This window comes from Endozoicomonas montiporae CL-33 (assembly GCF_001583435.1).
Lineage (GTDB): Bacteria > Pseudomonadota > Gammaproteobacteria > Pseudomonadales > Endozoicomonadaceae > Endozoicomonas_A > Endozoicomonas_A montiporae.
On record NZ_CP013251.1, the window covers coordinates 3,322,257 to 3,552,942 of the forward strand.

The following is a 230,686-nucleotide window of genomic DNA, read 5'->3' on the forward strand; positions in this document are numbered from 1 at the left end:
GAATGCAGGGCAAGCACTGTTCGCTAATCTGCATTCTTATAAACAAGGTAGGCCGCTTCGCGGCGACTTTTTGAGCGGTGCAACCTTTTGGCTTTGACAAAAAACACACTCATTTTCCTGAACTATCCTTTCTCACTCTAACAACTGGAATGAAAGGATAGAGCCATAAAACGCTTACTCTTTGCTGTACTACTGCGACTCTCTTTCGTCTGTTTGGCTGAGACGCAGACAAAGAGTTTTATTGTAGAGGTTGAACATAACAACCAAAGCTTTTCTATAAAGCCTGACCTGGATGCATGGCCTGCAATGCCAGCCATTGATATGGAGCCATTGCGGAAAAACTCGGCAGACACTACTGACACAAGCAGCTATGCAGGATCAGACTCACCACCTGATGACAAGCCATACAGACCTCCCGGTTCCTGGCAAACCGTGACCACTGTGGTTGAGTCCATTTGGCAGCCTCTGTACGCCAATCGTGAAGTCATCGGTTACACATTAATTCTGACTCTCCAAAAACAGGGAAGCCCCCCTGAGTCCCAGCCTTATTTATGGCTACCTGTGGTAGCGACTGTCGTCGTCGGTTGGCTGACCAGAAAACACTGGAATCCAGAACTCCCTCTGTTCAGTCAAATGGATGAACAGGAGTCTAGTGAGCAGCATGAACTTCAAATCATCACGTTGATGAACTCGAATCAAGGAAGTTCTTTCTGGCTATCTTTCCGGGAACGACAACAGGACCAATCATCTGGCTCATGCTATTCCTCTGGATATTCACCTTCTTCAGGCTACCTGTCTGGTAATTCTGGTGGCGGTGGCGGTTTTCCCCCTGGTTCCGCACATACCTTCGGCCAGCATTGTCCCGAGCATCCATGTAACAATGGACCTTGCACCTATGCCTCCAATCGCGGCGCAGACCAGCATCCTGCTAATGGTCGGTGTCAGGATTACCGTATGGAACTGGATACATATATGAGGGAAGAGCTGTGTTTATCATTTCAATCTGCTCCAGCTCCAGGTTCCAGCGCTTCTAATGGCTTTGGTAATTTTCCCGTTGCCTCTGCCCTACAGCCTTTAGAAGCAACTGAACAACATTTATGCAGTTTCTGTACTGACGGCTCCTGTTTTCTCTGCAAAAATCCTTGTCCTGCTCCTGAAGGAGTTACACATTGCCGAGAAGCTAGTTTTGTCAGGGCAATGGCCGCTCCCCAGACACAAACCTTAATCCACTTCTCTCATCCTCAACAACCGGGCTGCTTTCAAAACAGTACTAACGTTTTAACTCATATATCCCCTTCTTTCATAGCAAAGCAATATACGGGTTTTACACCATCTTCGTTTAGCTCATCTACCGCTAGCATTCAAACAGTTGTTACTGCAGAAACTGGTAGCACAACTAGCGAGCTGGAACCCCGTCCTGCTAAAAAGAAAAAGCTTCAGCACACTGGCTCTGAATCTGAATTTACGGGAGATAACTCTCAACAGCTGTTAAACCAGCATCTTAAGGAATTCCGTGCTTTGCGAACTCCCACAGATAACCTTTGTTGGCTGCATGCTATCAATTTATCCGCAAATGTAAACGTCTCTGGTCTGATTGAAAGGCTCATTGCCATGATTAAAAACTACTTAGAAGGTAATGCGCAGGAATTGACAACCGAATATCTAAAAAATTTTCTCTCAAACTGGAAAGCTGTACAGGGTGTAGAAAATGTCCGATTGGTTTTGAAACAACTCACCAATCGAGAATGGCCAGACTTCACTATTTTATTGCCGCTTCTGAGCCACTTACTCGAAAAAACTTTTGTCGTTGTCAATCTGCATGCCAGTGGATTGACTCAGGATCAGGTTTTTACCTACGCCAATCCTGATGATTTTCAAGTCACCATAGTCTCAGAAGCATCGTCTATAAGTACCACAGGGGAACCTGTATATCTGGGACTTCTATCCAATGATAATCACTTTGTCGGTATTCGGCCTGGCACCCAAGATGAAAACAATCCATACCGCTGTCCTGTTTGCTTTAACAACTTTACAGAAAACAGTGATATCAAGAGTACAAGTTGCTTTCACTACATCTGTAACCATTGTTTTGAGAAACTTAACAAACCAGAGTGGACGTGTCCTATATGCAGGGAGGAACAGAAGTTTATTCAAGCCCTGTCTACTCACAAAGGAAGAGATCACACCGGGCAACAAACCTGTGACGTGACAGTGGTCGGGGAGGATGGCCAGCAGCGGCCATGCGGGACGGTCTGCAAGAATGCGAAAGCCCTGTCTACTCACAAAAGCCGATATCACACCGGGCCACAAACCTGTGACGTGACAGTGGTCGGGGAGAATGGCCAGCAGCGGCCATGCGGGACGGTCTGCAAGAATGCGAAAGCCCTGTCTACTCACAAAAGAAGAGACCACACCGGGCCACAAACCTGTGACGTGACAGTGGTCGGGGAGGATGGCCAGCAGCGGCCATGCGGGACGGTCTGCAAGAATGCTCAAGCCCTGTCTACTCACAAAAGCCAATATCACACCGGGCCACAAACCTGTGACGTGACAGTGGTCGGGGAGGATGGCCAGCAGCGGCCATGCGGGAAGGTCTGCAAGAATGCTCAAGCCCTATTTACTCACAAAAGCCAATATCACACCGGGCCACAAACCTGTGACGTGACAGTGGTCGGGGAGGATGGCCAGCAGCGGCCATGCGGGAAGGTCTGCAAGGATGCTCCAGCCCTGTTGTATCACAAAAGAAGAGACCACACCGGGCCACAAACCTGTGACGTGACAGTGGTCGGGGAGGATGGCCAGCAGCGGCCATGCGGGACGGTCTGCAAGAATGCTCAAGTCCTGTTGAATCACAAAAGAAAACATCAAAAACGCAAGCATGGCGATCTCAGTTCATCGGAAGGTAAAGAGTGATTCGCCTCCCAACCCGACTTAAAACACTTTTCCAGAAAGGCGGCGCATGGTGGCACTTTTACCAGAAGCACAAACACCGCATACGTCCTGCCATTGTGGATAACGTCATCAAAATGCCCAGCTGCGGATTGACGGTGCGGGGCTATGCCGTGTTCCAGTGCAGCAACCCAAAATGCTCGCACCAGAAAAAAGTCTGCTTCAGTTGCAAGAGCCGGTTCTGTCCCACCTGCGGCAAGAAACTCACTGACCAGTGGATAGAACAGCAGAAAGCGATATTTCCGGATACCGAGTGGCAACACATCACCTTCACCATGCCCTCGGAACTCTGGGAGTTGTTCCGGTACAACCGGCAATTGCTGGGCGCACTCAGCGGATTGGCAGCCAAGGTTGTTCTGAAGCTGACCCGAAAAAAGGGAATATTGCCCGGCATCTTCACCGCCCTGCACACCTTCGGCCGTGACCTGAAGTGGAACGTGCATGTGCACCTGTCTGTCACCCGTGGCGGGCTGGCCAATGACAACAAAGACTGGAAGCCTCTCTTCTTCAGCAAGCAGGCACTCATGCCCATGTGGCGCTATGAAATCACCCAACTTTTACGGGAGAGCTACAGCCGAGGGGAACTGAAGCTTCCGAAAACCCTGCAAGCCATCTGTCCCAACAAAACCGGATTCAATCGTTGGCTCAATGGCCACTACCAGAAACCCTGGATCGTTCACTTTGCCAAACCCAGCAAGAATCACCACCGCAACATCAAATACCTGGGTCGCTACCTGAAACGCCCAGCCCTGTCCATGAGCCGCCTGAAACACTACGATGGCAAGGAGGTGATCTTCGGTTATCTGAACCATACCACCAAAGCGTATCTGCGTTTTACCAGCAAAGTGGAGGACTTCATCAAACGCCTGGTACAGCACATTCCGGACAAAGGCTTCCGCATGATCCGGTACTACGGTTTCCTGGCCACCCGAGTGCGCTCAAAGCTGTTACCGAAAGTTTATGATCTGCTGGAGCAGCCTGAGAGAAAAGCCATTCCGATCCGGTTCCCGGCGCTGATGAAAAACAGTTTTGGGGTAGACCCACTGGAATGTATCCTGTGCCAATCCAGGATGATTTTGACAGGCATCGTGCCGGGTAAAACACTGGCGGAGCTGCGGCAGTGCCATGAACGGCTGGCACTGGGCAGACCGGTTGCTCTGGAGTAACAGGGTCAGTGTGTCCTGAGCAAACAGAAGCAGAGAAATAGATGGTTTATTTCAACTTCACACCAATATCACCTGAAAAACTGCGGTTTTTTAGTGTCAGATAAAACGGCCTGATCTCTTCAGAAAAAACCATCAGAACTATACGACAACAGGTTTTCTATCTATGCTTTGAAATTCCTATACATCAAGACTGTAAAAGACAACCGCCTTGCAAAAGGTAAGTTCTGTCCATCTGTTCAGCGAAAGCCATATCATGAGTTACAACGATGAAGCTTGTGGTCAACTCGTTTGAAAGACGGGTCATAAGCTCATGAACTCTTGATGCCGTATTTGGATCAAGATTACCGGTCGGCTCATCCATAAACACAAGATCAGGCTGAGTAACCAGGGCCCGGGCAATCGCCACGCGCTGCCGCTCACCACCTGACAACTCGGCAGGTTTGTGTTTCATCCGGTGTGACATTCCAACCAGTTCAAGCATCTGTCCAGCCTGCTGGCGAATTGCTGCCAGAGATTCCCCTTTACGCAGCAACAAAGGCATAGAAACATTTTCCAGCGCAGTAAACTCTGGTAGCAGATGATGAAACTGATAAACAAAACCCAGGTGCTGATTACGTAGCCGGTTTTGTTCCCGATCCTTCATATTGGCGAGGTTGTGACCACACACCAGCACTTCACCAGACGTTGGCTGATCCAGACCAGCCAGTAGTTGCAGCAATGTGGTTTTACCGGAACCGGAAGCACCGACGATAGCAATTCGCTCAGAAGGTGATACCAGCAGATTAACATCTTTAAGAACCTGCAGCTCCTGGGGACCTTCATCAAAACTCTTTGCGAGTGTCGTACATTTCAGTACATCGTTTACCTGCTCAGTCATAGCGCAATGCCTCCGCCGGTTGAGTTTTGGAAGCACGCCAGGCCGGGTAAAGCGTCGCAAGGAAACTCATCAGCAACCCTGCCACACTGATGGAAATGACATCTCCCCATTGCAGTTCCGATGGAAGATAGGAAATAAAGTAAACATCCGGACTCAGGAAACGAATACTCAGCACCCGTTCAATGGTTGCAACAATATCCGCCACATTCAGGGCAGCTATCACACCCAGTACCACGCCCAGAACCGTACCAATGATGCCAATCAGCGACCCCTGCACCATAAAGATACCCATAATCGTTCTCGGGCTGGCTCCCAGCGTTCGCAGAATGGCAATATCAGACTGTTTGTCGGTAACCACCATAATCAGGGTGGAAACAATATTAAACGCCGCCACCGCGACAATCAGCGTCAACAGCAGACCCACCATGGTTTTTTCCATCTGGATCGCCTGAAACAGACGCCCTTGCGTACGAGTCCAGTCCTGCACAAAATAACGACCCGGCAATGTCATCGCCAAATCCCATGCGATGGCTGGAGCCCGGAACAAATCGTGCATTTTCAGACGAATACCTTCCACACCTTCCGGCACCTGCAGAAAACGCGCAGCATCCTGAATGTTGATATAGGAGAGACTGCCATCAAGGTCAGCGCCTACCGAGAACAAACCCACCACCGTAAAGCGACGCATACGCGGGAACACACCGGCCAGATTCACATTGGCTTCCGGCAACACCATGGTCACCTTGTCTCCGAGAGTAACACCAAGATACTGGGCCGACAGCTCGCCCAGAACAATGCCAAACTCTCCCGGCTTCAAATCATCCAGCGAACCCTGAACCATGTGGTCATCGATAATCGACACGTTCTTCTCATACGCCGGATCTACTCCGTATACCATTGTGCCACGAACTGCGCTGCCATTAGCCAGCATGCCCTGACCATCAACAAAAGGCGCAGCCGCTTCTATGCCTTCAAACTCGATGGCCTGCTCCAGAATATCCTGCCAATCCGACATCCCGCCATTCACAGCCGTAATGGAAGCATGGGGCACCATTCCGAGGATTCGGGTACGCAACTCCCGGTCAAAGCCATTCATGACCGACATAACAATGATCAGCACACAGACACCGAGCGTCAGCCCGATCATCGACATCAACGAAATAAAGGAAATAAAATGATTTCGCCGTTTGGCTCGCGTGTACCGCAAACCTATAAAGAAAGGCAGGGGTCTGAACATTCAATCAGGGTCCAGTTTATGACCAGTGCTTCACAAACAAAGACCAGCCAAATGTTAATTGTAAAGAAGTTCGCTATTATAACCCGAAAATAACAAGCGGCGAATCCACACCATGAAAAGCCCCTGTAAACACTTTGGCCAGCTGGCTGCCCGACTGAGCGCTGCACTCGTTCTTATCGGCATTGCAAGCACACCCCTTCACGCAGAACAGGAAAGTAGCCTTGCCGTCACCGTGGGCAGTCAGTCAGAAGAATTACGCCGATCCCTGCTGCTACCACAGCACGGGCAGAGCATGACCTCGGTAGAAGATCTGCTCGGACCACCGGAGCAGTCCGAAACTGTTGGCAACCCGGCCATTACCACCTGGCGTTACAGGGACATGACCGTGTATTTTGAAGAAAACGTGGTATTAAGGGCTGTCGTACACCATCGCCCGCAGCAAACACAGACGACGGATCTGGCACGACAGGCTCAATAACCATTAGCCTTTATGACGAATCATCCAGCAACGATGAATATTGCTGCGTCGCTGAAAGTCCTTATCAAGGGTCTGACCGGAGATCTCTTTCACGTCAAACTCGGCCTCGATCTTTTCATCCAGCTTGAAGCGACGGAAGTTATTGGAAAAATACAACGTTCCGCCTTCATTCAGACGGCGCATCGCCAGCTTGATAAGATGACCATGGTCACGTTGCACATCAAACACGCCTTCAAACTTTTTCGAGTTTGAGAAGGTTGGCGGGTCGATGAAAATCAGGTCATAGTCGTTTTTATCACGCTCAATCCACTTCAGGCAGTCTTCCCGCTCAAATCGATGGCGAACTTCACTCAGACCGTTCAGGGCGAGGTTTTTACGTCCCCAGTCCAGATACGTATTCGACAGATCGACACTGGTGGTCGTGCTGGCACCACCTACAGCCGCATGTACCGTTGCAGTGGCGGTATAGCAGAAGAGGTTCAGAAACTTCTTACCCTTTGCCTCTTTCTGAAGTCGCATGCGCATCAGGCGGTGATCCAGAAACAGGCCGGTATCCAGATAATCGTGCAAATTCACCAACAAACGACAGCCGCCTTCTTCAACCTCCATCATCTGCCCGACCTGATCAACGCGATTGTACTGGCTGGTTCCGGATTGACGTTTGCGCTGTTTAAACACAACCTGCTCGCGTGGAATTTCCAGAATCTCGGGAATCACACCCAGAGCTTCCAATAACCGTTCTTTGGCTTTCTCTTCATTAATCGAAGCCGGTGCTGCGTATTCCTGCACATGCACCCAGTCGCCATACACATCCACAGCAACGGCATATTCAGGCATATCCGCATCGTACAAGCGATAACACTGAATTTTGCTCTTGCGCGCCCACTTGCCAATGGTTCGCAGGTTTTTCTTCAGACGGTTACCAAACATGGTGGCGCCTTCTGAACGATAAGTCACAGAAGGAATATTGGCAGGCTTTTGTTCGGCATTAACAGTGACAGCCTGCTCCTGCTTTTCACGAATATCGTACAGGAACAACTTACACGGCAGTGCACCGTTAAACAGGGAGTAAGTCTTTTTCGGCCCCATACCCAGACTGCGAACCAGTGCCGGTGCACCTGTAAAAATGGCCGCTTCCCAACCCGGACAGTTCTGTTTCAGTTTTTCACCAAGGTGCTGGTACAAATAAACCAGACTGGCTTCATCACCCATCCGTTCACCGTAGGGCGGGTTACAGATAACCAGGCCCGCTGGCAAATCATCATCCAGACGCAAATCCTTAAGCTCCTGCTGACGAACACTGACCAGTCTGGATAACCCCATACGTTCGAGGTTTGCTTTGGCTCGATGCGCCACCGATGACAGCCCTTCAAAACCGATAATTTGTGACTGAACATTGGCAAGACCAACCTTACGCCGTTCACGGGCCTCCTCAAGAATATCCATCCAGATTTTCGGTACATGCCCCATCCAGCGGTCAAAACCAAAACGCGCCCGCATCAGTCCCGGGGCAATATCCGCCATCATCATGGCACCTTCAATCAGCAAGGTGCCGGAACCGCACATGGGATCAACCAGCGTCGCACCGGTTTTCATTTTTTCCTGCCAGCCTGCACGAATCAGCAGCGCTGCAGCCAGATTTTCTTTCAGAGGTGCCGTACCCGCTTCCAGTCGGTAGCCACGCTGGTGCAGACTTTGTCCGGACAGGTCAATGGAAACAAACGCTTTTTCACCACGGGCGTGCACATTGATACGCAAATCCGGATTACTGGCATTCACCGAAGGTCGCCAGCCGTGTTCGTCACGCAACTGATCGACAATGGCATCCTTCACCACCTGTGCACCAAAGCGAGTGTGGTTGATGTCCGGGGTTGAGCCGGTGAAATCGATGCGGAAGCTGCTGTTATTGTCCAGATGGTCGTCCCATTCGAAAGACTTCACGCCGTCATACAGCTGTTCTTTGGTGGCACTGTTGATTTCACCCAGTCGTAATAATATGCGACTGGCCAGCCGCGACCACATACACCCACGGTAGGCCACTTCCAGACCACCACTGAAGCTGACTCCGGCGACTGTTTCCTGAACAGTCTGGGCACCCAGCTGCTCCAGTTCCCGGGCCAGAAGATATTCCAGACCTTTCGGGCAACTGGCAAAAAATTCGATTGAACTCATTTCTGAACTCTTTTTTCGGAGAGTGATGCTGCCATAAACGCTCCGGCACTTTCACTCTCATTGACTGTTTCTCAGGAAAAACTGCACAACAGCGGGGCTTCCTGAAGAGTTAACGGTTTATAGCGTCATATGGGCTGCGCTATAAATGAAAATTAGTTATTAAAATATATTTTTTATTCTATTTTATTTCTCGACAGCTCGATTAATATTCGATAGAAATTGACCCGTAGACTTTCCCTGCAAGACATGCCCCCGAAGCTTTCATCAGCTTCCAGGGTTGCTTTGACTCGGGGAGCTGCCGGAATGCTGTAGACCGGGGAGCAGTAAGGGATGCCATGGAGGCAGTCAACCAATGTACCAGCAAGAGGCAGTACCACATGATGAAAAGACAAAAAAGGGATAAATCAGACAGAGCCTATACCAAGGGATATCAAACCGGCGTGTCTGGCCGCTCCAAGGATATCTGCCCACACGTGGAACCACAACTTCGTCAGGCCTGGCTAAGTGGCTGGCGGGAAGGTCGTATCGACAACTGGGATGGCATGATAGGTGTTTCAGGCGTTCACCGATTATCTGACGCCAGCCATCTTTGACTTATACCAATCAAAATAATTAGCTTCGTGATGAGCATGCCTTTTCAGCCGGTTAGGCAAGGCGGCGTGAGAAGCCATAGCCTTAGCTATGGCGACGAATGCCAACGCAGAATAACCGGCTGAAAAGGCAGCGCAATAGAATAGCTAATTATTGCGATTGGTATTATAACCCCTTCAGAATCAGACCTTCAGGACAAGAAAGCCCCGGCAAAACCGGGGCTTTCTTGTTCAAAGCCATACTTTCACTGTATGTTTCAGACGCTCAGCGATCGCAGGAATACACCGCTTCAGCCGCTTCACGAATCAAAGCCGGGCCTTTGTAGATAAAACCAGAGTACAACTGAACAAGGCTGGCACCGGCTTTAATCTTGTCAGCTGCGGTTCGGGCATCCATAACGCCACCTACACCGATAATCGGCAGCTTGCCAGAGAGTTCATCAGACAGCAGCTGAATCACTTCTGTAGAACGATCACTCAACGGTGCACCACTCAGACCACCCTGCTCCTGAGCATTCGGCAGACCCAGCACCGCATCACGGGACAATGTTGTGTTGGTAGCAATCACACCATCCAGCTCATAAGCCATCAACTCCCGGGCAATGCCGGCAATCTCTTCTTCGGTCATATCCGGAGCAATTTTGATGGCAATAGGCACCTTGCGGCCATAACGTTCAGCCAGTGCAGCCTGCTCTTGCTTCAGCATATCCAGCAGGCTTTTCAGGGCATCACCGTATTGCAGCTTACGCAGACCCGGCGTGTTTGGAGAAGACAGGTTCACGGCAACATAACCGGCATGGGCATACACTTTACGCAGGCAAATCTGGTAATCACTGTTGGCGTCTTCAACCGGAGTATCGAAGTTTTTACCAATGTTAATGCCGATGACACCCTTGTAATTGCACTTTCGTACATTCTCAACCAGATGATCCACGCCCTTATTGTTAAAACCCATACGGTTAACCAGAGCATTTCGTTCCGGAATACGGAAGGCACGGGGTTTCGGGTTACCCGGCTGAGGGCGAGGGGTAACGGTGCCCAGCTCAACATGACCAAAGCCCAGAGCGCCCATACCGTCAATGCAGTCAGCGTCTTTGTCCATGCCGGCAGCCAGACCCACCGGGTTATCGAAGGTCAGCCCCATCACCTGACGTGGACGGGAAGGTACCTTTGGAGCCATTAAACCCGTCATTCCAAGACGCTGACCAGCCGCAATCATCTCAAGCGCCATATCGTGAGCATTTTCAGCAGAAAGACAGAACAGTAATTTGCGGCCAAGTTGATACATGCAGAATCCCGAAGAAGAAGTGTCAAGACAAACCGGTCGAATTATACGTAATTCTGATGTAAACACCAGATTTGGAACTTCTTTTATGCAATTCTGTCATAAAAACTACAAGCTCACCTTTTATCTGCTGTCATTGTTATTGCGACTGACAACACGGACAGCCAGCCTGACCAGTTAACGAACCTCCTTAATAATGCCCTGTCTGACCTTATACAGACACTCGTAGAAGGCTATGCAAGGAGGCCGCCATGATGAATCTGAAACCCGCTCAAGCAGAAAAAGCCCGCACCGCCAGTGGTTGGTCTTATGATGATACAGGTTTTGTTCCAGCCCCCCCCTCAACAGATGGCCGGATATCCAAAGTAGCCGCTGACGATCTGGAGCTGCGACCTTTTTCCGACGCAGAGCCCTTCACTTACACGGCGCAGGCCAATCCCAAAAACCTGAATGCCCGGGTTATTTCTCAATCCCGTGAGGGGCTTGAAGAGCAGCTCGATACCCTGATGGCACACTACGACAATAACGGTCTGGAACGTGAGGAAACAGCCATACTGCATCCTTATGGCATTCTGGGTCAGATTTCCGAAGACCATCCTGCATTTGCCTCCGCACTTCTGAAACACCGTCTGCAGGAACTTAAAGCGGATGCCGCTACCTGGTGGAGCTCTGCCAATCGTGAACACGCTAATCAGCAACTTGCCCTGATGGATCAACTGCTGGCAGCAGGCCAGTATGAAGAACTGCTTGCCCTGTTGGTGAAACTGGAAAAAGCCAATAAGAAGGTGTCTTTCTGTCAGGTGATGAATGCAAAGTTTCTGGATCCTGACCACCACAAAGAGACACCACTGTATAAACCTTTCAAGAATTCAGCCTGGTTTGCCAGCCTTCGTGCCAACGTTCTGGCTGACCTGCAAAAATCCGATGCCAGAGAAGAGGCTTCTTCAGCCTTTCACCGTCTGCAGCAAAGTTTCGAACAACTCGAGCACCGCAAAGCGGACAAAGTACATTCTCCTGAAGATCTGACAGACTACATGCTGCTGGCAGATCCTGAAGCCGTCAATGGCTACCTGAAGGGCCAGTGTGATTTCCGGCTCAGAGAGTTGCGCCTGAAGATGAAAGAAACCGGTCAGGCTCTTACTAACGATGAACGGGCTGAAGTCAGAGCATTGTCCAGCCAGTTACAGCAGCTGGGCAAGGTGACCAACCGGGCGGACCTGACAACCTTTCTGAAAGATCCTGCCAATGCAGAGCTGAAGAAAGCCCTGGAAAGTGTCCTGATCGAGGTATACCTGCAACAGCTGCAACAGGTCATTTTCAATACCGATTACGCCATGCTGAACAAGGCCGGGCTGCACGAGCTGGTTAAAACCAGTAACCTGTTTAAAGAAATGATGGCCACCTACAAAACTGCGCAGGTACTCGGCGACGAAGAGCTGGAAGCTCTGGCCAAGCTGGAAACAGCAGTGGAAAACTTTGACCGAGCCGAAGAGCTGTATCGTTTAATCGATAGCGAGAAGCACAAGCCAGTAGACAAACGTCTGTTTGCCCTGAAAGTCCCTTCGGTTCAACGCCTGATGGAAAAGCTGACTCGCAATAACAGTGATACAGAAACCCAGCTTTACAACACCATGGAAGCACTGTTTAAAGCAGAGGTTGCCTTTGATTCCGACCGCACGCATCCCAACCTGATGGCATTACAAAAAGCCCGTTTCGAGTCGCGTCGGTTGCAGCAGGAACAGGCTGAATTCGAAATTCGCGCCAAGCTCAAGGATCAGGACGATCTGGTCGTACTGACCACAGGGAACTACGACACAGACATTAAAACGTTCAAAGCCATTCACGCCGGTCGCCAGAAGTTCACTCCTGTGTATCCTGCCGGAAGCCTTATGCAAGGTGCCTTCCGGTTGGCGAAACGAATCATCTGGGACAATGAACGTCCTTTCCATCAGATTCTGGCCGATCTGGAGCAGGCAAAGGTACTGAAGAAACTGAATTACTCGGCCAGCAGTGAATTCCGCCAGTTACTGAGCGACGTGGCCGGTATGGATGGAGCGTCTCTCGAAAAGGCGGCAGCCAGTATCGCTGCGCCCACCAGCAAGCTCTGGAAAGACTGGCAGGCAGGCAAGGCCGGCTTCCTGCAGGTTATGAACCTGCCCGGACAGAGTTACAAAGCACTGGAGCAGGAAGCGCGGGACATTATCAGTTCGGCTCTGGAAGTGGCCGAGCGCAACCCGGCACAATTCCGCCAGCTGTTCGGCGACGTTTCACTCATCATGGATCAACTGCAATCCTTACTGGGACCAGACAGTGTAGGGCTGCTGACCCAGCTGCAGAATGCTGCAAGAGCTCACTCGATAGCGTCCTGCTTTGCCGGTGACGAACCGGTCATGGAAGCAGTGGATCCAAACTCGGATCTGGCAAAAAACATCAAACGGTTCCAACTGCTCTGCGACATGGCGGCTTACACCATGCACGCCACCACCGCCGCAAACTTTGTCAAGAATGTTATGACAGGCAACGCTGCAGGCTTCTGCGGAACGGCAGCCGGCATTGTTGGCGGTTTGCTAACCTTTGGAGCCGCAGCACCGGCCTGTGCCGCCATTGGTACAGCCCTGGGAACAGCGCTGACCATCGGCAACGCCGCTGTAAAATATGCGGGCACCCATGCCATACGCAACGGTCTCAACAGTCTGGACGGAGAACAGGCTCAACTGCTCGACAAGGTGGTCAACTACGGACCATCGTTCCTGACTGCAACCAGTCCTTACGATGTCCTTGCAACCGGTATGCGTCACTTTGGTAAAGGTGACAGTGTGGCTACCGCAGCCGCCCGTACGATTCTGGGACCGATTCTGACACCGTTCAAAAACATGTATAAAGCGATCAAAGGCATCCACCAAGGAGAAGAAGGTGCCTGGAAGCAGTTTGGAATCGAACTGGCAGTTGCCACCTCGGCTATCGCCCTGACCGCTGCCCTGGGAGCCACGGTATACGCCATAGGATTTGCCACCATTCTGGGCAGCCCGGCATTGGGCGCAGCCCTGACAGCACTGACCTTCAGCTACGGATTCTTCCAGCTGGTCAGCCGCATCCGGACCATCGGCGGCTCGGTTTACAACAGCATTCAGCACTACCAACAGGCCATGTTCAACTCCGACAACCCCTTGATCAAAAAGGTCAAAAAAGAGTGTAAGAAAGAAGCAAGAAGCCTGGTTGCCAGAATGATGGATCGCGACCTGTACTATCAGCGCATTCAGGAAGAAAAAATGAAAGAGCTTTACAATACCTACTGGAAGCGCTGGAGCAAAAAGCATTCCGCTGAAGCCCTGACCCATGTTCAGGCCGTTGCCAGCCAGCTTAAAGAAACGGAAGGTGCCCGAAAAGAACTGGCAAAACAGGTCATGGACTCGGTAGAACTTCTGAGTACTCTGGACACAGCCATTAAAAACGCAGCCGAGGTTGCCGGTTCGGAAGAACAGTTTCAGGCCCTGAAAACAGAGCTGATGAAAGCGGGTATTGAAAGTGACCGCATCAACCGCAGAGCCCTTGCCCTGACCTTGCAAACTCTGAAAGAAGAACAGCTGGCCATTGTCGAAAGGCAGTGTGGTACCAAAGCACCGGGTGAAACCGAAGCAGCCATTCTGGCTACACTCAACGAGCACTACCGCAGCATTATGCTGGGCGGCAAAGTGACTGACCTGCTGAAGCTGACTCCTAAGCAGGAGCAAAAAGCCGAAGACAAGGCTCAGAAGCGGGTGGTGAAAACGGCAGAAGCCTCAGCCCAGAAGCACTATGAAGAAAGAGCGCAGCTGATGCTCACAGCGAGCCTGACCAAAGCCGCAGAAGCCCAGCTGGAAGAAGGTACCGAGATCACCGAAGACGCGATGAAGAACCCGGCTGTTGCCAATGCAGCAAGAGCTGAACTCCTCAACCAGAAACAGCTGTACAAGGATACATCGGACAGCCAGATGGAACGCTATCGGGGCTGGTTCTCCAGAGTCAGCGGATTATCCGGCGAAATGGTCAACAAACTGCTGGGTTACACCAGTCTTGGCCTTGCGATAAACTAATCCGTTACTACTCTCAGGGCGCCTGCAATGGCTATCGGGGCCAGACACAACCCGAACACCAGCAGCGCCCCCATCCAGAGCAGATGACCTGTGTAAGGCATTTCATTGATAGCATTCTGCACAGCTCCGGTGCCAAAAATCAGAATCGGTATATACAACGGCAGAGACAACAGCGTTAACAGCACACCTCCCCGCTGAACTCTGACAGTCAGCGCCGCCCCAATACCTCCCACCAGGCTCATCAGGGGTGTTCCCAACAGCAAACTGAACATTAAAGGTGCAAATGCCTGAGCCGGTATGTGCAACATTAAAGCCAATAGCGGTGCCATGAGAATAAGAGCGACGCCTGTCGTTAACCAGTGCGCCGTTATTTTCGCCAGCACCAGCAATGGCAAAGGATGAGGTGACAACAACAACTGATCAAGAGAGCCATCCTCCTGATCCCCTTTGAACAGGCTGTCGAGCGACAGCAGCACCGCCAGCAGGGCACCAATCCAGACCACGCCACCCGCCAGCTGTGACAACAACTCTTTCTGCGGAGAAATACCCATGGGAAACAGACTGGCCACCATTAAATAGAAAGCCACCGGATTCAGGGTCTGACCGGGCGTACGAAACGCCAGCACCAGATCCCGACGGATCAGTGCCACAAATGCCTGCCGACCCTGTAATGAATTTTCGGAAGTATCTCTGGAAGCCATCACAGAAACACCTCCCCGGTATCATCACTGACCAGCGCTTCAGCATTCGGGTATTCGGGAAGATAGTCATCCAGCCTGATTCGGCGAATGCCACCAGACAGGTCAGATAAACGCTGATGGCTGGTGATAATCACCATGCCGCCTTCTGCAACGTGACGAGCCAGCAGGCTCTCCAGCCAGACCACCCCGTCAACGTCAATCGCCGTAAAAGGCTCATCAAGAATCCACAGTGATGACTGGCAGGCAAACAGATCCGCCAAAGCAACACGGCGGTGCTGCCCGGCAGACAGCTGACCACAAGGCGTATCTTCATAGCCATGCAGACTGACTTGCTGTAAAGCTTCTATTACCTGTTGTTCTGAAGGGCATTCATTACGAAGGCTTGCACGCCATAGGATGTTTTCAATGGGTGTCAGCCCGGCTTTTATCGCAGGCTTGTGGCCAAAATAGAAAGTAGACAGACGGAAGTCAGCATAAATGCTGGACAATGTTTGGCCTTTCCAGACAATGCGACCCTGATAATCACCGGACAAACCGGCCAGCACCCTTAACAGTGTTGTTTTGCCTGAACCATTCGCGCCTTCTATCTGCAACAGCTCTCCGGGGGACAGCCGGGCAGAAAGGTTTTGAAAAAGAGTCCGGTCGTCTCTTATGCACCCCAAATCAACAAGCTCAAGCAACTCGACATCCTTTTTTTATTCAGCATTTATTCTGTTGCAGTGTTCAGGGAAAGTGTTCAAGCGGCACGTAACCAACAAAAAAACCACTATGGTGTTAAAAAAACAAAAAACACGTATAACTGCAAGCCACTGAATTTATATTCATCGTTGTCATGATGCAAATCAGCGTAGAGGGAGAAAGGGCGACTATTGCGATCAAAGAGCAGAACTGAAGACGTTCCGCTCTATGTTTATCGGACGATTAATGAGGCTGAACGGTGTGAATCGTTGCCTGGGCAAGATCCATCAGTTCACGGTTGGCGACGGTAAACATGGCCATTTCCGATACGGGTGCATTGCGGATTTCGGACAACATACTCTGCCAGCGCACAACCAGAGCATGGTGGTGCATCATCCAGGCATCCAGTTGTTGATTGATTTCATCCTCGCTGTCAGGTGCGCTCAACAAAGCCACCGTCAAAGCCCGCTGCTGCCAGGTCAGCTCATCGCGAATACTGTCTCGGGCCAGTGACTGCCAGTGATTGGTGACTTCCAGACTACCCAGTTCCTGGCTGTACCAGTTCAGATCCAGCCGTTCGCCAATAGCGAAAAACATTCGGGCAACACTTTCAATCGGTTTGCCCGTCTGGTCAGCCGCCTGAATGATCGGCAGTGAACTCAGCAGATAACGTTGCCCGCACACCAGTTTGGCAACATCTTCAGGAATCTGGTTGTCCACCATCTGCTCAACCTTGGCACTAAGGTTTTCCTGCTCGGTCTCACTAAGGTAATCAACAAAGGAATGCACAAACTCCTGAATCGCCGGACCATAATGTTCAACGGTTTCGGCTGCCACCAGATCCTGTCGCTTCAGCCGGATAAACCAGCGACTGGCTCGGCGTACCAGCTTAATCATAGATCCCATTAACTGCTGTTGCAGGCTGCTGGACAGCTTATAATCCAGCGATTCAATCAGCCGCCAGTAATCCTGAATACCAAACACATCACGGCTGACCAGAAACGCCCTGGCGATTTCCGGAGCATTGGCACCGGTGGTCTGACGAACACGATGAACATAGGTGATGCCCATCATATCAATCATATGGTTGGCGATCTGTGTCGCGATAATTTCCTGACGCAGCCGGTGATGGTTAATCTGCTCGGAAAACTGTTCAACCAACACGTCCGGGAAGGCTGTAAACAGCTCTTTGGAAAGATAGTCTTCATTAATCACATCAGACGCCATCAGCGCTTCTTTCAGCTCAGCCTTGCTGTAAGAAATCAGTAACGACAATTCTGGTCGGGTCAAGCCTTGTCCGGCTCCGCTGCGCTCTGCAAGCGCTTCATTGTCGGGTAAAAACTCAATGTGCCGATCCAGTCGGCCTTCGCCTTCCAGATGGTCAATGAAACGTTTGTATTCATCCATCCGGTAGCGGGCTTCGGATTCGGCCTGGGTAATAGACTGCGTCTGCCGGTAATTATTAAGCAACACCAGTCGTCCGACATCGTCTGTCATGGACTCCAGCAGCAGATTGCGCTGCTTCATGGTCATATCACCATTGGACACCACGTCATTCAGTAGAATTTTAATATTCACTTCATGGTCAGAGCAGTCAACGCCACCGGAATTATCAATAAAGTCCGTGTTCATGGCACCACCCTGCAGCGCGTATTCAACACGTCCCAGCTGACTCAGCCCAAGGTTCCCGCCTTCACCAACGACTTTGGCTCTCAGTTCACAGCCATTGATACGCAATGGATCATTCGCTTTGTCACCCACCTGGGCATGACTTTCGCTGATCGCCTTGACGTAGGTGCCGATGCCACCGTTCCAGATCAGATCAACCGGAGCGCGTAATAATGCGCGTATCAACTCATTGGGGGTCAACCGGTTCGCAGTAATGCCAAACCGGTCCTTCATGGGCTGGGAAATCATGATCGACTTGGCCGTCCGGGAAAACAGACCTCCGCCTTCAGAAATCAGTTTACTGTCGTAATCCTGCCAGCTGGATCTTGGCAGATTAAACAGTCGCTGCCGCTCCTGATAACTGCGGGCAGTATCCGGGTCGGGATCAATAAAAATATGCATGTGGTTGAACGCGGCCACCAGCTGCAGGGTTTCAGACGACAGCAGACCGTTACCAAACACATCACCTGCCATATCGCCAATACCAATGACCGACACCGTATCCTGCTGAACATTAATGCCCCGCTCACGGAAATGACGCTGCACCGATACCCAGGCACCTTTGGCGGTAATGCCCATTTTCTTATGGTCATAGCCGGCACTGCCACCGGAAGCAAAAGCATCACCCAGCCAGAAGTTGTATTCCGCCGCAATGCTGTTGGCAATATCAGAAAAGGTCGCTGTTCCTTTGTCCGCTGCTACCACAAGGTAAGAGTCATTATCGTCGTAATACACGACTGACTCTGGATGTACCACTTCGTTATCCACCAGATTGTCCGTCACATCCAGCAATGCCCGGATAAACGTCTGGTAACAGGCAACCCCCTCTTCCATCATCTCTTCACGGCTGGCGTTGACCGGCATCTGTTTGGGCGCAAAGCCGCCTTTGGCGCCCACAGGTACAATCAGGGCATTCTTCACCTGTTGAGCCTTCACCAGTCCCAGCACTTCAGTTCGGTAATCCTCCACCCGATCCGACCAGCGCAATCCTCCGCGAGCGACCTTTCCGCCACGCAGGTGCACGCCTTCAACTCTGGGAGAATAAACAAAGATTTCGTATAGCGGCACAGGCTTGGGAATGTCGGTAATATCACGGGGAGAGATTTTGAATGAAATATACGACTTGGGTTCGCCCTCGGCATCCATCTGGTAAAAGTTTGTTCTGAGAGTGGCGGAAATCACTGTCTGAAAACGGCGGATAATCTTGTCTTCACTGAGAACCGTGACCTGATCCAGAGCTTCCAGAATGGACTGTTGAATCTGTTGTTGACGAGCCAGACGCTGGGTGCGGGACAGAGCCAGTTCGGGATTAAAACGAATTTCAAACAGTTCCAGCAGCTGACGGGTAATGTCGATGTTATTGCACAGGGTTTCAGCAATATAGGTCTGGCTGAACCCCATTCTGATCTGTTTAATATAGCGGGCATAAGCCCTTAGCATCGCCACCTGACGCCAGCTCATGCCCGCAGCAAGGACTAGCAGGTTGAAGCGATCATTTTCCGCCTCGCCAAACCAGATTTTCTCAAACGATTCCCTGAAAATACCATCCACTTTCTGGATATTGGTACTGACATTGTCGTGGAAACTCAGCAGGAAATCGTGAATCCAGATAACATCATCGTTGCTTTTGCGAATCAGAAACGGATACTCGCCAATCACCCGCAGTCCCAGATTCTCGATAATCGGTATCTGGTCCGCAAGCGGCAGCGGTTCTACAAAATGGTACAGTTTGAAGTGAATCCGGCCTGGTCCGTCGTTGAGTGCGCGATAAAAGCCCATGGATAACGGGTTGTCTTTATCAATCTGTTGAAAGTGTTCAACATCCACAGCCGCAGCTTCTGGCGTAAAGGCTTCACGATACGCTGCCGAGAAACCGTTACTGTAAAGGGTAATCAGCTGATTCCCTTTAACTTCACCGTGGGATTCGAGAATAGAAGCGCGAACTTCATCTTCCCAGGAACTCGCCGCCAGTACGAGCTCATCATTAATCGCTTCCTGACTGAACTCAACCCGTTTGCGCAACTTGAAATTGAAATGAACCCGCGCCAATACTGACTCGGAAAAATAAGTGGTAAATTCAGAATCGACCGACTGAAGACGATGGCAGAGTATCGCTTCCATGCGTTTGCGCAATTGCGTGCTGTAGACTTCTCTGGGAACAAACACCAGAGCCGAGCAGAAAGGTCCATAAGGGTCTTGCCGGATAAACAGTCTGATCTGCTTGCGCTCCTGAATGCGCAGGATTTCCATAACGGTTTCAAACAGTTCAGTCTTGGGCGTCTGGAACAGTTCGTCCCTTGGAAAGACTTCCAGAATCTGCTCAAGATCCTTGCCATGATGACTTTTACGACCCAACCCTGACAGCTCAAAAATATCAGTCACTTTGCTGGCTATATAGGGAATCCGGAAAGGACTCTGCCGGTAGACCGGCGACGTGTAAAGACCGACAATTCTGGCTTCACCAATCACCGAACCATCGTCAGCAAACTGTCGCACCGTTATAAAATCGGGATAGGCTGGCCTGTGAACCGTCGAGCGCACACCCGCTTTGGAAAACGACAGTGCGTCAGTCTGTTCAAAAAAATCATGTTCAATCACCGGCTCAAGGTCAAGCTGACTGATGCTGCCCTGATGGCTGGTTTTCAATAGCCCTAACAAAGAGTCCGAAGGACGAATGATCTGCTTTTTACCAGACTGCTCAATGACCTTCAGTTCTTCATAACCCAGAAAAGTAAACTTATTATCCAGCAGCCAGTCTAGGAAATCCCGAACCTCTCCGGCACGTTCCCCCGTTAACCCGACAGCCAGCTGCCTGATGCGCTCACAGGTAGGCTGGTAATCCTCAACCACTCTGGAAACATCCAGCATAATGGCATAAATCTGTTCCCGAAGAACTTCCAGTTCTTCATCCTTTTCCTGACGATCAATTTCTACATAAATAATCGCTTCATTACAGACCGTTGCTTCAATCGATTCATCAAACACCATTTGATGCTGTTCATTACGTCGGGACTGCAGAACCGTATTTCTGAGATGGTGAATCACCACGCCATGCTCGTTCAGCTTCATTCTCAGGGAATCCACCAGAAACGGCATATCCCTGTGAATCATGCGAATAACCGTGTGGGTCGAATGCCAGCCATGATGGGGGTAATCGGGGTTTAGCACTTCAATTTCAGGCTGTCCCGGGTCATGAAACTGGAGAAACTTCCAGAAAGACAGGGTGGACCCCAGCAGATCACGACGCTTCTGCCCCATCAAATCCTGACGGCTGTCCATAGAATAATATTGATGAACAAAAGGCCTGAGAGTGTCGTATTGTTCCTCGGGGACCTGAGGGGCTAACTCGTCCAGTATTTTATCCAGGGCTTCCTTACGCTCCTGGGCATCTCGCTGACCCATGCTGGCATCTCCGGGGGCAAAAGCGGTATCTTGGTAATGGGAGGGATCAGAGTGTCCGCTTTGTGCAAGGGAGTTGTCAGTTTTATGACATCATCAGCTTTTCACTGGCTGATTAACTAGACCATTGCGGTCACTGATCCTATATTACTGAACTATAGGAAAAGACAGCCTGCTTCGCCTGATAGATCAAGCCTCTCAACCACTTGCTATCAGTCAAAAACACCCGCTGGTCTGTCAGAACCATTTATTGCAAAATGGCTTTAAAAGTAAACAGCGGTTATCAGCCAGCTAACTGAATCCTGTGCCGGGCAGGGACGTCCCTGATCACAATGACTATCGGCACAACACCTGTACTCTTATGGGCTATTACCAGTGCCATTGAACAGTGCTGGTATAAAAGACCATGAGCAAAATAAATTTTTTGACCACCCTGATGGTGAAAAACTTTACGGTTAATAAACTGGGACAGAACAATTTATGTCTGCACAAAACGTTCTGAATGAACTGAAAGAATACTTATGTAGCTGTATTATCGGTCAGGAGCATCTGGTCAATCGTCTGTTGATTACCCTGCTGGCTGACGGACACCTGCTGGTTGAAGGCGCTCCCGGTCTGGCCAAAACCCGAGCCATTAAAGTACTGGCAGAAGGACTTGAAGCCAGCTTTCACCGCATCCAGTTCACACCGGATCTACTGCCTGCCGATGTCACCGGCACTGATATCTATACCCCTGAAGACGGCAGTTTTCGTTTCCAGCCCGGCCCCATCTTCCACAATCTGGTTCTGGCTGATGAAATCAACCGGGCCCCTGCCAAGGTGCAGTCAGCCTTGCTCGAAGCAATGGGAGAGCGGCAGGTCAGTATCGGTCGGAAAACCTACCCGCTGCCAAGGGTTTTTATGGTCATGGCGACCCAGAATCCCATTGAACAGGAAGGTACCTACCCTTTGCCGGAAGCCCAGCTTGACCGTTTTCTGATGCATGTAAAAGTGGAATACCCCAATGTGTCGGCAGAACGGCAGATTCTACGTTTGGCTCGCGGTGAAGCCATGCACCAGCAACCCGCCAAACCGGCTCAGCAACTCACTCAGGGCAATGTTCTGGAAGCTCGCCAGAGCGTGCTGCATATGCACATGGAACCCGTGGTTGAAGAATATATCGTGCAACTGGTCAACGCTTCCCGCCATCCTTCTTTATACGGTGAGCGCCTTGCTGGCTGGCTCGACTACGGTGCCAGTCCAAGAGGCACCATTGCTCTGGACCGCTGCGCCCGCGCCCATGCCTGGCTGGCTGGCAGAGACTTTGTCAGCCCTGACGATGTTCAGTCCGTAGTGCACGACGTATTCCGTCACCGTCTGCTACTGAGCTTTGAAGCAGAAGCTGAAGGTAAAGATGCCGACCAGATTATTGATCAACTGTTAAATCTGGTGCCGGTGGCATAACAACAGCGGATACTGCGAGCGCAAGACAGGAGTACTAACACATAATGAGTGGAGCCTACTCGGACCTGAAAGAGCTGGTTGAATTACGCTTGAAGGCCAGGGATCTGGCACTGTTCAAGCATAACCGCTCACGCAGCCTGCTGGCAGGCGCAGGCGCTTCTCCCTTTAAAGGGCGTGGCGTTGATTTTGAAGAAGTACGCGCCTATCAACACGGTGATGATATTCGCTCCATCGACTGGCGGGTAACGGCCAGACGCAGTAAACCCCATACCAAAGTGTTTCGGGAAGAGCGCGAACGCCCGGTTCTTATTTTGCTTGATCAGAGCCACAGCCTGTTCTTTGGCAGTCGCCTTAATTTCAAATCCGTCACCGCCGCTGAAGCCTGCAGCCTGCTGGCATGGGCAACGCTGAATCATGGTGACCGGGTGGGCGGCGTGATTTTCAATGAAGAGCAACTGAGCGAAATTCGTCCAAAACGTTCCAAGCAAACGTTGATGCACCTGTTGAAACAGGCCAGTGAATTAAACCAGTCACTGACCGCCAGATCGATTCCCGCTTCGATCACCGCTGCCGACGGTGGCTATCTGGCTAAAGCGTTACGTCATGCCCGCAGGGTGTCGCACCCGGGTACACACATTTTTGTGATCAGCGACTTTGCCTCGCACAACGAAGAAACCCTTCGTCACTTTTTCCGACTGTCCAGGCACTGCGAAATGATGGCGGTGCATATATCGGACCCCATGGAAGCCGAACTGCCCCGCCCCGGTCGTTACGACATTACTAACGGCGTGCATCGCCAGACTATTGAAACACAGGCAGGAAAAGTCAGGCAGAAATATCGTCAGCAGTACGAACAGCAAAACAGTCTTCTGAAAGAACAGTTCTCCAGCCTGAAAATTCCTTTTATCGGGCTGCGAACTGACGTGGACACCTCACAACAGCTGGCGGAGCATTTTGGTTCGGTCAGAAGCCGGAAGAGCACGAGAGGTTAAGCCTGTGGAGATGCAAAACCCTCTGGACCAGCTTCGCCCGAATCACCTGCCAGACCCGGTGAGTTGGTGGCCTCCGGCCATTGGTTGGTGGCTGGGTGGTCTGCTGATCATAATAGTCATTGCTGCTGTCGTTTACTTTACCCTCAGGTTCGTTCGTAAAACCCGTTACCGCCGTCAGGCAGCAAAAATAGGCAAGCAACTTCTGGCTGAATTCCGGCAGCATGGTGATCAACGCCGATTCATTAATGCCTGCAATCGCTTGTTAAAGCAAACGGCACTGCAGGCTTACCCTGACGAGCCGGTTGCCCGTCTGCACGGTAAAGAATGGCAACAGTTTCTGGCAGACAAAAGTGGTAACAAAGGGTTTCTTCAGGGAGTCGGTGTCGCATTGGGCGACAGCCGTTACTACAAAGAGCACGCTACAGAACAATCGTTGGAAGTGGATGCCCTGCACTCCATGACCTTAAGCTGGATCAAAAAACACCATGCTTGAACTGCAATGGCCCTGGGTGTTTGTCATAACCCCGTTGCCTTACCTGATTTATCGATTCATGACACCCGCCAGCCAGTCCGGGGGCTCGGCGCTGCAAGTGCCTTTTTATCGACACCTGACCAGCATTGCCGGAAATAATCTGGTTCACCAGAACTCTCGACGACAGTTGTCATTTATATTGCCCGTCGTTATCTGGTTACTGCTACTCTTGGCGGCGGCTCGTCCGGTCTGGCTGGGTGAGCCAATTCAGCTACAGGGCACAGGCCGTGATGTCATGCTCGCCGTTGACCTGTCGGGCAGTATGGAAATTAATGATATGGAATTGAACGGTGTGGCCGTTGACCGGCTGGTCGTCACCAAACACGTTCTGACCGACTTTATTGAACGTCGAACAGGCGACCGTTTAGGTTTAATTCTGTTTGGTACACAGGCCTACCTTCAGGCACCACTGACGTTTGACTTGAAAACAGTGGGCACCCTGATGGACGAATCGGCTATCGGTATGGCAGGTAACAAAACGGCCATTGGTGATGCTCTTGGTCTTGCAGTAAAACACCTCCGTAACCGCCCACAAGACAGCCGGGTTCTGATTCTCCTGACGGACGGAGCTAATACTGCCGGTGAAATCACGCCATTGCAGGCAGCCAGACTGGCGGCAGAAGAAGGCATTAAAATCTACTCCATCGGGATGGGCGCTGAAGAGATGATTCAGCCGGGTATTTTTGGCACATCCTTTGGAGCACGCAGGGTTAACCCTTCTGCTGACCTTGATGAAAAAACACTGACAGAAATGGCGAATCTCACCGGCGGTCGTTACTTCCGGGCTAAAAACACAGAAGAACTGGAACAGATTTACAGCTTACTGGATGAACTTGAACCTGTGTTACAGGATAAAGAAAACTTTCGCCCGGGTATTGCCCTGTATTACTGGCCGTTATTACTGGCTTTGGTTCTGAGCTTTGTCACCGCTTTAGTTCACCCGTCGCTGCGCTCTTCAGACTGGTTAGCTAAATATAAAACGCAGGAAGGAGCCTGAGCATGACCGAGTTTATTTCTCAGTTTCATTTTCTGCGCCCCATGTGGCTGTTGATGCTGATACCCTGCCTACTATTGCTGACACTGGTCTGGCAACAACAGCAAGCATCCGGCAACTGGAGCAAGGTGATCGCTCCCGAGCTTCTGAAGCATCTGGTACACGGTGAAACACGGCAACAGCAACGCTGGCCAGTTGCACTGCTGGCAACCGGGTGGGTTCTGGCCAGTATCGCGCTGGCCGGCCCTACCTGGCAGAAAATCACCACGCCGGTCAGCAAAAGCCAACAACCTCTGGTGGTCGTCGCTGACCTGTCTTATCACCAATACGCTGCCGACCTGTCACCTGACCGGATGACACGGTTACGCTATAAGCTGCTGGATCTGTTCCGGCTGCGGCAAGATGGACTGACAGCCATCGTCGTCTTTGCCGGAGGTGCTCATACTGTCTCACCGCTGACAGACGACACCAACACTCTATCCAATCTGGTACCAGCGCTCAGTCCCGACATTATGCCGGAACAGGGGCAAAACCCTCTCAGCGGTATCGAGCAGGCCATCAAACTGCTCTCACAGGGTGCCAGTGAACGGGGTGACATTATGCTGATCACAGACAGTATTCCCCGACATCAGATCGCTGATATTGAATCATTAATCAAACAGTCAGGTCATAAACTCTCCATCCTTGGCATAGGTTCAGAACAGGGCGCGCCCATTGCTATTCCCGGAGGCGGTTACCTGAAAGATAGTCAGGGCAGTATTCTGGTGCCGCGACTCAACAGAACCGAACTGCAGCAGCTTGCCCGAAACGTCTCCGGCCAGTACCGGGATTTATCGTTGGACAACAGCGACCTGCAGGCATTACTGCCCAAACCCGATTCTTCAGACTCCGTGATTAAAGTTGACCGTCAGTTCGACCAGTGGCATGACGCCGGTTACTGGCTGGTGATTCTGCTATTGCCTTTGGCCCTTCTTGGCTTTCGCCGAGGCTGGCTGCTGGCACTGTTTATTTTATGTACGGCACTACCACAAGAGCAGGCAATGGCTTTTGACTGGTCCACACTCTGGAAAAACAGTGACCAGAGAGGTGCAGAGGCACTCAATAATAATGATCCCGAGTCTGCTGCAGAACTATTTAGAAACCCGAAATGGCAGGCAGAAGCGCTTTATCAGAATCAACAGTTTGAAGAAGCTGCCAATCTGTTCAGTCAATCTGAAACCGCACAAGGTTACTACAACCAGGGCAATGCCTTAGCCAAAGCTGGCAAATTGGATGAGGCTATTGCAGCTTATGATGAAGCGCTTAAACAACAACCCGATCTGGATGACGCCAAGTTCAACAAGGCATTACTGGAACAATTGAAACAGCAACAGGAAAAACAAAACCAGCAGAACCAGAACAGCAAGGATCAGCAGCAGGAACAAAATAGCCAGGACCAGCAAAGCCAGGAAGGCGAACAACAGCAGTCACAGGATAATGCTCAGCAAAATCAGGATGACCAAAAATCCCGGCAGCAATCAGAACAGCAGCAGCAAAAGCAAGAGCAAACCCAGGAACAAAAGCAGCAGCAAAGTACTCAGCAGGAGAGCGCTGAGTCTGATGAACAGAAACAACAGGAACAGCATCAGGCCAGCCAGCAACCGGAAAAGCCGGAGTCAGAAAGCCCTGAGCAGAAAGAACAGCAGGCCATGACGGAACAGCAACCTGCTGAAGAACTGGATGCCCAGACTCCCGACCAGCAGGCGGTAGAAAACTGGCTGAATACCATCCCCGATGATCCCGGGGGCTTATTAAGAAGAAAATTTCTGCACCAGCAACAACTCAGACAGGAAAACAGACAACAGGAGCGGGCATGGTGAAGTCGGCACAGTTTCAACACCCCATCAGATTAACGGTACAATCGTTGACGGCAAAATGGCTGACGGCTCTGCTTTTGATAGTATTGGCCAATTCGGCACTGGCTACAACGTTCACTGCAACCGTTGACCGAACCATTATTGCCCCCTATGAAACACTGGATCTAACACTGAGAACGGATAAAGACACCGACCGCACACCCGACCTGTCCGCCCTGAATCAGGACTTTGAAGTGGTCACAACACGCCAGAGCAGGCAGGTTCGTATCGTCAATGGGCAAACCGAGTCTTGGCTGGACTGGATCGTCACCCTTTCGCCCAAGCGCGAAGGAAGATTGACGATTCCCGCGTTGAAGCTCGGCAACCTGTCCTCAGATGCCATCCGAATTCAGGTACAGAAAGACACCTCAGCCTCAGGCAACAACGTCAGCCCCGTGTTTATGCGCACCGAAGTGGATAACGAGTTCATCTATGTACAACAGCAGGTGGTGCTCACACTGAGAGTGTTCTATCGGGTCAACCTCTACGACGATAGCCGTTTGAGTCCCCTGAATATCGACGGTGCCATTGTTCAACAGCTGGGCGACACCCGTAAATACGAAACCATCATCGACGGAAAACGCTACGGCGTATTTGAGCTGAAATTTGCCATCCACCCCCAGAAAGCTGGCCTGATGGAAATTCCGGAGCTGACCTTTAACGGCACTATGGCTGAACGCAATGATCCGTTTGGCAGCATATTCTCCATGTCCAGTGGCAAACCAGTGGTGGCGAGATCCGCTGCCATTACGCTGAATGTACAGCCACAGCCTGCCAGTTACAGCGGCCGGGCCTGGCTACCCGCCTCAGACCTGTCACTCAATGAATCATGGAGTCAGAATCTGGATGAAGTCCATGTGGGTGATGCCATTACCCGCACGATTACTGTTGAAGCCGAAGGTCTGACCAGTGCGCAGCTGCCGGTCATTCCCAAGCCAAGGCTGGAACACGCCAACCTTTATCCTGACCAGTCCAAGACGGAAGACACTCCAACGGAGAACGGCATTATCGGCAAGCGCATGGATGCAGTGGCCATTATTCCCACCCAACCCGGTGAAATGACGTTGCCTGCCCTGCGCTACAGTTGGTTTGACGTAACCAGTAATCAGGAAAAAGTCGCCGAGCTGCCTGCAAAAACGATACGGGTACTGCCTGCCACAAATGCTGCCAGCATTCCGGCACTGCCTGCGGTTACCGTAGCTGACAGTAATAACGGAGAAGCCAAAGCAGCTGACTGCGATTGCCCGCCCGCCGAGGTAATCGAAAAACCCGTAGCAGAAACCAAACAGGCGTACTTCTGGCCTTCACTGACAGGACTGTTTGCGCTGCTATGGCTGATCAGCACAGCCCTATGGCTTCTGGCAAGACGCCAGCAGATACCCGTAGTCACAGACACCGTTAAAGAGGATGGCTTACTCCCGCCAGAAAAGGATGCCTTCAGGCTCCTTGGTGAAGGCTGTCGGCAGGGCAACATTAATGAAGTAAAACTGGCCTTCACTGTCTGGTGCCAGAGTCTGTTCAATGAACAACAACTGTCTACCGTTGAACGCTGCCTGACCCGACTGGATTCCGATAAACTTCGGACCTTGTTCGAACAGATGGATGCTGCCGTGTATTCGCCTGACAAGAGCAACGCGCCCTTCGCAGAGATATTAAGTGTCTGTGAAAAGCTCAGAAAACAGCATCTGAAGCAAGTTTCTAAAAACGATCAGTTGCCGGGGCTTTATCCTTCAGACTAATGTAACTGATGTTACGCACCTTAAACGAAGGAATCAGGGCTACAGAGCAATGACCTCGTTCGGAAATCTTGATGATTCGTAGAGGGTGCGTAACTCCAGTAATGTAATACCAACTTCACCTTCGTAACATGAATTGGTATGACTGTCAGGTTGGGACGAGCGAAACGCGACTCCCAACCGACAGACAGACAAAATAATCAGCTGGTACTTCCTGCCAGCTCACCTTCAGGCTCACCAGCTTCAGTCTTTTTTACGTAACTCTCCGGCTTGAGCAGAAAGCGCGCCAGAGCAGGTAGCAGCCAGATGGCACCGATCATGTTCCAGATAAACATAAAGGTCAGCAGAATACCCATGTCTGCCTGAAACTTGAGAGGAGAGAATATCCAGGTGCCCACACCAATAGCGAGGGTTATGCCGGTAAAGGTGACCGCCTTGCCAGTAATCTGCAGTGTCTTATGATAGGCCTCCTGCAAAGGCAGCCCCTGTCTGAGGAAGCTTTCCAGACGACTGTAGATGTATATTCCATAATCCACACCAATACCTACTCCCAGTGCAATCACGGGCAGTGTTGCCACCTTGACACCGATACCCAGATACGACATCAGCGCCTGACACAGCACCGACGTCAACCCTAGTGGAATAACAATACAGAATACCGCTCTCAAAGAACGGAACGTCAACAGACACAGAATACTGACGACCAGGTAAACCCACATCAGCATCTGGTTCTGTGCTTCGGCAATGACTTCATTGGTGGCTGCTTCAATACCGGAATTACCACTGGCCAGAACAAACTGAACATTCTCATTATTGTTCTCAGCCGCAAAAGCCTTGGTTTCAGCCACAACCCGTGACAACGTATCAGCCTTATGGTCATCCAGATAAAGAATCACTGGTGCCATTGAACAGTCACTGTTGTATAACCCGCGCAGTGTAGACACAGAGCTGTTCAGAACATAAGGGTTACGGGAAAGGGTTTGCCATTTCAGGCTGCCCTCGTTCAGCCCCTTGACCACCTGTTTGGATGCAGTCACCAGCGACAATGCCTGCTGAACGCCGGTTACATTCTCCATACGCCACATATAGCGGTCGATGGCTTCCATCACAGGATAGGTAGAACACTGCTCAACACCGGTTTCCACCATCACCACAAACAGGTCGGCACTGGTCGAATAGTTAGACGTCAGAAACAGATTGTCTATGTTATAACGGGAATCAGGATGAAACTCTGGTGCGCCGGGATCTAAGTCGCCAATTTTCAGATCGGCCGCCCGGTAAATACCCCAGCCAAATCCCAGCAGGGCAATTAACACAGAAACCGGCACAACCTTGGGATGGGCAAAGTTAGACAACAGATTCCAGACGCCCTCTTCATTATGCTGGCGTTCCTGAATACGACGAACAGACTTCTGACTGGTACCACCATAAGACATCAATACAGGCAGCAAGACCAGATTAGTCATGATGATAGCCGCAACACCAATACTGGCGGTCAGGGCAAGATCCTGAATGACCTGAATATCAATAATCAGCAAGGTCAGGAAGCCAATGGCATCAGATGCCAGTGCCACCATTCCCGGAATATACAGACTTCGGAATGCACGACGGGCGGCAGTCACTTTATCCGCACCGGCTGCCGCTTCTACACCTATGCTGTTAATGATCTGAACACCATGGCTGACACCAATCGCAAACACCAGAAATGGTACCAGCAGAGAATACAGGTCAAGCCCAAAGCCAAGGGTAGCGAGAAGACCCATCTGCCAGACAACGGCCACCAGAGATGTCATTAACGGGATAAAGGTGCTGCGCAGGCAGCGGGAATACAGAAAGAGCAATAGCGCAGTAATCACAATGGCAACAATGAAGAACAGCACGATAGACTGTACACCTTCAAACAAATCGCCAAAGACTTTTGCCGTACCAACAATGTGAATATTGACGCCCATGCCCGTATATTTATCGCGCAATATCTCCAGCTGTCCGGACAGCGCCTTATAATCGAGCCTTTCACCGGTTTCAGGATTGGTTTCAAAAAGTGGCAAACTGACAATGCTCGACCGGAAGTCATTTGCTACCAGCTGCCCCACCTGCCCGGAACGCAGAATATTGGTTCGCAACTCGTCCAGACTTTCACGGGAACCGTCGTAGATCTGGGGAATAACCGGCCCCCCGGCAAAACCTTCTTCAGTGACCTCGGTCCAGCGCACACTGGGTGCCCACAATGATTTCAGTTTGGGACGATCAACACCATCAAGATAGAACACTTCATCATTGATCTGGCGCAGAATCTCCATATAGTCCGCTGAAAAAATATCCCCTTCTCTGGCTGCTACAGCAATACGAACTGTATTGCCGCCACCGGTGCCATCGAGGTGTTTGAACATGTTTTGAATATAGGGGTGCTGCATCGGCACCATTTTTTCAAAACTGGCATCCACCTTTAAACCCGTGACCATCTTCCAGACCAGAAATACCGTGACCAGAGCAAAGAACAGGCACACCCGTATCCTGTTATGGAAGATCATTCGTTCAGAGGTTGATTCAACGTGATTGGATCGTTTTGACAGCATTGTCAGAATCCTTTTAGAGCAAAATACCAATTCCATCTTCTAAACATGAATTGCGCAGCCATTTCAAACCACTGGCTCTGCGTCAGAACTCCTCGCAATAGCGAGCTATTACTCGTCGTTCTTCCTTGCCCAGCGATTTGAAATAGCTTGCTCATGGTCATATTTAGAACACGTAACTGGTATAAAATGCCGCTGTATCTTTATTATTTTCTGTGCAAAAAACGTTTTATTCTGAATGGGCAATTTTATTCGCCAGAGCCATATCGACGTTTTCATTCATTCGCTGAACGCCACCCTGCCCTACCACAACAATCGCGCCATCAGCGGCTTCAGCCAGTGCTGACAGTGACATCCGGTCTTCTCTGTGGGTTTTCTGCCAACGACCACTCAGGCCAGACAGAACCGTACCGGATGTGCCGACCAGATAGCTGCTGCCATCATTCAACAATAAAGACCCAAACAACGAATCTTCTGTTCCGGATGACAGCGCCAACCAGGACTCACCATTGTTCCGGCTACGGAACACATTGCCTCTTAAACCGTGAATAAGTACTTCGTTACGGCTGGCAATGACACCGAATAAAGAGCCTTCATACGGGCCGGACAACGTATTCCATGTTATGCCGGCATCTGGAGAGTAATATAAAATACCGGCCTCACCCGCAAGGTACAGGTTGTCATAACCATCACCGGCAATCGCGTTGTAATGAAATTCTTCTTCATTTTCGATGGTGTGACGAATGTCACCCCAGGTTTTACCGCCGTCGCTGGTACTCAGAATGGTGCCATAGGCACCCACTGCAATGCCCCTGAGCTCGGTCTGGAACCAGACATCAAGCAACGGTGCCTGCATATCAAGGTCACTGTAGACACGTTGCCAGTTTTCTCCGGCATCTTCCGATTTCAGGATCAGGTTATCATGACCGACGGCATAGCCCACCCTGCTACCGGGAAAGGTCACCGCTGTCAGCATTTGAATAGTCGGCACCTGCGCCTGTCGCCAGGATCGGCCATCATCGTCGGAAAATAGTATGTGTCCACGATCACCCACCGTCACCAGACGTTCACTGTCGGGTAATCGGGCAATATCCAGCAACAATGAAGTACTGGCTCTGCCAGACATGACCGAATGACGATCCTTCACCAGAGATTCTGAAACAGAGAGGTCTGAAACAGAGAGATCTGAAGCTTGACTGGCTAACGAAAGACCGCCACTGAAAAGTGCAGCCATTGTCACCAGGCTGGGTATAGTGAGGCTAAAAAATCCTGACGGCATCACTCCAGAGAGACGGCTGGCCAGTCTCCGGGCATGAAAGGATCTCAGCGCAAGCAGGCCGGAGAGTTTGGTCATGCTAGTCTCCTTCTGTCTTATAGTTATTGTTTTTTTGACAGACGGATTATAAACATTCGCTTATGCAGCGGCTAGCCACAAACCGCCAAATGACCCCCACTCTTTACACAATAAAACAAAATATATTTTCTGCTGTTACCATTTTTTCATCCTTTTGGAGGATAAAAAACAGCATGAAAAAATGGTAGCAAACCGTCTATACCCGTTTCCATTGGAGATGTGGGTAGGCGGCAAACGAGCGAAGCCCCATGAGCCTACGAGTAGTAGGTGATTGGGGTGAGTGAGAGCAGCCAACACCCCCACATCTTCAAGGGGAATGGGTATATCAGCGTCGCCCACGCCGACGCAGAGCAGAAGGCTTAAAGTACTTTAAATCCGGTATAGCCTTTTCAAAATTGACATACTGCGCCTCTTCATTGGCCAGTCCCTGGGCATGATAACGGCGGGAACGCAGATCATGATAAACATCCAGCCCGGTCCAGACCGTTGGCCGGTCGTAGTAATTAATCAGGTAAGCCATACTGTTACGCCATAGCTCTCCCCGCCCGTCGTACTGGTCAACAACGGCCGCTCCCCAGCTGTCCTCGTCCAGATGCAACACCCGCTTTGAATAGACATGACGGGCACCGGGCTTCAATGTGCCCTCGACTACCCAGACACGGTGCAATTCATAACGGGTATACTCGGGATTTACATGCCCAATCGTCAGCAGGTCGTCGTATGTCACATCCGGGCTGATCAACCGGTAATTATGGTAAGGAATATAAATCTCTTTCTTGCCCAGAAGCTTCCATTCATAACGGTTGGGTGCGCCGTTATACATGTCGGTATCATCAGCCGTACGCAGACCATCCGATGAAGCAATAGGTGTGTCATAAGCCAGATTCGGAGCCCTGCGCACCCTTCGCTGTCCGGCATTATAACCCCATGCCTGCCGTGGCTGTTGCACCTGATCCAGTGTCTCGTAAATCAGAACAGCTCCACCTGCCAGACGCGCAGGCGAACGGGTGAAAGACAGGTAGTAAAAGATAATATTGTCCAGAGTGGCTTCAGAACCTCCGGGCAAGTTGTAATTAATCAACGCTTCCTGCTGCGACGTTGACAGTGAATAACTGCCATTGCGCTGCACTGCCACTTCCGACGCACGTCGTACGACATACTCGCCACGGTAGCGGACAATATGGTTCCACAATGCTTCCAGACCGTTCTGTGGAATCGGGAAAGGGTAAGCATCATAAGCACCGGAAAAACCATTCCCCCCTGATAACAGCTGTGCACTGGTGGCTGCTTTACGGGTATTGTTGTAAATCCGGTCCGGCTGACGAGCCGTTCTACGGGTTTGGTAAACTGGCATTTTGAAGGTGTCAGGATAAGCCTCAAACAGTGCCACCTGTCCTGCAGTCAGTTTGTCTTTGTACTGGCCTACATTACTCGCAGTGATAGTAAACAGCGGTTTATCATCGGAAAAAGGGTTCAGGTAGTGACTACCCGACTGAAAGCCTTTGGGTATCTCTGCTTCTTTAATACCACCATTCCATGCCGGTATGCTGCCATCCTTATTGCCTGCTTTTTCAGCACCAATCGGAGTGAGATCCTTGCCCAGACGCTGGGCTTCAGACTGTGACACTGCAGCCTTCAGCTGACAGCTGGCCGCGACCAGTATTGAGCAGACGAAAAAAGCAAAACTCTTGTTTGTATTCATTATTGTGTCCTGCATTCCGTCGCTTAAAAAGAATACTTCACATTGAAGGCAACATTATCCCTGTCGTGTAAGGCATTGGTTCGCTCAGAACCAAAGAACGTGGTGTAGACAAGCCCGGCTTCCACGGTATTCAGATAGATTGCCCGCAGAGCCACGGTAACCGCTTTGCGGTCCTCCAGAAAGTTACCTGTCAGTCTGGAGTTACCTTCGACATCATGCTTGAAGGTCAGCACCGGATTGAAATTGATCCCGGCAATCACGTCGTTCAGCTCTCCAGACAGCACTGCCGTGTACCCCCAGCTGAGTTTGTCGAGACGGTCGCTCGCCGGATGGTAGTCATCAGCAAATCCTTTCCCATAGGGGCCGGAAGCTGTTGAGACATACTTATCATAATCATCCAGTCCCTGGATTAATTCGAAAGACGGTTCCAGAATTCCATATAACCCATCAAATCCAAAAGACGGTCCAAAGTTACGAATGAATACCAGAGAGCCTGTCCACAGTTTTACTTCCTTATAATTTTGGTACGGCCCGCTGCTCAGGCAATACTGTCTGTCTTGATTGGCCTGTGACAGATCGGTAAAACACTCCAGTGCAGGGCTACGTACTGACCCGAGAATATTGGGCATATTATCATTAACACCATCAATCAGATCATCAGGGTGATCAATCCACATCGGTGCATTCGGACGATAAGCCAACTCACCACCAATGGAAGTGTTTCCTACCGCAGTATTAAAACTAATACCGTACATCCGGATATCTTCCGGATAAACCCGGGTTGCTGACATGCCATTGGATATAACATGAGCACTAGCAGCAACGCCCTGAATATACCTATTGCAGCTTGGGGTATCAGTACATAACGGTTTATCTGGATTAGCAGCAATCAGTAAATCCTGTAGCGTTGCTCCACCAGAATCCGGAACCAACTCTCCGAGTGCCGCACTCAGGTTTGCAGCATTTGCACTGGCTAAGTCAAGAGACCTTTGGACAACGGATTGATCAAGCTGAGCCTGAATAAAAGGAACGTGGGAATTGTAATTAACGAAATAAAAACCAAACTCGGTGTCATTCATTTCTTCGGCGTAGTATTTAAAATTGATACCCCACTGTCCGTTATCGCTGGCATCCTTTTCTGTAGAAGTATCCGCCGCAATAATGTAGTCACCATGAGTGTTAATCGCCATATCACCATAGAGGCTTCTCGCATTCGCTAAACCATAAATACCGGATATCCGGTTCAAGCTGTCTGGAATCTGGTTATAGCCCTTGGTTCCCCCATCAGTAAACAAATCATTCGTACTGAAGAATGTTCCACGCCCCGGAGTGACAGAGTTTTCCCACTCAAACTGGTAATAGGCTGCCATGGACAGGTTATCCGTGATACCCAGCCGGAAAGACAGAGCGTTCTGGGGAATCAGCAAATCCTTCACTTCCGAGCCGGGCAGGGCAAAGGACGCTCCGTCCAGGGCATTGACGGTATTAATACCATCGCGATAAAAAATGCCTTCACCCCAGTTGATCACCTGCTTGCCAAAGCGCACATCCAGTGGCATCTCACCCACATCCCAGGCTCCGTAAACATAGGCATCCTGAATTTTGGCGTCGTGTCCCTGTCCATCCAGCACATCTTTCGACCAGTCATCGCCGTAAGGATACGTGTTGGTCTGATCCGGCGAACGTCCCTGATTGGCTTTCAGCCAGTTATTACTGCGATCCATCATCTGGGTGTCATAGAAGGCAGTACCACGAATAAACAGTCCATACTGGTCTTCCCAGTCCACTTCAAGGTCGGCGGAGACTCTGAAGATTTGCGACACAAGCCCGGTGTCGTACGCCCGGTTGCCGTCGTTGGTATTCACATCATCATGGTCAGCGGTTGAACTACCGTCATAATGTTTCAAGTCCTGCCCCTGCACCCGCCACATCGTGCCATACGATAACGTGGTGTCCAGAGCGCCGGTTATGGAGCCCGAATCATCGGAAAATTCAAGGGAATAAGAAGGAAAGGCAAGTAAGAGTCCGACCAGCGAAAAGCCAACCTGAGCGGGGGCTATACGCAAAGCCGGTAAGCGTCCGGGCATCATCGTTTGCTGACTCCCTGTCATGTGCGTTTATTTTTATTATGTTTTTTGTGTTGGTTACAGCTACCCCGTTTTTTTTACCGCTACATCGCATACGCTGGCACAGAAACAATCCTCTTCTTCTGTGCCAGACCTCAGCGTCTACTATTTAATCAGCAAATGCAAGCTTGATACAACGATCTACAAGCTCTTATTAACTACTTCATAAACGTCCGTGGACAAATTATGCACTGCTTTGATTCGCTCCAGTGCATTTTTCATTAAGCCACTGGTCACCGGTTCGAATTTCTTCCAGCGTGTTAATGGCGTCATGATTCGGGAAGCCACCTGCGGGTTTTGCTTGTCCAGTTCGATCACCCGGTCAGCAAGAAACTCATAACCTGTGCCACCGGCCGTATGGAAATGGGTCATATTACGGGTAAAACCACCGATCAGAGAACGAAGCTTATTCGGACTGGTCGAGTCAAAACTGTCGTGTTGCATCAGAGCCTTAACCTTCTCAACCGTCCCCAGCTCGGCACTGGATGACTGCACTGCAAACCAGTCGTCCATCACATTGGAATTGCCTTTGTAACGATCGTAGAAATCCGTCAGTAGTCTTTCCACCAGCGCTTCATCACGATAATGAGCATCGATGACACAACCCAGAGCTGCCCGGCGATCGGTCATATTAGACGCATCATCATATTGTTTTGCCGCCAGCTGCACACACTCCGCTTCATTCACTGCCGACAGGTAACCCAGACAAACATTCTTTAAAGTGCGCTCGGCAATATCCGCAGCCTCCGGCTTATACACTCGTTCGTGATTCAGCTCGTTATATAGGGCTTGTAGTGCGTCTTTATGGGCGACTGCAATCGCCTGTTTCACTTTTTTACGGGCAGCCACAATGGCAAGAGGCTGAATCACATCAGCCTGTTCTGCCAGACTGGCTTCACTGGGCAGGCACAGCATTTCAGCTTTCACTGCCTTATCCATTGCCGCATCAGCAATGACAGCACCAAACGCATCCACCAGCTGAGGATCAACCGCCTGTTGCGGTTGCTCAACCAACTGCTCAATGGCCGCTACACCCAGACGCTGACAGGCATCCCAGCGATTGAAGCTGTCAGTGTCGTGTTTCATCAAAAACACCAGATCGTCTTTACTGTAGTCGTAGCGAACCCGCACCGGAGCCGAGAAGTTACGCAGCAGAGAAGGCAAAGGCTTACTCTTGCAGCCTTTGACGACAAACGTCTCTTCCGACTGTTTGATGGACAAGACCTGTTCTTTGTCACCTGCTGCATTCAGCGGTAGCAATTGACCCTGTTCATCCAGCAATGCAATACCCACCGGAATATGGAACGGCTTTTTCTGTTCCTGTCCCGGTGTCGCCGGACAGCTTTGGGCAATGGTCAGATGATAATCACCCGACTCTGCATCATACTTGTCCGTCACCGTCATCACCGGCGTACCCGCCTGACTGTACCAGTGTCGGAACTGGGTCAGATCCACACCGGAAGCGTCCTCCATGGCTTTTACAAAGTCCTCACAGGTGGCGGCTTCACCGTCATGACGATCAAAATACAGGTCAGTGCCTTTTCGGAACTGACCGGCACCCAGAATCGTGTGAATCATCCGAACCACTTCACAGCCTTTCTCATAAACCGTCAGGGTGTAGAAGTTGGAAATTTCAATAAACGACTCTGGACGGATCGGGTGCGCCATTGGCCCTGCATCTTCAGCAAACTGTGCCGTACGCAACAACGAAGCATCCTGAATCCGCTTTACGCCCCGGGAGTTCATATCCGCAGAGAATTCAGCATCCCGGAAAACGGTAAAGCCTTCTTTCAAACTCAGCTGGAACCAGTCCCGACAGGTGACCCGATTACCCGACCAGTTGTGGAAATACTCATGGGCAACAATGGCTTCAATGCGCTGATACGTGGCATCGGTGGCTGTTTCAGGACTGGCGAGAACACAGGACGAGTTGAAAATATTCAGGCCCTTGTTTTCCATAGCGCCCATATTGAAATGATCCACCGCCACAATCATAAAGATATCCAGATCGTATTCCCGACCATACACCTCTTCATCCCACCGCATGGACTTTTTCAGGGAAACCATGGCGTGATCGCATTTATGGATATTATGGGACTCGGTGAAAATCTTCAGCGTGACATCACGGCCGCTCATTGTGGTGAAGCGGTCTTCAATACACTCCAGATCGCCCGCTACCAGTGCAAACAGATAGCTTGGTTTTTTAAACGGATCTTCCCAGGTGACATAATGGCGATCGTTCTCAAGTTCGCCTTTATCAATGGCATTACCGTTTGCCAACAGCACCGGATAACGCGCCTGACTGGCAATGACTTTGGTGGTGAACACCGACATCACATCGGGCCGATCAAGGTAATAGGTTATCTTGCGGAAACCTTCGGCTTCACACTGGGTACAGAACATGCCGTTGGATTTATACAAACCTTCCAGCGACGTATTTTCCTGAGGCCGAATGCGGGTCACAACCTGCAACTCAAACGTAGGCTGCTTAACCGATACAATCAGAGTTCCTTTAGCCAGTTGATACTGATCGCCTTCCAGCTCTTCCCCATCCCGATGCAGACTGACCAGATCCAGTTCTTCACCGTGGAGCGTCAGGGCAGGCAAAGTGCCTGACTCAAACTCTTTTTCTCCATTGAGTCGCATCTGCAAAACCGACGTCACCAGCGCATAGTCTTCGTGCAAATCGAAGGTGAGATGAGTGGTATCAATCCAGTAGTCAGGCGCCTGATAATCTTTCAGATAAATCGTGCGGGGCTGTGCGTCTTTCATCGTTTATTCCTGCTAATTCTTAACTTATACCCATTGGATTTGAAAATGTGGGTAGGCGGCAATCGAACGAAGCCCCGTGAGCCTACGAATAGTAGGTGATCGGGGTGAGTGCGAGCAGCCAACACCCCCACATCTTCAAAGGCGATGGGTATAATCGTAAGTCGTGACACTGACCTGGTAGGATGTGTGCTTGCGGATATTCAGTACACCGGTGTCCAGTATCAGATACTGGCCTTTAATACCCTGCAGCACGCCCTCTACAGAAGGTGTTTTATCAAACGACAATGAAGTAACTTTGGTCGGATAGTGCTCCACAGGATAGTGGATATTCACCACTTCCGGATTCTCAACCGGCTGAATCGCCTGCAGACCAAACTGCTCCTGCAACGCAGCAATACGGGAACGGTTCATATCCATCAGCTCCTGCGCCGATGTCAGCAGATCCAGTGGTTCGGCACTGCCTTTGAGCATGGCTCGCCAGTTAGTGCGATCGGCAACAAACGCTTTAAACACCGTTTCCAGTAAACCGGACTGCTGTCGGGTTGCCACGCGCATAAACGGCAATGCCTGTGTAGCACCCTGATCAATCCAGCGGGTAGGAATCTGGGTCGCCCGGGTAATACCAACCTTCAAACCGGAGGAGTTCGCCAGATAGACCACATGGTCGGTCATACAGAACTGTTCGCCCCACTTTGCATCCCGACAGGTGCCCTGATGAAAGTGGCACTTTTCCGGACTCATAATGCAGGTATCGCACTGTGGCAGTTTCTTAAAGCAGGGGTAGCAATAACCCTGACTGAAACTTTTTTTGGTTTTGCGTCCACAATGGCAGCAGTTGATTTCACCCTGATAGTCCAGAACGATTTTTTTCCCAATCAGTTCATTCATGGCGACCTGTTGATCGCCGACCGGCAGATGATAAACGACGCTATCCTGTAATTCGGAGACCATTTTTTTCAGGTTTCCGGTCACTGGTTCATTGATCCCTAATACTTCATTTGGCACTGGCAGGCTCTCTCTTTAATCCTGTTTAGCTGGCTGCTCAGCTGTCTTTGAAACGCAAAATGCTGGCAGCCTCTTCCTCTGTTTCTGCCGGTTTCCGGCTGCTTTTGCAACCCACCGGCATATAGCCTATGCGCTGATCTTCCGGCAAATGCTCAAACTCCCAGGCAATCAATGCCTGCAGGCTGGCTTCACGTTCCTGCTCCGACATCTGCCGGCCATCCGGCCAGCGACCCAGTTCAACCGACTGTTTTAATACCTGATAAAGATCAGGGTTCATTATTTCAAGAAAGTCCGTTAACTGCATGTTGACCTCTTATTATTAACTTGTCTTGTCAGCCAGACGGTTTGATGTAAAGCTGATTCATAGAAAAGCGGTATTGGAACACCATCACTTAATAATGCTAATGGCTACCGTCAGGGAGCTCCAATGACAACAAACCCTTCTGTTACGCAACAATCTGTTATGCAACAATTGTCGCCGGTTCGAAATACAACCCGGTTTCAGGATGCGCCCGATCTGGCCAGAGAACAGTTACAGCACTTTGGTATAGAGCCCGATTCGGAATACGGTCAGGCTTTGCTAGACGCAAGCACTCATCTGTACCAGACCTTCAGCGAGCTGAATCAGGTCGATGCGCTGAGTAGCACCCTCGACAGTTTGCCACAAACCGACCGGATCAGTTACTTCAACGCGAAAAAATTCCTCTGTTTTCAACTCGCCAAACTGATTGATACCCTGCAGCCCAGCCTCAGAGCCAGTTATCAGGCTTTGAATATGAACGTCAGCAGCCGCGCCGTCAAAGGTGACTACCCATTATTCGCCAATGTCGGAGCGCTGTTTTCCGCTACTCCGGCCATCGTTCGAACGGCAACCTATTTGTACGCTTGTACAGAATGGGTCGAGGACGCTTTCAAAGGCATGGAAAGCACCCATCCGATTTATTCCCGCCTGCTGAACCCGACCTCTATTTCACTCTCGAATACCATTGTCGCACTGGAAGCCGGAAAGTACGCCGCAGACTACATGGCATGGAACTTTAACAGCGGCATGGCTGCCATCGACGCGCTGCTCAGCAACCAGCTGCGTCATGGGGATATTCTGCTGGCATCGCGTAATGTGTACGGTGGCACGTTCCAGTTGTTGAACGATTTTTACGCCAGAACGGATCGTCTGGATATTCAACTGGAATGGTTTGACGGCTACTCCGGTGATGAGTTCGCTGAACGAATGGAAGCCGTTCGCAGCCAGCACCAGCACGCACTGGACAATGGTAAGCGTCTGTTTGTCTACCTGGAATCCCCCTGCAACCCCCATGGCTATGTGCTGGATGTGCCGGAAATCTGCCGAATCAGTCATCAGCACGATCATCTTGTCATGCTGGACTCGACACTGGCCACGCCCTTCCTGAGCCGTCCACTGCGCCATTCCGACAAAGCTTGTCGTCCCGACTGGGTGATTCACAGCTACACAAAGGATATTTCCGGCGGTGGCTCAACTACGGCAGGCGGAGTCATAGGAGCATCGTTCCGGATGTTTCTTCCCAAAGGGCAACAGCATAACGGTGTGAACTGGGATCAAACCCTGTTCTGGGATGTGTACTACATCAAAGGGGCCTTTCTGGATGCGGATAAGGCCATCGAGGTCATCAATGGTATAAAAACCCTTGAAAACCGAATGCTGAATAAATGCATCAATACACTGGTCTTTTCCGAGTTTCTCAACAGTCATCCGATGATTAACGTCAACAGCCATGGTCTGAAAGATCACCCGAACCGGGCGTTATGCGAAAAGAACCTCTATCTCGGGCTGCCCAGCCCCCTGTTCAGTATCGATATGGAACAGGCAAAGCTACCCAGAGGCACGTTTGTTCGTTTCTTTGATGCGCTAGAACCTGTCTTTGGGCATATGGTCAGCCTGGGTCAAAGCAATACTTTGGTGCTCTGCCCGGCGTTAACCTCCCACTCCGAACTGGACGAACAGGCTCAGAGCGAAGCACACATTCATCTCACCACGATTCGTATTGCCATGGGCGATGAAAACCCCAGAGACCTGATTGATCATTTCAGGGACTGTGCAAGGCTGCATATTGATCCGGCACTGCCTGACTTTTCCAGTCAGTTTATGCCTGCCGAAAAAGTGGAAACATTAATCAGAAGTGTGCACCTGTCGGTGCATGAAGAACATTTGAAACATCAGTAAACAATGAATATTTCTTGTCGGCTGGGGCAGGCAATGCCCCCAACCCACAAGCATTTTCAGGTATCCGAGCCTACAGGCTTACGCAAGAATATTCCTGCCAAGGCACCAATCAACAGCCCTGAAACCAGTCCGCCGGAATGCGCCGCATTGGCCATATTCCCGAAGCCAATGGCACCCAGAATGCCGGTATAACCAATGGCCAGCCAGACCAGCATAAAGACGTAAATGGCCGGAGGAATACCAAACTGACAGCGCGGATCAATTTTCTCACGAGCCAGACAATAGCCCAGAAAACCATAAATCACGCCGGAAAAACCGCCAAAGATAGTGGTGTCACCACCAAACAGATACTGGGCAAAGTTCGACAGTAACCCGGTGACAACGACGATACCAAACAGGTGTACCCCACCCTGACGAAATTCGATACGACGTCCAAGATCAAACAGCCAGAGCATATTGAACGCCAGATGCAAAATACCAAAATGCAGAAAAATCGGACTGAGCAAACGCCAGTATTCACCGGAATCCAGAGTGTGGGCAAGACTGGCGAAATAAGCGTATTGTCCACTCACTTTGATTTTGACAAAGGTGAAATGACTCACCATGGCAATGTTTTCACCCAGCTGCGTGAATACCGCCACGACCAGACAGGCGACCAGAAACAGCATGGTGATCGGAAAACGACGCCAGGGAATGCTTTTGAACATTCCTCCGACATTCACACCGCGCCGTTCGGGTGCTTGCTCCAGCTGCAAAAGGCCGGCGTCCCAGTCGCTGTAAACCTGCTTAACCACTTCACCCTGTTCTTCACTGGCTGTCCAGATAACCAGCTGCCCGGCTTCTTCCGTAATTTTATGTGGCAACCCCTGCCGGTATAAAAAATACGACAGAGAACTTAAATCTTTATCTCCTGGTATAACCAGAGCCCTGTACATAATCTTCTCTTGCTATTCAATGAAAAAACCCACTGAAGACAGTGGGCTACTACTTTTTACTGCGTTTTATTCTTCATCCACCGTTATTTCATGAGGATGCCAGCGCAACTTGGAGCGACAACCTTCATAAAAATCGTGGTTGACCGGATGCAGAAGTTTCAACAGTTCAGGCTTTTTCCGGATAGAAATAATGTCACCCGGCTGCAGCTGAATCTCCACCTGACCGTCACAACTGATAACCGGGTGAATAGTATTGTCCGGATGCACCACCAGCTGCATCTCACTGTTACCATCCACCACCAGCGGGCGGTTGGTCAGCATATGAGGGTACATAGGCACCAGTACAATGGCATCCAGCTTGGGGTGCATGATGGGGCCGCCCCCTGAAAGCGCATAAGCCGTGGAGCCGGTGGGCGTGGCAATAATCAACCCGTCCGAACGCTGGCGATAAACAAACTGGTTATCAATAGACAGTTCAAATTCAATAATGCGGGTCGATTGCCCCGGATGCAGTACCACATCGTTAAGAGCATCGGCTTCACCAATCACTTTACCATCACGGGTAACACTGACATCCAGAAGAAAGCGGTGCACAAGCCGGTTCTTTCCTCTTAATATTTCGTCAAGCTGCGGTTCCAGTTCATCGGGCAGAATGTCGGTCAGAAACCCCAGTCGGCCAAGGTTCACACCCAGCAAAGGCACACCATGGGGCACCATATCTCTGGCAGCCCCCAGCAAACTGCCATCTCCACCAATGACGATCACCAGATCGCAGCTTTGCCCCATATCTACCCGGGCACTGGTTTCAAAGGTATGACCGGGTAAAAGATAGGCAATCGATTCGTCGAGCAAAACATCAATGCCCTGCCCCTGCAGAAAGTCGGTCAGGCGTTGCAGGGTCTTTTCTATATGGGATCGTCCCTGACGACCGGTCACCCCGATACGCTTGAATGGTTCCATAGGCGTCACTTACCGTTCCAGGCCTTACGGCTGATAATCGTTCCAGACGGCAATAATAACGAATTTTTCCGCCTTATGCCTTTCCTTCCAGTGTTGGCATTAATAACTACCCACCGCTCTGAACTTTGAATCTTAAATAACGTCTATGTTTAGAAGCTGTTCACGATCTTAGAACGCCATTTACTATCAGGATGTATTGATGCTTAGAAGTTTTTTCCTGTCCAGACGCTGGGCGGTCTGGGCCTGGGGCGTGTTGGTGGTGCTACTGGCCTCCATTGCCACAGAAGTTTTTATGATGACCAAGCTAAACAGCTGGTACGGTGAAATGTGGGATATGATGCAGCTGGCTGACCCGGACAGCATCGACAAGTTCTGGAAACTGATCATCGTGTTCTGCGAGATTGTTTTTCCCTATGTTTTACTGCGGGTCACCTCCAGCTATCTGTCGCAGCACTACTGCTTCCGCTGGCGACAAGCCATGACCGAAGCCTACATGCCGTTCTGGCAGAAAGTAGAACATGATGTGGAAGGCGCTTCCCAGCGTATGCAGGAAGACCCCCAACGATTTGCCAGAGTCACGGAACAGCTGGCACTGGGGCTGTTCCGGTCAATTCTGACCCTGATCGCCTTTGTGCCTATCCTCTGGGAGCTGAGCGACAGCATTTGCGACAAGTTTACCGAATGGATGAACAGCAGCGCTTATACCGAACGCTACGACAGTCTGCCGCCCTCACTGGTCTCCATGGAATGGATGGTCAATATCCCCGGTTTTCTGCTCTGGCTGTCTGCCGGTCTGGCACTGACCGCTATTGTTATTTCCTATTTTGTGGGCATCAAGCTACCGGGGCTGGAATACAAAAACCAGAAGGTCGAAGCCCGTTTTCGGAAACGTCTGGTGTATGCCGAAGACGACAAAGCTTTTGCCGATATGCCCACCCTGCTGGAAATGATCACAGGCTTGCGCTTTAACTACTTCCGACTGTTCCTGCACTACTCGTACTTTTCCCTGTGGCAGAATTTCTTTTTCCAGTTCGTTATCATTGTCGATCTGATGGTCATCGGACCGGCAGTGATTTACGGAATTGTGTTGCTGGGTACCCTGAACATGGTGTCTCATGCGTTCAGCAGTGTCTCCGACAGTCTGTCGTACTTTACTGAAAACTGGTCAACCGTGACCGAGCTGCTCTCCATCATTAAGCGTTTGCGCGAGTTTGAGGTTAATATAGGCTTCAATCAGGCTCAAACCATTCAGGATCTGCCCTCAGGAGACCTGACTTAACGGATACCACTTTATCCATGTCACAACTGACTGACTTAACCGGTTTGCAGCTCTCAAGAGACCTGCAATGGATTCAAAACAGTCCGGTGCTTTTTAACGGGCAAAGCCACGACTGTTTTGTCTCCAGCGTGTTGCCCGAATGTCAGTCAGACCTTTTCCAGCCCGGCTACTCTCTGCCAACAGAAGCTGCCCGTCATATTACCACTGCACTGGGACAGAAACGCTGGCACCTGCTGGGCATATACTATGAAACCCTGTGGCACTATCTTCTGGATCAACATCCCGCTATACAAACCCTGGCAAGTAATCTGCAGGTACAAAAAGCAGATCGTTCAACACTGGGTGAATTTGACCTGATCTACCACTGTTTAAATACCGGCATCACTACCCACCTTGAACTGGCGGTGAAATTCTACCTTGGTATTCCCGACGCTTCCCAAAAGTCAGACGACAGTAGCTGGCATCAGTGGGTAGGACCCGGCCTGAAAGACCGGATGGATCGGAAACTCCATCGGCTTCTGAATCACCAGATCAGACTTGGACAAACGGCTGAAGGCGCTGCAGTGCTGAAATCACTCGGGGTAAACCAGCTCGTTCAAGCCATCTGTTTTCAAGGCTATCTGTTTTATCCGGTTCATGGTCACTGCCCTGCACCGGCAGATTGTAATCCAAATCACTTGCGAGGTAGCTGGATCAGCCTGTCAGCCCTGCCAGAATGGCTGGCTAAGTTTCCAACCAACCTCCTTTATTTCAGACCTGCCAAACTAAAGTGGCTGGCACCCTTTCTGGAAACACACTTTCTGGAAACACCTGGGCAGGAAAACAAACGTCAGTTAGCAGACAATCCGGTCACTCTTTGCCAGAGTCTGAAACCGCTTAACGAACCGCAACTGGTCATTGCCTGTTCAGAACAAGCCAACGGCTATCAGGAACATCATCGCTTTTTTGTGGTACCCGACAACTGGCAACAGAAGGCTGAGTTTGCCTGCGAAAAAACCGAATGAGCCGCTATTATTAATGCGGTTCTGATGTTTGAATAGGTAAATAGAATGTGTCGTACCGTTTCCTGCCTGTCGGGCTCCGCTAACCTGTTGTTAGCGATCAAACGACGTAGTTCATCTGGAATAAACAAAAGCCCGATTGCCTTCACAGGGTTGTTGCTTGTTTTCACCTTATCCATTCTGTTTCAGCCTTGTCAGGCAGACCTTATCAATAACCCTCTGGTTAAAGCAGTCAGCCAAAGCCTGAATGTGAATGATAAACAAGCAGCAGGAGGCATTGGTTCATTATTACAAATGGCGGGCAGTTCGGTGACCAGTAGGGAGTTTAACAAGCTGAAACAGGCTATTCCTGATGCCAGCGACCTGATCGCCAAGGCTCCTCCGGTTGCTACTAAAAATAGCACGTCAGGTTACTCGGATTTCAGCGAAGAAGGTCTGATGGGCAGTCTGGCACCACTCACATCTCAATTTTCAGCGCTCGGGATGGACAGCCACATGATTATGCCCATGATCAACAAGGTGCTTGATTATCTCAAAGGTAATAACAGCACAGCTGCTTTCAATATTCTCCAGTCCGCTCTGCCTTCTGACCTGATGGGCGGTGCTACAAAATCCCTGCTTAATGCCTGGTAAGTTTTGTCTGTAAATAGTTGATCACAAGACACCGGATTGCCGGAGAAAAGAATAACTCTTACCGGCAATCATGATCAAAGCCCTATCAAAAGATAACAACGAGTGAGATCAAGATAGTAAAAGCGTTTTCCCTTAACAATCAATAAGATGGATAATGATTACTATTTACCCACTATCGCTGTCTGAGTAATAATACCCAATATACTTGCTCATCTTTAAAGTCTCCATCTGGCATTCTCCGTGACCTCTTGTTATCTAATGAGAGAGTTTTCGATTTAATTGACCCAGATCCATACAATATAAATCCACTACTGATAGCGAAAATAAATAAGCACTCTCCCTTAACAAAAACGTTAAATAAACTGGGAAAAATTACAAAGAATACTGATCTGATACCTTCTATCTCATTATTTGCATGCTACAATGCCAACTCGTTTAACCTGTAACGCCTCGACTGATGCCACAAAACACAAAGTCTCTGGAGACGATTGATGCTTTGAAGGTAGACAGAGAAGCATACATATGTCCTAGGAGATGCATTAACAATGCAACAGAAAAACAAACTGTTCATCGGTAACCTGGCTTTCTCGGCAACCGAACAGGAGCTGGAAGAAGCCTTTGGTGCATTCGGTGAAATTCAGGAAGCGAAAATCATCCTGGATCGTGAAACCGGTCGTTCACGTGGTTTTGCTTTCGTCACTTTCGCTTCTGACTCTGATGCCAATGAAGCTCTGGCTCTGGATGGTCAGAACCTGTCCGGCCGCGACATGCGTGTCAGCGTAGCGACCGAGCGTCCACGTCGTCAGGGCGGTGGTAATCGTGAAGGCGGTCGTCGTTTCTAAGCTTTGCTTCTGATTCGATGATTCTTTGAAAAAGCCGGTATTTTTACCGGCTTTTTCTTTGTTTGAAACCTTAAACAACCTCAGTTACTGTAAAGTCTCTTCCAGAGCCCGCAGACAAAGTGCAGTATTTTCATCCCGTGCAGCATACCCCATCAAACCAATGCGCCAGACCTTTCCTGCAAAAGCCCCAAGACCTGCACCAATCTCAAGGTTATACTGATTAAGCAGTCGGGATCGTACCGCCGCATCATCAACCCCTTCCGGTATAGCCACTGCATTCAACTGTGGAAGCCTGCAACCTTCATCAACGATAAAGGAAATACCCAGCTTTTCCAGCCCTGAACGCAACGCCTGATGTTGACGGGCATGACGCTGCCAGGCATTTTCCAACCCTTCGTCCTGTAACTGAACCAGTGCTTCATGCAGAGCATATAACGCATTGACAGGAGCCGTATGATGATAGCTGCGTTTCTGATTGCCAGACCAGTAATTCATCACCAGAGTCTGATCAAGAAACCAGCTCTGCACAGGCGTTTTTCGACTCTTGATTTTAGCGACCGCAGCATCACTGAAACTAACAGGAGAAATACCGGGAACGCAGGACAAGCATTTCTGCGTTCCGGAATAAATAGCATCAATTCCCCAGTCATCGACGTACAGTGGAACACCACCAAGCGACGTCACCGCATCAACAATACTAAGGCAGTCGTATTGTTTTGCCAGCGAGCAAAGCGTTTGGGCATCGGATAAAACACCGGTTGAGGTTTCAGCGTGAACAAACGCAACCATTTTTGCATCCGGATGTGCTTTAAGCGCGTCTTCCAGTTTGTCAGGGCTTACTGGTTGACCCCAGTCGTCTTCAACCCTGACCAGTTGCCCGCCGGAACGCACTACATTTTCCGCCATCCGGCTGCCGAACACCCCGTTGATGCACACAACCACCTTGTCGCCCGGCTCAACAAGATTGACAAAGCAGGCTTCCATACCGGCTGAGCCTGGCGCAGAAACGGCCATGGTGCATTCATTTTTCGTTTGAAATGCATACTGCAACAACTCCCTGACTTCATCCATCATACCGATGAACAGGGGGTCCAGATGCCCGATAACCGGGCGACTCAATGCCTGCAACACTTTTGGGTGAACATCTGATGGGCCCGGGCCCATCAATGTCCGCTGTGGCGGATAAAAAGATGAAACGCTCACGTGCCTTCCTTTTCAAAGAAATGAGTAGCTGAGGAATTAAAGGTGCAGTTAAGAGGGCGCACCTCTGGGCATTATGTCAGGTTTATGAAGCGACATCTGGCACTATTTCAAAATTGGCCAGTCCGCAGCATCAACAGAGTCCAGTAAGCAGGTGCTTTCACCGCCCCACCTTCTGATATAAGCGCCATCCGGGTCATACTGACTGGTCTGCTTATCCAGATCAAAATGACGAATTCCCCGTGGGTCTGCACCTACACCAGCCAGATACTGCCAATTACCCCAGTTACTGCCCACGTCATAATCAATGAGCTGTTCTTCAAACCAGGCTGCCCCATAACGCCAGTCCATTCCCAGTTCATGAATGAAACAACTGGCTACTATCTGACGACCACGGTTTGACAGATAACCTGTTTCCTTCAGCTCCTTCATACAGGCATTAACAAGAGGCCAGGGCGTATTGCCTGCACACCATTTCTGAAAACGTTCGCCATAGAAGCTGGACAATTTATGACGCGCACTGATGCCTTTCAAGGAAAATAACAACACACCATGCTTGAGGGCATACCAAAAAAAATACTCCCGCCACAACAGTTCAAACAAAATCCAGTACGTCGATTCATTAGCGACAATATCTGTCTCATAGCATTTAAGCGCACTCATTACTTGACGAGGAGAAATACACCCGTGAGCAAGCCATGGTGAAAGTTTGGTCGAAGCGTCCCAACCCATGAGTGCATTGCGGGTTTGTTTATAAACAGAGGGTGACGGTGTTGAGAAGTACTCTGAAAGATGTCTTAAACCGGACTTCTCACCACCTTTGAATGTCGAATGTAAATGACTATTTACTGAAGGTAGTTGATCTTTCAGATAATTAAAACCAACTACAGGGCTTGGCGTAAGATCGGGCGCACAAACGGGTTCTGTTATTGCCAGTTTTTCGACTTTACGCCGAAACTGACTGTAAGTGCCTGGCAAGTCATGGAGCTCAAAAGGCAGCTGATCGATCTCAAACAACGTTGACGTTGCGATTTCGCTAAACAGAACCGAAGGAAAGCGCTGCTTTAGCTCAAGCCAACTGCTCACTTCTTCATATCCGGACTGCCGACTTCGATACACTTTTTCAATGCCATGCGCTTGTATCAGCTGTTGAATCGAAGCTGAAGGGCTTTGATAGCGAACAAGAAGTTTCTGCCGGCGCTCAGCCAGCGATGATTCCAGGCATTTCAGACTTTCCCGAAGAAAGCGCCAACGCTGTTCCCCCATCCGCCTGGTCATGTAGCGGCCAGGCCGAAACCAGGCGGGATCAACGCAATAGCAACACAATAAATGACGACTACCAGTGGCGGCAGCAAGATAGGCGGGGTTATCGCTTAACCGAAGGTCATTCGTGAATAAGAACAGTGCTATACCTTGCAACAGCAGTCACCTCCCGCAAAAGTGAAGTTCAGTTCCGGCTCAGAAGCCTGCTATTACTATAATACTTTCCTGCATTCCATACTGAAAAAAGAGGCTTAGATGTTTTTTTGAGGAAGGAAAACAAAAAAGCCCCGATAGTAAATACTATCAGGGCCAGAAATCTTTTGAGAAATGGCGGACCGGACGGGACTCGAACCCGCGACCTCCGGCGTGACAGGCCGGCATTCTAACCAACTGAACTACCGGTCCGCATATTCTTTATGAAGCAACCACTTCATTAAACTCTTTATATTAAGAGTGGTGGGTGATGACGGGATCGAACCGCCGACCCTCTGCTTGTAAGGCAGATGCTCTCCCAGCTGAGCTAATCACCCAAACAACTTTTTAATCATTGCTGCGCCTGTCGTGCAACAATGTCGCCCCTCAAAAAGAGCTTTAAATAATGGCGGACCGGACGGGACTCGAACCCGCGACCTCCGGCGTGACAGGCCGGCATTCTAACCAACTGAACTACCGGTCCGCATATTCTTTGCTGAAACAAACTTCAGACTTTAATCTGGTGGGTGATGACGGGATCGAACCGCCGACCCTCTGCTTGTAAGGCAGATGCTCTCCCAGCTGAGCTAATCACCCAAATAACTTTTCAATCATTGCTGCGCCTGTCGTGCAACAATCTCACTCTTCAAAAGAGCGTTTAGATAATGGCGGACCGGACGGGACTCGAACCCGCGACCTCCGGCGTGACAGGCCGGCATTCTAACCAACTGAACTACCGGTCCGCATATTCTTTGCTGAAACAAATTTCAGACTTTAATCTGGTGGGTGATGACGGGATCGAACCGCCGACCCTCTGCTTGTAAGGCAGATGCTCTCCCAGCTGAGCTAATCACCCAAATAACTTTTCAATCATTGCTGCGCCTGTCGTGCAACAATGTCACTCTTCAATAAGAGCTTTAAATAATGGCGGACCGGACGGGACTCGAACCCGCGACCTCCGGCGTGACAGGCCGGCATTCTAACCAACTGAACTACCGGTCCGCATATTCTTTGCTGAAACAAATTTCAGACTTTAATCTGGTGGGTGATGACGGGATCGAACCGCCGACCCTCTGCTTGTAAGGCAGATGCTCTCCCAGCTGAGCTAATCACCCAAACAACTTTTCAATCATTGCTGCGCCTGTCGTGCAACAATCTCACTCTTCAATAAGAGCGTTTAAATAATGGCGGACCGGACGGGACTCGAACCCGCGACCTCCGGCGTGACAGGCCGGCATTCTAACCAACTGAACTACCGGTCCGCATATTCTTTGCTGAAACAAATTTCAGACTTTAATCTGGTGGGTGATGACGGGATCGAACCGCCGACCCTCTGCTTGTAAGGCAGATGCTCTCCCAGCTGAGCTAATCACCCAAACAACTTTTCAATCATTGCTGCGCCTGTCGTGCAACAATCTCACTCTTCAAAAGAGCGTTTAAATAATGGCGGACCGGACGGGACTCGAACCCGCGACCTCCGGCGTGACAGGCCGGCATTCTAACCAACTGAACTACCGGTCCGCATATTCTTTATGAAGCAACCACTTCATAGAATGTTTGGTGGGTGATGACGGGATCGAACCGCCGACCCTCTGCTTGTAAGGCAGATGCTCTCCCAGCTGAGCTAATCACCCAAACAACTTTTCAATCATTGCTGCGCCTGTCGTGCAACAATCTCACTCTTCAAAAGAGCGTTTAAATAATGGCGGACCGGACGGGACTCGAACCCGCGACCTCCGGCGTGACAGGCCGGCATTCTAACCAACTGAACTACCGGTCCGCATATTCTTTATGAAGCAACCACTTCATAGAATGTTTGGTGGGTGATGACGGGATCGAACCGCCGACCCTCTGCTTGTAAGGCAGATGCTCTCCCAGCTGAGCTAATCACCCAAATATTCATCCAGCATTTTATACCAGAAGGGCCTAAGCCTGATTTCCCAAAACAGAAGATCAAAACAAGATGACTTACTGAAAGGAAGTGCGAATCATATCGCAAGACATTCGTCGTTCAAGTGCGTAGTTAACGCAGCGGCAAACAAGATTTGCCAAGAGTCAAATGGCGGACCGGACGGGACTCGAACCCGCGACCTCCGGCGTGACAGGCCGGCATTCTAACCAACTGAACTACCGGTCCGCTGTACTCTGCGACACACTATACAGATGCTTAGTAAAATTAAAAGCCTGTATAACTCTTTAGTAGTTTAAAGAGTGGTGGGTGATGACGGGATCGAACCGCCGACCCTCTGCTTGTAAGGCAGATGCTCTCCCAGCTGAGCTAATCACCCTGTGCGCTGTGCCTCTCAACGACGCGGCGCATTATAAGCAGCGAAACGATCGTTACGCAACCGTCTATAGACATTTTTTTTATAAGTATCAGGTACATGGTGAAATTTATCTGATAGATACTCCCTCCTCATCTAATGCGACAAAGACCTAACGGCATTCCCTCTCTCTGTTAATATGTTGCCCAGTATTAAAGGATGGAATGCATTATGTGGTTTAAAAACCTGATTATCTATCGCTTCAGCAAGCCGTTCGAACTGAGTGCAGACGAACTGGAAGAAAAGCTGAATGAAAAACGCTTTCGCAGCTGCGGCAGTCAGGATATGAGCAGCTATGGCTGGGTTCCGCCATTGGGTCGCCATGGTTACATGCTGACACACAGTGCCAATCGCTTCATCATGGTATGCGCCCGCAAAGAAGAAAAAATTCTGCCTGCAAGCGTCATCAATGATGTTCTGAATGAACGCATTGAAACCATTGAGCAGGAGCAGGACCGGCAGGTATTCAGTAAAGAAAAGAAAACACTGAAAGACGATGTCATTATGGAACTGCTGCCCAAAGCCTTCAGCAAAAGTCAGAATACCTTTGCCTATATAGATGCAGAAGCAGGCTGGATGGTGGTAGACGCCTCTTCCTTTAAAAAGGCAGAAGACCTGACCAGCTGCCTGAGAGAGTGTCTTGGCAGCTTGCCCATCATTAACCCTGCTTTAAAAAATGCCCCTTCAGCCATCATGACCCAGTGGCTACAGCAAAATCCTGTGACTCCGGCACCCTTCTCTCTTGGCTTCGACTGCGAGCTGCGAGAACCCAGTGATGACGGAGGACAAATCAGTATAAAGAAGCAGGAGCTGATTACCGAAGAGATTCTCGCCCACCTGGACGCGGGCATGCAGGTCAGCAAACTGGCTTTAAACTGGGACGATGCCCAGACCTTTGTACTGGGTGACGATATGATTATCCGTAAACTTAAGTTCACGGAAGTCATAGAAGAAAAGCTGGATGAGATTAATGCAGAGACAGCGGCAGAACAGTTTGATGCGGACTTTTCAGTAATGACACTGTCATTGCGACAGTTAATTACCGATCTGGTTGATGCGTTAGGCGGTGAAGCCGAGGAATAAGCATTAGCTCCAAACAACAAAGCCGGGTCTGCTGATAAACTCAGCGACCCGGTCACCATCAGGCCATCTAATTAATGCATCAAACCAAACAGCTTGCCACGATAGCGTTTAGCTACCGCATTACCTGTACCCAGCTGCTCGAACACTTTCAACATTAGAAGTCGTGCGCCGTCTTCCCGAAAGGTACGATCACGACGAACAATCAGCAACAGATTATCCAGAGCCGATTCAATCTCATCAGCAATGACCATCCGGATAGCCAGCTGATAACGTGCTTCATGATCATTTTCATCTTCGTGAAGCTGTGCTTCCAGCACGTCACGCTGCGGTGCTTCTGCCACCATCTCGTAGAAAGACAGTTTGGCTTTGGGCTGGGCAATACCCGGCGCATCGGCAGGCAGTACCGCTAATAGTTGTCGGGCGTCGTCGATTCGGCCCAGCTCCAGCAACAGGTTAACCTGAAGTACCTGCAGACCGTGATTATCAGGTTCTTCCTGCAGAATTTTCTGCAACAGCTCCAGCGCCTGCCCAATCATACCCGCTTCGATCAGGGCATCCACCTGCAGCTTGATCTGTTCTGCCGGGCTCATGGTCAGCGGATCCATAACGTCGCGCAACTGCTGATCAGTCTGAGGGCCACACAGAACCTGTACCGGTCGCCCTTCATGCAGGAATGCATGCACTGGAATCGCATTGGCGCGTAATTGCGTAATCAGCTGCTGCGCCACCATTTGCTGCGCTTCAGCATCGAGTCTCGCCAGCACCACCTTTCCATCATAGGTATTCACCAGCTGCTCGACGTTTCTCTGCTGCTGATTGCTTGCTTCATCACTTCCCATGCCAATAAACAGCAGCACCAGCTTTTCCGTTGAAAGCTGCAGCATTTCCTGCAGATTGCTTTCGGTGACATCCATGATGCTCCCTACTGCAGTGGACTCATTCATAAAAGCTCCTTATCAGCCGTTCCTGTCGTCATCAGTTCGAAGAACTTTAATACAAAGTTAGAATAAACGGCACTCACCAGGCAGTAATATCTGCACAAAACTGAACCACTGCAAACGTTACCCACAATTTCTGTGGATAACTTTGTGGATGAAGTCATCATACTGACCAGAAAGACCCATAAACACTGAGCATCAAACAAATTGATCATTTTTTGATCAATTATTTTTTTATAGTTTTCAATGACTTAAATAGCACACCCGTAAAATCAAGCACTTATAAAAAACACCTGAATTAAACGCCAAGGGCTTGACAATTGTGCATAAGACCTTTGCTTCTCATGCAGCCCAGAGTACTTATTGGTGAAAAATGACGGGATCATGCCGTCATTTTTCACCATCCTGCTAATAACTAATTGTTATTAGTTGCCAGGAGGCTTTATCGCTTACAGCTGGATCAATCCGTACTCGTTTTTGAGTACTTCAACAATCTCTGCTTTGGGGTTATCTGTCAGCGGCAACGCTTCACCGGTAATCTTCTCGGCGATATCAATATAGGTTCTGGACACTTCCATCATGACCGACTCGGGCAGCTCATTATCACGAGCCAGTGCCAGACGTTCATTCATGCGATCCTTGTTCAGTAAAATGTCGGGATCAGGGAAATGATTCAATAGCATCTGCCGGAAGCCCTCTTTGGAGTTCTCGACGACTTTACCCTTGCGGTACATTGGCCCGTCCCAGATACGTGAAGAATCTGGCGTGCCCACTTCATCCATGTAGATCAGTTTTTCCTGACCGGCGGCATCTGTGACATAGCCAAATTCAAACTTGGTATCAACAAACACCTGGTCGAGTCTGGACAGTGCATCACTGATCACATCAAAGCCTTCTTTCAGCAGCACTTCATATCGATCAATATCGTTCTTGTTGCGGAAACTGAAGGCTTCAAAATTATCCTCGATATTTTTTCGGGTAATGTTTACATCATCCACAGCTGGCACACCGGGAATACCTTCAAGAATGCCTTTGGTAGAAGGAGTGATCAGCAGCTCTGGCAGCTTCTGATCCTTTTCCAGACCTTCCTGCAGTTCAATACCACAAAAATCGCGCTCTCCCTTACTGTAGGCTCGCCACATGGAACCGGTAATATACTGACGACAGATGGCTTCTATCATAACGGGGCGGGCTTTCTGTACAATCCATACCAGAGGATGAGGAATGTCCAGAATATGGCTGTCAGCCAGCCCTTTCTCACGAAACAGTTTAAACCAGTGGTTAGAGATCGCATTCAGCGCAGCTCCCTTACCCGGTACACCACGCATGCCGCCTTCACCAGACCAGACACAGTCAAAGGCACTCATGCGATCAGAAATCACCATGATCGCCAGCGGTGCATCTTCTGCCACATCGTAGCCTTTTTCTTTTATCAGACGACGACTGTCATCCTCTGTCAGCCAGTAGACGGAACGAACTTTACCGGAGTGCACAGGCAGGTCGGTGCGAATGGGTAAGTCGTTATTAACGGCGAGTACTTTATCAGCAAGACTCATTGCCAATATCCTGTTCAATTAAATGTTGTCGATGATCAAGCCTGCGTCTGACTCCCCACCAACACAACCTCAGGCCTGTTTGCCTGTCAGGCATAAGAGATTATGAAAACTTGGCGGTACAGCATGAAAGCAGACACAGGCGGCGCTAAAACAAAAAAGTCATTGTTCCAGCCATTAAACAAATAAAGGCTGGAAAACCAGCCTTTATTTATCAGTTACTTCATATTGTCCTTAATCAGGTTCAGCACCTTCCGGCTGAACTCTGCTGGCGCAAAGGCATTGATATTCTCCTCAACCGTCACCTGAATCTCACCGGTCAGTTCACTGACACGAATCAGGTAAGTCGATTGAGTCGATTCATCGTCACTCTTCTTGCCTTTACCAAACAGCCTGCTAAAGAATCCCGGCTTCTTCTCCGGCTGTCCTTTCACCACATCGCCCTGTTCATCGGCGAGAATATAGAACAGACCGCCGGAACGGTTTTTATCGGTTACTTCCAGACCCGCTTTGACCAGGGCCTGATCAATGGCCGCCCAGGCTCTGGCAAAGGACAAACGCTCTATGGTCATGGTCGGGTTGCCGTTGATATCGACAATTTCGACCTGATCACCCAGATCCAGATTCTGAGCCAGCAGAGAAACACTGCTGTCGTCTTCATCACGCACCAGGAACAACATCAACTCATTGAGTGTACCGTTATCCAGTCTCTGGCTGCGCTGTTCCATGTTATCCCATTCGTACGGTTCCGGTGCCGAATCATCACCTTCTTCCGTTCTTGGACGCCCTTTATGCTGCAAATGCACTTCTGACGTTCCGGCAGTCACACCGGGTTTGATTTCAATGCGAAAACGATCTTCCAGCGGTTCAGCATTTTCAGCACCGACCCAACGCCCTACCGTGCGATAGATAAAGCCTCTCTCCTTATCCAGCCCAAGGTCAACCCAGTCTGTTTCCAGATAACCTTGCTTAGCGTTTCGGGACTGCACCGGAATATCGTTTTCTTCCAGGAAACTGATTACCCGCGGCCAGATCTCACTGGGGCTTTTAGCCGCCAGCAACCACTGGTCATTACCACTTCGTTCAATACTGTAGGTATCACCTTCGCTGTGCTGCAAACGCTGATCCGGGCGAGGTGCCTGAAAGCGCTGCTCCAGCTGCGTGTCTTCTGCAGTAATGGGTGGAATAACCAGCGAATCACCCATCGGGCGGGTGTTGTTCATATGCTCAGGTAACTGCAGAGGCTCACTGATCCGGGCCTGGGTATAGTCACCTGACTTATCCCGGAAATACCCGTCCCTGCCAAATGGATTTGCGCATCCTGCCAGTACCAGAGTTACAGCCATCACCGGCAGGGTCTTCATTGAGCGCGACCTCATTGTGCGCAACATAATGTCTCCATTTATCATCTATCCATACGTTTGCCCGCCGGATACGACAGGCAAAATTATTGGTTCATCATGCGGTTTATGCCGGTTCTACCTGCTCTGTCGCCTGCTTCAGGGCTGCACGCAGTTCAGCATGAAACGATTGGCTTAGAGGCGTCAGTGGCAGACGAATCCCCTCCTGAATCAAGCCCATTTCCTTCAGCACCCACTTAACAGGTATCGGATTGGACTCAACAAACAGTTTGTGATGCAACGCATCCAGAGACTCATTAATCGCTGTCGCGGTCTCTCGATCACCGGCAATCGCTGCCGCACACAGCTCACTCATCTGTCGGGGTGCAACATTATTGGTGACTGAAATCACGCCATTGGCACCCTGCAACATCAGCTCCATTCCGGTGGCGTCATCACCGGAATAGATAGCAAACGATTCACCACAGAGATCACGAATCTGCCGACCACGCTCGACCAGTCCGGTCGCTTCCTTGATTCCAGCGATATTACGATGACCGGCAAGACGAGCAACCGTTTCAGGCAACATATCCACCGCAGTCCGCCCCGGAACATTGTAGAGGATCTGGGGAATATCGACAGCATCGGCTATGGCCTTGAAATGACGATACAGTCCTTCCTGAGTGGGCTTATTGTAGTAAGGGGTGACCAGCAGACAGGCATCGGCACCCAGACTTTTTGCTTCAGCCGTTAACAGAATGGCTTCCTGAGTCGAATTGCCACCGGTTCCGGCTATAACCGGAATACGTCCATCCACCTGGGACACAATTCGTTTGACCACCTCACAATGCTCCGGCACCGTCAAGGTCGCAGACTCGCCTGTAGTACCCACCGCAACAATGCCATCGGTACCTTCTTTTATGTGAAACTCAACAAGATCATGCAAACGCTTCCAGTCCAGATCCCCATTTTCAGTCATAGGGGTAACAAGCGCCACGAGGCTACCGGTAATCATTGATGCACTCCACTGCGGAACGGTCTTGATCTTGGAGGCTGTTCATGATCTTTTGGCAAGCAGCAAACCATAAGCCGACGACCATAAACGCCTCCTGAAAAACAAGCGTAATGTTACTGTTGCATACAGGTCTTCACAAGAGCGAGTTGACATTCTGACCAACAGAGTCCAAGTTTTACTATCATTGGCGTTTCTTTACATTAACACTTCGCATAAACCGCCATGAGCCCTTTAACTGCATAAGCGTAATGACCACCGTACCCATCATCGATGGCAGAAGGTAGAACCGCTCTCAACAAAACATCCGATAATAAGCAAAGGACAAAGAATGAGTTTCACTTTAGGTCAACCTGTTCCAGATTTCACTGCACTGGCAACAAATAGTACTACTGTCTCACTTGCAGAACTGAAAGGCAAAAAGTTCGTACTGTACTTTTACCCCAAAGATAATACACCGGGCTGCATCAGTGAAGGCGAAGCTTTTCGGGATCTATATTCTGAATTTCAGGCGGCAGATACCCTGATCTTTGGCGTATCCAGAGAGAGTCTGGAGTCCCATGAAAAATTCAGAGCAAAGTTTGAATTTCCATTTGAGCTGATTTCAGACCCCGATGAAACCCTGTGCCAGTTGTTTGATGTTATCAAGCTCAAGAAGATGTACGGAAAAGAGTTTATGGGCATAGAGCGCAGCACTTTCCTGATCGACAGCGCCGGTATTTTGCAGCATGAGTGGCGCAAGGTACGTATCAAAGGTCATGTTGACGATGTTCTGCAGGCTGCCCAGGCTTTAACCTGACCGGCACAAAGAAGCCTGTCACTTATTCAGGGACAGGCTTCTGTCATCAGCTATCTTTCCGCGACAACATCCTGAACCCTTGGCCAGGCATTCATCACCGCTTTCAGCAGCGTTGCCAGTGGAATGGCAAAGAACACCCCCCAGAATCCCCAGAAACCACCGAATACCAACACGGCGATAATAATGGCAACCGGATGCAGGTTAACCGCTTCAGAAAACAGCAGAGGAACCAGCACGTTACCATCCAGCGCCTGAATAACCAGATAGGCAATCATCAGAATTGCAAATTGCTGACCAAAGCCCCATTGGAATAATCCGATCAGGGCGATTGGAATAGTCACCACAGTCGCTCCGATGTATGGAATCACCACGGAAAAGCCCACCAGTGTTGCCAGCAGCACGGCATAATTCAGCCCCATCAGGGCAAACAACACAAAACTGACACCACCCACAATCACAATTTCAATCGCTTTGCCTCGAATGTAATTGGCAATCTGACTGTTCATTTCGTTGGCCACCTGATTAATGACACGACGCCGGGACGGTAGCTGACTGCCAATCCAGTTAAGAAGCAGATCTTTATCTTTCAAAAAGAAAAGAACAAGAATGGGCACCAGAATCAGATACACCAACAATGCCATGACATTGGTGAGGTTAGCCAGGGAGAAGGACAACACCCACTGACCCATACCGGCAATTAAACCATTAATGCTTTCGGTGATGGCAGCCGTTTCAGACTCTGAAATGAACGCGGGAAAATGTTCAGGCAGCTCCCTGACCCAGGCCTGACCATGATTCACCATTTTGGGCAGCTCGTTCAGCAGTGAGCTGACCTGTTGCCAGACCAGAGGCACCAGCAACAACAATGCCACGACCAAAAACGTCACAAACAGCACAAACACCAAAGTCACTGACCAGTTGTGACCCAGCCCCTTGCCTTGCAGCCAGTTCACCACCCCCTGCATCAGAAACGCAAGCACCAGCGCTGCAAACACAGGTGCCAGCATATTACCCATCGTGAGAATAATAGCGAAACCGACGACCAGCAGGAGCAGCAGCACCAGCGCCTCAGAATCCGACAGATAGCGGTGCAGCCACCCTTTTATAGTATCCAGCATTCGTTTCCCTTATTTGTGTCGCAGTGTGTGAATAAAAACGCCCGACACCTGTTCAGATGAAATAAGCTCGTGGCCACTGATTCGGGCAAAACTGGCAAAGTCCCGAACCGACCCCGGATCCGTCGCCTGAACTCTGAGCATCTGGCCGCTGCTCAGCTGCTTAAGACCCTGTTTGGCTTTAAGTAATGGTAAAGGGCAGTTCATTCCCTTGAGATCCAGTTCCAGATCTACTTCAACCATGGCTGGTGATTCTCTCCCGTGGAGCAACACACCACTCATTAAAAGGCGTGCGTGTTGCAGACTCATGATAACACTTCGTATTGTACGCAATTTGTCGGCATCATGCTCCGCTGTCTGGAGACAGCCCTGTGTAAAGAATTCATTACATTTTCGTTTTATTGCCCCTAATAGATTACCCTCCTCCGTCGATGATGTGTAAAATCGTAGAAATCTATTTTGTATTGCCGCAGCGTAAACGATACATTGCACCCGACACCACACGAGTATGGACATTCTATGAAGCGACCGGGTTTCCTCACGGCAGCCCTGCTTAGCACCTGGCTTGGACTTTCCTCAGCAGTTGTGAGCGCGGCCCCTATTGAACTGCCAAGCCTGGGCGACAGCACGTCCGGCATCGTATCTCCGCAGCAGGAATACGAGCTGGGCCAGACTTACCTGAAATACCTGCGCAGTCGCACACCCACCATCAGTGACGCCGAAACCAAAGATTATCTTGAGCGCCTGACCTATCGACTGGCCGAACACAGCGGACTGAACGACCACCGCCTTTCAATCATGATTATTGACACCTCTATCCTTAATGCCTTTGCAGCACCGGGCGGCATTATCGGGGTCAATACCGGCCTGTTCTTCAACGCGAATAATGAAGCCCAGTTTGCTGCCGTCATGGCACACGAACTGGCTCACCTGAGTCAGCGTCACTACGCCCGTAATGTTGAAGAAGCTAAACGTAAAAGCATTCCAACAGCCGCCGCCATTATTGCGTCGGTGGTACTGATGGCAACCGCAGGCAGCGATGCCGGTGTGGCGGCACTGTCCTCTACCATTGCCGGCGTGCAAAGCAGCAGCCTGCGTTTCAGCCGCCAGTTTGAACGGGAAGCCGATAACCTGGGTATCATCACCCTGTCCAAAGCCGGCTTTGACCCGAACGCCATGCCGGAAATCTTTGAAGAGATGAACCGCTCCAGCCGCTACCAAAGCCGCCCACCGGAATTTCTTCTGACACACCCGGTCACCGACAACCGGATTGCCGACTCCCGTGCCCGGGCTGCACAAATGCCCGCCAAAGGCACTAAAGGCAGCATGGATTACCAACTCGTGCGCATACGACTGTTTGCACTCAGTGCACAAAATCCGGCAGCATTTGCCAAGCAGCTGAAAAGCGAGTTAAAGGATGGTTACACCAGCGCACCCGATGTGACCCGCTACGGACTGGCATTGGCCAGTTTTCTCAGCAAGGATTATGAAACTGCTGAAAAAGAGCTGAACACACTGCTAGAGAAGTACCCAAACAACCTCTATATGATCATGGCCAAAGCGCGACTGGAGTCCGCTCAGGGTAAACACAAAGAGGCGCTTGCCCGTATTGACCGGGCATTAAAAGTTTACCTGGATAACTACCCTCTGTTGTTTACCAAGGCAGAACTGCAAACCGAAAGCAAAGACTTCGCCGGAGCCAGAGATACACTTCAGGCATTGAGCCGCAGTCGCCCTGATGATCCTGACATCTGGTACTACCTGGCTGAAGCACAAGGGCAGGCGGGCGATATTCTCGGACTGCATCAGTCCCGGGCAGAATTCTTCTTCCTGAGCGGCAATCTGGAAGATGCCATCAAGCATCTGCAATATGCCAAAAAGCTGGCTGGCAATAATTATGCACTAACCGCACGGATTGAGAAAAAGCTCAGTGATATCTATGCGTATCGTAATAAATTGAAAAACGGTTAATACCATACCCCCGGCTTAGGGCTATCTCTTTAACACAAATCCTGAAACCCTTGCGGCACAAGCTCTGTAGAAATAACGACAAAAGTCGTATAGCGAGTCGGTCGTGTTTTCATAGTCTTCACTCATGTTACGCACCCCTTCATCGACTGAAGTTTCTGGAACGATGATTTCAATGCAGTGAGATAAAGCTTTGCCCGCAACTCAAAATGGTTTAAATCAAGCTTATTAGCCAGCACCTCGAGACGAAATGCCGAATATATCGACATAAACAGATGATTACTCTGCGTCAAAACTGTATAAGTCGGTGACTTGGCCATTGACGCATTAGATTTGAGTGTTTTATGGAAGACTTCAACTTTCCACCGTTTTTTGTAGATCGCCTTCAAAGCCTCTGCGTCACACTCAAGATCACTGCATATCAGATAGAGAATGCCCTTACTGCCATCTTTGTTTGTAAAGACCTGCCGGAACAGCAGAACGGGGAAGTCCACGCCTGCAATCCAGCCTTTGATAGGCTTTTCTTCTGAGAAATCAATGGAATCTATGCGCTGTGAGCGCCCCGACTTTTATCTTCCTCACTCAGCGAAACCTTCCGGTTTGACTTGCTGGCCATGACAAAATGCTTATCGCATTCGTGTCGTATATACAGCATGTTGTCGTTAGAACAGAACCAGCTATCTGCCAGCACGTAACGAAATTTGAGCTGATTATCACAGCAAACTTTCAGCATCTCCCGAAAGTCTTCGTTCTTGGTGGTTTCAGCCTTGCGTTTAACTTTTTTAGTTTTTACGTCGGAGTATTGAATAGGCTTTTCGATAAGCTTGTAGGCCACGGGAATAGAGATATCACCGACATGGTAAACAAAGTTGAGAAGGTTGATACCTTTTACCGAACGACCAAAGGTGTGATCAAAGTGCCATGCAATCAGGTCGTTCTCATCAGTGTAGAGTTTCTCCTGAATAGTGTCGTCGGCAATAAGTACTCCATCATCGCGCTCTTCCTGACGCACAACGGCTTTAACATGGTGCCAAAGAGTCTTACTGTCGAAGTGATTACGGGACAGAAGGCGTGTTACCTGATCATGGCTGTATGCGCCGTCCAGCAAAGATGACAGCTGTGTAGCTGTCGTTTTGCCGAATGAGGACAGCAGGTAATCGCTATACAGCTCAAACAGCTCTGTGTTCATGCTCTAAAGCATGGCAGATTTTTCTGGGTGCGTAACATGAGGTCTTCATTTATCAAGGGTTTCAGGACGGTCGCCCCGTCATAAATTGTCAGAAGGTTAAATATTCAATATTTGTGTTAAAGAGATAGGGCTTAGCCCGAATATTTCATAAAAGGAGGCAAGTTCCGCCCAATCACTTGATATAATTGGGTCGAACAAAAGAAAGCTTCGGAAGAAGCAAACCGGAACTTGCCATGCCCAAATCTACACAAGAACAGCTTCGTTTTCATCCCTCAAATGGAAAAACCATCCGGGCAGACTTCAATGGTGGGGAGTTATCTTCTGACTTTGGCACTCTGCTGCTACGGGAAACCATTCTGCAGAGCGGTCTTATCTGCAAAATGACTGATGCCATCAATGACAGACGCCATCAATCCTATATCGACCACTCCCTGAAAGAACTTCTGGTTCAGCGGGTTCTGCAAATGGCCTGCGGCTATGAAGATGCCAACGACAGTAACCGTTTGCGTAAAGACCCTATGTTCAAACTGGCCACTGGTCGCAATCCGTTGGACAGCGATAACCATCTCGCATCAGCGCCCACTTTTACCCGGCTGGGACAATCTATGACCCGCTCCGACATTTACAGGATGGCTGAAGCATTTGTGCATCACTTTATCAGCAGTTACAAGCTGCCACCTCCGGTGATCGTTATCGATCTTGATCATACACCGGCCATTACTCATGGTGGCCAGCAGATGAACCTGTTTAATGCCAAATATCAGGACTACTGCTACTTGCCCCTGATGATTTTTGAGGGACTCAGCGGCAAGCTGATTACGGCGATTCTTCGTCCGGGGAAAACCCCAACGGGCAAGGAAAATGCAGCCATTCTCGAACGGGTCATTCGGCTGCTTCGGAAAAAGTGGCCGAAAACCCATCTACTGGTTCGGGGAGACAGCCACTTCGCTCAACCAGAGTTAATGTGGGTGGTTCAGAATGCCCCTCATTCGGATTATGTCCTGGGCAAAGGTGCAGGCCACAAAACGGCTTTGCGGCCAAAAGCCAAAGAGTTGTTGGATGAAGCGCGTCAAGCTCTGAAGGTCAAGACTGAGCTGGCAAGACTGAACAACATGCCAGAACCTGATCGGCTCAGACTTTACGGGGAAGCAGAATACCAGGCCAAGAGCTGGAAAGGTCTCGATACCCGGATAATTTACAAGGCGGAGGTCAACCAAAAAGGCGACAACCCTCGTTTCATTGTGACGTCGATGAAGGAAGCTTCTCCAGAGGTAATTTATGAAGAGCTTTACTGTCCAAGAGGACAGGATGAGAACTTCATCAAACATCTGAAAAGTGATCTGTCCGGCGACAGATTGTCCGATCAGGGCTTTTTGGCTAACCATTTGAGAATGTTTTATGCCTGTGCCGCTTATGTTTTGCACTATGAGTTAAGAACCAAGACTTTGAAAGGTACGGAGCTGGAAAAAGCGCAGCCATCAACGGTGATCATGAAGCTCTGTAAAGTTGCAGTCAAAGTGGTTGAATATAAAGACCGAATTAAACTTCATCTGCCGCGTAGCTGCCCATTCAAGAGGCTTTTGCAGCATGTGACAGAAGTCTTTTACCAGATGCCGATACTTCGACCGGGTAGCAACTTTCATAAGACTCAATCAAGGTACATAGCAACCAGATGAAAGAGCCTTGGGGCTTTCCGTTATCCTGAAATAGCAGGATTCGTTGATTAGCGTCTAATCTGTAAGCAAGTATGGGCTGCAATGTCTTTCACATGGTTAACAGAGCAACAGGCTTGCGGAAAAGTCCAAAATTAAGAGGATGGGATGGTAGTTGCTGCTTGTTTATGAAATATCCGGGTTAGGGGAATTGGTTTACATACATATCGACAATTACCCACACGATGCGAGCCACAACGACTAAGCCTAAATAATAGGCAACATCCTTAGCAGCTCCATCAAAGACAGAGGCTTCCTCTTTTTGTTTAGTCCGTAAAAAGAGCATTCTCTCAAAGCAGGAACACTCCATACCAGCCAAGTCTGACGCCCCGGTTTTCCTTAGTTTATTTTTTAAGTCTGACAACGTGAATATATCATCATGGGCTTTAGCAAACATGCCTAAGGCAATAAGGTAAAGCTCGATAGCTTTTTCACGAAAGTTTTCTGATAACTCAGGCTTCAGAGCATCAGGGGTTAATAAATATTGCTTCAACTGATTGATAATACGATCTACTTCTTCCAGACACTCAGAAGATTGTGCATTCATTTTCTTGGCAATGGAGTTGACCAGATTTTCTTTGGCAATATCAAAAGCAGCGTCACTCGAAGCAATCTCGCCAGACGCGCCCCACTGCCACCCCCCCGACAAAGTATTGGCAACAAGATCATACGAGCAATACAGCGCTTCGGATTGACCAAAAGTGTTGACCGTATAAAACAAAGATATCAAGACAAACAAACGTACTGCACTCATACAAGATCCATCATTTCTATTAGCTATAAGGATCAAGACAGTTTAGCTGCTCAGAAGAAGTACATTGTCGTCAGTATGATCTGAATCCTGCTATCCGCATAGATACACAATGATTAACTCTGACTTCTTATTCGTTGCTGGTACTCCTGAAAAGTTTCAAGAGCATCGATATCCTGACGCCCATGACGTGGCTGATAGTCATCACTGTTCCAGTAACACTGTCCGTCATTTGTCGTCAGTAAAACTTGCTGATAAGAGAACGGATTTTCTTCTGCGACACCTTGACCGGATGGCACTGCATAACTCTCAGGCATCGCCTTTTTCATTAAGTTTTGCCCCACCCTGTCAGAAAACTCCCTAACGTGATCAGCCAGTTCATTAGCCTCTTTTTTCTGCACTAGCGCTCTTTCGAACTCATCCGGATCTTTGGTGTCCGCTTTAAACATGGCAGAGTGTTTATTAGCTTCGTATGCATTACGCAGACAGGTTAAAAGAAAGAGACCTTGATGCCATTTATTCTTTGCATCAAATGACACCTCCTTATTCCCGGAAATATAGTGAATGCCATGAGTCTTACAGAATTTCTGAACCTCACCCGCAGAGGTTGGCTTCACTTTATTTAAGGATTGGATTGATGTATTCACGGCCTTAACATACTCACCATCCATCAACTTAGCGGGTATATCCGGAAGGTAATCCAACAGTTTTTTTCCACCCAGATCATAGTCTGTAGAAGTCATCAACTCCTGCCCTAGCTCGTCAAAGTACGCACGAGTGAACAAATACCAGTTGCGAGCCTCTGTCGCAGTTTTCACGGACTGGTTCCGCAAATTCGTCACCAGAAACTCGCCCACATCAACGACATCATCTGCAATATGCGGCTGACTGGAAATAACCTTCCGGTAAAGCTCAGCCGGTCTCATACGCATATAGGTTCCGAGCGTCTCAAGCTGTTCCGGCTTTATGGAACGCTGAATACGCCGACCACTATCGCTGGTGAATGTTTCATCCTCCAGAAGCTGCCCAAGACCACTCATCGCCATCGCCCTTTTCAGGCGGCACTGATACATTTCATCAGACTCAGTGGATGTGCGCCCTGATTTTGTCTGAATCAGGTCCTCTAACAGTGAATTGAGATTTTTATTATTGGCACGAAAACCTTCGTACTTGGCCGCCAACTCGTCAACCCAACCTTCCTGACCCTGATGTGCAGCCGGGGTAACTTTTCGATCTTCCAGCGGCTTACCCACATATTGAGAATTTGCATCATGTGGTATCAAAGCCAGGGCACTGGGCAAATAAGGTTTGACCCTCCTAAGACCCATAAAACGAATAACACGTCTGGCTTTGTCCAATACCTTATGAACAACACCGGAAATTCCTGAGTACTGATGGGCAGAGCGATTCACTTTCATACTGTCAGCCTTTTCAAACACGGTACCTGAACACTATGAGAAAACCATCGACAGATTGGCCTCAACATAAAGACCGAAACAGTGACAAGAGCCCAACATACAGATCACAAATGAAAAAGCCGGAAGACTCTGATGAGCTTCCGGCTTTCAATGCAGGTAAACACTACAGGCTATACAGCCAAATCTCACTTCGCCATCGAAGCAGTAAAGTCCAGCATCCTCTGAAGTGGCTTTAACGACTGAACCCTCAGATCGTCACTGACTTCAACAATATTCAAAGCATCCGGTTTTTCCAGACATTGCACCAAAGCTTCCAGCGTATTCATCGCCATCCACGGGCAATGCGCACAGCTTTTGCAGGTTGCACTTTCGCCTGCCGTTGGTGCTTCTATAAATGACTTGTTCGGAGAAGCCTGCTGCATTTTGTAGAAAATGCCACGATCCGTCGCCACGATGAACGTATCATTCGGCAGCTCATGGGATGCTTTCAGCAACTGGCTGGTCGAACCAACAACATCGGCCACCTCAACCACTGCATCCGGTGATTCCGGGTGAACCAGCACACCAGCGTCCGGATAAACCTTTTTCAGGTCGGTGATGCCTTTCGCTTTGAACTCTTCATGAACAATACAGCTGCTGTCCCACAACAACATATCCGCGCCGGTCTGCTTCTGGATGTAGCTGCCGAGATACTTGTCAGGTCCCCAGATAATTTTCTTATCCTGTTCCATCAGGTGCTCAACAATATCCAGAGCACAGCTGGACGTTACCACCCAGTCAGCCCTCGCCTTCACAGCGGCGGAAGTATTGGCATAGACGACAACAGCGCGATCCGGGTGCTGATCACAGAATGCGGAAAACTCATCCACCGGACAACCCAGATCCAATGAACATTCTGCTTCCAGTGTTGGCATCAGTACCCGCTTTTCAGGGCTTAGAATCTTGGAGGTTTCGCCCATAAAGCGAACACCTGCCACCACCAGAGTAGAGGCCGGGTGCCGACTGCCAAATCGGGCCATTTCAAGAGAATCGGCAATAAAACCACCGGTCTCTTCCGCCAGAGCCTGCACAATCGGATCGGTGTAGTAGTGAGCCACCAGAACCGCATTTTCACGATCAAGAAGTTGCCGAACCCGCTCTTTCAGGGCTTCTTCCCGCTCAGCATCCAGGGTTTCAATGGATTGCCCCTGAAGGTGACTCTTAACAAAGTCTCTGCTACTCACTGCGCTCATAAATTCCGTACTAACGACCTGTCGTTAAATTGCGGGGTATTCTACCACACGATAAAAAGAGAGACAGCCCGGACAAGGTTCTATTGCGTCACAAGATGGAGAGTAAGGTAAAACAGGATAAAGAAAGGAGAGGGGGAGTGAGAGAATGGTGGGTCGTGTAGGATTCGAACCTACGACCAATTGGTTAAAAGCCAACTGCTCTACCAACTGAGCTAACGACCCGACAAGGACATTAATCGTAATGATTTTATGTCGGGATGCAAGTTTTTTGTCTAACAAACACTCAGTCAGGAGGTGCATCTATGAGCACCTCCTGGCGCAACAGACTCCGCTAAGCCGCCTTATGAGGACTGATAACGGGTCGGATCAACCAGACCGGCTTCTTCAAAGCCTTTCTTGCGGTAACGACAACTGTCACAGACACCACAGGCCCGGCCCTCATCATCAGCCTGATAACAAGAGACCGTCAAACCATAATCCACACCAAGACGATCACCCGCCTGTACTATTTCTGCCTTGGTCAACCTTAACAGCGGGGCGCGGATATGAAAGTGATCACCTTCTACGCCAGCTTTAGTCGCAAGGTTTGCCATATTCTGAAAAGCTTCAAGAAACTCCGGACGACAATCGGGATAACCGGAATAATCGACGTCATTGGCACCAATAAAAATATCCCGGGCACCCAACACCTCAGCCCACCCCAGAGCCAGTGATAAAAAGACAGTATTACGGGCAGGCACATAGGTAACCGGAATACCTTCATCCAGCTCTTCAGGTACTGCAATATCATCATCTGTCAGCGCTGAGCCACCAATGTCCCGGAAATCCATCTTCAGGGTTTTGTGATCTTTAGCACCCAGTACTTCTGATACGATTTTTGATGCGCGCAGCTCGGCACGATGACGCTGTCCATAATCAAAGCTGACGGTATAACACTCATAGCCCTGATCTTTTGCCATCGCCAGAACGGTTGTCGAGTCCAGCCCCCCGGACAAAAGTATCACTGCTTTTTTAGACATGCACATCTCCTTAGACACCTGTTTTATCCCCCCAGATCACCCGATGCAGCTGTATCTGAAACCGCACCGGCAGACGATCAGCCAGAATCCAGTGCGCCAGTTCGGCGGGTTCTACCCCTGTACTGACCGGAGAGAACAACACATCCGACACTTTTTCAGTCAGATTGTATTCAATCAATTTACTCGCAGACCAGTCGTAGTCAGCACGGTCTGCAATCACAAACTTCACCTGATCTTTATGATCAAGATGGTGGATATTCTGGTAAAGGTTCTTTCCCACTTCACCCGAACCCGGCGCTTTCAGATCCATCACCTTAACGACCCGGGAATCCACAGCTGCCACATCCAGCGCCCCACTGGTCTCCAGTGAAACCTCGTAACCAGCATCAGCCAGACGTTCAAGCAATGGCAAACAGCCGGGCTGTGCCAGAGGCTCACCACCAGTCACACAAACATAGTCAGCGCCATAGTCAGCTACCTGCTGCACAATGGCATCAATGGTCATCCTCTCCCCTCCGGAAAAGGAATACTCGGTATCACACCATGTACAACGCAGCGGGCAACCTGTCAGCCGCACAAAGACTGTTGGCAGGCCCGACGTATTGGACTCTCCCTGCAGAGAGTAAAAGATTTCAGTGATACGAAGGGATTCAGAGGCCATGGGAATTACACAGTGTTAATCAGCAGAGAAGGGTAGACAAGAGTCATCGAGAGTGCAAAGCCACCAGAGGCCTTCCAGACATCAATACAACAACACCATGCAGAGCATGGTGTTCGATCCGGACAAGCGTTAACTGTCTGACATCCCCTGCAGATAGGTATCTGATAATCTGGCAGCAGGGCTGTCTGGAAATTTACTGACAACCGATTCCAGATATTTCCGCGCTTCAGCCTTATCACCCAGCAAGTCATACAACCGGCCCAACTTATAAGAGGCATCAGGCACTTTGGCACTTTGTGGATGCTGTTCCATGACAAGCATGAACTCGTCGCGAGCAGGCTCAAACTTCCCCTGAGCCATCAAGACCTCACCCAGCCAGTACTGGGCATTATCGGACAGCTTGCCACCGGGGTAATCCTTCAATAGCTTGCGAAGGGCAACCAGAGCCTGATCGAACTCACGGTCACGAATCAGCCCGAAAGCTGCCTGATAATCGGCCTGCTCACGCTCGGCAAGCAGCTTTTCAGGCGTTTGATCAACGGGCAACTGAACCGGAGTATTTCCCAGATCCGTAGGCGGTGAAATATTGCCTGCTGAGCGCTCATTGCTCAAACCACCCTCAGGCTGCCCGCCCGTCATTCGACTAATGCGGGCATCCAGGTCAAGATAGCGGTCACGAAACTCTGCTTCATTCTGCCTGAGTTGAAACTCCAGCTCTTCAACACGCCCTTCCAGGGTCATGTTTCTTTTTCGCAATTCTTCGATCTGATTAAGAAAGTATGCCGTGCTGTTAGCAGGCTGTTGAGCGTTCTGTTGTGTGTCTTCAGCACGCTGTCGCGCCTGCGCACTTTCAATCACGCTCTCAACACTCGCATTATCAACACTTTCCGGTGCGGTTGCCGGTACCGGTTCTCTGATTACCTCTGCCGTTGGCAAAGACTCGACAACCGGCACTGCAGCAGATACCGGGCCAGCCAACAGGCTGGCCAGAATCAGGGAAGAGCTGGATAAACGTTTCAAACTCATTAGCTATCTCAGTTATTAGTTAATGACAATCTGTGCGCGACGGTTCTTGGCCCAGGCGGCTTCATTATGAGCAGGATCAACCGGCTTTTCGAAACCAAAGCTGATCACTTCAATGCGGCTGCTGGCAACGCCTTTGGCTTCCAGATAATCTTTAACGGCATTGGCGCGACGCTCTCCCAGAGCCAGGTTGTAGGTGCGGGTTCCACGCTCGTCAGTATGTCCCTGCACAATAATTTTCTTGCCTTTACCCTGATCGGAATTCAGGTAAGCGGCCTGCACGTCCAATGCCTTATAGTCACTGTCACTCAGCCTGGAGCTGTCAAAGGCAAAATTGAAGGTGTCACGATCCAACAGCATTTCAACTTCTTCAGCACTGGCCTGAACATCACCGCTGTCCATAACAGCCTGAACCGCCGGATCGAGTACGGGCATGGTTTCAATCACTACATTCTCAGTGACCACGGTTTCTTCCGGTGTTATCGAGGTTTCTACACTGGATGTACTTTCACCACCGGTAGAAGCACAACCTGCCAGCCACAGGGCAGAAGCTGCGAAGGTGGCTGCCTTAACATAATTGGCAATTCGCATTACAGACTCCAATTGTTTAATGTTGGTTAGTTAGTTGGATGTTTGCCTGATCGTTGCAGTACAGTATCAGAACCCTTTACACGGAACTAGTCTGCACCACAACAAACGCGACATACACAACTATTTTTTTACGCCTTTTACCTAACCGCAGGCCCCCAGACAGGTTCACGGACATCGCCTGTCGCCGACGGTAACCGGTATTTTACCCGACCATCAGCAGTGACAATACCCAGTTCACCAGTCTCTCCCCCCTGAACAGCATAGATCAGACGTCGCCCGCCCGGAGATACACTGGGTGAATCTTCCAACTGTGCCGACGTCAACAACCTGAGTCGATTGGTGTCCAGATCAAGAATTGCAATGTTAAATTCTGCTGCACCCTGCCCCTTGTGTACCAGGGCCAGCGACTTACCATCCGGGAAAACTTTTGCCCGTGCATTAAAACGCCCTTTAAATGTCAGACGACGAGGGTTGCCTACCGGCTGCACGGAGCCATCAGACTGATGTTTGACATCCAGCTGGTAGATCTGGGCACTGCCGCCACGATTGGAGGTAAACACAATACTGTTACCATCGGGCATCCAGTCCGGCTCGGTATCAATAGAGAAATGCTTGGTCAGCTGACTGAGCTTGCCAGAAGCCAGATCCTTCACATAAATATTCGGATTACCGTCCTTGGACAGCACCAGAGCCACTTTCTTGCCATCCGGAGAAAAGACCGGCGAGCTGTTCAGACCTTTGTAATCGGTCAGCTTCTGTCGCTTACCCGTTGCCAGCTCCTGCAAGAAGATAGCAGGCTTACCCGCCTCAAAAGAAACGTAAGCGATACGACGTCCATCCGGCGACCACGCTGGCGACAGAATAGGCTCTTTCGAACGTACAATCACACGCGCCCGTTTGCCATCGGCATCGGCATAGTTTAATTGATAATCGGTGTGATCAATGCTGTGCCTCTGGGCGGTGACATACATCAGCCGGGTTGAAAAGTCTGCAGGAATGCCAGTGATTTTTTCATACACGGCATCACTGATGGTATGCGCCATGGTACGCAGCTGACTCTCTACGCCCTTCACCTGCCCTTTCAGAATGGAGCGCTGGCGCAGAACATCAAACAGCTGATAATGCACGGTGTACTGCCCGCCACTCTGGCTGACCTGACCAATCACCAGATAGGAAGCCCCCAGCACTTTCCAGTCGCGATAAAAAACGTTGGATTCTTTACTGGGAAAACTGAGCATATCTTCACGCTTCAGTGGATCGAACAACCCGCTGAGTCGTAAGTCATCACTGATCGTTCCGGCCATATCCTCCGGCAAAATGGTCTTGCCGTCGAAGCTGAACGGTGCCACCGCCATGCGCACAGCCCGGTCATTACCATGGGTAATTTCAATGGTCAGCTCAGCCCTTGCCGGAAGCGCCAGAGCCATTTGAACCAGAAGCAGCAGGGCAAAGGTTGCAAACCATCTGACCATAGTCAGATATCGTCCTCCTGAATCAAAGCGATTTGGAATTGTATTTATCATCGAACGAGTCATCGAACTAGATCCTCTGGCCTGAACCTGAAATTAAAACGTCGGAAATTGGCATCAAAAATTTTACGATCCAGCTTTTTCAACTCTGGAAAAGGAGCGGCCCGTTGCACAGCCTGCACGGCAGAGCGGTCAAATGAATCACTGCCACTGCCTTCCAACAACTTCACTTCCAGCAGATCACCAAAGGGTGACAAAGTCACCTGCAGCAATGCCGTCATATTGTTGCGGGCACTGGGTGGGCGATTCCAGTTATTCACAATCAGGTTAAACAGCAACTCACTGTAATAGCTGACTTCCGCTGCATCTTTTTCAGCCTGTTCGGCCTGTTCGGCTGCCGCGAGGGCAGCTGCTTCCTGTTGCTCTCTCTGGATTCGTTCCTGCTCCAGACGACGCAGTGTTTCTTCCCGCTGTTTACGCTGCCGTTCCGCTTCCTGCTTACGCTTTCTTTCTTCTTCCCGCTGACGCTGACGTTCCCGCTCCTTACGGGCTTCCTCTTCTTTTTTGGCTTTTTCCTGTGCCTCACGCTCTTTGCGCAAGGCAATTTCCCGCTGACGTTTTTCTTCAGCCTGACGACGAAGTCTTTCTTCCCGGGCAGCTTCCTGACGTTTGCGCTCTGCAGCCTCGCGGGCTTTGCGTGCCGAGTCATCAACCTGAGGACGGGGCTGAGGAGCCGGCTGAGCAATTTCAACCAGACTGGCCTTGATATTACGGGGGGGAACAATGTTCAGCTGACGCTCGACCGACCAGCTGGTACTCAATACCAGCAGCAGTGACACATGGAGAAACACTGAGACAACAACAGGAAAACTGTAGCCCCGAAAGACAGGTTTACGAAAAATCTTGCCCGGAAACGGTTTCGGTACTTTCTTCATCAGCAGCAGCCGTTAATTCCCCTGCCGATCCAGTTCGGCCGGATCGGTGATCAGCCCGACATTCTCGACACCCGCTGATTGCAAGCCGGCCATGAGTTCAACCACAGAACCATAAGTCACCTTTCTATCCCCTTTAATCAACACCTGGGTGCGGGGGCTGGCCGACAACACCTTGCCCACTTTTTCAGCAATGGCATCCAGCCCTTTGGCAGCCTCACGCTCTGCGCCCAGATCGATAAAGTACTCACCATCGGCCTTGATCGAAATAATCAGCGCCTCGATATCCTCTTCCATCGGTATGACCTGGCTGGTTGTTTTCGGCAAATCCACCCTTAACCCCTGGGTCAGCATAGGGGCACTGACCATAAAGGCCACCAGCAATACCATCATAATGTCGATGAACGGAACCATATTGATTTCCGACATTACTTTCCGACCCGTTCTGGCGCGCGCCATAGACAATCGTCTCCTCAGCCCGCATCGGGTCGGTTGGAACGGCTGTGTACTTTGCGATGCAAAATACTGTGAAACTCATCCGCAAAGGTTTCATAGCTGGCCAGAAGTGAATCAACCCGGGAGGCATAGCGGTTATAAGCCACTACCGCCGGAATAGCTGCTACCAGACCAACAGCTGTGGTCATGAGAGCTTCAGCAATACCCGGGGCAACAGAAGCCAGTGTCGCCTGTTGTACCTGAGCCAGACCGCGAAACGAATTCATGATGCCAACCACAGTTCCGAACAACCCGACATAGGGGCAGGTGGAACCAACACTGGCCAGAAAGGGCAAGTGCATTTCCAGCTTTTCCTGCTCTCTGGAAATGGCTACCCGCATGGCACGCTGAGTGCCTTCCATAATTGCATCGGCATCGGATGTCCCCTGACTGCGCAGGCGGCTGAACTCACGAAAACCCGCTTTAAAGATGTTCTCCAGCCCACCGTCGGGGCTGGCATTGTCCTGCAATTCACGAAACAGCTGGGAAAGATCCATACCGGACCAGAACCGGTCTTCAAACTCAAGCATCGTTTGCTGGGCGTTACGGATTAATAATCCGCGCTGCACGATCATCACCCAGGAAACGACAGAAGCCGCGACCAGCATCAGCAGTACTAACAGCACAACCCAACTGGAATTACTGATCAACGACCACATGGACATGCTATCAGCCACCGATTACCTCGCTTGCAGTTAATCTGAAAACAGGATGTATCATACCATCAAACCTGTGACGTGTTGGTGACGCCCAGGCATAGACTCCGTAAGGCTTTTGTAATACTGGCAGGTTTCATGGTGGCACTGTCCAGGCAGGCCACAACAAAGTCTCCGGTACACAACAACTGTTCATCAGACTGACCACAATTCAACGTCACAGACTGACGAAATACCAGGCTTGCCCGTTTTACTTCAGACACTTCTGCTGTGACCGACACCTCGTCATCCAGTCTGGCTGGCTGACGAAAACGTACATCAGCACGGGTCACAACAAGCAGCCTGCCCTGCTCTTTCATGATCTGATGCCCCATACCTATATGGCGTAACCAGTCGGTTCGGGCCCGCTCCATAAACTTAAGGTAATTGGCATGGTAAACGATGCCGGCAGCATCGGTATCTTCGTAATAGATCCGCTGATGAATTGTGAAAGGGGCGTCAGAATTCACGACAATGTACTCATATACTCGGTAAGATCATTAAACCAGATCGTTACCTCCCTTGGAAATACCTGCACCGCCCCGAAATACCTTCACAGCAGTAGGCCAGTCGATTCCGGAGCTACCTCTTAATAACACCTGTTTAATAACACCTGTGACATCGCCGGTGATGGTAATGGTAATAGGGCGGGTGATAATAACCGTGCCAGCGAATGGCATCAACGCGCTCCCGCTCAAGTTTCTGCAGGTAATCATTGCGTCGATCCTGCTGCAGCTTCTGTTCCATACCCTGCTGCCGCTGAAGCATATCAGCCTGCGGTACCGGCTGACCAAAACGTTTCAGAGCCTCCTGGGCCTCGGGAATACCCCAGCGGGCAGCCATGGTGTAATGTTGGAACGCCTGCTCCATGGAAACAGGCACTCCTACTCCCATTTCATAACACCGCCCGGAATGGTACTGATCAATAGGCAACTCGGCCGCCCCACCCGTTACCCGGCCACAGGAGGCTGCAGACAATGTAAAACCATCACCAAAGACACCCGGCGACATTGGCTGGGCATCGACCCGAACCGTGTTGCTACATCCACTGACTATCATCATCAGCAAGCACAGAGCACCCAACAGCCAACATCGGTTCTCAGGTATCGGGGTGTCATTCGTTGCCATTAACCTCTCCTGAATAGCTTTTGCTTTTTAAACGGTTCTGCAGTTCTTCCCTGATTCTCTCCAGTCCCATCAGGTCCAGTGCTCCACAGCTCTGAATAATCTGATCCGGGTAGTGCCCCAGCTCTTTATCAGTTGACCATTGCTGCGCCAAATCGTTCAGGGAATGGATATCTCCGATATCAAGGTAATTAGAGAGCCCGGACAGCATCATCTCAATGCCTGCCAGCGGCACATCAGTATAATCGGTTTTATTTTTGCTGTCGGGCTGAATCTCCCCTCCTTCTCCTACCCAACGGTACACCTTACTGAACAGCTCGCTGAAGCGAACCGGCTTGCTGATAAAATCACACACGCCCACCCTGCTGATGCTCTGCCGGGTGGATTCCGACACACTGGCCGAAACAGCAATAATACTCAAGCCCTGATTCTCTGGCTGTTCATGTATCTCGCGGGTCGCACTGATGCCGTCCAGAACCGGCATTTTCAAATCCATTAACACCAGATCAAAACGACTGATCCGGCACTGCTCTAACGCTTCTGCGCCGTTCGCAGCCTCTTCAACCACAAACCCTGCACTGCGCAGAGCACTGATGAGCATATCCCGATTGGTTTCACTGTCATCCACCACCAGAATACGGCGACCATGATAATCACCGGATACCACCATTGTTTCCGAGGCGGCCTCCAGTGTCGGTCCAGCCTCTACCGATACGGGCAGGTAAGGAATACTGAAATGAAAGTCACTACCCCGGTGCAGCTGACTGGACACTTTCAATTCCCCTCCCATGGCTTTGACAAGGCGGTAACTGATCGCCAGACCCAACCCGGTTCCCCCCTGACTGCGACCCGACTTCAGCTGGCCAAACGGCTTAAACAGTCGGGCCTGATCGACGGTACTGATGCCCAGCCCCGTGTCTACAACGGAAAAACAAAGTTTTTTCTGTTTTTTTCTGACTTTTAATGAAACACCGCCATGATCCGTAAATTTAACCGCATTGCCCATAAGGTTGATTAACACCTGACGCAATTTGACGCTGTCGCCCACAATCTCGGGGCTGATACCAGAATCTATATCAACATCAAGAGTCAGCTCTTTGGTACGTGCAGTTTCTCTGACATTGGCCAACACTGTATCGAGCATACTCTCAAGCACATAAGGCTGAGGGTCCAGCTCAACGCCACTGCTTTCAATTTTGGTCATGTCGAGAATATCGTTAATTAACGTCATCAGATGCAGGGCACACCCTTCCAGAGAAGACAGGTTATCCCGGTAACGCTCCGGCACCTCGGCGTCGGTCAAAAGCAACTGGGCATAACCCAGCACACCGTTTAAAGGGGTCCGCAGCTCATGACTGATATTGGACAAAAATAATGACTTGGCCTGACTGGCCTGCTCGGCACTGACCTTGGCATGAACCAGCTCACTTTCGATGCGCTTACGTTCTGTCACATCCCTGAGAATGATGGAAATCAATTTTCCCTCTGCCGTTTCCAGAACATTACTCGATACTTCCATGGGGAAACGACGTCCTGATGCCGTAATACCTTCCGTTAAATACTCGTCTACACAGTGGCATTCAGGCCTTTCGGGATCCACTGGCGCCAGAAGGCGTTCCTCACTACGACGGTCCGGCGCAATCAGCAAAGCCAGGGGCATATTGATCAGCTGCGACGGTTTGAATCCGGACAGTTCGGTCACCCTTCTGTTCACCAGAGCAATAACACCATCATCATTGCAAATGACTGTGGCATCCGGTGCAGAGGCGATCAACTGCCTGAACTTCTCGGTATCATTAATCCTCTCTGTGATATCGTTGGCCATGCCTTCTATCACAACGGGGGTTCGACCTGACTCCAGGGAGGAAGCATCAGCAACCGTCACCGGTTTTTCGTGGGTTGTGCAAAACAGTTCCACTCTGCGAAAGCTGCCATCCTTATGCACCATTTCTACCTCGAAGGCTTCCTCCCACTGACCCGAAACCAGAGTAGCCAGCTTGTCCGAAAAAACCTTATTCAAGCTTGAAGCAGACAAAAAGCATTGCATCTGCCCTGCAAAAGCGTCTTCACTGTAACCGAGAATGGCCTTGATGGAAGGGCTGACATACGTCACCGCACCACTGGCATCAAGGTTAAAATAGAAGTACTGACCTTTGAGCTGCTGCACCAGATGACCAATATTATTTGCCCGGGCTTTCTGCAGTAACCGCTCACGATCGCGCAACCGTTGCAACAGCATGTTAAAGCTGTAGTCCAGACTGGCCGCTTCATCGCAGTAGCCATCATCTGAATTCTGCCCACTCGGAGAAGCAAATTCGTTCATCTGCGACTTCAGTCGGTTCAACGGCCGGGTAATCAGTCCGGATACGGTCCACAGGCAGAACATGGTCAGAAGTAATACCAGCGCAATCAGGCTGACACTGATCACTGCCTGACGAACAATGGGCTGAAGAATACTGTCTTCGAGGATACTGATACTGAAATACCAGCCAGTGGACGGTATAGGGGTGGCAGTCACCCACTTTTTCACACCTCTTATCTCAACCCTGAAGTTAATGGACTGCCTTTTTCCGGTTACACGCCGGAACGCCTCATCAAAGACGGCACAGGGAGGCTTTTCAGAATGTGCCTTAATGGGTCTGGTGATGAAATCAACCAGCTCTCCGGAATCTTCACGGGTTACATTGACCTGACTGTAGCCATCACAGGGACCACTGTTAATAAACGTCCGTAACTCCCTGTTTTTCTCCAGTGATTTGCTGTTGGCATACACGGTTATCCCTTCCCTGTCGAGAATCACCAGCCGGGTTTCAGGGTCTGACCATATTAGCGGAGCGGTCAGAAGGGAACCGTCGATATCAATTCGCAACAGTGCAAATTGCCCGTCCCGAAACAGTACCGGCACCATATAGGTTGACCTGAACACCGACTGTCGGCTGGCAATGCGATTAACGTACCATTCAGGTTTTGTACGCTGCCCGACAGCAAATTCCTGCAAAATGACTTCAGGCAACCCGGGTACCGCGTAATGATCAGGCCCTCTGGCAAACTGATCAGCACGTTTATTCCAGTAACGGCTCCTGGCCGGCTGGCCCGGAAATGTCAAACCAACGCCTACCACCAGTCGTGCATCACCCAGTAACTCGGAGGCACTGACAGGTACAACGTCCAGATCCGATGACAGTCGCTGATCCAGCAACAACCCCAGACTTTTACCGGCAAGATGTATTTCCTGCAAGTGCCCGTCAATCACACTGGCATAACGAAGACTCTGCTCAAGATGACTGTGGCTGATTTCCACGGAAGCTGCATGAAAAGTGAAATAAAGATACACAGCTGTTACCAGGCTGTAGAACACAACAGCCGGAACCAGAGTAAATAGCGTAATCTTTTGTCTGATAGAGGTAGACATAAATCGTTTACTTCTGCACAGCTCTGATAAAGCCTCCTCATCCGTGAAAGAGTTCTCAACAATGAGCAGGAAAGAGATAAATATTGCAGCCTGTTTGAAGTCGCCTGCTCATTTATGGCGTCCTTAGCTGAATTTATAGCGGCCTCGCCAAACAGACTCAGATAAGTGAAGCCAAGTCACAACATAGACAGTCAACTGCACTACAGCCAATTGAATTAGCCCATTTCAAACAAAATGCAGGAAACAAACGAGAAGAAGAAAAGTAATGAAAGGGGGGAAATCGAATCATCCCCCCGGCTGGCTTCTAAAAACTACTCTTGATTTTCAAGACCAAAGTGCAAATAGGCATGCTTTGTCACCATTCGCCCACGGGGAGTACGCATCATATAGCCCTGTTGAATCAGGTAAGGTTCCAGAACATCTTCAATGGTGTCCCGTTCTTCACTGATGGCTGCCGCAAGATTATCTACCCCCACAGGACCACCATCGAATTTTTCAATCATCGCCAACAGCAGGCGACGGTCCATGTGGTCAAAGCCACTGGCATCCACATCAAGCATATTCAATGCCAAATCAGCCGTAGACTGGTCAATCAGACCGCTGCCTTTCACTTCCGCATAGTCGCGCACCCGGCGCAGCAATCGGTTAGCGATACGCGGGGTGCCACGGGAACGTCTGGCAATTTCCCGGGCTCCTACTTCATCAATAGCCACCCCCAGAATACCAGCCGACCTTGCCACAATGTGGGTCAGGTCATCGATACTGTAAAACTCCAGGCGCTGAACAATACCGAAACGATCCCTCAGGGGTGAGGTCAGAAGGCCGGCCCTTGTGGTCGCCCCCACCAGAGTAAACGGAGGCAAATCCAGCTTGATGGAACGTGCCGCGGGCCCTTCTCCGATCATAATATCCAGCTGGTAGTCTTCCATGGCCGGATATAATACCTCTTCAACCACAGGACTCAACCGGTGGATCTCGTCAATGAACAGAATGTCATTGGGCTCCAGATTGGTCAGAAGTGCCGCCAAGTCTCCGGCTTTTTCCAGTACCGGCCCTGAAGTCGAACGAATATTACTGTCCATTTCGTTGGCAAGAATATGCGACAGTGTCGTCTTACCCAATCCCGGCGGACCAAAAATGAGGGTATGGTCCAGAGCATCCTGACGTAAACGGGCCGCCTGAATGAATATTTCCATCTGCTCACGAACTTTTGGCTGACCTACGTAGTCTGCCAGTTTAACCGGACGAATAGCCCGGTCCTGCGCTTCCTCAACAGGGCGTGGCGCTGCTGATATCAATCGATCTGCTTCAATCATTTCAAAGCCTGCTATAGAATCATCTCAGCGTATCATTTCGTTGTCAGAAAACGAATCACCGCCGACATTATTCGCTATCTTTAATGTTTCATTGGTTTCAGATTTTAGTTAGTACGAATGAACCAGACATCCGGCACTTCTCAATATCAGTACGGTAGCGGGCTGACCTGCTCCGTCATGGCCTCCATTCTCTTTGGCATCACCCCATGGCTGGTGCAACAACTATTCATCAGCGACAACTATTCATCAGCGACAACTATTCATCAGCGGCAACCAGCTGTTCCGGGTACGAATGCTCACCGGCAGCCTGCCTGTGCCTGATGCTCGCTATTACCCTGAGCGCACAATGGCATGAAGTTAGGAAAATGATTGGCCACAGGCGAAACCTGATGTTTCTGATTCCAGGTACTGCCCTGGTGGGCATCCAGTGGTGGCTGTTTGTCTGGGCTCCGGTTAACCAGCAGACCAAAGAACTGGCGCTGGGCTATTTCCTGCTCCCACTGACTCTGGCGCTTACCGGATGGCTGTTTTATGGCGAAAAGCTCAGCACGGCTCAAAGGTTGGCGGTTGCTCTGGCGGCTCTGGGTGTGGCCGTTGAACTCTGGCAGCAGGGTTCGTTACCCTGGGTGGCCTTAGTGGTGGCCGGATTGTATCCGGTTTACTTTATGGTTCGCCGAAAGGTGCAGGCCAGCGTGGTGACCATCATGCTTTTCGAACAGTCACTGTTTCTGCCCTTTGCCCTTTACTTCCTGCTGCAAAGCAGCGAGTTCACATTACTACTGCAGAACACACCGTTACGTTACTGTGGTTCCTGTTACCACTATTCGGCGTTATCTCAGTCTGCTCCATGCTGATGTACGTGAATGCTTCCAGCAAACTGCCTTTCAGTCTGTTCGGACTATTGTCTTATCTTGAACCCGCTCTGATGTTTGTGGTGGCCATCGTTATACTGCAGGAGTCGTTTGAAGCAACGCAATGGATCACTTATGGCCTTATCTGGGCTGCCACACTGACCGTTGTTATTGATCTGGCCATACACTTGTACCGGCAAATTCGGAGCCAAAAGGCTGTGCAGTCCATCCATATAGAACAGAACTGAGTCGGCTATCAACAGCCTGCGAAGGTGGCCAAAAGGAATCACACTAACTTAAGCAGCTTGCTCCTGGTACGGCTTCAGCCTGCGCGTCTGAGTTCTTTGGGGTACTGTAACCTTTTGTACGACTTCGCCCGCCTCTTTACCACTCCTGACCCTGAACTGTCCGGATGATTTCCAACCACTTCAGTCCGTGCCATTGATCTATAATCACGCTTTGTAAATCTAATGCTTATATTCCCATATGCCGCTTTCTTTTTTTCGCGCAGTAAGAGTGATTGCAATCTTAATGTATGTCCTGTTTGTACACTATGCGCAAGCTGGCAAAAAATACACCAGCTGGAAGCTGGTGATTCCCAGTCCCAAGGATCAGGTTGGGAGTGGACGATTTCTTTATCCGAGTGCTCAGGAGCCAGGGCAGTTTCAGCTGGTTCGTGAGCTTGGGTATATTCATCTGACTGAAGATGTGAGTTTGATGTTTATACATCCAGACTTCGGCAGCACAACTCTGGCAATGCCTGAAAGCTTCCAACCCGATGCCGACCGCCACCAGTTTGTTATTTATCCTTCTTTATCAGCTCAGGTGGGACACACCAGTGAAACCGGAGGTCAGGAATTAAACCTTATTCTGGAATTTATCGTTCCGCCCGGGGCTCAAATACCTGCCCCTGACAGCGTGCCGGGTGTTTATAACGTCAAAACGGTTCGACGGAAAAATAAGAAACACATCCATCAATACACCATTGCCTTACACACTCTGACTGCACCTGTCACTATCACGGTGGACACTAATCTGATTTTTCATCATGACAACAGCAGGGCCATTCTGGGAGAGCAGAACTTTTACCTCTCATTACATCCGCATCAACAATCTGAGCAGCAGCCGGCAGAGGATACCAGCAGCAACAGCCTTGATGCTGCTGTTGTCGTGTACTTCCCTCCGGACCATACTGGTCAACATCTCTGGTTGATGCAGCCAGAGATGGATACGCCTCCCCAGGCTACAGATGAGGCCAACCCTGAGGTAGCCAAGCCTTACTCAGTAGAAGATGAAAAGGCAACAAAACGACAGCAGCTGCTTGAAAGCGCTCCAAGCCGGGCCCCCGGCTGAACATCTATGAGTAACTTTTCTCCCAACTACTGCCTACATGCCTATGATAGAAAGGAAGACATATCCGGACCAGAGACCGTAAACACACTGGTGCCTTTTGCCCGTTTGAAAGCGTGGTCGGGGAGCTGGCGACAACATCACTGATGACGCAATATGCGATCTCGTTCGGAAGAATGCGAATCATCGACAGCCCCATATCCGGATATGCCTTCGCACAGAAGTATAGAGGGTAAACCATGTCTCGCCGCAGCAAATCCAACCGTTCCCATTCTGACAGAGTCAAAAAGCGTATTGCTGGACATCTGGAGAAAATCAATCTCTTTGCCGCCGGTATTGATATCGGGTCAGAGTCACACTTTGTTGCAGTGCCAGAAGAGTTAGATGAACAACCGGTGCGTTCATTTGGCTGTTTTACCGCAGACCTTGAAGCTATGGCTGACTGGCTCGTAAAGCTTGGCATTACCACCGTTGTGATGGAGTCAACCGGGATTTACTGGATACCTGCGTTTGAAATACTGGAATCCCGGGGGCTTGATGTAAAACTGGTCAATGCACGACATGTAAAGAATGTTGCCGGACGTAAGTCTGACGTTCTGGACTGCCAATGGCTTTTGCAGTTACATACTTACGGATTGCTCAATGGCGCGTTCCGCCCGGATGAACAGGTTTGTTCATTGCGATCCTATAGACGACAACGTGACACTCTTGTTGGCTACCGTGCTTCCCACATCCAGCATATGCAAAAGGCACTTCGACAGATGAATCTGTTACTGGATAATGTGGTGACTGATATTACCGGAAAAACCGGTATGACTATTATCCGCGCCATACTGAATGGGCAGCGGAATCCTGTGGAGCTGGCCAGATATCGTGACAAGCACTGCAAAAAATCCGAGGAAGAAATCGCCAAATCCCTGAAGGGGCATTACCGGGATGAGCATGTATTTGCTCTGCGGCAAGCTGTTGAACTTTACGATACTTATGATGAAAAAATCAGGGCTTGTGACAAAGCTCTGGAACAGAAGCTCAACACATTTGACAGCAAAGATGATAAAGACTCTCAAAAGCCTTCTACGCCAGATAAGCCTTCAAAAAAACGGAAGTCCCGTTGCGCTCCAGACTTTGATGTGCGTTCAGAGCTCAACCGGGTGAGTGGTGTCGATCTGACTGATATCGATGGCATTGATGAAAATACGGCTCTGAAGATTGTTTCAGAAATCGGTCTGGATATGAGTCGATGGCCTTCCGCTAAACATTTTGCCTCCTGGTTAGGGCTCTGTCCCGGAACCAAAATATCCGGTGGTAAAGTTCTGAACCGGAAAACCAAGCGTTTGCCAGGCGCAGCCGCAACAGCATTCAGGTTGGCGGCTTATTCACTGACCAGATCAAAAAGTGCTTTGGGTGCTTATTACCGAAGAATGCGAAGCAAGCTTGGTGCTCCAAAGGCGATTACGGCAACAGCGCATAAGCTGGCAAGGCTGGTTTACAGTATGCTCAAGCATGGGAGCCAGTATGTAGATGAAGGTCAGGAATACTTTGAGCAGCGGTACAGAGAAAGAGTTTTGAAAACCCTGAAGCAGAAGGCTAAAGATATGGGCTTCACATTAACGCCGGTTGAAACCGCCGTCGGTTAGGGTTGTTTTAGCAACCGGCGAGCTCATGGGGAGTTACTCAGAAGAATCAAAGTAAAGAAGACAATCAAAGAAGCCGTTAACCCCCCCCCCGGGACCGACGATCAGCTTAATGAATAAAATGCTCAGTTTTGTCAACCAAAGGGCTGGTCAAATGGAATTACATTATTTTTCTTTAATGCAGCACTATCCGGATAGATTCCCGACACTAGCAAAACAGGAACCGCCGTCTGATCGTAGCCGCCTCATACCTGCTAAATCACTGGAAAGTTTACTATCGCTGGCGTTACCCGATGTGTTTAACAACCTGTCAGAAATCTTGAAGCACTCACCGACTTCGAGAGACTACCGGACGATCTGTCAGATAGCGACTCATGTTATGTGGGCCTATCATCTCCTGATCCTGTCATGGGAACGTCGTACCCAATACAATTCGGGAGTGGCGCTGACGCTACCCGTGCTAAACGAGAAAAAAAGTGATGAGTTAACACTGGCTAATCCGAATTTTGCTATCTATCTAGAGGTACTTATCCAGCTGTATGATTTTCTAAATACACATAACCGACACAGAAATCGTACCAATGAAGATGATTTTCTTCTTGTGGTTCAGCCCAATCTTTTTGATGTTCTGAACTTTGTGACTCTGATGCCCTGGCTGACAGAGGATGTAGATCATTTAGAACTGCTGACTATGCGTATGCTGTTATGGGATATCAGATTGCAGCAGGAAACCGATAACTACGATCGGCGTAAAGAAATCTACAGCATGCTGCTTCAGCTGAGACTGGCTGGTCGCTGTCCCGATCAGCTTCTTTCAGATGCCCGTACACTGAGACTTCGAGGACTGGTTGACCCGGAAGATGAGCAGCTGAATCAGCTGCATGACAAACTGGTAGCAGCAACGAAAGAGAGTCAGAGCGATTTAGAGAAAAAGCTGAAGATGTTGTTTAAGCGCTATAAAGGGTCAGAGATTGTCGATGCCGATATGTTTGTCAGTCTGGGAGATATGCTTGATATCATCGACCATGAAAGTTGGCAGAGAGAAGAAGAATTTGATGCTGCAGAAAAAGAAAAACTACGTAAGCAACAATTGACGCGTAGTGAAGAACTGGCTAAACAGAATGCGGCTGAACTCCTGAATCAGGTTGAAAAGGAAAAATTAGCCCGGCGACGTCAAAAACATCAGAAACAATTACTAAAACAGCTTCAGGTAAAAGGAAAAGTACAAGCCCGAGCAGGCGCAGTCGATTCGGACAAGGATGCGCAGGCAGCTCAGCCGTCTCAAAGTGCAGAGGCTACCCCTGATCCCCGGGATGAAAAATACCGCCAGGCCATAACGGCTCTTTTGAAAAAAAATTATTCTGAGACTCGTCAGAAAGCAGAAGAATTGTTACAGCTGAATCAATCCTCATTACAGCGAGCCTGGGCTGAGTTATTGATGGCTGAAAGCTGGATCAGCGAGCATGCCAACCTGATCAATATGATTAATTACTGGTATGAGAGGCTAGATCAGCATCATCAGCAGCTTGAAAACTGGTTGAATAGTGATACAAGTGGCGAAGACTTTCCAATTCTTGCCAGAACGGTTAAAAACAGACTGACTCCTCTGGGTTTTAAAATCCCGCAGGCACAGGCAATAACAGATTCTCCTGAGTATTTTCAGGCACTGGAACATTTCGATAATGTGCTTGATATTCTCATTGAAGAGTATTCAAGAACAGAAACTGATGAATTAAATACTCTGCTGGATATGCTCAATGATAACTATGTAGAGATTGATGATCTTCCGGAGAAAGTAGGTCGCCTTAAAAGACAGCTAATGAATATTTCGGAGCATCGCCGACAACACATCCGCTCTCTGGGACGCCAGGGGGGCTCAGGTGAATCCATCGAAAGTATTGTCTATAAACAGTTAAAAGCTCTGACAGAACCAGCCCTCATGCCCTCTGATGAAAGCAAACAGAAAAGAAGAGAACAAATCAGCCAGCTGACTGTTGCATATCAACCAGATGCTGCGATGGCTCAGAATATGTCGGGGTTATCTGTGGAGGCACCCGTTCAACCGACGGTTCAGTTAATACCGACAGGAGAGTTACCCGGTCAACTTCAATACGGCCCCGTAATGCCAGAGCAGCAAGCAATTCCACCAATGCAGGCTGCCGGACAACCTCCGGTTGGGAATCCTCAGCATTCTTTTATCACGGGAAACTCAAGCTTGCCGATGCTTCCACAACCCCGGGTTCATATGGCGCAACAAGGCATGCAGACCGGCTACTACGTGAGCAATGTAATGCCTCAAACACACCCTGCACCACCGGTAATAAAGCCAGCGGTCAATACTGCTGTTAACGGAGCTGTGCCTGTTTTTCCTGCAGTCCCGTTACAAACCGTAAGAGTGCTGACACCAGCAGAGATTGCAGCTCACCGGTTTATGGCTAACTACCAGAGAATCAATAGCCCCGGAGATAACTTTTGTCTGTTTCATGCACTGGCAAACTGGTTTCAGGCAAACCCGACAGCGAATGTATGGAACTTCTCAACCAACGGTCATGAACTGTTTGAACAGATAAAGCAATTGGTTAAAGAGAGGCTGAGATTCCATCCTGATAATATGGCTATGCAGAATTTACAGCAGCTACTCGGACAACCGCAGGGCCCTGAAATGTGGGCTGGTACCGATGACCTGGTACCGGGAGTGCTGGTCGAACTGCTCAACCTGCCCGTGCTCATCTTTGCTAACAACTTTTTGCAGCCAGAGCTGCATGGGCAACAGAATAATGTTCAGGCACAATTACATACCGTTGAGGGCACTATTGAGTATGTGGCCCTGGAAAATCTGGAGCAGGCGATTTTCAACATTCAACAGCTGCACCAGCAGCTTATTATTCTGCAACATGAGCATCATGTGGTAACGCTGCATAATGGCCAGAGCCTGATCCAACAGGGGGTTGATCACTGGAATCTAATGTTACCGAATCATCAGAACCCGTTTGGTGCAGCTCCTCCCCCTGATTGCCAGACCTGCACCATTCCATCAACCTCAATGTAAGTCGTTGAGTCGTTTAAAACCCATTGACTGAGAGGCTCTTGATAGCGGGTTTAAATCATACTCTTCAAAGACTGACGGATAATTTCTTCCGCGCCCATACCATCGACAAAAATCTTACCCACCACCTTACTGGCATCCTGTGGCTTGTAGCCCAGAGCAACCAGAGCACTGACCGCTTCCTGTTCGGTATCTCTGGCCGCTTCCGCCATTTCGCTGCCGACCACCATGGGCTTACCATCCAATAGTGGGGATGATTGCCAGCGATCAAGCTTGTCTTTCATTTCGACAATCAGCCGTTCTGCTGTTTTCTTGCCAACCCCCGGCAGCTTAACCAGCGTGGCACTGTCATTTTCGTGCACACAGCGCACAAAAGTCTGGGCATCAATTCCGGACAATAATGTCAGTCCCAGCTTGGGTCCTACGCCGTTGACCTTAATCAGAGTGCGAAACAGCTCCCGTTCTTCACGGCTGCTGAACCCGTATAGCAGCTGTGCATCCTCACGCACAACAAAGTGTGTGAATAAAACCACCTCGGCACCCGTTTCCGGCAGCTTATAAAACACCGATATTGGCGCTTCAATTTCGTAGCCTACACCGCTGGCGTCCACCAGCAGGTGCGGTGCCTGTTTTTCTACCAGGGTTCCCCGAATCCTACCTATCATCTTCAACCTCGTAAGCGTCTGCAGGCTGACCAGTAAGTCAGAACACCTAACAATGACCGGCCCGCCAAGAACTTTGTATTTTTCGCCAGCTCTAATCAACTAACGCATTAAAATCACACATCTCGAATACGCTTATGGAAAGACTCAAAACCTTCTTCAGTGCCCTGTGGCAACTGCTTCCCAGCGCTGGTCTGGCCAGTGAATACCACCCGTCCATCGAGGGTGGTGCGATACCTATTCCATTTATTGTGTCACAGCGCATTCTGCTCAACAGCATGAATCATTCAATGGATAGCACACCCAGCCTTGAGCCCCCTTCGCGCTGCTTTACCAGCTACATGCAGGGTTACACCAGCCTGCCTGTCAGGGATCGGGCCCTGAGTGCGCTGCGCAGTGCCCACCTTGCCGGAGCCCGTCATCTGGTACCGGATATTGCCCGCTGTGCACTGGATGCCGGCCTGCAAAACAGTGACCTTGAATTAGTCGCAAAAGGTTACATTTCCAACGGCTGGTCTGCCCAGGAAATACTGGTGATGCGCGTCGCCGAAGACCTTTATCGCGAACAATCCATCAGTGAGGATCGCTGGAAACAGTTAAAAAAGATCTATAAACCTCAACAGATTCTGGATCTGTTGCTGTGCTGTGCGGCTTTCCACCTGTGTGTTCACCCGCAGTAAGACTGTCTATTTCCCGACAGCCTCCTAGCGGCTGGTCAAACGTCGATTCCGCGTGCCACTGACTCCGGCCATTCGCACCAGACTGGCCCGGGTATGGGAGTGACACAGCGCAATTGCCAAAGCATCGGCAGCATCCGCCTGAGGGGTCGAACTGAGCTTCAGTATTGACGTCACCATATGCTTTACCTGATGCTTGTCCGCCGAACCCTTGCCAACAACAGCCTGTTTAACCTGTCGGGCAGAGTATTCCGCCACTTCCAGTTTATGATTCACAACCGCCACAATCGCCGCTGCTCGCGCCTGCCCCAGCTTGAGCGCCGAATCCGCGTTGCGCGACATAAACACCTGTTCAATCCCTACGCTTTGCGGACAATATTGCTCGACCAGCGTTGAGACACTGTCATAGATCTGTTGAAGCTTTTCAGGCAAAGAAGCATCCCGCACCCGGATACAGCCAGAGGCCACATAGTGACACTGGTTTCCTACTTCCTCGATAACACCATAACCGGTGATACGGGATCCGGGGTCAATGCCCAACAATATGGCCATGCAGAACTCTTTTCAAAATCATGATTAAAACAGCAGCATACTGTACATTTATACAAGTTTCTAGACAGTACATAGGTACTATCCAAACTTACAATTCAAAACACACAGATTACGAAACTCCCCTACGACAATCAGCCCGCCTTGCATAAGCTAGGACTCATCGATTATTCGGTGATGATTATGCGAGATACTCTAAAAACTCTAATGACTCTGACCGGAGTGGTGGTGATACTGTTTGTTATTGTCATGGGGATTAATCTTCTGGTGTAGCACCCCATGGTCAACGCAAGCGATGCTTCCCGCACCGCTTGTCAGATGCTACAGAAAAGTCGTGTTATCTTATGGGCCAGTCTAAGGAAGTACTGCATCCAAAAATAAAGAATAACGCCAACACAAGCAGTACTGAAGAACAGATATTCAGAATTAACTTTGAAACCATGATCAATCCCCATTCACGCCAATCAACAACAAACACAAGAACTATAAGCTGTTTTGTGGCAAACCACTGTTCAATTTTCAACAAACGGCATTGAATATATCTGTTTTTATACGTTTATAGAGGATAAGAAAAAGGCGGGAAGCAAGAAGAAATCAAGCAGCCAACTAAGCGACATATGACTGCTAAAAACAGCAGATCAGGAGCAGAACACCCTCCCTGCTGTTTTATTAATCAGGAATCAGCCTAGCTGTTCCATGATATCTGCAGAAATATCCGCATTGGTGTAAACGTTTTGCACGTCGTCCAGATCTTCCAGACGATCCACCAGCTTCATGATTTTTTCTGCACCGTCTTTATCCAGCTCGGTCTGAACATCGGCTACCATGGCTACTTCAGCCGCCGCCGCACTGTAACCCGCTGCTTCCAGAGCGTCTTTCACCGCCATGAACTCGGTCCAGTTGGTAACGACTTCAAAAGAACCATCATCGTTAGCAACAATGTCTTCTGCGCCCGCTTCCAAAGCCGCTTCCATCAGAGCGTCTTCTTCAACACCGGCGTCGAAGAAAATCTGGCCACGACGTTCAAACATATAGGCAACAGAGCCGTCAGTGCCCAGGTTACCGCCGTGCTTGTTGAAAGCATGACGAACTTCCGCAACGGTACGGTTACGGTTATCAGTCAGTGTTTCAACCAGAACCGCGATACCACCCGCGCCATAACCTTCGTAGGTGACTTCTTCCATGTTGGAATCGTCATCACCACCGGCACCACGGGCAATCGCGCGGTTGATGGTGTCACGGGTCATGTTGGCACCCAGAGCTTTATCAACCACCTGACGCAGCTTGGGGTTATCTTCGATATTGCCACCGCCCTGCTTGGCCGCCACTACCAGCTCACGAATGATCTTGGTGAAGATCTTGCCGCGCTTGGCGTCCTGTGCCGCCTTACGGTGTCTGATATTGGCCCATTTACTATGACCTGCCATAGGAAATACCCTTTATCTCAATGCTTTTGTGCGGACTCTATCAAGCCTTTTGTTACAAAATACCCCGACAGAGTCCGGTCAATCAATTAGTGACTGGTTGCAGACGCCGGGTCACGACGGATACGAATGTTCAGATCGCGCAGCTGAGTGCCGTCTACTTCGCCCGGAGCCTGAGTCAGAACACAGGCAGCAGACTGGGTTTTCGGGAAAGCAATCACTTCACGAATGTTGTCAGTACCACAGATCAGCATCACCAGACGGTCCAGACCAAAGGCCAGACCCGCGTGCGGTGGCGCACCGTACTTCAGAGCGTCCAGCAGGAAGCCGAACTTCTCGCGCTGCTCTTCTTCTTCGATATCCAGCACGTTGAAGACAGCCTGCTGCATCTCTTCACGGTGAATACGAACGGAACCACCGCCCACTTCGTAACCATTGATGACCATATCGTAAGCACGGGACAGAGCAGTAGCCGGATTAGCAGCCAGCTCTTCCGCTGTGCAAGTAGGTGCGGTGAACGGGTGGTGCAGAGCAGTCAGTTTGCCTTCGTCGGTTTCCTCAAACATTGGGAAATCAACCACCCACAGAGGCGCCCATTCCTTGGTGTACAGATTCAGGTCTTCACCCAGCTTGCAGCGCAGCGCGCCCAGAGCTTCGTTTACCACCTTCTCTTTGTCTGCACCGAAGAATACGATGTCGCCGTTCTTGGCATCCAGACGTTCCATAATCTGCATGGTAACGTCGTCACCCAGGAACTTGATGATTGGAGACTGCAGGCCGTTTGCGCCATTTTCAATCTCGTTCACCTTGATCCATGCCAGACCTTTGGCACCGTAGATGCTCACGAACTTGGTGTAGTCGTCGATCTGCTTACGGGACAGTTCAGCACCGCCTGGTACTTTCAACGCCGCAACACGACCTTTCGGATCTTCAGCCGGGCCTTTGAAGACTTTGAACTCAACAGAAGCCATCAGGTCAGCCACGTCTACCAGTTCCAGCGGGATACGCAGGTCCGGCTTGTCGGAACCGTAACGGCTCATGGCTTCAGCGTATGGCATGTGCGGGAATTCGCCCAGCTCGATGTCACGAACCTGCTTGAATACCTTCTTCACCATGTCTTCAGTGATACCCATTACACCGGCTTCATCCATAAAGGATGTTTCGATATCGATCTGGGTGAATTCCGGCTGACGGTCAGCACGCAGGTCTTCGTCACGGAAGCACTTAACGATCTGGTAGTAACGGTCAAAACCGGACACCATCAGCAGCTGCTTGAACAGCTGCGGAGACTGAGGCAGTGCGAAGAACTTACCTTCGTGAGTACGGCTTGGTACCAGGTAGTCACGGGCACCTTCAGGGGTGGCACGGGTCAGAACCGGCGTTTCTACGTCCAGGAAACCTTCACCGTCCATGAAAGAACGAACAGCACTCGTGACCTTACTACGCAGAATCAGTTTTTCCTGCATTTCAGGACGACGCAGGTCGATGAAACGGTGCTTCAGTCGAACGTCTTCACCTACATCGGTGTAGCCTTCAATCTGGAACGGAGGTGTCTGGGCTTCGTTCAGGACTTCAACCTGTTTGCCCAGCACTTCGATCTCACCGGTGCTCATGTTGGTGTTAACAGTGCCTTCCGGACGCGGACGCACCAGACCGGTGATTTTCAGAACGTATTCGCTACGGGCTTTATCCGCCAGTGCAAACGCTTCTTCAGTGTCAGGGTCGATAACGACCTGGGCGGTACCTTCACGGTCACGCATATCCAGGAAGATAACACCACCATGGTCGCGGCGGCGGTGTACCCATCCACACAGGGTCACTTCCTGCCCGTTATGGGAGAGATTCAGTTCGCCGCAATAATGGCTGCGCATAACATACCTCGAAACAGGGATTTTCAGTTCGAATTCAACAGGGCTTGAGGGAGGCACAACCCCTGAGGCTATAAAAAAGTTAATGACTTGTCGCAGGACAAGAACCGCAAGAGCTTCCGGAGTCCTTGCTGGGGCAATGATTGTCGCTGGAAGAGAGGTTCTTTTTTCTGCCACCCTTGAAGTCAGTTTCGTACCAGCCGCCGCCTTTCAGACGAAAGCTTGGGGCACTCAGCAGTTTTTTCAGCGTTGACTCACCACAGTCGCCACAGTCCGTCAGCGGTGCATCGCTGAATTTCTGTATCGCTTCGGTCACTTCTCCGCAGTTTTCGCACTGATATTCGTAGATCGGCATTGATCCTCAGCATCCTTCGCTTGCCACTATCAAAACCGATGCATTATACCTGAAACGCGTTTTTTCACCAGACTGACGGGCAGGAATGAGAGAAAGGCTTTATCAACGATCGAGTATCATGAAAATAGCCGGAAACGCCTCAACAGGCCCCACGGATTGTTTGCAGACAACATTCCAGCCAGAGGAACGGACAATATCCAGCCAGCTATCTTCCGTTTCAGGGTAATCATACTGCCGAATGTGGGTCATAATGTGGGGCAACCAGTCTGAGCGAACGCCTTGCCCTACAAAGTATTGCTCCATGATATTGGTGTAATCATTAAACGACTGCCCTTCATGAATCATGATATCTGCCAGCACAAAACTGCACTCACCGGAAACCTGCTGGTATAGATTTGAAAAGAATTGTCGTTTCTGCTGCTCATCACCATGATGCACAGCAAAAGCACTATAGATAAGATCGGAAGAGCAAGAAACCTGCGGCATACCCAGAAACAGATCCTGGCAGAATTGCCGGTATTTGATCCTGTTGCTTTCAAGCAGTCGTTGCGCCATAGACAATGCATTTTCAGCCAGATCAATACCAAAGTAATAATCCAGTTGAACTGAATGGGTCAGTTCAGGAATTAACAAACTGTTTCCACAGCCAAAATCAGTCAGGGTGACTGATGAATCTTTATACCGGTCCTGAATAAATGACCTGGCAGCGACAAGTATCTCACGGAGCCCCATCAGGTTGTTCTCAACCAACCATTGATAGGCGCTCCACCGATCTTTGAAAACGGAAGTGACTTCATCGCCAGACATAAAAAATGAACCTGTTAACCCTGATGCTGCAATGAATGTAGCAGAAGAATCAGGATCAACAGGTCGAACAGTCAGATGTTCTTAGAAGCTGTTCATGATCTTTGAGGAAAGCGAAAATGGTGAGAAATTGTTGCTGTTTTTTGATCTCATGAGGCGCGTAGCGGTGCTACGCAACGAATGAGATCAAAAAACAGGGGCAATTTATCGACATTTGCAGCCCTCAATAAGATCGTGAACAGCTTCTTAGACAGGGTTTCTGCGACTAATGCTGGCTTCAGCCTCCTTGGCCTCATCCAGTGATTTTGCTGTTTCTTCCGGAATGGAAGCAAAGTCCTGAAGTGCATCGGCTACGTTCTGTGTCTTAAGCTGCTCTGTCCTTGCAACAGTTTCCAAACCCTCTTCCAGATGATCTTCTTTGGCTTCCTGCGTTGCCTCTCCCTGCTCCATCTGCGCCTGCAGCCACAGACCGGCATAAATCAGAGGGTTCTTCGCCCCCTCAAGGGACAAGTTGTCACCTGCAAAAGTAGAAGCGGCAGGATTCGTCCGTTCCTCTTCCGACAACTCATCAACAGGCTCTTTCAGGGCACTCTGGAGAACAATCGCCAGCCCCTCATCGAATGGAGGACGATCCGTTGGAACAGGCTCAGCGGCAAGCTCATCCCATGTTTTCCCCTGCAAATCTTCCAGTGCCGATTGCAGCTTGTCGAAATCAATGCTGCCAAACACAGCTTTTAATACGGCAGCTTCCCGGGGAGGAAGGAAAGTCAGTTCAGATTCATACAAAGCACTTTCCTGAACTTTATCCAGTTGTTGTGCCTCTTGCCTCAGCGTCGTCTTATCAATATCTTTTGACAAATCATTTTGCGCTTTTTTACGCATCTCTTCACGATAAGCTTCCTGACTGACCTCTCTGGCAGCCTCTTTCGCTTCGCCTAATTTATCTTCGCCGGTGTAGAGTGCTTCATTGTCAAAACGCTGCCTGACACGACTGACCAAGCTGCCGACATTAACCAGTTTCTCCTGAACAACATCGAGAGCCCTCTGAAAAGACATAACGACAGCCCTATCAACGACATTAAGGGCCTGGAGCTCTTTTAAACCCTCCTGCAGGGCAGCAATCCCGTTTCCTGCATTGGCAATTTGGTAATCAAGCAACGAAAGTTCATTTGCAAGCCTGGTAATGTCACCAAAGGGATTGGCTATGGAGGCAAGATTGGCAACAGAAGCTTGTGCCTGCATAAGATTAGCCAACTGGGCTTCTTTCATGGTTTTACTAAGCAGGCTTTGGGCCAAGTCACTCGAATAGTCCTTGAGCTGGTTATTTTTGTTCTGAATACTTTCCTGACGCAGCTTGATTCGTTCCTGAATGGCAAGGGCTTCTTTTGCCTTGTCCGTTTTTGCTGACTGAGCCTGCTGATTATTGTTGAATGCCTGACCGATTGACTGCATGGAAGAAATGGCCACCAGCTCATCAACAAAGCTTTTGATCATTAAGAACAGTGAATCAGTATCGTTCAGATAAACATCGGAAGCATCGATTTGCAGATTATTCGTTATATTACTCAGCCGTGCATCAATCTCGGCAGAAATTGACTGGCTGGTTAAATCTCCGATACTAACCGTTGTGTCCTCAGGCTCGGGAAGATTGCCTGCTACATTTGCAGGGGCTGAAGAACCACCGGAATTACTGGACACAGAACTAGCACCGCTGTAGCCCTGCGAAACCTGATTTGCCGGAATAGCTACACCAGACTGACTGTTGGCCGGAACCTGATTGCTACTACTGACCCCACCCCCCGGGTTGACTGAGTTCATATTGCTTAACTCCTTCCTGACTGATTCAGCAGATAATGTTTTAGTTGTTTTGCCTGTTTTCTTTCCTCATTCCAATCTTTACTGACGTTGAGCCTTTTAATGGCTTCAGCCAAGGCTTTTTTAGCCAGTTTGCGATTTTTAAGGCTGATGAAACATTCCGTCATACACAGAGACGGTCTGGGGTCCTGCTTATCCAGACGTTCCGCATAGGACAGAGCCGGAACAGCATCTGCATAGTGCTTGAGCTGATATAAACAATAACCAATGGCAAGAAAATAGCGGGCATTCCAGTGATCCAGCATTGCAAGGTAACGAAACACCCTGAGAGCCTCTGCGTACTGACCGATATCAAAATGACCATAGCCCACTGAATATATAGCTTCCATCTGCTCAGAATTCACCTTTCTGAGTTTACCCAGAGTTCCACCGTACTTTAAATAAGATAACCATTCATCAGTGCTGGCTTCAGCTGCTGTTGGTTTGTCACCAGAGACCGGCCTTTCCATGCCTTATCCCCACAATTGCGTTTTCCTGCTGTTATTCAACTTATTATAAACATTCGTAATTTAGGGTGGTTTAGCCATTAGTCCGACTTAGCAAAATAATAAGAAGCAAGAGAATTATTTTTTATTCTTTAAGGTAATTTGCAAAAAATCAGATCACTGTTTTACTGAATCACTCATATGCCAAAATCACTAACACACGGGCGGCGATAACATTAATCAAAAAATAATGACGCGCCCGCTCTAATCAGGGAGCACTTCTCAATGAAACTTGCCGTTTCATCTACGACAAGTACCGTGGTTCTTCTTACCGCCCTAAGTCCACTCGCTTCGGTTTCGGCAAAGGCTGATGATGCATTGATCGACCCCGAAAGCAACGATCATCACCTGTCCCTGAAACTGAGAAATTATTTTCAGGATCGCCAGCTTCAGGATTTCAGCAAGTACTACTATGAACCATCTGCCGTTCAGCCACCCAGAAAAGTAAAAACGCACAACAAACAGCAAGCCTGGGGACAGGGTCTTGAACTGAATTTTGAATCGGCCTGGCTGGGCGACCGTACTTATGGTCTCGGAATTGATGCATCGTTTTATGGCGGTGTAAAGCTGATAGGCAGCGATGATGAATATGGCACCACCATACTCAAAGAAGAGCCTCCCGTCTTTAATCCACACAAAGGGCTTTATACCGGTAAACAGGACAGCTATGGCAAACCGGGGCAGCTTTATCTGAAAGGCTTTGCCGGTCAGGACAGAATGAATATCAGGGGCAAGGCAGGGTGGATTCCCATTGAAAAACCCCTGTTGCATACTCATTACCGTTTAACGCCTACCCGCTTTCAGGGAGCCATGGCTGAAGCCGAGCTGGGTGATTTTGAACTTTACGGTGCCTGGACCGACCGGGTTTCCATTCACAACCACGACAAAATGGAAAAGTTCACCAGCCTGAAACCCGGTAAAGAGGGGCGGGATAAGCAGTTCGAAGCCATCGATCACATTTACACGCTGGGCGGCTCTTACAACCATGAATCGGGTCTGGGTTCAGATCTGGCCTATGCCGAAAGCGAGTCTTACCTGAAACTGTATCATGCCAACCTGAACTACACGTTTTCACTCAGTGAACAGACTTCTCTGCTTCTGGAAGGACAATATTACAAGGGTCAGGAAAACGGTAACAAATGGAAATCCGACAGCAAAACCTATGGTGGTTTTGATAAAGATGCCAACCTGTACAATTTCAATGCCAGGCTGACCTTCGACATGCTGTCTTTCATGGCTTCATACAGTCAGGTGGAAGCGAAAAAGAACGGCGCTCTGGGCGAGTTTGATTACCATCTGGCCTACGACTCGGCTCGTGACTTTGATGATCTGGGCTACCGTACCAAACGTCAGATTTCCAGTTTCAATCATAATGGCGAATCCGTCTGGCAGGCAGGCGTTTCCTATGCCTTTGATAACCTGGGGCTGCCCGGTTTATCCATGGGCTACACCTACACAGCCGGCAAGGACATAGAAGCCACCAACAAACCCGAATACACGGATAAATACAAAGAAAATGAACACAATGTAAAACTGGGCTATGCCTTCCAGCAAAAAGCCCTCAAAGGACTCAGTGTCACAGTACTCTATGCTCAGCACGAAGGTGATAAAGAATTAAGCGAAATGAAAAATGAAAACAAGAAAGACTACCGCTATGAAGGAAAAACAGACCTGAGAGTCTTTGTTGATTACACCCTCAGCGTCTTTTAAGCCACCCCTGACTCAGGCATGGAAGCCTGATTGAACACTTTAACAATTCACCTTCCGAACTTCCCCCCCAACACTTAATATCTATAACATTTTTTTCATTTAGCGGTTGCAATTTGTACGATGGTTGTAGAGAATCTTCGATGACCCTATGGGGAGATTCGATGTACTTCACCTGAGAGCTGTATAAACCGGTGAAGGAATCAGGGTCACGAATAGAATAAACACAGCAAGGAACAACACAATGAAACTCACAAGACTGAGCGCACTCAGCGCCGCTGTCATGCTGGCAACTACTGCCCAGGCTAACTCTTTTGTTGATGACTCCAGCCTGAATATCGAACTTCGTAATCATTTCCACGAACGAGGCAGTAAGCAAAAGAATAATCACGATGATTCAAGCTCTCAGTGGGCTCAGGCAATCAGGGCTGACTACTCCTCTGGCTATTTCGAAAATATTGTTGGAATCGATATCAATGCTTATTACGCATTAAAACTGGGCGCATCCAATATTGATAGCAACACTAATCCCGGCGTTCTTCCAGTGGATACGAAAGGAGACTCCAGCAGCTATGGAAAAACTGGCTACGCCATCAAATTCAACCTGATGGATAATGGTGTCGCCAAGTATGGCCGCATGCAGCTTGACACTCCACTTATCAATGATTCTGACAGCCGTGCCCTGCCCAGCATGACAGAAGCTTTTTATGCCGACTATAACTACATGGGTTTAAGTGTCTTTGGTGTTTGGGCAACCAAGGGCAATGCTAAGACCAGAGCTGGTTACGACAAATATCAAACCATTGATGACAAAGCAAAAATCAATGATGAAGCTGTTAAATCATTTGGTGGCTCATACGACTTCGGTAATGGGCTTGACCTTAGTGCCGCTTATGCCCAACAAGAAGACTTTGCAAAAAAATACTTAACTGAAGTGAATTATGCAGCCTCTGTTGGTGAAGTTGATTTATCCGCAGGTGCTCAGTATGGGCAAGTAGCTTCAGATGGTTTAATGAATGACCTTTTAAAAGCTAACAGCCTTGACAAGAAAATGAGTGCATGGGGTGTAAAGGTCGGTGCAGAAGTAGCTCAGGCTTCCTTCGGGTTGGCGTATACTAAAGTTAAGAAAAACGATATCTCACTCAGAGTTGACGGAGAAGAGCTTTTATCAGACTCATACGCCATTGGCTGGATGGGTGGTAGCGATGATACCGGATATTTTGGCTACAACTCCATACAGTACAGTGATTTCAACAAGAACGGGCAGAAAGCTATTGGCCTGAGTGCAGGCTATGACTTCACTGGCCTTGTAGATGGTCTGAGTGCTAATGCTGTTTATGTCACTTCTGACTATAAAACTACGGATGGAAAGACACTCGATGAGAAAGAGTACAACCTCAGCCTGAAATACGCAGTTCCACAAATTGAAGGCCTGACTGCACAGCTGAGATATGCTAAAAATACAGCCGAAAATAATGGGCAGAAAGACACCGTTGTCAAAGACACCCGCTTCATCGTGAAGTACAACATCGCCGTATTCTAAGTCCCTTGCTGTCGTTATTGCTGATTCAGCAATCGGTGCCTTCGGGCACCACCCCTGCAGTAAAACACTGAAGTAAAAAACAACCACAAAAAAGGGAGGCTAAAAACCTCCCTTTTGTTTTGTCCGGATTAACAACTAGGACAGAGCATACTCTTTCAGTTTCTTCAAAGGCCGCACCTTAACCTGAGTGGTGGCAGGCTTGGCCGGCACATCCATCAGTTCACCGGGACGGAAAGGATTGGGAACGCCTTTGCGGGCTTTCTGGGCGGGTTTTTTCTTGGTAACAATCTTTAACAGACCCGGAAGCGTAAACTCCCCACACCCCCGCTTTTTAATATGACGCTCAACGAGATGACTGAGTTCATCAAAAACAGCCCCAACCTCCTTCTTGGTTAGCCCTGTATTATCAGCAATTTCAGAAATGATCTGGGTTTTGCTGTATCGATCCTTGATAGCTGCAGCTTTTTTACCTGCCATGCTGTTATTCTCCTGATGGTTATCCCTGTACAAACACTGCAGCACTCCACTGCAGTTAATTATCTGCCACTACACCAGGCTGATGTGATGCTGAGGAGAACCAAAACGCCTGTAAACAGTTATTCAGATCACCCCTCACTTTCTCTCTTCCTTTCTCTGAAAGCCTTATATACCAGTGTTTTTGCAGCTTTCAGGACATCTAAATCCACTATACCAACAGTATTTTTTATCTGCGAGCATTTTTTCAACAATTATTGATGACTCAAACTAAGACCTGCCAAGGCGTACAAAGGCATTGAGGTCAAAAACGTATCAGGTTACATTAACGAAAAAAGATGTAATAATTTGCCTTTAACTCAGGCTTTTTATGTTCTCTTATTAATCAGGGGAACACACTGGAATAAAGCCTGATTGCCATTCAGGCTGATTAAAAAATAAGTACGTTGTTTTGCAGCATGAACAACCTGTTATCTGAAACCCGCTTTTATTATTAACGGGTGTTTTTCCATACAGGCTCTGTTCAGACATTTTCAGTCTTTAACTATAACAACCTACAGGCGGATTCATGAGCTTTGTCACCCGCCTGATATAAAAAGGGAACGGTCTTGAAACATCTCAAATTTATTCATGCCCTGACAGGGCTGCTAGGACTGATGGTTCTGGTGATCGATGGCCGACTCGTGGCCGCCGCCATGCACCAGACTCTGCCAGCCTCAACACCGGTATTTCTGTTACTGATTGCAACCCTCGTTCATTTTTGTCTGGGAAGTTATCTGAACGTTTGCCGGTGCAAACTGAAGTATATCCAGTGTCTATCAGCAGCCATTCTAATGGCTGCCTCGGTTCTGCCCGCACTGGCTATTTACGGGCAAACCCTGGTGACCATGCCTGCCATTATTATGCTGGTGTGCGTGGGCGTTGCACTGCATGTACTGATCAACCTGAAGTCTTTTAACCCGATTACTCCGGTTGAATACAGTGATGATTCTGATCGGGAAACCGGTACAGTAAAATGGTTTAACGTTACCAAAGGTTTTGGGTTTATCACCCGTGATCTGGGAGATGACGTGTTTGTTCACTACCGCGCTATTCGCGGTGAAGGACACCGCACCCTGTCTGAAGGACAGCGGGTCGAATTTGTTGTTGTTGAGAAGGATAAAGGCTTGCAGGCAGAGGATGTCATTGCAGCCAGAAAGGGTCGTTAACGATCAGTAATGCCATCGTTTTTCCATAAAAAAACACCGGATTCAATCCGGTGTTTTTTTATGGTTAATCCAGCATTTAATACTGAGGGTTAATAGTGAGGTGGTGGTGCATCGTCAGAATCACCTTCCACATCACCCGCAACCACTTCCTGCATCTGCTTCTTCAACTGCTGAACCTGCAGCTTCAGCTGATCAATTTCCTGTTGCTGACGAGTCACTACATCATTCAGTTGAGCAACGGTATCTTCCTGAAAGCTCATCTGGGTCTGCAGCTCAATTAACTCTTCTTTCATGACTAGCTCCCGGTTCAGACAAATGTTTAACCAAACCGATCAAACAGAGGCTGAAACTTTTCACGCATTTCAGCCAGCTCATCGTCGGAGTATGCCTGAGCTGGCACCTTACCCCATACAGGCTCTGGCCACGCCGCATCATTCTGCTGACGAACCACATGATGAATGTGCAGTTGTCGCACCTTGTTACCCAGCGCCGCTACATTCATTTTGTCCGCTTCAAACAAATCATTCATGTAGCGGGACAGAATTCCGGACTCAAGAGCCACCTGAATCTGCAGTTCATCCACCAGCTGAAACAGTTCCTCGATCTCGGTCACACGAGGCACCAGAATGCACCATGGATAAGAAGAGTCATTCATCAGCAAAACACGGCACAATGGCAGATCACCCAGCACTACGCAGTCTTTTTCCAGTTGAGGGTTCAACGGAAATTCTTCCATTTCAGGCTCCGAAGTCAGTACAAACCGGCACACTATATCTGACCTGTTGCTGACTGCAAACCATCTTCATGCAGGTAAAGATGAAAAATACGTCGGCAGACCGTAAAATACCGCTTTTTGAATATCGATGGCCTGTTCAGCTTTTACGCTGAACCCACTGAATCAGGTCGTCGTTAAAGAGGATATCCGCACTCATGCGCACAAGTCAGTCCTTGATGTCCACCCTCAAGGAAACGCCCTCCGATGCTGTCGTTATCAGCCACCAGCTGATGCTGCGAGCAGGAATGATCCGTAAACTGGCCTCCGGTTTGTACACCTGGATGCCAATGGGTCTGAAAGTACTTCGCAAAGTTGAACAGATCGTTCGCGAAGAAATGGATCGTGCCGGTGCCCAGGAAGTACTGATGCCCGCGGTTCAGCCTGCTGAGCTTTGGCAGGAAACGGGTCGCTGGGAGCAATACGGTGCAGAACTGCTCCGCCTGAAAGACCGCCACCAGCGTGATTTCGTGATTGGCCCGACGCACGAAGAAGTCATCACCGATCTGGTGCGTGACGAAATCAGCAGTTACAAGCAGTTGCCTACCAACCTGTATCAGGTTCAGACCAAGTTCCGTGACGAAATCCGTCCTCGTTTCGGCCTGATGCGTGGTCGTGAATTCATCATGAAAGACGCTTACTCCTTCCACAAGGATCAGGCATGCCTGAGTGCTGAATACCAGAACATGCACGACACCTATTTCCGCATCTTCGAGCGACTGGGTCTCAACTTCCGTGCGGTAGAAGCAGACACCGGTTCTATTGGCGGTAATGCTTCCCACGAAATTCATGTACTGGCCGATTCCGGTGAAGATGCCATTGTCTTCAGTAACCAGAGCGATTACGCCGCCAATATTGAAAAAGCCGAAGCCGTTGCGCCTGCACACGAACGAGCTGAACCCACAGCAGAAATGGCATTGGTGAACACGCCCGATGCGAAAACCATCGCTGCCCTGGTGGAACAGTTCAATCTGCCGATCGAAAAAACCGTCAAGACCCTGATCGTTGCCGCCAGCGAAGAGTCCGAAGCAGACTTCGTTGCCCTGATGGTTCGTGGTGACCATGAACTGAACGAGATCAAGGCCGAGCATCTGCCAGACGTCGCCGAACCTCTGCGCTTTGCGACTGAAGACGAAATCAAAGCCATCATGGGCGCAGGACCTGGCTCTCTGGGTCCGGTTGGCATCAAAATTCCTTGCATCGTTGACCGTACAGTCGCTGTGATGTCTGATTTTGGCGCTGGCGCCAACATCGAAGGCAAGCACCACTTCAACATCAACTGGGAGCGTGATGCCCGGTTTGATCGCATTGAAGACCTGCGTAACGTCGTAGAAGGCGATGCAAGCCCATGCGGTAACGGCAAGCTGGTCATGAAGCGTGGCATCGAAGTGGGTCATATCTTCCAGCTCGGCAGCAAATACTCCGAAGCCATGGGCGCGAAGGTTCTGGACGAAAATGGCAAAGCGGTCACTATGCTGATGGGCTGCTATGGTCTCGGTGTCTCACGTGTTGTGGCTGCTGCCATTGAACAGAACCACGACGATCGCGGCATTATCTGGCCAGAAAGCATTGCGCCTTTCCAGATTGCCATTGTCGGTCTGAAAATGGAGAAATCTGAAGCCGTTCGCGAAGCCGCCGAAAACCTGTACAGGGAACTGACCGAGGCAGGTTATGATGTACTGCTGGACGACCGCAAAGCCAGCCCGGGTGTGAAGTTTGCCGACATGGAACTGATTGGTATTCCTCACCGTGTTGTGCTGAGTGATCGCGGGCTGTCCAATGGTCAGGTAGAATACAAGTACCGCAGTGCTGCAGACCGGGAAGACGTAGCTCTCAGTGATATCGCTCAAATGCTCAAAGACAGACTGGGTTAAAAAAACCCTCAAAAGAAGTCTGCTGATCGTTGCCCTGCTGCCACCGGCTTTTGCCGGAGGCCAGCAGGAGCAATGCTTATTACCTGTTCAGTCGCAGACGAATCTCCAATCTGACAACCTCTTCGAAGCTAAAGTCTGGCCAGCAATAGATTCAGGTCCAAAAGACCTTAACCAGAATCATAAGAAGAGGTTAATCTCCACATGACAAAAAAAACAATCTGCATAACGGGCTACAAAGGCAGTATTGGACAAGTGCTGACAGCAGGCTTAAAAGACAACTATCAATTAGTTCTGATCGATTTACCTGAAACAAACATCATCGACTACGAGGCATTTAAAAATGCGTTAAAGCCTCAGAATATCTTTGCCATTCTTCATCTGGCATGGAACTGTAAAGTCGAAAACTTTTCCAGCTCAGACAGTGACCCCAACAATGTAGTCATGGCTAATCACGTTTATCAGGCAGCATTAGACCTGAACATCCCAAAAGTGATTATGGCCAGCTCCGTTCACACTCACGATGTCTATAAAATAATCAATGAAAAACTGGACGTTGTCATTGACTTAAACACACCACCAAACCCTGTCTCCCCATACGGGCAAAGTAAATTACAAATAGAAAGAACAGGGAAAAACATGTCAAAAAAAGGCATTCAGGTGGTTTGCATCCGGTTTGGCGGCGTCTGCCCAAAAGAAAGCTACTGGTCAGACATCCCTTATCTGGGTCTGTCACACCCTGACTGTGTAAACCTGGTCGATTTATGCATACAATCAACAATAAGAAATAATTACATGATTATTTATGGAGTCTCTAACAATGACAAAGCCTTCCACGTACTGAACAATGAAATCAACTGGACTCCGGCAGTTAAAGCGACAGATTTTTACAACAACAACCAAAGATAGCACATCGTTAAAAACTGCCGTTCAGAGTTTACAAACACAAGGACGTAATTTTCAGTGAAACCAGTCAGTTATACGAAAAATAAGCAAAACCCAAATTGGGTTCTATACATTCTTTGCAGAAACCTGCTCATCATTGCATTTCTGCTACCAGCTTGGGCCGGGGCACAACAACCGAACAATTCACTGTTTCTCCAGTCATTGCAGACAAACCTTCATCCGGCTAACCGTTTGACCGACCGTTTCGAGGCAGAAGTCTGGCTGATGGACATGTCTCAGCGCATGAAGCTTTTTATCGCAGATCCTCAGAAACGAATTCAACTGTTACAAATGGTACACAGGGAAGCATCCCATGCAAAATTACCCCCTGAACTGGTTCTGGCACTGATTCAGACAGAGTCTTCTTTTGACCGTTTTGCTGTATCGTCTGCCGGTGCCCAGGGGCTTATGCAGATTATGCCATTCTGGAAAGATGTGATTGGCCAACCGGATGACAACTTAATCGATATTAAAACCAACCTTCGCTACGGCAGCACCATTCTTAACCGTTACCTTGAGCGTGAATCCGGAAACCTGACCCGGGCTCTGGCGCGCTACAATGGCAGTCTTGGTCAAACTTGGTACCCGGAACGAGTGTTCGAAAACTGGCACAGACACTGGCGCAATGATTAAAGCCGGAAGGTGGGGTGGGCCTTCAATTCTCCGCTTCAAAAATAAGCACTTATATACCAACCGATCTATATTCTTAACATGCAAATTTTTTGGAGTTTAATGCGTGTTTCCTTTTAAGACACTGATGAAGAAGCAATCATGGGGGTATGACATTCTAATGCTACTTATATCCCCGCTAATCTGCAGCGCAGAAGAGTTTATTTATGAGCCTTCAGATATTGCAGCAATATTCAAGGCACACAAAGCCAGTGGTACCCTTGTATTATCGTCTTTCGACAAAGACAAAACCTATTGACGTGAGCCAAAACTTTCCGAGTAAGTTTCCGGTATAAATTGCGCCTCTGTTTTTGAGGCGTATATGAGCAAAATCGACGGTCGTAAAATCCCACATCAAGTTCGTGAATCCATCCGCATGCAAGCCGTTAAACAATGGCTTGACGGCATTTCCGTTCCTGAGCTATCTGAACTTCACGCAACACATCTGTCTTGCGTGTATCTCTGGGTGAATCGCTATAAGGAAGGCGGTTTTGACGCTTTAAAGACTCGTCCAATTCATGGTCGCCCACCCAAGCTGAATATTGATCAACAAGAGCAGCTCACTCAGATTATTTCACTAAAAAATCCAACTGATTTTGGGTTCTACAAAACCATGTGGACAAGAGATATTGTCGCTTCAGTCATTAAGACTGAGTTCAATGTATCCATGCACCCTGCCGCTGTTGGGAAGATGTTGCGCCGCTGGGGATTGTCGCCTCAGCGTCCTGTTCGCAAAGCCTGGCAACAGGATCAAAAAAAGTAGATGAATGGTTAACAGATCGTTACCCGGATATCCGGCAACAAGCTGAAGAAAGCAATGCCTTGATTTATTTTGCTGATGAATCAAGTGTCCGTTCTGACTATCACAGTGGTACAACCTGGGCTAAAAAAGGCTGCACTCCAATTGTTGAAGCAACAGGAGCACGCTTCAGTATTAACATGATTTCAGCGGTTAGCGCTGAAGGAACTATGCGGTATATGACGATCCCCGGACGCTTTAACACTGATGTGTTTATTTGCTTTTTAAAGCAGCTGGTTACTTCTCATGACCGCCCCATCATTGTTGTTACTGATGGCCACCCGGCCCATAAGGCAAAAAAGGTGCAAAAATATATAGAGCAGGAGCCAAGGCTGCTTGGAGTTCATATTCTGCCAGCTTACTCACCTGAGCTAAACCCGGATGAATCGGTCTGGGGTTATCTCAAATCAGGCCATCTTGGCAGAATGACGCTGAGAACCAAGGGCCAGTTTCTTCGAGCAGTGCGGACATGCTTGAAATCCCTGCAACGTCTCCCACGAAAAATACAGGGATTTTTCAGGTCAGAACATACAGCTTATGCATGTTTGGAGACTTTTGTCTGATGGCTTTGGCACACATCAATATGTATTCAATCGCTCAAGGGCAGAAAAAGAGTTTGCTCCGGCGTGTACCTTTCAGATTGCCAATGCACTGATTGTTCGGGAAAACAATATAGTAAAAAACCCCGACACCATCATTTGCCACTGGGATGGTAAAGAAGGTTTCATTCCCCAGTGGAACAAAGACCAGTCTGCCAGAACCGCATTTCACTCTTCTGTGACCTGGTGTTTTCAGGAACTGCAAAACCAGATCGTCAAACAAATGGGGGCACAAAGCTATTTGCGTGCTATCAATAAGACAAGCTTTTCAAAAGAGCCTATTGACCCGATCAACACTAAGGTTGATCGCTACCTTGATCTGGTTTCTCAACATATGCCAACCACGGCACTCAACGAGGTAGATTTCGTTCGCAAGGTCTTTAAAAGGCAGCTGCCGTATGCACCGGACAGTTATGACTTTTTAGCGCAACTCATGCTGGAAGAGAGTGGTAAAGATTACAGACTGTACTCAAAAACCGGAGCGCTGTTTGATGACCAATGGCAGGGACACGCCTGGTACACCGGCTACGTGACAACAAAGGACGACACCTGGTTTTTTTCAACCAATCTTGAAGTCCATTCAAAGGATGATTTAGCCAAAAGAATGTCGATCACCCGGGAAGCGTTATCGAAAATAGCCTCGGTGCCTTTAAACTCGCTGCCTTTAAAGAAGTAGCTGTAAAAAAATAGCTATACAAGACCATTCTGTAACTACTGCGCTGTTAATAAACGCTTATTAACAGCCTTTTCAACCCGTGGTAAAACTGTCAAATGCCTGCCATGGCTCGTCTGTCACCGCCACTGACTCCACCCGGGCCATTGGCGGCCCTTCGTGCAGCCAACTTTCCAACTCTGCCAGTGCAGCAGCTTCACCACACATCAGCACCTCAACCCGACCGTCGGCAAGATTTTTAGCCCAACCCGTAACCCCAAGCTCTTTCGCTTTTTTCTGGGTTGATCCACGGTACCAGACTCCCTGAACCCGACCTTTGACCAGTGCTCGTTTACCAAACTTACCCACCCACTGTCACCTTTTTCTGCTGCTTGCGAATGACCTGCTCAATCGTATTCTGTGTCTGAGGTCCATACAAGGTTTCAACCAGTTGCCCTTGTGGGTTGATAATAAAAGTGGCAGGTAAAACCTGAGGTGTCTGGGTTTTAAGGTTATCAATTGGACTGCTTGTTACTACTGGAAAACCAATAGCCAGTTTGGCGATTTTATTATCCAGCTCTGCGCCCTGACTGTTGTCAAAATCATAACCCAACACCCTGATGGCATCTGACTGGTAAACAGCATTCAGCTCCGGAATTTCTTCCCGGCAGGGATCACACCAGTCTGCCCAGATATTCAGTGCCAGCCAGCGCCCCTGATCATCGTTCAGATTAACGCCTTTTCCCGAACTGTCGGTAAATTCAGATTGGCTACAAGCTGACAACATGGCTGCCAGAACCAATCCCATGACCGGGTAAGAGATAAACCTGCGCATAGGGCACCGCCTGAATGTTGCAACGAATCCCAGTTTAGCAGGAGCCTGGCAACAGCTAAATCACTTTTGATAAAACAACCTCTTCCTGATCCAGAGATTAATAAATGTAAGAATCCGCAGAAAGTGTTGACTAAACTACACAACAAAAATCAAGTGACTGATGCAATAACGAATGAAGTCTCTGTATTTAACCGCTCGAACACTCTTGATAATCTGCATTATGTCTGAGGGAGCCATTTTGGGTTCTGATCTCACAACCATATGAATATGATCTGTAGGAATTTCTAACTCAACAATCTCCATGTTGTAGTCATATCCAATTTTCCAGATTATCGACTTCATACTGCTCCTGTAAGGCTCAGTAAAGACCTTGTGACGATACTTTGGAATCCAAACGAAGTGATACATCAATCTATAGACGTGATGGCTGTTTCTCTGCAGTTCCACAGATAGGACATCCTACAATGGCTCATACCATTGTAGATCGGGATAGGGCGTAGCCTCACAGCTACGCTCCTCCCACACCACGCAGCGTACGGGTCCGTACTACGCGGTTCGGCCAGTTAAGCAGCCAACAACCTGATCAATCCTAACCCGTCAAACCAACTATTCGGTAGCGCCATATGTAGAGCTGGACTCCGGCTCATTCGCCAGTGCCCTTTTCCTGAAGCTACCGTTTGCCTTGTCAGTTTGTCACTGATTCCCTGCTTTCGCAGTTCCTTGTACCGCTTTGGGCTCCTTTTCCATTGATACCAGAGTAAACTTCTTAATCGCCTTCTTATCCAGCAATCAAAGTGCTCAAACTCTGTGCAGGTTTCTATTTCCCGGAAGTAGTTCTTCCAACCCTGCAAGTATCTGTTGAGTCCTTCCAACCTCTGTTCAAGGGATCGCCCTCCCTTTCGGGTTAGCTGTCTGACTTTATCTTTGAAACGCTTGCAGCTCTTTGCCGCAAGGGTTTTCCTACCGTCTCGGGTAAAACTGTATCCCAGAAATGCGCGCTTCCATGCACGATCTACCGCACTCTTTGTACGATTGACCTTTAGCTTCATTTTACCTTCGATCAGCTTAACCAGACTTGCCATCACCCTTTCGCCTGCCTTCTTACTTTTAACAAACACACGACAGTCGTCTGCGTATCGAACAAACCGTAACCCTCGTTTTTCAAGCGTTTTGTCGAGTTCGTCCAATACTATGTTTGAGAGCACAGGAGACAGCGGCCCTCCTTGTGCCACACCTTCCGTTTGCGGTTTTGCCAGTCCATTTTCCATCACTCCGGACTTCAGGAATCGATGAATCAAACGCAATACATCCTTGTCCTGTATATGCTCTGCCAGCTTTGCCATCAGTCGATCATGATTGACTCGATCAAAGAACTTCGACAAATCAATATCAACCACCCAGTCGTAACCATCCTTTATATACGACTGAGCCTGACTGATAGCCTGATGTGCTGACCTCTGCGGTCTGAATCCATAGCTGTAAGACGAGAACCGTGGCTCCCATTCTGCCTGTAATACTTGCTGTATTGCCTGCTGCACCATTCGATCAAGAGCTGTTGGAATGCCCAACTTTCGCTCTCCACCATCCGGTTTGGGGATCAGAACTCTTCTTACCGGAGCTGGTTTCCACAACCCTCTCAGCAAACATTGCCTCAGTTGACGACCATGCTCTTGTAAATACCTGAACAGGTCATCCACCGTCATACGGTCAATGCCTGCCGCTCCTTTGTTGCGTTTTACTCGTTGAAAGGCTTTCTTCAAGTTGCTGGGATGAGCAATGCGTGCCATCAGGCTTGCATCGCTTGCCGGGCTTTCGTAATCCTGTGATACCGACACAACCTCAGCCCTCATAGCGTCGCAGCCTCCGGTTCCGCCGTGACCACTTGGTATGAGTTCCAGTGTTTGCTGGATTTGTCTGCGTCCGGTGTTTCGAATAACAGAAACTACTCACCACTCTGTACCGTTCAGGCCTTCACTGACATGCGCCAGCTACTATGCCGTCTGCTGACTTCTGTATGGCGATCAAATCACCTTACGGTGACCTCAGTCCGAAATATCAGACACCACACAGACCTCCCGAGGTAAGTCACACCGCCTTCGCCGCACAACCACCAGATCTACTGCCTGAATGTCCGGATGAGTATGGACTTCGTCATCAAGTGCTGACTCGTCCTCACGCAAACAGCCTCATATCTGATTTCTGTTCGTTGGCTCGCGGTTTTGCTCCACACTGCCTTCAGCCTGCACCTCGCGATACAGACCTTGTGCTTCGCTAGTCCTTCGCCCTCATCTGGCTGGACAGGGGACTTTCACCCCCAAGCTGTGTGACATGCTCGGCACACGCTATCCATCTCGGGGGCAAGCCCCCGAGATTCCCGCTATGCGGTTGAACGGCTTCCATGCGGATGGATTCACGAACTTGATGTGGGATTTTACGACCGTCGATTTTGCTCATATACGCCTCAAAAACAGAGGCGCAATTTATACCGGAAACTTACTCGGAAAGTTTTGGCTCACGTCAATATATGGCTGAAGCGGCAGACATACAACAAGGGAGGCTAAGTGAAGATCTGATTCATCAGGAACAGGCTCTTAAGCAAAAATCTAATACTCTTATTATTGAATCACAGGGCGCATGGATCGTCGATAATGGGCGATTGAGTCACTTCACACCTGCGAGAGGCCTGTCTTCATACGCTAGGATTCACGCCCCCAGACTGGACGAGGCGGTCACTTCAATCGCTGGTTATGGAAACAGGCTCTACAGTGTAACGTCCATGTATCGGAATGGTCAGTGGGTATTATTGCTGAAAGCTTTCCTGAACGACTCCGGGGAGATAAAAAAATTATGGCGACGAGTGATAAAACCTTCATCATCGGCTATTGGTCAGGTTACGCTTAAATGCGAACCGGAAATCGCTGTATCAGGTCACGGCATCTACCTGCTATGTAATCGTGAAGCCATAGCCGTAAGGCACGATAATCAAAAAACCACATTATCAGAAACCATCAAGCCCGGCATTGATCGTACACCCAGACTGCTGGACAACCACGGAAACCCCTGCAATGCCGCCACTCCGCCCGGTCCCATTATCAATACTGACGGTCACTTCTATCCCATTACTGAACCTCTGAAAGGGCTGGTTGTTGACAGAAATGGCAGACTGTATGCCCATGATCATTCAGAGGTCTACGCCATCTCCAAACACCAAAAAGGCAAAGACGTTAACATCGACACCGACCTGACTGGCAGACTGCCGGCAAAAGGGCTTGTTCTCACGGACAATCATCAGTTACTGGTTCCTTACCTGAAGATGCCAGCAACGCTTCACATCGATATTTACGACATTTCCCACAGTAAGCCGATCAGGCAATCGTCCAGAACGATTGTGCTTAGTGATTTTTATGATGAAAAAACCGGCCCTCATTTTAATTGGGATACAGGCACTCCAACTCTCTCAAAAACTGGCTATTTTTATATCCCGCTGACACGAACCAGACATCAACCCTGCCCATTTTATGACTTTGGGAAAGACTGTTATGAAACTGAAACAGTCATTGTTATGACAAAGCTATTGAACTCTGGCATTGATCCGCTTGCCTGGTCAAAGCGGTATCACGACAACAAAAACTCAAACAGGGTGCCATCCAGTTTAGCTACGCTATTCGATCTGCCATCCTCATCCCAAACACAGCAGCTGAATTATGCTCAACTGCTGTTAATGGCTCTGCTGGCTTTTACTGCAGCTAATACCAATTCCATCTTCTAACCATGAATGGCTTGCTCATGGTCTTATTTAGAAAGCAGAATTGGTATAGCACCTGATCAATAACCAGTATCTACAGCAATGCAGGAAAGGCACCCTTTAGCCATACATCACCCAACACTCACCTTAACCTGCTCAGCAACATTACCCGCTTTTTCAAGCGCATCCTCAACGCTACCTCCCAGAGCCAGTGCCACCCCCATACGACGGGAGCCATTTATTTCCGGTTTACCGAACAACCGCAGGTCGGTCTCTGGCTCGGACAAAGCCGCTGCAAGGTTACTGAACAGTATCTGCGAAGATCGACCGGATGGCTTAATAACAGCCGATGCAGCCGGTTTTAACTGTTGTATAGCATTCACAGGCAGCCCAAGAATAGCCCGCGCATGGAGTGCAAATTCACTCAGATTCTGGGAAATCAAGGTTACCATGCCCGTGTCGTGCGGACGGGGTGACACTTCGTTGAACAACACTTCGTCGCCTTTCACAAACAACTCAACGCCAAACACACCATAACCACCCAGAGCGCCGGTGATGGCACCAGCCACCGATTCAGCCTGCTGCAATGCGCTGTCTGACATCTTCTGCGGCTGCCAGGACTCTACATAATCCCCACCTTCCTGACGATGACCGATGGGAGCACAAAAATAAGTACCCTGACGTGATCTTACGGTCAGCAAAGTAATTTCGTAATCAAAGTCTACAAAACCTTCAACAATCACCCGCGTCTTGCCACCCCGGCCTCCTTCCACCGCATAAGCCCAGGCCGAAGCCACATCGTCTTCCGATTTCAGAACACTTTGTCCTTTGCCTGAAGAGCTCATCACCGGCTTGACCACACAGGGAAAGCCAATCTCGTCTGCCGCTGCTCGCAACGCCTGTTCCGATTCAGCAAACTGAAACGGCGAAGCTGGCAATTTCAGCTCCTCTGCAGCTAACCTGCGAATTCCTTCCCGATCCATCGTCAGTCTTGTTGCACGGGCACAGGGAACCACCGTGGTCATGCCTTCTTGCTCAATCTCCATCAACACATCGGTGGCAATGGCCTCTATCTCGGGCACAATATAATCGGGGCGCTCTTTCGCCACCACTGCCCTTAAGGCATCCGCATCAAGCATATTGATCACATAACGACGATGAGCCACCTGCATGGCAGGCGCATTGTCATAACGGTCAACAGCCACTACTTCCACCCCGAGCCGTTGAAGTTCAATCACAAGCTCTTTACCCAGTTCGCCAGAACCCAGCAAGAGCACTTTTGTTGCAGAAACAGAACCCGGTGTACCAATGGCAACCATAAAAAAGCTCTCCGTAAAGATCGGTCGTAGAAACGAAGGTGATGCCAGAATCATACCGGCGAATGTTGCTAGTTACATCAGTCAAATATACTGATTGCTTATTCTATTTTTTTGAGTATTAAAATAATGGAAGGTAAAATAGACTATTTTTCAAGCCTGTCGCCCGGACAGTTTAAAAAAGGGAAACCGACACAAGGCCGGTTTCCCTATCTCTCCACACAACGCGCCACACATCTCAAATCTAGTTTTTTATCAGGCTGGCACAGCTTCTCCTTGGGCTTCTGACTGTTCCTGAGACTCCAGAGACTTGGCATAGACTCTCAGGAATGGCAGGTAAGCCACGGTTGAGAAAGCTACCAGCGCCAGACTCAGAATCAATGCACTGATACTGAAGTTAGTACCAAGAAAGGCTGCCAGAGGACCAGGGGTTGTCCATGGCACCAGCGCTACCACACGACCCACCAGATCAAGAGACGTTGCCAGATAAGCCACAGTAACGTTGATCAGAGGTACGACAATAAATGGAATCCCAAGAATAGGGTTCATTACAATGGGCGCACCAAACAGAACCGGCTCATTGATGTTAAACAAACCCGGTACAACAGACAGTCGGCCAATGGAACGCAGGTGAGCACTCTTGCTGATAGACATGGCAATGGCCAGACCCAGAGTCGCACCGGAACCACCCAGATAAACAAAACTATCAAGGAATCCACCGGCGAAAATCGCAGGCAATGCTTCACCGGCTTCCAGAGCCGCCTGGTTGGCAGACAGGTTGGTCAGCATAATCGCGCCAATCACGCCGGTAACGATGTTGGCACCGTGCAAACCACAGAACCGCAGTACATGAACCAGCAGCACGATGAACAGCAGACCCGGCAGGGAATCGGCAGCACTGACTAATGGCTTGAAGATTTCCATCATCAGCTGAGGCACCAGCATGCCGCCCTCACCCACAGAAGCGACCAGCAGGTTCAATGGCTGGAGAATCAGAATCAGAGCAATGACCGGTGTCAGGGATTCAAATGAACGGGCAATGGCAGGTGGCACCTGTTCAGGCAGACGAATTGTCATATTGCGTGTCTGCATGAAACGATACACTTCTATCGCCAGATAAGAGAAGACGATCGCCGTAAACATGCCCTTACTGTCCAGATAGCTGGCATTAATCGCAGGTGGCCAGCCATCCACAGGGGCAGCTACCATCAGAAAGGCAAACAGAGACAGAAAGCCACTGGTCACTTCAGGCAAGCCATACTGCTTACCCAAACTGGAGCCAATACCGAATGAAATGAACAAGCAGGACATACCCAGCGTCGCATAAAATGGCTGCAACCAGTTACCTTTGTGTTCAGCCATTAAATTGGTGTACCACTCGGAGTACATAAAATTATTAGGATCGGTCAGAGGCAAATTCAACAGCAAAAGAATGATCGAACCGACAATCGGGATAGGGTGGAGCCTCGCGGCTCCACTCCTCCCACAACACCCAGCGTACGGGTCCGTACTGGGCGTTTCGGTTAGTTAAGCGTCTACCATCAGCACAAACATGACAATGGAAGGGTCAGTGATACAAGACATATGACTCACACCACCCGCCGGGCTTTTGTAATCCTGTAATGCCGATATAGTCTCAGCTCTTATGACCTTGCAGCTTTCGGTTCCGCCGTCACCGCTTGGCATGAGCACCAGTGTTTGCTGGCCTTTGTCTGCGTCCGATATATCGAGAAACAGAAACTAATCACCGCTCTAACCGTTCAGGCCTTCACTGACTTCGCCAGCTACTATGCCGTCTGCTGACTTCTGTATGGCGATCAGGACATCTTACGATGACCTCAGTCTGAAATATCAGACACCAGACAGACCTCCCGAGGTAAGTTACACCGCCTTCCCTGCACAACTGCCGGATTTACTGTCCGAGTGTCCGGATGAGTATGGGACTTCGTCATCACATGCTGACTCGTCCTCACGCAGACAGCCTCATATCCGATTTCTATTCGTCAGCTCGCAGTTTTGCTCCACACTGCCTTCAGTCTGCACCTCGCGATACAAACCTTGTGCTTCGCTAGCCCTTCGCCCTCATCTGGCTGGGCAGGGGACTTTCACCCCCAAGCTGTGCAACATGCTCGGCACACATAAAAAAACGGCATGGCATAGACCATGCCGTCGCGCAGAGCGATAAGATACTTGATATTCGCCAGCCGGGTAGCCACCGGCATCAGCACTTGTTCGAGTTTGTTCGAGTTTGTTCGCAAAGTTTTCCATTACGACCCCCAATGCGCCATCGTTAACTTGTCTTTTATTCTCTGAAAAAAGCTCTGCCGAGACTCTTTTCACTGTCTTATTGAATTAACTGGCTTCGGCTTTATGTGACCAGTTTTGTTATTACGGGGGTTACGATAACAAGCTCAAAACACAAATGTAACGGGTTTCAGCAACCGGCTACATGAAACCGGTTTTTGTTGACGAGCGTCACTTTTTGGGAACTTCTGGCGATAGTCTAAGCTTGTCTGTTTTTCCTGACGTCAAAGTTTGCCAATGAAACACCTGTATGCGTTCGCCCTGTTCCTGATCTCCCTGAGTAGCTGCCCGGGTGTTCATGCACAAAACGAGAAAGACACACCACCACTGGTATCCGCTACCGAGCTCGATTCCAGAACGCTCTCTGACATTACCTTCGCCTACCCCAACGGCATAACCGTATTCTCCGACAGCCTCTCGCCTGCCCTTGAACAACGATTACTTGAGCTTGAAAAAAGCGGTTACCCTATTGTTCGAACCACACCCGATCGAAAACTTCTTCAGCAACTAACCGCCGAGGTGATTAAGCACGATCAGCTGCAAGCGTTTCTGCAACGTGTCTATTCCGAAAATCCCGGCTGTCCGACCTTCATGACCAGCGAACTGCTACTCTATGGATTACGTGGAGTGTCGTCTTCAACGCTGAACGTACTGGAGCAGCTCTCCCCTGACGACTACAGGCGTATAATTGCTCAACATCACTGGTGGAAAAACCTTGGCTATGACTCTCAGGCCAGTGCACCGGAACCGGTTCAGCAATGGCTTTCAAAGTGTACCCGGACAGGGCATTCAGATCATCTGGCAACGTTGGACAGTTGCGGACTTTCGCTAAACCGGGCGCAGATGGATGCCTTTGGTCAGCTGATCGGTCTCAGTTACCTGAGCAATACCGTCCGCGGGCTTTATTACCGCATCATGAAGCGCAAGAATACCCATTACCGACAGCTCGCGGTGGATGTGACCGACCCGCTAAGCCAGATTCATCCGGTCAGGACTGATACAGCTCATCAAGATTAACATCCAGTGCAGCGGCTTTAACTTCATTTAAATGCAGCAGGCGGTCAATCAGCGCAGAAAACCATACAGGGCGACCTTCCCGGCTGATGGCTGATAAAGATCGCGCGTCGGGCATCGGCCAGGGCTGCTGCTGACAGAACGAAGCAAGCTGCATCTGTCGTAAATCCTGCACCAGCACCAGTTCACCCTGATGGCTTTTACAGATAATGCCCTGATGTTGCAGCAAGACAACATATCGCTCCCAGTCCTCCAGAGACAGCGGCCAGTCGTTTTGCAACAGTTTGAAACTGGCTGTTTTACCCTGACGAAACTGCTGTCGGAACAGTGACAGAATCACCAGAAGCCCCAAAAGTGGTGGCCAGTGCTCATCTTTTTGCTGCCCCACCGACAGTGTTAAGTTACGCACCAGAACGGCACCCAACAGCACAAGATTCCAACTCAGGTATATCCAGATCAGAAACACCGGTACCGCAGCAAAAGCACCATACACCAGCTCGTAAGTGGGCGTCTGGGCAATAAACAGTGCAAACACACTTTTGGCAATTTCCAGAATCGTGGCAATGGCTAAAGCCCCCGTCAACGCGTATCGAAACGGCACTTTCCGGTTAGGCACAGCGGCATAAAGCAGCGTTAACACCATGGTGCTGAGCAGTACAGGCATCAGGCGAAGCAACGCAGACTCCGCGCCAAAAAACGCCGTGGTATCCGATACAAATTTCAGGGACGCAAGATAAGACGTGAGCACAAAACCCAGCCCTACCAGAAACGGACCAAGGCTCAGAATCGCCCAGTAGAGCAAAAAGCCGGAAACACCACGACGCACCTTATCCACCTGCCACACCTTGTTAATGGCTTTGTCTACGGTTTTCAGCATCATAAACGCCGTGACAATCAGAAACACCACGCCGACTGCTGTCAGTTTACGTGCCTGTTGGGAAAAGCTGACCAGATACGTTTTGACGGTTTCACCGGCAGTGGGGACAAAGTTACTGAAGATAAAAGACTGAACGGTTTCACCAATGCCCTGAAAACTGGGAATAGCCGACAGCAGGCTGTAAGTCACTGTCATTAACGGCACCACGGCGAACAGCGTGGTATAAGTAAGCGCTGCCGCACTGTCCATACAGCCATTGTTAACAAAGCGCTCAACCGTTGACTTGATAAACAACACTAGTTGCTTAATAGAACGTAGGGAAAAACCTGGCCTGACCATGGGCTGCTCCTCAGCACGCTGAGAGTAAAGGCAAGCAGAGCCTTTACTCTTGTTATCGGCTCAGGATATCAGCTACCGGAGGTTGGCGGAAAGCCTTTAAGAATGGCATCTACAGCTTTATTAATCTGCTCGGTGCGTTTTTCGGGGGTAGAACGGTCAGGAATACGAGCCTGGGAACGCCCACGCCAGACTAATTCTTTACTGGCAGGATCAATAAAATCGACCATCAGCGAACCTTCCTCGTAATCCCTTACGCGGGTTTCGGTTTGAAAGCCCATGCCCCAGCTGCTGTAGCCATAACCCAGCGAAGTGGACACCTGATTTTCTTCCCGGCGGGTTTTGGTTTTGCTGAGATAGTTCACCAGAAAATCGGCATCCGATTGTTTCACTTCTCTGAAACCTTTAGCCTGCAAATCCCGGTTGACGGCTGCCCGCACCCGACGATCCTGCAAACCGTCCAGATGGTAGACGGATGACTGTTCCTGATCGACGGGCAACCAGGCATAGGTTTTCCAGCCAGCCATCTGCTGTCTGGCTTTTGCCGACATATCATAATCCCAGTCAACCCTCTGGCTGGCACACCCAGCCAGTATCAGAGCCAGACAGCACACCAGCCAATGCCTGTTGCGTAACATAATGATGCTTCTCAATTGTGTTTGCGACCGAAGCCAGAGCATATTCGTTCTTGTTAACACTCGCCAGTTTGATGCTGACAAATTACACAATATTTGCCTGCTGCCAGAGGCTCTTAAACAGTTGTACAAAAACAGAATCGGGTTTAGTCTTCATCTGAATAAAAAAGCGTATAAAAACGAGGAGTGCTCTTCATGGCGGTTACCCTTTATCACAACCCGCGTTGTTCCAAATCGCGCCAGACTCTGGCTTTGCTGGAAGAAAAAGGCATCAGCCCGAACATCGTACTGTACCTCGAAACGCCTCCTGACCAAAAAACCCTTCAGACACTGCTGAAACAACTCGGCTTGTCAGCCAGAGAATTACTCAGGAAAGGCGAACAGGAATACAAAGACAACCATCTGAAAAACCCGGAACTGGATGATGACGCGCTGATTAAGGCAATGGTGCAATACCCGAAACTGATAGAGCGCCCCATCGTCGTGCATAACGGGCAGGCACGTATTGGCAGACCGCCAGAGTCGGTATTAGAAATTCTCTAAAGGGAACCTTTTTAGACAACGTGAATAATTCAACAATAACGAAGAAAGCCGCTTTCGCTTATCAGTTAACCATGGGCCTATACGCTGCTCTGGTGATGACATTGCTGGCTGAAACCTGGTGGCTGAATCCGCCACCCGGTTCCAGACTGGCTATCACTGCGATTCAGCTGATCCCACTGATGCTGCCATTACCGGGGTTATTGCAGCGAAGGCCCAGATCGGGTGCATGGTTGTGCTTTATTCTGTGTTTCTACTTTATCAGCGGCGTACTTTCCGTTTCGGCCCATCCGGATTCACCACACGGCTGGTTAACCGCCAGCATAAGCTGCCTTCTGTTCAGTGTGTCACTGTTGTTTATTCGCTGGCAGAGTCAGTCAATGAACAGCCAGGGCGCTTAATAAAGAAGCTTCAAGTGCATCTGAGCCTGACCATCCACCACGCGGGCAGGCTCTATGTGCAGGCGATTGCTGTCAACGCCCGCTTCCATCAGGCAGTTTTTAATGGTTTCAGCACGCTCTTCTGCCAGTGTTTGCAGACTTTCAGGCTTCAGCGGCCAGTTGTTCACCAACCAGTTTTCTGCCTTGGCAACACGCTGTTGCTGAGTCTCATCACCAATATCAGGAAGGCGGCGATTATGAATTCTCAGATACATCTGCTCAACCAGTCGCTGACGGGTTTGCAGAGGAATACTGCGAACAGTGTCGGGGGCTTTCTTATCAGATTCGTTATTGTTTGCAGGCTTCTTTGAAACAACCGCATACAGCTCCAGCAAGTCTGCATTCAGCTCTGCCCGTGCCAACCCTTTTCTGTCATCCTTCAGGGATGCCAGCCCCTGAAACGATAAATCCAGTGCCGGTCTGCGGTTCAGAATATTGGTCCACTGGTTAACCGTTTGTTCTGACTCGTCGCACAGCAGGGCGCGCCCGGGTTTGTAACCAATCTCTTCAGTCAGTGGTTCCTCACTCCCCGATAGCCGGTTCAGATATTGATAAGGCTCATTCGTCACCCTTTTAAAACTGCTGTTAATGCTTTCTTTGAACCGTCTGACCAGAGCAGACGTCAGTGGTTCATCAGCCAGTTTTCGCTGCGGTAATGAAACAACAATCCTGCCTTTGTTGTCCGTCATGGCTGCCCGGATCAAAGACAGATTCCAGTCACTCGCAGAAGTACTGCCCGGCTTCGCCTGAAACCGGGTAAACGTCAAACGACCTTTGGCCATTTTCTCACCCATTCCGGCACCCCATACCAGCTGCAGGGACGCATTGGCCTGACTGCCTGACAAATCATAGCCAGCAACTGTTCGTCCAGAAGGCGGCAGTTTAGCAAGATCGATTTTTTTCAAACCGAATCGGGCACTGCCCTGACCGTCGGCGTTAACCATCGCGTCCAACGCAACAGGTACACCCCGAGAAGCCAGAGCAGTGGCTTTTAACGTCACTGCAGATTCATTCGTAAAGCCAAGCTGCCCGTTAAGATGACTCAGCTCTGCTTTGCCATTTTTATCTGACCACTGCGAAGGCTGAGTAAACAGATTCAGTCGTTTGAGTTCCAGTTGGGAAAATGGTGACAACAGCCCAGGCAAAGAGCCCAGTGCCTGTTGATTCAGCAGAACATCCGCATCGTTGAGAGACCCCTTCACCACAGAGACCTGCTCATCGGACAGTGAAAAGCCCAGCAGTTCCAGTTCTTCCCAGCGAATTTTCTGGGTATCGGAAAAACTCATGCTGCCCTGACTCAATACCGCAGTTCCCTCCAGGTGGCTTCCAGTATCGGGAGACCAAAAAAAACTCTGGCTTGCGCTCACGGTCACCTGCTCCCACTGTTCAAACCGTTCGCCCGGAAACACACCCCTGATGGTTTCCAGAGGCACGCTGCGAATATCAAGCTCTCCATTCAACTCGCCACTGTTCAGGTTAAACAAACCATTAAACGCCCAGTCACCTTTATTCAGCAAGCCATCCACATCCAATCGCAAATCGCCATCATTGTCGGTCAGCACCTGCATAGACTGATAAGCGAGAGAAGCAGCCACTGGCTGTATTCCACTGCGTGACAGATAAAGACCGCCTTTACCGAGTTCAAACGATTTGACTGCTGTCATCAAGTATTCGCGCAGTGGCGAAAGTTCAGCCTGAGCAGCACTGCCCAGCCGCTCCAGATCGACACTGATAAAAGGACTTTCAAAATAAAGACGGGTCAGCTGTAAGGTGTTAGCAGAACCCAGTTGTGACAGGGGAATATGCACGTGCACTTCATCGGCACTGATCTGCAGACCGGGCGCCAGAAACAGGTCGGTGTCTTTTAACAGTAATTCACCGGAAAACAGCGAATAATCGACCCTGACTGGCAGAATTTTAACGCCAGACTCACGAGAAAGCCTGTCAAGGAAGTGATGAGCGAGACGCCCCGGTAAAAGAAACCAGACGGACAAAAAGGTCAGAAAGATAAGCAGCCCGGTTATGACACCCGCAAACCAACGGGACTGCGTCTGTTTTTGCATAAACACTCTCTGGTTACGGTACTGACAGATCACCGCTATGAACGTTCGGCTTCAACAGACGCAGCAGAACGGACAGGTGATCCCGATTTACCAGCTAAGAACCTGTTTAACAAAGGGAATGGTCAGCTTTCTTTTCGCTCTCAACGAGGCGCTATCAAGCTTCTGAAGAATCCTGAACAGGTGACCCATATCGCGATTACTGCGATAGATAATAAAGCGGGCAACATCTTCATTCATATCCAGCCCGCGCAGGTGAGCCCGCAACTGCAAGGCAGCCACTTTCTCTTTATCGCTTAGCGGCTGAACCTGAAACACAACCCCCCAGCTGAGCCGGGAAACCAGATCTGGCAGCTCTATTTTTAATGCCTTGGGAGGCCCCTCAGCCGCTACCAGCAGGCGGGTATTGGCATCACGCAGGCGATTAAACAGGTCAAACAGGGCTTCTTCCCATTCAGGAATACCTGCAGCCGCATTGATATTATCAATACAGACCAACTGCAGACTTTCCATTCCTTCCAAAAGTTTTGAAGGATAGTGCACCAGCTCATTCATGGGCAGATAAATACTGCGCCCGTGGCGACTATCGACTTGATGGCAGGCAGCCTGCAGCAAATGGCTGCAACCGACACCACTGGAACCATACAGATAAATAAACTGCTCAGTTTCTATGCCGGGAACCTGTCGATCAATATCCAGCATATTAACCAATGCAGCATTCTGTCCGCTGAAAAAATTAGCGAATGTGGCATCGTCCCTTAACTGGACGCTGAGCGGCAATTGCACAGGCAGACTCATATACGACATCAGGCAATGGATTGAGTGTATTTCACAAAGACTGGCAACGTATTAATAACGCTACAGCCCCTGACTTTTCTGGCACCGGTGTTAGGTATTCTGTTACACCCATCATGGCTCACTCCTCAGGCATTTCACCAGGCTCGCCCGCATGATAAAGGTCACTTGCCTTGTAATTCCGGTGCAGATGACGCAAGAGTACCATAATAATTGCAGCAAGTGGCAGTGCAATCAGCATGCCAATGAAACCAAACAGCTGTCCACCTGCCATTAAGGCAAAAATAACAGCGACCGGGTGCAAACCAATTTTATCCCCAACCAGCCATGGCGTAAGGACATAGCCTTCCAGCATCTGCCCCACGGTAAACACAGCCGTCACGGCCAGTAAAGCCCAGTATTGGTCAAACTGAAACAGTGCAACAATGATCGCCGTGGCAAAACCGACAAAAAAGCCCATATAGGGAATGATGCTTGCCAGCCCTGCCAACAGACCAATCAGCATAGCGAACTGCAGACCGATCAGCCACAAGCCAGCGCCATAAATTACACCGAGCGCCAGCATAACCATTAATTGCCCTTTTAGAAAGGCTCCCAGTACTTCATCACACTCTTTTGACAAACTGACCACCTCTGACTCCATGTTCAGAGGCATCATCAGCCGAAGGTGAAGCATCATTTTGTCCCAGTCCCTGAGCAGATAAAACGTGACCACCGGCACCAGAAACAGGTTAACAACAAAACCGGCAATCGCCAGCCCTGAGCTTGTTACCTTACGACTCAGATCCGCAATAATACCACCGGTTTGCTGCCACTCCGTGGCCAGCTGCCTGACCACCACACTAAGGTCAAACCACTCCGGATCAACATCGATATACAACAGCAGTTCAGGTACCAGATTGTTACGCACCCAGGCTTCCCAGACCGGTAGCAGCTGCACCACCGTTTTAACCTGATGAAACAACGCCGGAATCAACACCAGCAACATCAGCAGACCGGCCATAAACAAAGCCAGGAAGACCACCGTCACCGACAGAGACCGGCTCATGCCCATTTTTTCCAGCCTGTCAGCCACCGGATCTGCCAGATAGGCCAGCACCAGGCTGACCATAAAAGGCGCAAGAATCGGACTCAGAAAATGAATGACTACGCCTGTGGCCAATGCCACACCGGCCAGCATCCAGCGTTGTTGTATGGTCATACCCAGTCCTGTGACATTATTTTTGTTATTTGTTGACTGTCGTCAGCTTCTTGTTATCGTCCCCGCCAGCGATAATGCAGAACACTCTCGCCACTGCCTGTTACTGACTGATCATTGGATTCAAGCTTTTGTAGCTGCCGCCCAAGGGCTATAGAGTCGGACAACTGATCAACAGTACCGTCAATCGTCAGCTCCAGCTCCAGCTGATCCCCCAGCACCCGCTTCACCATAACATTCCTGACAGCCGTCAGCCCTTCAACATAAGCAATGGCTGCGGCATACGCCGGAGTACTGCCAGTGCCATCAATAAGTAAAATGGGGTTTTCACTGTTTCCGGCAATGACGGCATAGTGTCTCGACAGTGTGTTGCCCACCAGGTCCGCCATCGCCAGAGCAACCCCCCGGGCACTCAGGTCATCAACGCTGGCATCAAAACGCTGATTCCGGAACAACAACATCAGACGGCCATTGTACCGCGCACCCTTCTCTGTTTTGCGCACCGACAGCCGGCCACCCAGTATCGATTCAGAACCGTAACGGACAGAGGCTTCGGTCAGTTTGCTGGAAAACAGTCCCCAGACATCCACTGCACTAATAGCAAGGTTATCGTCAAAATCCATCACCGGAAATATCAATGGTAAAGCCCGCTGTTCAAACACCTGATTAATGGATTCAGACAGTAACGATGGCGAGCCACTGCTCTGAATCTGACGACGTCCGGCGTCATCAATAGCAAGCCACATCAGGGTCGTCGAACGATTGCCACCCCAGATACCCAGACCATTGCTTCGCAGCAGCTGGGAAATGGCCTTCTCATCGAACTGGGTCACCAGCATCAACTGACGCTGCCCATCTGCTTCATCCCGACGATAACTGAAGCCCTGCAGATAACCGGTCGCTTTCTGAAGCGCACTTTTCACCGCCGGATTCGACAGCGTCTGACGCTGCCCGGTCACCCGTACCAGCACTTCTGACATCGCCCTGGACGTTGCCCGATTTCGATCGCTGCTGCCCTGACTGTCTACAGGCACCTCCACCTGATACAGGTCATTGCCACGGGAAGCCTGGGACTGACCGGGCATCAACACCGCAGACAGCAGCAAACACACCACTAACATCCATGACTGGCGGGTAAGCCCCGACATCGGACTTCCTGAAAACTTCAAACCTTTCACCACACAAGAAGCCATGACAGCTAACGACATGTCTGGAACCCTGAAAACTTATCAAAAGGTGATTTTGCCATAACAAACCGACACACAACAGGTAAAAACTCGCAACATCGCCCAGCTTTACGCTAGAATGCCGTCTCTGATCATTGACCCTCTACATCGACAGGTGCGGAACCACCTCTTATGAGTAAAATCGACCTCGATTCTTCTGAAAACTCTCTAAGCTACAAAGACGCAGGCGTAGACATCAGTGCAGGCAACACACTGGTTGAACGTATCAAGCACGTAGCAAAGGCCACCCGACGCCCGGAAGTCATGGGTGGACTGGGCGGCTTCGGCGCCCTTTGCCAGATTCCTGCAGGCTATAAAGAACCCATTCTGGTTTCCGGTACTGACGGCGTTGGCACCAAGCTGAAGCTGGCCATGGACCTTGAAAAGCACGACACCATTGGCATCGATCTGGTGGCCATGTGTGTCAACGACCTTCTGGTCTGCGGTGCCGAACCTCTGTTCTTCCTCGACTATTACGCAACAGGCAAGCTGAACGTCGATGTCGCAGAACAGGTCGTCACCGGCATTGGCAATGGCTGCGAACAGTCAGGCTGCGCCCTGATTGGTGGTGAAACAGCTGAAATGCCCGGCATGTACCAGGGCGAAGACTACGATCTGGCGGGCTTCTGTGTCGGCATTGTGGAAAAAGAAGACATTATCGACGGCTCTAAAGTCGCCGCCGGCGATGTACTGATCGGCCTGAAATCCAGCGGCCCGCACTCTAACGGTTACTCGTTGATCCGAAAAGTTCTGGAAGTCACCAACGCCGACCTGAACCAGACCGTGGATGGCAAGCCGTTGTCTGAAGCTTTGCTGGCACCTACCCGTATTTATGTTAAATCCCTGCTGCAGCTGTGCAAAGAAATGCCGGTTCACGCCATGGCACACATTACCGGGGGCGGTTTGACTGAAAACCTGCCAAGGGTAATACCTGAAGGTTGCCGCGCAGTCATCAACACCGACAGCTGGGACATTCCGGAAGTCTTTCGCTTCCTGCAAAAAGGTGGAAACATCGCCCAGTCAGAAATGTACCTGACTTTCAACTGCGGTGTCGGCATAATCGTCTGCGTACCTGCAGAGCAGGCAGACCAGGCCGTTGCCCGACTGAACGAACTGGGTGAAGAGGCTTTTGTCATAGGTCATATGGAAGCAGGTGAAGGCGAACAGGTTGTTTATCGATAGTTTTGCCTGACACACTGTTTCAATAACCTTAATACGTAGGTTGGGACGAACGAAGTGATTCCCAACCTACACAAATACCCGAAACACAATAGCCATTACAATAAAGAGCCATCACCATGAGTCGCAAACGCATTGTCGTACTGTTGTCTGGAAATGGCAGCACCTTGCAGGCACTGATTGACCATCAACCTGACGCTCATTATGAAATCATCGCGGTGTTCAGCAATCGCCCTGATGCGTATGGACTAAAGCGGGCCGCCAGCGCCAACATCCCGAACCACATTATTGATCACAACGACTTTGCAGAACGGACTGCGTTCGACCAACACCTGCTTCAGGTCATCAAGCCGTTAAACCCGGATTATGTGGTGCTGGCAGGTTATATGCGTATTCTTACCCTTGCATTTGTTCAGTATTTTTCAGGCAAACTCATTAACATTCACCCCTCTTTGTTACCAAAACACAAAGGGCTGAAAACCTATCAAAGCGCTCTCGACTCGGATGATAACGAGCATGGAACAACGGTTCATTTTGTCACAGAAGAACTCGACAGTGGTGCCAATATCCTGCAGGCATCCCTGCCAATAAATGCGGCTGATACCATTGAAAGCCTTGAGCAACGCGTTAAAGCCATGGAGAAAAAAATCTACCCTTTGGCTTTAGACTGGCTCAGTTCTGGCCGAATCAGCACTAAGAACTCTAAAGTGTGCCTTGACAATCAACCCCTGCCCAAACAAGGATATTCAGTGCAGGAAGAAAATCTGGACCGACAATGTCAAAGATTATTAATAAAACCCTGAAGAGCTTACCCCTCCTTGGCTCTTTACTGTTGGCGGCAGCACCCCATACCTTTGCCGCCTCTCAGCCTCAAACTGGCGCAGCTCCGGGCAAACCCGAGGCCACTGTCCCAGCACAAACCATACAACCAAAGCCGTTTACTGCCCATTACAGTACCCGTTACAGCGGTTTCAGGGCGAGGGGTTCCCGCTCACTGACCCAACAGGATAACGAATGGATTCTGGAATTTGGTGCCGATGCCAGCGTTGTCAGCCTGATGGAAACCACCCGTTTCACCATAAATAAAGGTCAGGTAAAGCCCCTTCAGTACCGTTATAAACGTGGTGGTCTATTTGGCAGTAAACCCGAAGAAGCCACCTTCGACTGGAAAACCATGCAGGCAAAATGGGATCACGAAGACCTGCCGGTTACCTTCCCAGCCAACGCTCAGGATAAACTCTCCTACCAGTACCAGCTCGGGCTGGATCTGGCAGCAGGAAAAACCGACCTTCGATACCCCGTGATTGATGATGACGAAGTCTACGAAAGGGAATTTATTATTGAAGGTGAAGAAGTACTCGAAACCGACGCAGGCAAGCTGAACACGGTAAGGGTCAAGATAAAACGTGACAACAATAAACGACAAACATGGATCTGGTTCGCTAAAGACTGGGACTATGTTCTGGTCAAGTTCCATCAAAAAGATGAATCAGAGTATCTTATAGAGTTTGCTGAGGGCGAAGTAAACGGCAAGAAGATAACCGGCCTCAAATCATCCTGATCCGAGCAAAAAGCGACAGGCAACAGCCTGTCGCCAACACCGCCTTGTAAATAAGAGTAATATTTCTTTACAAAACCTGACAACCCCACCCCCGACATGACCAGTAGTTGCTCAAATTTGCAGTTCCAAGTAACGAGTCACAAACGAGTCAAATCACGAAAAAACTGAATAAAAAGAAAAACAAAATATTCTTTAGATAAATTGGATAATTTCAGGCGATTTTATCAATATAAAAACTAATTACTTTATATAAACGACATCAGACTTTTTTTATCGAAAAAACGCAACATTATTTTCTGTAGATTAAATACATTGCATCAATTTTTCTGTATTAGAATGAATGTGTATTGATCAGTAGAATCATACCTTTTTATCTCACGTACACTCTCATTCTATGTCGCCAAGTGTCTATGAAAAGCTACACAAGCTGGAGCTGAAATCCATTCTGGTTCTGGATATTCTATTGGAAACCCGCAACCTTTCCGAGGTGGGAAGGCAGCTCAATATGCGACAGGGAAACGTCAGCTACCATCTGGCAAAGCTCAGGACAGCACTGGACGATCCGCTTCTGGTTAAGTCTGGCAAAGGCTATGCACTCACCTCCAGAGCCACGAGTATCAACAACAAACTACACGACAGCCTATCAACACTTCAGGATACCCTTTTTGACAAACCTTTTAACCCACTGACCGAAAGCCGAACTTATAAGATAATGACGGACCCCATTGGGGCAGGATTACTGATTCCCCGTCTGTTAACCCGTCTGAGGACAGAAGCTCCCTCCATTACCATCGAGCACGTTCCCGCACAGCATGAGATTACTGAAGCACTGGCAACAGAGCAGGCTGATATCGCCATCTACAACCTGCCGGAAAATTTGCCCGAACTGAACAGCCAGTTTATCACCAGCATGGCGACTTACCTTGTGATGGATGAAAGTCATCCTCTACGGGAAACCGGCTTCAGCTATGAAGATATTTTCAATTACCCCACCATACAACGGTACCCAAAAGGCAGTATTGAACATCAATTAACCCGAATTCTGGAATCCAGAAACCTTAAGCGAACCGTCAGTTTTATTGCCCAGTCTTTCAATCTGTTAAAAGAAATCATACCGGGATCGGAAAGTGTTGCCTTTTGCTCGGAGGCAGACAAATACACTCTGGACAGCACTCCGGGGCTACACTTCCACAAACTGAAGCAAATGGAGCCAGTGCCTAATTATGCCCTGTGGCATCCACGCTGCGAGAATGATCCACTGCACCAGTTCATGCGAAAAATCGTGATTGAAGAGTGTTTGCAGCTGGCTACGATTTTCAGTTTATCCCGATCCTGAATCTGACGTTTCGAAACAGTTCTATCAAAAATAAACACAACACAATGATCCGCAAGATTCCGTTACACTTTGACCACCTTTGTTTAGGTGCTTTTTTATTCATGAAAAAGCACTGTTTTTGCACCTTCCCAAATGAAAATAAATACACTACTACCGACTAAAAATAGCATTATTCAGTCACTGTACTTACCTCCAGAAACCAACTAAAAAAGCAAACTACTGCCCAAAGCCATTGATAATACTGGCACTCAGACTAAACAGATTAATAATGCCCATTAAACATTCAGGCTAATTATCAACCAGTAGTTTGCATAACCTGAAGGCTCTTATCGGATTCCAGACTGCTGAGCTACACTTCATCAAAATCTTGCGAATGGCTGATCACGCAGTGAATATTTGTAAAATTTCAGAACTCATCAGCAATGTAACTTGCTTTGAAATGATCCGTGAAAACCGCTGGCCTGACGGGGTGGTTCATTGCCCCCATTGTGATTCAGGCCATGTAAAAAAGAACGGGCATGACACGGTACAAACTGAATGCCAACACTATCAATGCAAACATTGTGACCGCTACTTTGATGACCTGACTAATACTGTCTTTGCTGGGCATCATCAGCCTCTTAAGGTGTGGGTTTCCTGTCTGTACCTGATGGGACTCAATGTTTCCAACAGCCAGATTTCTAAAGAACTTGACCTTTCACTGAGTGATGTACATGTAATGACAACCTTGTTGCGAACCTCTGTCGTTAAACGCAAGCCTGACATTACTCTTGAGGGAGGGGTAGAGTTCGACGAAGTGTACATCGTCGCAGGTCACAAAGGACATCCTGAAGCTTTAAAAAAATCTATCGCGCCCTCCCCGAAAAAGAAGATTAAAAGGAGCTCCGGGCAGAGGAACTCTCGAAAAAGACAAGCCTCCCGTTCTGGGAATGATTCAGCGAGGAGGTCAGGTCATTATCAACATGCTGGATAATGTTCGAAAAGCCACCATAAAGCCTTTCATTACGAAGCATGTAGCCAAGGGAACCCAAACTTACACTGATGAATACAGCATTTACAACTCCCTTGAAGAGTGGGGTTACAGGCATAAATCTGTCTGTCATGGTAAAAGCGAGTACGCCCGGGATGATGACAAGGATGGTATTTATGAAGTACACGTAAACACCATGGAAGGCTTCTGGTCATTGCTCCGTTCATGGCTCAGACCTCACAGGGGGATTTCTCAGGAAAGCTTACCTTTGTACCTCGGCTTCTTTGAGTTCGTTCATAACGCCGGAATCCGGGGTAAAGGGTTACTTCAACCATTAATCAGCTTGCTGGTTACGTAGCAGTCTGGAATCCGATAAGAGCCTTGGATTAGACAGCCTCAGGCAGAAATTTGTATAAAATTACAGCATTTTGTGCTGAGACTGTTTTCGCCAGCGAAGTAGGGCTTTTGCAACAGCCTCCTTCGTGGAAATGACGGAAATGCGGAAGTTATTTTTAGACTATTCCTAAACAACCATTCACAGGGACGACATTAAGAGCAATCCTTTGGTAATCAAGGCCTACAGCTATGACTGGGATAAACATGAACTTTGCTGTTGAGCCATATATACCCAAGTGAATTCAAGATGCAGGATTTAGCCTCTGAAAATTATCGTTAATTCTGCTGACTAACGAAGCACCAATTTCAGGTAACGTAACGTCCAGAAAATGATTAATCTTTTCTCGAAATTCTTTAGCCTTGGCAAAGTATTCATTATTCCGAGCATATTCATTCATCACCTTCCATAATCGCTCAATCGGGTTCAGATTTGGGCTGTAAGGTGGTAGGTAATGTAGTTTTATCCCCAATTTTTCCGCCTCCTCTACCACCTCTTTTGAACGATGATAACCAGCACCGTCAAGCACCATATGGATGACTGTCATGGATGCGTAGGATGCCCGAACTGTTCTGAAAAACTTGATAATCGCTTCGCCGTTGACGGTCTTGAACTGATCGAAAACAGCGGCAGATAGATTGTTCAGTTCAATGGCGCCAACAATGTTTAATCGGGTACGGCTCCCCGTCGTGTTGATGATCTTATCAACCCCTTTGCGAATCCATCTTGAAGTGATTTTGGTGGCCTGTGTTGGATGAACTGCATCCATGAACAGCAACACTTCATCCTCTGGTAATGAGGCCTTCAGGGCATCATAGTGTTTGACAAATTCAGCTTGTTTGTCAGCATCAGTCTTGTGCGGAACGCCTTTTGGTTTTTTATAGGTAAAGCCTTTCTGATGCAGCCACTTGTTCAGACCTGATACGGTGTATTTGATGTCCCAGCGATCAGAAATGTAGGCGACGATCTGATGCGTATGAGCATAGGTGTGTTCAGAAATATGCTCGATTAGCTGCCGGGTTTGTTCATCATTCAAATAGCTTTCGCTACCACCGTTGTCAGGCTTTAGTTTTTCCTTTTTCAGATAGTCATCAAGGTGGCGACAAATAGTGAATTCACTTTTTCTCAAGGCTTGTGCGATAGAAGACGGAGTCCAACCTTCAGATCTGAGCAAAACTGCTTTTATACGGTCACACTCTCGGGCATCCTGCGACTTTTTATGGCGGGATTCCAGAGCTGCTTTTTGCTGATCAGTCAGGATGATTTTGGGCATGAGCGAAGAATGTTAAAAAAGTACTGAAAAATCAAGCATCTTCAATGGTCACGGGTATAATGTGACCTGAGCGAAAGCCCTTGCAAGACTTGTCACCTGTGAGCCTATCTGCAGGCCTTATTTGCCAAGGCCTTTCGCTTAATGTCGTCCCTATGAACAACCATTGAGCCGCGAAATGAAAGATAAATATTGTCGTTAATACTTAACTTCATTCACCAGTACATCATCGGGTTGTTCAGGGCACCATTGCTTTTTACTGTGCGGGAGTCACTAACTGCTGGAGCCGTGATCCAGATTGTTGTTATTCATCAGGTGATTAAGAATATCGGCATCGGTGCTACCCAGAGCAAACAGGTCAACATCCTTGAAAGTGACTTTCTTCGTGACATCGCCATTGGCGGTGTCACTGATCTCCATCACGGTATCATCGCCACTGCTGACAAAATGGAAATGCTCATCAAGGTCGTCATTGGGATCCACCAGAATATCATCCAGCTTCAGCATGTCGCCCTCATCGGTATTGAAATCGGTGATAATCAGTTCAGAGGGGTTTTGCGCTGTGCCGCTGGCATTGAAATCAAAGGTGTCGGCACCCAGGCCCCCGGTAGCGGTGACGTCGTCATGGTCAATGGTGAAAATATCGTCCCCGATATCGCCAATCAGGGTATCCAGGGCATTACCGGAAGCATGGCTGAAACCCGCCATCCGGTCACTGATGGCACTCACTGCGTTGCCATCACTGTCGCTCAGGCTGCTGCCGGTGTAGCTGAACAGCAGTTGCCCTGAGTTATCGATCTGCGAACCATCAAAGGTCACGGTGACTTCCTGCCCATTCACACTGACATTAGTCACCAGCCGGTTGCTGCCATCAACCCTGACACTAAAGTCAGAGGTCGAAGGCGAGCCGGAAAGGACTTCAGAGAAACCCAGTACCAGCTCATTATTTGAGGCAAGGGATGAAGTCAAATCAGGCGCTTTCAGGTCCGATTCACTGACGCTGCCAGAAGACAGGGCATCCGTAGTCGCCACGTTACCAGCCAGGTCCCTGATAAATCCGGCCGCAATATCCACTTCATCGTTACTGTAATCACCACCGGAGTTGGTCTCGATACTCTCAGCCTTGGACGCTGCCAGCTCAATAATGAGTGTGCTGTTATCCACCACTTTGGCAGACAGCACATCGTCTTCACTGAAGCTCTCGGTCAGCGAGCCATTCACCTGGTAACTCAACTTGCTCCAGTCCAGCACCAGCCTTAATTCGGTGCTGTCCGCCGGGGCGTTGGCACTGAGAATACCATTAAAGCCTACCCCATCAAGTACCAGCATATTGGTATCGGGATCATACTGGGCCGATGATATCGTCGTGGCCGGAGCGGTAGTATCAATATGAATCTCTTTGCTTCCGGCCAGTGTGTCTTCACTGTCCAGACTGCTCACAACAGCGGAAGACACATCCACGGTGCCATTATTAGGGCCACCGCCCCCGTAAAAGCGGCCACCGTTGTTGTTGATACTGACAACATCCAGATCATTCACCGAGTCCCCGGCCTGGACGGTATAGGAAAAATTAAAGACCCTGGCCTTAGTACCACCTGATTCCACCAAGGTTGCCGTCTGGCCATTGTTCAGGGTTAAGGTCGGCGTGCCGCTGGTGGTATCCACAATCACCTTCTGATTGAAACTAACGGTGATATTAATAACGTCACCTGCCTTATAGATACCACTTTCAGAGGTTGAATTAATATCTTTCAATTCAGTTGCAACTTTTGAATTAGAGCCATCCCATGAATCCTGATACAAAGCTTGTTTTGAAACCTGGAAGGTTGAAAGATTACCAGCACTGTCTGCCAACCATCCGGCATCAATCTGGATGTCCATGTCCTGATTGTCTCCCTTGCCATTTATATAGTTAGCGAAATACGAGTAACCCTCCCAGCTTATCCAGTTTTCCAAGCCAGAGTCCGTGAGCTTTAGAACTAATCTACTAGTCATGCTGGGGTGAACTATAAAGCTATCAATGTCGTTATCCTTAAAAAAGTAGCTTGTTGGATTACCGAAGTCGTCCGTTCCTGAAAGAACCATTTTTGACCAATCAATATCGTATTGGCTAGCAAGATTTTCCCCTTGAGTCAAGAAACTGTGGTCATAGTCCAGGTCAATGACGAAAGCGTCTGTTCGGTAGCGGACTTTATCTATATCAAATTGGGGAGAGGTAGTATCGACTTGAATATCCGATTGACTGGCCAGCGAATTAATATCGTTGCCAGTGGGCAGGCTCGTTGTATCCAGATCATTTCCGGCCCGGTCCTGTATGCTGGCACCTGACAGTGAAATACCTGATACATCCAAGTCAGTCTCATTTTCCCCCCCCGAAACCAAGTAATTAAAAATCAGGCGATCCGTTCCGGAGCCACTGGCGTAGGTGGCCTGGCCTCCACTGTCCAGATTCAGGACCGGGGCACCGGTTACATCGACCACCTCGTTCATGGCGACTTCGATCTGAATCAGCTTCCCTTCGTTGTAGTCACCGTCCGGCGTGAGGCTCCTGATTTGCTGGATTTCCGGTGCTGCCACATCCACAATGGCAGTGCCCGTCTGTGCCAGCGCATCGCTGCTGTCCACTGCCGGCAGGGTAGTTATCATCCCGTTCCCGGCATTGTCAATGACCATCGTACCTGCAGGAATGGAGAGCGAATGGGTGGCACTGTAATTCAGGCCGCCACTGGTTTCACTGTTGCTGTTACTGACGGTATAGATAAACTTCAAGGTATCGCTGCCGGCACCACTCTCGTAATACGCCGTGGCGCCATTGTCCAGCAGCAGGCTCGGTTTGGTCTGGTCATCGTTGGCGTTTACTCCGGTGATGTTCACCACCTCACTCAGCGCCAGCAAAATCACTACCTCATCCCCCGGCTTGTAACTGCCGGGTTCCTCCAGACTCACCCGCACCACGGTCGGGGCCGCACTGTCGGCATAGTCCAGAGTCAGGTCACTGGTCGAGGCGGAGCTCTCGTTACCCGCCAGGTCCCGCAAAAAACCGGCCTGGATATCAAGGCCGTCTGCGGCTCCCTTGTAGCCAAAAGCACCCTCCAGCTCGGCGGCCTTGGCATCGTCAAGCTGGATGGTCAACATGTTATTGCCCGCCAGCCTGGCCGAGACAATGTCGTCCCCAGAAAAAGTGATGTTACGGGTGATGTCTCCATCCGCGTCGATGTCAATGACTAGTCTGCTCCAGTCCAGTCGGCCAGAAATATCACTCGTGGCACTTTCTTCACTGTTCAACAGCTGGTCAAAGTCTGCACCCTGAAGCAACAGCTGGTTGTTGCTTTCGTCGTAGGCAGCACCGGAAATGGTCGTTGCCGGGGCATCGGTATCCACCACGATTTGGCTGTTGGCCGCCAGGGATTCGGCGCTGCCTGTGGCGGGCAGGGTCAGGGTAACGTTATTTCCGGCACCGTTGACCAGGGAGCTGGCTGCCGGAAGGCCGAACAAACTGTTACTGAATGTCAGCGAACTGGTATCCCGGTAGTTAAGGTCATCAATGTTTTCCCCGGCGGTTATCGTATGCCGGAACACAAATTCCCGGGTACCGCTACCGGAGACATAGCCTGCATTACCACCATAAGGGTCGCCCTGACTGGGCAGCTTGTCATTGAGCAACAATAGCAGCGGGTCATTGTTGGCGTCGTAGTTCTGCAGTGTGACTTTTTCGCTGAACCGGACCCGGATCAGAATCTCGTCACCGTCATTATAGTTACCGTCGGCAGTATCGGCACTGACACTGACCACCGCTGCACCGTTAGTGGTGACGCTGACCGCTTCATCCGTCAGGGCATCGGTAGTGGAGCGGTTGCCCGCCCGGTCTGCCATAAAGCCCTCGGCAAGGCTCAGGGTCATGTCGCCATTGGTGGTGCTGAAACCGTTATTATCCAGCACCTTGTTAACGCCCTCGTCAATAACAATCTCCACCTGGTTGTTGTTAATCACTACCGAGCGGATGTCGGACTGCTCAAGGCTAACGCTGTCAACGCTGTTATCAGGTTGCCTCAGCCCAAGGGTCAGCCGGCTCCAGTCAAAGCGTGACAGATCATCTCCCTGCAAGCTCAAGCCTGCAGACTCACCACTGCCCAGCAAGGTATCAAAACCGCTGCCAATGATCGTCAGCTTCTGGTCGTCCACACCATCGGGAGCCAGGTTCACGCCGGTAATCGAGACGTCCGGAGCCGTACCATCAATCATCAGGTCGCTCTGGCCGGCCAGCGAGTCGCTGTTGCCCGCTACAGGCACCGCCAGCACCGCCGCATTGCCTGACAGATCTTTGATGGTGCCACCATTCAGTTGCAAGGCGCTGGCACTGAGTACATCCAGGTCCGATGCCTCATCCCCCACCTGCACGGTATACTCAAACACCAGTTCCTGGGTGCCAGAGCCGGAGCTGAACCGGGCGGCGGTGATATTGTCACCGGTCCCCATCAACAGTACCGGCATGCCTGTCACCTCCACAGCCTCGTCAAAGCTTACCTGCAAACGGATAACGGAACCAATCGCGTACTCCCCGTCCGCCGTCAGGCTGGTGATGCCGGTGACTGTTGGGGCAATGCCGTCAGGGGGCAAGATAAAAATTTCCACACCCGCACTGTTGCTGTCGTTCATGGTGTTACCGGCTGCGTCCTGGAAGAAGCCGTCGCTGGTAATCCGGATCAGGTCCTGACCGTTGTCATTGCCAAAGCCTGAAGTCGCGCGCAGGGTCGACAGCTTGCCGGCACCTATCTTGATGGTCAGTTGCTGGTCATTCACCGCCAGTGCCGAGTCGATATCCGACCGGGTGAAGCCGATATCCGTATGACTGCCACTGTTGTCCACAACACGCCAGGACAGTTTTGACCAGTCCAGCCTTCCAGTCAGGTCCGTATCCGTCGCTTCGCCTGGCGAGAGCAGCGAGCTGAAACCACTGCCCGACAACACCAATATCCCGGCCGAACTGGCCGAGCTGCTGCTGATCCCGGCAGTGGGTGATACGGTATCAATCCTGATGTCACCCTGTTGGGCAAGGGCTTGCGAAGAATCCAGTGCCGGCAGAAGCAGGTCGGCATTATTGTTCAACAGGTCAGTGATCGTGCCACCGTTCAAATCCAGTGCCGAAGTGGATAACGCATTGAGGTCGGCGGATTCATCCGGATTATTTACCGTGTAGGTAAACAACAGGGTGTCCGTTCCCGAACCACCGCTGTAGGAGGCAAGCCGGTCCACGGTACCGGTTTCCAGTTGCAGGGTGGGCTGTCCGGTCACCTCGACCCGCTCGGAGAACTGCACCTTGACGGTAATGGTATCACCATCGCGATACCACTGATCCGGGTCATCACTGTAGAGGCGCAATACTTCGGGGTTGCCCTCGCTGTTGGTCAAGTTGGTGACAGAAAAACTCGAAACCGTCGACCCGTCATTGCCCACCAGGTCCTCAACCCGGTCATTGTCCGGGGCACTGTCAGCGGAGGGCGGATTGTAGTCCAGGGAGACCTCCTGCCCGTCTGTGACGGCTCCGGAGAGGGTCAGGACGATTTGTCGACCATTGATGGCAAGGCTGCTGACCGGTTCACTCTGCCCGTCTACAGAAATGCTGAACAGGGAAGGGTTGATGGTGGCATCGTGATTAAGTTCCTCACTGAAAGTTAAGGTCAGCGTATCGCCATCGACCTCGGCACCCGAGAGGCTGGGCGAGATGGTGTCGGTAATATTAGTGACAGTTACATCGCCATGGCTGAGGGCGGCGGCATCAAATCCCCGCAGGTCTTCGATCCGGTCATTGTTGCTGCCGCTATCAAGACTTGACGGGCTATAGCTGAAGGTTACCGATTCCCCGTCTGCCACTGCACTGGCCAGCTGTACGGTCACCTGGTTGCCACTGACCGTGGCACTGCTGACCGATCTGCTGGTACCGGCGACCTCAACGTCAAGAATGCCCGTCAGGCTGGCACTTTCATTCAGGTCTTCCGAGTAGGTCAGGGTCAGGGTGTCACCATCCACCAAGGCACTGTTGAGGGTCGGTACGGATGTATCAGTATTGTTTTCAGCCACTGTATTGCTGAAGCCGCTGCTGTCATTGCCCTGGTCATCCTGGACCGGACCTCCGCCATTATTGCTGGCATCGGCCACACTGTAGGACAACCGGACAATGTCAGCATCGGCCACTGCACTGTCGAGGGTCAGGGTCACCCGGCTGCCGGAAATACTGACGCTGGATACGGTACGGCTGCCACCGCCCACCAGGGACACAGTGAATGCACTGGCATCGGGAACACTGGCTGGATCAAGGTCCTCGCTGTAATCAATCACCAGCTGGTCGCCCTCCACTGTCATGTCCTGGCGAACCGGGGCGGAAACATCGGGGGTCACTGTGGCAAAGAAACTGCTTAATGCCGCAAAAGGATTAATCCCCACCTGTTCCTGTATGGGACTATTGCCCGGTGTATAATCAAGCTCAACAGCACCCCCTGTCGTGACCGCTGTGTCGAGGCTAAGGCGAATCTGGGTATCGTTGAGGTAAGAGACATTAAGAATATTGACTGCACTGCCATCAATGGCCACATCAAAGTCGGCAAGGTCAGGAATACTATCCCTGTCCATATTTTCACTGAAAGTCAGTACCAGGTTCTGGGTGTTGGCTACGATTTCAGCAGAGGACAGCATAGGAGCAGTACCGGAGAAGGTGACGGTTGAAGTGTCCGTTGTGACATTACCAGCACTGTCGGTCTGGGTAACCGTTATATCCAACTCGCCATCAGACAGGGTGCTGACATCCAGCTCACTGCCTGTCAGGCTCCAGGTGCCATCCACATCAGCCGTGATGCTCGTAGAGACAGTGGCAGCCGAAGAGTCCTCTATAACGACCTGAATGGAAGCTCCGGGTTCGCCCACACCAGAGATCAGAACGGCAGCTTCTTCGGCAGCACTGATCTGGTTATCGCCCATTATGTTGTCATCTATCGCAATGGTGCGGGTCAGGATCAACTGCCCATCACTTTGAAGTTGCTCGATGATTTCCTGATTCGTATTGCCCAGGGACGACAGGTCAGTATTTTCCAAAACAATCTGCTGCACCACATCACCACCGGCAGTAGTGCTGACATCAATTATGGTATTACTACCTTCCAGACGAAACTGGATAAACTGGTCAGCCGTAGTGTTTTCCTCACCAGTGAGCAGGGCGTGCAAATCGAGAATATCGCCACCGGCACCGACGGAAAAATCAGTAATGCGATCAACAGCCGGAGCTGCCGCAGTACCTTCATCGCCAGCCTGCCAGACCAGACGGTCCCTGCCGGCACCACCAGTGAACCGGTCATCGCCTGCTTCCCCCCTCAGAACATCTGCGCCTGCTTCACCGTAGATCAAGTCAATACCACTGCCACCGGTTACAGTATTATCCTGTGCATCCCCACGGCTGACATCCGCGCTGTAGGTGGTGGCAGAGCTGGCCACACCGCCAGCTTCCGTTGATGTGACACTGATATTCAGCGGATCACCGTTATTCAATGTCAGTGAGGGCGTAAAGCTCCAGTTACCATCGCTGCCAACCGTTGCACTGTAGCTGTTACTGTTAATGGTGAAATTGAGAGTGGCATCCGGCTGACCGGTACCGGTCATCACAGGCTGGAAACTGCCATCAAGCTCAACCGAGTCAATTTTGGGTGGTGTATAGAAGTCAATGGTATGGATGCTGCTCTCCAGTGTACCATCACTCACCTTAAAGCCCAGACCGCCGTGGTGACTACCACTGATGCTGGCATCAGCAGTAAATACCAGACTGGCAATATCACTGGCACTGACGACCTGGTTAATGGTGACAGCACTACCATTCAGCGTCAGGCTTCCCGTAGCGGGCAGTGCTGTCAATGTAATAGAGGCCAGGCTATCCCCGGAATCCACATCGCCGAACCCGAATTCAGCGTGGGTAAAGGTATGTTGTCCCGCCTCACTAAGACTGAGGTTGTTGTCCGCTGCGGTGGGAGCATCATTGCTGCCATTGATGGTAATGACGATATCGTGGGTGGTGCCGTCCAGGGACTGCACCGTCAGGGTCTCGGTCAGGCTGTCACCGTCACCCAGCGCCTGGATGGCCGACTGGCTGTTGTCCGCCGAGTAGCTCCAGTGGCCGTTGTTATCAATCGTCAGCGAGCCGTAGGTGCCGGTGACGGTTTCACTGGTAAAGCTGGCCTCGCCATTGTCCACATCGGTCACACTCAGACTGCCCGTGGTCGTCAGGGTGCTGCCAGCATCCTCGGTGATACTGCCGGTGTCCGTGCCAGTGATCACCGCCGCATCATTGCTGCCATTGATGGTGATGACGATATCGTGGGTGGTGCCGTCCAGGGACTGCACCGTGAGGGTCTCGGTCAGGCTGTCACCGTCACCCAGCGTCTGGATGGCCGACTGGGTATTGTCGGCCGAGTAGCTCCAGTGACCGTTGGTGTTCATGGTCAGCGAGCCATAGGTGCCGGTGAGGGTCTCGCCGGTGAAGCTGGCCTCGCCAGTGTCGGTATCGCTGATTGCCAGGGTACCGGAGGCAGTGAGTGTGGAAGCATCGTCTTCAGTCACCGCACCGGTGTCCGTGCCAGTGATCACCGCCGCATCATTGCTGCCATTGATGGTAATGACGATATCGTGGGTGGTGCCGTCCAGGGACTGCACCGTCAAGGTCTCGGTCAGGCTGTCACCGTCGCCCAACGCCTGGATAGCCGACTGGCTGTTGTCCGCCGAGTAGCTCCAGTGACCGTTGGTGTTCATGGTCAGCGAGCCGTAGGTGCCGGTGACGGTTTCACTGGTAAAACTGGCCTCGCCATTGTCGGTATCGCTGACCGTCAGGGTACCTGAGGCAGTGAGTGTGGAAGCATCGTCTTCAGTCACCGCACCGGTGTCCGTGCCAGTGATCACCGCCGCATCATTGCTGCCGTTGATAGTAATGACGATATCGTGGGTGGTGCCGTCCAGGGACTGCACCGTGAGGGTCTCGGTCAGGCTGTCACCGTCACCCAGCGCCTGGATGGCTGACTGGCTGTTGTTCGCCGAGTAGCTCCAGTGGCCGTTGTTATCAATCGTCAGCGAACCGTAGGTGCCGGTGAGGGTCTCGCCGGTGAAGCTGGCCTCGCCAGTGTCGGTATCGCTGATTGCCAGGGTACCGGAGGCAGTGAGTGTGGAAGCATCGTCTTCAGTCACCGCACCGGTGTCCGTGCCAGTGATCACCGCCGCATCATTGCTGCCATTGATGGTAATGACGATATCGTGGGTGGTGCCGTCCAGGGACTGCACCGTCAGGGTCTCGGTCAGGCTGTCACCGTCGCCCAACGCCTGGATAGCCGACTGGCTGTTGTCCGCCGAGTAGCTCCAGTGGCCGTTGTTATCAATCGTCAGCGAGCCGTAGGTGCCGGTGACGGTTTCACTGGTAAAGCTGGCCTCGCCATTGTCCACATCGGTCACACTCAGACTGCCCGTGGTCGTCAGGGTGCTGCCAGCATCCTCGGTGATGCTGCCGGTGTCCGTGCCAGTGATCACCGCCGCATCATTGCTGCCATTGATGGTGATGACGATATCGTGGGTGGTGCCGTCCAGGGACTGCACCGTGAGGGTCTCGGTCAGGCTGTCACCGTCACCCAGCGTCTGGATGGCCGACTGGGTATTGTCGGCCGAGTAGCTCCAGTGACCGTTGGTGTTCATGGTCAGCGAGCCATAGGTGCCGGTGAGGGTCTCGCCGGTAAAGCTGGCCTCGCCATTGTCGGTATCGCTGACCGTCAGGGTACCGGAGGCAGTGAGTGTGGAAGCATCGTCTTCAGTCACCGCACCGGTGTCCGTGCCAGTGATCACCGCCGCATCATTGCTGCCATTGATAGTAATGACGATATCGTGGGTGGTGCCGTCCACGGACTGCACCGTCAGGGTCTCGGTCAGGCTGTCACCGTCACCCAGTGCCTGGATGGCCGACTGGCTGTTGTCCGCCGAGTAGCTCCAGTGACCGTTGGTGTTCATGGTCAGCGAGCCGTAGGTGCCGGTGACGGTTTCACTGGTAAAACTGGCCTCGCCATTGTCGGTATCGCTGACCGTCAGGGTACCTGAGGCAGTGAGTGTGGAAGCATCGTCTTCAGTCACCGCACCGGTGTCCGTGCCAGTGATCACCGCCGCATCATTGCTGCCGTTGATGGTGATGACGATATCGTGGGTGGTGCCGTCCAGGGACTGCACCGTCAGGGTCTCGGTCAGGCTGTCACCGTCGCCCAACGCCTGGATAGCCGACTGGCTGTTGTCCGCCGAGTAGCTCCAGTGGCCGTTGTTATCAATCGTCATCGAGCCGTAGGTGCCGGTGATGGTTTCACTGGTAAAGCTGGCCTCGCCATTGTCCACATCGGTCACACTCAGACTGCCCGTGGTCGTCAGGGTGCTGCCAGCATCCTCGGTGATACTGCCGGTGTCCGTGCCAGTGATCACCGCCGCATCATTGCTGCCATTGATGGTGATGACGATATCGTGGGTGGTGCCGTCCAGGGACTGCACCGTGAGGGTCTCGGTCAGGCTGTCACCGTCACCCAGCGTCTGGATGGCCGACTGGGTATTGTCGGCCGAGTAGCTCCAGTGACCGTTGGTGTTCATGGTCAGCGAGCCATAGGTGCCGGTGAGGGTCTCGCCGGTGAAGCTGGCCTCGCCAGTGTCGGTATCGCTGATTGCCAGGGTACCGGAGGCAGTGAGTGTGGAAGCATCGTCTTCAGTCACCGCACCGGTGTCCGTGCCAGTGATCACCGCCGCATCATTGCTGCCATTGATGGTAATGACGATATCGTGGGTGGTGCCGTCCAGGGACTGCACCGTCAGGGTCTCGGTCAGGCTGTCACCGTCGCCCAACGCCTGGATAGCCGACTGGCTGTTGTCCGCCGAGTAGCTCCAGTGGCCGTTGTTATCAATCGTCAGCGAGCCGTAGGTGCCGGTGACGGTTTCACTGGTAAAGCTGGCCTCGCCATTGTCCACATCGGTCACACTCAGACTGCCCGTGGTCGTCAGGGTGCTGCCAGCATCCTCGGTGATGCTGCCGGTGTCCGTGCCAGTGATCACCGCCGCATCATTGCTGCCATTGATAGTAATGACGATATCGTGGGTGGTGCCGTCCAGGGACTGCACCGTCAGGGTCTCGGTCAGGCTGTCACCGTCACCCAGCGCCTGGATGGCTGACTGGCTGTTGTCCGCCGAGTAGCTCCAGTGACCGTTGGTGTTCATGGTCAGCGAGCCGTAGGTGCCGGTGACGGTTTCACTGGTAAAGCTGGCCTCGCCATTGTCCTCATCGGTCACACTCAGACTGCCCGTGGTCGTCAGGGTGCTGCCAGCATCCTCGGTGATACTGCCGGTGTCCGTGCCAGTGATCACCGCCGCATCATTGCTGCCGGTAATGGTCACGGTCACCGCCTGGTCCACGCTGCCGCCCTGGCCGTCGTCGACGGTGACCGTGTAGGTCTGGGTCAGGGTCTCGCCCGCCGCCAGGTAGTCGAGGTCGGCGTCGTCAACGCTGAACTGCCAGTCGACCCGGCCACTGCCGTCGCCCTGGGTGTCGTCCGCCACGGTCGCGCTCAGGCTGCCCAGGTAGCCATTGGCCGCCGCACTGACACTGACACTCTGCTGGTCCGCCAGGTCGACATCGGCGACGGTGAACGAGCCGGTGTCGGTCAGCTGGCTGCTGTTCTCGCCCGCGGCGCCGTCGCCCAGCTCGGCCACCGCCCCGGCCACGTCGGTGGCGCTGCTGATGGTGGGTGCGTCATTGAAACCTTCAATTGTCATTGACGCAGTCTGGCTAACCATTCCCCCATGACCGTCATCGACTTGATAGCTGTATTCAAGGGTTTCCGACTCTCCTGCCGCCAAATGGTTATAGGCGGATGAATCCAGCGACAAGCTATTGCCATCCTCCGAGATACTGATCCCCACCGGATCACCGGCAGTGAGCTGGAGATTCACAACATTTAAGGTGTCGGTCTTATCAACATCGCTGGCACCTGCCAGTAAATCAATACTCTGTGATAGCGAACCCTGGTCAGTTCTCAATAAAATTGCATCTTGAACCACCGGGTAATCATTACTTCCTGCCAGAGTGATGGTGGCGGTCTGGGTAATGAAATCTCCCTGTGAATCCGTGACACGGTATTCGTAGGTAATGGTTTCCGTCTCTCCAACGGCAAGGTAGTTATAAGCTGCCGGATCAATAACCAGCTCTGAGCCTTCTTCAGCCACACTGATGCCGACTTCATTACCAGAAGCCAGGCGCAGGCTGGTAACAGACAGTTCATCGGTCAGATCCTTATCACTGGCTTTTTGCAAAAGATCCAGACGAATGCCGGAGTCATCCTGGTTTGCATCAAGAACAAGCGGGGCCTCCACTTCAGGTGTATCATTAACACCTTCTACCGTGATATCAATGGATGCCTGACTTATGTTTCCCTGTGAATTGATTGCCTCAAAAACAAAAGTAACTATCTGGTTTTCACCAACCGCCAGATAATCAAAGTCTGATTCCGGCCTGAACTCAAAAGAGCCGTCACTGTTAATAGTTATTGAGCCTGCTTCTGGTGCAGAAACCAGTGAATAGGTCATTGTGCCGCCAGCACCACCACTGTTATCTGTCGCATACAACTGTCCCTGAAGGACCGGTGCATCTTCATTGCTGACCAGTGAGGATGCCTGAGCTACAGGCTGGTAAGAAATGACGACAGGCTCTGTAGACCCTGCCTCATCTTCGGGATCCTGTTGTTGAAAAGTGGTGTTGGCAGACCTGTTGTCACTGGCAGCAAAGATCTCTGAAGACTCCGCAATGGCTCCCTGATCTGTCTGGGCATCACTTTCACGCCTGATAACGGGCATGTCCGGAGGAGCACGCCGGGACTCTGTCTGGTCAGGGCTTCTTTCTTCAGAAGCTTCTTCTCCTGCTGCAGAAGCTTCTGCAACGACACTAGGGTCAGCACCTTCGGCAACAGCATCCTGAACATCTTCATCAGCCAGCTCTTCATCGGTTTCAGTATCCTGACCGGACACCAGGCTATCAGTCAGTACAAGCGGTTGCTGACCACTCAGTTCCAGAACCTGGTTATTGGCTGTTGTAATTACAACGGGATCACCGTTTTCTGAAATTACCCGGTCATTAAGAAAAACCTTGTCCCCTGGTTCAAGAATTTTTTGGGTTCCATCCGGTTTTGTGACAATGACTTTGCCTGATGCTGCTGTGATCTCACCAATAGCAGGCGTAGAATCTCCTGAATTCATATTTTTGTACTCTCTCTGAATCCTGTGGGGCAGCGGAAAGTCGATTTAAGTACTGTGCAATAAAATTAAACACAGAATAAGGCGAATTCCCTTCGCTCCTATATTATTCACTGATGTTACGCACCTTAAACGAAGGAATCAGGGCTACAGAGCAATGACCTCGTTCGGAAATCTTGATGATTCGTAGAGGGTGCGTAACTCCAGTTATTCATGAATAATCGGTTTATAAGTCTCAGGATAGTCACAATACTGCGACTGTGGACAGTTTTCAGATGGGAGCGACCATGAGAGAAAACTGCGATAACAGAGAAGCCTGAACCTCTATGTTCGCTGCTAACTCTCTTGGCTCTTATCGGATTCCAGACTGCTACGTAACCAGCAAGCTGATTAATGGTTGAAGTAACCCTTTACCCCGGATTCCGGCGTTATGAACGAACTCAAAGAAGCCGAGGTACAAAGGTAAGCTTTCCTGAGAAATCCCCCTGTGAGGTCTGAGCCATGAACGGAGCAATGACCAGAAGCCTTCCATGGTGTTTACGTGTACTTCATAAATACCATCCTTGTCATCATCCCGGGCGTACTCGCTTTTACCATGACAGACAGATTTATGTTTGTAACCCCACTCTTCAAGGGAGTTGTAAATGCTGTATTCATCAGTGTAAGTTTGGGTTCCCTTGGCTACATGCTTCGTAATGAAAGGCTTTATGGTGGCTTTTCGAACATTATCCAGCATGTTGATAATGACCTGACCTCCTCGCTGAATCATTCCCAGAACGGGAGGCTTGTCTTTTTCGAGAGTTCCTCTGCCCGGAGCTCCTTTTAATCTTCTTTTTCGGGGAGGGCGCGATAGATTTTTTTAAAGCTTCAGGATGTCCTTTGTGACCTGCGACGATGTACACTTCGTCGAACTCTACCTCTCCCTCAAGAGTAATGTCAGGCTTGCGTTTAACGACAGAGGTTCGCAACAAGGTTGTCATTACATGTACATCACTCAGTGAAAGGTCAAGTTCTTTAGAAATCTGGCTGTTGGAAACATTGAGTCCCATCAGGTACAGACAGGAAACCCACACCTTAAGAGGCTGATGATGCCCAGCAAAGACAGTATTAGTCAGGTCATCAAAGTAGCGGTCACAATGTTTGCATTGATAGTGTTGGCATTCAGTTTGTACCGTGTCATGCCCGTTCTTTTTTACATGGCCTGAATCACAATGGGGGCAATGAACCACCCCGTCAGGCCAGCGGTTTTCACGGATCATTTCAAAGCAAGTTACATTGCTGATGAGTTCTGAAATTTTACAAATATTCACTGCGTGATCAGCCATTCGCAAGATTTTGATGAAGTGTAGCTCAGCAGTCTGGAATCCGATAAGAGCCTTAAGTTATTGGTCTTTTGGTGCAGGAGTATACCTCGTCTCCTGCACCCTTTTTTACGTCAATTATTCCCCACCTTATTCCTTCTGATTTAGCTGCATCTATTTTAAAAGCATCACAGAGCCTTTAGACTTTGCCCTTTCTTTAAATTGAACTGGAGTGCCCTGTGCGAGTTCTACACACTATGCTGCGTGTTGGCGATCTGGATCGTGCCATTGCTTTTTACACCGACGTCCTCGGCATGAAGCTGCTGCGAAAGCACGATAATGAAGAATATAAGTACACGCTGGCGTTTGTTGGCTATGCCGATGAATCCGAGCAAGCCGTCATTGAACTGACCTACAACTGGGGTACCGACAGTTACGATCAGGGCACTGCTTTTGGTCATATTGCCATTGGTGTTGACGACATTTACGCCACCTGCGACACCATCCGTGCCAACAACGGCAACATTACCCGCGAGCCGGGCCCGGTACTTGGTGGCAGCACGGAAATTGCTTTTGTTACCGATCCGGACGGTTATAAAATCGAGCTGATCCAGATGAAAGGTGCCACCAAAGGTCTTAAAGGCTAGTGGCTTTCTGTAGGTTGGGACGAACGAAGTAATTCCCAACATGGGAGTTTAATGCTGGTCACTGTGTTGGGAATCACTTCGTTCGTCCCAACCTACGTTACAAGTCACACCCTGAAAACAGTTTTTATCTCTTTTTTACCGGAAATGGCTAACTCAAAGCCCATTGCCAGGGATGCGCAAGTTATATGACCCTAAAGCGTTTACTGCTTCTTCCTTTTATTATTGTTATTCCATTTTTTTCCGGCTGTTCCAGTGACGCCAGTAAGGTCGTTGTACGAGAGCTATCGAATACTAACCCAACTTGGGTCGATACCATCCGGAATATCGAAAAAGACGAAATAGCCTTTGAAGCACTGGTACGAATACTGGCACGACAGGCGCGCAGCCACTGGGGCGATGAAAGACAGGCGACCAATAATGAGTACGTGAAGTACACCAACAACTATCGCACCCGGGTCTTTATTAACTTTGAAACCGGCAAAATACATGTCGAGACCCTGGATCAGCAAGATCTGCGTCATGCCATTATTGTCACCCTGCTGACACCTTATGACCCCGATAAAGTAGACCTGTTCAGTGACAGAGCCATTGAACTGGGTGAAGAACCCATGTTGTACGGGCAGGTTTTAGACCATGAGAACCAGCCTATTCGCTGGGAGTGGCGCGCAGGCAACTTTGCCGATTACCTGACAACTCACCGCCAGACCACCCGCAGCAGTCGCCGGGGTACCATCTATGCGGTGGATATTGATCTGGTTAACAACCACTTAGAACAACGACAGTATCAGTACGCCAACATCGTACGACAGCATTCCAGTAAATATAATGTGGATGAGAGCCTGATCTATGCCGTCATGCGCACCGAAAGCTCTTTTAATCCTTACGCAGTCAGCCCGTCCAATGCCTACGGATTAATGCAGATTATTCCTGCCACAGCGGGACGGGATGTATTCCAGCGTTTGAAAAACCGCAACGATCAGCCAACCAGGGAATATCTGTTCCAGCCCTGGAACAATGTCGATACCGGCGTCGCCTATCTGCATCTGTTGCAAACCCACTACTTGAAAAATGTTCAGGACCCGCTGTCCAAGCATTATGCGGTCATATCGGCCTACAACGGCGGCACAGGCAATGTACTGAGAACCTTCCACTCGGATCGTGGCAGAGCCATGGAAATCCTCAACAGTATGCAGCCCGAACAGGTGTACTGGGCACTGACCCAGCGACACCCACGAGAAGAATCAAGAAATTATCTAAGAAAGGTAACCACAGCCCAAAAAGATTTCTATAAGGGCGATGTGTAGGTTGGGACGAGCGAAGCGTTTATGCCCTTCAGGGTAACCTCCCAACACGGTGACTCCGACAAAGCCACCGTATTAAAGTCAGCTTCACTGCGACCTGAACAATTCAGCCCAGATCACGCCCCTTATCCGCCGCAATCCGCAACCGCAAGGCATTCAATTTAATAAAGCCTTCCGCATCACCCTGATTATAAGCTCCGGCGTCTTCCTCAAAAGTCGCCACGGCTTCATCAAACAGCGTGTCGTCAGACTGACGACCCACAACAATGATATTGCCTTTATAAAGTTTCACCCGAACAATGCCGTTCACATGCTGCTGACTTTCATCGATCATCTTCTGCAGCATTTCACGCTCCGGTGACCACCAGTAACCGTTGTAGATTAACTTGGCATAACGTGGCATCAGCTCATCTTTCAGATGCGCCACTTCACGATCCAGCGTGATGGATTCAATCGCCCGATGCGCCTTGAGCATAATGGAGCCACCCGGTGTTTCATAACAACCACGGGACTTCATGCCAACGTAACGGTTTTCAACTATATCCAGGCGTCCAACACCATTGGCTCCACCCACCTTGTTCAGGTATTCCAATACGGTTGCCGGTGACATGCTTTCACCGTTAATGGCAACGATGTCGCCCTTTTCATAAGTCAGATCCAGATAAGTGGCTTCATCCGGTGCCTGTTCAGGCGACACCGTCCAGCGCCACATATCTTCTTCTGCTTCAGCCCACGGGTTTTCCAGAATGCCGCCTTCATAGGAGATATGCAGCAGGTTGGCATCCATGGAATAAGGCGATTTACCCTTCTTCCGTTCCACTTCAATGCCATGCTGATCACAGTAGGCCAGCAGTTTTTCCCGGGAATTCAGATCCCACTCACGCCAGGGCGCAATAACCTGAACACCGGGTTTCAGGGCATAAGCGCCCAGTTCAAAACGCACCTGATCATTACCCTTGCCTGTCGCACCATGTGAAATGGCGTCCGCACCGGTTTCATTGGCAATTTCAATCAGACGCTTGGAAATCAGCGGGCGGGCAATGGAAGTACCCAACAGGTATTCACCTTCATAGACGGTATTGGCGCGAAACATGGGGAATACAAAGTCACGAACAAACTCTTCGCGCAGGTCTTCAATATAGATTTCCTTAATACCGAGCGATTCCGCCTTGGCACGAGCCGGTTCGACCTCTTCACCCTGCCCAAGATCAGCCGTAAAGGTCACCACCTCGCACTCATAGGTGTCTTCCAGCCACTTTGCAATAACCGACGTATCCAGCCCGCCGGAATAGGCCAGTACCACTTTTTTTATGTCTTTCATCGAGCACTCCAGATCCCTGATTGGATAGCTATTCACTAAAACCAAGGAAATCAGCTATTAAGATGCATGAACTTTAAGTATTTATGTATTTTTATGCTTGTTTTCAGCATATTAATTCACACACTCCCTGCTAGCAAGTTCTTAATCTCAATTCACTACAAGGCTGACTATAACAGCGGCCTGCCACCAGCAGGTAAACGACACAATACATCCATCTGCCACACAATGTCAGCCATCGAGCAATCACGTTTGTGGTTTCATGACAGAAAGCAGAAAAAACAGCGAAATCCGTGTGCTTCAGGCAAAATATCACTACCATGTACAAACAATATTCGCTAGGATGCCCTTCCGGATATAAACTCGCTTTTTTAGCGACCCGGAACAGGTACATCCCTTCGTATGACCCAACAGCTTACCCTGACACGCCCTGACGACTGGCACCTGCATCTGCGCGATGGTGATGCACTGGCTGAAACCGTAGCCAGCGCGGCCAGAACCTTTGCCCGCGCAATCGTAATGCCTAACCTGCGCCCGCCAGTACTGAATGCAGACGATGCTGCTGCTTATCAGCAACGTATCACGGCAGCCATTCCTCAGGACGCAGGCTTTGAGCCGCTGATGACCCTGTACCTGACCGACCAGACCACACCGGACATGATTTATGCCGCCAAAGCCCAGGGCAATATTAAAGCCCTGAAGCTTTATCCGGCCGGTGCCACCACGAATTCCGACTCCGGTGTCACCGACCTGAGCCATGTTTATGACACGCTGGCCGCCATGGCCGAATGCGATATCCCCTTGCTGGTGCATGGCGAAGTCACCGATGCAGACATTGATATCTTTGACCGTGAAAAAGTGTTTATCGATCGCTACCTGCGCGATCTGGTCAAGCGTTTCCCGACTCTGAAAATTGTCATGGAACACATCACCACAGCCGATGCCGTGGAGTTTGTGACCAATGCCCCTGACAATGTGGGTGCCACTATTACTGCACACCACCTGCTTTATAACCGTAATGACATGCTGGTTGGCGGCATTCGCCCACACTACTTCTGTCTGCCAATCCTGAAGCGCAATATCCACCAACAAGCACTACTGGAAGCTGCCACCAGCGGCAATCCCAAGTTTTTCCTTGGCACCGACTCTGCCCCACACGTACAGGGCGCAAAAGAAGCTGCCTGTGGCTGTGCAGGTTGTTACACCGCACCGGCAGCTCTGGAAATGTACGCTGAAGCGTTTGAAATGATGGACGCACTGGACAAACTGGAAGCCTTTGCCAGCCACCATGGCCCGGACTTTTATGGTTTGCCCCGAAATACCGAGACTGTCACCCTGAAAAAAGAGCAGTGGCAGTTACCTGACAGCATTGCCTATGGTGATGATCAGGTAATCCCCCTGAGAGCTGGCGAAACCCTGACCTGGCGTCTGGTTCGCTGACTGTCTGAATGATGAATTAAGGAGATTCCGTGGTTGATGAAAGCCATCTGATGGCCAACCGCTTTCGCGGCTTTTTGCCGGTTGTGGTTGATGTGGAAACCGGCGGCTTTAACCCAGCCACCGACGCCCTGCTGGAAATTGCAGCGGTTGTGATAGAAATGGACGAAACGGGCTATGTGCATCCGTGCAAGCCCCAGTCTTTCCATATCAAGCCCTTTGAAGGTGCGAATATCGAAAAAGCAGCCATTGAGTTCATTGGCATTGACCCCTTTCACCCACTGCGCATAGCCAATGAAGAAGAACAGGCCATATCAGCCATCTTCAAAAACGTTCGCAAGGAAGTGAAACGTCAGGGCTGTAGCCGTGCGGTGCTGGTTGGACACAATGCTGCTTTTGACCTGAGCTTTCTGATGGCCGCTGCAGAGAGAAACGACATCAAACGTAACCCGTTTCATCCTTTCTCCTGCTTCGACACCGCCACACTGGGCGGACTGGCTTATGGTCAGACCGTACTGGCAAAAGCCTGTGACGAAGCCCGTATCAGCTTTGACAAAGGCGAGGCTCACTCAGCCCGTTACGATACGGAAAAAACCGCCGAGTTGTTCTGCGCCATTGTTAACCAGTGGAAAGACCTGGGCGGCTGGATCTGATTCTGCCTTTTCCTTCTGCCCTTCAAACACTCGTCTGAAGGGCAGTTCTTCCTGATATCTTGCCTTGTAATTAATCAATCCGGTAGAGTAATGAAATAACGTTCAAAACGGCAGGGAGCCACTACTTTGAACGCAAGTTTGAACGCAAAGGATCTGCAGGAAAAATCCTCACACCTGAAAAGCTACTGGCGACAGCTGGGTCTGAAACGCATTGTTGAAGCCAGTGACGATCACGCTTTTTATCTGTCCACCTGTCTGACTGCCGGACACATTCCCAATATTCAGCTAACCGCCGTTTTAAAACAGGGCTTAAACCCTGAATCACTCAGTGCGGTCATTGATGCCCAACTTCCTGCCACCATTACTTTAAGCCCTGCGACACAGGCCTTTATTCAACAAGCCTCTGCGGTTCTTGCACCCATCGCCCTGATCATCAACCCGGAAGCGGTTCAGCTGGTCATACGACAAGCACGTCTTATTTCACTGAATACCAAAATCAACAGCCGCGCAATGCTCGATACCATTCAGATACTGGCGCCCCTGTTGCACCATGCCTGCCTGCAAATCGAGCAGCAGCAACTGAGCTGCGAAGAAGCCAGAACCATGGCCGACCTGTTATCGGAACACTGGTTTGAGGTGATCGGTCATGAAGCCTGAACAAAAACTGCTGTATAGACACTTGAAAGCAGCCGGACTGAAACCGGTGCTGTTTCAGGGCAAAAGCAGTAGCGAGGGAAATGCCTTTGTCGCTATCAGTTTTGATCTTGCCCCCGGCATTGAAGCCGAGTGCATTACCCGCAAGCCTGCCAGAAACCTGATTTCCACCACCCTGATGGTCACCATTGACCTCGAAGAATCAGAAGAACTGAACACCTTTGCTCTGGCAACCGGCCAGCTGATTGCTCCACTGATTCTTTGTCAGACACGACACCAGATGGCAGTGCGGCTTCAGATTCAGTCAGAAACCCGTAACCATCTGAAGTTGATCAATGAAGGGATCATACAACTGCGATTTACAGCCGGTGCGCTTCTCAATCCAGCCATTCATCTCAGTCAGCAAACCATCAGCCTGACCGAAGCCATCCAGTCTGCTGTTGCCCAACTTCAGTCACGGGTGTCGGCATGATCAATCATTCCCGCTCCATACGCAGTTCAACAATGGTTCATCGTGGTTATCTGACAAGTGGCAAAAGCCAACGAAACACCAAAAAACTGTTTCAACGTTCATCCAGCTGCAATATCCATGTTCACCCCAGAGGTCAGCAGAACAGTGCCCTGTCCAGGGCACCGGGGAAGGCCCTGAATCTAGCCAGGCAGATTGTTGCCGGTCATCCACAGGTACACTTAGAAAAAGGCTCCGGCAAGCTCGAAAAAGCAGGCGTTATTGGCAGCAATATAAGTACGGCTCTGCAGGTCGTGCATGAAGTCGGGCTATCCGGTGTTAAAACAGTCAAAGCCGCATTCAAGCAACACACTGGCTCCCGGGAAGTACCCAATCACGATTTTGTTGAAACCTACCAGAGTCTGCATGCTATCGCTGCGGTAACGGGCACTTTGTCGTTTATTCAGGATTCCGTCAGTGGTACATGGCAGGCTATCAAGGATATCCGCCATCACAGCAAACGCAAACAGACACAAACACTGCTGCAGCTATATAATCCGCACACCCGAAAGCTGATTGGTCACCCAAGCCATCAGAAAGCATTAAAAGAGCGCATTGCCACCAAGGTTTCAGACCTGTCCCGCAGCAGAAGTCAGGTGGCGGTGGATCATCTGGTCAGAGCCAAAGACCTTCTGGCGAAAGGCGTCAGCGTCATTGAAAGTTCGCTGCTGTTTGCCGAAGACTTCAGCAAAGCCGCTGCACAGGCGACACCTGTTGTTGGAACTGTGTCTTCCGCTATCGCCACCGTACATTTTGCCATAAAGACGGGCACACAAATTGTTGCCCTGAATAACCTTGCCAAAGCCAAAGCAGCGACTAATGATCCACTGCTAAAAGCTCTGGCCGGACACATTAAACAAGAACGAACCATTCAGGCCCGAAAGCACCTGATCAACACCGCCGTCGGTGCAGCTTTTACCGGTGTATCCATCGGACTGATGGCGTCAGGTGCCGGCGCTCCTGCCGCCCTGATTGCAGCAGGCGCTCTGGGGACAGCCACCGGTCTGGGCACTATGGCGTTCGACCTCTACCATAGCCGGAAGCTGGCAAAAGCGCGGGAAGGCAGCGAAGCACTGTTGGCTGCAAAAGACAGTCTCGACGGACTGGCAAAAGACAATATTGGTGTGGCAGAGAAATGCTTTCTATTACGGTTGCGCACGGCTGAAGGTAAAGCCTTAAACGACAGCATTGAGTTTCTGCGCAATTTCGGTGTCACGGATAACACCATCAAAAAGCTGCAACTGGCTCCGGAAAAAGTCGCCATGAAAAGCCTGCAGAACATTCTGTATCAGGACAAAGTCAAATTCAAAGGACTGCAATTAAAACAAACCGGAAAAACCCTGTTATACATTGTTGGCCTGACGGCACTGGGCAAGCGGATAAAGTCAGGCTCATTGTGGCTGGCTGGAAAGCTTCGCCCGAAACGACACCAACAGGGAACCATTCCTGCCGGTCACAGCCTGACGTTTGATACCGGTAAAGTAAAAGGCTCCCGTCAGTCCGAAATAAAGCCCCATCATGCAAAACTCAGGCTCCGACCTGCCTATGCAACTGTTCCCAATCATTTTCGTTATGGAAGGATTCTATCATGACCGGCATTGAACTTCTGGAAGCCTGGATGCAGCAGGCAGGACTTGACGATTCCGCTAAAGACGACAGTGGACGAGTCTGTGCCTTTACCTTTAACGACATCTTTCCGGTGACTCTGGAAGCCCCGGCCTACTGTGACGATCTGTTTATTATTATTGAAATGACGTCCATTGGAACGAGTGAAATTCGCCGAAAACGTCTGGAAACGGCCATGAAGCTCAACGCCTATGCTCTGGAAACCCGCGGAGCTGCACTGGGCTGGGATACCATTGGCGAACGTATTGTATTGTCGCACCGGGCAACAGCAGAAAATACCACGGCTGAAATGCTGGATAACATGGTCGCCAATCTGCTGGATGTTGCCGAGCAACTGTTACCGGAACTGGAAATGAAAAAAGAAGCCGAAGCCCAGCAGAAGCTGGACGCAGGCTTTGATAAGATGTTTCAGCCCGTGACGCCCTGATCAGCCAAAAATGCCATCACCCATCTGGTCAATACACATTCTGGCTTTACGCAGCATAACCTCATTGGCATCTTCCGGCATCATAAACAGGTCGGAGCGAATAAAGTCGTGAGTCTTCAGTTCACCATCAATCTCTTTGCAGATGCGGCCATTCACCTGAAACTGCGAGCTGACGGCTTTCGCTTCGGCATAAATCTGAAAGCCCTGATAGTCAAAAGGTTCAACTGTCACTTCCGGCTCTGCCTGCTCCTTGTCCAGACCAAACAATTTCGAGAAAAATCCCATCCGGTTCTCCTTTTTCTACTTCCGCTTTATAAGGGCAAACTCACCAGCACCGTGCCCGCCAGGGTCATGAAAACATTGGCGAATGCATAAGTCCCTGCATAACTCAGGGCAGGTACATTACTTTTGGCTTCTTCCGTCAGAATATTCAACGCTGCTGTACTGGTCCGTGCGCCTGTCAACGCCCCCAGTAACAGGGCAATATTTAACTTCAGCACATAGTGACCGAACAGGTAGCCTACCATGACCGGTACAATCATAATAATCATCCCGCTCAGCAGAATTATCGGGCCGATATTCATCAGGGCTTCAACAATACCATCACCGGCACTCAGACCAATATTCGCCATAAACAGCATCAGGCCGAGCTCCATGAGCACATAGGTGGCTGCCGGAGGTACACGTCCAAAGGTTGGGTAATTGCTGCGCAGATGACCGATAGTGATACCTGACAACAGCAAGCCACCCGCATTGCCCAGTGTGATGTCGATATTACCCACTTTGACAATCAGGTGTCCGATCAGCAGTCCCGCCACAATACCAAAAGTAAAGGTGATTACATCGGTGATATGAGACTGCTCATCGGCATAACCCAGCCTTTCCGTCAGGCGCTCCAGGCGGCCTTTTTCACCACTGATTTCCAGTACATCACCGCGAGACAGTTGCAGATCGTCGTTAATAGGCATTTCAATCTGGGAGCGACTGACTTTACTGACAAAGCAACCATAGAGTGCATCAATCCCAACATCCTGCAAACGCATTCCGGCTATCTGCGGGTTGATCACCACCACTTCCCGGGAGCCAAATTCATAATCAAGCAATTCACTGTCAAAGGTTTCCTGCCCCAGCTCGTAAGGAAACTTATAAATTTCCCTCGGGCGCCCCACCAGTGCAATGGAATCACCTTCAACCAGTGCCGTATCACCATCCGGCTCAAAGATACTGCCGTTACGACGAATTTTATCGATCAGGCATCCGGTTCGTTCCTGCAGTGCCAGCTGCCGCAGTGTTTTCCCTTCAAACTGCCCGATTCGCTCATCATCCAGCCGGAATACCCGAACAATAGGCAGTTCGGTATGTTTTTTAATGTTTTTTTCAAGCCCTTTTGCCACAGCGACTTTCTTGGACTCTTTTTTCAGATCTACACCCAGCATGGCCGGTGTGTAGTTGATCATCACTAACAGCCCGACAGTGCCCAGAATATACGTCAGTGCGTACCCGACACTGATATCAGACAATGCCACCTGCATCACATCAGACGACTCCATCAATGTATTTCGAATAGCATCCTGAGCACCAATTAACGCCGGTGTACTGGTGAGAGAGCCCGCCATAATTCCGGCGGACATAGGCGCAGAAATACCCTGCACATGTGACAGAACCAGGGTGATAGCAATGGCAGCAACAGCAACGATGGCAGCAAGAGCAATGTACTTGGCACCGTCTTCGAGAAACACACTGAAAAAGCGGGGACCGGTCTGAAGACCGACACAAAAGATAAAGAGAATAAAGCCAATGGTATCGAGTCCTTCCATACCCGAAAAACCAAAGTGACCAAACAGCAATCCGACCAGCAACACCCCCGTCGTTGACCCGATCTGGAACGATCCTATGGTAATCTTACCGACCACATAGCCTAAAAACAGGTTTAAAAAAATCAACAGTGGGGCACTTTTTTCTAAAAGTGCAATAAGGTCGAGTTCCACTTTCTGCCGCGCTCCGACGCGATTGGATTATGACAATAAGCTTGTCAAAAAAGAGCGAAATTGTGCGGCATATAACCATCTATTGACGGTTAAAGGTATACGTAAGTTCCCAACCTGTTGAGATCAGAGTTTTTTCAGAACATTTTCTGCAGAAGTCACACAGAAGCAGCCGGTCTCTTCCCGATAGAAATGGGTAATTTCACCATTGTCTACTACCATGGCAAAGCGATCGGCACGAACCCCCATGCCTCTTGAAGACAAGTCCAGAGTCACGTCCATCAACGTCACCAGCTCGGCAGAACCGTCCCCCAGCATTCGCATGCGACCATTGATATTCAAACTTTCAGACCAGGCATGCAGAACAAAAGGATCATTCACCGAGATACACCATAGCTCATCCACACCTCTGGCTTTAAAATCATCAGCCATGTCAAGATATCCGGGAAGATGACTGTTGGTGCAAACGGGCATAAACGCACCAACAACACCAATGACCACCACTTTCTTTTTGTGCGCCAGGTCGGGTAGCCGCCAGGCTTTGGGGCCCACCTGATCGTATTTGGAGGTTTCAGAAATGTACTCGTGGAGAGTAATGTCCGGTAAATGATCGCCCACTTCGATGCTCATTGAGTTCCCTCTCAATAAACTGATTATTTAACTGGAGTTACGCACCCTCTACGAATCATCAAGGTTTCCGAACGAGGTCATTGCTCTGTAGCCCTGATTCCTTCGTTTAAGGTGCGTAACATCAGTTATTTAATAATGATGGCTCTGGCTCCGGGTGTCTAATTTTTAATGGGGTGATTTTTAATGGGAGTAATGCCTTTCCAGAAACGCTGCCACGCCGTTTTCATTACAGTCGCCAATCATTTCATTGTCAGGCAGCAAAGCCCTGAGCTTCTTGTCAGCATTCCCCATCAGCAGTCCTTTATCCACGCCCTGCAACATTTCATAGTCGTTCAAGCCATCCCCAAAAGCGACCGCATTTTTAAAATCAAGCCCTTTCAGTTTTAATACTTCAGCCAAAGCGACTCCCTTGCAGACGCCGGGTGCCATCACCTCAAGGCAGTTAGGCAGCGAGAATGTCATACTTACACTGTCTTCCAACTCATCACGAATGCGCTTTTCCAGAGGCAGCAGGTCTTCATGCTTTTCTGCCAGATAGAAGATTTTGCTGACACCGGTGGTGTTGACGGTATCCAGATCCTGCAGCTGATAGGCAAACTTGTTTTCATCGCTGAAATGATCAACAGATTCATGCCGCTCCTCAATAAACCACGAGTCTTCCTGGTACATATTGGTCAGCACTTTACCCTGAAACTCGCGACCAAGGTCAATCAGTTCCGGCACTATTTCCGGAAAGATATCGTGGCGAATAATGATCTGGCCAGAGGGGTTATGCACTCTGGCACCGTTAGCCGTAATCAGGTACATGCTGATGCCCAGTTCGTTCGCCAGCCTGCCCACATCAATGTGGTGACGTCCGGTAGCAAACACAAACTTGATACCTGCGTCATGTAAACGACGAATCACCTCCCTGGTATACGGCGTGATTTTGTGCTGACTGTTAAGAAGCGTTCCGTCCAGATCTGAAACAACAACTGAATGCATGATTACCTCGGGTTCTGCAAAATACTCGCTGCTTTATTGAACCTGAGGTGTGCCAATTTAGCAATAAAGTACTAGGTTCTGTTGACGTTTCATCGTAGCCACAACATGATGGCTACGATTGCCAGTATTCCTAAATAATTGATGGCTTTTTTCTCAAAACGACTCGATGGTAGTGGCACAGTTCTGTGATTCTAGCCCTGTCTGCTAAAATACGACATTCGGCAACTTTGAAAAATGCGGTTTAAAAATGTGCCTTACACAAGTCCTCTGTACAACATGTGGCAGTAACCAAGTTAGGCCTTTCGGATACAGCACTCATGATGTTCCACGATACTATTGCTGTAATGACAAATGTGAAATCAAAACCTTCATGCTTGAATATCGCTACAAGGCTTGTGAGCCTGGCGTTAAAGAAAAAATCATCGATATGGCAATAAATGGCAGCGGAATCAGGGATACAAGTAAAGTACTCGGAATAAGCAAGACAACAGTAATAAAGACTCTTAAAAAAAAAAAAGCGGTCTGGTAAAGGTCAACCCAAATATTCAAACTATTGATCTCAAGTCGGATGCAATTATTCATGTAGGGCTTGTCTGCCAAGAGGCTGAGCTAGATGAGCAGTGGTCGTATGTTTATGATAAATCGAACCAACGCTGGCTTTGGTATGCTGTTGATCACGCTACAAATACCGTGCTTGCTTATGTTTTCGGAAAACGGAAAGATGAAGTTTTTAAAGAACTCAAAACACTTCTGAAGCCATTTGGTATTAATAAATTTTACACCGATGATTGGGGAGCCTATGAGCGACACCTTGATGAAAACATGCATATTATTGGTAAAGCAAACACTCAGAAGATAGAGCGTAAAAACCTTAATTTTCGGACTTGGATTAAACGGTTGGCCAGAAAGACAATTTGTTTTTCAAAGCTCGAAAAAATGCACGATATTGTTATTGGATTATTGATTAATAAAGTTGAATTTGGGGTCAATATTCACGCGATATAACAGTTCTGGCCCACTACCGTTATTTCGTATGATTGGTATTATAAGGGAGGAGGGTACGCTCCTCCCTTCCTCCCTTATTCACTGGAGTTACGCACCCTCTACGAATCATCAAGTACGAATCATCAAGATTTCCGAACGAGGTCATTGCTCTGTAGCCCTGATTCCTTCGTTTAAGGTGCGTAACATCAGTTATTCATTTAAACTCGATGCTGCAGTTTTTGATATTTGAGGGAGAGCAGGAAATGGCAGGGTGGCATAAGAGCAGACTACTACTGCAGCTCCGAATTCAAGCCTTGCGAGATTCCATCATAGCCACAGCAGCAGGTTGGAGGTAAGATCTCATAGGAACTTAATAACCGTCAAGTGTCGTATCTTGCTAATTCGCCCATTACCCGTTGTCACTGCCTTTCTGGATGCTTTGAATGATTCGCTCAAGTCCATCAATTCCTCTGCGCAGTTGAGTAGATCCCAGAAAGTGGCACTGGGCGTTTTTATCATGGGAATCGTGGTAACTAAAACTATTAACTGGGCTGCTTTTGAGCGCAGAAGCTTAGGCAGATTCAAAGCGACCCGTCTGTGCTGGATGTTTTATCAAGCAGAAATTGCATGGCAAAGCCTGCTACAGGCCAGCGTCAGAAATATTCTTCTACGCTATGGAATACAAAGTGGAACCCTTGCTATCGACGATACAGGAAAAAAGCGCACTAAAAGGACTTCAAAAATCGACGGTGCCCATAAGATAAAAGACAAATCAACAGGTGGTTATTTTAATGGGCAGGAACTGGTGTTTATGGTGCTCGTTACTGAAGTAGCTACCTTTCCAGTAGGGTTTCGCTTTTATATTCCTGACCCTGAGTTATCTGCATGGAGGAAGAAAGACAAGGCGCTCAGGAAGCAAGGCATTCAGAAAAAAGAACGACCGAACCGTCCTGAGCCAGATCATGTTCGTTACCCCACCATGCAGTCGTTGACGCTGGTTATGCTGCAAGAATTTGTTGATTCGTTTCCCAACATTACGATCAAAGCAATTCTCGCTGATGCACTGTATGGCACAGGAGACTTTATGGATAAGGCTGCGGAAATAACAGGCGGAGCCCAGGTTGTCAGCCAACTGCGCTCGAATCAGAAAGTATCCAACCGAAACCACTCGGAAGCGACTCTCAAAGCTTACTTTTCGCGCCAGAAAGGCGCTGAAACTCAACTCATAATACGCGGTGGCAAAGAAGAGCAGGTCACGATGCTGGCTGCTCGGCTGTATGTTAAGGCTCATGGGAAAAGACGTTTTGTTATTGCCCTGAAGTATGAGGGTGAAGAGGATTATCGCTATCTGGTGGCTTCAGATATGTCATGGCGGCATACCGACATAGCCAGGATTTACACCTTGAGGTGGTTGGTCGAGGTTTTCATTCAAGACTGGAAAGCTCATTGTGGCTGGAACAGGTTGAGCAAACAGCAAGGTGCTGACGGATCGCAGCGCGGCGTGATCCTGAGCCTGCTGTGCGAACACATGCTGTTACTGCACCCTGAGCAATTCGTCCTACTGAAAAACAAACAGGCCGGAATGCCCGCAGGCTGTCTGATCGAACGCCTCAATGCAGAAGCCTTGCTTGCTACGGTGAAATCAGTGGTTGAATCGGAAGATCCAGATACCGAGCTTAAGGCTCTGGCCTTAGCCTTAGAGCATACTTTGCCCAAGCGGGAGTCGAGCAGGCATATGGCTGGTAGAGACCTGGGAGAACAAAAGGCAACTGACTCACTCAAAGCACACGCCCGGAAGTTTAAACTTTTAGATGCAGCTTAGAATCGAGATAAATACGTTACTTGTTTAGGTAAAACTGCAGCATCGAGTTAAATGTTATTCGAATTCAATTATATCTTCACGAACAACAGCCCTGATCGAATCACCCGGCACATAAGCACCTGACAGAATCGCTTCAGCCAGCGGGTTCTCAATACTGCGTTGAATCGCCCGCTTCAGTGGCCGCGCACCGTAGACCGGATCAAACCCGACCTGAGCCAGTTTCAGCATGGCTTCATCGGACAGAGTAAGCGACAGGTCATTCTCCGCCAGTCGCTTATTAAGACGCTGAATCTGGATACTGGCAATGCCTGCAATCTGATCCTGAGTCAGAGGATGGAATACCACCAGTTCATCAATGCGATTCACAAACTCCGGACGGAAATGTTGCCCGACCACATCCATCATGGTGGATTTCAGGGCTTCAAAGTCTTCACCCTGCATGGTCTGAATCACATCGGAACCGAGGTTTGATGTCATCACAATAACCGTATTGCGAAAATCAACAGTACGACCCTGCCCATCGGTCAGACGACCATCTTCCAACACCTGCAGCAGAATGTTAAACACGTCAGGATGTGCCTTCTCGACTTCATCCATCAAGACCACTGAATACGGCTTACGACGCACGGCTTCGGTCAAATACCCGCCTTCTTCATAGCCCACGTAACCGGGAGGTGCGCCCAGCAGACGAGAAACCGAATGTTTTTCCATAAATTCGGACATATCTATTCGGACTATGGCATCTTCCGTATCAAACAGAAACTGCGCCAGTGCCTTACACAGTTCGGTTTTACCGACACCGGTAGGGCCAAGAAACATAAATGAACCATTGGGGCGGTTCGGGTCAGCCAGTCCGGCTCTGGAACGTCGCACCGCATTGGACACCGCGACAATCGCTTCATCCTGACCAATCACCCGGTCATGTAAAGCTTCTTCCATGCGCAGTAGCTTGTCCCGTTCTCCTTCCAGCATTTTGGCAACCGGAATGCCTGTCCATTTAGAAACCACTTCGGCGATTTCTTCATCCGTGACCCGGTTTCTTAGCAGCTGTAAATCACCGGCATCGGCTGCATCGGCCTGTTCGAGTTCTTTTTCCAGCTGAGGCAAGCGACCATACTGTATCTCGGACATTTTGGTCAGATCGCCCTGACGACGAGCCGCTTCCAGCTCAATCAACAGCTGTTCTTTCTCTTCCCGCAGTTTTTGCGAACCGTGCAGAACGGTTTTCTCGGTTTTCCAGACGCCTTCCAGATCAGAATACTCACGCTCAAGTTGGGCAACCTGTTCATTCAAACGACCAAGGCGTTCTTTAGAAGCGTTGTCGTCTTCTTTTTTCAGTGCTTCCTGTTCGATTTTGAGCTGAATCAAACGACGTTCAAGACGATCCATCGCTTCCGGTTTGGAATCCATCTCCATGCGAATGCGGCTCGCCGCTTCATCAATCAGATCAATCGCCTTGTCCGGCAACTGTCGATCGGTAATGTAGCGCTGGGATAACCTTGCTGCAGCAACAATCGCAGGATCGGTGATATCCACACCATGATGGACTTCGTAGCGTTCTTTCAAACCACGCAGAATAGCAATAGCATCGGCTTCTGTTGGTTCATCCACCAGCACTTTCTGGAAACGCCGCTCAAGCGCCGCATCCTTTTCAATGTACTGGCGATATTCATCCAGTGTCGTCGCTCCCACGCAGTGCAGCTCACCACGAGCCAGTGCCGGTTTCAGCATATTACCGGCATCCATGGCACCATCAGCCTTGCCTGCCCCAACCATGGTATGTAGCTCATCAATAAACAGTATGATCTGGCCTTCCTGTTTAGACAGATCATTCAGCACGGCTTTCAGCCGTTCCTCAAACTCACCCCGGAATTTGGCACCGGCAATCAGCGAGCCCATATCCAGCGATAACAGCCGTTTACCTTTAATGCCTTCCGGCACCTCACCGTTAACAATACGCTGGGCAAGCCCTTCAACAATGGCTGTTTTACCCACACCCGGTTCACCAATAATCACCGGGTTATTTTTGGTGCGGCGCTGCAACACCTGAATCGTTCGACGGATTTCATCATCACGACCAATGACCGGATCCAGCTTGCCTTCTTCAGCCAGTGCCGTTAAATCAACCGTGTATTTGCTGAGAGAGTTGCGATTATCTTCCGCATTCGGATCATCAACGGTTTCGCCACCCCGGATGTTTTTAATGGCATTGTCCAGTGCCTGCCTGCTGACGCCCTGGCTATTGAGCAGTTTCGCCAGAGGTGTGTGACCTTCCATCATGGCCAGCAGAACCGTTTCACTGGAAATAAACTGGTCGCCTTCCTGCTGGGCTTTTTTATCCGAAAGGTTAAGAATTCTGAGGGTATTCTGCGATGGCTGTATATCACCGGTAGGGTTCTGAATAACCGGGACCCGAGACAGTAACTGATTCAATTCTTCCGACAGTTGTTGAATATTAAATCCGGTTTGCATTAACAGCGGCCTGACCGAGCCACCCTGTTGATCGATTAGCGCGATCAGCAGATGAACCGGCTCAATCTGGTTATGATCTTTGCCAATCGCCAGCGACTGCGCATCGGACAGCGCGGACTGTAATTTACTGGTTAGTCTGTCAGCTCGCATTATTATTCTCCTGCGTCTGTCACCATTCTTTTAAGCTTCTGTTTTCTATATGGCGTCATCGTTTTCATTTTCAAGGCAGCAATAAACAGCTGACCATGACAAAAGCAGCTATTCTGGTTCAGCTCCATTGCGTGAGTAGCGGTAGGCGAAGAGAAGGTGTGTTAAGATGCGTATAAGAACACTCTGGGTGATCTGCTCTCTATTGACTCTTACAGACAGTGCTTATGCACAACAGGCTGAAGAGTTCTGCGTTCGTCAGAACCACCAGTCAAATGCAACGTTATGCTTCTGCCCTCTTAAAGAGAGCGCTCCACAACTCGTTGAACTGCCTGACGACGCTTCACAGCCAATGAGCTACTTGTCTATGGCAGCTTATGGGTTTGGGAAGATTGGTAATGGCTATGAGTTCTGCGCCCGCTTCTATAATATTTTGAAAAGTCTCAGTAGCTATCTTACTGGCAACTACGATGAGGTATTTACCAAAGATTGGGTAAAAGATAATTTGATTTCAGGCACTGCGGAAATGTTCGACCACGGACTGGAAGTCGCCGACTGGTCACCACGAGAATATGCCCGGGATTTAGTCAGCACAACAATAAACGAAAAAGTTGGAGACACTGTTTACTTCATTGCAGGTGCAGGAAGAGCGGGCTTTCAACTATACACAATAAAGACAGACCTCAAGGGGTACCACCTTAGCAGGCAGTCCCTGTCATATTTTGGTTCTGTCAAGCAGCTGGGCCTGATTGCAGTAACAACCCGCAACCTTCTCAGCATGCTTTATGAAGACTTCGGGCATCTACTATCAGAACTGTTCAGGATGCTCTATCCAGCCAGATAACACTGGCCAGTCTGCCTGACTCTTTTCCATCCCGACGATAAGAGAAAAATGCCTTTTGCTCTTCGAAGGTACAAAAGCCACCGCCATAAACAGCATTCACTCCGGCTGCTGCCAGCCGTTGCCGCGCTAACAGGTAAAGATCACCATGCCAGCGATCACCGGTTCCGGGAATAAAAGCAGCTTCGGCGGCAGGGTTTTGGTCGATGAAGGCTGTGCGTACTTCCGGCCCCACTTCAAAGTGTTTCTGACTGATAGCAGGCCCCAGCCATGCCATGACTTCGGAAGCCGGACACGACAATGCCTTCAGAGTGTTTTCCAGTACGCCGGCCTGTAGCCCTTTCCAGCCTGCATGGGCTGCAGCAACTCTGGTACCACTACGATTGCAGAATAATACCGGCAGGCAGTCTGCGGTCAGGATGGCACAGGGCTGCCCGGGCAAATCTGTCCATACGGCATCACCTTCCTTCTCTTGCCCTTTGCCGGAAGCTTTTACAACCTGAGTGCCATGAACCTGCTTTAGCCATTGGGGGTCACAAGACCAGCCAAAGTCATTGTGCATTTGCTGACGGTTTGCCTGAACGTACTCAGGCGCATCGCCCGAGCGTGTACCCATATTGAAGCTGGTAAAGTTGCCCTGACTAACACCGCCTTCCCGTCTGGTCACACAGGCTTTGACATGAGCAGGCACTGGCCAGTCGGGAATCAGATAGCGGAGTTCAAAGGTCATCAGGGCAGCCTCGGTTTACTTCATTGAGCTGGCATCTTCTTCCAAAGTAGCCAGCAGGCTAACCATATCATCTGGCAGCGGCGCTTCCCACTCCATAAACTCACCGGTTGCCGGGTGGATAAGACCCAGACGACGGGCATGCAAAGCCTGACGACGGAACAGACGCAATTGGGCAATCATCTCTTCTGTACAGCCTTTTGGCAGACGCAGACGACCCGCATAGGTTTCATCACCAAACAGCGGATAACGGATATGGCTCATATGTACGCGGATCTGGTGAGTACGACCGGTTTCCAGCTTACAACGGATATGAGTATGGTTTCTGTACTTCTGCAAAACACGGTAATGAGTGACGGAAGGTTTACCACCCGCTGTCACAGCCATCTTCAGCCGGTTAGTGGCATGACGACCAATGGGCTGATCAACGGTTCCACCGGCGGTCATCACACCGTAGGTGATCGCTTCATACTCACGACTGACCGAGCGCTCCTGCAGCTGTGCCACCAGATCGGTGTGTGCCGCAAGGTTTTTAGCCACCACCATCAGGCCGGTAGTGTCTTTATCCAGTCGATGCACAATTCCGGCACGTGGCACTGAAGCCAGATCGGAGTAATGGAACAATAGTCCATTCAAAAGGGTACCACTGCGATTGCCCGCCGCCGGATGCACCACCAGCCCTGCAGGCTTGTTGATCACCAGAATATCATCATCTTCATAAACGATATCCAGCGGAATCTCTTCTGCTTCCCAATGTTCGGCATCCTCGACAACCACTGACAATGACAGAGTCTCTCCACCAATCAGTTTTTCCTTGGGTTTACGTTTTTCCCCATTCACCAGCAAGTCACCGTTTTTGATCCACTCCTGCAGGCGTGCCCGGGAGAAATCGGGAAAACAGGCTGCAGCGATCTGATCGAAGCGTTTGGCACCTAACTCGTCAGGCACAACGACCTGCTGATCGAATTGTTCACTCATTCAACTGATACTCAAAAATAACACATCAGACAGATCACTATAGCGACGAATGCCACTATTCGAATGCCACTATTGTTTTGACCTGCGCAAAAAACCGGAAAGGTATATACTGCACCCTCAAGAATCGGTGGTAGCGATTCTCCCGTGTACTTTCTTTCCGTTTCTGACGGACTGTGTTTAAATTAGACTGATTAACAAACTCGGTAGTTTATCATATCCACCGATGCAGATTAGGGTGAATCGCCGCCGATCCCTATCCGTAAAAATGCATGCCGGAGTACGGAAACCGATAAAAGTCATGAGAATATTCAAGTTCAATATTACCCGCATTCTGTCCGCCCTGTTTATTAGTGCGGCACTGGTGGGCTGTGCATCTTCTCCGGATGAAGAAGTGCCGGAGACGCTGTCTGAAGCCGAAATGTACAAAATGGCCACACAGTCCATTGACAGTGGCCGGTACGAAGAGGCGATCAAGACCCTTCGTACCCTGGAGTCCCGTTATCCATTTGGCAGCTTTGCCGAGCAGTCACAACTGGATATTATTTATGCCTACTTCATGAACTACGAGCCAGAAGCCGTTCGTGCAGCGGCTGACCGCTTTATTCGTCTGCATCCCAATCATCCCAACGCAGATTATGCCCTGTACATGAAAGGACTAGCGTCCAACACCTCGGCAATGGGACTGCTTGAACGCTACCTGCCACTGGATTACACCAAACGAGATCCGGGTCAGGCACGCCAGTCCTTTGGTGAGTTTTCCGAATTGCTGAACCGTTATCCGGACAGCCGCTATGCACCCGACGCCCGTCAGCGCATGGTGGCCCTGCGTAACCGTCTGGCCGCCTACGAGATTCATGCTGCGAACTACTACATGAAGCGTAAAGCCTATGTGGCAGCCACCAATCGTGGTCGTTACGTGATAGAGAATCTGCAGAAAACCCCGGCGGTTCCGGAAGCTCTGGCGATCATGGTGGAAGGTTATCAGCGTATGGGACTGATTGAGCCAGCCAATGAAGCGCTGGAAGTTCTGCGCCTGAACTACCCCGAATCCGATGCACTTAACGAGAAAGGTGAGTTCATCGGCTATCAGTCATTTGGTGATGTAAACCCGTCACTGCTCTACACTCTGACTTTCGGACTGCTCGGGGATTCCGGAGTCGATCAGCAGCTGGAAAACATTCCTGCCCTCTCGGAAGAGCCCGCCCCTAAACCTCCGGCTCAGGATGACTGACAAAAGTCTTCACTGAACAGCTAAAGCCTCTGCATGTCAGAGGCTTTTTTAATGAAACTGGATTGATTGACCACCATGCCAACGACTGTTAAATGCCCCAACTGTAATAAGCCGGTTGAGTGGAAAAAGGAAAACAAATACCGCCCGTTCTGCTCCGAACGCTGCAAGCTGATTGATTTCGGTGCATGGGCCAATGAGGAGCATTCTATCCCGGGTCGTTCCGATTTCGATGACCTTATGTCGGACGAACTCGACCAACGAGAGCACTGAGAGTCCAGCGACCGGGCTCTTCCGGCCAGCGAAATTGTTCAGGATGAATAATAGCTTTCGCCTGGTCGCGCTTGAATTTTAAAATGGTAAACAGGGCTGAGCGAGCTTCCGGGTGATGTACATGCCCGACAAGGCTTTCAAGCTTCTTGTCACTCATGCCAGCGACCAAAGTCAGCCCCTTCTTCATCAATCCATCGACATCTTCATCAGCCCGTTCCATCGCCCTGATCACCGCATGAATCGTATGCCTGCCACGATACTGCAACCGATGCTTCAAGGAAGGTGTCATCATTTTGCTACGAAATTGTTCAAACGTGCATTTCAGGGGAAGCTTGAAGCGATTGTAGAAAGACATGCCAAAATCAATATTCACCAAACGCTGTCTTGTATGAGCACCGACAGCTCGTTTGGACTCTCCGACAAACATATAGTTATCCAGCTTCAGATAATCTTCATCACCCAGCAAAAACCTCCGTATCACCAGATTAACAACAGGATTATGACGCTTATGAAAACGTGTGTGATACACCGGCGAAGCACTGTTTGAAGGCTTGTTGACCAGACGATGTCCTTTTTCGTAGCCCTGAAGATGTCTGCTTGCAATGCAGTGCCCATCGTCACCTGCCATGGTTTCCGCTTCACGCAGTGAGTAGCCAACCTGATAATCCCTGTTAAAACAACAATCACTTTCTGCACTCACCACCCCCCGGTAGACATTGGCCGCCAGTACTTCTTTCTGGGCAAGCAACTGCTTATTGTCGTAGTAGTCGGCTTTGTAGCGCTGCCCGGTAATCCAGTAAATCATCTTCTGCAAATAGCGCTTAAGCTTTTCGCCGGTTGACTCACGACCCGGTGTTTTGACATGCCAGCTTCCGGAGTACTTTTGAGCCTCGGGCAACTCCGGATTAACAAACATCATCTTGTGATCAACAGTATCGGTCTCACCTTTCTGCCCCTGTACCAGTTGCCAAAAATGACGATGAGGGCAGGCATTCATGGACGGAATACTATCAGGGTCTGTCTGGCCAGTCTGAGTGTAGTAGTCATTTACCCGTGCCGGGTCATGGTGAGAAATGAGACGAACTTTAGATTCGGCATATGGACTTTGTTGGCGCGGGATTTCAGTCTGTGGAGATGCCTCAGATACCTTTCGGAAATTGTGCTGACCTGCTTCCTGAGACTTTACATCCGATTTGCCCAGTCTGGAAAAACCATGACCTCTCGTGAATCTGCGAAGCTTGTCCAGCATGGCGTCCCTGCCTGTTGTGCAAAAGCGAAATAATGAAAGCCTATGTCATAGCTTAGCGAATCGACCAGAACGCACCTATTGCTGCAACCCCCTGGGCGCCGGATTCAACGGCCAGCTGTTCATCCGAACGACCCAAACCACCCAGCCAATAAACAGGCAGTTTACTGCCGCGGGTTAATTCTGTCGCTCTTTCCTGCCCCATGGATAAGCGCCCGGGATGAGATTTGGTTGGGCGCACCGGAGACAATGTCACAAAGTCCACCTCAGCGGCCTCAGCCTCAAGAAGCTGTTCTTCATTATGACAGGATGCAGCCAGCCATTGCCCTTCCCGGCGATACTTTTTCCATTCGGACGCCGGAACACTTAACTGGTCAGAGCGCAGATGAATACCATCACACCATGATTCCTGTAATAGCTCAGGATTTCCCTTTAACAGCAATTTTGCATTGAATGGCTGACAAAGATGATGCAACTCACGGGCAAGGTGCAGATACGGTTTTTCCTGAAGCCAGGGCGCTCTGAACTGAATCAGCCGCAATCCATTTTCAAGCTGACGACTGACCTTTTCAATCAGCTCTGCGGCCGATGAAAACAGCCCGGTCACCATGTACTGCCTTGGCAGCAAAACCGCATTCACAATGGGACCGTTTGCCGGAGGGAAACTCAGAGTAGTCAGTTGCTCCGGCTCAACCCACTGTACTTCCTGTCCTTCGTTACCCTTTGGGGTGCCCTGAACACCCGACACCTTCCAGGTATCAAGCAGGACCGTTTTTTCAGGATAACGATGCTGAATCGTAATCAGAGGCTCAAACTGACTGACACTGATATCCAGCTCTTCCTGCAACTCACGATTCAAAGCTGTTTTAAAATCTTCATCAGGCTCCACTTTACCACCGGGAAACTCCCATAAGCCTCCCATATGTTTGTCATCCGGTCGTTTGGCGATCAGTATTCGACCGTCTTCGCCACGAATCACCGCCACTGCAACATGCACGACATCAGACTTTTTCTGACTGGAATCTCGTTCACTGAACTGCTGCTCTTGCACCATGGTAAAGCTCATTTCATCGTAACGGATAAAGATTTAGAGTAGCCATAAATGATGCATTATGGCTACCGTGTGAAGGCAAATTCTGAATTGATTTAGCTGCGATACTCCGCATTAATGCGAACGTACTCATGGGAAAGGTCGGTGGTCCAGATCTGTTCTGTGATCTCTCCCGCCCCCAGAGACACCCGAATGGTAATCTCATCCTGATCCATGACAGCCTGCCCGGCAGCTTCCGTATAGGAAGCTGCCGGTTCACCATTTTCAACGATGCAGACATCATCAAGCCAGATGGTAATACGCTCCATCACCAGCGAATCCACCTCTGCACGACCCACTGCTGCCAGTATTCGACCCCAGTTCGGATCAGAGGCAAACAGTGCCGTTTTGACCAGTGGCGAGTGAGCGATGGTATAAGCCACTTCCAGAGCATCAGCCACGGTATCAGCCTGCTCAATACTGACGGTAATAAACTTGGAAGCACCCTCGCCATCACGAACAATCGCCTGGGCCAGCTCAATGGCAACGTCATTCAGAGCCTGACGCAAACTAACGTATAAATCAGAAGCCTCGGAATTGACCGCTTCGGCTCCTGTTTGCCCTGTAGCCACCAGCATGCAACAGTCATTGGTGGAGGTATCACCATCAACCGAAATACGATTAAACGACAGATTTACTGCGTCATTCAGCAGCTTTTGCAACAGCGATTGCTCTACTGCGGCATCAGTGGCGATAAAAGCCAGCATCGTCGCCATGTTTGGCCGGATCATTCCTGATCCCTTACTGATGCCTGATACGGTATAAACGACACCATCGACTTCAAACTGACGACAGGCACCTTTGGGTCGCGTATCCGTGGTCAGAATCCCCTCACCGGCTTTATACCAACCATCCTCTGACAAATCTGCAGCGGCTGCGGGTAAACCTGCCAGCAGTCGATCAACAGGCAGTTGCTCCCCAATAACACCCGTAGAGAAAGGTAAAACCGACTCTGCAGGAATATTCAGCAATTCTGCAGCACCAGCAGCTGATTGCTTTGCAGCCTGCATTCCCTGCTGGCCGGTACCGGCATTGGCATTACCAGTATTAATAACAAAACAACGAGGATTCTGATTCAGGCGAGCCTTGGCAAGGTGTACGGGTGCTGCACAGAATTTATTTTGAGTAAAAACGCCTGCAACGGTCGCGCCTTCATCCCAGTTCATTACCACTAAATCGCGGCGATTTACTTTACGAATACCTGCTTCTGTCGTCCCCAGACGAAACCCCTTAACAGTTTTCAAATCTGGCCAGTCACCGGAACCAACAGCCATAACGACTCCAATTTATTCTTTGTTCTGAAGTCGCTAAAGGTACCCCACTTTCTACTAAAAAAGAATTCCGCAAAAAGAAAACGGGCCGCCTGACCATAAAGCCAGGGCGACCCGTTTCTATGACTCAGTGTTTGAGTAGCTATTATAAGTAGCGATTTAAGCTATTTTACCGTGACACTGCTTGTACTTTTTACCGGAACCACAGGGGCAAGGCTCGTTACGACCGACCTTGCGCCCATCGCGGACGAATGGTTCCGGGTGAGGTGCTTCACCTTCCTTAGCTTCTTCAGGCCCTTCATCTCCAGAAGACATACCACCCGCCTGAGCGTGCTGGAACTGCATGCGGCGAGCCATTTCCTGACGACGACGCTCTTCTTCCTCTTCAGTACGGTCATCCTGCTGAACCTGCACATGGGAAAGGATACGAATAGTGTCGCCTTTAATGTCTTCCAGCATGTGCTGGAACAGCTCAAAGGCTTCTCGCTTGTATTCCTGCTTAGGGTTCTTCTGGGCGTAACCACGCAGGTGAATACCCTGACGCAAATGATCCATAGTGGCCAGATGCTCTTTCCACTTGTCGTCCAGAATACGCAGCAGAATATGCTTCTCGAAGTTGCGCAGTGACTCTTCGCCAGCCAGCTCTTCTTTCTTCTTGTAGCTTTCTACTACAGATTCATGGATGCGCTGGCGCAGACCTTCTTCGTCCAGACGATCGTCTTCATCCAGCCACTTCTGTACCGTCAGTTTTTCAGCCAGTTCAGTTTCAAGCTTTTTCTCCAGCCCCTTGATGTCCCACTGCTCTTCAAGACTCTGCGGTGGAATGAACTCGGAGATCAGATCACTGACAACCTCTTCACGCATCACCTCAATATTCTCAACCACATCTTCGGCGTTCAGCAGCTCATCACGCTGGGTGTAAACCACTTTACGCTGATCGTTGGCTACGTCATCGTATTCCAGCAGCTGCTTACGAATATCAAAGTTACGACCTTCTACTTTACGCTGAGCCTTTTCGATAGCGTTGGACACCATGCGGTGTTCAATCGCTTCACCCTTTTCCATACCCAGGGCTTTCATGAAGTTCTTCACCCGGTCAGAGGCAAAGATGCGCATGAGGTTATCTTCCAGAGACAGATAGAAGCGGGAAGAACCCGGGTCACCCTGACGACCGGCACGACCACGCAACTGGTTATCAATCCGGCGGGACTCGTGGCGCTCGGTACCGATGATATGCAGACCACCAGCATCAAGCACGCCTTTGTGGCGCTGCTGCCATTCAGCCTTAACCTGATCTTCCTGTTTTTTGGTCGGGTTCTCAATCTGGGCCAGCTCGGCTTCCCAGTTACCACCCAGAATGATATCGGTACCACGACCCGCCATATTGGTGGCAATGGTAACCGCGCCCGGCTTACCGGCCTGGGCAATAATTTCTGCTTCTTTTTCGTGGAACTTGGCGTTCAACACGCTGTGCTTGATGCCCGCTTTGTCCAGAGCAACAGACAGGTGCTCAGAAGCATCGATGGAAGCCGTACCCACCAGCGTCGGACGATTTTCGGCAACAGTCGCCTTGATGTCTTCAATGATGGCTTCGTATTTTTCATCAATGGTCAGATAAACCAGGTCGTTATGATCCTTACGCACCATCTCTTTGTGGGTAGGAATCACCACCACGTCCAGACCGTAAATCTGACGCAGCTCGAACGCTTCGGTATCGGCTGTACCGGTCATACCGGACAGTTTTTCGTAGATACGGAAATAGTTCTGGAAAGTCGTAGACGCCATGGTCTGGCTTTCAGCCTGAATGCGCAGGTTCTCTTTTGCTTCCAGTGCCTGATGCAGACCTTCAGACAGGCGGCGACCCGGCATGGTACGACCGGTGTGCTCGTCAACCAGCAGGATTTCACCGTTCTGAACGATGTACTCAACATTGCGGGTAAACAGAACATGGGCTTTCAGTGCAGCATTAACGTGGTGCAGCATAGTCAGGTTGTGAGAGGAATACAGGCTTTCACCTTCAGGCAACAGGCCACCCTGTTGCAGCATTTCCTCGACAAACTGGTGACCCACTTCCGTCAGTTCAACCTGACGGGTTTTCTCGTCAACAGTGTAATGCTTGGTCGGCTCTTCATCTTCAGCCACTTCTTCAACCTGACGCTCCAGCTTTGGTGCCAGTTCATTCATCTTGCGATAGAGTTCAGAAGAGTCTTCAGCCGGACCGGAGATGATCAGAGGGGTTCGGGCTTCGTCAATCAGGATGGAGTCAACTTCATCGACAACAGCGAAGTGCAGCGGACGCTGAAACTTGTCTTCCTTACGGAAGGCCATGTTGTCACGCAGGTAGTCAAAGCCAAATTCGTTATTGGTACCGTAAGTGATGTCGGCCTCATAGGCTGCACGCTTTTCTTCAGGATCCTGCTGTGGCACTACCACACCAACCGTTAATCCCAAAAATTCGTACAGGGTGCGCATCCAGTTAGCATCACGGCGAGCCAGATAGTCGTTAACGGTAACAACATGTACACCTTTGCTGGTAATCGCGTTCAGGTAAGCAGGCAGAGTTGCCATTAATGTCTTACCTTCACCAGTGCGCATCTCTGCCACACGACCTTCGTGCAGGGTAATACCACCAATCAGCTGTACGTCGAAATGACGCATACCCATGCTGCGCTTACCACCTTCACGGACCACCGCAAAAGCTTCAGGCAGAATGGCATCAAGGGTTTCCCCCTGCTGGTAGCGGTCTTTGAATTCCTGTGTCTTGGCACGCAACGCCTCATCAGACAGGCTTGAAATGCTGTCTTCCAGTGCATTTACGGCCTTAACCAGCTTGCGCATTCGTTTCAGCTGCCGGTCATTTCGGCTACCAATAATTTTTTTGACTAAAGAAGCAAACATACTTGTGTGATTGACTATCTCTCAACCGGTTTACTGGGCTAAATCCGGCGAACTTAAACCGCATAAAATCTGCCAGGTGTCTGTTGTACTTAAGACGCCTGGTGCAGTCTGTGTGACTTAGCGACTCTAAATATCGTCAAATCACGACAGTGGACCAGATTCTATCCCCATCTTTATATATGAACACGTCGCCCGGTTTTCAATCCTTGCCGACTTAATTGCCGGTAAGAATGTAGTTCAGCTAAAAATGCAGTGCCACATTTCTTTGATCGAACTGCCGGATAGTGAGATCACTTCGCAGATCGATACATATATCGCTGAGGGTCGACAGCCTTACCATTCTCCAGCACTTCAAGGTGCACATGAGGCCCGGTAGAACGGCCTGAACTTCCCATCTTGGCGATCACCTGTCCCCTTGTCACGATATCGCCCACTTTGACATCGTTAGAGTCGTTATGGGCGTAGCGGGTGACGTAGCCGTTACCATGGTTAATTTCAACCATGGTGCCGTAACCCCACCGGTCACCGGACCAGACCACTACACCTGCACCCAGAGAGAGGATGTCGGTGCCGCGTGGTGCAGCATAATCAATACCATTATGCCAACTGTCCTTACCGGTAAAGGGATCGGTTCGTGCACCAAAGCGGGATGACAACCAACCCTTTGCTGCAGGCAAACCACTGAGGAACGCTTCACCATCAAGCGCTTTATTGGCAAGCAGGTTGTCCAGCAGCTGTAACTGCTGTTCACGATTGTCAATCTGCTCTGCCAGCTTATCCAGCGCATCGGTCAGGGAAGGTTTGGCAAATACCTGAAAACTGTCGGGCAATTCCTCCGGGCCACCCAATGCGGGGACCTGACTGAAATCAAACTCACCATCATCAAGACTGGACAGCAACGTCAGTCGCTCACCCAGCGCATCAAGTCGGGTGATACGACCCTGCAATTCAGCAAGCCGTAATGTCAGGGCATCCAGCTGCCTTTCAGCATCTTCACGGACAGAAGCCAGATCCTGTTTCTGCCCAAGCAGTGTCTGCTTCCAGTTCTCCAGACCTTCTTCGGTCAGAATCATGTCCGAATCATACTTCAGGAAGCCGTACATCAGACCGCCACCCAACGACACTGACAAAGTAACAGCCAGCACAGCAGCTGCAGCCAGATGTCGCCCGCTAACCCGGAATGAGCGGGTACGGGAATGATCCTGTTTGACAACGATGACTTTCATTGAAAAGCCCTGAGCTCCCATTTTTCAGGCACGGCCCTTACGCCTGTCCCGACCCGAACCGGTGACAGGGAACGATGAACCAAGAGTTATAACAAGTGAAGGACTTTAGCACCGACGAACAAATCCCCGCAAGAATACAGATCAACAAACTACCACTGTTTAATCTGAAAACAGGAAAATAATCGAACTTTCACTTACAATTCAAGGAGTTACAAAAGCCCTAACCTGAATTACAAAAAAAGGCCGCTTTAAAAGCGACCTTTTCCAAGACAACTCACCCCGGAGTACTGATACCGACTCAGGCGGTAACAGCGACAGGCTTGAGGTAAGAAATAGGCGATACTTCCGCATCTTCGAAAGTGACCACTTCCCACGCTTCCTGATTTTCCAGCAAATGGCGAACCAGCTTATTGTTCAGTTCATGACCGGATTTAAAACCGACAAACTGACCAATCAGGCTATTGCCCAGCAGATACAGGTCACCAATGGCGTCCAGCATCTTGTGCTTTACAAATTCATCGTGATAACGCAGGCCATCCTCATTGAGAATACGGTAGTCATCCACCACCACCACGTTATCCACACTGCCACCCAGAGCCAGGTTCTGGGAGCGAAGGTATTCAACGTCCCGCATAAAGCCGAACGTACGGGCCCGACTGACTTCTTTCACAAAGGATGTACTGGAGAAATCAATCGTTGCTGTCTGTGAACGACTTTTGAATACCGGATGATCAAAATCAATGGTAAAACTCACCTTGAAGCCGGCATAAGGCTTGAAGGTAGCGGTTTTATCACCGTCGGAAACCGTGACTTCCTTTTTGATCCGGATAAACTTCTTCGGTGCTTCCTGCTCCTGGATGCCCGCAGACTGAACCAGGAAAACGAAAGGACCGGCACTACCGTCCATTATTGGCACTTCATGGGCACTGACTTCAACATAGGCATTATCAATACCCAGTCCTGCCAGAGCGGACAGAAGATGCTCGACAGTATCTACGCGAATACCATCTTTCTGCAGAGATGTGCACAGCGTAGTCTGCCCCACATTCTCGGCGCGTGCGGGTATCTCTACAACTGGGTCGAGATCCGTACGACAAAAGATGATACCTGTATCAACGGGAGCTGGCTTCAGGGTCAGGTAGACCTTTTCGCCAGAATGTAACCCTACTCCCGTGGCACGAATAATGTTTTTCAGGGTACGCTGTCTGATCATGATTACGCAATTCCGCGACCTGTAAGGTCCCTGTTATTTGAATGCAACGACTCATTGTAACAAAAGTTACATTTGACACAAGTCGTAACAGGCACTCAATTAATCTGCTTGCCGACGCAAAAACGCCGGAATATCCAAATAATCCACATTGTCAGTCGATGCCGTCTGACGTTTTGCCGGTTCCGGCTCTGCTTCTGTGGTTACAGTCGCAGGTCTTCCAGCCTCTTCCGCCTCTTTGGTTCGATTGCGGATACTGGGTGGAATGTCCAGTGTTTTAAGATCCAGTGATCCATCATTGCGAGTAGTACGAGGGCGGGAACCATCAACCACTTTCAGGGCAGGATCTGCTTCAGAGTCCTCAGCCCCCAGCCCGGTTGCCACCACAGTGACACGCAATTCATCACTCATTTCGGTGTCGATGACCGCACCTACCACAATAGTGGCGTTCTCGGAAGCGTACTCGGCTACCGTCTCGTTCACCTCGGTGTATTCGTTCAGACCCATATCAATGCCACCGGTAATGTTTACCAGTACACCACGGGCACCACGCAGATTGACGTTCTCCAGCAGCGGGCTGCGAATAGCGCGCTCTGCCGCTTCAACAGCACGGTTGCTACCAGTAGCAGAGCCGGTACCCATCATCGCCATGCCCATTTCAGACATAACAGTGCGAACGTCCGCAAAGTCTACGTTAATCAGACCATCACGGGTAATCAACTCGGAAATACCCTGCACCGCACCGAGCAGTACATCGTTAGCCGCACCAAACGCATTCAGCAGGCTGACATCTTTACCCAGAACTGGCAACAGGTTCTGATTAGGAATACAGATGAGAGAGTCTACATTTTCCTGCAGTTCTTTAAGACCTTCTTCGGCCACAGTCATACGACGACGACCCTCAAAGGAGAAGGGCTTGGTCACCACCGCAACGGTCAAGGCTCCCATTTCACGGGCAATCTGAGCCACAATCGGTGCAGCACCCGTACCTGTACCACCACCCATACCGGCAGTGATAAACACCATGTCAGCACCCTGCAGCAGGTCGCTGATACGATCCCGATCTTCCATGGCCGCTTCACGACCAATTTGCGGGTTGGCGCCGGCACCCAGACCACGAGTAATGCCAGCACCCAGCTGCAGGTGTGTGTGAGCCTGCATGTGTTGTTTCTTAAGAGCCTGAGCGTCAGTGTTAGCGCAGACAAACTCTACGCCCTCCAGCTGACTATTCAGCATGTGGCAGACAGCGTTGCCGCCACCACCGCCGACACCGATAACTTTAATGACCGCTTCCTGCGGCACGTTATCTTCCAACATTTCAAACATGTGGCCCTCTCCTTATTCTCTCACCCTAAACAGGATATTTTCTAAAAACTGGCAGTGGCGTTCAATCAGAAGTTACCCTGAAACCACTGTTTTAACCGATTGAACACACCGTCCTCCTGCTTGCTGAATACAGCTTCCTTACGTCCTTCCTGCTGGACTTTAAGACCGTAATGCAAAAGCCCGACCCCTGTCGAATATATCGGATTACAAACGACATCGGCCAGACCACGCACCGATTGTGGCATACCCAGCCTAACCGGCATATGGAATATTTCTTCTGCCAGCTCGACAACACCTTCCATTTTCGACGTTCCACCTGTCAGGACAATACCTGCAGGGACCAGCTCCTCAAAACCACTGCGACGAAGCTCCTGCTGTATCAGCGTAAAGAGCTCTTCATAGCGAGGCTCTACAACCTCCGCCAGCGACTGCCTGGAGAGTTCCCTGGCCGGACGATCACCGACACTGGGAACCTTGATCATGTCGTCTGCACCAGCCAGCTGAGTCAGTGCACAGGCGTATTTAATCTTCAGTTCTTCCGCATGCTGGGTAGGCGTCCGCAATGCCATGGCAATGTCGTTTGTTACCTGGTCCCCGGCGATAGGAATTACTGCAGTATGGCGAATAGCGCCATCTGTAAAAATGGCAATATCAGTGGTACCACCGCCAATATCCACCATACAGACACCCAGCTCCTTCTCATCCTCGGACAGAACGGAGTAGCTGGATGCCAGTTGCTCAAGAATGATGTCGTCAACTTCAAGTCCACAACGTCGTATACAATTTTCAATATTCTGGGCGGCATTGACCGCACAGGTGACAAGATGAACTCTGGACTCCAGACGTACACCTGACATTCCCAGAGGCTCCTTGACTCCATCCTGAGAATCAATGACATATTCCTGAGGCAGGATATGAAGAATACGCTGGTCGGCAGGAATTGCTACTGCTTTTGCAGCATCAATAACCCGATCAATATCAGCTCTGGTTACTTCACGCTCCCTGATAGCTACAATACCATGAGAATTCAGACTGCGAATATGGTTACCGGCAATGCCGGCATAGACAGAATGGATCTGACAGCCAGCCATCAATTCGGCTTCTTCAATGGCCCGTTTCATAGCATGCACTGTGGAATCGATATTCACAACAACTCCGCGCTTAAGACCCCTGGAAGTATGGGAACCGATACCAATGACCTCCAGTTCACCGTCTTCCAGAATCTCGCCGACGATGGCTACAACCTTGGAGGTGCCAATGTCTAACCCAACAATCAAATTCCCATTCTCTGCCGATGTCATGGCATTAATCTTCCTAAACCGCAAAAGCTACCGTAGTGAGCACAAATAATAGTGAGCACAAATAATCAGCGCGCTGATTCCACCGCCCCTGTTTGCCTTTCCTTTCGCCACTGGCGAAAAACTAATTCTGCCGCCAGGAGACAGACGCACCATTGAGATAGCGCATATCCACGCGCTCCACCTCACTCCAGCGACTGTCTAACCGGGCATGGTACAGACGGATAAACCGCTGTAACCGTTCCATACGCCGATCACGTCCTACATAAACGGTTACGTGATCCACTTTAAACCGCCAGGAGCCCGCTGAACCCAGCTGCAGCTCACTGACTGACAACCCCATGGGTCGCAACAACTGACTGATCGACAGGTATTGCTGCATGACCTCAAGTGCCTCGTCATCCAATCCGGATAACAATGGCAATAATGCAAACTTATCTACCGAGTCAGGCGCAAATACAACACCTTCTCCGGTGATTAACTTATCCTGCTTCCACCGCGCTACCGCCTGACGCTCCTGCAGAGATACCTCCAGACGGTCAGGCCAGCGTCGCCTGAGGCTGGCCTCGCGAACCCAGGGCATCAGCAGTAGCGTCTGACGCATCGCCTCGAGATCAAGATGAAAGAAGCGATTCACCAGAAACGGCTCAAGCTCGGCTTCCACATCAACCCGATCGAGAGACTCAAAGCCGGCATGAATCTCCACACGTGCTATCGGCCGGTTCAGCCAGTTCATCAACGACGGCCAGAGCCATAGAACCGCTGCCAAACTGATAACGCCTGCCACCACCCGGGCTATTTGCCACCCGTTGCGTGAATGCGTAGAGAAAAAAGCCCTGATCCGCCCGGAAGGAGGCGACTGCCGCCTCCTTCTGATCTGTACGGTATCCATCTGACTGCGCGAACGCTCAGACCGGGTCGGCTTCCGCTTCAGCAACAATCTGGCTTTCCCTTTCTTGATCTGCATCCATTATTACCGGACTACTGTCTGGCATTGAAGATTTCAGAACTTCCAGCACCAGTGCATCAAAATCCAGCCCCACCGCTTTCGCGGCCATAGGCACCAGGCTGTGCTCGGTCATGCCTGGAATCGTATTCACTTCCAGCAACCAGAAACGCCCGCGCTGATCTTCCATAAAGTCCACTCGCCCCCAGCCAGAGCAGCCTATCGTCTCAAACGCTGTCAGGGCAATTGCCTGCATCTCCTGCTCACGGGTTTTGCTCAGACCCGATGGCAAACGATAGCCAGTATCATCGGACAAATACTTGGCTTCGTAATCATAAAACTCGTTCTGCGCTTCAATGCGAATGACTGGCAGGGCTTCACCATTCAAAATGGCAACAGTGTACTCCGGCCCGTCTATAAACTGCTCGACCAGAACCGAACTGTTGTGTCCGGACGCTTTCTCAAAAGCGGGCAGCAGATCCTGTTCACGATCCACCCTGGCCACCCCGACACTAGAGCCTTCCAGGCTGGGCTTCACAAACACCGGCAACAGTTCAGCACAATATTCCAGCATGTCAGGCGTCTCGACCAGACGAAAGTCCGGAGTTGGTAATCCGACAGCTTGCCACAGCAGTTTTGTGCGGTATTTATCCATTGCCAGCGCCGACGCCAGAACACCACTACCCTGATAAGGAATCCCCATGGACTCCAGCAGCCCCTGAACGGTGCCATCCTCACCACCACGACCATGCAGGGCAATAAATGCCCGATCCGGCTGGTAAGCTGCAAGCTGACCCATCAGGTCATCCGCCGGATCAATCATTTTGCAGTCCACACCGCTACGAACCAGTGCCGCATAAATCCGGTCACCGCTCACCAGACTGACTTCCCTCTCGGCAGAGGCTCCACCGAGAAGGACTGCCACTTTACCAAACGCCCGGGGATCAAACGGGTCTTGATGCCGACCTGTAGTTACGTTGGTGTTGGATTCATTCATTCCTGTAAGACCTGCTTGTGGCATGGACTTCACTCTCATCAGGCCGGTAAATTATACCGGCTCTCCTAATTTTTCACTCAGTTTCAACGACAGCGCGCCAATATCACCAGCGCCCTGGGTCAAAAGTAAATCGCCGCCGAGCAAGACGCCGGAAAGAATATCATCGAGTGATTCCGGATCGGATACAAAAATCGGATCCAGCTGCCCCCGCTGGCGAATACTTCGACACAGGCTGCGACTATCGGCTCCGGGCACAGGCTCTTCGCCTGCGGCATAGACTTCCATCAGCAGCAGCACATCCACCCTGGACAGCACATCCACAAAGTCTTCATACAGGTCGCGGGTACGCGAATAACGGTGCGGCTGATACAGCATCACCAGTCGTTTATCTTTCCAGCCACTGCGAATCGCATTAACCGTTGCCGCCACTTCTGTCGGGTGGTGACCATAGTCATCCACCAACATAATATTGCCTGTATCACCGGCACTGTTTGTATGCCGATAATGCCCCTGCACCTGAAAGCGACGCCCAACACCCTGAAACTGTCGTAAACCTTCACGAATGGCAGAATCTTTGATGCCTTCATCCGACGCTACCGCAAAGGTTGCCAGGGCGTTTAATACATTGTGATGCCCCGGAATATTCAGCTCCATATCAATGGTCTCACCGGACTGGGTGCGTATCAGGTCAAAACGGGTCTTCATGCCATCCTGACGAATATTCACCGCGCGGATATCAGCATCTTCGCTCACACCGTAAGTGATAACTTGTCGTTTAATTGACGGTAACAGTTCACGCACAACAGGACAATCGATACATACGACAGCCAGCCCGTAAAAAGGCAGGTTGTGCAGAAAGTCCACAAAGGTTTTCTTCAGCTTGCCAAAATCACCTTCATAAGTGGCCATATGGTCGGCATCGATATTGGTGACGATGGATACCATAGGCTGCAGATGCAAAAAGGAAGCGTCCGACTCATCCGCTTCAGCAATCAGATAACGACTGCCTCCCAGCTTGGCATTGGTACCTGCAGAATTCAGGCGTCCACCAATAACAAAGGTCGGGTCAAGGTCGGCATAACCAAACACCGACGCCAGCAAGCTCGTTGTCGTTGTTTTACCATGAGTACCCGCCACGGCAATACCATGCCGGTAACGCATCAGCTCCGCCAGCATCTCTGCCCGCGGTACAATCGGCAGACGTAACGCTTTTGCTTCTGTCACCTCTGGATTCTCACTGGCAACCGCCGTTGACGTTACCACTACATCCGCACCACGAACATGATCTGCATCATGTCCGATGAATACCTTGATACCCTGCCCTTCCAAACGACGGGTGACAGGTGACTGCCGAATATCCGATCCGGATATTTCATAGCCCTGATTGCACAGAACTTCCGCAATACCACACATTCCGGTGCCACCGATACCGACAAAATGAATACGACGAATACGACGCATTTCCGGAACCGGTGTCACTGGAAACATTCGATTATCAGACATTCACCACCTCCAGACAGTGCTCTGCCACCTGTCGGGTTGATTCCGGCAGAGCAATAGACCGGGCCGCTGCCCCCATCTGCTCAAGCCGTGAACGATTTGCAACTAAATCCTGTAACATTCGGGCCAAACTGCCTTTGTTAAATTCGCTTTGCTGGATCATCAGAGCCGCGCTCTGTTCAACCAGATAATGTCCATTCGCGGTTTGATGGTCATCAACCGCCCAGGGATAGGGCACCAGGATGGAAGGGCGACCGGCAATAGCCAACTCTGATACGGTTAACGCACCAGACCGGCAAAGAATCAGGTCTGCCCAATCGTAGGTTTCTGCCATATCATCAATAAATTCTTCAACCCGCCCCTCAACGCCATGGTCACGATACAGCTGTCGGGTTGCTTCAAGGTTACCCTTGCCTGTCTGGTGCCAAATCTGAACCGAAGGCACACCTTCTGACTCGGATAGCAATGCCAGCGCCTCGGGAACTGTCTGGTTAAACACCTGAGCGCCACGACTGCCACCAACAACCAGCAACCGAACCGGAGCATCGCCCCGTTGTTCAAGCGGTTGTACGGCGTTTTGAATATCGGCTCTGACCGGGTTACCAGTGTGAAACACTTTTTCAGTCTTCATACCGGCTTTTTTAAACGTTCCCGGAAAAGCCTCCAGCACCCGGCTCGAGATTCTCGCCAGCACTTTATTCGTCAGTCCGGCAATGGCATTCTGCTCATGAATCACCAGCGGAACGCCTAACAGACGGGCAGCAAGACCACCCGGCCCTGTCACATAACCGCCCATGCCCAACACGCAAACGGGCTTGTGACGCCTTAAAGCCCTGACTGCCCGCAACAGAGAAACTGAAACTCGCCAGGGCGCTTTTAACAAAAAGCCAAGCCCCTTACCCCTCAGTCCGGTCACCGGCAAAAAGCTGATGTCGAAACCGTGCTTCGGCACCAGTTCGGCTTCCATACTGTTGGGTGTACCCAGCCAGTGGATATTAAATCCTCTGGACTTCAGTTCCCGGGCTGTCGCCAGAGCCGGAAAAATATGACCACCCGTACCACCCGCCATCACAACAATCGTTGGCTGATGGGCTGGCTGACGTGCTGGCTGACGTGCTGGCTGAATAGCGGCCGGAGAATGTTCAGGCATGCTGACCTCCCCGGCTGACGGCCCTCCTGCGTCGTTCTGCAGGCTTCTCTTTAACCTTGAACAAGCGTCGCTCATAATCAATTCGTAACAACAACCCAAACGCGAGGCAGTTAATCAACAGACTACTGCCACCATAACTGATTAACGGTAACGCCAGACCTTTAGTCGGGAGCAGACCGGTATTCACGCCAATATTAATCAATGCCTGTCCGCCGAATAACAGAGCGAACCCGTAGGCAACATAGGCGTGAAACAACAAACCTTTCTGTTCACAACGGAAACCAATCTGCAAAACCCGCCAGGAAATAAACAGGAACAGCAGCACAACCACTGAACAGCCAAACACACCAAACTCTTCAGCAAGAACGGCAAACACAAAATCGGTATGCGCTTCTGGCAGATAGAACAACTTCTGGATACTGTTACCCAGACCCACGCCAAACCACTCACCGCGACCAAAAGCGATTAACGCCTGCGTTAACTGATAACCACTGCCAAAAGCATTACCCCAGGGATCAAGGTAAGACGTCAGGCGTGCCATTCGATAAGGTTCAATCCAGATCAGCAAACCAACAGCAACACCCAGCAGAATAAGTAATACGGTGAACTGCATTTTCCGGGCACCGGCCATAAAGATCATGCCCATGGATGCGGTCATCAACACAACCACTGCCCCCAGATCCGGCTCAAGCAACAGCAAAACGGCTGAGGTAATAAGAATCAGCAGCGGCTTCAAAAAGCCACCCCATTGGGTTCTGACTTCATCAAGGCGACGTACAAGGTAGGCCGCCAGATATACAACGATGCACACCTTTGCCGCTTCCGATGCCTGCAAATTGAACACGCCAAGCGGTATCCAACGAACACTGCCGTTAATCTCCCGCCCCACAATCAGCACCAGCACCAGCAGTGAAAGACCAAGAAACAACGATGCCCAGCTGTATCGCTCTATTTTTTTAACGGGTATCAGCATCATAAACAGCATGCAGAACAGACCGGCTCCAATAAACAGGCACTGCTTCAGCATGATGTACATCGGATTACCGTATATACTGTCGGATTCTCCCATGGACGCCGAGCTGACCATCATCAGTCCGATCACCAGAAGTGTCAGAATGGCACCCAGCAGAGGCAAATCAACCATGCTGGCTTTTGTACCTTTACTGTTGAACTCCTGAAGCAGCTTCTGGTGAATGGTCATGGGAGCTCCTGACGATCTATGCCGAGAAACTCAACCACTTGTTGACGGAATAAATCTCCGCGCTGTTCAAAGCTGGCAAACATATCAAAGCTGGCACAGGCCGGTGCCAGCAGTACAATATCACCCGGCTGACTGGCTCTGGCTGACGCGGCAATCGCCTCTCCAAGATCACGTGCATATTCGGATGACACAGAATGCTCCACTGCCTGCTCAATTGCGGGCGCATCACGCCCCATTAAAACCAGTGTTCTGACATACTGACTGACCGGCTGTTCCAGATCGGAGAAATCGGCATCTTTGCCATCTCCTCCGGCAATCAGAACCAGCTTTCCTTTAATCGTACTGCCAAGTCCTTCAATCGCTGCCACAGTCGCGCCGACATTGGTGGCCTTTGAGTCATTAATCCAGACCACACCATCGCGCTCAGCCACCCATTCACAACGGTGTTTCAGACCAGTAAAGCGTTTGAGTACTTCCAACATCGCACTCAGAGGAATGCCAACCTGCTCACCCAGAGCCAGTGCTGACAGAGCATTGGTCTGATTATGTTGCCCACACAGCTTCATCTGCGAACAGTCGAGCAACCTTTCAACGCCCTTGCACAACCAGGTGGTATCACCTTCCTGCAACAGACCATAGTCGTTCAGATCAGGCTTACCCGCTGTAAATGCCACACCACTGACCGCAACAGGCAACAAAGGTGTCGTCAGAGCGTCCTGCTTGTTGTAAACCGCACTTTTGCAGCCTTTATAGATGCGTTGCTTGGCTTGATGATATTCAACCATGGACGGATAGCGATCCATGTGGTCCGGGCTCAGGTTCAGCACTGTCGCAGCCGCAGCTTCCAGCGAATGCGTCGTTTCAAGCTGGAAGCTGGACAATTCAAGGATGTAGAGCTCTTTGCCACCGTCTTCGAGGAGTTCAAGTGCCGGTATGCCAATATTGCCTCCCACCCCAACTGAAAGACCGGCTTCCTCAGCCATTTCACCCAGCAGAGTGGTCACCGTGCTTTTACCGTTTGAACCGGTGATTGCAACGATGGGTGCCTTTGCCTCACGGCAAAACAGTTCGATATCACCGACAACGTGCGCGCCTGCAACTATTGCCTCGGCAATCGCCGGTTCGGCCACCGCAATACCGGGACTCACTACCAGCTCATCAGCACTGTTCAGCCAGTTCTGATTAAAACCGCCAGTATGCACTTCGACATCCGGAAATTCTTTGCGCAGCTGGTCGATACCCGGAGGCTGGTCACGGGTATCCATTACCTTGAACGGCAACTGCTTTGAGGACAGATAGCGCACACAGGACAGCCCCGTCTTTCCCAGACCAACGACAACCCGTGAACAACTCGAAGCTATCAGTTCCGAACCCATATACCTGCCTTAATCCTTAGCGGAGCTTCAGTGTTGCCAGACCGATCAGCACCAATACCAGCGTGATGATCCAGAAACGAACAATAACACGGGGCTCCGGCCAGCCTTTCAGTTCAAAATGATGGTGAATAGGCGCCATCCGGAAAATACGACGACCGGTCAGCTTAAACGAAGCCACCTGCAAAATCACCGACACTGTTTCCATCACGAACACACCGCCCATAATGATCAGAACAATTTCCTGCCGGACAATCACCGCGATGGTACCCAGTGCCGCACCCAGCGCCAGCGCGCCAACATCACCCATGAAAACCTGAGCCGGATAGGTGTTAAACCAGAGAAAACCAAGACCGGCACCTGCGATGGCTCCGCAGAACACAATCAGCTCACCACTACCGGAAATAAACGGAATATGCAGATACTGGGCAAAATTGGCATGACCGCTCAGATACGCAAAAATAGCCAGTGCCGAAGCCACCATCACGGTTGGCATAATCGCCAGACCATCCAGACCATCTGTCAGGTTGACCGCATTACTGGTTCCAACAATGGTCAGATAGGTGATCACAACAAAAAACGGCCCCAGAGCAATGGTGAAGTTTTTAAAGAAGGGCACAATCAGAGTGGTCTCTGCAGCACCCGGCGCAGTCATGAACAAAAACATAGCGGCACCAAACCCTGCCACGGACTGCCAGAAAAATTTCCAGCGCGCAGGCAAACCACGGGAATTTTTCTCCACCACCTTGCGGTAGTCATCCACCCAGCCAACGATGCCAAATACGGCCGTTGTCAACAGAACAACCCAGATATAACGATTTTCCAGATTCGCCCACAACAGGGTGCTGATGGCAATACACACCAGAATCAGGGCGCCACCCATGGTGGGCGTACCCGCTTTACTGAGGTGCGATTTAGGCCCGTCATCACGAACAGACTGACCGATCTGGTGATAACTCAGACGACGAATCATGTGCGGCCCAAGCCAGAGGCTCAGCGCCAGAGCGGTCAGTACGCCAAGGATGCCCCTGAGCGTTAAATATTGAAACACGGCAAAACCGTGGTAGTACTGGGATAAAAAATCCGCCAGCCAGAGCAGCATTGTCAGCGCTCTCCCTTATAGTCAGACCCCACCAGGGACCTTACGATATCCAACATTCCCATCCCCCGTGAACCTTTCACCAGCACAGTCACTGCCGGAACATCCAGTTCTGACAGCAAAGACCGTAACCCGCTCACAAGAGAGGCTTTCGTTTCAAAATGACGTCCGTCACGACCATAGGCAGACACCGCCTGTCGGGAAGCGTCGCCCAATGCAATAAAGGTCTCAATACCCCTGTCACGGGCATAGGCACCCACATCGTGATGCCTCTGTTGTGACACAGCACCCAGATCCAGCATATCCCCAAGCACCATAATCCGGTGACCTTCACACTCGGCCAGCTGATCAACAGCGGCCAGCGTTGCCTTGGGGTTGGCATTGTAGGTTTCGTCAATCACCAGCGTCCGGTCGTCTAATGCAAAACGTTGTCCACGACGCTGGTAAGGGCGGGCATTTTCCAGACCCTGAACGATCTTGTCCAGTCCGATTCCTGCCGCAGAGGCGGCAACTGCGGCACAACAGGCGTTCTGTACCTGATGCTGCCCCCAGAAGGCAATCCGAAGTGTTCGTTTCTGTCCGTTCAGATTCAGAGTAAAACGCATGCCTTCTGTCGTGGTTTCAATATCACTGCCATAGCTGTCTGCCTGAGAATTGTTCAAGCTGAAAGATCGCACCCGACGCTGCTCACTCCCTGATAACGTCCGTTGCTGCCAGTCATTAAAAAAGTCATCATCCAGATTTAATATCGCTGTTCCTGAAGGTGACAGGGAGTCCAGAATAAAACCCTTTTCCTGCGCAACACCAGCAACATCGACCAGACCATCAAGGTGCGTTTCGGCGGCATTGGTAATGACCGACACATCAGGGCGAGTCAGTTCCGAGATATAACCAATTTCGCCCGGCGAACTGGTTCCCAGCTCTATAACAGCAAACTGATTGCCTGCCTCAACAGAGAACAGAGTCAGTGGGACGCCAAAGGCATTATTCAGATTGCCGTGCGTAGCCAGCGTCGAGCCTTCCTGATCAAGAATGGCTGCCAGCATTTCCTTAACGGATGTTTTTCCACAGGACCCGGTGATCGCCAGAAAAGGGATATCGGTCTGATGGCGATTGAATGCGCCAAGCTGACCCAGCGCTTCTGATGTGTCGTCTACCAGAATGTAGCTAAAGCTATCGGGATTGACAGGCTGCTCCTGCACCAGTACCGCTGCAGCACCCGATTCAATAGCCTTATCCACATAAGCATGCCCGTCAAAATTAGGCCCTTTGATGGCAATAAACAACTCACCGGACTGCACCGAGCGGGAATCAATACTGATTCCGGAAACACTCAGGTTCTGGCCGTTTAAACGTCCACCCAGTTCTGCCGCCAGTTCTGATAACTGATAAGCCCGGATCATAATGCACTCCACCCTGTCAACGCGCGAGAAACATGATCCCTGTCGTCAAACGGAAAACGTTTACCTTTTACTTCCTGATAATCTTCATGCCCCTTGCCCGCTACCACAACAATTTCACTCACTTGTGCTTCAGCGATGGTGTTGGCAATGGCCTTGCCACGATCCAGTTCAGTAACAATCGTCACATTACCCACATCAACACCCTTAACGGCATCAGCAATGATTTGTCCGGGGTCTTCACTGCGTGGGTTATCACTGGTTACCACAACTTTGTCAGCTACCTTGATGGCCGCCTGTGTCATCAAAGGGCGCTTGCCGCGATCACGATCTCCGCCACAGCCAAACACACAGGTTAAACGACTGGCGCCGTGCTCACGCAACGCAACCAGAACACTTTCCAGCGCATCCGGCGTATGGGCATAATCAACCACAACAATGGGCTTTCCGTGTCCACCAAAACGCTGCATACGTCCCGGCACTGTCGTCAACTGAGTCATCAACGGCAACACTTGCTCAAAAGCATATCCCTGAATGCAGACACTACCGAGAACAGCCAAGAGATTTTCCAGATTAAAACGCCCCAACAGCGGAGTGCGCAACTGACCGCTACCCCAGGGAGTACGAACCTGACTCACCAGACCAGCAGCCTTCAGTTCAATGGTTTCTGCGAACACATCCGCTTCCGGGTTGGACACCGAATAAGTTAAAACCTCTGTCTGATGACCACAAGCAGACAGCATCATACCACTGTAGTTATCATCAAGATTGATAACGGCCTGCTTTACCCGACCACCAGCAAACAGTAGTGACTTGGCTTTTGCATACGCATCCAGCGTGGCGTGGTAATCCAGATGATCGCGACTGATATTGGTAAACACGCCAACATCGAAGTGAACGCTATCAACCCGTCCCTGATCAAGACCATGGGAAGAGACTTCCATGGCTATAGCGTTCACACCGTCCGCTTTCAGATCAGCCATATACTGATGCAGGGAAACGCCATCAGCCGTAGTGTTCAGGCAGGGCTCCAGCGACGGCGGAACCCCTTTACCAATGGTGCCCATGATGGCACAGGGCTGCTGCAGCAAAGACAAAAGCTGGGCAATAAACCAACAACAGGAGGTTTTACCATTGGTTCCGGTCACTCCTACCACATTCAAGTTTGCAGACGGCTGCCGATAGAAACGATCAGCGAGAAAACCAATCCGGTCTTTCAGCCCTGAAACAAAAATAACCGGTACTCTTTCTTTAACAGCACCTTCTTTAACAGCACCTTCTTCAGCAGCACTTTCTTCAGCAGCACTTTCTTCTGCAGTACCAGCCCAATGAACAGCCTCATACCCGACTTCTGAGTCCTGAGCTTCCGCCAGCACAGCAGATGCACCAGCAGAAACCGCAGCCTCTATAAAGCGCCGACCATCCACTGCGAATCCGGGAACCGCCAGAAACAACTCACCCCCGATCAACTTTCTGCTGTCGAGGGCTAATCCTGATATCGGCCTGTCTATCTCGACCGACGGGTAGTCTAGAACCGCCAGTACATCGTTGATTGTATTTAATGGGCTATCAGCCATTACTTTCCTGCTTATTCACGGGCTCGCTTTCATGGAGCACCTGCCTTTGAACAGTCATAAAAGACTCTTCTTTAAAATGTCTAACCCGCATCATTGAGAACATATCTGAACCAGCCCCCCGTCTTTGCGGTCAGCACATCGTTATGCTTGGGCTTAACGCCCAACATCCGAAGCGCCTGAGCATTCACTTTGGAAAAGACAGGGGCGGCAGTGAAACTTCCGTAATAATTCTCACCGGACGGGTCATCAATAATAACAACCGTTGCCAGTCTGGGGTTATCAGCCGGTACAACACCAGCAAACAAGCCGATATGGCGATCATCATAGTAGCCACTGCCACCCACTTTGCGCACTGTTCCCGTTTTACCCGCCACCGGATAAGACGGAATACCTGCTCTGCGTCCGGAACCTCGTCGAACAACAGCACTCAGCATATCCAGCACTTCACTGGCAATATGCTCATCAATGACACGTTTGCCCTGGGGCGGAACATCGCGCTTAATCAACGAAACCGGCCGCAGGATACCCCCAGCCCCCAGAACCATATAAGCCTGAGCCAATTGTAAAGGTGTCACCGTCAAACCGTAACCAAAGGAAAGTGTTGATAAATCAAAATCACTCCAGCGATCCTGATAGGGCAGAAACCCGGTTCGTTCACCGGGAAACCCTGTTCCAATACTTTGACCTATACCAACCCGACGCAAAACGCTGACCAGACTGTCAGCACCTATATCCATGGCAATCTTGCTAACCCCGATATTACTGGAGCGAACCAGAATGGTTTCCATATCGATGGTTCCGTACCCACCAAGGTCACGAACGGCATTTCGCCCGACCCGCATATAACCATTGCCGGTGTTAATTTCGGTATCCCGGTTGTATCGTCCGGATTCCAGACCCGCCACCACCGTGAAAGGTTTCAGAGTAGACCCCGGCTCAAACAAATCGGTCATCACCCGGTTACGCATCCTGTACGCCTGCATGCCGGAACGGTTATTGGGGTTGTATGAAGGTTGATTCACCATCGCCAGCACTTCACCGGTTTCGATATCCAGCATCACCAGCGAACCCGAACTGGCTTTCAGCTCGGTGACTGCTCTTTTCAATTCCCGATAAGCCATATACTGAAGCCGAAGATCGATGCTGAGCATGATCTCCTTGCCCGGCTCGGCACTTTTGATCACTTCCGCTTCTTTGGCCAGTCGCCCACGCCGGTCCTTCAAGGTTCGACGAGTACCGGATTGTCCTGTCAGCCAGCTGTCATAACCCAGCTCGAGACCTTCCTGCCCCTTGTCATCAATACCGGTAATACCCACCAGATGCGCCGCCACCTCACCCATTGGGTAGTAACGTTTGTGTTCGTCGTAACTGTTAACACCGGGAATATTCAGATTAAGAACAGTCATGCCCTCTTCGGGCGTAACCTGTCGCTTGAGATAGATGAATTCTTTGCTGCTGTTGTTCCGAATCCGGGTTGCCAGCTCGGATGTCTGGATATCAAGAACTCTGGCGAGGGTTGGCCAATGCTCCTGCTGATCAACCAGAACTCGGGGATCACCCCAGATCGTCATCACCGGAGCACTGACTGCCAGCATCTTACCGTTGCGGTCAAAAATAACACCCCGGTGGGCAGGAATCGATTCGTGACGTATCGCTCTTTTGTCGCCTTCTTGCTGTAGAAAACGACTATCGTACACCTGCAAGTACATAACCCGTGACAGAATCACGAGTCCGGCAAGTGCAAACAAACCTTTGAGAATTCGATAACGGGCAGGATAGCCTTGCAGGTTTCCCCCGGCCTTCGCATTTTTTTTAGAATTTTTGTCGTTTCTGCGAGTATTGGCCATCATGGTGCCACCACTTCTATACGCCCGGAATCCGGAACATTCATTCCCAATTCACCCCTGGCTAATGATTCAATACGCCCCGGTGATGTCAGCATGCCGTGCTCAAGCAGCAGCTTGCCCCACTTTATCTGGGCGGTATTCAAATTCTCCTGCTCCTGCTGGAGAACATTATGGAGCCGCCTGTTTTCATGGCCGACAAAGCTGACGGCCACACCCGACGCCAGCACCAGCAGAAGCAAACCTGCTACCAGTGCATTGGTACGATTAAACAACGCTAATAACGGCTCTTTATCCATAGGATCAAACCAGTTTTTCGGCCACCCTCATCACGGCGCTACGCGCTCGCGGGTTAGCATCCACCTCTGCTTTGCCAGGCTTGATCGCCTTGCCCAGAGGTTTCATCCGCTTGTTCAGCTGGTCTTCGCGCACCGGTAACCAGCTGGGCAATTCATCACCTTTGGCATGCTTGCGGATAAAGCGTTTGGCAATGCGATCTTCCAGTGAATGGAAGCTGATCACAACCAGTCGCCCACCCGGCTTCAAAACTTCCAGCGCCTTATCCAGACATTCAATCAAGTCATCCAGTTCACGATTAATGTGAATACGGATTGCCTGAAACGCCCTGGTAGCAGGATGCTTGCCCTTTTCGCGCGTCGGGCAGGCAGCGGCAATAATCTCGGCAAGACGCCGGGTTGTGGTGATCGGCGCTTCCTCCCGGGCTGCCACGATGGCTCTCGCCATACGCCGGGAAAAGCGATCTTCACCGTACTCCCAGATCACCTTGCTGATCTCCTGCTCTTCAGCCCGATTAATCCAGTCTGCGGCACTCTCACCTTCAGTGGTGTTCATGCGCATATCCAGAGGACCATCGTGCATAAAGCTAAACCCACGCTCAGGAGAGTCCAGCTGTGGAGACGACACTCCAAGATCCAGCAGCACACCATCTACCTGTGTGCCTTCCAGCATTTCATCCAGCTCAATAAACGAACCGTGATGAATGGCAAAACGCCTGTCACGCTCAGCCAGCTCTGTGCCAACGGCTATTGCCCGCGGGTCTTTGTCGATACCGTATAACCGGCCTTCATCAGCCAGCCCGTCCAGAATCGCCCTGCTGTGACCTCCCCTGCCAAACGTGCCATCCACATAGACACCTTGGGGGTCAGTTAACACAGCCTCTACGGCTTCATCCAACAGCACGGTAATGTGCTTGTCTGTATTACCCATCACTTACTACGGTTACTCTTTACGCCAACCGGCTCTTGCCAGCCAGAGTTAAATCAATCAAAGGGATAAAGACTGTAGCTCAACCGGAACCTCTTCGGCGTCGCTGGCTTCCCTCAGGTAGTCATCCCGGCGCTGATTCCAGCAGTCTTCATCCCAGAGTTCAAACTTTTTGCCCTGCCCGAGCAAAATGCATTTTTTGCCCAGCCCGGCATAATCCCTTAGCAGTGGGGGCACCAAAACCCGACCATTGCCATCCATATCCAGATCAGTAGCATGGCCGATCAGAAGTCTTTGTATGCGGCGGGTCATGGGATGAAAGCTGGGCAGTGCTTCGATTTTTTTCTGAATGATATCCCACTCATCAACCGGATAAATGAGAATACACGGTTCATCGGTATCAATGGTTGCCACCAGACTTCCGGCGCAACGATCCCTCAAACCCTGCCGATAGCGGGTAGGAATAGCCAATCGTCCCTTGGCATCGAGATTGATAGCGTTAACACCGCGAAACAAATCTCTCTCCTTAATTCCAGAACTTTCCCTACAGGCAGCTTCCGGCTAACAACAACACTGAACCCCAAATGCTACTTTTTCAGAAAAATCACGTTTTTATGGCTGCTGTGTATGACCGGGAAAAAACTCCACCAGATCGGACAATAAACCAATTAAACCCACTTTTATCCACAATACGCCACTCAAGCACACTATAGAAATCTGGAAAACCCACGTCAAGCAGGGCAACTACGAACTACGTCAGGAATTTGTCAATCTGTGAATAACATGACAAACCCAAACTACTGAAAAAGTCTTTATAAATTAACAAGCTATCTCGATAGCTGAAGGCACTGAACAAAAATAGCCGGATAAAAAGAGATGACAGGAAGTTGTGGAAAAGTTGCTGTGGATATTATTTTTTCCACAAGCTGATAAGAAATGCTGACAACAACAGACAGCGCAAATAAAAAGTACTGCTTATTGTTTCAATAACAATTGATGACAACCTGACCAGAATCATCGTTCTCAAACAAAGAACCCAACCCTGAACAAGCAAGAATGATCTGAAAAAAGCATTCACACAAGAATGAAAAGAAGCGAGTTGGCCTGTAAGCCGGGTTCTGTCCGGCCAGCCAGAATAAAATTCTGTCCAGCCTGAGCAGTCATTCATCTGGGATGCCTGTCACCAGACACCTCAAGCAACCTACCCGGACCCAGTGCGGGTACACACCTGTAGGGTCCCTATTTGGTCTTGCTCCAGGCGGGGTTTACCGTGCCATGAACTGTTGCCAGCCATGCGGTGCGCTCTTACCGCACCCTTTCACCCTTACCGGTCTTCGACTGAAGACTTAGGCGGTCTACTCTCTGCTGCACTTTCCGTAGGCTTTCGCCCCCCAGACGTTATCTGGCGCCCTACCCTTCGGAGCCCGGACTTTCCTCCACACAGATACACTGATAAATACCAGTAATCTCCATGCAGCGACTGCCCGGCCAACTCGCGGCGGCGAATATTATAGAGCTAACGGCGTCGAATCAAGCTTTCATTGTCAAAGCCAGGTTATAAAGCTCTTTTTTACGGTAATCCGTAATATCAGCGATAACAGCCGCGGCTTTTTTTGGCGGCAACTCTTCAATAAGCCGTTGAAGCAAACGAGCGGTTTGCGAATCAATATCACTGGCCTTTTCCTCTTTGCAGCCTTCGACCAGCACAACAAATTCACCACGACACTGGTTTGAATCCTCCTGAAGAATGGCTTCAACTTCTGCCACAGTACCCGCCAACACCGTTTCAAAGGTCTTGGTCAACTCTCTTGCCAGCACAATATATCGATCAGCCCCGAGCACCTGATTAAAGTCAGCAAGACTGTCCAAAATTCGGTGCGTCGATTCATAAACCGCCCAGGTAGCCGTCAGCTCGGATAAAGCCTCCAGCTTTTTACGGCGCCCTGACGACTTGGCAGGCAAAAAACCTTCAAAGTAAAACCGGTCCGTTGCCAGTCCGCTCACCGACAGAGCTGCAATCAGGGCACAGGCTCCCAACACGGGCACTACGCGGTAACCCGCCTCCCGCACTTCACGCACAAGAAAATAACCCGGGTCCGAAATCAGGGGCGTACCGGCATCGCTGACCAGCGCCACCGCCTCACCTTTTGCCAGACGCGCAAGCAGGCTTACTGTCTGCTGTCGCTCGTTATGGTCATGACAGGGCACCATGGGCGTCGTGATACCAAAATGGTTCATCAGTTTTTTACTGTGACGGGTATCCTCAGCCGCAATCACATCGACCTGTTGGAGCACTTCAATGGCTCTGGGCGTCATATCCCCGAGATTCCCAATCGGTGTGGCTACAACATACAGCGTACTTTCAGACATGCTATTGATCATCAAGACAGTTAACTAGATGCGGAAGTCTACAGCGACACTCGACATCGGCACAATCGATGGCAACACCATTCAACACGTTGCAAAAGCGAAACCCTGACAGTTTTTACAATAAATTCATATTGAAATATTATTCACGGCAATCACAGTTAAGGTACAATGTTCGATCTACTGAAAAGACCACTGTGCTTGTCAGCTCTCATTAATAATGAGGATTTTATGAGGGACAACCCTTCCAGACTCAGACCGATCACAGCCCTGATCATCACTGCCATCCTGGCAGGCTGTTCTTCTCAACCACCTCAGCAGGTCATTCAACAACCCCTGCCAACGGTGGACACTACCCCAAGGACAGCGGATCAACTTCTGGTTCAGGCAGAGCGTGCCAGTTTTCCACAAAGTGCAGAACTGAAAATTACCGCCGCTGAACAACTACTGACTGAACAGTCTTACCGCGCCCAAAATATACTGGAAAGCATACCCTACGATGAGCTTCCCTCTGACCTGCAGGCCAGACTGTCCCTGCTGAGAGCCGAAATCGCCGAGCACAGCGGACAGAACTGGGAAGTCTTCCACTGGCTGGATCGTGAACCGGTCATTAACAGCACTGACCCCGGACTGATCTCCCGTTCACATATTCTGCGCGCTAAAGCCTTCAACCGCTACGGTGAATATCTGGCAGCACTGGACGAATGGTTGTCAGCCATGCCGAATCTGCAACCGGAGCAACAGGAGCCACTTTACCACGACTTCTGGGCAACCCTGCTGCACACACCCCATGAGCGTTTAATGTCGCTAAACGCGCAGACCAGAGATAACAACCTCAAGGGCTGGCTGGAACTGGCCATGATTTACAGCCCGGGCAAGGCACTTGACCGACAACTGGAAAATCTGACCCAGTGGCAAAATCACTGGAGCGACCATCCGGCACGAAAATTTCTGCCAGACAACCTCGACAGCCTGACGGCAGAAGCCGTCCGACACCCACAAAAAATAGCTTTACTGCTCCCGACCAGCGGCCCCCTTGCCACAGCAGGCAAGTCAGTACGGGACGGCTTTATGGCCGCGTACTATTCATCCAACAAGAATTCATCCAACAAGAATTCATCCAACAAGAATTCATCCAACAAGAATAAGAATTCGTCCAACAACAATGCAACCAGCAGCAATACAGGCGAACAATCAATCCCCGAGGTTTTGTTCTTTGACACCTACAAAGCCGACATTGTTCAGCTGGCTGAACAAGCCAGAGATTCAGGTGCCGAACTGATTGTCGGCCCACTGGACAAAAGCAATGTCATCCGGTTGAAACAGTCTCCACCAGAAGGCGTCACCATTCTTGCCCTGAATTACGCAGACACTGGCTCAGAAGACAATCCAACACAACCGGCAAAAGGCCCCTCAACCGACGGCTTTTACCAGTTTGGCCTATCTACGGAAGACGAAGCCAGACTGGCCGCCCAGAGAGGCATACTGGACGGGCACCGTCGTGCACTCATCTTTACCTCCAATGCTTCATGGAGTCAGCGAGCCGTTGAAAGCTTCACCAATGAGTGGAAAAAGCTGGAAGGCGAAGTAGCTGGCATCAGCCAGTTTGACAACAAGACTGAATACAGCAAGCTGGCCGGAGAAGCCTTACTGGTCAATAATAGCCAGCAACGCGCCAGACAGATTAGCCGGTTACTGAGACAGCAGATAGGCTTCGAGCCCCGTCGCCGACAGGATATTGATATGATTTTCATGGCCACTTCACCGGAAGAGGCCAGACAAATCAAGCCGGCACTGGCCTACCAATACGCAGGCAACGTTCCTGCTTATGCCACCTCTAACGCCTACTCCGGACAGACAAACAGAAGCAGGGATCAGGATCTGAACTTTCTCAGGGTTCCGATCATGCCGTGGAATGCGCCCGGAAAAAGCTCATCTCTCAAGCAGTCCATCACCGGCACCTGGCCCACAGCCCGTGGCCAATACGGTAGCTTGTTCGCCCTGGGAGCCGACAGTTATAACTTGCACCCAAGATTACAACAACTGCGAAGCCTGAGCGGCAGCCGGATTGACGGGCTGACCGGCTGGCTGAGCATAGACGACCATGGCCGCGTCAGCAGGGAACTGTCATGGCAGATTTTCCGCAATGGCCAACTGACTCCCCTCCCCATCCCTGTACAGAACACTGATGTACTGGCGTCTCAGTCTTCGGAATAAAACCGGTGCCCGGGCCGAGCACCGGGCATTACATCACCTCAAAGCAAACCGACTGAAACTGGTTGACCGTAACTATGCCTGCCGGTCAGGGGAGCTGGATCTGATCATGCTGGATGGTGAGACACTGGTTTTTATCGAAGTACGGAGTCGCAACAGTCTGGCGTTTGGCGGTGCCTCCGCCAGCATCACTCCGAAAAAACAGCAGAAAATGCGGCAAACAGCGGCTCATTTCCTGCAAAATCACAGAAAGCACCAACACCGTCACTGCCGGTTCGACGCCGTTCTGATTTTTAACCCAACCGGAAACGTTACGAGCAACGCTATAAGTAGCAATGACGAACGACTGCCAAAACCGATAGAATGGCTACAAGGTATTTTTTAACGGTTTTCTAAAGGCGTTTATAAACGTTCAGGACTCGAGACATGCATGATTTGATTATACGTCATTTCTCGGACAGCATTGACGCAAAAATTCGTGCTGCCGACGCCCTGCCTCCCTATATTGCAGATGCAGCGGAGCTTATGGTGCAGTGCCTGCTGAGTGACGGCAAGATTCTCGCCTGCGGCAACGGCGGATCTGCAGGTGATGCACAACATTTCGTTTCCGAACTGCTGAACCGGTTTGAACGGGAACGCCCATCCCTGCCGGCCGTCTCCCTGTGCGCCGACAGCCTGACCATCAGCTCTATTGCCAACGACAGCAGTTTTAACGAAATCTACTCGAAACAGATCCGCGCACTCGGCCAGCAGGGCGATATCCTGCTGGCCTTTTCGACGACAGGCAATTGCCCCAATGTGGTTCAGGCCATTCAGGCAGCCCACGACCGGGACTTGAGCATTATCGCCCTGACCGGCAAAGACGGTGGTGACATGTCCAGACTTCTGCACCCTGAAGACATTGAAATCAGGGTGCCTGCCAATGAAGCCCCGCGCATTCAGGAAGTCCACACACTCATTATTCATTGCCTGTGCGACTTGATTGACGAATTCCTGTTTTCAACCGAGTAAACAACAAGCGCCTTTTATCCGCACAGTTCGCAAACTGACAATCTGCGGTTGAGATAAACGAACAATGGCAACACCCAGTGAAGGAAATATTTTTCGTCACACCCCATGATGAAAGGTTTTCACAGCAAACTATGCAAAGGAGTATCGAGTGAAACGCACCCATCGAGTATTTTTCGCCAGCCTGCTAGCCGGACTCTTAGTGCTCACAACCGGCTGCGCCACCGTTGTGGACAGCGTCAATGAAGACCCGATTCAACAAGACCCCACGGAGCGCTCCTGGGGCAACTGGCTTGACGACCAGACGATTGAAACCGTAGCTGAAGTCAATATTAACAAGTCCAGTGACGAGTTCAGACGCAACAGCCGCATCAAAGTCATCAGCTTTAACGGGATTGTGCTGATTATCGGACAGGTTCCCAACCAGTCAATGAAAGACGAAGCGACCCGAATTGTCACGCCAATACAGAATGTGCGCAAAGTGTATAACGAGCTGACCATTGGCCCACGAGCCAGTGTTATGGAGCACAGTAGCGACGCATGGCTGACGACCAAAATCAAAACCAAACTGATTCAGGATGAAATCGTTTCCGCCGACAAAATCAAAGTCAATACAGAAAAAGGCACTGTATTCCTGATGGGACTGGCTACACCCAAAGAAGCCAGCAACGCCGTTGAAGCCGCCAGAAATACAAGAGGCGTACAGAAAGTGGTCAAAATTTTTGAATATGTGCGCTAAGTACTCGGCCATACGGAATCGAATATTTCTGGCTTATTGGGCAGGTGCTCTGCAAGGCGCAACGACGGGAGCATAGCAAGCTATGTGACCAGAGTTGCAACGCAGTCAGAGTGACTGATCAATGAGTCAGAAAATATGATTTCGTATGGTTGAGTACTTAACAGAAGCAGCTTTTAAAGGCCGCTCTATACTGCCTGCAGACACCACTCTATGAAACCGTTCCGGCGGCGGATCGGTTTTATTCAACAAAAGAGACAAACATGACCAGCAAAGCGATTGCCATCATCAACTGCGGCAGCGATAAACTCCCAAAGATTATCGACATCGTTAAGCACCAAGGCTACAACCCCATCAATATTGAACTACAGGACGCCAACCGCTGGAACTTTGCCGAATCCACAGCCGTCATCCTCTCTGGCGGCCCTCATCTTTTCACCGACAGCCAACAGAAGCATGATGAACTGATGCAGTCCTTTCAGTTCCTGAAGCATCTGGAACACCCAACCCTGGGCATCTGCCTCGGTCATCAGGCCATCGCTTTGACATTTGGTGCTGAGGTCTATCTGGGTGAGGAACGAAGGACTGACGACGAGATAGAGATTACAACACCTCATCCCGTTTTCGACAACCTGCCTTCAAGACGCTTCTCCGAAGACCACTGCGAAGGTATTCATCCCTGTGACAACATGCATGTTCTGGCACAGTCAGACTACTACAGCGTGGAAGCGTTCGAGATCATCAACCGGCCATTCATTGGAGTACAGTTCCATCCTGAAACATCAGGCACAGCCGGCTCGCAACTCATAAGCAACTTCCTGCACTGGGCCGAAAAACAACACTCGATTACCTGACCAGCTCAAAACCTTCACCCTGCCAGGCTTCAACCCCGCCCGGGTGACGCAACACTCGACGATACCCTAGCCGAACCGCCCACAAGGCAGCATTATGCCCCCGCTCACAACGGGTTCTGCTACAACTGAACACCAACAACCGGTTCCGATCAGGCCCCAGCAGCTGGAGAAGCTCTTCGCTGGTGTGCCCCATCATCAACGAATCTTCCCAGCCCTCATCCATGATAACCCCTTTGGGAAAGGTAAAATTTCTGGCTGAGCGAATATGACCTTTTCCGAAGTCAGACGGTCTTCGGGTATCCACCAGCATCACTGAAGGATCCCTTTTCAACAAAGTAGCCAGTTCCTGAGAAGTAATCAGGCCATAACCTGACAGTTCAGCCTGTCTGGCCAGCGACACACTGGCCGACTCAAGAGCGGCTTCAAGCTTATAGCGATCATTGCGCTCACAGCCAGACACCCCTGCCAAGATCAGCAAGGCAGCGTAAAACATAAACACTGTGTTTAAATTCATAGAAAGCCAGTCTCTGAATACCGGTTAAGTGCTTATTATTCGGTTCTTAAAAACAACCTTTCGCTGTTGCAGCAACAAAGAGGCCGCAACAGAGAGGCTGTAACAGAGAGCAAGCCTAGTAAAGAATGACCCGTTTTCAATGCCAGAGACATTCAACGATTCATTCTCATTGATTACATACCATTTCTAAAGGTTTTATGATCCACTACGCCACTGGCTCTTACCTGACGTAACGCCTTTGAATACTCACCCAGCAACTTCAGGGCATAATCCGCCCGATCCTGTAGCAGAGCATCAGCTGCCGGATCTTCCCCGTTCAAAGCTGACTCAACACCCCTGACAATCAGATGTTCCGGAATAAAGCACAGTCTGGCATTTTTATAGCTGCTCATCCTTAACTCAGCCACCGGATAAGAGCCCCCCTGACCGGAGGAAACAGCCGTAATCAGCGCGGGCTTGTGCCCCAACTCCAGCGCACCAAACAAAAGAAAGAAGTTTTTCAGGGCAGACGGCACCATACCATTCCACTCGGGTGATACCACAACAAATGCGTCACTCTCTCTAAGCTTCTGTTTCAGCGGAGACAACAGAGCTTTCCATTGCTCATCACCACTAAAAATCACTTCATCCCAGAGCGGCAAAGGGTTGCCCGACAAACTGAACACCTCACATTCATCAAACAGCCCGAGCGCTGCAACCCGCTCAGACAGAACATGCCCTATTCGCTCACTCTGAGATTCCCGACGATGACTACCCGTTATTATTGTTAACTTCATAGCACCCTCATGACAGTGTTTTGTGATAAAAAAAATGCCCCGGACCTTCATGACACGGGGCATGATTTGTCTACAACCTTACTTGACCACCTTCAAGTGCGGTCGCCCCGGTTTCTTAGGCTTTTTATCATCAGACTCGTCAGACTGATCAGTATCGGCAGGCTTTACTTCAGCAGGCTTGGACTCAGAAGTCACTTCCACCAGACCAATTTCGGCTTCCTGCTCTTCTGGCTCGTCCACCTGAGGCTCAACCTCAAACACCATACCCTGACCATTTTCACGGGCATAAATAGCCATAAGCGCATCGGAGGGAACCGTAATATTCAACGCCTCGCCACCAAAGCGACCGCTAAAGGTAATCATGTCATTATCCATCTGCAAAGCCCGCACAGCAGATGGAGAAATATTCAGCACAATCTGACCGTCCTTGACGAATTCACAAGGCACTTCAACACCGCGGCGAGCAGCGTCCACCAAAATATAAGGTGTACAGTCGTTATCAAGAATCCATTCATACAATGCGCGGGCAATGTATGGACGACTACTGGTCATTGTCATATCTGTCTCCGAATTAAAGAATCGGCAACAGCTTTAACTCCGTTGCCGATCAGAAGCACCCGACCAGACGAAGCATAACTTCGCTTAGTTGAGTGCTTATAAAGCCCGATTATTCGCGCATTTCTTTTTCGATTTCGGACAGACTTTCCTGGAAAGACTCCCGTGCAAACAGTCGCTCAGCGTATTGCAGAATCGGCTTGCCCTGCTTAGGCAATTCAATACCCATAGCCGGCAGACGCCACAGGATAGGCGCTACACAGCAATCCACCAGAGTAAACTCTTCACTCATAAAGTACGGCTTTTCAGCAAAAATCGGGGCGATAGCCAGCAGGCTTTCACGAAGTTCTTTGCGCGCACGATTGGCAGGTGTTTCTTTGGTGTTAGGGTTCATGATGATATCAACCAGAGCACACCAGTCTTTCTGGATGCGGTGCATCATCAGACGGTTCTGTGCTCGACTCACCGGATAAACAGGCAGCAACGGCGGATGAGGAAAACGCTCATCAAGGTATTCCATCATCACGTTTGGTTCATACAGCACCAGCTCACGATCAACCAGAGTTGGCAGCGTGTTGTAAGGATTCATATCCGACAATTCTTGCGGAAGGTTTTCAGGATTGACATTCTGGATGTCAACCGCGACGCCTTTTTCCGCCAGAACAATACGAACCCGGTGACAGTAATGATCAGCCGGATCCGAGAAAAAAATCATGGATGACTTTTTGGCAACTACAGCCATGAAGTACCCCCGCCCTCATGCAAGGTTGAGTGATTTCGACCTTCCTGAACATGTCTACCTGGCACTGTACAGATCAGACAAACCGTCGCCTGCCAGCTCGAACACACAGGAAAACCGGTCGATTCGCGAAATAACGGGGTATGTTAGCAAATTTTACCGGCTTCAGGACAGAGGCAAGAATCACTTTACGAACAGAACATTCGAAATTGTTCAACATATAACCAGCATGTTTACTATTTGTACTGCGGTTTCTATTTATTTCAATGATGTTGACCGCGATCAATACTTAACCGCTTAACATGATAAATAATCAGGTCGTAATTTATTCAATTTCCCTCTGGTTCTATTTCTTAAGTAGTCGTTTCATGTTAATTCTTCAGTTCATTTTTCTTCTCCTGATGCTCTATCTGGGCAGCCGCTTTGGCGGTATTGGTCTGGGTGTTGTTTCCGGCATTGGCCTGATGGTCAAAGTGTTTATTTTCAAAATGGCACCGGGGTCCCCTCCGGTGGACGTTATGCTGATCATCATGGCAGTGGTGACCTGTGCTTCCATTCTGGAAGCCGCTGGCGGTCTGAAATACATGCTTCAGGTGGCTGAGCGTATTCTGCGCAAGCACCCTGAGCGCGTTACGATTATCGCACCAATTGTGACCTACACCATGACCCTGATGCTGGGTACCGGCCACGCCGTTTACAGCATCATGCCGATCATTGGTGACGTCGCCCTGAAAAACAAAATCCGTCCCGAGCGCCCCATGGCAGCGGCTTCCGTTGCTTCCCAGATGGGTATCACGGCCAGCCCCCTGTCTGCGGCTGTGGTGTTCTACCTGACCTCCATGAGCGAGCTGAGCAGCAGCATTACCCTGTTCCATATTCTGGGCGTGACCATTCCTGCCACCTTCCTGGGAACCATGCTGATGTCTCTGTACAGCATGCGTCGAGGTGTTGAACTGGAAGACGACAAAGAATACCAGCGTCGTATGCAAGATCCGGATATGCGCGAGAAGATCCTGTCTACCACAGCGACCTCTCTGGACGAAACACTGCCAGCTTCCGCCAGAAACTCCGTTATGTTGTTTCTGCTGGCTCTGGCCTGCATTGTCGCAGTGGCCATGTTCCCGGCCGTGCGTACCGTACAGGGTGCTACCATTGGCATGTCCACCATCATTCAAATGATGATGCTGGCCTTTGGCGGTATTATTCTACTGGTCACAAAAACACCGACATCCAAGGTACCTGAAGGCGTTGTCTTCAAGTCGGGCATGGTTGCTGCCCTGGCTATCTTTGGTATTGCCTGGATGAGTGATACCTATTTCCGCCACGCCATGCCAACCTTCGAAACCAGCATTGTCGGCATGGTGCAGAACTACCCGTGGACATTTGCCCTGGCGATGTTTGTGGTATCAGTTGTAGTGAACTCTCAGGCTGCAGTTTGTCGCATGATGCTGCCTGTGGGCATGGCAATGGGTCTCCCGCCTGCGGTTCTGGTGGGCCTGATGCCTTCTTCCTACGGTTACTTCTTCATTCCGAACTACCCTTCCGATATCGCCACCTGTAACTTCGATGCTTCAGGTACTACCCGCATCGGTAAGTTCTACTTCAACCACAGCTTCATGGTGCCGGGTATCATCTCTGTCGGTTCCGCCTGTGTGATTGGCTACTTTATTGCCAACGCTATTTTCTGATAAACTCTGCCTTATTGTGCCTGGGTGCCCGGGTCTGCTTAGTCAGATCCGGGCAATGCTGCTACTTGCATTTGAAGATTTCCCTGAAGAAACTGTGTAGGATAAAAAATACACCGTCAGAAGGGCTCTACCATGTTCAAAGCAGCACGGATCGCTGTACTTCTTCTCATTCTTATTGTGGTGGGTGGTAAAACCTGGCTGACACAAAAGCACAGCATAAGCTGGGAACACCCCCTTTATGTCGCTGTTCATCCATTCAGCGGTGACAATTCGGAAAAAACCAAACGCTACATTGCACAACTGGACCCGATAGATTTTGCTGGCATGGAGAGATTTCTGGCAAAGCAGGCGCAAGCCTACGGTGTCGATATTGATCAGCCTATTTCAATGTATCTTGCAGAACCATTGAGCAGCAGCCCTCCGGAACAGCCGGACAGAAGCAGCACACTGGCTATCATGCTCTGGTCATTAAAGTTCCGCTACTGGAACTGGCAAACCAAAAGAAACAGTTCCCAGGCAGACGCAGACATTCATCTTTATGTCGTCTATTTTGACCCCGATTCAACCCCTGTCCTGCAACATTCCATTGGCATGCAAAAAAGTATGGCTGGCATTGTCAACGCCTATGGCGACAGACGTTATACCGGCAGCAACCATGTGGTGATGACACATGAATTACTGCACACCCTCGGCGCTACCGATAAATACAACCTGCAAACCGGCTTACCTCAATTCCCTGAAGGCTATGCCGAACCCGGGAAAAAGCCGCTGTACCCGCAACGCTACGCAGAGATCATGGGCGGACACATTCCAATTGATACAAACAACAAGAAGATGCCCACAAGCCTGAGACAAATCACGATTGGCTGGCATACCGCCAGAGAGATCAACTGGGTTCAGGCGGAATAGAGTCCAATTTAATGGTTTTATAAAGATTTAATCGATAGGCATTTAAAATATCGACCAACCTGCGAACCAGCCAATCGATTTGATCTTTGCTGATCTGATACCACGTACTGTCCGATGAAAGTTGAAGCACTGCAGAGTCAGGGGCAGAACCCGGACAAAAGTTCATATAGGCCACAGCATTCCCAAAGGCATCTTCTGCCTCAAAAGACAATAGAAAACAATGCTTCATTTCGCTCAGCTTCGTCATTGTTTGACCGCAAGTCTGATCATACAAAGTACAGGTAGGCGTAACTTTTGCCAGATTCTTCTTTTCAGCACCGGTAAAAAGCGTATTATCAAAAGTCGTCTCAGCCTTTTGCAACTTCACCAAAGCCGTACTGTTTACAAATGCAAGAATAAGATGATTGAACAACGCCATATCCAGTGAAATTTTAAAGTACTCTTTAGCTGGATAACCAAAAGAAACCTCTGAATTAGCCTGAGCCTGATGGAAGCCGTATAAAAAACTACCGCAATAGGAATAATTGTCCAGAAATACGTCTTGTCCTGTATATTTCCTTAAAAAATAATAATAAGCGCCTTTGTCACCAAGCATCGAGTCCGATAGAGTTTTCAGTGCATAGCCAGCTATCACCCATGCTCCACTATTTTTTAATGATGAAGCTAAAACACTCAGATCGTGGCTATTCTTTTTAAAAACGCCATCTACTTTATAATTTGTTATTTTTTTACCAAATGTTTCAATAGGCTTTCTCTTTATATACCAGCCTTCAATGTCACCTAGCTCTCTTTTTACGATTACTCTGACCGCCGCATACTTTGCCACCTTAAATGCTGAACGAAGCTCCTGATGATACATAAAACCGTTGTAGCCAATAAATCCAAGAGCAGCCAGAGCTGCGTTATCCCAGTGATGATAAATAAACTCTGACCAGGACATATTGATTTTTGAAAAAGCGTAAGAAAGATCCCTGGCCTCATCAACACTTAAGCAACCACCGGATGCACAATCACTTTGAGTAAGCATTGAAAGGCCATTTTTAACATCAGATGAAAGAGATAATGAGTCAAGAAACTCTGTTCGAACATCATCGTCTAATTTGTGCCTGTCCGGAAACCCTCAAGCACTTGAATACAGAAGCCTGCAGCCCCATATAGTTCATGAAGATTTCCCAAAACAGGCTGTTTTTCTCAATTTATGCGCCAAACCATCAACCCACAAATGCAGCTGGGAGAGATTGATATCTCTGCCATCACCTTCGACGCCAAATCGAGGGACGATATTCCCCGGCTATTGCGGGCTTTACAGCACATATGGACAAATATCGAACTGCGTAATCAGGTTTTTCAGGTACTCGATACCATGACCACCACTGACCAGAACAATGGTCGTCCCGGTATGGAGTTCTGGAAAATACTGGTGCTTGGCACACTTCGTTTGGTTACTAACTGCGACTACGACCGTCTGAGAGAGCTTGCCAATGAACATGGTTCTCTTAGACAAATGCTTGGCCACGGTCCTTACTGTACGCGCTCTTACCATATACAGACATTGCAGGATAATATCAGCCACTTCACCCCTGAAATTCTCGATCAGATCAATCAGGTCGTCGTGGCAGCAGGCCATATGCTGGTTAAAAAAAAGACGAACCGTTACATGGCCGTGCCGATTCGTTCGTAGTTAAAACCGATGTCCACTTCCCTACGGATATCAGCCTGTTGAGCGATGCTTGCCGTAAAAGTATCGAGTTTGCATCAACCCTTGCTGAACAATACCAGCTTCCGGGGTGGCGCCAGCGTGAATATCTCAAGAATCAACACCGTAAGCGTTACCACAAAGCGCGGAACCTGAAACACTCCGGCGCTTCCTGTGAGCTGAAAAAGCGCCTGCGACAGCACGATATTGAGATGGCTCATGTTGAGTACATCAAGTACAGCAGCGCCGTTCTGCACAAGGCGGAAGTGACCTTGTCTTTGTTGGTGAAGAAACAACCCGATGAACCAAGGCTGGAAAATCTCAAATACCACATTGCTCACGGCAAGCACCAGATAGCTCTGATTTACCGGCGAGTTATTGAGCACGAACAGATTCCCCATAGCGAGAAGATATTCTCGATTTTTGAACCACACACCGAGTGGATCAGCAAAGGCAAGGCCGGTACACCGGTAGAACTGGGGCTACGAGTTTGCGTGCTACAGGATCAATTTGGTTTTACTTTGCATCATCAGGTCATGCAAAAGCAAACAGACGACCAGGTTACTGTACCTATGGCAGAAGATGCTAAAAAGCGGTTTCCAGCATTGAATCAGGTGAGCTACGACAAGGGTTTCTGGAGCCCGGACAATCTTGAGAAGTTGGAAGCTCTTCTTGAACGTCCGGTTCTGCCCAAGAAAGGCAGACTGTCAGCCAGTGACAAAAAGCGTGAAACCCATCTGGAATTTATCCGGGCAAAAAGAAAACACTCAGCCGTGGAGTCGGATATAAATGCATTGGAATCCAACGGCCTCGATAAGTGTCCGGATAAAGGCATTGAGGGCTTTAAGCGATACGTTGCACTGGCTGTTGTTGCCGGCAATCTGAAACGGTTGGGCAAACTTCTTCTGACCAGAGATCGTCAATAGCTTTTCAGCCAGCTACCGGTCAGTTTTTGTTTTATCACGCCTGGCATGAGGGTTTTGCACGCTTCAGAAGTGGCATTTTTGCTTTTACTTCACGCTGCTGAGTACAAAAAATAGCCTCTACTTGCCATAACAGTAGAATTCAGCTGCGATGGGTGCATGACAGCCAGAATTCGCTGCGAATTTTCTGAGGTTTTCTGAAAGGCACTACTTAACGAACCTTTAGGCCGACCCGCCTGTCTCCCCTGTGCTTTCGCCCGTGCAAGCCCTTCTTTTGTGCGTTCAGAAATCAAATCCCGCTCAACTTGGGGTATCGGGCGCTTAGTATCAGTTAAATGTATACCGAAAAACCTGATTCACACGTCGCTCTAAGGTTTAGAGACTATTTTTTGATTGGTGTATACACCAAAGCGATACCCCAATTAAAAACCCCCCTGCAAGCCTTTAGTACCAAGGGTTAATCAGTGAAAGTTCATCAGGAAGACCGATAAACCAGCCTTGTTTGGGGTACTTTTCGGTACTAGCAATAAGGGCGCGCATTGCCAAGAAGGCGATTAAGAAGTTTACTCTGGTATCAATGGAAAAGGAGCCCAAAGCGGTACAAGGAACTGCGAAAGTAGGGAATCAGTGACAAACTGACAAGGCAAACGGTAGCTTCAGGAAAAGGGCACTGGCGAATGAGCCGGAGTCCAGCTCTACATATGGCGCTACCGAATAGTTGGTTTGACGGGTTAGGATTGATCAGGTTGTTGGCTGCTTAACTGGCCGAACCGCGTAGTACGGACCCGTACGCTGCGTGGTGTGGGAGGAGCGTAGCTGTGAGGCTACGCCCTATCCCGATTAGCTCTTGAGTAGTTCGCAGCAAGCTGCGGGGAATTAGACCCAAGGCTTCGCATTAAAAAACGAATGAAACAAAGGAACTTTACTGAAATCAGCCAATCTATACCTCCGTCAGGCAAGATCTGCTTATCTTGCCCTGAACCTGACATTAAGAGATTAAGGAGAATAACGATGTCATTTCCTATTTCAAGCCATTGTGACTCAATCTATGGTTGTTCTGGTACTCTACCAGAACAACCCACCGAATTTGACGAAGAAAAACGATGGGATTGCCGAAAGGTAAGAAAAAACATTCCCAGCAAAAACAGTAAAATAAAACCGCCTGCAGTCCGTGGTAAAAACTTTTCTGATATGTCGATAACAGAGCGCTTCGTTTTTGTTCTTAGTCTTTTGTCAGGTTTACAGTGCGTGTCTGCACAGAGCAGTAGAAAAAGTGACATTTGCAGTGTGGCCACCCCAACTAACAGTGAACTCAACACTTGCCCAAAAGCTGGCTTTTCAGACTGGGTCGCAACGTTAGAGAAAACCGGCCGAAAAGATGATTCACTGGCAGAGTATCTGGCAGATAAGTGCTCAGCATCCAAAGTAACAACCCGCAAAAAAAGATCTGCACCTAAAAGAAAAAGTCAGCCTCAATCCTGTCTCAAACCAGACCTGATGGAGCAGATCGGTCCAGTGGGCAGAATGACCGGTGTATATAAAAAGTCAGATGAGACCAGCATAGTGCTTGGCATTAAGAACCCTGAAACAGTTCATGTGATGAAAAAATATAAAGACCTTGTCAGTCTGGAATTCAAGACATTACAGTTAAAAAAGATTCTGGAACAGATTAATCAATACATCACTCAGAACAACAATGATTTTGGAATGCTTTCTTACGATGAGAAAGAACACGTTGTTAAAAATATGTACTATACCTTTCCTTTAACTACCTGTGTAAAAGGCCTATTTGATGAACTCGACAGCTACGATACGGCATTAAAAGAAATTTTCATGTACCAGAAAGAATTAGGAGATTATAAAGCCTATGCCAAAGAACTGGATGGATTAATAAAAGGACGCAATGTCGTATTGTCGAGATTATTAAAATCATTAAAAAATGATCTTAATACATTGAAAAGATATACATCAGCCGCATTAAAATTTAATAGCGACAGTAAAGGAAGTAATTTTAAAAAACACAAAAAATACATTGATTCTCAGTTTAAAAAATTAGAAGCTGTTATTAGTCCTGCAGAAATAAAAAGGCTTTTCCAACAATGCTTGAAGAATCAAAAAAAATGCCATGACGAGAAAAAGCAGGCTGAAGCCAAAGAGATTGCTGAAAGAGTCAGAGCCAGGAGAGAAGCAAACAAGAAGAGCCTTGGTATGAAGTTACTTAATTTATTTTCTGTAACTTACTTAGTATCTCTGATGAGCCTGATAGGTTCTTCACTTGTAATAATTCCTTTACCAAGAAAAATAACCCGTTACTTCGCCTCCAGAAAAAAAATAGATACTAGCCCGAATATTTCATAAAAGGAGGCAAGTTCCGCCCAATCACTTGATATAATTGGGTCGAACAAAAGAAAGCTTCGGAAGAAGCAAACCGGAACTTGCCATGCCCAAATCTACACAAGAACAGCTTCGTTTTCATCCCTCAAATGGAAAAACCATCCGGGCAGACTTCAATGGTGGGGAGTTATCTTCTGACTTTGGCACTCTGCTGCTACGGGAAACCATTCTGCAGAGCGGTCTTATCTGCAAAATGACTGATGCCATCAATGACAGACGCCATCAATCCTATATCGACCACTCCCTGAAAGAACTTCTGGTTCAGCGGGTTCTGCAAATGGCCTGCGGCTATGAAGATGCCAACGACAGTAACCGTTTGCGTAAAGACCCTATGTTCAAACTGGCCACTGGTCGCAATCCGTTGGACAGCGATAACCATCTCGCATCAGCGCCCACTTTTACCCGGCTGGGACAATCTATGACCCGCTCCGACATTTACAGGATGGCTGAAGCATTTGTGCATCACTTTATCAGCAGTTACAAGCTGCCACCTCCGGTGATCGTTATCGATCTTGATCATACACCGGCCATTACTCATGGTGGCCAGCAGATGAACCTGTTTAATGCCAAATATCAGGACTACTGCTACTTGCCCCTGATGATTTTTGAGGGACTCAGCGGCAAGCTGATTACGGCGATTCTTCGTCCGGGGAAAACCCCAACGGGCAAGGAAAATGCAGCCATTCTCGAACGGGTCATTCGGCTGCTTCGGAAAAAGTGGCCGAAAACCCATCTACTGGTTCGGGGAGACAGCCACTTCGCTCAACCGGAGTTAATGTGGGTGGTTCAGAATGCCCCTCATTCGGATTATGTCCTGGGCAAAGGTGCAGGCCACAAAACGGCTTTGCGGCCAAAAGCCAAAGAGTTGTTGGATGAAGCGCGTCAAGCTCTGAAGGTCAAGACTGAGCTGGCAAGACTGAACAACATGCCAGAACCTGATCGGCTCAGACTTTACGGGGAAGCAGAATACCAGGCCAAGAGCTGGAAAGGTCTCGATACCCGGATAATTTACAAGGCGGAGGTCAACCAAAAAGGCGACAACCCTCGTTTCATTGTGACGTCGATGAAGGAAGCTTCTCCAGAGGTAATTTATGAAGAGCTTTACTGTCCAAGAGGACAGGATGAGAACTTCATCAAACATCTGAAAAGTGATCTGTCCGGCGACAGATTGTCCGATCAGGGCTTTTTGGCTAACCATTTGAGAATGTTTTATGCCTGTGCCGCTTATGTTTTGCACTATGAGTTAAGAACCAAGACTTTGAAAGGTACGGAGCTGGAAAAAGCGCAGCCATCAACGGTGATCATGAAGCTCTGTAAAGTTGCAGTCAAAGTGGTTGAATATAAAGACCGAATTAAACTTCATCTGCCGCGTAGCTGCCCATTCAAGAGGCTTTTGCAGCATGTGACAGAAGTCTTTTACCAGATGCCGATACTTCGACCGGGGTAGCAACTTTCATAAGACTCAATCAAGGTACATAGCAACCAGATGAAAGAGCCTTGGGGCTTTCCGTTATCCTGAAATAGCAGGATTCGTTGATTAGCGTCTAATCTGTAAGCAAGTATGGGCTGCAATGTCTTTCACATGGTTAACAGAGCAACAGGCTTGCGGAAAAGTCCAAAATTAAGAGGATGGGATGGTAGTTGCTGCTTGTTTATGAAATATCCGGGCTAGTCGTATATTGAAAAAAATAATCGAAGATACGAAAACAAAGATACCAAAAAACTTTGAAAAATCTATGAATGAGTGTGATCGTGCAGAAGCAACAAAAAATATAAACCCGGCAAGCAGTAATTTAAAGCTGTATCCTGAGGGCTGGAAGCAGGCAAGTCTATCGAAATATCTTGATGTACGACAGGCTAAGCCAAAAAAGGGGTGCAATTAAAAGTGTTCCTGACATGTTAGGTTTTCCATTTTTTAAAGCCCTAACCCTGCAGAAATGCTCGGAACAAAATTCCGAAAAATCATGATTTCAGCATTCTCGGAACACTTTTAATTGCACCCCCAAAAAAGCGTCCCAAGCGAGGTCTTCGGGCAATAACTGAGAAACTTAAGGATATTGTTATGCCAAAAGACAAGGTGCCTCAAATGCCATGGAAAGCGGATATACCAATAAATCACCAATGCATTAAACCTATTTACAGAAAAGGCTTGAATCCATCAAGCCAACAAACTGATCCAAAAAACATTGTTGCCTATGCCTATTTTGACCCTTCATCAGATGCAATCAAAAGCACAATATCCGATGATGCCATTCAAAAAATGCAAAGCATTCATGAAGATGGTCGTTATGCGTCGCATGAGAAAAGCGCTACAGGCTACAAATGCTTTAAATATAAAAAAGAGCTTTTATGGGAGTTTAAAGTGGCTGGAGAAGAACGAGTGTATGGCTTAACGATTCCAGCGAACGAAGAGGGGAGACAAGCGGGCGTCGCTCCCCTGGTTATATTCGACACAACATTGAATAAAAAATTATAAACGACAACCGGCACTTATACTGTATGCGCCAATAAAAGTAGCGTCATAGCCAACTCACACAGACAGGCTTATTCTTGAGATGCCTTCACTGCCCAAGGTAGAAGCTGCTCCAGTTTCTCAACTGTGTCAGCATAAGGCAGCTCTTTTAGAATGTGGCCTAGTGCTGGAAAGCTCAAATATCCATACACTCTTATGCTTGCAGAGGCCGAGCCCGATAAGTCCACTTAAAAGGCTTGGCCATCCGCTCATTGAAGAAATCTACAAAACCATGAAGTCTGGTTTTTAGGTCTTCAGTTGGGTGCTCTCTCTGACTGATTGAAACAAAAGTACGCATTTTAAGCGACTATTATGAAGACAACTTATTATCGCTAAATCCTGCCATCATGCCTGCATCCGTCATTGCCCGTCAGTCAAAAACTATCGTACTGCAAATTGAAGTACCCATTGAATCTAACAACATGCTGAGTCTTGAAGATGGATTGCAGCGAGCGTTGAATGAGGCAGGAGTACTTGGCACTCAAGAATTATTAAAGTTGTTTGAACCACCCAACAACGAACCTATTGTCCTTAACCAGCAAAAATGGAGCTATAAGGGGAAAGTGCTAAAGCACTACGAAACCCTTTACGGATGCGTGCCCATGGAACGCTCTGTCTATCAGGGTGTCAGAGGTGGAGTCACTCTGGCTCCGCTTGATTATCACTCTGGGATTGTTGGCTCAGCTACGCCCAAATTTGCAAAAACTCTCGCCTGGAAGTACAGCCAGATGCCTGCTCCCGCAGTAAAAGAAGATTTTGAAACCAACCATCAAAGAGTGTTGTCAAACTCCTATATCAAGCACTTATCCGACAGGGTCTGTGCATTAATTGAAGATCAAAAAAAGACTCGTTATGATTTACCGCCGTTACCAGAGGCAGTGGAAACCATTGCTATAGGACTTGATGGCACCTGCATGCTGCTTTGCGAAGAAGGCTGGCGAGAAGCCATGTGTGGAACCTTAAGCCTTTATTCTGCCAATGGCGACAGACTTCACACAATCTACACCGCCAGTTCGCCTGAATATGGTAAACAAAGCTTTATGAACAAGCTGGACGATGAGATTGCGGATCTCAAACGTCTCTATCCGCAAGCAACATACATTGGCGTAGCCGATGGAGCTAAAGAAAACTGGCGATACCTGAAGCAGCATACCTCAGCTCAAATACTCGATTTTTTTCATGCCTCAGAGTATCTGGGAGGAGTGGCAGAAGCGTTGTTTCCGAGCAGTAAAGCCAAGAGAAAGCAGTGGCTTGAAGACAAGCTCCACAACCTGAAAAACAAGCGAGGGGCAGCCAAAAAAATACTGAAAGAAATTGAATCTGCCGAACTCCCGAAAAAGACTACTGCACTGATAGAGAAGCGTTACAAGGCGGTGACCTATTTTACGAACAACCATCATTTGATGAAATACCATCAAGCCCTGAAACATAACTGGCCGATAGGCTCTGGAGTGACAGAAGCTGCTTGTAAGACATTGGTCAAACAACGGCTGTGTGGTTCAGGTATGAGGTGGAAACCAGCAGGTGCAGAAGTTCTTCTTGAAACGAGGTCTTTGATCCAGAGTAAAGGGCGTTGGAATCAACTTTGGTCTAGCTTTATGTCAGGCAGGATGATAGTTGATTTTTGAATCAACTATCAAATTGAGAGAGCACCCAGCTCTTGAGACCCCCGAAGCCAATACAGCATCAACTCCGGATGACAGTGTCGCCACCAGCGGACTCAACACCTCGCCCAAGCCCAAAACAATGCTCGATGTTCTGCAAGCCATTGGAGCCAAAGCCACCCAGAGCAGGCAGGACAATCAATGCTTTAATACTAGCGAAAGCCTGACCGGAAGACACAGAGTCGAAGAGCTGGATAGCTATACATCACTCGACAGCTCACATAACTACCCTTACTTTTCTTACAATACCTGCAATTTTCAGACAGTCACCCCTCTGTCAGAGGTGCTCTGAATGGTGCTCACACAAAAAAGCCCCCTGTCATTACTGACAGAGGGCTTCGTCAAAAACTAACAGCACTGGTTAATATTATTTCCAACCAGCCACTGCGCCGCCCTTGAACAGTTCTTCCGCTTTCGCTTCAACAGGCTCAGACTGGAAAGACTTCACCAGCTTGGCAATGCGCTCGTCTTCTTTGTTGTCTTCACGACTGACAATGATGTTCACATAAGGAGAATCCTTACCTTCCACCAGCAGAGCATCGCGGGTTGGCAGCAAACCTGCAGCTACAGAATAAGTGGAGTTAATGAATGCCAGATCAACATCATCCATGGAACGTGGCAACTGGGCTGCATCCAGCTCGATAAAACGCAGATTTTTAGGGTTCTCGATGATATCAGCCGGGGTCGCTTCCAGATTGTTCACATCTCTCAGCGTGATCAGACCTTCATTGTGCAGCAGGATCAGCGTACGACCTTCGTTACTTGGGTCGTTAGGAATGGACACACGAGCACCATCTTTCAGTTCGCTGATATCACTGATCTTGTTGGAGTAAGCACCGATCGGATAAACAAAGGTGTTGCCCACTACCGCCAGGTCAAAACCACGGTCGTTCACCATGCTGTCCAGATAAGGGCGATGCTGGAACGCATTGGCATCAATGGAACCATCAGCCAGAGCCATGTTCGGTGAAATGTAGTCAGAAAACTCTACCAGTTCGACCTTTACACCGTAATCCGCTTCAGCATTGGCAGCAGCCACTTTCATTACGTCCGCTTCAGGACCGGCAATCACACCGACTTTCAGGGCACCGTCTGCTGAATCACTGCCACCGCAGCCTGCCAGCATGGCGCTGGCGGCAATCACTACTGTACCGGCCAAAGCTTTTAATTGTTTGATAGCCTTCATTGCTACTCCTCCAAATGAGTGCTTTTATAGTTAATGACTTTTTGAGTTAATGACTTCTGTCGAAATACGTCTGCAAACGATCACCGGCAGACTGAACCAGCTGTACCAGCACAATCAGAACGACAACTGTCGCCAGCATGATCACGCCGTCAAAGCGTTGATAACCGTAACGAATACCCAGATCACCCAGACCGCCACCACCAATGGCACCCGCCATAGCTGAATAGCCAACCAGCGTCACCAGAGTAATGGTCATACCATTAATCAGGCCCGGACGGGCTTCAGGCAACAGTACCCGGGTAATAATTTGCAGAGGTGTCGCCCCCATGGCCTGTGCTGCTTCAATCAGGCCACCCGGCACTTCATTGATGGCACCTTCAGCAATACGTGCCACAAACGGAATAGCAGCCAGCGTCAGCGGTACAATCGCTGCCGTGGTTCCGATGGAAGTACCCACCAGCATTCGGGTCAGTGGAATAATCGCCACCATCAAAATAATAAACGGCACAGAACGTGTTGCATTGACCACCGCACCCAGAACCATATTAATCAACGGACTGGCCATAAAACGGCCTGGCTTGGTGATGTACAGCAGCACCCCCAACGGGATACCAAACACAAAACTCATCAGACCGGACAGACCGGTCATATAAATCGTTTCCCAGAGTGAACGAGCCAGTAATGCCCAGGAATCAGCCGACATAACCTACCACCTCTACTTGTACATTTTCGCTCAGGAAATCCAGAGACGCTTCAATGGAGGGTTCGTCTCCTGTTACCTCGACCATCAGGAAGCCCATCACCTTGTCATGAACGGTTTCAATATCCGCCTGAAGAATGACAAAATCCGTATCGAACTTTCTTGCTGCCTGAGTAATCAGGGGCTCAACCACTCGCTGACCCACAAATGTAATGCGAATCACCGGATTGGCTCCGGGTGTTTTCTCCTGCTGGAAACGGCTTTCCACTTCAGCCACAGGTTTCTCATGAATCGCACTGCGAACGAACTCACGAGCCAGTTCGGTTTTCGGATTCAGGAAAAACTGTTCAACGTCGTTTTCTTCAATCAGACAACCATGGCTTAGAATGGCTACACGATCACAAATGCTTTTCACCACATCCATTTCGTGAGTAATGATCAGTACGGTGATTTTCAGCTGACGATTAATGTCTTTCAGCAGAGCCAGAATCGAAGCAGTGGTCTGCGGGTCGAGCGCCGAAGTCGCCTCGTCGCACAACAGTACTTTAGGCTTGCTGGCCAGCGCACGGGCAATGGCTACCCTTTGTTTTTGACCACCGGATAACTGGGACGGATAGCTGTCGCGCTTGTCCGACAAACCGGTCAGTTCCAGCAACGGCAGCACCGCCTCATCAATCGCCTGACGACTGGCACCAGCCAGTTCCAGAGGCAGTGCGATGTTGTCAAACACCGTACGACTGGACAGCAGGTTGAAGTGCTGGAAGATCATGCCAATATTGCGACGGGCATCGCGCAACTGCCGGTCATTGAGCTGCATCAGATCCTGACCATCGACCATGACCTGACCCGACGTAGGCCGTTCCAGCAGATTGACACAGCGAATCAGCGTACTTTTACCGGCTCCACTGGAGCCAATAACGCCGTAAATAGAGCCTTCCGGTACTGACAGGTTGATGCCGTCCACGGCCTTCACCTCTTTGTTGCCAGCCTTGAAGACTTTGTTGAGATTTTTCAGTTCTATCATTGTTGCTCCTGCCTTTACCAAGCTCTGGCTCTTTACAGCATCACTTCGGCAGATCATTCAGGTTAGGGCTTGGCTGGAGCAGCAAACTAAACTGCAGACTCCGGTCGAGGGCAGGACGTCCATCCCGGACAAAAAAAAACCACTCTGGCTAAACAGAGTGGTTTTTCATGAATTCTTTCGATAAACCCTTCTTTTAGCGGTATTTTTAGTGCGCCCGCAAGCCAAGACAAATCAGCGCATGGGCGCAATTTATGCAATTTCGGTAGGGGATGTCAACTGTAAATCAGAAATAGCCCGTCAGATCGCCGAAATAATTGCGCTGATACCTGCCACAGAACACAGCAAAAGTAACGCTTTGCGAATCATAGCCTGATTGACGTGAGGCACCAGTTTTCTTGCCACCAGATTGCCTGCCAGCACACAGGGCACGAACATCAGGCCATATTTCAACTGCACCCAGCCAAACTGACCACTGTAGGTAAGAATCGACAATGAAATCACTGCACTGGCAACAAAATAGGCAGAAAGGTTGGCACGGATGCGTTCGCTGCTCTGGTTTTGCATCACCAGTGCCATGGGAGGCCCGCCAATGGATGAGGCCGTCCCCATGATTCCCGACACCAGTCCAGCCGAGAACAGCGTTTTGCCATTGGCCTGAACTTTATAAGGGCTGAGGCTGGCCATCACCGCAAATAACACCGACCCGCCCATAAACAACCCCATGGTGCGTTGTGAAGCAACGGTCAACAAAGCAGCCCCCAACAACGAACCCGGAATACGCCCCATGATCGCTGATTTGAGATCACTCAGCTCCACCGCATGAAGATTACGTTTTGCGGTCAGCCCACCCACCAGCATTGCCATCAGGATAATGGAGCCGGGCACCAGCTCGGGTGTGACCAGATAAAGAATCGGCGCGGCGACGATAGCCAGGCCAAAACCGATAGTTCCCTGAACCAGGGCACCAAAGAAAATCGCAACAAAAACCGTGAGTAATTCAAATAACGAAAAATCCATTTAACCAGATGCTATCGATAGGTAAATAGCTATTTTATACCGTTATAAAAAAGGAATCTGCTGCGGATTGTGCGAGGATTCAGCCTATTTAAATCACTGTTCCAGTAATTCTTTGTAGTGCTTTCTGCAAACCGACAGGTAAGTATCGTTACCTCCGATCTGTACTTGGGAACCCGATTTAACCGGACGACCATCGCCGTCCAATCGTAACTGCATGATGGCTTTCTTCTCGCACTTTTTGCAGATACTCTTTATTTCAGACAATTCATCTGCAACGGCCAGTAACACTTTGCTACCTGGGAAAGCTTCTCCAAAAGCATCCGTGCGCAAACCAAAACACAGCACCGGAATGCCCAGCTGATCAACCACTGCCGACAGTTCCCATACCTGCTGTTCACTAAGAAACTGCGCCTCATCGACCATGACACAGGTTAAACGTGACTCGTCGTGTTCATGACGGATCTGCTGCAACAGGTTTTCATTGCCGGATATAGCAACGGCCTCTTTCTGCAGTCCAATGCGAGAAGTAATTTTTCCAACACCAAAGCGGTCATCAACCATTGGCGTCAGCAGAAGTACACGCTTACCCGCCGACTCGTAATTATGAGCCGCTTGCAGCAGGTATGTGCTTTTTCCGGAGTCCATGGAAGAATAATAGAAATACAGCGAAGCCATCTAAGAGCACCATCAACAAGATGGTACTATAGTAACTCGCTAGCGGTACGGATTCTGTCCGTGAATATGCGGTTAAACAGGCAGCTTATAACTGTGAGCAAAGATTAAGTTCAAGATCGGAAAACAGCGATGACCTCAAGGCGGCTGGAGCAGCAAATGAAGAACCGATCAGCAATTTCCAGTATTTTTGCGGCCACTGTTTATCAACATCGGGGGTGTCAGCAGTGGCACTGGACAGACGCTCCTTACTGATATCAACACAATGATCACCATTAATGTCATAGCCCAGTACATTACCTTCAAAGTCATCCACCCGCTTAAGTTCGTAGGCGGCCTGAGCATGAACATCCACAAAGGGGTTATCCGCAACATAGTGACGAAGTTCGTACTCACTAGCACCCACTGTCACCACACCTTCAGCAAATGAAAACGTGTTGACCATCCCGCGTCCACCATTGCCAGAAATGGTGTAAACAGCCACTCCATAATTCACTATTTTTTCCAGCAGCAGAATAATTTCATAAGTATCATTCCACACAGGATCTTCACGTCCCATGGCGTGAATCTGTTTTTTATACCGATCAACGCTTGAGCGTTTCAGCGGTTGATCAAACGCACTGATCAAGGTGGACGACTCCCATGACAACACCAGTGCATCAAGCGGCTGAATCTGCAACCGTGCATTAATTTTCTGAAGATTACGACGAATCTCACTCATGGGTGAACGATCGTCCTGAATAGGATAAGTGATGAATGTGATGCGGGGGTGGGCAGCAATCATGCGAACAATGTCGCCATGATAGAAAGGTTCTTTGACTTCATCGTTATCGATATCCACCATGCCATACAGCCAGCTGTGGCTGGTGCGGTCTTCATCCGAGCCAAAACCATTTAGCCGTGGATAGAATCGATCCAGTATCGCGACTTTATAAATTTTTTGTCCTGGTGCAGGTAAAGATTGAGCCTGCAAATTGGTCTGAACATTAACGATCAAAAGCAGCAGAAAGATGGCCAGTCGCACTCTTACCTCCACAGCTAAAACAAACCCGAATAAAAGTCATCGGCTGTTACCCGGGCTTCTTCACAATGTGGAAAAGTAATTTTTAATTGTTCTCCAGCTCGCTGACAGAATCCGTAACCTTAGCCGTAATATCCTGCTTCCACGCCAGAGCCGGCATAACCAGTTTCTTTGTCAGCAGTTTCCATGCCTTATAGCGATCGCCTGGCTGTTTGCTGCCCTCCAGAGCTTGCAAAGGGAAGAAGATATAACTGTAGGACGACGGCTGGTTGACCTCACTGACCCTGAACAGTTTATCAACAGACAACATAATGTCGTAATCTGTCCGGTCTTCCAGAGTTTGGAATGCTTTTTTTGATACAGACCAGCGCCCGGTGCGCCCATTAAACTGTTCAAGCCTGTACGGCTTCTCAGGCTTAAGCCCTTTAAGCTTGACTTTGTGGGTCCAGAGTTTGCTCTGATTATTCACATAAGTGACGCGAAGGCCGACTTTTTCTGATTTACAACAAAGTCGGCCACCCGTTGATTTCCAAGGTCTAGAGGAAAATATATTGCACATAAGTACATTAAAAATACAGCAAAATCGACGCATTTGGACGACACATGTCTTTCGAAATGCGGCAAATTAATGTTGTAACATGGTGCTATTTTCTTATCTAAGCCTTGGGAATTCTGAAAAGTCCGAATTTTGGCATTTACAGTAAAAGTCGGTCTTCGCGTATAAGTGCCTGCAAGGTATTCTTTACCATTAACCTGAACAATGGGTAAAACCGATAGATATTGAGACAGTTGACCAGATCGATCAGGATCGATTTGCCAGCCTCTGGCCAGTCTGGCGGATGCCGAATGTCCTTTTTTACTTTTTGGAGGGCTGTCCGCCAACAAAACAGGCGTTATCTCGTTTGTATAACCTAATACCTGCTCCCAGACCGGCTGTTTATCGGACTGAAGCTTAGTAATGACATGATCCATACAATCTCTGGCTTTTTCACCACAGGAAACATCGCAAACCGACATCAACAAATGCATGACTTTCCAGCGCTCATTAATGATGCCAGCCTGATCAACAACGTCGAACAGGTAAGTCAGCCAGTCAGCATCTTTTTCCGTCAACTCATTTAAGCGACGACGGTCACCAGATACCAGATAAAACTGATTGCTATTGTAGTGATGGTTATCCAAAAGATATTGATTACGTTCTACCTGGGAAACACAGGCACCCTTGAACGAACTGCCAATATTCGTGACTTTGGACCGGTTTCCATAAAAAGGGTGATACTTAGTCACCAAAATATCTTCAGGGGCATTATGACGGGTCAGCTCAAACAGCTCGCTCAGCAAATCCAGAGACTCTCTTTTATGCAGCGTATTGCAAAGCCCATTGCTGATACCAATGCCAAAATGAGCAGAACAGCTCTCTTTTGAAACCTGTTGGCCGGAAAGTTTTCTGACATGACTGCTGGTAGAGGCATACAGAAGAGGCAGCGATTCATACAATGGTACCTTGATCTCCTTATAAGGGTTGTGATGATTCAAAATAAACTGATCGCCTTGACCATCCTTCTGTTCCCTACGTAGAATCGCAGCCCCCGAAGGCAGAAATGGAACCATGTTCTTAGCCCGAATATTTCATAAAAGGAGGCAAGTTCCGCCCAATCACTTGATATAATTGGGTCGACCAAAAGAAAGCTTCGGAAGAAGCAAACCGGAACTTGCCATGCCCAAATCTACACAAGAACAGCTTCGTTTTCATCCCTCAAATGGAAAAACCATCCGGGCAGACTTCAATGGTGGGGAGTTATCTTCTGACTTTGGCACTCTGCTGCTACGGGAAACCATTCTGCAGAGCGGTCTTATCTGCAAAATGACTGATGCCATCAATGACAGACGCCATCAATCCTATATCGACCACTCCCTGAAAGAACTTCTGGTTCAGCGGGTTCTGCAAATGGCCTGCGGCTATGAAGATGCCAACGACAGTAACCGTTTGCGTAAAGACCCTATGTTCAAACTGGCCACTGGTCGCAATCCGTTGGACAGCGATAACCATCTCGCATCAGCGCCCACTTTTACCCGGCTGGGACAATCTATGACCCGCTCCGACATTTACAGGATGGCTGAAGCATTTGTGCATCACTTTATCAGCAGTTACAAGCTGCCACCCCCGGTGATCGTTATCGATCTTGATCATACACCGGCCATTACTCATGGTGGCCAGCAGATGAACCTGTTTAATGCCAAATATCAGGACTACTGCTACTTGCCCCTGATGATTTTTGAGGGACTCAGCGGCAAGCTGATTACGGCGATTCTTCGTCCGGGGAAAACCCCAACGGGCAAGGAAAATGCAGCTATTCTCGAACGGGTCATTCGGCTGCTTCGGAAAAAGTGGCCGAAAACCCATCTACTGGTTCGGGGAGACAGCCACTTCGCTCAACCAGAGTTAATGTGGGTGGTTCAGAATGCCCCTCATTCGGATTATGTCCTGGGCAAAGGTGCAGGCCACAAAACGGCTTTGCGGCCAAAAGCCAAAGAGTTGTTGGATGAAGCGCGTCAAGCTCTGAAGGTCAAGACTGAGCTGGCAAGACTGAACAACATGCCAGAACCTGATCGGCTCAGACTTTACGGGGAAGCAGAATACCAGGCCAAGAGCTGGAAAGGTCTCGATACCCGGATAATTTACAAGGCGGAGGTCAACCAAAAAGGCGACAACCCTCGTTTCATTGTGACGTCGATGAAGGAAGCTTCTCCAGAGGTAATTTATGAAGAGCTTTACTGTCCAAGAGGACAGGATGAGAACTTCATCAAACATCTGAAAAGTGATCTGTCCGGCGACAGATTGTCCGATCAGGGCTTTTTGGCTAACCATTTGAGAATGTTTTATGCCTGTGCCGCTTATGTTTTGCACTATGAGTTAAGAACCAAGACTTTGAAAGGTACGGAGCTGGAAAAAGCGCAGCCATCAACGGTGATCATGAAGCTCTGTAAAGTTGCAGTCAAAGTGGTTGAATATAAAGACCGAATTAAACTTCATCTGCCGCGTAGCTGCCCATTCAAGAGGCTTTTGCAGCATGTGACAGAAGTCTTTTACCAGATGCCGATACTTCGACCGGGGTAGCAACTTTCATAAGACTCAATCAAGGTACATAGCAACCAGATGAAAGAGCCTTGGGGCTTTCCGTTATCCTGAAATAGCAGGATTCGTTGATTAGCGTCTAATCTGTAAGCAAGTATGGGCTGCAATGTCTTTCACATGGTTAACAGAGCAACAGGCTTGCGGAAAAGTCCAAAATTAAGAGGATGGGATGGTAGTTGCTGCTTGTTTATGAAATATCCGGGTTAGTGTGATCAAAAGAAAAAACCGTAAACTGAAGTAATTTATTCAAAAGATAAATGTTGTAGCGTCCTTCTTTCAGACCATCAATAACAACATTAACTTCTCTGTGGATGCGATCCGAAGCGGTTACCATCTGGCCAGATAATCCAGAAACATGGATGGGGAAAACAACGGGTGACGATAAACTTAAATCGCCTCTAACCTGTCGTAGTAGTGCAAGCCCCGGACCTTCTGCTTTATTATTTTTTTCTCGTTTTGCGATGGTCATCAGGTACTTTGCAATATCTGTCGAAAGCAACCAGTTCAGCTAATCCCGCACAACATACGCCTTAAGTCGTATTAAAACTGATTGGTCGTACAGATAATTGATGAGCACATAAAAACTGCCTCACGCTTTTCGTGCTCCTTTTCCAGTTTGTTTACCCTGAAACCCCGGCTACGATGATCGCTATGATGTGTCGAACTGGATCTTTCTTGCAGCAGTACCGTGAATGATCGCTTGGAACATCTCCTCCCAACTCTCAATCAGCCAGGAAAGAAAGTAACGCAGAATCAATTTCCAGAGATAGGTGCGTGTTCCACGCGCCCTTAGTTTCAGGGCTTTCTGGAAGACCGGGCAACATAGTTGCTGTATTTGATCCACCAGGAAAGCCAGGAAGGTCAGGTAAGCCAGATTGGTTGCCAGGTGCTGCTCACCGTGACCATAGTTGTGTTCAAGTTCGTAGCCTTGGTTCTTCAGGGTATTGAAGGTTTCATTTTCTATGTGCCAACGACATCTTCCTCCTTCGGCTGTGGGGAGTACAGTTTCTTCGGTTAACGGGATGTCGGTTATCCAGCCCCAGGTGTGCCGTTTGCCTTTCTTGTCTGTTTCGACGTAATCAAGCACATTGACGATTTCAACCGGTTCAGTCTTGTTCAGGGGAACCCCATTGGCATAACGGCACCAGTGTTTGGCACCGTTGCCGTCAGTCATCTCAAATCGTTTGACATCGCCCTTCTGATCCAGCGCATCCATAGCCTCAATCATCGAAGTGTGATTGCCATCTTTGGCAACAATGATGTAGTGCCACCCATAACTTCTTATCAGTCGAACTGTCGGGCCATCAGCGTAGAGACCGTCCAGCACAATAACCAGCTTCAATTGTGGGTGATCTCGCTTGATGTCTGAAAGGAGACGTTTGAGGGCATTTTTTTCACAGTCATTCTTGGTTGTGCCATCTTGGTGAACAATGGGCTCGGGGGCCAGAGGCAATACGGTTTCTCTGTCAGGATGGACAATGCAGGCGGCCAGCATCTGGTGATAGTAAGCTTCATTGGCCTTACCTTCATTTTTTATACAGCACTCCTGACAGCGGCACTTGCCTGAGTAGTAAAGCCCTGTCCCATCAATGGCTAACAGGTAATGATCCTTCAGGCCGGCGCAAGAAAAGCGGAAGCCCTTGAGCCCTCCACCCCGCTGTACTTCATTGAACAGCAGCTTGAAAGGTTCTCTCATTGCCCCTGGATCTACAGGATCAAGGGTGGAGCGCATGTAAGTGTCACAGGGTATCCTGCCTTGAACCCGGTATAGATGCTTCAAGTTGAACTTGAGTTCTTCGGTTTCCCGCTCACGGTCAAACTCCAGCAAGGATGGGTACTTGAGGTGCATCATAGCGAAAGCCGACATCAAGGTGTCCAGCAATGAAATCTTGTCTTTACGGCGGTTTGGGCGGTGGTCTGGAATGCTGTCGAAGCTGTCGTAGATCATCTGGATCATGCTGTCGAGGCACAGATGCTTTCGTGGTTTATGATCAGGCATGGCTCTGAATAACTGATTACGGTCGTCTATCCCCCAAAATTAGACGCAAAAGTCTGCGAATGCTTCAATTTTCTACGCTGCTGAATCCCTTGTGATTACTGGTTGTAATTGAAAGTGCGGGATTAGCTGCAACCAGTTTTCGGTTTTACGGAACTGCGCAACCAGCTGATGAATACAGGAAAAATTGAACCCTACACTGTTGACACCGACCTGAACACCACACGTTAACCGCGCGGCATCTGATATTGATTCTATAACGCGAAGGACGACTTTTTTGACTTCTCATGAGGCATGACTACACCAACATCTGTATACAAAGACAGATTGCTAAAATAGCCGGTGACAGTCATGCCCATAGAAGAGTTTATCATTAATGTCTTTTGTCTGATTGATGACCTGTTCAAAGAGCTTTTCCCGAAGCCATTAAGAACTCGTGGTTTCAAGCCCAAGCTCACTGATAGTGAGGTGATCACCATAGAAATTGTCGGTGAGTGGCTTGGCTATCATAAGGACAAGGATATCTGGCGGTACTTTCGACGACACTGGCTGCACCTCTTCCCCAATATACCGGCCCGAACAAAACTGGCCTCACAAGGGGCGAATCTCTGGGCCGTAAAGCAAAAAATCACTGAACGATTAGTAAAGTTATTGGGTGCTGACATGGATGATGTTCACCTGATCGATGGCTTCCCTATAGAGGTTTGCAACAGAGCCAGGGCAAAGCGGCGAAAGATTTTTAACGACGAAGTGGCCTATGGCTACTGTGCATCCAAAAAGAAATCATTTTTTGGTTTTCAGGGTCACCTATTAATTTCGATGACAGGGATACCTGTTTCTCTGAGTTTGACCTGCGAACGTTGACGAAAGAGATGCCGCTTACGACTTGATAGAAACTATTGCCGGATTGCTGCTGGGTGATAAAGGCTACATCAGGCCGATTTTCAGAGAAGATTGCGAAGCTATTGGCATAGACCTGCAAACACCCTTGAGGAAAAACATGAAGGATAGCCGTCCCAAAAAGTTCGTAAAACTGATTATGCGAGTTCGGCGCAGGGTTGAAACAGTCATAGGGCAGCTGGCGCATTACTTCGATATTGAGTACAGCGGCTGTCGTAACATGTGGCATATGACCGCACGGATAGCCCGCAAGCTGCTGGCCTATAACGTGGGCGTGTTCCTGAATGTGCAGGCAGGGAAGCCTGCTATTCAATTCGAGAACTTGATAGCCGCTTGAAAAGTTGATCTCCGCCATGAAAGGGCTGGTGTTTAAAAAATAACTTATCGTCCGTCCGTAAAGTAGTAATTTCTGCCCTACCTGTTAAAAGTCGGTCTTCGCGTAACTCTATGAAGGGTAATACATTGTGTACGAATTTTCTTGAGTCAGTGGTCTATAGCTTTTGAAACAGCCTCTGAGAAGCTGAAGAATGCTGCGCCTCATTAAAAGTCGCACCACTATCGAAAATGCCTGAAGATTCAGCAGCACTCACCAATTCTTCCGGATCTAAATAAGAGCCTGAAGATGAGAACCTATCATTGTACATGCGAATGACAGAGCTCAGATCCTGGTTGATTTGCTGATCATTTGGGTTAATCAAATATCCGTGACTAATCATGGCACTAAACAAGCGATCCCGAACACCGTCTTGATTAAAATAATCCACGACTCTTTTGTTGTTATTAACCTGCAGCAGCTGGTTTAGGCGACTATCAAAATCAGACCGCCCGTTAAGCCCTGCACCGGACTCCAAAGCAAACAGCAAAATCAGGCTACCAAGCCCAAAGGTCAGCAACCTTCTCCCATATTTACCCAAGGTAAAACATTCCCTCAGATCAACATAGCCGATCGTTTTTTTTATTTTCATGACTTTGATTAACACCTTCATGCAGAAACACATCAAAGACTGTTGATACCCGTTCACTCCGGGCATTCGTCCTGCTCAAAACGGAACGCCAAGCAGTCTAGACCATAAAAAGAACCATCATTCATCTACCCTGATGCATTGACTATCAACTTCGAACATCACTTATTGGTAGCAATATCCATTTGCTCGCACCCGGATGAGGTTTATACTCGGCGCCACTTTTACTCAGGACTGCTTTTATGACTGAACAGTTTGTTAAAATTGGACGCCAGAACCGCCTGAAGGTCGTTGACAAGGTGGGCTTCGGTGTATTTCTGGACGGTAAGCAGTTTGACGAAATCCTTCTGCCCAAACGCTTTGTGCCAGAAGGCTGCTCGGTGGGTGATGAAGTAGATGTATTTGTCTACCTCGACTCCGACGATTGCCTGATTGCCACCACCGAAACACCGCTGGCCCGGGTGGGTGAGTTTGCCAGCCTTATGGTTAAACAGGTGAATCCGGTGGGGGCGTTTCTGGATTGGAACCTGGGCAAAGACCTGCTGTGCCCTTACCCGGAACAGAAAACCCGGATGGAAGCAGGAAAGTCCTATGTCGTGTATCTGTATCAGGATGACCAGAGCCGTCGCATTGTTGCTTCCAGCAAAATCAACCGTTTCCTGAGCCAGCAAAAGCCCACCTACAAAAACGGTCAGCCTGTCTCACTGCTGATCAGTGACCGCACCGATCTTGGTTATATGGCGATTATTAACAACCGCCACCAAGGTTTGATCTTCGATCAGGACGTTCAGGAGTCTGGTAAAGCGCTGTCTATTGGCGACCATCTGGATGGTTTTATCAAACGGGTTCGTGACGACGGTAAAATTGATTTGAGCCTTAAAAAGCCGGGCTTTGATAAAAGCGCCGTGTCCGGTCTGGGTCAGGCGATACTGGATCAACTGAATGCCAATAATGGTTTTCTGCCCATTAACGACAAAACTGATCCTGCTATTATTCGCAAACAGTTTAGCGCCAGTAAACGCAGTTTTAAAATGGCACTGGGCGGCTTATACAAACAGCGCCTGATTACCATCGAAGAGAAAGGCATTCGCGCTGTTACAGAGTAACCGTACTCAAACCCTGATGATCCGCTGATCAGCCAATTGCTCCAGGGCCTTCTGATCCTGAATATGTGGCCACCAGCCCGGCAACAGCTGTTCGGCAATAATCCGGAACCAGGGAGCCACAAGAACCTCTTGGCTCAAGAGCAATTCAGCCAGTTCATCACGGGACACCCAACGGACAGATTCAACCTCGTTGGCATTCAGAGCCAGTGTCACACTGGCTCTGGCAATGAGGATATGATCCAGTTCTTCTTCAACCCAGCCATTACCGGATTCTGCCCGATAATGCAGGCGGGTCATGGCCGTAAAGTCGCCTTCTACCAGTTCATCCCTGATCCCCAGCTCCTGAGCCAGTTTCCTGATAGCTGCCCGTTTCACCCCTGCACTGCC

At 49.8% G+C, this 230,686-nt stretch carries 187 protein-coding genes, 17 tRNA genes, 1 other RNA gene and 4 pseudogenes (1 of these 209 running past the window's edge); 76 read left to right on the forward strand and 133 right to left on the reverse strand.

Features of this window, described 5'->3' with window-relative positions; genetic code table 11:
* Window positions 1-213: 213 nt before the first annotated feature.
* Both EZMO1_RS15205 and EZMO1_RS15210 read left to right on the forward strand, forming a co-directional pair.
* On the forward strand, window positions 214-2,913 hold the full coding sequence (locus tag EZMO1_RS15205) for an RING finger protein (protein ID WP_061509566.1): 2,700 nt from the start codon (window positions 214-216) through the stop codon (window positions 2,911-2,913).
* Entirely contained in the window at window positions 2,910-4,115 is a 1,206-nt protein-coding gene (locus tag EZMO1_RS15210; RefSeq protein ID WP_086936419.1) for an IS91 family transposase, read from the forward strand. Before EZMO1_RS15205 ends, EZMO1_RS15210 begins: the two co-directional genes overlap by 4 nt.
* A 184-nt stretch (window positions 4,116-4,299) precedes the next feature.
* Here the strand turns inward: EZMO1_RS15210 and EZMO1_RS15215 are convergent, their stop codons facing one another.
* Both EZMO1_RS15215 and EZMO1_RS15220 read right to left on the reverse strand, forming a co-directional pair.
* Window positions 4,300-4,992, reverse strand: coding sequence for an ABC transporter ATP-binding protein (locus tag EZMO1_RS15215; RefSeq protein WP_034872488.1), 693 nt, complete (start codon window positions 4,990-4,992; stop codon window positions 4,300-4,302).
* A complete protein-coding gene (locus EZMO1_RS15220) occupies window positions 4,985-6,229 on the reverse strand; it encodes a lipoprotein-releasing ABC transporter permease subunit (RefSeq protein WP_034872486.1) in 1,245 nt (414 codons plus the stop codon). Before EZMO1_RS15220 ends, EZMO1_RS15215 begins: the two co-directional genes overlap by 8 nt.
* 112 nt (window positions 6,230-6,341) lie before the next feature.
* On the opposite strand from EZMO1_RS15220, the gene EZMO1_RS15225 reads away from it, so the two are divergent.
* Complete coding sequence (locus EZMO1_RS15225) at window positions 6,342-6,707, forward strand: hypothetical protein (protein ID WP_051789232.1); 366 nt, start codon at window positions 6,342-6,344, stop codon at window positions 6,705-6,707.
* A gap of 3 nt (window positions 6,708-6,710) precedes the next feature.
* Here EZMO1_RS15225 and rlmKL read toward each other — a convergent pair whose 3' ends face one another.
* On the reverse strand, window positions 6,711-8,879 hold the full coding sequence (gene rlmKL, locus EZMO1_RS15230; protein WP_034872484.1) for a bifunctional 23S rRNA (guanine(2069)-N(7))-methyltransferase RlmK/23S rRNA (guanine(2445)-N(2))-methyltransferase RlmL: 2,169 nt from the start codon (window positions 8,877-8,879) through the stop codon (window positions 6,711-6,713).
* A 380-nt stretch (window positions 8,880-9,259) separates the two neighbouring features.
* Between rlmKL and rmf the strand changes: the two genes are divergently transcribed.
* Window positions 9,260-9,472, forward strand: a complete 213-nt coding sequence (rmf, locus tag EZMO1_RS15235; protein WP_034873408.1) for a ribosome modulation factor — start codon at window positions 9,260-9,262, stop codon at window positions 9,470-9,472.
* 262 nt (window positions 9,473-9,734) lie between these two features.
* Here the strand turns inward: rmf and EZMO1_RS15240 are convergent, their stop codons facing one another.
* Window positions 9,735-10,757, reverse strand: coding sequence for a quinone-dependent dihydroorotate dehydrogenase (locus EZMO1_RS15240; protein ID WP_034872483.1), 1,023 nt, complete (start codon window positions 10,755-10,757; stop codon window positions 9,735-9,737).
* A gap of 248 nt (window positions 10,758-11,005) precedes the next feature.
* On the opposite strand from EZMO1_RS15240, the gene EZMO1_RS15250 reads away from it, so the two are divergent.
* On the forward strand, window positions 11,006-14,827 hold the full coding sequence (locus EZMO1_RS15250; RefSeq protein ID WP_034872480.1) for a hypothetical protein: 3,822 nt from the start codon (window positions 11,006-11,008) through the stop codon (window positions 14,825-14,827).
* On the opposite strand, the gene ccmB is transcribed toward EZMO1_RS15250, so the two are convergent.
* From ccmB to EZMO1_RS15265, 3 genes are all read right to left on the reverse strand, one after another.
* Window positions 14,824-15,528 (reverse strand): heme exporter protein CcmB, encoded by a 705-nt coding sequence (ccmB, locus tag EZMO1_RS15255; protein WP_051789231.1) that lies wholly within the window; start codon window positions 15,526-15,528, stop codon window positions 14,824-14,826. The two genes, EZMO1_RS15250 and ccmB, sit on opposite strands and share 4 nt — an antisense overlap.
* Window positions 15,528-16,208: a cytochrome c biogenesis heme-transporting ATPase CcmA gene (ccmA, locus tag EZMO1_RS15260; protein WP_082211543.1), complete on the reverse strand. Its 681-nt coding sequence runs from the start codon at window positions 16,206-16,208 to the stop codon at window positions 15,528-15,530. Before ccmA ends, ccmB begins: the two co-directional genes overlap by 1 nt.
* Window positions 16,209-16,449: 241 nt before the next feature.
* Complete coding sequence (locus EZMO1_RS15265) at window positions 16,450-21,276, reverse strand: NAD-glutamate dehydrogenase (RefSeq protein WP_034872478.1); 4,827 nt, start codon at window positions 21,274-21,276, stop codon at window positions 16,450-16,452.
* A 477-nt stretch (window positions 21,277-21,753) separates the two neighbouring features.
* Here EZMO1_RS15265 and EZMO1_RS15270 point away from each other — a divergent pair, with 477 nt between their 5' ends.
* From EZMO1_RS15270 to EZMO1_RS15295, 6 genes are read left to right on the forward strand one after another with little or no spacing between them, the layout of a single operon-like run.
* Window positions 21,754-22,716, forward strand: coding sequence for an AAA family ATPase (locus EZMO1_RS15270; RefSeq protein ID WP_034872476.1), 963 nt, complete (start codon window positions 21,754-21,756; stop codon window positions 22,714-22,716).
* Between the two features lie 44 nt (window positions 22,717-22,760).
* Window positions 22,761-23,708 carry a DUF58 domain-containing protein gene (locus tag EZMO1_RS15275; RefSeq protein WP_034872474.1) on the forward strand — a complete coding sequence of 316 codons (948 nt, stop codon included), beginning with the start codon at window positions 22,761-22,763 and terminating at the stop codon, window positions 23,706-23,708.
* 10 nt (window positions 23,709-23,718) lie between these two features.
* The gene (locus EZMO1_RS15280) at window positions 23,719-24,201 is read left to right on the forward strand and encodes a DUF4381 domain-containing protein (RefSeq protein ID WP_051789230.1); all 483 of its coding nucleotides are present in this window, start codon (window positions 23,719-23,721) and stop codon (window positions 24,199-24,201) included.
* The gene (locus tag EZMO1_RS15285) at window positions 24,194-25,237 is read left to right on the forward strand and encodes a vWA domain-containing protein (RefSeq protein ID WP_034872473.1); all 1,044 of its coding nucleotides are present in this window, start codon (window positions 24,194-24,196) and stop codon (window positions 25,235-25,237) included. Before EZMO1_RS15280 ends, EZMO1_RS15285 begins: the two co-directional genes overlap by 8 nt.
* Before the next feature lie 2 nt (window positions 25,238-25,239).
* Window positions 25,240-27,093 carry a tetratricopeptide repeat protein gene (locus EZMO1_RS15290; protein WP_034872471.1) on the forward strand — a complete coding sequence of 618 codons (1,854 nt, stop codon included), beginning with the start codon at window positions 25,240-25,242 and terminating at the stop codon, window positions 27,091-27,093.
* Window positions 27,087-28,868, forward strand: a complete 1,782-nt coding sequence (locus EZMO1_RS15295; RefSeq protein WP_051789229.1) for a BatD family protein — start codon at window positions 27,087-27,089, stop codon at window positions 28,866-28,868. The genes EZMO1_RS15290 and EZMO1_RS15295 overlap by 7 nt, the downstream gene beginning before the upstream one ends.
* A gap of 197 nt (window positions 28,869-29,065) precedes the next feature.
* Here EZMO1_RS15295 and EZMO1_RS15300 read toward each other — a convergent pair whose 3' ends face one another.
* The 7 genes from EZMO1_RS15300 to EZMO1_RS15330 form a co-directional block, all read right to left on the reverse strand.
* The gene (locus EZMO1_RS15300) at window positions 29,066-31,441 is read right to left on the reverse strand and encodes an efflux RND transporter permease subunit (RefSeq protein ID WP_051789228.1); all 2,376 of its coding nucleotides are present in this window, start codon (window positions 31,439-31,441) and stop codon (window positions 29,066-29,068) included.
* 226 nt (window positions 31,442-31,667) lie between these two features.
* On the reverse strand, window positions 31,668-32,792 hold the full coding sequence (locus EZMO1_RS15305) for a WD40/YVTN/BNR-like repeat-containing protein (protein ID WP_051789227.1): 1,125 nt from the start codon (window positions 32,790-32,792) through the stop codon (window positions 31,668-31,670).
* A gap of 325 nt (window positions 32,793-33,117) precedes the next feature.
* Window positions 33,118-34,494: a DUF1329 domain-containing protein gene (locus EZMO1_RS15310; RefSeq protein ID WP_051789226.1), complete on the reverse strand. Its 1,377-nt coding sequence runs from the start codon at window positions 34,492-34,494 to the stop codon at window positions 33,118-33,120.
* Window positions 34,495-34,517: 23 nt separating this feature from the next.
* The gene (locus EZMO1_RS15315; RefSeq protein WP_082211542.1) at window positions 34,518-36,605 is read right to left on the reverse strand and encodes a DUF1302 domain-containing protein; all 2,088 of its coding nucleotides are present in this window, start codon (window positions 36,603-36,605) and stop codon (window positions 34,518-34,520) included.
* Between the two features lie 156 nt (window positions 36,606-36,761).
* A complete protein-coding gene (pepN, locus tag EZMO1_RS15320) occupies window positions 36,762-39,392 on the reverse strand; it encodes an aminopeptidase N (protein WP_034872468.1) in 2,631 nt (876 codons plus the stop codon).
* A gap of 135 nt (window positions 39,393-39,527) precedes the next feature.
* Complete coding sequence (locus EZMO1_RS15325; RefSeq protein ID WP_034873400.1) at window positions 39,528-40,343, reverse strand: DUF2797 domain-containing protein; 816 nt, start codon at window positions 40,341-40,343, stop codon at window positions 39,528-39,530.
* A 91-nt stretch (window positions 40,344-40,434) separates the two neighbouring features.
* Window positions 40,435-40,701 carry a YeaC family protein gene (locus EZMO1_RS15330; RefSeq protein WP_034872466.1) on the reverse strand — a complete coding sequence of 89 codons (267 nt, stop codon included), beginning with the start codon at window positions 40,699-40,701 and terminating at the stop codon, window positions 40,435-40,437.
* Between the two features lie 123 nt (window positions 40,702-40,824).
* Between EZMO1_RS15330 and EZMO1_RS15335 the strand changes: the two genes are divergently transcribed.
* A complete protein-coding gene (locus EZMO1_RS15335; RefSeq protein WP_034872465.1) occupies window positions 40,825-42,597 on the forward strand; it encodes a trans-sulfuration enzyme family protein in 1,773 nt (590 codons plus the stop codon).
* 56 nt (window positions 42,598-42,653) lie between these two features.
* On the opposite strand, the gene EZMO1_RS15340 is transcribed toward EZMO1_RS15335, so the two are convergent.
* Together EZMO1_RS15340 and EZMO1_RS15345 are read right to left on the reverse strand one after the other, a co-directional pair.
* Window positions 42,654-43,532 carry a rhomboid family intramembrane serine protease gene (locus EZMO1_RS15340; protein ID WP_051789225.1) on the reverse strand — a complete coding sequence of 293 codons (879 nt, stop codon included), beginning with the start codon at window positions 43,530-43,532 and terminating at the stop codon, window positions 42,654-42,656.
* Window positions 43,533-43,598: 66 nt separating this feature from the next.
* On the reverse strand, window positions 43,599-44,492 hold the full coding sequence (locus EZMO1_RS15345; protein ID WP_034872463.1) for an NAD(+) kinase: 894 nt from the start codon (window positions 44,490-44,492) through the stop codon (window positions 43,599-43,601).
* Between the two features lie 199 nt (window positions 44,493-44,691).
* On the opposite strand from EZMO1_RS15345, the gene EZMO1_RS15350 reads away from it, so the two are divergent.
* The 4 genes from EZMO1_RS15350 to EZMO1_RS15365 all read left to right on the forward strand — a co-directional run bounded on the left by EZMO1_RS15350 (window position 44,692) and on the right by EZMO1_RS15365 (window position 48,247).
* A complete protein-coding gene (locus tag EZMO1_RS15350; RefSeq protein WP_034872462.1) occupies window positions 44,692-45,771 on the forward strand; it encodes an SbmA/BacA-like family transporter in 1,080 nt (359 codons plus the stop codon).
* Between the two features lie 17 nt (window positions 45,772-45,788).
* A complete protein-coding gene (locus EZMO1_RS15355) occupies window positions 45,789-46,775 on the forward strand; it encodes a DUF1853 family protein (protein WP_034872460.1) in 987 nt (328 codons plus the stop codon).
* A 45-nt stretch (window positions 46,776-46,820) separates the two neighbouring features.
* A complete protein-coding gene (locus EZMO1_RS15360) occupies window positions 46,821-47,405 on the forward strand; it encodes a DUF2780 domain-containing protein (protein ID WP_082211541.1) in 585 nt (194 codons plus the stop codon).
* A 545-nt stretch (window positions 47,406-47,950) separates the two neighbouring features.
* A complete protein-coding gene (locus EZMO1_RS15365) occupies window positions 47,951-48,247 on the forward strand; it encodes an RNA recognition motif domain-containing protein (RefSeq protein ID WP_034872457.1) in 297 nt (98 codons plus the stop codon).
* 84 nt (window positions 48,248-48,331) lie between these two features.
* On the opposite strand, the gene EZMO1_RS15370 is transcribed toward EZMO1_RS15365, so the two are convergent.
* The 18 genes from EZMO1_RS15370 to EZMO1_RS15455 all read right to left on the reverse strand — a co-directional run bounded on the left by EZMO1_RS15370 (window position 48,332) and on the right by EZMO1_RS15455 (window position 53,190).
* Window positions 48,332-49,450 carry a pyridoxal-phosphate-dependent aminotransferase family protein gene (locus tag EZMO1_RS15370; RefSeq protein WP_034872455.1) on the reverse strand — a complete coding sequence of 373 codons (1,119 nt, stop codon included), beginning with the start codon at window positions 49,448-49,450 and terminating at the stop codon, window positions 48,332-48,334.
* A gap of 102 nt (window positions 49,451-49,552) precedes the next feature.
* The gene (locus EZMO1_RS15375; RefSeq protein WP_051789224.1) at window positions 49,553-50,866 is read right to left on the reverse strand and encodes a DASH family cryptochrome; all 1,314 of its coding nucleotides are present in this window, start codon (window positions 50,864-50,866) and stop codon (window positions 49,553-49,555) included.
* 172 nt (window positions 50,867-51,038) lie between these two features.
* A tRNA-Asp gene (locus EZMO1_RS15380) sits at window positions 51,039-51,115 on the reverse strand.
* A gap of 49 nt (window positions 51,116-51,164) precedes the next feature.
* A tRNA-Val gene (locus EZMO1_RS15385) sits at window positions 51,165-51,240 on the reverse strand.
* Window positions 51,241-51,309: 69 nt separating this feature from the next.
* Window positions 51,310-51,386 (reverse strand) — tRNA-Asp (locus EZMO1_RS15390).
* Window positions 51,387-51,423: 37 nt separating this feature from the next.
* Window positions 51,424-51,499 (reverse strand) — tRNA-Val (locus EZMO1_RS15395).
* Between the two features lie 69 nt (window positions 51,500-51,568).
* A tRNA-Asp gene (locus EZMO1_RS15400) sits at window positions 51,569-51,645 on the reverse strand.
* Between the two features lie 37 nt (window positions 51,646-51,682).
* Window positions 51,683-51,758: transfer RNA gene (locus EZMO1_RS15405), tRNA-Val, on the reverse strand.
* Between the two features lie 69 nt (window positions 51,759-51,827).
* Window positions 51,828-51,904 (reverse strand) — tRNA-Asp (locus EZMO1_RS15410).
* Between the two features lie 37 nt (window positions 51,905-51,941).
* A tRNA-Val gene (locus EZMO1_RS15415) sits at window positions 51,942-52,017 on the reverse strand.
* Between the two features lie 70 nt (window positions 52,018-52,087).
* Window positions 52,088-52,164: transfer RNA gene (locus EZMO1_RS15420), tRNA-Asp, on the reverse strand.
* A gap of 37 nt (window positions 52,165-52,201) precedes the next feature.
* Window positions 52,202-52,277: transfer RNA gene (locus tag EZMO1_RS15425), tRNA-Val, on the reverse strand.
* 69 nt (window positions 52,278-52,346) lie between these two features.
* Window positions 52,347-52,423: transfer RNA gene (locus EZMO1_RS15430), tRNA-Asp, on the reverse strand.
* A 37-nt stretch (window positions 52,424-52,460) separates the two neighbouring features.
* Window positions 52,461-52,536: transfer RNA gene (locus tag EZMO1_RS15435), tRNA-Val, on the reverse strand.
* 69 nt (window positions 52,537-52,605) lie between these two features.
* Window positions 52,606-52,682: transfer RNA gene (locus EZMO1_RS15440), tRNA-Asp, on the reverse strand.
* A gap of 37 nt (window positions 52,683-52,719) precedes the next feature.
* Window positions 52,720-52,795: transfer RNA gene (locus EZMO1_RS15445), tRNA-Val, on the reverse strand.
* 167 nt (window positions 52,796-52,962) lie between these two features.
* Window positions 52,963-53,039 (reverse strand) — tRNA-Asp (locus tag EZMO1_RS15450).
* A 75-nt stretch (window positions 53,040-53,114) separates the two neighbouring features.
* A tRNA-Val gene (locus tag EZMO1_RS15455) sits at window positions 53,115-53,190 on the reverse strand.
* Window positions 53,191-53,397: 207 nt separating this feature from the next.
* On the opposite strand from EZMO1_RS15455, the gene rdgC reads away from it, so the two are divergent.
* Complete coding sequence (rdgC, locus tag EZMO1_RS15460) at window positions 53,398-54,309, forward strand: recombination-associated protein RdgC (RefSeq protein ID WP_034872451.1); 912 nt, start codon at window positions 53,398-53,400, stop codon at window positions 54,307-54,309.
* Window positions 54,310-54,380: 71 nt separating this feature from the next.
* On the opposite strand, the gene EZMO1_RS15465 is transcribed toward rdgC, so the two are convergent.
* From EZMO1_RS15465 to dapA, 4 genes are all read right to left on the reverse strand, one after another.
* Window positions 54,381-55,253, reverse strand: a complete 873-nt coding sequence (locus tag EZMO1_RS15465) for a tetratricopeptide repeat protein (RefSeq protein ID WP_034872449.1) — start codon at window positions 55,251-55,253, stop codon at window positions 54,381-54,383.
* Between the two features lie 443 nt (window positions 55,254-55,696).
* A complete protein-coding gene (locus EZMO1_RS15475) occupies window positions 55,697-56,803 on the reverse strand; it encodes a phosphoribosylaminoimidazolesuccinocarboxamide synthase (RefSeq protein WP_034872446.1) in 1,107 nt (368 codons plus the stop codon).
* 215 nt (window positions 56,804-57,018) lie between these two features.
* On the reverse strand, window positions 57,019-58,191 hold the full coding sequence (bamC, locus tag EZMO1_RS15480) for an outer membrane protein assembly factor BamC (protein ID WP_160173994.1): 1,173 nt from the start codon (window positions 58,189-58,191) through the stop codon (window positions 57,019-57,021).
* Window positions 58,192-58,267: 76 nt separating this feature from the next.
* Entirely contained in the window at window positions 58,268-59,155 is an 888-nt protein-coding gene (gene dapA, locus EZMO1_RS15485) for a 4-hydroxy-tetrahydrodipicolinate synthase (protein ID WP_034872442.1), read from the reverse strand.
* Window positions 59,156-59,483: 328 nt separating this feature from the next.
* On the opposite strand from dapA, the gene EZMO1_RS15490 reads away from it, so the two are divergent.
* Window positions 59,484-59,951 carry a peroxiredoxin gene (locus tag EZMO1_RS15490; RefSeq protein ID WP_034872440.1) on the forward strand — a complete coding sequence of 156 codons (468 nt, stop codon included), beginning with the start codon at window positions 59,484-59,486 and terminating at the stop codon, window positions 59,949-59,951.
* A gap of 50 nt (window positions 59,952-60,001) precedes the next feature.
* Here the strand turns inward: EZMO1_RS15490 and EZMO1_RS15495 are convergent, their stop codons facing one another.
* Both EZMO1_RS15495 and EZMO1_RS15500 read right to left on the reverse strand, forming a co-directional pair.
* Complete coding sequence (locus tag EZMO1_RS15495; RefSeq protein ID WP_034872438.1) at window positions 60,002-61,069, reverse strand: AI-2E family transporter; 1,068 nt, start codon at window positions 61,067-61,069, stop codon at window positions 60,002-60,004.
* Window positions 61,070-61,078: 9 nt separating this feature from the next.
* Entirely contained in the window at window positions 61,079-61,375 is a 297-nt protein-coding gene (locus tag EZMO1_RS15500) for a sulfurtransferase TusA family protein (protein ID WP_461781973.1), read from the reverse strand.
* 276 nt (window positions 61,376-61,651) lie between these two features.
* Here EZMO1_RS15500 and EZMO1_RS15505 point away from each other — a divergent pair, with 276 nt between their 5' ends.
* Complete coding sequence (locus EZMO1_RS15505; RefSeq protein WP_160173993.1) at window positions 61,652-63,037, forward strand: M48 family metalloprotease; 1,386 nt, start codon at window positions 61,652-61,654, stop codon at window positions 63,035-63,037.
* Window positions 63,038-63,159: 122 nt separating this feature from the next.
* On the opposite strand, the pseudogene EZMO1_RS15510 reads toward EZMO1_RS15505, so the two are convergent.
* Window positions 63,160-64,223, reverse strand: a pseudogene (locus tag EZMO1_RS15510) (IS701 family transposase).
* A gap of 233 nt (window positions 64,224-64,456) precedes the next feature.
* Here EZMO1_RS15510 and EZMO1_RS15515 point away from each other — a divergent pair.
* Entirely contained in the window at window positions 64,457-65,899 is a 1,443-nt protein-coding gene (locus EZMO1_RS15515; RefSeq protein ID WP_061509571.1) for an IS1380 family transposase, read from the forward strand.
* 178 nt (window positions 65,900-66,077) lie between these two features.
* On the opposite strand, the gene EZMO1_RS15520 is transcribed toward EZMO1_RS15515, so the two are convergent.
* The 16 genes from EZMO1_RS15520 to ruvB form a co-directional block, all read right to left on the reverse strand.
* Entirely contained in the window at window positions 66,078-66,689 is a 612-nt protein-coding gene (locus tag EZMO1_RS15520; protein ID WP_034872432.1) for a hypothetical protein, read from the reverse strand.
* Between the two features lie 113 nt (window positions 66,690-66,802).
* Window positions 66,803-68,104 (reverse strand): hypothetical protein, encoded by a 1,302-nt coding sequence (locus tag EZMO1_RS15525; protein WP_145912624.1) that lies wholly within the window; start codon window positions 68,102-68,104, stop codon window positions 66,803-66,805.
* A 185-nt stretch (window positions 68,105-68,289) separates the two neighbouring features.
* The gene (gene nadA / locus EZMO1_RS15530; RefSeq protein WP_034872430.1) at window positions 68,290-69,336 is read right to left on the reverse strand and encodes a quinolinate synthase NadA; all 1,047 of its coding nucleotides are present in this window, start codon (window positions 69,334-69,336) and stop codon (window positions 68,290-68,292) included.
* 146 nt (window positions 69,337-69,482) lie between these two features.
* Window positions 69,483-69,558, reverse strand: a tRNA-Lys gene (locus EZMO1_RS15535).
* A 119-nt stretch (window positions 69,559-69,677) separates the two neighbouring features.
* Window positions 69,678-70,355 carry a 7-cyano-7-deazaguanine synthase QueC gene (queC, locus tag EZMO1_RS15540; RefSeq protein WP_034873396.1) on the reverse strand — a complete coding sequence of 226 codons (678 nt, stop codon included), beginning with the start codon at window positions 70,353-70,355 and terminating at the stop codon, window positions 69,678-69,680.
* 10 nt (window positions 70,356-70,365) lie between these two features.
* Complete coding sequence (queE, locus tag EZMO1_RS15545; RefSeq protein ID WP_034872429.1) at window positions 70,366-71,016, reverse strand: 7-carboxy-7-deazaguanine synthase QueE; 651 nt, start codon at window positions 71,014-71,016, stop codon at window positions 70,366-70,368.
* A 129-nt stretch (window positions 71,017-71,145) separates the two neighbouring features.
* Complete coding sequence (gene ybgF / locus EZMO1_RS15550; protein ID WP_034872428.1) at window positions 71,146-72,042, reverse strand: tol-pal system protein YbgF; 897 nt, start codon at window positions 72,040-72,042, stop codon at window positions 71,146-71,148.
* A gap of 15 nt (window positions 72,043-72,057) precedes the next feature.
* Window positions 72,058-72,630, reverse strand: a complete 573-nt coding sequence (locus tag EZMO1_RS15555) for an OmpA family protein (protein ID WP_034873395.1) — start codon at window positions 72,628-72,630, stop codon at window positions 72,058-72,060.
* 137 nt (window positions 72,631-72,767) lie between these two features.
* Window positions 72,768-74,102 (reverse strand): Tol-Pal system beta propeller repeat protein TolB, encoded by a 1,335-nt coding sequence (gene tolB, locus EZMO1_RS15560; RefSeq protein WP_082211539.1) that lies wholly within the window; start codon window positions 74,100-74,102, stop codon window positions 72,768-72,770.
* Between the two features lie 59 nt (window positions 74,103-74,161).
* Window positions 74,162-75,034, reverse strand: coding sequence for a cell envelope integrity protein TolA (gene tolA / locus EZMO1_RS15565; RefSeq protein ID WP_051789220.1), 873 nt, complete (start codon window positions 75,032-75,034; stop codon window positions 74,162-74,164).
* A 12-nt stretch (window positions 75,035-75,046) separates the two neighbouring features.
* Entirely contained in the window at window positions 75,047-75,490 is a 444-nt protein-coding gene (gene tolR, locus EZMO1_RS15570; RefSeq protein WP_034872426.1) for a protein TolR, read from the reverse strand.
* Between the two features lie 14 nt (window positions 75,491-75,504).
* Window positions 75,505-76,203, reverse strand: coding sequence for a protein TolQ (gene tolQ / locus EZMO1_RS15575; RefSeq protein WP_236631920.1), 699 nt, complete (start codon window positions 76,201-76,203; stop codon window positions 75,505-75,507).
* Window positions 76,204-76,250: 47 nt separating this feature from the next.
* Entirely contained in the window at window positions 76,251-76,691 is a 441-nt protein-coding gene (gene ybgC, locus EZMO1_RS15580; RefSeq protein WP_222842124.1) for a tol-pal system-associated acyl-CoA thioesterase, read from the reverse strand.
* 133 nt (window positions 76,692-76,824) lie between these two features.
* Complete coding sequence (locus EZMO1_RS15585; protein WP_034872422.1) at window positions 76,825-77,349, reverse strand: SEL1-like repeat protein; 525 nt, start codon at window positions 77,347-77,349, stop codon at window positions 76,825-76,827.
* The gene (locus EZMO1_RS15590; RefSeq protein ID WP_051789218.1) at window positions 77,336-80,758 is read right to left on the reverse strand and encodes a PAS domain S-box protein; all 3,423 of its coding nucleotides are present in this window, start codon (window positions 80,756-80,758) and stop codon (window positions 77,336-77,338) included. The genes EZMO1_RS15585 and EZMO1_RS15590 overlap by 14 nt, the downstream gene beginning before the upstream one ends.
* Before the next feature lie 311 nt (window positions 80,759-81,069).
* Complete coding sequence (ruvB, locus tag EZMO1_RS15595) at window positions 81,070-82,074, reverse strand: Holliday junction branch migration DNA helicase RuvB (protein WP_034872421.1); 1,005 nt, start codon at window positions 82,072-82,074, stop codon at window positions 81,070-81,072.
* Between the two features lie 117 nt (window positions 82,075-82,191).
* Between ruvB and EZMO1_RS15600 the strand changes: the two genes are divergently transcribed.
* The 6 genes from EZMO1_RS15600 to EZMO1_RS15625 all read left to right on the forward strand — a co-directional run bounded on the left by EZMO1_RS15600 (window position 82,192) and on the right by EZMO1_RS15625 (window position 88,958).
* Window positions 82,192-82,395 carry a hypothetical protein gene (locus EZMO1_RS15600; protein WP_034872419.1) on the forward strand — a complete coding sequence of 68 codons (204 nt, stop codon included), beginning with the start codon at window positions 82,192-82,194 and terminating at the stop codon, window positions 82,393-82,395.
* A gap of 68 nt (window positions 82,396-82,463) precedes the next feature.
* Window positions 82,464-82,928 (forward strand): EamA family transporter, encoded by a 465-nt coding sequence (locus tag EZMO1_RS15605; protein ID WP_145912627.1) that lies wholly within the window; start codon window positions 82,464-82,466, stop codon window positions 82,926-82,928.
* Window positions 82,847-83,173, forward strand: coding sequence for an EamA family transporter (locus EZMO1_RS15610; protein WP_461781981.1), 327 nt, complete (start codon window positions 82,847-82,849; stop codon window positions 83,171-83,173). Before EZMO1_RS15605 ends, EZMO1_RS15610 begins: the two co-directional genes overlap by 82 nt.
* Before the next feature lie 268 nt (window positions 83,174-83,441).
* The gene (locus EZMO1_RS15615; RefSeq protein WP_145912629.1) at window positions 83,442-84,278 is read left to right on the forward strand and encodes a hypothetical protein; all 837 of its coding nucleotides are present in this window, start codon (window positions 83,442-83,444) and stop codon (window positions 84,276-84,278) included.
* A gap of 236 nt (window positions 84,279-84,514) precedes the next feature.
* Window positions 84,515-85,912, forward strand: a complete 1,398-nt coding sequence (locus EZMO1_RS15620) for an IS110 family RNA-guided transposase (RefSeq protein WP_061509430.1) — start codon at window positions 84,515-84,517, stop codon at window positions 85,910-85,912.
* Window positions 85,913-86,063: 151 nt separating this feature from the next.
* Window positions 86,064-88,958 carry a hypothetical protein gene (locus EZMO1_RS15625; protein ID WP_145912630.1) on the forward strand — a complete coding sequence of 965 codons (2,895 nt, stop codon included), beginning with the start codon at window positions 86,064-86,066 and terminating at the stop codon, window positions 88,956-88,958.
* Between the two features lie 50 nt (window positions 88,959-89,008).
* Here the strand turns inward: EZMO1_RS15625 and ruvA are convergent, their stop codons facing one another.
* Entirely contained in the window at window positions 89,009-89,620 is a 612-nt protein-coding gene (ruvA, locus tag EZMO1_RS15630) for a Holliday junction branch migration protein RuvA (protein ID WP_034872414.1), read from the reverse strand.
* 134 nt (window positions 89,621-89,754) lie between these two features.
* Here ruvA and EZMO1_RS15635 point away from each other — a divergent pair, with 134 nt between their 5' ends.
* Window positions 89,755-90,297 (forward strand): carboxymuconolactone decarboxylase family protein, encoded by a 543-nt coding sequence (locus EZMO1_RS15635; protein ID WP_034872413.1) that lies wholly within the window; start codon window positions 89,755-89,757, stop codon window positions 90,295-90,297.
* A 24-nt stretch (window positions 90,298-90,321) separates the two neighbouring features.
* On the opposite strand, the gene ruvC is transcribed toward EZMO1_RS15635, so the two are convergent.
* Window positions 90,322-90,846, reverse strand: a complete 525-nt coding sequence (gene ruvC, locus EZMO1_RS15640) for a crossover junction endodeoxyribonuclease RuvC (RefSeq protein ID WP_034872412.1) — start codon at window positions 90,844-90,846, stop codon at window positions 90,322-90,324.
* A 141-nt stretch (window positions 90,847-90,987) separates the two neighbouring features.
* On the opposite strand from ruvC, the gene EZMO1_RS27810 reads away from it, so the two are divergent.
* Window positions 90,988-91,116, forward strand: coding sequence for a hypothetical protein (locus tag EZMO1_RS27810; RefSeq protein WP_275934916.1), 129 nt, complete (start codon window positions 90,988-90,990; stop codon window positions 91,114-91,116).
* A gap of 407 nt (window positions 91,117-91,523) precedes the next feature.
* Here EZMO1_RS27810 and EZMO1_RS15645 read toward each other — a convergent pair whose 3' ends face one another.
* From EZMO1_RS15645 to EZMO1_RS15670, 6 genes are all read right to left on the reverse strand, one after another.
* Window positions 91,524-92,270 (reverse strand): YebC/PmpR family DNA-binding transcriptional regulator, encoded by a 747-nt coding sequence (locus EZMO1_RS15645; protein WP_034872410.1) that lies wholly within the window; start codon window positions 92,268-92,270, stop codon window positions 91,524-91,526.
* A gap of 86 nt (window positions 92,271-92,356) precedes the next feature.
* A complete protein-coding gene (gene aspS / locus EZMO1_RS15650) occupies window positions 92,357-94,138 on the reverse strand; it encodes an aspartate--tRNA ligase (protein ID WP_034872408.1) in 1,782 nt (593 codons plus the stop codon).
* 79 nt (window positions 94,139-94,217) lie between these two features.
* Window positions 94,218-94,490 (reverse strand): FmdB family zinc ribbon protein, encoded by a 273-nt coding sequence (locus tag EZMO1_RS15655; protein ID WP_034872407.1) that lies wholly within the window; start codon window positions 94,488-94,490, stop codon window positions 94,218-94,220.
* Between the two features lie 102 nt (window positions 94,491-94,592).
* Entirely contained in the window at window positions 94,593-95,297 is a 705-nt protein-coding gene (locus tag EZMO1_RS15660; RefSeq protein ID WP_034872405.1) for a class I SAM-dependent methyltransferase, read from the reverse strand.
* 243 nt (window positions 95,298-95,540) lie between these two features.
* The gene (locus EZMO1_RS15665; RefSeq protein WP_034872404.1) at window positions 95,541-97,112 is read right to left on the reverse strand and encodes a hypothetical protein; all 1,572 of its coding nucleotides are present in this window, start codon (window positions 97,110-97,112) and stop codon (window positions 95,541-95,543) included.
* Window positions 97,113-97,117: 5 nt separating this feature from the next.
* Window positions 97,118-97,618 (reverse strand): SycD/LcrH family type III secretion system chaperone, encoded by a 501-nt coding sequence (locus EZMO1_RS15670; RefSeq protein WP_051789215.1) that lies wholly within the window; start codon window positions 97,616-97,618, stop codon window positions 97,118-97,120.
* 261 nt (window positions 97,619-97,879) lie between these two features.
* Here EZMO1_RS15670 and EZMO1_RS15675 point away from each other — a divergent pair, with 261 nt between their 5' ends.
* Both EZMO1_RS15675 and EZMO1_RS15680 read left to right on the forward strand, forming a co-directional pair.
* A complete protein-coding gene (locus EZMO1_RS15675; RefSeq protein WP_034872403.1) occupies window positions 97,880-99,364 on the forward strand; it encodes an OprD family outer membrane porin in 1,485 nt (494 codons plus the stop codon).
* A 280-nt stretch (window positions 99,365-99,644) separates the two neighbouring features.
* Entirely contained in the window at window positions 99,645-100,904 is a 1,260-nt protein-coding gene (locus EZMO1_RS15680; RefSeq protein WP_187300022.1) for an OprD family outer membrane porin, read from the forward strand.
* Window positions 100,905-101,039: 135 nt separating this feature from the next.
* Here EZMO1_RS15680 and EZMO1_RS15685 read toward each other — a convergent pair whose 3' ends face one another.
* Entirely contained in the window at window positions 101,040-101,381 is a 342-nt protein-coding gene (locus EZMO1_RS15685) for an HU family DNA-binding protein (RefSeq protein ID WP_051789214.1), read from the reverse strand.
* A 605-nt stretch (window positions 101,382-101,986) separates the two neighbouring features.
* Here EZMO1_RS15685 and EZMO1_RS27815 point away from each other — a divergent pair.
* Window positions 101,987-102,586 (forward strand): cold-shock protein, encoded by a 600-nt coding sequence (locus EZMO1_RS27815; RefSeq protein WP_034872401.1) that lies wholly within the window; start codon window positions 101,987-101,989, stop codon window positions 102,584-102,586.
* A gap of 89 nt (window positions 102,587-102,675) precedes the next feature.
* Here the strand turns inward: EZMO1_RS27815 and EZMO1_RS15695 are convergent, their stop codons facing one another.
* Both EZMO1_RS15695 and EZMO1_RS15700 read right to left on the reverse strand, forming a co-directional pair.
* Window positions 102,676-102,879, reverse strand: a complete 204-nt coding sequence (locus tag EZMO1_RS15695; protein WP_034872400.1) for a SlyX family protein — start codon at window positions 102,877-102,879, stop codon at window positions 102,676-102,678.
* Between the two features lie 26 nt (window positions 102,880-102,905).
* Window positions 102,906-103,322, reverse strand: coding sequence for an HIT domain-containing protein (locus tag EZMO1_RS15700; RefSeq protein ID WP_034873388.1), 417 nt, complete (start codon window positions 103,320-103,322; stop codon window positions 102,906-102,908).
* Between the two features lie 194 nt (window positions 103,323-103,516).
* Between EZMO1_RS15700 and EZMO1_RS15705 the strand changes: the two genes are divergently transcribed.
* From EZMO1_RS15705 to EZMO1_RS15730, 6 genes are all read left to right on the forward strand, one after another.
* Window positions 103,517-105,232 (forward strand): proline--tRNA ligase, encoded by a 1,716-nt coding sequence (locus EZMO1_RS15705; RefSeq protein WP_034872399.1) that lies wholly within the window; start codon window positions 103,517-103,519, stop codon window positions 105,230-105,232.
* Window positions 105,233-105,433: 201 nt separating this feature from the next.
* Complete coding sequence (locus EZMO1_RS15710) at window positions 105,434-106,138, forward strand: NAD-dependent epimerase/dehydratase family protein (RefSeq protein ID WP_034872398.1); 705 nt, start codon at window positions 105,434-105,436, stop codon at window positions 106,136-106,138.
* 198 nt (window positions 106,139-106,336) lie between these two features.
* Window positions 106,337-106,807, forward strand: coding sequence for a lytic transglycosylase domain-containing protein (locus EZMO1_RS15715; RefSeq protein WP_338030361.1), 471 nt, complete (start codon window positions 106,337-106,339; stop codon window positions 106,805-106,807).
* Between the two features lie 358 nt (window positions 106,808-107,165).
* Complete coding sequence (locus tag EZMO1_RS15720; RefSeq protein ID WP_051789213.1) at window positions 107,166-107,606, forward strand: helix-turn-helix domain-containing protein; 441 nt, start codon at window positions 107,166-107,168, stop codon at window positions 107,604-107,606.
* 59 nt (window positions 107,607-107,665) lie between these two features.
* Window positions 107,666-108,205, forward strand: a complete 540-nt coding sequence (locus EZMO1_RS15725) for an IS630 family transposase (RefSeq protein ID WP_051789212.1) — start codon at window positions 107,666-107,668, stop codon at window positions 108,203-108,205.
* Window positions 108,198-108,917, forward strand: coding sequence for a penicillin-binding transpeptidase domain-containing protein (locus EZMO1_RS15730; protein ID WP_034872397.1), 720 nt, complete (start codon window positions 108,198-108,200; stop codon window positions 108,915-108,917). Before EZMO1_RS15725 ends, EZMO1_RS15730 begins: the two co-directional genes overlap by 8 nt.
* 72 nt (window positions 108,918-108,989) lie before the next feature.
* On the opposite strand, the gene EZMO1_RS15735 is transcribed toward EZMO1_RS15730, so the two are convergent.
* From EZMO1_RS15735 to ltrA, 4 genes are all read right to left on the reverse strand, one after another.
* Window positions 108,990-109,262 carry an acylphosphatase gene (locus tag EZMO1_RS15735; RefSeq protein WP_034872396.1) on the reverse strand — a complete coding sequence of 91 codons (273 nt, stop codon included), beginning with the start codon at window positions 109,260-109,262 and terminating at the stop codon, window positions 108,990-108,992.
* Window positions 109,255-109,728, reverse strand: coding sequence for a TlpA family protein disulfide reductase (locus tag EZMO1_RS15740; protein ID WP_034872395.1), 474 nt, complete (start codon window positions 109,726-109,728; stop codon window positions 109,255-109,257). Before EZMO1_RS15740 ends, EZMO1_RS15735 begins: the two co-directional genes overlap by 8 nt.
* Before the next feature lie 135 nt (window positions 109,729-109,863).
* Window positions 109,864-110,136: an IS200/IS605 family transposase gene (gene tnpA / locus EZMO1_RS28230; RefSeq protein WP_420809945.1), complete on the reverse strand. Its 273-nt coding sequence runs from the start codon at window positions 110,134-110,136 to the stop codon at window positions 109,864-109,866.
* 155 nt (window positions 110,137-110,291) lie between these two features.
* Complete coding sequence (gene ltrA / locus EZMO1_RS15750; RefSeq protein WP_082211536.1) at window positions 110,292-111,578, reverse strand: group II intron reverse transcriptase/maturase; 1,287 nt, start codon at window positions 111,576-111,578, stop codon at window positions 110,292-110,294.
* 674 nt (window positions 111,579-112,252) lie between these two features.
* On the opposite strand from ltrA, the gene EZMO1_RS15765 reads away from it, so the two are divergent.
* The gene (locus tag EZMO1_RS15765) at window positions 112,253-113,497 is read left to right on the forward strand and encodes a hypothetical protein (protein WP_145912631.1); all 1,245 of its coding nucleotides are present in this window, start codon (window positions 112,253-112,255) and stop codon (window positions 113,495-113,497) included.
* A gap of 107 nt (window positions 113,498-113,604) precedes the next feature.
* On the opposite strand, the gene purT is transcribed toward EZMO1_RS15765, so the two are convergent.
* The 3 genes from purT to EZMO1_RS26900 form a co-directional block, all read right to left on the reverse strand.
* Window positions 113,605-114,792 (reverse strand): formate-dependent phosphoribosylglycinamide formyltransferase, encoded by a 1,188-nt coding sequence (purT, locus tag EZMO1_RS15770; protein ID WP_034872391.1) that lies wholly within the window; start codon window positions 114,790-114,792, stop codon window positions 113,605-113,607.
* Window positions 114,793-115,044: 252 nt separating this feature from the next.
* Entirely contained in the window at window positions 115,045-116,217 is a 1,173-nt protein-coding gene (locus tag EZMO1_RS15775; protein ID WP_420809908.1) for a PTS sugar transporter subunit IIC, read from the reverse strand.
* A 99-nt stretch (window positions 116,218-116,316) separates the two neighbouring features.
* The gene (locus EZMO1_RS26900; protein ID WP_160173990.1) at window positions 116,317-116,475 is read right to left on the reverse strand and encodes a hypothetical protein; all 159 of its coding nucleotides are present in this window, start codon (window positions 116,473-116,475) and stop codon (window positions 116,317-116,319) included.
* Between the two features lie 855 nt (window positions 116,476-117,330).
* Here EZMO1_RS26900 and EZMO1_RS15780 point away from each other — a divergent pair.
* On the forward strand, window positions 117,331-118,110 hold the full coding sequence (locus tag EZMO1_RS15780; RefSeq protein WP_034872390.1) for a hypothetical protein: 780 nt from the start codon (window positions 117,331-117,333) through the stop codon (window positions 118,108-118,110).
* Here EZMO1_RS15780 and EZMO1_RS15785 read toward each other — a convergent pair.
* Together EZMO1_RS15785 and EZMO1_RS15790 are read right to left on the reverse strand one after the other, a co-directional pair.
* Entirely contained in the window at window positions 118,082-119,323 is a 1,242-nt protein-coding gene (locus EZMO1_RS15785; protein WP_034872389.1) for a YihY family inner membrane protein, read from the reverse strand. The genes EZMO1_RS15780 and EZMO1_RS15785 overlap by 29 nt on opposite strands.
* A 68-nt stretch (window positions 119,324-119,391) precedes the next feature.
* The gene (locus EZMO1_RS15790; RefSeq protein ID WP_051789210.1) at window positions 119,392-119,958 is read right to left on the reverse strand and encodes a DUF4136 domain-containing protein; all 567 of its coding nucleotides are present in this window, start codon (window positions 119,956-119,958) and stop codon (window positions 119,392-119,394) included.
* A gap of 192 nt (window positions 119,959-120,150) precedes the next feature.
* Between EZMO1_RS15790 and arsC the strand changes: the two genes are divergently transcribed.
* Together arsC and EZMO1_RS15800 are read left to right on the forward strand one after the other, a co-directional pair.
* Window positions 120,151-120,498, forward strand: a complete 348-nt coding sequence (gene arsC / locus EZMO1_RS15795) for an arsenate reductase (glutaredoxin) (RefSeq protein WP_034872387.1) — start codon at window positions 120,151-120,153, stop codon at window positions 120,496-120,498.
* A gap of 71 nt (window positions 120,499-120,569) precedes the next feature.
* Window positions 120,570-120,896, forward strand: coding sequence for a DUF2069 domain-containing protein (locus EZMO1_RS15800; protein WP_051789209.1), 327 nt, complete (start codon window positions 120,570-120,572; stop codon window positions 120,894-120,896).
* Here the strand turns inward: EZMO1_RS15800 and EZMO1_RS15805 are convergent.
* The 4 genes from EZMO1_RS15805 to EZMO1_RS15820 all read right to left on the reverse strand — a co-directional run bounded on the left by EZMO1_RS15805 (window position 120,893) and on the right by EZMO1_RS15820 (window position 126,136).
* Window positions 120,893-122,998: a DUF748 domain-containing protein gene (locus EZMO1_RS15805; RefSeq protein ID WP_034872385.1), complete on the reverse strand. Its 2,106-nt coding sequence runs from the start codon at window positions 122,996-122,998 to the stop codon at window positions 120,893-120,895. The two genes, EZMO1_RS15800 and EZMO1_RS15805, sit on opposite strands and share 4 nt — an antisense overlap.
* An 87-nt stretch (window positions 122,999-123,085) precedes the next feature.
* Window positions 123,086-123,802 (reverse strand): DnaA regulatory inactivator Hda, encoded by a 717-nt coding sequence (hda, locus tag EZMO1_RS15810; protein ID WP_082211533.1) that lies wholly within the window; start codon window positions 123,800-123,802, stop codon window positions 123,086-123,088.
* A gap of 109 nt (window positions 123,803-123,911) precedes the next feature.
* On the reverse strand, window positions 123,912-124,991 hold the full coding sequence (locus EZMO1_RS15815; RefSeq protein ID WP_034872381.1) for an AI-2E family transporter: 1,080 nt from the start codon (window positions 124,989-124,991) through the stop codon (window positions 123,912-123,914).
* A gap of 53 nt (window positions 124,992-125,044) precedes the next feature.
* Window positions 125,045-126,136 (reverse strand): DUF2066 domain-containing protein, encoded by a 1,092-nt coding sequence (locus EZMO1_RS15820; RefSeq protein ID WP_222842125.1) that lies wholly within the window; start codon window positions 126,134-126,136, stop codon window positions 125,045-125,047.
* A gap of 210 nt (window positions 126,137-126,346) precedes the next feature.
* Between EZMO1_RS15820 and purM the strand changes: the two genes are divergently transcribed.
* The 6 genes and pseudogenes from purM to EZMO1_RS27385 all read left to right on the forward strand — a co-directional run.
* Window positions 126,347-127,396, forward strand: a complete 1,050-nt coding sequence (purM, locus tag EZMO1_RS15825; RefSeq protein ID WP_034872370.1) for a phosphoribosylformylglycinamidine cyclo-ligase — start codon at window positions 126,347-126,349, stop codon at window positions 127,394-127,396.
* 116 nt (window positions 127,397-127,512) lie between these two features.
* Window positions 127,513-128,196 (forward strand): phosphoribosylglycinamide formyltransferase, encoded by a 684-nt coding sequence (gene purN, locus EZMO1_RS15830; protein WP_034872368.1) that lies wholly within the window; start codon window positions 127,513-127,515, stop codon window positions 128,194-128,196.
* Window positions 128,169-128,954, forward strand: a complete 786-nt coding sequence (locus EZMO1_RS15835) for a DUF3108 domain-containing protein (protein WP_051789208.1) — start codon at window positions 128,169-128,171, stop codon at window positions 128,952-128,954. Before purN ends, EZMO1_RS15835 begins: the two co-directional genes overlap by 28 nt.
* A 394-nt stretch (window positions 128,955-129,348) precedes the next feature.
* Window positions 129,349-130,290: a LysR family transcriptional regulator gene (locus EZMO1_RS15840; protein ID WP_034872366.1), complete on the forward strand. Its 942-nt coding sequence runs from the start codon at window positions 129,349-129,351 to the stop codon at window positions 130,288-130,290.
* Between the two features lie 439 nt (window positions 130,291-130,729).
* Window positions 130,730-131,263 (forward strand): IS1/IS1595 family N-terminal zinc-binding domain-containing protein, encoded by a 534-nt coding sequence (locus EZMO1_RS27380; RefSeq protein WP_236631949.1) that lies wholly within the window; start codon window positions 130,730-130,732, stop codon window positions 131,261-131,263.
* Window positions 131,202-131,618 (forward strand): annotated as a pseudogene (locus EZMO1_RS27385) (IS1595 family transposase); the annotation flags it as partial. The gene EZMO1_RS27380 and the pseudogene EZMO1_RS27385, both read left to right, overlap by 62 nt.
* A gap of 280 nt (window positions 131,619-131,898) precedes the next feature.
* Here EZMO1_RS27385 and EZMO1_RS15850 read toward each other — a convergent pair.
* The 4 genes and pseudogenes from EZMO1_RS15850 to EZMO1_RS27395 form a co-directional block, all read right to left on the reverse strand.
* Window positions 131,899-132,927, reverse strand: coding sequence for an IS630 family transposase (locus tag EZMO1_RS15850; protein ID WP_061509575.1), 1,029 nt, complete (start codon window positions 132,925-132,927; stop codon window positions 131,899-131,901).
* 270 nt (window positions 132,928-133,197) lie between these two features.
* Window positions 133,198-146,214, reverse strand: a complete 13,017-nt coding sequence (locus tag EZMO1_RS26275; protein WP_061509577.1) for a retention module-containing protein — start codon at window positions 146,212-146,214, stop codon at window positions 133,198-133,200.
* Window positions 146,215-146,581: 367 nt separating this feature from the next.
* A pseudogene (locus tag EZMO1_RS27390) lies at window positions 146,582-146,998 on the reverse strand (IS1595 family transposase); the annotation flags it as partial.
* Window positions 146,937-147,536 carry an IS1/IS1595 family N-terminal zinc-binding domain-containing protein gene (locus EZMO1_RS27395; RefSeq protein WP_201772238.1) on the reverse strand — a complete coding sequence of 200 codons (600 nt, stop codon included), beginning with the start codon at window positions 147,534-147,536 and terminating at the stop codon, window positions 146,937-146,939. The pseudogene EZMO1_RS27390 and the gene EZMO1_RS27395, both read right to left, overlap by 62 nt.
* A gap of 215 nt (window positions 147,537-147,751) precedes the next feature.
* On the opposite strand from EZMO1_RS27395, the gene gloA reads away from it, so the two are divergent.
* Both gloA and mltC read left to right on the forward strand, forming a co-directional pair.
* Window positions 147,752-148,159 carry a lactoylglutathione lyase gene (gene gloA / locus EZMO1_RS15870; RefSeq protein ID WP_201772208.1) on the forward strand — a complete coding sequence of 136 codons (408 nt, stop codon included), beginning with the start codon at window positions 147,752-147,754 and terminating at the stop codon, window positions 148,157-148,159.
* A gap of 185 nt (window positions 148,160-148,344) precedes the next feature.
* A complete protein-coding gene (gene mltC, locus EZMO1_RS15875; RefSeq protein WP_034877278.1) occupies window positions 148,345-149,463 on the forward strand; it encodes a membrane-bound lytic murein transglycosylase MltC in 1,119 nt (372 codons plus the stop codon).
* A 103-nt stretch (window positions 149,464-149,566) separates the two neighbouring features.
* Here mltC and EZMO1_RS15880 read toward each other — a convergent pair whose 3' ends face one another.
* Window positions 149,567-150,781 (reverse strand): argininosuccinate synthase, encoded by a 1,215-nt coding sequence (locus tag EZMO1_RS15880; protein WP_034877276.1) that lies wholly within the window; start codon window positions 150,779-150,781, stop codon window positions 149,567-149,569.
* Window positions 150,782-151,180: 399 nt separating this feature from the next.
* On the opposite strand from EZMO1_RS15880, the gene pyrC reads away from it, so the two are divergent.
* From pyrC to EZMO1_RS15910, 6 genes are all read left to right on the forward strand, one after another.
* On the forward strand, window positions 151,181-152,218 hold the full coding sequence (gene pyrC, locus EZMO1_RS15885; RefSeq protein ID WP_034877273.1) for a dihydroorotase: 1,038 nt from the start codon (window positions 151,181-151,183) through the stop codon (window positions 152,216-152,218).
* 50 nt (window positions 152,219-152,268) lie between these two features.
* Window positions 152,269-152,868, forward strand: coding sequence for a ribonuclease T (rnt, locus tag EZMO1_RS15890; RefSeq protein WP_034877625.1), 600 nt, complete (start codon window positions 152,269-152,271; stop codon window positions 152,866-152,868).
* Between the two features lie 126 nt (window positions 152,869-152,994).
* Window positions 152,995-153,525: a hypothetical protein gene (locus EZMO1_RS15895; RefSeq protein ID WP_034877272.1), complete on the forward strand. Its 531-nt coding sequence runs from the start codon at window positions 152,995-152,997 to the stop codon at window positions 153,523-153,525.
* Window positions 153,515-153,994 carry a hypothetical protein gene (locus EZMO1_RS15900; RefSeq protein WP_034877270.1) on the forward strand — a complete coding sequence of 160 codons (480 nt, stop codon included), beginning with the start codon at window positions 153,515-153,517 and terminating at the stop codon, window positions 153,992-153,994. Before EZMO1_RS15895 ends, EZMO1_RS15900 begins: the two co-directional genes overlap by 11 nt.
* The gene (locus EZMO1_RS15905) at window positions 153,991-155,622 is read left to right on the forward strand and encodes a hypothetical protein (RefSeq protein ID WP_034877269.1); all 1,632 of its coding nucleotides are present in this window, start codon (window positions 153,991-153,993) and stop codon (window positions 155,620-155,622) included. The genes EZMO1_RS15900 and EZMO1_RS15905 overlap by 4 nt, the downstream gene beginning before the upstream one ends.
* Entirely contained in the window at window positions 155,619-156,083 is a 465-nt protein-coding gene (locus EZMO1_RS15910) for a CesT family type III secretion system chaperone (RefSeq protein ID WP_034877266.1), read from the forward strand. The genes EZMO1_RS15905 and EZMO1_RS15910 overlap by 4 nt, the downstream gene beginning before the upstream one ends.
* Here EZMO1_RS15910 and EZMO1_RS15915 read toward each other — a convergent pair whose 3' ends face one another.
* The 4 genes from EZMO1_RS15915 to EZMO1_RS15930 all read right to left on the reverse strand — a co-directional run bounded on the left by EZMO1_RS15915 (window position 156,084) and on the right by EZMO1_RS15930 (window position 159,682).
* Window positions 156,084-156,368: an HlyU family transcriptional regulator gene (locus EZMO1_RS15915; RefSeq protein WP_034877264.1), complete on the reverse strand. Its 285-nt coding sequence runs from the start codon at window positions 156,366-156,368 to the stop codon at window positions 156,084-156,086.
* 26 nt (window positions 156,369-156,394) lie between these two features.
* Entirely contained in the window at window positions 156,395-158,026 is a 1,632-nt protein-coding gene (locus EZMO1_RS15920; RefSeq protein WP_160174086.1) for an aspartate-alanine antiporter-like transporter, read from the reverse strand.
* A 168-nt stretch (window positions 158,027-158,194) separates the two neighbouring features.
* Complete coding sequence (locus tag EZMO1_RS15925; protein ID WP_034877259.1) at window positions 158,195-158,698, reverse strand: peroxiredoxin family protein; 504 nt, start codon at window positions 158,696-158,698, stop codon at window positions 158,195-158,197.
* 180 nt (window positions 158,699-158,878) lie between these two features.
* On the reverse strand, window positions 158,879-159,682 hold the full coding sequence (locus tag EZMO1_RS15930) for a Cof-type HAD-IIB family hydrolase (RefSeq protein ID WP_034877257.1): 804 nt from the start codon (window positions 159,680-159,682) through the stop codon (window positions 158,879-158,881).
* A 247-nt stretch (window positions 159,683-159,929) separates the two neighbouring features.
* Here EZMO1_RS15930 and EZMO1_RS28235 point away from each other — a divergent pair.
* Window positions 159,930-160,687, forward strand: a protein-coding gene (locus EZMO1_RS28235) for an IS1 family transposase (protein WP_420809909.1) whose coding sequence is annotated in 2 segments (ribosomal slippage) — window positions 159,930-160,197 and window positions 160,197-160,687 — 759 coding nt in all. Because the reading frame shifts where the segments join, the coding sequence is not laid out codon by codon here.
* Window positions 160,688-161,060: 373 nt separating this feature from the next.
* Window positions 161,061-162,488: a transposase gene (locus EZMO1_RS15945; RefSeq protein ID WP_145912468.1), complete on the forward strand. Its 1,428-nt coding sequence runs from the start codon at window positions 161,061-161,063 to the stop codon at window positions 162,486-162,488.
* Between the two features lie 54 nt (window positions 162,489-162,542).
* Here the strand turns inward: EZMO1_RS15945 and clpB are convergent, their stop codons facing one another.
* On the reverse strand, window positions 162,543-165,110 hold the full coding sequence (gene clpB / locus EZMO1_RS15950) for an ATP-dependent chaperone ClpB (RefSeq protein WP_034877250.1): 2,568 nt from the start codon (window positions 165,108-165,110) through the stop codon (window positions 162,543-162,545).
* Between the two features lie 166 nt (window positions 165,111-165,276).
* On the opposite strand from clpB, the gene EZMO1_RS15955 reads away from it, so the two are divergent.
* Window positions 165,277-165,951 (forward strand): hypothetical protein, encoded by a 675-nt coding sequence (locus EZMO1_RS15955; RefSeq protein WP_034877248.1) that lies wholly within the window; start codon window positions 165,277-165,279, stop codon window positions 165,949-165,951.
* Here the strand turns inward: EZMO1_RS15955 and pgeF are convergent.
* On the reverse strand, window positions 165,926-166,678 hold the full coding sequence (gene pgeF, locus EZMO1_RS15960; protein WP_034877246.1) for a peptidoglycan editing factor PgeF: 753 nt from the start codon (window positions 166,676-166,678) through the stop codon (window positions 165,926-165,928). The genes EZMO1_RS15955 and pgeF overlap by 26 nt on opposite strands.
* A gap of 15 nt (window positions 166,679-166,693) precedes the next feature.
* On the reverse strand, window positions 166,694-167,653 hold the full coding sequence (gene rluD / locus EZMO1_RS15965) for a 23S rRNA pseudouridine(1911/1915/1917) synthase RluD (protein WP_034877244.1): 960 nt from the start codon (window positions 167,651-167,653) through the stop codon (window positions 166,694-166,696).
* A 298-nt stretch (window positions 167,654-167,951) separates the two neighbouring features.
* Between rluD and EZMO1_RS15970 the strand changes: the two genes are divergently transcribed.
* Entirely contained in the window at window positions 167,952-168,884 is a 933-nt protein-coding gene (locus tag EZMO1_RS15970; protein WP_086936421.1) for an outer membrane protein assembly factor BamD, read from the forward strand.
* A 75-nt stretch (window positions 168,885-168,959) separates the two neighbouring features.
* Window positions 168,960-169,154: a DNA gyrase inhibitor YacG gene (gene yacG, locus EZMO1_RS25735; protein WP_082212222.1), complete on the forward strand. Its 195-nt coding sequence runs from the start codon at window positions 168,960-168,962 to the stop codon at window positions 169,152-169,154.
* Here yacG and EZMO1_RS15975 read toward each other — a convergent pair.
* The 23 genes from EZMO1_RS15975 to rsmI all read right to left on the reverse strand — a co-directional run bounded on the left by EZMO1_RS15975 (window position 169,120) and on the right by rsmI (window position 197,400).
* The gene (locus EZMO1_RS15975; protein ID WP_034877242.1) at window positions 169,120-170,403 is read right to left on the reverse strand and encodes a hypothetical protein; all 1,284 of its coding nucleotides are present in this window, start codon (window positions 170,401-170,403) and stop codon (window positions 169,120-169,122) included. The two genes, yacG and EZMO1_RS15975, sit on opposite strands and share 35 nt — an antisense overlap.
* Window positions 170,404-170,455: 52 nt before the next feature.
* Window positions 170,456-171,466, reverse strand: a complete 1,011-nt coding sequence (locus EZMO1_RS15980) for a Nudix family hydrolase (RefSeq protein ID WP_222842128.1) — start codon at window positions 171,464-171,466, stop codon at window positions 170,456-170,458.
* Between the two features lie 80 nt (window positions 171,467-171,546).
* Window positions 171,547-172,764, reverse strand: coding sequence for a bifunctional glutamate N-acetyltransferase/amino-acid acetyltransferase ArgJ (argJ, locus tag EZMO1_RS15985; protein ID WP_034877241.1), 1,218 nt, complete (start codon window positions 172,762-172,764; stop codon window positions 171,547-171,549).
* Window positions 172,765-172,920: 156 nt separating this feature from the next.
* Window positions 172,921-175,659: a preprotein translocase subunit SecA gene (gene secA / locus EZMO1_RS15990; protein ID WP_034877240.1), complete on the reverse strand. Its 2,739-nt coding sequence runs from the start codon at window positions 175,657-175,659 to the stop codon at window positions 172,921-172,923.
* Between the two features lie 290 nt (window positions 175,660-175,949).
* Complete coding sequence (locus tag EZMO1_RS15995) at window positions 175,950-176,885, reverse strand: M23 family metallopeptidase (protein ID WP_034877622.1); 936 nt, start codon at window positions 176,883-176,885, stop codon at window positions 175,950-175,952.
* Window positions 176,886-177,183: 298 nt separating this feature from the next.
* Window positions 177,184-178,098: a UDP-3-O-acyl-N-acetylglucosamine deacetylase gene (gene lpxC, locus EZMO1_RS16000; RefSeq protein WP_034877239.1), complete on the reverse strand. Its 915-nt coding sequence runs from the start codon at window positions 178,096-178,098 to the stop codon at window positions 177,184-177,186.
* A gap of 99 nt (window positions 178,099-178,197) precedes the next feature.
* On the reverse strand, window positions 178,198-179,421 hold the full coding sequence (gene ftsZ / locus EZMO1_RS16005) for a cell division protein FtsZ (protein WP_034877237.1): 1,224 nt from the start codon (window positions 179,419-179,421) through the stop codon (window positions 178,198-178,200).
* A 65-nt stretch (window positions 179,422-179,486) separates the two neighbouring features.
* Entirely contained in the window at window positions 179,487-180,722 is a 1,236-nt protein-coding gene (gene ftsA / locus EZMO1_RS16010) for a cell division protein FtsA (RefSeq protein ID WP_034877235.1), read from the reverse strand.
* Window positions 180,723-180,843: 121 nt separating this feature from the next.
* Window positions 180,844-181,686, reverse strand: coding sequence for a cell division protein FtsQ/DivIB (locus tag EZMO1_RS16015; RefSeq protein WP_082212220.1), 843 nt, complete (start codon window positions 181,684-181,686; stop codon window positions 180,844-180,846).
* A complete protein-coding gene (locus tag EZMO1_RS16020; protein WP_086936422.1) occupies window positions 181,628-182,662 on the reverse strand; it encodes a D-alanine--D-alanine ligase in 1,035 nt (344 codons plus the stop codon). The genes EZMO1_RS16015 and EZMO1_RS16020 overlap by 59 nt, the downstream gene beginning before the upstream one ends.
* A 51-nt stretch (window positions 182,663-182,713) precedes the next feature.
* A complete protein-coding gene (gene murC, locus EZMO1_RS16025; protein ID WP_034877231.1) occupies window positions 182,714-184,165 on the reverse strand; it encodes a UDP-N-acetylmuramate--L-alanine ligase in 1,452 nt (483 codons plus the stop codon).
* Complete coding sequence (murG, locus tag EZMO1_RS16030) at window positions 184,158-185,312, reverse strand: undecaprenyldiphospho-muramoylpentapeptide beta-N-acetylglucosaminyltransferase (RefSeq protein WP_082212217.1); 1,155 nt, start codon at window positions 185,310-185,312, stop codon at window positions 184,158-184,160. The genes murC and murG overlap by 8 nt, the downstream gene beginning before the upstream one ends.
* Window positions 185,305-186,513, reverse strand: coding sequence for a putative lipid II flippase FtsW (gene ftsW / locus EZMO1_RS16035; RefSeq protein WP_082212215.1), 1,209 nt, complete (start codon window positions 186,511-186,513; stop codon window positions 185,305-185,307). The genes murG and ftsW overlap by 8 nt, the downstream gene beginning before the upstream one ends.
* Window positions 186,510-187,889 carry a UDP-N-acetylmuramoyl-L-alanine--D-glutamate ligase gene (murD, locus tag EZMO1_RS16040; protein ID WP_034877229.1) on the reverse strand — a complete coding sequence of 460 codons (1,380 nt, stop codon included), beginning with the start codon at window positions 187,887-187,889 and terminating at the stop codon, window positions 186,510-186,512. The genes ftsW and murD overlap by 4 nt, the downstream gene beginning before the upstream one ends.
* Before the next feature lie 16 nt (window positions 187,890-187,905).
* Window positions 187,906-188,988: a phospho-N-acetylmuramoyl-pentapeptide-transferase gene (gene mraY, locus EZMO1_RS16045; protein ID WP_034877227.1), complete on the reverse strand. Its 1,083-nt coding sequence runs from the start codon at window positions 188,986-188,988 to the stop codon at window positions 187,906-187,908.
* Window positions 188,989-188,990: 2 nt separating this feature from the next.
* Window positions 188,991-190,388, reverse strand: coding sequence for a UDP-N-acetylmuramoyl-tripeptide--D-alanyl-D-alanine ligase (locus EZMO1_RS16050; protein WP_034877226.1), 1,398 nt, complete (start codon window positions 190,386-190,388; stop codon window positions 188,991-188,993).
* Window positions 190,385-191,962, reverse strand: a complete 1,578-nt coding sequence (locus EZMO1_RS16055) for a UDP-N-acetylmuramoyl-L-alanyl-D-glutamate--2,6-diaminopimelate ligase (protein ID WP_034877224.1) — start codon at window positions 191,960-191,962, stop codon at window positions 190,385-190,387. The genes EZMO1_RS16050 and EZMO1_RS16055 overlap by 4 nt, the downstream gene beginning before the upstream one ends.
* An 80-nt stretch (window positions 191,963-192,042) precedes the next feature.
* Entirely contained in the window at window positions 192,043-193,812 is a 1,770-nt protein-coding gene (locus EZMO1_RS16060) for a peptidoglycan D,D-transpeptidase FtsI family protein (RefSeq protein WP_082212213.1), read from the reverse strand.
* Window positions 193,809-194,105, reverse strand: a complete 297-nt coding sequence (ftsL, locus tag EZMO1_RS16065) for a cell division protein FtsL (RefSeq protein WP_051790148.1) — start codon at window positions 194,103-194,105, stop codon at window positions 193,809-193,811. The genes EZMO1_RS16060 and ftsL overlap by 4 nt, the downstream gene beginning before the upstream one ends.
* A 4-nt stretch (window positions 194,106-194,109) precedes the next feature.
* Window positions 194,110-195,033 carry a 16S rRNA (cytosine(1402)-N(4))-methyltransferase RsmH gene (gene rsmH, locus EZMO1_RS16070; RefSeq protein ID WP_034877222.1) on the reverse strand — a complete coding sequence of 308 codons (924 nt, stop codon included), beginning with the start codon at window positions 195,031-195,033 and terminating at the stop codon, window positions 194,110-194,112.
* 57 nt (window positions 195,034-195,090) lie between these two features.
* Window positions 195,091-195,546 carry a division/cell wall cluster transcriptional repressor MraZ gene (mraZ, locus tag EZMO1_RS16075; protein WP_034877220.1) on the reverse strand — a complete coding sequence of 152 codons (456 nt, stop codon included), beginning with the start codon at window positions 195,544-195,546 and terminating at the stop codon, window positions 195,091-195,093.
* 575 nt (window positions 195,547-196,121) lie between these two features.
* Window positions 196,122-196,526: RNase P RNA component class A (gene rnpB / locus EZMO1_RS16080), an RNA gene on the reverse strand.
* Window positions 196,527-196,560: 34 nt separating this feature from the next.
* A complete protein-coding gene (rsmI, locus tag EZMO1_RS16085; protein WP_034877216.1) occupies window positions 196,561-197,400 on the reverse strand; it encodes a 16S rRNA (cytidine(1402)-2'-O)-methyltransferase in 840 nt (279 codons plus the stop codon).
* A gap of 228 nt (window positions 197,401-197,628) precedes the next feature.
* Between rsmI and EZMO1_RS16090 the strand changes: the two genes are divergently transcribed.
* The 5 genes from EZMO1_RS16090 (at window position 197,629) to EZMO1_RS16110 (ending at window position 202,209) form a co-directional block, all read left to right on the forward strand.
* Window positions 197,629-199,614, forward strand: coding sequence for a penicillin-binding protein activator (locus tag EZMO1_RS16090; protein WP_187300023.1), 1,986 nt, complete (start codon window positions 197,629-197,631; stop codon window positions 199,612-199,614).
* Entirely contained in the window at window positions 199,586-199,996 is a 411-nt protein-coding gene (locus tag EZMO1_RS16095; RefSeq protein ID WP_082212211.1) for a YraN family protein, read from the forward strand. Before EZMO1_RS16090 ends, EZMO1_RS16095 begins: the two co-directional genes overlap by 29 nt.
* Window positions 199,997-200,037: 41 nt before the next feature.
* Window positions 200,038-200,622: a phosphoheptose isomerase gene (locus EZMO1_RS16100; protein WP_034877211.1), complete on the forward strand. Its 585-nt coding sequence runs from the start codon at window positions 200,038-200,040 to the stop codon at window positions 200,620-200,622.
* Between the two features lie 148 nt (window positions 200,623-200,770).
* A complete protein-coding gene (locus EZMO1_RS16105; protein ID WP_236632035.1) occupies window positions 200,771-201,358 on the forward strand; it encodes a BON domain-containing protein in 588 nt (195 codons plus the stop codon).
* A 260-nt stretch (window positions 201,359-201,618) separates the two neighbouring features.
* Window positions 201,619-202,209, forward strand: coding sequence for a type 1 glutamine amidotransferase (locus EZMO1_RS16110; protein ID WP_034877209.1), 591 nt, complete (start codon window positions 201,619-201,621; stop codon window positions 202,207-202,209).
* Here EZMO1_RS16110 and EZMO1_RS16115 read toward each other — a convergent pair.
* The 4 genes from EZMO1_RS16115 to EZMO1_RS16130 all read right to left on the reverse strand — a co-directional run bounded on the left by EZMO1_RS16115 (window position 202,202) and on the right by EZMO1_RS16130 (window position 204,796).
* Window positions 202,202-202,723: a rhodanese-like domain-containing protein gene (locus EZMO1_RS16115; protein WP_034877207.1), complete on the reverse strand. Its 522-nt coding sequence runs from the start codon at window positions 202,721-202,723 to the stop codon at window positions 202,202-202,204. The two genes, EZMO1_RS16110 and EZMO1_RS16115, sit on opposite strands and share 8 nt — an antisense overlap.
* A gap of 173 nt (window positions 202,724-202,896) precedes the next feature.
* Window positions 202,897-203,499 carry an NADPH-dependent FMN reductase gene (locus tag EZMO1_RS16120; RefSeq protein WP_034877614.1) on the reverse strand — a complete coding sequence of 201 codons (603 nt, stop codon included), beginning with the start codon at window positions 203,497-203,499 and terminating at the stop codon, window positions 202,897-202,899.
* Between the two features lie 78 nt (window positions 203,500-203,577).
* On the reverse strand, window positions 203,578-204,057 hold the full coding sequence (locus EZMO1_RS16125; protein ID WP_330217125.1) for a ClpXP protease specificity-enhancing factor: 480 nt from the start codon (window positions 204,055-204,057) through the stop codon (window positions 203,578-203,580).
* Window positions 204,058-204,166: 109 nt separating this feature from the next.
* Complete coding sequence (locus EZMO1_RS16130; protein ID WP_034877202.1) at window positions 204,167-204,796, reverse strand: glutathione S-transferase N-terminal domain-containing protein; 630 nt, start codon at window positions 204,794-204,796, stop codon at window positions 204,167-204,169.
* A gap of 365 nt (window positions 204,797-205,161) precedes the next feature.
* Here EZMO1_RS16130 and EZMO1_RS16140 point away from each other — a divergent pair, with 365 nt between their 5' ends.
* Together EZMO1_RS16140 and EZMO1_RS16145 are read left to right on the forward strand one after the other, a co-directional pair.
* The gene (locus EZMO1_RS16140) at window positions 205,162-206,481 is read left to right on the forward strand and encodes an anaerobic C4-dicarboxylate transporter (protein WP_034877198.1); all 1,320 of its coding nucleotides are present in this window, start codon (window positions 205,162-205,164) and stop codon (window positions 206,479-206,481) included.
* Window positions 206,482-206,613: 132 nt separating this feature from the next.
* Window positions 206,614-207,390 carry a hypothetical protein gene (locus EZMO1_RS16145; RefSeq protein ID WP_034877196.1) on the forward strand — a complete coding sequence of 259 codons (777 nt, stop codon included), beginning with the start codon at window positions 206,614-206,616 and terminating at the stop codon, window positions 207,388-207,390.
* Here EZMO1_RS16145 and EZMO1_RS16150 read toward each other — a convergent pair.
* Window positions 207,368-208,417: a hypothetical protein gene (locus tag EZMO1_RS16150; RefSeq protein ID WP_034877194.1), complete on the reverse strand. Its 1,050-nt coding sequence runs from the start codon at window positions 208,415-208,417 to the stop codon at window positions 207,368-207,370. The two genes, EZMO1_RS16145 and EZMO1_RS16150, sit on opposite strands and share 23 nt — an antisense overlap.
* A 171-nt stretch (window positions 208,418-208,588) precedes the next feature.
* On the opposite strand from EZMO1_RS16150, the gene EZMO1_RS25740 reads away from it, so the two are divergent.
* From EZMO1_RS25740 to EZMO1_RS16190, 6 genes are all read left to right on the forward strand, one after another.
* A protein-coding gene (locus tag EZMO1_RS25740) for an ISNCY family transposase (RefSeq protein ID WP_236631984.1) occupies window positions 208,589-210,012 on the forward strand; the annotation gives its coding sequence in 2 pieces (ribosomal slippage) (window positions 208,589-209,033 and window positions 209,033-210,012; 1,425 coding nt in all).
* Window positions 210,013-211,020: 1,008 nt separating this feature from the next.
* Window positions 211,021-212,367, forward strand: coding sequence for a hypothetical protein (locus EZMO1_RS16165; RefSeq protein WP_061509583.1), 1,347 nt, complete (start codon window positions 211,021-211,023; stop codon window positions 212,365-212,367).
* 82 nt (window positions 212,368-212,449) lie between these two features.
* The gene (locus EZMO1_RS16170; RefSeq protein WP_034873155.1) at window positions 212,450-213,850 is read left to right on the forward strand and encodes an IS1380 family transposase; all 1,401 of its coding nucleotides are present in this window, start codon (window positions 212,450-212,452) and stop codon (window positions 213,848-213,850) included.
* Between the two features lie 615 nt (window positions 213,851-214,465).
* Window positions 214,466-214,879, forward strand: coding sequence for a hypothetical protein (locus EZMO1_RS16180; protein WP_034877187.1), 414 nt, complete (start codon window positions 214,466-214,468; stop codon window positions 214,877-214,879).
* A 383-nt stretch (window positions 214,880-215,262) separates the two neighbouring features.
* A complete protein-coding gene (locus tag EZMO1_RS25745; RefSeq protein ID WP_034877184.1) occupies window positions 215,263-216,543 on the forward strand; it encodes an ISKra4 family transposase in 1,281 nt (426 codons plus the stop codon).
* A 13-nt stretch (window positions 216,544-216,556) separates the two neighbouring features.
* Window positions 216,557-216,871 (forward strand): hypothetical protein, encoded by a 315-nt coding sequence (locus EZMO1_RS16190; RefSeq protein ID WP_222842129.1) that lies wholly within the window; start codon window positions 216,557-216,559, stop codon window positions 216,869-216,871.
* 75 nt (window positions 216,872-216,946) lie between these two features.
* Here EZMO1_RS16190 and EZMO1_RS16195 read toward each other — a convergent pair whose 3' ends face one another.
* The 8 genes from EZMO1_RS16195 to EZMO1_RS16230 all read right to left on the reverse strand — a co-directional run bounded on the left by EZMO1_RS16195 (window position 216,947) and on the right by EZMO1_RS16230 (window position 223,810).
* The gene (locus EZMO1_RS16195; RefSeq protein WP_034877179.1) at window positions 216,947-217,765 is read right to left on the reverse strand and encodes a MetQ/NlpA family ABC transporter substrate-binding protein; all 819 of its coding nucleotides are present in this window, start codon (window positions 217,763-217,765) and stop codon (window positions 216,947-216,949) included.
* A 46-nt stretch (window positions 217,766-217,811) separates the two neighbouring features.
* Complete coding sequence (locus EZMO1_RS16200) at window positions 217,812-218,468, reverse strand: methionine ABC transporter permease (RefSeq protein ID WP_034877177.1); 657 nt, start codon at window positions 218,466-218,468, stop codon at window positions 217,812-217,814.
* The gene (locus EZMO1_RS16205; protein WP_034877175.1) at window positions 218,458-219,489 is read right to left on the reverse strand and encodes a methionine ABC transporter ATP-binding protein; all 1,032 of its coding nucleotides are present in this window, start codon (window positions 219,487-219,489) and stop codon (window positions 218,458-218,460) included. The genes EZMO1_RS16200 and EZMO1_RS16205 overlap by 11 nt, the downstream gene beginning before the upstream one ends.
* Window positions 219,490-219,786: 297 nt before the next feature.
* The gene (locus tag EZMO1_RS16210; RefSeq protein ID WP_034877172.1) at window positions 219,787-220,506 is read right to left on the reverse strand and encodes a sulfite exporter TauE/SafE family protein; all 720 of its coding nucleotides are present in this window, start codon (window positions 220,504-220,506) and stop codon (window positions 219,787-219,789) included.
* Between the two features lie 93 nt (window positions 220,507-220,599).
* Window positions 220,600-221,181 (reverse strand): thymidine kinase, encoded by a 582-nt coding sequence (locus EZMO1_RS16215; RefSeq protein WP_034877168.1) that lies wholly within the window; start codon window positions 221,179-221,181, stop codon window positions 220,600-220,602.
* Between the two features lie 85 nt (window positions 221,182-221,266).
* Window positions 221,267-222,202 (reverse strand): hypothetical protein, encoded by a 936-nt coding sequence (locus EZMO1_RS16220; RefSeq protein ID WP_034877613.1) that lies wholly within the window; start codon window positions 222,200-222,202, stop codon window positions 221,267-221,269.
* 82 nt (window positions 222,203-222,284) lie between these two features.
* The gene (locus tag EZMO1_RS16225) at window positions 222,285-222,668 is read right to left on the reverse strand and encodes a hypothetical protein (RefSeq protein WP_034877165.1); all 384 of its coding nucleotides are present in this window, start codon (window positions 222,666-222,668) and stop codon (window positions 222,285-222,287) included.
* Window positions 222,665-223,810 carry a hypothetical protein gene (locus EZMO1_RS16230; RefSeq protein WP_034877162.1) on the reverse strand — a complete coding sequence of 382 codons (1,146 nt, stop codon included), beginning with the start codon at window positions 223,808-223,810 and terminating at the stop codon, window positions 222,665-222,667. Before EZMO1_RS16230 ends, EZMO1_RS16225 begins: the two co-directional genes overlap by 4 nt.
* A 106-nt stretch (window positions 223,811-223,916) precedes the next feature.
* Here EZMO1_RS16230 and EZMO1_RS16235 point away from each other — a divergent pair, with 106 nt between their 5' ends.
* Window positions 223,917-225,317, forward strand: a complete 1,401-nt coding sequence (locus tag EZMO1_RS16235; protein WP_034873155.1) for an IS1380 family transposase — start codon at window positions 223,917-223,919, stop codon at window positions 225,315-225,317.
* Between the two features lie 205 nt (window positions 225,318-225,522).
* Here EZMO1_RS16235 and EZMO1_RS26290 read toward each other — a convergent pair whose 3' ends face one another.
* Entirely contained in the window at window positions 225,523-225,804 is a 282-nt protein-coding gene (locus EZMO1_RS26290; protein WP_145912632.1) for a hypothetical protein, read from the reverse strand.
* Between the two features lie 180 nt (window positions 225,805-225,984).
* Entirely contained in the window at window positions 225,985-227,334 is a 1,350-nt protein-coding gene (locus tag EZMO1_RS16240; RefSeq protein WP_051789206.1) for a transposase, read from the reverse strand.
* 660 nt (window positions 227,335-227,994) lie between these two features.
* On the opposite strand from EZMO1_RS16240, the pseudogene EZMO1_RS27880 reads away from it, so the two are divergent.
* Window positions 227,995-228,568: pseudogene (locus EZMO1_RS27880) on the forward strand (IS982 family transposase).
* Between the two features lie 154 nt (window positions 228,569-228,722).
* Here EZMO1_RS27880 and EZMO1_RS16255 read toward each other — a convergent pair.
* Entirely contained in the window at window positions 228,723-229,196 is a 474-nt protein-coding gene (locus EZMO1_RS16255) for a hypothetical protein (RefSeq protein ID WP_145912633.1), read from the reverse strand.
* A 239-nt stretch (window positions 229,197-229,435) separates the two neighbouring features.
* Between EZMO1_RS16255 and EZMO1_RS16260 the strand changes: the two genes are divergently transcribed.
* Window positions 229,436-230,299, forward strand: a complete 864-nt coding sequence (locus EZMO1_RS16260; protein ID WP_034880319.1) for a CvfB family protein — start codon at window positions 229,436-229,438, stop codon at window positions 230,297-230,299.
* Window positions 230,300-230,305: 6 nt separating this feature from the next.
* Here the strand turns inward: EZMO1_RS16260 and idi are convergent, their stop codons facing one another.
* Window positions 230,306-230,686 carry the 3' portion of an isopentenyl-diphosphate delta-isomerase gene (gene idi / locus EZMO1_RS16265; protein ID WP_051790819.1) on the reverse strand. It continues 321 nt past the right edge of the window, so 381 of the gene's 702 nt are visible here — the last part of the coding sequence; its start codon lies off the right edge, out of view; it ends in the stop codon at window positions 230,306-230,308.

Excerpts from the sequence above, each read along its gene's own strand:
- mraY (WP_034877227.1), bottom strand. The coding sequence starts at position 188,988 with ATGCTGCTCTGGCTGGCGGATTTTTTATCCCAGTACTACCACGGTTTT.
- EZMO1_RS16120 (WP_034877614.1), bottom strand. The coding sequence starts at position 203,499 with ATGAAGTTAACAATAATAACGGGTAGTCATCGTCGGGAATCTCAGAGT.
- EZMO1_RS16020 (WP_086936422.1), bottom strand. The coding sequence starts at position 182,662 with ATGAATGAATCCAACACCAACGTAACTACAGGTCGGCATCAAGACCCG.
- EZMO1_RS15520 (WP_034872432.1), bottom strand. The coding sequence starts at position 66,689 with ATGAGTGCAGTACGTTTGTTTGTCTTGATATCTTTGTTTTATACGGTC.
- EZMO1_RS15790 (WP_051789210.1), bottom strand. The coding sequence starts at position 119,958 with ATGTTACGCAACAGGCATTGGCTGGTGTGCTGTCTGGCTCTGATACTG.
- queE (WP_034872429.1), bottom strand. The coding sequence starts at position 71,016 with ATGGCCTCTGAATCCCTTCGTATCACTGAAATCTTTTACTCTCTGCAG.
- EZMO1_RS15335 (WP_034872465.1), top strand. The coding sequence starts at position 40,825 with ATGACAACAAACCCTTCTGTTACGCAACAATCTGTTATGCAACAATTG.
- EZMO1_RS16150 (WP_034877194.1), bottom strand. The coding sequence starts at position 208,417 with ATGCTTACTCAAAGTGATTGTGCATCCGGTGGTTGCTTAAGTGTTGAT.
- hda (WP_082211533.1), bottom strand. The coding sequence starts at position 123,802 with ATGTCGTATATGAGTCTGCCTGTGCAATTGCCGCTCAGCGTCCAGTTA.
- EZMO1_RS16255 (WP_145912633.1), bottom strand. The coding sequence starts at position 229,196 with ATGAAAATAAAAAAAACGATCGGCTATGTTGATCTGAGGGAATGTTTT.
- EZMO1_RS15805 (WP_034872385.1), bottom strand. The coding sequence starts at position 122,998 with ATGCAAAAACAGACGCAGTCCCGTTGGTTTGCGGGTGTCATAACCGGG.
- EZMO1_RS15780 (WP_034872390.1), top strand. The coding sequence starts at position 117,331 with ATGAAACACCTGTATGCGTTCGCCCTGTTCCTGATCTCCCTGAGTAGC.
- EZMO1_RS15905 (WP_034877269.1), top strand. The coding sequence starts at position 153,991 with ATGATCAATCATTCCCGCTCCATACGCAGTTCAACAATGGTTCATCGT.
- EZMO1_RS16240 (WP_051789206.1), bottom strand. The coding sequence starts at position 227,334 with ATGCCTGATCATAAACCACGAAAGCATCTGTGCCTCGACAGCATGATC.
- rluD (WP_034877244.1), bottom strand. The coding sequence starts at position 167,653 with ATGAGTGAACAATTCGATCAGCAGGTCGTTGTGCCTGACGAGTTAGGT.
- ftsZ (WP_034877237.1), bottom strand. The coding sequence starts at position 179,421 with ATGTTTGAAATGTTGGAAGATAACGTGCCGCAGGAAGCGGTCATTAAA.
- EZMO1_RS15280 (WP_051789230.1), top strand. The coding sequence starts at position 23,719 with ATGCAAAACCCTCTGGACCAGCTTCGCCCGAATCACCTGCCAGACCCG.
- EZMO1_RS15660 (WP_034872405.1), bottom strand. The coding sequence starts at position 95,297 with ATGTCTGGCGATGAAGTCACTTCCGTTTTCAAAGATCGGTGGAGCGCC.
- EZMO1_RS15330 (WP_034872466.1), bottom strand. The coding sequence starts at position 40,701 with ATGCAGTTAACGGACTTTCTTGAAATAATGAACCCTGATCTTTATCAG.
- EZMO1_RS16260 (WP_034880319.1), top strand. The coding sequence starts at position 229,436 with ATGACTGAACAGTTTGTTAAAATTGGACGCCAGAACCGCCTGAAGGTC.
- EZMO1_RS16165 (WP_061509583.1), top strand. The coding sequence starts at position 211,021 with ATGTCATTTCCTATTTCAAGCCATTGTGACTCAATCTATGGTTGTTCT.
- EZMO1_RS15975 (WP_034877242.1), bottom strand. The coding sequence starts at position 170,403 with ATGCTGGACAAGCTTCGCAGATTCACGAGAGGTCATGGTTTTTCCAGA.
- purM (WP_034872370.1), top strand. The coding sequence starts at position 126,347 with ATGAGTAAAATCGACCTCGATTCTTCTGAAAACTCTCTAAGCTACAAA.
- EZMO1_RS15225 (WP_051789232.1), top strand. The coding sequence starts at position 6,342 with ATGAAAAGCCCCTGTAAACACTTTGGCCAGCTGGCTGCCCGACTGAGC.
- nadA (WP_034872430.1), bottom strand. The coding sequence starts at position 69,336 with ATGAGCGCAGTGAGTAGCAGAGACTTTGTTAAGAGTCACCTTCAGGGG.
- EZMO1_RS15315 (WP_082211542.1), bottom strand. The coding sequence starts at position 36,605 with ATGACAGGGAGTCAGCAAACGATGATGCCCGGACGCTTACCGGCTTTG.
- purT (WP_034872391.1), bottom strand. The coding sequence starts at position 114,792 with ATGGTTGCCATTGGTACACCGGGTTCTGTTTCTGCAACAAAAGTGCTC.
- EZMO1_RS16060 (WP_082212213.1), bottom strand. The coding sequence starts at position 193,812 with ATGATGGCCAATACTCGCAGAAACGACAAAAATTCTAAAAAAAATGCG.
- ruvB (WP_034872421.1), bottom strand. The coding sequence starts at position 82,074 with ATGATTGAAGCAGATCGATTGATATCAGCAGCGCCACGCCCTGTTGAG.
- ftsL (WP_051790148.1), bottom strand. The coding sequence starts at position 194,105 with ATGGATAAAGAGCCGTTATTAGCGTTGTTTAATCGTACCAATGCACTG.
- rlmKL (WP_034872484.1), bottom strand. The coding sequence starts at position 8,879 with ATGAGTTCAATCGAATTTTTTGCCAGTTGCCCGAAAGGTCTGGAATAT.
- EZMO1_RS15680 (WP_187300022.1), top strand. The coding sequence starts at position 99,645 with ATGCTGGCAACTACTGCCCAGGCTAACTCTTTTGTTGATGACTCCAGC.
- purN (WP_034872368.1), top strand. The coding sequence starts at position 127,513 with ATGAGTCGCAAACGCATTGTCGTACTGTTGTCTGGAAATGGCAGCACC.
- EZMO1_RS15285 (WP_034872473.1), top strand. The coding sequence starts at position 24,194 with ATGCTTGAACTGCAATGGCCCTGGGTGTTTGTCATAACCCCGTTGCCT.
- pyrC (WP_034877273.1), top strand. The coding sequence starts at position 151,181 with ATGACCCAACAGCTTACCCTGACACGCCCTGACGACTGGCACCTGCAT.
- EZMO1_RS27380 (WP_236631949.1), top strand. The coding sequence starts at position 130,730 with ATGATCCGTGAAAACCGCTGGCCTGACGGGGTGGTTCATTGCCCCCAT.
- rsmH (WP_034877222.1), bottom strand. The coding sequence starts at position 195,033 with ATGGGTAATACAGACAAGCACATTACCGTGCTGTTGGATGAAGCCGTA.
- EZMO1_RS15355 (WP_034872460.1), top strand. The coding sequence starts at position 45,789 with ATGTCACAACTGACTGACTTAACCGGTTTGCAGCTCTCAAGAGACCTG.
- queC (WP_034873396.1), bottom strand. The coding sequence starts at position 70,355 with ATGTCTAAAAAAGCAGTGATACTTTTGTCCGGGGGGCTGGACTCGACA.
- EZMO1_RS26900 (WP_160173990.1), bottom strand. The coding sequence starts at position 116,475 with ATGCCAAGCGGTGACGGCGGAACCGAAAGCTGCAAGGTCATAAGAGCT.
- EZMO1_RS15220 (WP_034872486.1), bottom strand. The coding sequence starts at position 6,229 with ATGTTCAGACCCCTGCCTTTCTTTATAGGTTTGCGGTACACGCGAGCC.
- tolB (WP_082211539.1), bottom strand. The coding sequence starts at position 74,102 with ATGGTCAGATGGTTTGCAACCTTTGCCCTGCTGCTTCTGGTTCAAATG.
- EZMO1_RS15340 (WP_051789225.1), bottom strand. The coding sequence starts at position 43,532 with ATGTACAGGGCTCTGGTTATACCAGGAGATAAAGATTTAAGTTCTCTG.
- EZMO1_RS15600 (WP_034872419.1), top strand. The coding sequence starts at position 82,192 with ATGAACCAGACATCCGGCACTTCTCAATATCAGTACGGTAGCGGGCTG.
- EZMO1_RS15765 (WP_145912631.1), top strand. The coding sequence starts at position 112,253 with ATGGCTGAAGCGGCAGACATACAACAAGGGAGGCTAAGTGAAGATCTG.
- EZMO1_RS16055 (WP_034877224.1), bottom strand. The coding sequence starts at position 191,962 with ATGGCTGATAGCCCATTAAATACAATCAACGATGTACTGGCGGTTCTA.
- EZMO1_RS15365 (WP_034872457.1), top strand. The coding sequence starts at position 47,951 with ATGCAACAGAAAAACAAACTGTTCATCGGTAACCTGGCTTTCTCGGCA.
- EZMO1_RS25745 (WP_034877184.1), top strand. The coding sequence starts at position 215,263 with ATGCCTGCATCCGTCATTGCCCGTCAGTCAAAAACTATCGTACTGCAA.
- EZMO1_RS15645 (WP_034872410.1), bottom strand. The coding sequence starts at position 92,270 with ATGGCAGGTCATAGTAAATGGGCCAATATCAGACACCGTAAGGCGGCA.
- EZMO1_RS15360 (WP_082211541.1), top strand. The coding sequence starts at position 46,821 with ATGTGTCGTACCGTTTCCTGCCTGTCGGGCTCCGCTAACCTGTTGTTA.
- EZMO1_RS15800 (WP_051789209.1), top strand. The coding sequence starts at position 120,570 with ATGGGCCTATACGCTGCTCTGGTGATGACATTGCTGGCTGAAACCTGG.
- EZMO1_RS15250 (WP_034872480.1), top strand. The coding sequence starts at position 11,006 with ATGATGAATCTGAAACCCGCTCAAGCAGAAAAAGCCCGCACCGCCAGT.
- pepN (WP_034872468.1), bottom strand. The coding sequence starts at position 39,392 with ATGAAAGACGCACAGCCCCGCACGATTTATCTGAAAGATTATCAGGCG.
- rnt (WP_034877625.1), top strand. The coding sequence starts at position 152,269 with ATGGCCAACCGCTTTCGCGGCTTTTTGCCGGTTGTGGTTGATGTGGAA.
- EZMO1_RS15585 (WP_034872422.1), bottom strand. The coding sequence starts at position 77,349 with ATGGCAACGAATGACACCCCGATACCTGAGAACCGATGTTGGCTGTTG.
- ccmB (WP_051789231.1), bottom strand. The coding sequence starts at position 15,528 with ATGGCTTCCAGAGATACTTCCGAAAATTCATTACAGGGTCGGCAGGCA.
- EZMO1_RS15620 (WP_061509430.1), top strand. The coding sequence starts at position 84,515 with ATGTCTCGCCGCAGCAAATCCAACCGTTCCCATTCTGACAGAGTCAAA.
- EZMO1_RS16235 (WP_034873155.1), top strand. The coding sequence starts at position 223,917 with ATGCCCAAATCTACACAAGAACAGCTTCGTTTTCATCCCTCAAATGGA.
- EZMO1_RS16050 (WP_034877226.1), bottom strand. The coding sequence starts at position 190,388 with ATGATCCGGGCTTATCAGTTATCAGAACTGGCGGCAGAACTGGGTGGA.
- EZMO1_RS15590 (WP_051789218.1), bottom strand. The coding sequence starts at position 80,758 with ATGTCTACCTCTATCAGACAAAAGATTACGCTATTTACTCTGGTTCCG.
- EZMO1_RS15925 (WP_034877259.1), bottom strand. The coding sequence starts at position 158,698 with ATGAGCATCGAAGTGGGCGATCATTTACCGGACATTACTCTCCACGAG.
- EZMO1_RS15295 (WP_051789229.1), top strand. The coding sequence starts at position 27,087 with ATGGTGAAGTCGGCACAGTTTCAACACCCCATCAGATTAACGGTACAA.
- EZMO1_RS15605 (WP_145912627.1), top strand. The coding sequence starts at position 82,464 with ATGTTTCTGATTCCAGGTACTGCCCTGGTGGGCATCCAGTGGTGGCTG.
- EZMO1_RS16130 (WP_034877202.1), bottom strand. The coding sequence starts at position 204,796 with ATGGCTGTAGTTGCCAAAAAGTCATCCATGATTTTTTTCTCGGATCCG.
- EZMO1_RS15240 (WP_034872483.1), bottom strand. The coding sequence starts at position 10,757 with ATGTATCAACTTGGCCGCAAATTACTGTTCTGTCTTTCTGCTGAAAAT.
- EZMO1_RS16180 (WP_034877187.1), top strand. The coding sequence starts at position 214,466 with ATGCCAAAAGACAAGGTGCCTCAAATGCCATGGAAAGCGGATATACCA.
- EZMO1_RS15740 (WP_034872395.1), bottom strand. The coding sequence starts at position 109,728 with ATGCGCAGGTTTATCTCTTACCCGGTCATGGGATTGGTTCTGGCAGCC.
- secA (WP_034877240.1), bottom strand. The coding sequence starts at position 175,659 with ATGTTTGCTTCTTTAGTCAAAAAAATTATTGGTAGCCGAAATGACCGG.
- dapA (WP_034872442.1), bottom strand. The coding sequence starts at position 59,155 with ATGATTACCGGTAGCCTCGTGGCGCTTGTTACCCCTATGACTGAAAAT.
- EZMO1_RS15970 (WP_086936421.1), top strand. The coding sequence starts at position 167,952 with ATGAGAATATTCAAGTTCAATATTACCCGCATTCTGTCCGCCCTGTTT.
- EZMO1_RS15350 (WP_034872462.1), top strand. The coding sequence starts at position 44,692 with ATGCTTAGAAGTTTTTTCCTGTCCAGACGCTGGGCGGTCTGGGCCTGG.
- EZMO1_RS16125 (WP_330217125.1), bottom strand. The coding sequence starts at position 204,057 with ATGACAATGACCAGTAGTCGTCCATACATTGCCCGCGCATTGTATGAA.
- EZMO1_RS15345 (WP_034872463.1), bottom strand. The coding sequence starts at position 44,492 with ATGGAACCATTCAAGCGTATCGGGGTGACCGGTCGTCAGGGACGATCC.
- EZMO1_RS15625 (WP_145912630.1), top strand. The coding sequence starts at position 86,064 with ATGGAATTACATTATTTTTCTTTAATGCAGCACTATCCGGATAGATTC.
- tolA (WP_051789220.1), bottom strand. The coding sequence starts at position 75,034 with ATGAAGAAAGTACCGAAACCGTTTCCGGGCAAGATTTTTCGTAAACCT.
- EZMO1_RS15215 (WP_034872488.1), bottom strand. The coding sequence starts at position 4,992 with ATGACTGAGCAGGTAAACGATGTACTGAAATGTACGACACTCGCAAAG.
- EZMO1_RS15915 (WP_034877264.1), bottom strand. The coding sequence starts at position 156,368 with ATGGGATTTTTCTCGAAATTGTTTGGTCTGGACAAGGAGCAGGCAGAG.
- EZMO1_RS16115 (WP_034877207.1), bottom strand. The coding sequence starts at position 202,723 with ATGAATTTAAACACAGTGTTTATGTTTTACGCTGCCTTGCTGATCTTG.
- clpB (WP_034877250.1), bottom strand. The coding sequence starts at position 165,110 with ATGCGAGCTGACAGACTAACCAGTAAATTACAGTCCGCGCTGTCCGAT.
- yacG (WP_082212222.1), top strand. The coding sequence starts at position 168,960 with ATGCCAACGACTGTTAAATGCCCCAACTGTAATAAGCCGGTTGAGTGG.
- EZMO1_RS15710 (WP_034872398.1), top strand. The coding sequence starts at position 105,434 with ATGACAAAAAAAACAATCTGCATAACGGGCTACAAAGGCAGTATTGGA.
- lpxC (WP_034877239.1), bottom strand. The coding sequence starts at position 178,098 with ATGATCAGACAGCGTACCCTGAAAAACATTATTCGTGCCACGGGAGTA.
- EZMO1_RS15980 (WP_222842128.1), bottom strand. The coding sequence starts at position 171,466 with ATGAGCTTTACCATGGTGCAAGAGCAGCAGTTCAGTGAACGAGATTCC.
- rdgC (WP_034872451.1), top strand. The coding sequence starts at position 53,398 with ATGTGGTTTAAAAACCTGATTATCTATCGCTTCAGCAAGCCGTTCGAA.
- EZMO1_RS16195 (WP_034877179.1), bottom strand. The coding sequence starts at position 217,765 with ATGAAGGCTATCAAACAATTAAAAGCTTTGGCCGGTACAGTAGTGATT.
- aspS (WP_034872408.1), bottom strand. The coding sequence starts at position 94,138 with ATGCGCAGCCATTATTGCGGCGAACTGAATCTCTCCCATAACGGGCAG.
- EZMO1_RS15515 (WP_061509571.1), top strand. The coding sequence starts at position 64,457 with ATGCCCAAATCTACACAAGAACAGCTTCGTTTTCATCCCTCAAATGGA.
- EZMO1_RS15670 (WP_051789215.1), bottom strand. The coding sequence starts at position 97,618 with ATGGAAAGGCCGGTCTCTGGTGACAAACCAACAGCAGCTGAAGCCAGC.
- EZMO1_RS16100 (WP_034877211.1), top strand. The coding sequence starts at position 200,038 with ATGCATGATTTGATTATACGTCATTTCTCGGACAGCATTGACGCAAAA.
- ruvC (WP_034872412.1), bottom strand. The coding sequence starts at position 90,846 with ATGGCCATATTGTTGGGCATTGACCCCGGATCCCGTATCACCGGTTAT.
- EZMO1_RS16110 (WP_034877209.1), top strand. The coding sequence starts at position 201,619 with ATGACCAGCAAAGCGATTGCCATCATCAACTGCGGCAGCGATAAACTC.
- tolR (WP_034872426.1), bottom strand. The coding sequence starts at position 75,490 with ATGGCGCGCGCCAGAACGGGTCGGAAAGTAATGTCGGAAATCAATATG.
- EZMO1_RS15720 (WP_051789213.1), top strand. The coding sequence starts at position 107,166 with ATGAGCAAAATCGACGGTCGTAAAATCCCACATCAAGTTCGTGAATCC.
- EZMO1_RS15880 (WP_034877276.1), bottom strand. The coding sequence starts at position 150,781 with ATGAAAGACATAAAAAAAGTGGTACTGGCCTATTCCGGCGGGCTGGAT.
- EZMO1_RS16210 (WP_034877172.1), bottom strand. The coding sequence starts at position 220,506 with ATGGATTTTTCGTTATTTGAATTACTCACGGTTTTTGTTGCGATTTTC.
- EZMO1_RS15500 (WP_461781973.1), bottom strand. The coding sequence starts at position 61,375 with ATGAGTCTGCAACACGCACGCCTTTTAATGAGTGGTGTGTTGCTCCAC.
- rsmI (WP_034877216.1), bottom strand. The coding sequence starts at position 197,400 with ATGTCTGAAAGTACGCTGTATGTTGTAGCCACACCGATTGGGAATCTC.
- EZMO1_RS15930 (WP_034877257.1), bottom strand. The coding sequence starts at position 159,682 with ATGCATTCAGTTGTTGTTTCAGATCTGGACGGAACGCTTCTTAACAGT.
- EZMO1_RS15305 (WP_051789227.1), bottom strand. The coding sequence starts at position 32,792 with ATGACCAAACTCTCCGGCCTGCTTGCGCTGAGATCCTTTCATGCCCGG.
- EZMO1_RS15910 (WP_034877266.1), top strand. The coding sequence starts at position 155,619 with ATGACCGGCATTGAACTTCTGGAAGCCTGGATGCAGCAGGCAGGACTT.
- EZMO1_RS15840 (WP_034872366.1), top strand. The coding sequence starts at position 129,349 with ATGTCGCCAAGTGTCTATGAAAAGCTACACAAGCTGGAGCTGAAATCC.
- EZMO1_RS16015 (WP_082212220.1), bottom strand. The coding sequence starts at position 181,686 with ATGCAGATCAAGAAAGGGAAAGCCAGATTGTTGCTGAAGCGGAAGCCG.
- murD (WP_034877229.1), bottom strand. The coding sequence starts at position 187,889 with ATGGGTTCGGAACTGATAGCTTCGAGTTGTTCACGGGTTGTCGTTGGT.
- EZMO1_RS15955 (WP_034877248.1), top strand. The coding sequence starts at position 165,277 with ATGCGTATAAGAACACTCTGGGTGATCTGCTCTCTATTGACTCTTACA.
- EZMO1_RS15310 (WP_051789226.1), bottom strand. The coding sequence starts at position 34,494 with ATGAATACAAACAAGAGTTTTGCTTTTTTCGTCTGCTCAATACTGGTC.
- tnpA (WP_420809945.1), bottom strand. The coding sequence starts at position 110,136 with ATGTATCACTTCGTTTGGATTCCAAAGTATCGTCACAAGGTCTTTACT.
- bamC (WP_160173994.1), bottom strand. The coding sequence starts at position 58,191 with ATGTTGCGCACAATGAGGTCGCGCTCAATGAAGACCCTGCCGGTGATG.
- EZMO1_RS15525 (WP_145912624.1), bottom strand. The coding sequence starts at position 68,104 with ATGAAAGTGAATCGCTCTGCCCATCAGTACTCAGGAATTTCCGGTGTT.
- EZMO1_RS16090 (WP_187300023.1), top strand. The coding sequence starts at position 197,629 with ATGAGGGACAACCCTTCCAGACTCAGACCGATCACAGCCCTGATCATC.
- EZMO1_RS16095 (WP_082212211.1), top strand. The coding sequence starts at position 199,586 with ATGTACTGGCGTCTCAGTCTTCGGAATAAAACCGGTGCCCGGGCCGAG.
- EZMO1_RS15815 (WP_034872381.1), bottom strand. The coding sequence starts at position 124,991 with ATGACCATACAACAACGCTGGATGCTGGCCGGTGTGGCATTGGCCACA.
- EZMO1_RS15465 (WP_034872449.1), bottom strand. The coding sequence starts at position 55,253 with ATGAATGAGTCCACTGCAGTAGGGAGCATCATGGATGTCACCGAAAGC.
- EZMO1_RS27395 (WP_201772238.1), bottom strand. The coding sequence starts at position 147,536 with ATGGCTGATCACGCAGTGAATATTTGTAAAATTTCAGAACTCATCAGC.
- EZMO1_RS15325 (WP_034873400.1), bottom strand. The coding sequence starts at position 40,343 with ATGGTCTCCGAATTACAGGATAGCGTCGTTTATCATCTGCCGGTCGGC.
- EZMO1_RS15675 (WP_034872403.1), top strand. The coding sequence starts at position 97,880 with ATGAAACTTGCCGTTTCATCTACGACAAGTACCGTGGTTCTTCTTACC.
- EZMO1_RS15835 (WP_051789208.1), top strand. The coding sequence starts at position 128,169 with ATGTCAAAGATTATTAATAAAACCCTGAAGAGCTTACCCCTCCTTGGC.
- EZMO1_RS15700 (WP_034873388.1), bottom strand. The coding sequence starts at position 103,322 with ATGGAAGAATTTCCGTTGAACCCTCAACTGGAAAAAGACTGCGTAGTG.
- EZMO1_RS15270 (WP_034872476.1), top strand. The coding sequence starts at position 21,754 with ATGTCTGCACAAAACGTTCTGAATGAACTGAAAGAATACTTATGTAGC.
- rmf (WP_034873408.1), top strand. The coding sequence starts at position 9,260 with ATGAAAAGACAAAAAAGGGATAAATCAGACAGAGCCTATACCAAGGGA.
- mltC (WP_034877278.1), top strand. The coding sequence starts at position 148,345 with ATGACCCTAAAGCGTTTACTGCTTCTTCCTTTTATTATTGTTATTCCA.
- EZMO1_RS15475 (WP_034872446.1), bottom strand. The coding sequence starts at position 56,803 with ATGAGTCTTGCTGATAAAGTACTCGCCGTTAATAACGACTTACCCATT.
- EZMO1_RS15290 (WP_034872471.1), top strand. The coding sequence starts at position 25,240 with ATGACCGAGTTTATTTCTCAGTTTCATTTTCTGCGCCCCATGTGGCTG.
- EZMO1_RS15490 (WP_034872440.1), top strand. The coding sequence starts at position 59,484 with ATGAGTTTCACTTTAGGTCAACCTGTTCCAGATTTCACTGCACTGGCA.
- ltrA (WP_082211536.1), bottom strand. The coding sequence starts at position 111,578 with ATGAGGGCTGAGGTTGTGTCGGTATCACAGGATTACGAAAGCCCGGCA.
- EZMO1_RS16205 (WP_034877175.1), bottom strand. The coding sequence starts at position 219,489 with ATGATAGAACTGAAAAATCTCAACAAAGTCTTCAAGGCTGGCAACAAA.
- EZMO1_RS15275 (WP_034872474.1), top strand. The coding sequence starts at position 22,761 with ATGAGTGGAGCCTACTCGGACCTGAAAGAGCTGGTTGAATTACGCTTG.
- EZMO1_RS15495 (WP_034872438.1), bottom strand. The coding sequence starts at position 61,069 with ATGCTGGATACTATAAAAGGGTGGCTGCACCGCTATCTGTCGGATTCT.
- EZMO1_RS15820 (WP_222842125.1), bottom strand. The coding sequence starts at position 126,136 with ATGTCGGGGCTTACCCGCCAGTCATGGATGTTAGTGGTGTGTTTGCTG.
- arsC (WP_034872387.1), top strand. The coding sequence starts at position 120,151 with ATGGCGGTTACCCTTTATCACAACCCGCGTTGTTCCAAATCGCGCCAG.
- EZMO1_RS16140 (WP_034877198.1), top strand. The coding sequence starts at position 205,162 with ATGTTAATTCTTCAGTTCATTTTTCTTCTCCTGATGCTCTATCTGGGC.
- pgeF (WP_034877246.1), bottom strand. The coding sequence starts at position 166,678 with ATGACCTTTGAACTCCGCTATCTGATTCCCGACTGGCCAGTGCCTGCT.
- EZMO1_RS15265 (WP_034872478.1), bottom strand. The coding sequence starts at position 21,276 with ATGGGTCAGCGAGATGCCCAGGAGCGTAAGGAAGCCCTGGATAAAATA.
- EZMO1_RS16200 (WP_034877177.1), bottom strand. The coding sequence starts at position 218,468 with ATGTCGGCTGATTCCTGGGCATTACTGGCTCGTTCACTCTGGGAAACG.
- ruvA (WP_034872414.1), bottom strand. The coding sequence starts at position 89,620 with ATGATAGGTAGGATTCGGGGAACCCTGGTAGAAAAACAGGCACCGCAC.
- ftsA (WP_034877235.1), bottom strand. The coding sequence starts at position 180,722 with ATGACATCGGCAGAGAATGGGAATTTGATTGTTGGGTTAGACATTGGC.
- EZMO1_RS15705 (WP_034872399.1), top strand. The coding sequence starts at position 103,517 with ATGCGCACAAGTCAGTCCTTGATGTCCACCCTCAAGGAAACGCCCTCC.
- EZMO1_RS15785 (WP_034872389.1), bottom strand. The coding sequence starts at position 119,323 with ATGGTCAGGCCAGGTTTTTCCCTACGTTCTATTAAGCAACTAGTGTTG.
- argJ (WP_034877241.1), bottom strand. The coding sequence starts at position 172,764 with ATGGCTGTTGGTTCCGGTGACTGGCCAGATTTGAAAACTGTTAAGGGG.
- EZMO1_RS16215 (WP_034877168.1), bottom strand. The coding sequence starts at position 221,181 with ATGGCTTCGCTGTATTTCTATTATTCTTCCATGGACTCCGGAAAAAGC.
- EZMO1_RS15665 (WP_034872404.1), bottom strand. The coding sequence starts at position 97,112 with ATGAACTCAGTCAACCCGGGGGGTGGGGTCAGTAGTAGCAATCAGGTT.
- EZMO1_RS15300 (WP_051789228.1), bottom strand. The coding sequence starts at position 31,441 with ATGCTGTCAAAACGATCCAATCACGTTGAATCAACCTCTGAACGAATG.
- ftsW (WP_082212215.1), bottom strand. The coding sequence starts at position 186,513 with ATGACCATTCACCAGAAGCTGCTTCAGGAGTTCAACAGTAAAGGTACA.
- EZMO1_RS16170 (WP_034873155.1), top strand. The coding sequence starts at position 212,450 with ATGCCCAAATCTACACAAGAACAGCTTCGTTTTCATCCCTCAAATGGA.
- EZMO1_RS16145 (WP_034877196.1), top strand. The coding sequence starts at position 206,614 with ATGTTCAAAGCAGCACGGATCGCTGTACTTCTTCTCATTCTTATTGTG.
- murC (WP_034877231.1), bottom strand. The coding sequence starts at position 184,165 with ATGTCTGATAATCGAATGTTTCCAGTGACACCGGTTCCGGAAATGCGT.
- EZMO1_RS15555 (WP_034873395.1), bottom strand. The coding sequence starts at position 72,630 with ATGCGAATTGCCAATTATGTTAAGGCAGCCACCTTCGCAGCTTCTGCC.
- EZMO1_RS15900 (WP_034877270.1), top strand. The coding sequence starts at position 153,515 with ATGAAGCCTGAACAAAAACTGCTGTATAGACACTTGAAAGCAGCCGGA.
- EZMO1_RS15655 (WP_034872407.1), bottom strand. The coding sequence starts at position 94,490 with ATGCCGATCTACGAATATCAGTGCGAAAACTGCGGAGAAGTGACCGAA.
- EZMO1_RS16230 (WP_034877162.1), bottom strand. The coding sequence starts at position 223,810 with ATGGTTCCATTTCTGCCTTCGGGGGCTGCGATTCTACGTAGGGAACAG.
- EZMO1_RS26275 (WP_061509577.1), bottom strand. The coding sequence starts at position 146,214 with ATGAATTCAGGAGATTCTACGCCTGCTATTGGTGAGATCACAGCAGCA.
- EZMO1_RS15850 (WP_061509575.1), bottom strand. The coding sequence starts at position 132,927 with ATGCCCAAAATCATCCTGACTGATCAGCAAAAAGCAGCTCTGGAATCC.
- EZMO1_RS15695 (WP_034872400.1), bottom strand. The coding sequence starts at position 102,879 with ATGAAAGAAGAGTTAATTGAGCTGCAGACCCAGATGAGCTTTCAGGAA.
- EZMO1_RS15995 (WP_034877622.1), bottom strand. The coding sequence starts at position 176,885 with ATGAAAGTCATCGTTGTCAAACAGGATCATTCCCGTACCCGCTCATTC.
- EZMO1_RS15635 (WP_034872413.1), top strand. The coding sequence starts at position 89,755 with ATGGAAAGACTCAAAACCTTCTTCAGTGCCCTGTGGCAACTGCTTCCC.
- murG (WP_082212217.1), bottom strand. The coding sequence starts at position 185,312 with ATGCCTGAACATTCTCCGGCCGCTATTCAGCCAGCACGTCAGCCAGCA.
- EZMO1_RS15685 (WP_051789214.1), bottom strand. The coding sequence starts at position 101,381 with ATGGCAGGTAAAAAAGCTGCAGCTATCAAGGATCGATACAGCAAAACC.
- ybgF (WP_034872428.1), bottom strand. The coding sequence starts at position 72,042 with ATGAGTTTGAAACGTTTATCCAGCTCTTCCCTGATTCTGGCCAGCCTG.
- EZMO1_RS26290 (WP_145912632.1), bottom strand. The coding sequence starts at position 225,804 with ATGACCATCGCAAAACGAGAAAAAAATAATAAAGCAGAAGGTCCGGGG.